Below are 230,686 nucleotides of genomic sequence, written 5' to 3'. Positions count from 1 at the left end.
ATGCATGACACGATTGGCATACTTAAGCGTTTGACTTCCGGCACGCTGTGCACAGATTCTCGCGCCGGTTTCGTTTGTCAGCAATAGGAGCAAAACCGCAAGCGTTTCCCCGTGGCATCCGCTATTTGATGCTCTCCCGGAACCAGCGCGGATGATGTTTTCTGGCCCAGCCGAGCGTGACCGTTCCGCGCAACATCGCGTCGACCGAGCCTTTGACCCAGATCGCCGCATAAATATGCACAATGATGCCGACGATCAACACGAACGCCGCGATTGCATGGATCAACGCCGAGGCTCGCACAACACCGATCGGAAAATAGAACGAAAAATATGCCCGCCAGATCACAATGCCGCTTAGCAACAGCAACACGAGACAGACCACCATCACGAAGAACAGTAACTTCTGTCCGGCATTGTAGCGGCCGATTTCTGGTAGTTTTTCTTCACGATTGGCGAGCACGTCGTTCATTTGCCGCATCCATTGCCAGTCGCTTTTGTCGAGATAGTTGTGATGCCAGAAACGCACGGCGAGGATCAGGAAAGACACGAACATGACGATGCCGATAAATGGATGCAGAATGCGCGTCCACTGGCCGCCGCCCAATATTCCGGACAACCAGAACATCGACGGATGGAACATCGACAAGCCGGACAGCGCGAGCAGCACGAACGTGATCGCGGTAATCCAGTGGTTCGTGCGCTCGTTCGGCGTATAGCGCACGATGAGGTTCGGATCGTGATCTTTCATTTGGTCGGCTCCTCGGTCTTCCCTTCAGGATTGTCGACGGGTTGCGTTCCGCGCTGCTCCCTGATTCTGCGCGCTTCGTCGCGTGCGGCGACTTCGTCGTCCTCGGTCACTTCGTTCGGTCCGACGCGCGTGTAATGGAAGAAGCCCGCTAGCGCGGTGAACGCCATCACGGCCAGCGCGACCGGCTTTGCGATGCCCTTCCACACGCGCACCATCGGGCTGATGGTCGGGAAGTCCGGCAAGCCGTGGTAAAGCGACGGCTGGTCCGCGTGATGCAACACGTACATCACGTGCGTGCCGCCGACCCCTTCCGGATTGTAGAGACCGGCCTTTTCGAAACCGCGCGACTTCAGATCGACAATACGTTCTTCCGCATGCGCAATCATGTCCGTCTTGGTGCCGAACACGATTGCGCCGGTCGGGCACGTCTTCACGCAGGCAGGTTCCTGCCCCACCGCGACGCGATCCGAACACAGCGTGCACTTGTAAACACGGCGATCCGCCTGCGACATACGCGGAATATTGAACGGACACCCCGCGATGCAAAAACCGCAGCCAATGCAGTTTTCCTCGTGGAAATCGACGATGCCGTTCGTGTACTGAACGATCGCCCCCGGTGACGGACACGCCTTCAGACACCCCGGGTCCGCGCAATGCATGCAGCCGTCCTTGCGGATCAGCCATTCGAGATTGCCGTTCGGGTTGTCGTACTCGGCAAAGCGCATAACCGTCCATGAATGCTCGGTCAGATCGGGCGGATTATCGTAAACGCCCCTGTTGATGCCGATTTCGTCGCGCAAGTCGTTCCACTCCATGCACGCGGTCTGGCACGCCTTGCAGCCGATGCATTTGCTGACATCGATCAGCTTCGCGACGCTGCCGGTGGCCGGCTCGCGCGCCGTTGGCGGCTGCACGGTGGTCGCCGATTGACGTCTGATATCGAGTGATTGCAGTGCCATGACGCCCCCTATGCCTTCTCGACTTTCACGAGGAACGACTTGAACTCCGGCGTCTGCGTATTCGCGTCGCCGACGAACGGTGTCAGCGTATTCGTCAGATAGCCGGGTCTGGCGAGGCCCTTGAACCCCCAGTGCAGCGGAATGCCGACATGCTGGATCTTCTTGCCGTCGACCATCAACGGCTTGATCCGCTTGGTCACGACTGCCACCGCGACGATATGGCCGCGATTGCTCGACACCTTCACCCGATCGCCCGCGACCACCCCGATGTCTTTTGCAAGGTCTTCGCCGATTTCGACGAACTGCTGCGGCTGGATGATCGCGTTGAGACGCGCGTGCTTGGTCCAGAAGTGGAAATGCTCGGTGATCCGGTAGGTCGTCGCGACTTGCGGAAAATCGGCCGCCTTGCCCAGCGCCGCGCGATCGTCGGGAAATATCCGCGCGCCCGGGTTATTCGTCGCAAGCGGATTTTGCGGATGGAACGGGTTGTATCCGAGCGGCGTTTCGAACGGCTCATAGTGCTCGGGGAACGGTCCTTCGTTCATCATGTCGCGCGCGAAGAAGCGCGCAACGCCTTCCGGGTTCATGATGAACGGCCCCATGCCGCCGTCCGGGTTCTCGTCCAGCTTGAAGTCGGGAATATCGGCGCCGCTCCACGTCTTACCATTCCATGCGATCAGCTTGCGCGACGGGTCGAACGGTTTGCCATTCGGGTCGCACGAAGCGCGGTTGTACAACACGCGCCGGTTTGCCGGCCACGCCCATGCCCAGTTCAGCGACTGGCCGATGCCGGTCGGATCGGCGTTGTCGCGCCGCCCCATCTGGTTGCCCGCCTGGGTCCACGAGCCGCAGAAAATCCAGCAGCCGCTCGCGGTCGAACCGTCGTCGCGCAACATCGCGAATCCCGGCAGCTGGTCGCCGGCTTTCGCGAGCACTTTGGTCGAATCTTTGGGATCGGTTACGTCGGCCAGCGCCTTGCCGTTGAACTCCATGGCGATCTCGTCGGGCGTCGGGCTATCGGCGTGCACATATGGCCAGCTCAGCTTGAGCAGCGGATCGGGGTACTTGCCGCCGTTCTTCTGATACAGCGCGCGCATCCGCACGAAAATGCCGGACATGATCTCGAGGTCGCTTTTCGCGTCGCCCGGCGGCTGCGCGCCTTGCCAGTGCCATTGCAGCACCCGCGACGAGCTGACAAGTGAGCCGCGCTCCTCCGCAAAGCAGGTAGTCGGCAGCCGGAACACCTCAGTCTGGATCTGCGACGAATCGACATTGTTGAATTCGCCATAGTTTTTCCAGAACTCGGACGTCTCGGTGGCGAGGGGGTCCATGATCACGAGCCATTTCAGTTTCGAGAACGCGGCGGTCATCTTCGCCTTGTTCGGTGCCGACGCAAGCGGGTTGAACCCCTGCGCGAGGTAGCCATTGACCTTGCCCTGCGCCATCAGCTCGTAGATCTGCAGCATGTCGTACGGCTTGTCGAGCTTCGGTAGATAGTCGTAGCCCCAGTTGTTGTCGGCCGTGGCCGCATCGCCATACCACGACTTCATCATGCTGACGAAGAACGCCTTGTAGTTTTTCCAGTAACTCAGCTGGTTGGGCCGCAATGGCTGTGACGCGCGCTTCTTGATGTAGCCGTCGAAGTCCTGTTCGCCCTCGTTCGGCAACGTCATATAGCCGGTCAGCAGGTTCGACATCAAACCGAGGTCCGTCAGCCCCTGAATGTTCGAGTGCCCGCGCAACGCGTTCATCCCGCCGCCCGACACGCCGATGTTGCCCAGCAGCAATTGCACCATCGCGCCGCAGCGGATCATCTGCGAGCCGATCGTGTGCTGCGTCCAGCCGAGCGCATACATGATCGTGCCAGCGCGGTTCGGCGTGGCGGTCGTCGCTAGCATTTCGCAGACCTTTAGAAACTTGTCCTTCGGCGTTCCGCATACCTTTTCGACCATCTCGGGCGTATAGCGCGAGTAGTGCTGCTTCATCAGGTTGTACACGCAACGAGGGTTCTGCAACGACGGATCGGTTTTTACAAAACCGTCGTCACCCAGTTCGTAGTCCCATGATGTTTTATCCGTGTACTTGTGAGCTTTGTCGTCAAAGCCTGAGTAGAGGCCGTCGTTGAACGCAAAGTCCTCGCGCACGAGGAACGTGAAGTCCGTGTAGTTCTTCACGTATTCGTGCTGGATCTTGTCGTTGGTGAGCAAATAGTTGATCACCCCGCCCAGAAATGCGATGTCGCTGCCGGTCCGGATCGGCACATACAGGTCCGCGACCGATGCGGTTCGGTTAAAGCGCGGATCGACGACGATCAGTTTCGCGCCTCGATGCGCCTTCGCCTCGGTGACCCATTTGAAACCGCATGGATGCGCCTCGGCTGAATCGCCGCCCATTACCAGAATCACGTCTGCGTTGCGGATGTCGACCCAATGGTTCGTCATCGCACCGCGGCCAAACGTCGGGGCAAGACCTGCCACCGTCGGGCCGTGTCAGACACGCGCCTGGTTGTCGAATGCGAGCATCCCGGTCGCGCGGATCACCTTGTGCGTCAGATAGCCGACCTCGTTACTGCTCGCGGACGCAGCGAGCATGCCGGTCGTCAGCCAGCGGTTCACCTTTTTGCCATCCGCGGTCGACTCGATGAAATTCGCATCGCGATCGTCTTTCATCAGCTTCGCGATGCGATCGAGCGCATCGTTCCACGAGATTGGCTGCCAGTCTTTCGCACCGGCGGGCCGATACTCGGGAATCGTCAGGCGGCTTTCGCTATGGATGAAATCGATCAGGCTAGCGCCCTTCGGACACAGCGTGCCTCGATTGACCGGGTGGTCCGGATCGCCTTCGATATGAAAGATGCTCGCGCTGACATTCTTCGCGCCGTCGCCGAGGCCGTACATCAGGATGCCGCAGCCGACTGAGCAGTACGGGCACGTATTGCGGGTTTCGGTGGCGCGCGACAGCTTGTACTGTCGCACTTCGGCAAGCGCGACATCCGGCGAAAAGCCGAGCAACGCCAGGCTCGATCCCGCCAATGTGGTGGCACTCACCTTCAGGAACTGACGCCGGGACATCTGTAGCATGGAAGCCCTCGCGCTCGGTTGTGTGGGGTACCAAAAAGTATAAGTCGTTTATTTTGATCTGTTTACATCGTTAAACATGCGGGAAAACACGCGTTAATCTGATACACATAGCGCACTGCAGCAACAGGCATAGCACTTGCACGGGTACCCGCGGGCAGCGGGCGAAGCGCAGCCCGTTCAGCGCGCAGCGATGCATCCTGCGTCATGCCTTCCGTCACAAGGGATCGCCATGGAACTCGAATCTCTTTCCGCCGACAAGCTGCATCGCGCCGCCCGGCTGCATGCATCGTGGGCCGTCGGCGCGTGCCGCCAGTTCATCGAGAATCGCTGCCCGGCGATGGCCGCGAGCATCGCGTTCTATGCGGCGTTCTCGCTCGCGCCGACGCTCGTGATGGTGATCGCGGTCGCGGGATGGTTTCTCGGCGGCGAGGCCGCGAGGGGCGAGTTGTACCGCGAAGTGCATGACGTGCTCGGCAACGATGCGGCGTCGGCAATCACAACCATCGTGCAGAACGCGCACCGCAGCGGCAGCGCGGGCGGCGCGGCAGCGGTGATCTCGTTCGTGATGCTGGCGATCGGTGCGTCCGCAACTTTTTCGTCGCTGAACAGCGCACTCAATATCGTCTGGCCGTCCAGCGGGCCGCGCGCATCGAGCGTGATGGCGCTCGTGCGGACCAGGCTGATCTCGTTCAGCCTCGTGCTCGGCGTCGCGTTCCTGCTGATCGTATCGCTGGTGCTCGATGCGGCGATCACGTTCATCGGCAACTGGCTGTGGGGCGATTCACCGACCATCGTGTTCGGCAATCTGCTGCAACTGGCAGTGGGGCTGCTGGTGCTGTCGCTCGCCTTCGCCGCATTGCTGAAGTTTCTGCCCGACGCACCCGTGCGCTGGCGCGACGCGCTGGTGGGCGGCATCGTCGCGGCGGTGCTGTTCTCCGCGGGCAAGAAGCTGTTCGCGCTTTATCTCGCGCATGCCGGCATGGCGAACTCGTTCGGCGCGGCGGGTTCACTCGCAGTGCTGCTGATGTGGCTGTACTTCTCGGCGCTCGTGCTGTTGCTCGGCGCGGAATTCGCGGCAGCGCGCGGCCGGCTGCACGACCCGCGCGGCGCGTGGGCGTTTCTGCAGCAGACGCCGCCGGGCAGCCGCGCGATGATCGCGTCGGTGCTCGCCGCGCCGACCGCCGGCGTGAATCCGGCGCGCGGCGCCAAGGTGATGCGCGGCAGGTCGTCTCATCCCGCCGCAGCGACGGAAACAGACGGCGCGCAGCTGGGTACGGCATCGGCTATCGCTACCAGTGCTGACGGCGCCCGGCGACGGCCCATGTTCCGCAAGGCCGTCCGTATGGGACGCTCGGTCGTGCATGCGGAAACGCGCGCGACGCATGCGGCGGCCGTGAGCCTGGTGCACGCAGGCCGTACCGCAGTCGCCGCGGACCGCTACGTGCGGCGCCATCCATGGAGTTCGGTGCTGGTCGCGGCAGGCACGGCGATCATCGTTGCCGCGATGTCCGGCCGCCGTGGCGGCGGACGCTAGATCTCCGAACGCATCCGCGTACCTGTCGCCTCGGCTTGTCAAACCACATTTCAAGAATGTTGTCCACTCGCACAATCTCGAAAGCCATCAGACAGGCTGTTTACCTAGCTGCTCCAGGCAGCGGTTCCGCCTAGACAACTACATTACATATAGCTTTCATAAAACACCGACTTATGCAACTGGCGACGGATATCATCTACCAAAACAACAATAATGCTAGTTAGACGATAAAACATTGCTGTAATTGCAATAATCACGATTAGTCTTGTGAGACAAGGCTTTCCGCGACCTGTCACATTTTCGATACACCTTTATTTTTTTCGTTTCTTGTGCGTCAACCCCCTGCGTTATTCTCCGTTTCGCAACAACTAAACAATCATTTGCGTGGAGATTTGGATGAAACGAATCGCACTGTCTACCCTCTCGCTGGCTCTGCTAGGTGCTGCCAGCGCGGCGCACGCCCAGAGCAGCGTGACCCTGTACGGCTTGATCGACGACTCGTTCCAGTGGGTGCACAACGCCGACACGGACAACAACAACCTGTATCACCTCGCGGCCGGCAACATGCAAGGTAGCCGTTGGGGTTTGAAAGGTACTGAAGATCTGGGTGGCGGCCTGAAGGCGATTTTCCAGTTGGAAAACGGCTTCGACCCGAACAGCGGCAGGCTCGGTCAGGGCGGTCGCCTGTTCGGCCGTCAGGCCTATGTTGGCGTGACGCATGACGCGTACGGTACGGTCACGTTGGGCCGCCAGTACGACCCGCTGGTCGATATGGTCCAGCCGCTGACGGCTGATAACTTCTTCGGCAGCACGTTCACCACGCCGGGCGACGTCGACAACAACGACAACAGCTCGCGTACGAACAACGCAGTGAAGTACGTGTCGCCGGTGTGGAGCGGCTTCCAGTTCGAAGGCATGTACGCGTTCGGCGGTGTGGCCGGCACGACGGGCTCGGGTCAGACCTGGTCCGGCGCGGCAACGTACGGCACGGGTCCGTTCAGCGTCGCTGCGGGCTACATCCGCATGGACAACGCGAACGGCTTCGCGGCACGCGGCGGCGTCGCTCCGACGGCGGCCAACCCGGACGGCACGCTGCCGGGCTGGAGCACGGGCGCTACGTCGGACGCAACGTTTGACGGCTCGACGATCAACGGCGCGTACGCATCGGCGAAGTCGATCAGCATCTCGTCGGCGGCGGCTCAGTACGTCGCGGGTCCGTTCACGTTCAACGCACGCTACAGCTTCGCGCAATACAAGCCGGACGGTTTCTCGGCGTTCACCGAACAGGCGAAGTTCAACGTGGTCGGCGGTTACGTCGGTTACCAGATGTCGCCGGCCCTGCTGCTGGGTCTGGGCTACATCTGGACGCACGAGTCGGGCGACGTGTCGGCGAACTATCACCAGGTGTCGGCTGGCGCAGACTACAATCTGTCGAAGCGTACCGACCTGTACCTGATCGGCGCATGGCAGCACGCCGGCGGCACGCAGCGTACCGGCCCGAACTCGACCGCGGACGCAGTGGCATCGGTCGGTTCGTATGGCTTCCAGGCAGGTTCGGACACGCAAGCCATCGTCAGCATCGGTATCCGTCACAAGTTCTAATAAGCAACAACAAGCTGCGCAGCTGAAGCTCCATGCTGCGGTTCGAAGCCAGCCTAAGGCGCAAGCCGCAGGCTGGCTTTTTTCTTCGGTGACGCGAATCAGGCTGGTCAACGCGCGGCCGCACAGCTGCCGCTGCGGCGGGACAGCATGCGACGATGGCGGCCAGAGTTAGCGCCGTGCTTTCGGCTTGTCCGCCTGCGCCAGCGTCTGTGCGGGGCGCGCATCGACAGCGCCATGCGCGGTGCTCGCCGGCGCGCGAAACAGCACTGCGTCGTCTTCCAGATCGGCGTGCGGAATCGCCGCGGCATCCTGCCAGTCCGGGTCGGGAATCTCGCCGAATACCTGGCGCAGCCGCTCGCCCCATGTGCGGTGAATCATCTGGTAATACGCGTTGTCCTGCGTGATCGTCACGAAGCGGGTGACGCGCAGCGTGTCCTTCTGATAGACCAGCAGGTCGAGCGGCAAACCGACCGACAGGTTCGAGCGTAGCGTCGAATCCATCGAGATCAACGCGCATTTGGCCGCTTCGTCGAGCGGTGTTTGCGGCACCAGCACGCGGTCGATGATCGGCTTGCCGTACTTCGATTCGCCGATCTGGAAGTACGGGTTCACGCTCGACGCTTCGATGAAATTGCCGGCCGCGTAGATCATGAACAGGCGCGCACGCGGCGGCGGCGTGCGCGAACCGGCGGCCTCTACATCCTGCGCGATCTGTCCGCCGAGAATAAAGCTGCAATTGAATTCGACGCTGAAATCGTTCAGCGCCTGGGCTTCGCGCTGATGCACGCTGCGCACCGCGCGACCGACCACGCGCGCCGCATCGGGCATCGTCGGTACGTTCCACAGCGTCGGCTCGGCCGGGTCTGACGGTTCGGACAATTCGCGCAGCACCGCCTGCGTGAGCGACAGATTGCCGGCGGCAAGCAGTACCAGCACGCGCTCGCCCGGCTGTTCGAACACGGACATCTTGCGCGCCGTGCTGATATGGTCGACGCCGGCGTTAGTCCGCGTGTCCGACAGGAACACGAGTCCTTCATCGACGCTCAGTGCGACGCAATACGTCATGACAAACCTCTGAAGGCGACCGGACGCCGCCATTGTATGCGCGCCACGCGCCGCCGGCCCTTAACCTGGCCACTGCGTCGCGCGCGTTCGCGCTCGTTGTTATTGAGGCGACAGTTCCTGTGCGCTCACCGAGACCGAGACGTCGAGGCGCTCGCCGAGCCCGCCAATGCGCCGCCCACGCACCGGCGACGCCGCTTCGTAGTCGCGCGCCGCCGCGAGCCGGCAATAGACATCCGTCGCGAATGCCGCGTGCGTGACATCGACCGACACCCAGCCGAGGCCGTCCAGCCATACATCGACCCATGCGTGGCTCGCGGCGTCATCGACCTCGCCGTGTTCGATATAGCCGCTCACGTAGCGCGCCGGCACGCCGCGCGCACGGCAGCAGGCGAGCATCAGGTGCGTGTGGTCCTGGCAAACACCCCGGCCAAGCGCGAGTGCCTGCGCGGCGGTGCTCGTGACCGCGGTAATGCCGGCCTCGAATGGCACACGTTCGACGATCCGCTCGGCGAGCGCGATCAGCGCGCCGGGTGTTCCAAGCGGCGGTACCGAATGCGCGAGCTCGCAGATCGCCGGATCGGCGTCGGTCAATCGGGTTGCGCACGTATAGTGCTCGAGCGGAATCGGACCGGCGTCGTCGTGCAGGCGCCCGCCGATAAGCGGCATCGTGTCGACTTCGCCCGACACCTGCACGCGGATCTCATCGTGCGGCCGGTTCAGCACCAGCGTGTGGAGCACGTTGCCATACGCGTCGAAGGTCGAATCGAGCTTGCCCGGCGCGTCGAGAAACCAGCGCCGCACGGTCTGCGACGCGCCGCTGACGGGCGTCAGCCGCAATTGCTGGATCGAATAGTGGACTGTCGCGTCGTAGCGATAGACCGTATCGTGGCGGATCGTCATAAACATACGGGCACTCCGTCAGGCCACCGGCAACAACAGATAGGTACGCGCGACCATGTTGCCGAGTTCGAATACGCGCGCGAGGAACTGTGTGAGCCACGCATGCAGTCCCGCTTCGAAGATCTGCCGGATATCGGCATACAGCAGCTCCGCACGCAGCTTGCCTGCAAAGCGTTCGCACTGGGTCGAGCCCTGGGTGCGCAGCATCGCGAGATTCGCGCAGACGCCGTCAAGCGATGCGAGCAGCGAACGCGGCATCTGCGAATTGAGGATCATCAGCTCGACCACTCGCGCTGGCGTGACGACGTCGCGATATACCTTGCGGTAAATCTCCAGCGCGGATACCGAACTCAGAATCGACGTCCAGTAATAGAAGTCTTCGAGCTGGCGTGCCGCGTCGCGCGAATTGGGCGCTGCGTCCGCGAAACGGACATCGAGGATGCGCGCGGTGTTGTCCGCGCGCTCGAGAAAGGTGCCCAGTTGTGTGAAGAAAAACGCGTCGTCCTGCAGCGCGGTTCCGAGTGTCACGCCACGCGACAGGTGCGAGCGGAACTTCACCCATTCGAACAGCGCGGCCGGATTGCTGGTCAGTTGCCCCGCCGCCGTCTGCTCGTTGAACTCGAGCCACGTGTCGTTGATCGTCTCCCACCACTCGGTCGTGAGGGTTCCGCGCACCGCGCGGGCATTTTCACGCGCCGCGTGCAGGCACGACTGGATACTCGACGGATTCGCGTCGTCGATCACCATAAAGGCGAGCACGTTCTCGCGCGTCGGCTCCGCGTGACGCTGCGCGAATGCCTCTTCGAGCTCGGAGATACGCAGCACCGCTCGCTGCGCACGTGCCTCCTGTTCAGGCGTCTGCGGCAGCAACTGCGCTTTCAGGTTGATGTCGAGCATACGCGCGGTGTTCTCCGCGCGCTCCATATAGCGTGCCATCCAGAACAGGTGGTCGGCGGTGCGGCTCAGCATGATGGCGTTCCGTTTGTCGATCGGCACGGGATACGTACGGCGCGGCGCGTGGTCACCCGTGACGGCCCACGCGCGCCGGCGGCCGCGATGGCCGCCGCGGTGGCGCATTGAAGCGCGGCGAACGCGCTCAGTCGACCATCCAGGTGTCTTTCGTCCCGCCTCCCTGTGACGAATTGACCACCAGCGACCCCTGCTGCAACGCGACGCGCGTGAGCCCGCCGGCGACCATCGTGACGGTCTTGCCCGACAGCACGAAGGGACGCAGATCGATATGGCGCGGCGCAATGCCGGCGTCGACGAACGTCGGGCACGCGGACAGCGCCAGCGTCGGCTGCGCGATGTAGCCGGCCGGTCTCGCCATCAACCGCGCGCGGAACGCTTCGATCTCGGCCGCCGTCGCCGCCGGACCGACCAGCATCCCGTAGCCGCCTGCGCCGTGCACTTCCTTTACGACCAGTTCGGGCAGATGCGCGAGCGTATAGGCGAGATCGTCCGGCTTGCGGCATTGGTACGTCGGCACGTTGTTGAGAATCGGCTTTTCGCCGAGATAGAACTCGATCATCTCCGGCACGTACGGATAGATCGACTTGTCGTCCGCAATGCCGGTGCCCATCGCATTTGCAAGCGCAACGCGGCCGGCGCGATAAGCGGTCAACAGGCCGGGCACGCCAAGCGCCGAATCCGGCCGGAACGCGAGCGGATCGAGAAAATCATCGTCGACGCGGCGATAGATCACGTCGACGCGCCGCGGCCCCTGGGTCGTACGCATGAACACATAGTTGTCGTCGACGAACAGATCCTTGCCTTCGACCAGCTCCACGCCCATTTGCTGAGCAAGGAACGTATGCTCGAAGTACGCGGAGTTGTACATACCCGGCGTCAGCACCACCACGACCGGATCGTCGACGCCCGCCGGCGCGACCGAGCGCAGCATATCGAGCAGCAGATCGGGATAATGCGCGACCGGCGCAATGCGGTTCTGAACAAACAGTTCGGGGAACAGCCGCATCATCATCTTGCGGTTTTCGAGCATGTACGACACGCCGGACGGCACCCGCAGATTGTCCTCGAGCACATAGAACTCGCCGTCCATCCCGGCGCGCACGACATCGACGCCGGCGATATGCGCATACACGCCCAGCGGCACGTCGACGCCCTGCATCTCCGGCCGGTACTGCGCATTCGTATAGACCTGGCCCGCCGGAACGATGCCGGCGCGCACGATATTGCGCTCGTGATAGATGTCATGGATGAACAGATTGAGCGCCTGCACGCGCTGGCGCAGGCCGGCTTCGAGGGTTCGCCATTCGTCACGCGGAATGATGCGCGGGATCAGATCGAACGGAATCAGCCGCTCGGTACCGGACAGATCGCCGTTCACCGCGAACGTGATGCCGACGCGCCGGAACAGCAGGTCAGCCTCGGCGCGCTTGCGCGCGATCGCTTCGTTGCCCTGTTGCGCCAGCCAGTTTGCGAAGCGCGCATAGTGCGGCCGCAAGGCATCGTCGTGTCGACGCATCTCGTCATAGCATCGCATGTCACGCCCCGCTCTTTTTGTCGGATAGAAGGCGAATGCGCTGCGCATTCGGTGTCCGTCTTGTTCAAGCAAGCGTTATGCCATTGACGTCGCGCGCACCGCATCGATCGACAGGCACAAGCAACGCAACACCGCTATGCACTGCGAACGCGCATCGTACCAGCACACATCGCGGGACCCGGCCACAACCGGTTTGCGCTTCGGGCGTCGTAGCCAACGGCTTGATCCGATCGTACTGCGCAGCACGGCGATGCGCTAGCAAGGTGCGAGCGGTAGCACGAGAAACCAGTTCGATGCAGCCGCGAACCGGGTTAGGGAATCTTGAGTCCGCCGGACCTGAAGCGGCTCGATAAGTTGACGCAGGTATCGGCGCCAGCCGGACGACGATCAACCGCGGTCAGGACGCGGGAATAAAAAATCCCCGCGGGTGTTCTCCCGCGGGGATTTCAAATGCAGCGGATACGGCTGCTGCAGATTCGGCTACTGCATACGGCTTTTACGGAGACATCAGCATGACTGCTCGCCGCTGCCCGAAGATAGCGGTGAGCCACCACGCGGCGCAACCGCTTAGGCCGAAGCTGCGTCCTTCAGCTTCTTCAGCGCACGTGCCTTCACACGCACCGAAGCCGGCTTAGCCGGGAACCAGCGCTCCTGGCCCGTGAACGGGTCCTTGCCGAAGCGCTTTTTCTTCGCCGGCACAGCTTGCACTACGATCTTCAGAAGACCCGACAGCGTGAATTCGCCAGCGCCCTTCTTGTGGACCGAGCCGAGGATCGTGTCTTCGAGCGCAGCCAGAACAAGCTTGGCGGACTTCGGTTCAACGCCTGAACGCTCTGCGACGTGAGCAGCCAGCGAGGCCTTCGTGAAGGTGTCCTTGATCGGCGACGGTGCGCCGGACGCCTTCACGGCGACCTTCTTAGCCGCGGCTTTCTTCGCGGGCGCCTTCGGTGCAGCGGCTTTTTTGGTCGCTGCGGTGGTCGCCTTCTTGGCAACCTTCTTTGCGGAAGTCGGCATGTTTCTCCTACCTGTTGTTGGTCAGTGAGCCATGAAGCGCACACGCCATGTGCACGCTTCACGCGGGATTCTACAAGCGCTAAGGCATTTCGCGCGAATCTTTTATGCGTCGACATGCTGTTTTGTTGCGTGCCGCAGACTACGGGACACATTTTGACGCTTGTTTTACGGGTTAAAAGTCATCACGTCGCATTTTGTAGGTACCTGTCCATCACCTTTTGGGCGCTGGAGTCTGCTTCAGCGGATGCGGGTTGGCATGACCGGAGGAGCCATCGCCGAGTGTCGGCAGCAACCGCGCGAGCGCGCTCAACGCGGCATCGATCCGCGCTGCTTCGATGCTGCCGTAACCGAACACGAAGCCCTCGCGCCGGGGGGTACCGAGATAGAAAGGCGCAATGCCGTACAGCGCAATCGATGCGCGATGCGCCGCTTCGGCAACCGCCGCCTCGGTAAGCGGGGCCTTGAGCAGCGCCGCAAGGTGAATGCCGGCCGCGGGCACGACCGGCTCGAACCAGCGCGCGAGACCGCCTTGCAGATTCGCGAGCAGTTGCGCGCGCCGGCCTGCATACAGCTTGTGCATCCGTTTCAGGTGCTTCGCGAAGTCGCCGTTCAGCATGAACCGCGCGAGCGCGGTCTGCGTCAGCATGCAGCCGTGCCAGTCGGTCATCCGGCGCGCGTTCGCCAGCGGCCGGGTCAGCGACGCGGGCGGCACCACGTAGCCGACCCGCAAGTCAGGAAACATGGTCTTTGAGAATGTGCCGACATAGGCGACGAGCCCCGCGCGGTCGAGGCTTTTCAGCGGCTCCATCGGCCGGCCTTCGAAGCGGTATTCGCAGTCGTAGTCGTCTTCGATGATCACCGCGCCGCGCGCCTGCGCCCATTCGAGCAACGCAATGCGGCGCTCGAGACTCATCGGCAGGCCGAGCGGAAACTGATGCGAAGGCGTCACATAGACGAGCCGCGCGTCGTTCGGCAGCCGGTCGACAACGAGGCCGTCGCCGTCGACCGGCACCGGGACGAGCTTCGCGCCGGCGGCGGCGAAACATGCGCGGGCGGGCGGATAACCGGGGTCTTCGACGGCCACGACATCGCCGCCGCGCAGCGTGACGCGCGCGAGCAGATCGAGCGCTTGCTGCGCGCCCTGCGTGACGATCACATCTTCCCAGTTGCTGTCGACCGCACGGTTGAACGCGAGATAACGCGAGATCGCGACGCGCAGTTCCTGTTCGCCGGCTGCATCGCGATACGTGCCCGCGCCGCGCACCTGCACACGTAGCGCGTGATTCACGCAGCGGCGCCACGCGTCGAACGGAAAATGCGACTTGTCGGTCACGCCACCGACGAAGTCATAGGTCACCCCCGCGGCTGGTACCGGCGGCAGAAGCGGCGCGACATCCCATAACGGCACGGAACGCAGGCCCGCTTTCGCGGGAACGCGAGCCTGGTGCGCCGCTCGCGCATGCGCGGAAGGTTCGCCTGGCAATCTGCGCAATCCACGCGCGACATAGGTGCCCGCGCCGGGCCGCGCATAGAGAAAGCCTTCGGCAAGCAGTCTTTCGAATACGTCGAGCGTGGTCTTGCGCGATACGCCGAGTTGCGCGGCAAGATCGCGCGTCGACGGCAATTGCGTGCCGCCCGCGAGCCGCCCTTCGACGATGCCCGCTCGCAGTTGCCGGTAGATCTGGCCTGCAAGGTCGTGACGGCCTTCGACTGCGATATGGATTTCCATCCGGCTCAGTAGGTCCGGTGAGAGGGATCGACAAGATGCGCGGCAATCAGCAGACCCGCGCACGGCGCCGCAAGCAGGATAAACAACGCGAGGTTCGCCAGCATCCGGGTACGCCGCGTCGCAAGCCAATGGACCACGACCGCGAGTTGCAGCACGCAGAACAGCCATAACGGCACAGTCGTCAGGATGCTTGCGTCGCGCGTGCCGGCAAACCACAAACCGGCCGGCACGGCCAGCACGTTAACAAGCGCCAGCATGCCGAACCACGCACTGCGCCGAACGCGCCGCACGAGCATCAACACGGCGAGCACGCACTGCGCGGCCGCGCTGCCGAAAATCAGGCGCGGCAGCGCGCTGCCGGTTGGATAGGCGTGCGGATCGATCAGATACGCGGTGTAGACGATGGCGGTTCGCAATGTATCTGTCATCGTATTGCGGGGGCGAAAGCAGCGTATAAGCCCGGTGAAACGTGACGCGTGCGCACGGCACACGTGCCTAGATGACCACGGCCACGACGATCGCCAGCCAGATAAACCCGACTCCCGCAACGAACATCCGGCGCGCGACGCGTATTTTCGCGTCGCTCGCATCGGGTTCGACGGGGGAAGTGGCCATCCACGGCACCAGCCCGAGGAACGCAAACCCGAGCAACGCGATGCCGGCGATGAACCGGTCGATGCCGGTCCAGCCGCTCGGTTCGGTGATCCCCCAGTAGCCGAGGAACACGATGCCGAGCGAGAACACCGTTGCCGAAGCAGAACTGAGCGCAATGACCGACCCTTGGGGACTCAGCATATTCACCTCCTGTCACAAGGCTTCTTATCGTGCGCTCGATTCTACTTGATGCTTACGTCATGCGGCTTGCAGCCCTTCGCGCACTTCATACGCTTTCATATGCGTGTACGCGACGCGCAGCAGCGACAGCGGCAAGCCCGCTTGCTGCGCGTCGGGCTGCCGCGCCTGCGCGCCGCGTTCGATCATGTCGCCGAGAATATGGTCGGCTTCGATCTTCGAGCGGTTTTCGATGTCGCGCAGCATCGACGCGCTCAACTGCGACGCTTCGTTGAACAGCATCGCGCGGGCACGCGTTTGCGCGCCGTCGCTCATCGGAAAGCCATTGTGCTGTGCGACGGCCCGGCACTCGTCGAACAGGCCTTCGATCAGCCGCTTGCCGTCCGGCGTCCGCAAAATATCGCCGATCGACGCACGGCTCACGCATGTGCTCGCGGCAAGCGTCGCCAGAAATATCCACTTGTCCCACATTTGCTGGACGATAGGGTCAGCGGCCTTCGAATCGAAGCCGGCGCCCTCGAACGTGCGCCCGATTTCCTGCACGCGCGCCGATATCCCGCCAGCAAGCTCGCCGTAGGTAATCGCATGCGAGTCGTTCAGATGCTCGATTTCACGGTTGCGGTTGAGCGTCGCGGAAATCAGCCCGATCCCGCCCAGCACGTTTGCCGCGCCAAATTTCGCTGTCAGCACATCGATATGACGCATGCCGTTCAGCACCGGCAGAATCATCGTCTGCGGGCCGACCGCGGGCGCGAACGACTGGATCGCATCGTCAAGGTTGTACGCCTTGCAGCTCAGCAGAACCAGGTCATAGGGCGCGCGCAGATCATTCGCGACCACCGTCGGCACGTCGCGCAGCGTCGCGTCGCCGTGCTGGCTTTTGATCACCAGGCCCGAGCGCTTCAGTTCCTCCGCGCGCCCGGCGCGCACGAGAAACGTCACATCGCGGCCCGCCTGGATCAGGCGCCCGCCGAAGTATCCACCGAGCGCGCCTGCGCCCACCACGAGAATTCGCATCGTCATTCCTTCGCTTGAAGACTGCCCACGTGAAGTGTACGCGCGACGACCCAGGTGTCGCAGTTCAAGCCGGGCGTGCCAACCCGGCCCAACCAACCGGATGAGCCAAACGCGCGCGGCCCGCGGCATGAGCCGCAGGCTGCATGCTTCCTGCTTACCGGCAGCGTGCACGATCACGCGCACGCCGCACGGATCAGAGGATTTCGAGCGCGAGCGCGATGCCCTGGCCGCCACCGATGCACAGCGTGACGATGCCGCGCTTGAGTCCATCGCGCCGCATCGAATGGATCAGACGCGTGGTCAGAATCGCCCCGGTCGCGCCGATCGGATGGCCATGCGCGACCGCGCCGCCTTCGACATTCACGACGTCTTCAGCGAGGCCCAGCTGCTGGATCACCGCAAGCGGCACTGCGGCAAACGCCTCGTTGATCTCGAAGCGCTCGACGTCGGCGAGTGTCCAGCCCGCGCGTTCAACCGCGATGCGTACCGCCGGCACCGGGCCCAGACCGAACATGCCCGGCTCGACCGCGGCCACGCCATACGCGACGAGCCGCGCATACGGCTCGATGCCGTTCGCTTCCGCATAAGCGCGCGACGCAACCAGCATCGCCGCCGCGCCGGAATTCAGACCCGGCGCATTGCCGGCGGTAATCGTACCGTCGCGGCGAAACGCGGGGCGCAGCTTCGCGAGCGTTTCGGCGGTCGTATCCGGGCGCAACTGTTCGTCCTGGATAAAGCGGATCGTTTCCTTGCGGCCCTGCACCTCGACCGGCACGAGTTCCGCTTCGAACGCGCCGCGCTTTTGCGCGGCTGCCAGACGCTGATGCGAACGCGCGGCCCAACGATCCTGCGCTTCGCGCGTGATCGCGAGCTTCGTCACGAGGTCTTCGGTATGCCACCCGGAATGCTCATTCGAAAACGCGTCGACCAGACCATCATGCAACGCGCTGTCATAAATCTGCGCATTGCCCATCCGGTAGCCCCAACGGCCTTTGTCGAGCAGAAACGGCGCGCGGTCCATATTTTCCATGCCGCCCGCGACCGCCGCCTCGCCGAAGCCGAGCCAGATTTCCTGCGCGGCCGACACGACCGCCTGCGCACCCGAACCGCACACGCGATTCACCGTCTGCGACGGCACCGACACCGGCACGCCGGCGCCGATCGCCGCCTGACGCGCCGGGTTCATCTTGTTGCCGGCCTGCACGACATTGCCCATCACGACCGAACTGAGCTTGCCCGCGTCGAACCCGCTGCGGCGCACCGCCTCACGCACCGCAATCGCGCCAAGCTCGGTCGCGGGCACGTCTTTCAGTGTGCCGCCGAATGCGCCGATGGCGGTTCTAACCGGATTGCCGATCACGATTTCTCGAGTAGTCATCGCTATTCCTCACTAGGACGTACTGCACTTCGAAGCCTCGCCGCGCGAGGCACCTGGGTTGATGCAGCGGCAATGTCGAAACGGGTTCGGCTTCGTCGCCGCCTGTCTGTCAATTCACTGCCAACGCCGATGCCGCGTTCCGCGTGTCCCGCGAGCCGCGCGCGTCGGTCGCTGCCGGCATCGCGCCGGCGGGTTCGCTCGCGTTCGCCGCTACCGCATCCGCAGCCGATGCATCCCACCCTCCACCCAGCGACCGGTACAGCGCCACCGCCGACTGCGCGTGCGTGCGTTTCGCTTCATTCAGCGATTCGGCATTGAGCAGATACGCCTGCTGCGCATCGAGCACATCGAGAAAGCTGGACGCGCCGCCCTTGTATAACTGCGTCGACAGCTTCAACGCCTTGTCCGATGAACTGAGCGCGCCGCCCAGCCGTTCCACCTGCGTTGCGCCGCTGACCAGGTCGCTGCGCGTATCCTCGATCTCTTTCAGCGCGTTCAGCATCGTCTGGTCGAGCGCCAGTTGCGATTCGCGCATCCGGCTCTCGCTCGCATCGATATTCGCGGTGATCCGCCCCGCGTTGAAGATCGGACTCGTGGCGCTCAATGCGGCACTAAACAGGTTATCTGTAAGGGTCGGTGTGCCGACCCACGATGCGGCGAGCAACCCGTCAGTCAGATTAAGCTGAAACTTCGGATAACGCTCGGAGCGTGCTACACCGACCTCCGCAGCACGCTGTTCGACTTTGGCGTACGCGGTGCGCACGTCCGGACGACGCAGCAGCGCCTCGGACGGCAGTGTCACCGGCGCACCCTGCGACGGCACCGGAATCGCGCGCGCGTCGGTCAGCAGGAGACTGCTGACGCTTTCCGGCGTGCGACCCGAAAATACCGCGATCAGGCTCAATTGATGCTGTATTTCCGACTGCACGCGTGGAATACGCGCTTGCAGGTCCTGCAACTGGTTCTGCGCGCGGGCAACGTCCAGTTGCGTCGACAGCCCATAGCGCAGCCGGTCCTGGGTCAGCTTGAGCGCGCGGCTGCGAATCTGCTCGTTATCGTTAAGGATCTGCAGTTCCGATTGCGCCCAGCGCAGATTGATATAGGCCGCCGCCGTATTGGCCGCCAGCGCAAGCCGCAATTCGTTCAGCGCAGACTCGCGTCCCGACACCTGCGCCTGCGCGGCCAGCACCGCGAGCCGTTCGCCGCCGAACACGTCCGGTTGCCAGTTTGCCGAAAGGCCCACGCCCGCCGCATCGACGTAACCGAGCGGCGGCGGCAGGATCTGCCGCGTATGCGCGGCGGTTGCGGTCGCATCGAGTTCCGGTAGCAACGCCGAGTGCTTCACTTTCACGTCGTCCTGAGCCTGCTTCACGCGTTCAACGGCGGCTTTCACGTCGAGATTGTCGTTCAGCACCGACAGCACCAGGTCGTGCATGACGGGATCGCCGAACTGCGACCACCAGGTGTTCGCATCAACCGTATCGCGCGGCGTGTCGACACTCCATGCGCTCGGCGCAACGGTCTTCACGGTCTCCGGCAAATCGTTGTGGCTCGCCGGTTGAACCGCGCACGCGGCGAGCGTCAACACGGCTGCGGCAGCAAGCGCTTTCAGAAGCAGCGGTTTCATGTCGGTTCCTTCAATGAGCATCGGGAGGCGGGGCGCCGTTCACGCTGAATGGCTTCGAAAACAGCATCGCGAACAGCGCGACGCCGAAGCACAGCGCCACCGCAAGAAACGTATCGGAGAAGGTCAGCGTCAGCGCTTCGCGCATCAGCAGTTGATGCAGGCCCGCGACGCTGCCCTGCACACCGTTGACCACATCGCCACCCGCGGCTGCCAGCCGCGCGGCCTGGTCGCGCAGGAACGATTCGACGACCGGGCGACCGGCGGTGACGTGTTCATCGAGCCGTTCATAGTGCAGGTTCAGCCGGTCGTTCATCATCGTGCTGACCACCGCGATGCCAATCGCGCCGCCCAGATTACGCATCAGGTTGAACAGGCCGCTGGCCGATTTAAGCCGCGACGGCGGCAGCGAGCCGAGCGCCATCGTAACAATCGGCGCAATGCAGAACTGCTGGCCGAACCCGCGCAGCGCCTGCGGAATCAGCAGTTCGCGCCAGCCCCAGTCGTGCGTGATCGGCACATACAGATAACAGCCGATACCGAACAGAATCAGCCCGAACACGAGCAGCACACGCAGATTGATAAAGCGCGCGGCCGTCGAATACATCACCAGCCCGATCAGCTGGAAGACGCCGACCGACAGCAGCGCGACGCCAATCTGCAGCGAATCGAAGCCGCGCACGCGCGCGAGAAACACCGGCGTCAGATACACCATGCAGAAGATGCCAATGCCCGTCACGAACGACAGCAGGCTGCCAATGCCGAAATTGCGCAACGCAAGCGCCTTCAGATCGACAATCGGCTCCTTCGCAGTGAACGAGTGCACGAGAAACAGAAAGCCAGAAATACCGGCAATCCACGCACAGATCAGAATCACATCGTCGCCGAACCAGTTCTTGCGCGGGCCTTCCTCGAGCACGTATTCGAGGCAGCCGAGGAAACCGCACATCAGCAGAATGCCGAAGTAATCGCCACGCTTAAGCAGCGAAACATCGGCGCGGTCGACGTGAACGAACCTGGGCACCAGCACCGTGACCAGCACGCCGGGCACGAGGTTCAGATAGAACAGCCAGTGCCACGACCATTGATCGGTAATCCAGCCGCCGATCACAGGGCCGATCGTCGGTGCGATGGTTGCGAGCGTGCCGATCGTCGTCGACGCGATGAGGCGCTGGCTGCCCGGAAACATCATGAATGCCGTGGTAAACACGGTCGGGATCATCGCCGCGCCGAGTGCGCCTTGCAGCGCGCGAAACAGGATCATCGAGTTGATGTCCCACGCGAGGCCGCACAGCATGCTGGTTACCGTGAAACCGAACGCGGATGCGGTAAAGAGCCAGCGCGTCGAAAACACGCGCGTGAGCCAGCCGGACATCGGAATCACCAGAATTTCGGCGATCAGATACGCGGTTTGCACCCAGGACAACTCGTCCTGGCTCGCGGAAAGTCCGCCGCCGATGTCTCTCAGCGACGAAGCGACGATCTGGATATCGAGCGTCGCCATAAAGAAGCCGACGCACATCAGCGTGAACGCGAAGACTTTCTCGCGCGTCGGCAGGTTCATCGGGTCGATCGGCGCCTGGGCAGCGTGGTTCATGATGAGCAGTCTCCGGACTAAGCGGCGGCGGGTGAACGGCGGTTCAATCACGCGCCTGAGCGCTGTTTTTCCAGATGCACTTTCACGGTCGCCGACAACCCCGGACGCAGCACGTGAAGCCCGTCTTTCGGCACATCGAGCACCACGCGCACCGGCACGCGCTGCACGATCTTCGTGAAGTTGCCGGTCGCGTTTTCCGCGGGCAGGATGCTGAATGTGGCGCCAGTCGCCGGGGCAAGGCTTTGCACGACACCGGTCAGCGGCTCACTCGACGCATCGAGTTGCACATCGACCTTGTCGCCCGCATGCATATGCCTAAGCTGGTCTTCCTTGAAGTTCGCATCGACCCACAGGCCGTGCTGCGGCACCACCGTCAGCAGCGATGCGCCAACGTTCGCCAGCATGCCGACCCGCGCGGTGCGGTTGCCGATATAGCCGTCGACCGGCGAGCGGATCGTCGTGTATTCGACGTTCAGTTCCGCGACTCGCTGCGCAGCTTTCGCGGTGGCCACGCGGGCCTGCGCATCGCCGATCTGCGCATCGAGCACGGCCAGCTGCCGCTGCGCGGCGAGCAGCGCCGCATTGCTGCGATCGACCGCGGCGCGCGCCTTCTGCAGATCGGCATCGGCACGTTCGACCACCTGGTTCGATACCGCTTCGTCTTTCACCAGTTCGCGATAGCGATACTGGTCGGCGGCGCTGCGCGTGAGCTCCGCACCCGATGCATGCACGCCGGCGCTCTGTTCGTTGATCACCGCGAGTTGCAGCGAGCGCTTCGCCACGAGCTCGGTGACCGCGGCCTGCGCGCTCTGCACCTCCGCGTTCGCCTGCGCGAGCCGGGCGTCGTAGTCGCGCGAATCGATGCGGATCAGCACCTGGTTCGCATGCACAAACTGGTTGTCCTTCACCAGCACGTCAGTGACGAAGCCGCTGACGCGCGGCGCCATCACGGTGACGTCGCCGCCGACGTACGCGTCATCGGTCGTTTCGATAAACCGGCCGACCACGTACCAGTACGACCCGGCGCCGACCAGCACGACGACGACGGAAAGAATCGCCAGCCACATCCATGGGATGCGGCGCGTCTGCTTCGCGGCTCCGGCTACGTTCGGCGGCGCAATGGTCGATGGAGTTGAGCTCATAGGTTTATGTGCGTATGCACTCTAATGTTTAAAAAAATACGCCGTTTGGCGCGATCCTCGTTACACCGGTTTCTTCGTCAATTCGAACAGTTCCTGCCTCAGCAACGCAGCACGCTGCGCGCCAAAGTGCTTCTCGAATTCGTCCTGCGCCGCGTACCAGTGGGTCGACGCGGCTTCCAGCCGGGCCCGCCCGGCTGGCGTCAAACTCATCTTCAGCGCGCGACGATCGACTTCCGAAACGTCGCTTTGCACCAGACCGTCGCGCTGCAGCGGCTGGATCGCTCGAACCAGCGTGGTGCGCTCCATCACCATCGCCTCGGCCAGTTCCTTCATCGTGATGCCCGGTTTGCGCTGCACCCGGTGCAGGATCGAATACTGCGAGATTTTCAGGCCAGCCTTGCCGAGGTGACGATCGTAAAGCTGCGATACGTAGCGCGCCGCTTGCCGGATCGCAAAACAATCGTCGTCCGGAGGACTCTGCGTGACTATCGATTCGCTCTTTGTGTGTATATGCACAACAATACCATCGCGGTTTCAGATACTTGTTTCAACAATTGGGGAAATCAGGCAGTCAGATTGAACAGTTCGCTGCGCAGCGCCTTTGCGCGGGTCTTGCCGAACTTCGCTTCGAACTCGTCCTGCGCGTCGCGCCATGCGGCAACGGCCTGCTCGAAAAGGTGCTTGCCCGCATCGGACAAGCTGAACAGATACGTGCGCCCATCGTGCTCGGACGGCTCGCTGACCACCAGCCCATCGCGCTGCAACGGCTTCAACGCACGGACCAGCGTGGTGCGCTCCATCACCATCGAATCGGCGAGATCGACCATGGCCAGTTGCGGCTTGCGCGAAAGTTTCGCCATGATCGTGTACTGCGCCGCCGTCAGGCCGACCCGGCTCAGATGGCGTTCGTACATCTGCGTGACATAGCGCGCCGCCTGGCGCAGCGCGAAGCAATTGCAGTCGTCATGGGACAAGGGCTTGTTCATGTCAGGCAGTGTATATGTGCGTACACACACAGTCAACCGGTTTGTTGCATGAAAATGCCTGGCCCGTGCGCCCGACGCCGGAGCAATTACAGCGCCAGCACGTTGACTGCCACTTCCATACGGTGCGTGCCGCCGCCGAGAATCATACCGCGCAGCAGCGACACGTCGCTGTAATCGCGTCCAATCGCAAGCGTGACGTGGCTCGTGTCCGCCAGCACGTCATTGGTCGGGTCAAGGTCGATCCAGCCGCTATCCGGGCAATGCACCGACACCCACGCATGCGACGCATCCGCGCCGATCAGCCGCGGTTGCCCCGGCGGCGGGTCGTTGCGCAGGTAACCGCTGACATAGCGCGCCGGCAAGCCGAGCGAGCGAAGGCAACCGATCATCACCTGCGCGAAGTCCTGGCATACGCCGCTTTTCAGCTCGAATGCGCGCTCGGCCGGTGTATCGAACATCGTGGCTGACGCTTTGTAAGCGAAATCGGCGTGAATCCGATGCATCAGATCGATCGCACCGGCCGCAATCGGGGTACCGGGCGCGAAACTCGGCAATGCATAGGCGCGCAACGCCGGCCGCAACGCGATATTTGGCGATGCGAAGCAGAATTCGGCCTGCGGCGCGTACCCGGCGCCTGCCCGAAAGCGCAGCGCGCCGGCAACGGTTTCCCATGCGGGCGTCGCGTGCGGATCGAGGTTCGTCCAGCGCGGCGTCAATTGCACGGTCGTTTCGCTGACGAGCTGGAGTCGTTCGTGTGGCGTATCGAGCGCAAAGTACAGCACGTCATTGCCGAACGCGTCGATGCGACTGTGCCAATATGACGGCGCCGGCTCGATACGCTCGTCATGCGCGACGATCCGCTGCCACGCGCACGCAAGCGGCCGGATGGTCGCGAGATGCTGCGCGGTTTCGACCAGCGTCGAATAGTGGTATGTGGTGCGGTGCGACACCGACAAGAGCGAGCGCTGCGCCCGCGCGCTGTTCATGGCGATACCTGCGCGGCCAGCGTATTCGCATGGCTGAAATACCGCGCGCTGATGTGATTCGCGGCGACACTGACCCAGCCGGCGGCCCGATCGCAGATATCGATCAGCTCCGCATACGCGCCGCTCGCATCGGTCGCGCATAACCGGTCGAGCGGCGGCAGCGACGCAGCGGGCGGCAGCAGATCGTTGAACGGACGATGCCGCGTGCCGCCGGCCGCGAGCGAAATATCGTCGAGCTTCGCGCATAGCCGCTTGTACACGCCATACAGGCCGCGTGGATTGGTCGGTTCGACCACCAGCAGATCGATCAGCGCCGCGATTTCGAAGCGCCCAGGATACAGCGAACGGTAGGTCAGCGTGCTGTCGAACAGCTGCAAAAGCAGATCGAAGCCGGCCGGCGTCGCCAGTTGCCGGTGGCTCGCGACGACCCGAAGGATGGTCGCCATCGCCCATACGCGCTCGATATGGCGGCCGGCGAATTGCAGCCGCCACGCTTCGTCGCGCGTCATCCGGTCGCCCTGCGCGCCGCTGATCGCGGACAATTGCATCGCGAGATGCTCGAGCGCATCCGTCAAGGTCACGCGTGTGTCGCGCGTCCGGCCGCGCGTGTCGCCGGCCGGCGACGCAACGGCCGGCGTCAGCGTCGACAGAACATCGCGGAAGTCGTTGCGCGCGGCGAGAATCGTGCGCCAATGGTCGTTCGATAAACGCCCGCGAATTTCGCCGCTCGAACGAGCCATGCTCGCGAGGTTTTGTCCGATGCTCGCCGCGCCCGCGCTTTCATGCAGATTCGCGACGAGCGTGCGCTCGAACGACTGCGGCGACGGGTTTGCCAGCATGTCCCCCTGCTGCACGAGACCGAATTGCACCGCGAGCTCGACGAGCGTCGGAAACATCGTGCCGGCATCGTTGCTTTCCAGCGAGCCGAGAATCAGCCGCAGCAAGCGCACGTTGTTTTCCGCGCGCTCGCCGTAACGGCCTGCCCAGAACAGGTTTTCCGCGTCGCGGCTCGACACGGTCCGATGCTTGCGCGCAAGATCGGCCGGCTGCAACGGCGACGGCAATAGCGTGAAGGTCGAGCTGGGCTGGCTCGACAACACCCACGTGTCGGCGCTGCTGCCGCCGAACTGCATCGACACACTCGTCTGGCCGTGCGCGGCGAGTCGTGTGAAACCGCCAGGCAGCACATGCCAGCCGCCGTTCAGATCGGCGATCGCATACACGCGCAGCACCGACGGCCGATTGCCTAAAGCGCCGCTCTCGTAGCGGGGCGTGCATGAGTACGGCAACGGTTGCTGGATGGTAAATGCGTCGGGCGCGTCGTCGATGCGGCCGCACCACGCGGCAAGCCGTTGCGTGCCGCTCGCCATACCGGGCACCCCGTCCGATGCGCGAGCGGCGAGCGCAGGCCAGGTCGGCACAAGGAACGCTTCTTCGAGTTGCGTGAACGCGTGCTCGCGAGCGGCCCGCTCGCCGCACCACCAGGTCGGCACGTCCGGCAATAGCAGCGTTTCATCGAGCAGCGCGGCGGCGATGCCGGGCAGAAAGCCATGCAATGCCGGCGACTCGACAAAGCCCGAGCCGGGTACGTTCGACACAATCACATTGCCGGCGCGCATCACCTGCAACAGACCAGGCACGCCGATCGTCGAATCGGCGCGCAGTTCGACCGGATCGCAGAATGCATCGTCGAGCCGGCGCAGCAGCACGTGCACGCGTTCGAGGCCGGCCAGCGTCTTCAGATAAAGCATGTCGCCACGCACCGTCAGGTCCTTGCCTTCGACGAGCGTCACGCCGAGATAACGTGCGAGAAACACGTGCTCGAAATAGGTCTCGCTGAACGGCCCCGGCGACAGCAGCGAGATGCGCGCGAGCTGCTGCTGCGCGCCGCCATCCGGCGCGTCGTCGCGGATCGTTGCGCGTGCAAGCTGGGCGAGCGTGCTGATCAGTTGCGAATACGACGGTGCAAGGCGGCACACGTGCATCTCGCGAAAGGCGTTGCCAAACAGGCTCGATACGATCAGCCGGTTTTCGAGCGCATAACCGAGGCCGGATGGCGCTTCGGTGCGATGCGACATCACCGTCCAGTTGCCGCCGGGCCCACGCGCGAGGTCAACGCCGACCACCTGTAAAAACTGTCCGCCAGGCGGCGTAAAGCCTTTCACCGCACGCAGATAGCCCGGATGGCCGTGCACCAGCGCCGGCGGCAACTGGCCGTGCAACAGAAGCGTTTGCGGACCGTAGACATCCGCGACCAGCGCGTTGAGCAGCCGGGCGCGCTGCACCACGCCGCGCTCGATCAGCGCCCAGTCGCTTTCATCGATCAGGAACGGCAGCAGATCGAGCGCCCAGGGACGCGGCTCGCCCTTGTCGGCGTACACGTTGTAGCTGATGTCGTTGTCGCGGATCTGCTGGTCGATCGACGCGGTGTGCGCGTCGAGCCCCGCGACGCCTTCATCGCCCAGCCACTCGAAGAAGCGCCGCCATGGTTCGCGCAGCGCGCCGGATGCGTCGCGCAATTCGTCCCAGTGGCCTTCGCGCACCGGCAGCGCGCGCAGCAGCGCGAGCGCATCGGCCCGGCTGGCAGCGGCTTCGAACGGAAAAGTCGATTGAAAGGCCAAGATCGTGTCGGGTTGCCTGTTCTTCGGATCGCCTGACAGCGGAAAGCGCGCGTCGCCCGCTCCCGCTTTCCGCGTCGTATACGTTATCGGGAACGCCTGGTTGCCGCGTTCGGCAGGATTAGCGACATGATACTGGCAACCACTGATCGCACGCCCGATGCCGCTGCCCGCGGCTTGCCGCGCTTCGCCACCGGCGCCGCACCATGACGACGCAGCGCGTGACGCGGTATGAACCTTGCGGCGCTTCGACGTGAGCCTTATTCTCCAGGCGACGCGCACGCGTATTCGCACCGCTGCGCATTCACCGTTCACCGGCGAGCGCGATGAGACCCTTCCACTGCAATCGTTGTGACCAGCGTGTGTTCTTCGAAAACGTGCAATGCGAACGTTGCGACGCCCGGCTGGGGTACGTTCCGGAGCTACGTGCGCTCGTTTCATTCGACGCAGCGGAAAACGGCCTGTGGCGCAGCCTGCATCCGGATGCGCGCGGAGAGCTGTACCGGCCATGCCACAACTACGCGGTCGAAAACGTCTGCAACTGGATGCTGCCCGCCGACGACTCGTCGCCGCTATGCCGCTCATGCCGGCTGACGCGCACAATCCCGAACCTGAGCACACCCGAAAACCGCTATTACTGGTACCGGCTCGAAATTGCGAAACGGCGGCTACTGTACACGCTCGCCGACCTCGGCCTCGATTTCGAAGCGCGCGCGGACACCCCGCAGCGAGGGCTCGAATTCGAGTTTCTCGAAGACCCCGGCAACGGCGAACGAATCATCACAGGGCACATGAACGGGCGCATCACGCTCAACGTCGCCGAAGCCGACGACGCCGAACGCGAACGCATGCGCGCCGCGATGGGCGAGCCTTACCGGACGCTGCTCGGGCACTTCCGTCACGAGTCCGGCCACTACTATTTCGACCGGCTGATTGCGGGCACGCGGTGGCTCACGCCGTTTCGCGAACGCTTCGGCGACGAACGCGCCGATTACCAGGCTGCGCTCGACGCGCACTACCGGAACGGCGCGCCCGCGGACTGGTCGCAACGGTTTATCAGCGCCTACGCGACGATGCATGCATGGGAAGACTGGTCGGAGACCTGGGCGCACTACCTGCTGATCGTCGATGTGCTGGACACGGCGGCATCGTACGGTCTTGCGCTGCTGCCGCGCGAACCGCGCGAGCCCGCGTTGACCGACCTGACGCCGGTCGCGCAGGCGAGCTTCGAGAGCCTGATGCAGCGCTGGTTTCCGCTGACCTATGCGCTGAATAGCCTGAACCGGAGCCTCGGGATGGCCGATGGTTATCCGTTTACGCTAGCGCCACCGGTCGTCGGCAAACTCGAGTTCGTGCATCGGGTGATCGCGGCAGCGGCGATGCGCAACACAGGAGCGCATGCGAAAACCGATGCGGAAACGGACACGGGATCGACCGCGCCGGGCTAGGCGATCCCGCAAGCCGCCCGGCATGCGGGCACGCCGGCGCGAGACCGCTCCGCCCGCGCCTGCATCACAGCTCACTACTTCCTCTGCAGCAGCGCCTTGAGTTCCTGCACGTTTTCATCGACGCGCTTCGCAATCACCGCATACGAATCGGCCTGCGACTGGTTAGCGGCCTGCGCGAGCTGCTGCATGTCGGCCAGCGCCTTATGCAGCGTTTGCTGAACCAGTTCGGCGGTCTGGGCGGACGGCATGCCGCCGGCCGCCGCGTGTTTCGACGCGAGCGACTGCAGTTCGGCAAGCGTCGAACGCAGCATGTCGGCCTGCTGCTGCGCCAACGACTGCATGCCCTGCAACGCGGTCTGATTGGCGGCGACCAGGGCTTCGACGTCCTTGCGCCGCGCTTCCATCACAGCCGGGACATCGAAACCGGGTAACCTGAATTGCTCCAGCATCTTGTTGAAGTCGGCAAACGGATTGGCTGCGTCTTTAGGGTCCATGCTCGATTCTCCGGTAACGATGCGTCGAAAAGATCCATACGGTCGGATGGCCAGCGCCCAGGCACCCCATGGCCGCATGATCCGCACGTGAACGGATCATGCACGTTCTGTTCCCGATATGCCAGCTTCGCCGGCATCAACGCACGCGGCGCACTATCCGCAAGCTGCCCGACCACGCGCACTTCGCATCGCCAGACGCCGTTTCGGGTCAACGCAAAAAATCGCGAACCGCATACAATGGCGCCGAAGCATTGATCCGAGCAAAAAGGCGCTCAAGGCAAACGGCCACCCCCGCCGCCCGATATGCGCCAACGCAGTGCGCTCCCCCTGCGCCATACCGGAGACCCTCCATGAGCACCACCGCAAGCGGCGATACCGACAAAACCAGCGGCACACGGCTGCGCCAGTTGAGCGATCTGCCGTCGCCGAAAGGCCTGCCGCTAATCGGCAATATGCATCAGGTTTCACTACGGACATTCCACCTGAATCTCGAGCGCTGGGGCCGCGAGCTCGGCACGCCCTATGTATTCCGGATGTTCGGCAAGCAGGTCGTCGTGCTGGGCGACACCGATCATGTACAAAGCATCTCGCGCGAGCGCCCGCAGCGATATCGCCGCTTCAAGCCGATCGAATCGGTTCTTGCCGAGTTCGGCGCGAACGGTCTCTTCTCAGCGGAGGGCGCGGCTTGGGAACCGCAGCGCCGGCTCGTGATGCAGGCGTTATCCATCCCGCAGATCCGCGCGGTCTACCCGACGCTCGCCGATGTCACCGGACGGCTGCGCGCACGGTGGCTACGCGCAGCGCAAGAGCAGCGCACGATCGACATGGTCGAAGAGATGAAGCGCTACTCCGTCGATGTGACGAGCGCGCTCGCGTTCGGCGAAGACCCGCGCACGCTGGAGCGCGACGACAACGTCATTCAGGAACATCTGAAACAGATCATGCCGGCGCTGATGTCGCGCACCCAGGCGCCGTTCCCGTACTGGCATTACGTGAAGCTGCCGGGTGACCGGCGCCTCGACCGCGCGCTCGTCGAGATTCACCGCTACGTTCGCCAGATGATGGAGCGTGCGCGCGCGCGCATGCGCGACGAGCCGTCGGAAGGGCCGCGCAATCTGCTCGAAGCGATGCTCGCGATGCGCGACACGCCGGACTCGGGCATCACCGACGACCAGATCGTTGCCAACGTGCTGACCATGCTGCTGGCCGGTGAAGACACCACCGCGAATTCGCTCGCATGGTCGACGCTGTTTATTGCCACCGATCAACCTCTGCAGACGCGTCTTGCAAACGAGGCGCGCTCGGTGCTCGGCGATTCGTCGCTCTGTACCGAGTATGCAAAGCTGAAAGAGCTCGATCTGTTCGAAGCCGTCTGCACCGAAACCGGCCGCTTCAAACCGGTGGCCGCGCTGAGTTCGTTCGAACCGGTCGAAGACGTGACAATGGGCGATGTGCGCGTGCCCGCCGGCACCTTCATGTTTTTCCTGAACCGGCCGCCGATGCACGACCCAAGCCACTTCGCGAACCCCGAACGCTTCGACCCGGACCGCTGGCTGCATGCGCGCGACGCCGCGCGCGGAGCGCACGAACCGCGCGCGTACCTGCAATTCGGCGCCGGCCCGCGCGTATGTCCGGGACGGCATCTGGCCGGCGTCGAAATGCGCGCGGCGCTGTCGATGCTCGTCGCAAACTTCGAGATGAAGCTCGCGGTCGATCCTTCGGAGATCGAGGAAATCAACGACTTCATCATGAAGCCAAGCAAGATGCCTGTGACCCTGACGCTTCGTCGTTAATGGCGAAACATCACAACGCATAGCGAATCAGCGCATGGACCGGCTACAGGCAATGACCGCGTTCGTCGCGGTCGCCGAAACAGGCGGCTTTTCGGCGGCCGCGCGCAAGCTCGAGGTGTCGCCGTCGGTGGTCAGCCGCATCGTCACCGAACTCGAAGAGCATCTCGGCGTGCGCCTGCTGACGCGTACGACGCGCATCGTCCGTCTGACGGAAACCGGCACGTCGTACTTCGAGAATTGCCGGCGCATTCTCGGCGAAATCGACGAAGCCGAGCAGTCGGCTACCGGCGAACACACCGCGCCGCGCGGCGTGATGACGATCACCGCGCCGGTGCTGTTCGGCGCCGCGTACGTGACGCCGGTCGTCGTCGAGTATCTGACGCGCTACCCTGATGTCGATATGAACTGCTGGTTTCTCGATCGCGTTGTAAACCTCGTCGACGAAGGTATCGACGTCGCGGTGCGCATCGGCGAACTGCCGAATTCATCGCTGCAGGCAATTCGCGTCGGCTCCGTGCGGCGCGTGATATGCGCGTCGCCCGCATATCTCGCGCGCTGCGGCACACCGCTCACGCCCGACGATCTCACCTCGCACACGATCATCTCGACGAACGCCGCATCGACTTCACCGGAGTGGCGCTTCACGGTCGAGCGGCGCTCGGCCACGCCGCGCTTGCAGCCGCGCATGACCAGCACCACCAACGATTCCGCGATTGCCGCGGCGGCGGCCGGATTCGGCATTGTGCGGCCGCTGTCGTATCAGATCGCGAGCCACCTGCGCGCCGGCACGCTGCAACTGCTACTCGAGCAATACGAGTTGCCGCCGCTGCCGATCCACGTCGTGCATCGTGAAGGACGTCATGCGACGCAGAAAGTACGTGCGTTTCTCGACCTCGCGATCGACCGGCTTCGCTCGGACCCCGCATTGAACCCGCGCTGACGCACAACGCTGTTTGCGCCATGCGGCAAAGGCCATGCCGCAATGTGCACGCCCACATGCATCACAACGTGACATATAATCAAATCATGCGCATTGCGCTGATCGAAACCGTGCCGATAGTCACATAAACACGGGAACAAGGAGTACGCAGATGACTCCGTTCAACCGTATCCTGCTTTGCTATGACGCAACACCGGAAGGACAGCTCGCGTTGCGCGCGGGCGCGGTGCTTGCGCAGCAGTTGCACGCCGAAACTCACCTTTTGTCGGTGCTCGATACCACACATTGGTCAAGCGGTTACGATGTAATGACCGCGGCCCGCAGCGACGCCGACGATGAATTCGCGCGCGAAACGCTCGACGAGGGCATCGCCCGCCTGCACACGTGGGGAGTCGATGCAATGGGCCATCATGCGGCCGGCAGCGCGGTTGACGAGATTTCGCGCCTCGCGGCGCAATTGAACGTGGATCTGATCGTCATCGGACACCATCCGCACGGGTTCTTTGCGCGCTGGCTGTCCGGAGAGAATCACGCGCTGCTGCTCGATCGCGTGTCGTGCGGCGTGCTATTCGAAGTTTCGCGCTAAACACACGGCCATCGCGCGTTTACGGCGTTCCCGCATGCACAAACGCGTGACCACAGCCGGGCGTTACAGCCCCCAGATAATATCCGCGTCGTGCCGATGTGCTTCACGCATCATGTCCAGAAACGGCCAGGCTCGCTGCGCGAGCCCGCCACCCGCGTCCTCGTTGCGCTCGCGCGCATAGTGAAGCGCTTCCAGCGCCGCTTCCGCCTTATCGTCGTCGGAGATGGCCGCTTCGAGACGGCGAATCGCGCCGGGCAATTCGTCATGCAGAATGACCCCGCGCGCATCGAGGCGCTTGCCGACCAACCCAAGCAGATATTGTGCGAGATCCCTCAACATCACCACATCAGGTGTGGCGCGGGACTGAAAAGTAATCATCACAATGCCTCCTTCCTAGGGCCGCGCACCTGCGCAACGCGTTGCGGCTCCTGGTGTTTCCGGATGTCAATCCGAAGTGTCTCCACTCCATTTTATGTCATGCCATGACCTGTTTCAGCGAGCCGGGCATGCTTTCCTCAGCCTTGCGCACGCTTGACTGGTAGCTTTTTCAATCACCCCAATGTTACAGGGGAATGTTAAATTTATATCACATTGAAATATAATTACGGACCTTTTGCTCCACTCTGCTCCATCGTGTCCAGTACTAAAGTGATTCGCTGGCTGTCCAGCTTCAAGCCAGGCCCGATCCTGCTGAAATGGCCCGAGCGTGTGCGCTCGTCCGCTGGAGCGTTCATCGGCCTCGCGGTGACCGCTACGCTGATGCAGGCCGTGTTCGGCTCCAGCGCCGCTTTTCCGATGCTGATCGCACCGATGGGCGCGTCGGCGGTGTTGCTGTTCGCGGTGCCGGCCAGCCCGCTCGCGCAGCCCTGGTCGCTAATCGGCGGCAACCTCGTATCGGCCACGGTCGGTGTCGCGTGCGCAATGCTGTTTCCCGATCCGTTCATCGCTGCCGCGATCGCGGCAGCTGGCGCAATCGCCGGCATGTTCACGTTGCGCTGCATCCACCCGCCATCGGGCGCGGTCGCATTGACCGCCGTGCTCGGCGGCCCGGCGATCCGCGCGCTCGGGTTTCAGTTCGTGCTGGAGCCAGTACTCGTGCAGTCGGTGCTGCTGCTCGGCTCGGCAATGATCTATCACGCGATCACCGGTCACCGCTACCCGCATGTCGCGCAAATCGCAGGTGATGCAGCCGGCGATGCCGTGCTTCAGTCGTCGCTACGCGCCGATCTCGAAGCGGTGTTGCGCCGTCGCAGCGAACTGCTCGACGTAAACCCGGACGATCTCGAAACGCTGCTGCGGGAAACCGAAATGCAAGCGTACGCGCGCAATTTCGGCGAGCTTTCGTGCCGGGACATCATGTCGAATCCGGTTATTAGCGTCCCGCCGGACGCCACTGCCGGCACTGCCTCTTACCTGCTGAACCAGCACAGCATCAAGGCATTACCGGTCGTCACCGACGACCGGCGAGTGGTCGGCATCGTCACGCGCGCGAACCTCGCCGGCGGCGCCACTGAGCGCGTTCCGACGTTCGTCAGCCGCTGGCGGCAGCGCTGGTTCGCACCCCGCCCGAGTCTCGGCATCGCGCGGCCAGTGCGCCGCACCAGCGTCGAAGATCTGATGACCACACACGTGCATACGGTCTCCGTCGACACGCCGATCGTCGAACTGGTGCCGCTGTTCGCGACGCACGGTCACCACCACATTCCGGTGCTCGATGCGCACCGGCGTCTGGCCGGCATCATCACGCAGGCCGACCTGATCACCGGGCTGTATCGCCGGACGCGCTCGCGTGAATACCGGGCCGCGTAAGCCCACGCGCGTAGTGCAACGATCAAGCCGCAACAGCACTGGCGCGCGGAACGACCACCCACATCGCTACGCGCGCCACCTGATGATTTATATCACTTCGTGATATATTAGGGACTTTCCCCTAGCCCACCCCGACGCCCCCGTATGAAAACCCTCGCACGCGAGTTGAGCAAAGCTGACTTCGAGCAGCTATCGGAATTCCGCTATCAGATGCGGCGTTTCGAGCGTTTTTCCGAGCAGGCTGCGCAGGGCGAAGGCATTACGCCGCTCCAATACCTGCTGCTGTTGCACGTGAAAGGCTATCCGGACCGCGAATGGGCCACCATCGGCGAGCTCGCCGAGCGGCTGCAGGCACAGCATCACGGCGTGGTCGCGCTGGTATCGCGCTGCGAAGCGCTGGGCCTTGTCGAACGCCGCGTCAGCGAGATCGACCGCCGGCAAGTGGAAGTCCATTTGCTCAAAGCCGGTGAGCGCGTGCTCGCGCGCCTCGCCGAACTGCATCGCGCCGAGCTGAAATCGCTCAAGGGCGCTTTCACGATTCCGCACATCGATCTGTAAACATCATGAGTCTCGACGATCACAAGCGCGATTTTTCCAGCAACGCCCGACTGCCAGGCATTTCCGCGCTTGCGGTGGTCATCGGGTTGCTCAGCACGCTCGCCGCATTCGTGCTGCTGAACCTGATCCGCCTGTTCACCAATCTGTTCTTTTTCGGTAGTTTTTCGTTTGTGGACCGTTCGCCGGCGCTCAACACGCTCGGCCCATGGGTGGTGCTGATCCCGATCGCCGGCGGGCTGATCGTCGGCCTGATGGCGCGCTACGGCTCGGACAAGATTCGCGGCCACGGCATTCCGGAAGCGATCGAAGCCATCCTGTTCGGTAAAAGCCGGATGTCGCCGAAAGTTGCGATATTGAAGCCGTTGTCCTCGGGCATCGTGATCGGTAGCGGCGGCCCGTTCGGCGCGGAAGGTCCAATCATCATGACGGGCGGCGCGCTCGGTTCGTTGCTCGCGCAATGTTTCAAGGTCACCGCGGCGGAGCGCAAAACGCTGCTGGTCGCGGGCGCGGCGGCCGGCATGACCGCCGTGTTCGGTACGCCGGTTGCAGCCGTGCTGCTTGCGGTCGAACTGCTGCTGTTCGAATGGCGGCCGCGCAGTTTCTTGCCGGTCGCGGTCGCGTGTGCGGTAGCCGGCTTCGCGCGTGCGGTGTTCTTCGGCACGGCGCCGCTGTTTCCGCTGCAGACGGCGGAGCCGAGCGCGATGTCGCTGGTCTCCTGTGCGGTGGCCGGGGTGTTGTCGGGGGCCCTCGCATCGGGCCTGTCCGCTGCGCTATATAAAGTCGAAGACCTGTTCGCCCGTCTGCCGATTCACTGGATGTGGTGGCCGGCGCTCGGCGGCATCGTGGTCGGTATCGGCGGATTTGTCGAGCCGCGCGCGCTCGGCGTCGGCTACGACGTGATCGGCGATCTGCTGCATCAACATATCGCGTTGCAGTTCGCGGTCGCGCTGCTGGTCGTGAAAGCGGTGATGTGGGTTATCGCGCTCGGCTCGGGCACATCGGGTGGCGTGCTCGCACCGCTGCTGATGCTCGGCGCGGGCCTTGGCGTCGTGCTCGGTCATGTGCTGCCGGGCGGCGAACCGTCGCTGTGGCCGCTCGTGTGCATGGCGGCCACGCTCGGTGCAACGCTTGGCGCGCCGCTCACCGCGATCGTGTTCGCGTTCGGTCTTACGCACGACGCGAACGCGCTGCTGCCGTTGCTCGCGGCCACGCTTGTCGCGCACGGATTCGCGACCGTCGTGATGAAGCGCTCGATCATGACCGAGAAGATTGCTCGCCGTGGGTACCACATCTACCGCGAATACGGCGTCGATCCGCTCGAGCGTCACTACGTGGATGAAGTGATGTCGCGCACGGTCGAAGCGATCGACGCGCACGTCACGGTTCGCGACGCGCTCGCCACCTACTTCGGCACGAATCAGACGCGGCGCGCGTACCCGGTGATCAGCAATGAAGCGGTGCTCGGTGTGATCGACCGTGCGGCGCTCGAACGGATTCGCGAGTTGTCGACGAGGACCGTCGCCACGGCGACCACCGCTACCAGCAACATCGCAATCGCGAACGGTGCATCAAACGGCGCAACCACCGACACGCTGCCCGACCCGCTCGACACGCGCATCGGCGACCTGCTGCAGGACGCGCCGCCCGTTGCACTGCCGCACGAAACCTGCCGCCTCGTCGCGACGCGGCTCGCGGTGCACGGGCTGGAACGGCTGCCGGTGGTGGCCGATCGCAAGTCACTGCGGCTGATCGGCATCGTGTCGCGCAGCGATCTGATCAAACCGTCGCTCGGGCACTTCGAAGAAGAACAGAAGCGCGAACGCTTCCGTCGTATCGGCTTCTGGTCGAACGCCGGCAAACAGACGCTTGCCGCAGCGCAAAAGGAAACGCCCTCGCACAGCTAGTCCGCCCCTCGCCGTCTTCGTAGACGGGCCGCGCAACGCGGCCCGGAACGCGACTCTGCGGACGTGACATTTATATGCACACGAGAACCGCGAAAAACGGGTTCGCACGAACCCGCCCGCGCGAAAAGCCTGCTGCGCGAATCGCTTGTCCGGCTTGCGTGCCTGGACGACAAAAAACCCGCTAACGCAAGTTCGCGTTAGCGGGCCGGGCAACGACTTCAGACTTCACAAGCGCAAACCGCAAGCGCCGTTTAGCGTGCGTTCTTGCTCGCCTCAATCGCGGCTAGCGCCTTGGTAACGCCAGCACCATACGCCGGGTCAGCCTTCGTGCAATGCTCGACGTGCAGATTCTGCACAGCCGCCGTCGTACCTTGCAGCGCACGCGCCGTGTTATCGAACAGCACCTGCTGCTGCGCCGGCGACATCTTGCGAAACAGCGCGCCGGGCTGCGAGAAATAGTCGTCGTCGACGCGATGATTCCAGTGGTCGGCCGCCCCTTCGATCGACAGCGGCGGCTCGCGGAAATCCGGTTGCTCCTGCCATTCGCCGACCGTATTCGGCTCATACGAGGCCGTACCGCCCTTGTTGCCGTCCACCCGCATCATGCCGTCGCGGTGGTAGCTATGCACCGGGCTCTTCGGCGCATTGACCGGAATCTGGAAGTAGTTCGCGCCCAGCCGGTAACGCTGCGCATCGGCATACGAGAACAGACGCCCTTGCAGCATCTTGTCCGGCGAGAAGCTAATACCAGGCACGACGTTCGACGGCGCAAAGCCGGACTGCTCGGTCTCAGCGAAGAAGTTGTCCGGGTTGCGATTCAGTTCCACCACGCCGACTTCGATCAGCGGATAGTCCTTCTTCGGCCATACCTTGGTCAGGTCGAACGGGTTCACGTGGTACGAGCCCGCATCTTTCTCCGGCATGATCTGCACGTACAGCGTCCAGCGCGGGAATTCGCCGCGCTCGATCGACTCGTACAGGTCGCGCTGGTTGCTCTCGCGATCGGTCGCGCACACAGCTGCCGCTTCCGCGTCCGTCAGGTTCTGGATGCCCTGCTGCGTGCGGAAATGGAACTTCACCCAGAAGCGCTCGTTACTCGCATTGATAAAGCTGTACGTGTGGCTGCCGAAGCCATGCATATGGCGGAAGCTTTTCGGAATGCCGCGATCGCTCATCACGATCGTCACCTGATGGAACGCTTCGGGCAGTTGCGTCCAGAAGTCCCACTGGTTTTGCGCGCTGCGCAAGCCGGTGCGCGGGTCACGCTTGATCGCGTGATTCAGGTCCGGGAATTTCAGCGGATCGCGGAAAAAGAACACCGGCGTGTTATTGCCGACCATATCCCAGTTACCTTCTTCCGTATAAAACTTTAGCGCGAAACCTCGGATATCGCGCTCGGCGTCCGCCGCACCGCGTTCGCCCGCTACCGTCGAAAAGCGCGCAAACATCGGCGTCTTCTTGCCGATCTGCGAAAAGATCTTCGCGCGCGTGTACTTCGTGATGTCATGCGTGACCGTGAACGTGCCATGAGCGCCCGCACCTTTCGCATGCATGCGCCGCTCGGGAATCACTTCGCGCGCGAAGTGCGCGAGCTTCTCGATTAGCCAGACATCCTGTAACAGTGCCGGGCCGCGCGGGCCTGCCGTCTGCGTATTCTGATTGTCGACGACGGGAGCGCCGAATGCCGTGGTGAGTTTGCTCATGGGGTTTCCTTTTGAATATCGATCAATTGACTTCGAACACATCCAGCTTGTGTGCCGGCGTGATCGACGCCGGCACCTGGCTCAGCCGTGCTTATGCGACGGATCATCGCAATGCACGCAACCGTGTGCATCATCCACCCACGCGTTGCCGAGAATGATGCTGCAAAAGTTCATGCGTCGGAATGCCGGGTCCTTCAGCGCGAGCACATCGTCGTTGACGGTGCCGAACGTCGACTCCGGACGATGCTTCATCCCTTCATTGAACGCATCGATAATCTGTTCCTTGAAGTTCACTGCACGCGGGTGCGCGGCCACCACCTGACGGCGCTGTTCTTCGCTGAATTCGTTGTATGCAAGGCCGAGCACGTCCATTTCGACGCCGGCCGTCACCAGTTGCACAACCGGTTTCTTGAACGGCGGAATGCCGGGTGTCGTGTGCAGCGAAATGGCGTCCCAGACGAGTTCGACATCCGTTTCGGCGATGCCATGCTGGCGGAGAAATTCCGCGGCGGCATTCGCACTATCCACTTCGAACCGGTTTTGCGAGGCGCGGTACTTGTGCGTGAGTCCCATGTCGTGAAACATGCCGCCGATGTAGAGCAGTTCCGGATCGTACTTCAGCTTCTTGCGCTCGCCGGTCAACGCACCGAACAGGAACACGCGAGTCGAGTGATGAAACAGCAGTTCTGATTCGGTATCCCGAACCAGTTCGGTCGCTTCACGCGCCATCTTGCTGTCGGGGATCTTGATGCCGGCGATGATCTTGCTCATTGCGGTTACTCCAAAGAAGTAGAAGGTCTCCGGTTCGCCGCTCGCTCGCTAGTTTGAAGCGGGTGACGCACCCTGTCTGGACTACGCAACAAGTTTCGGTTGCCGGCCGATTTGACTCAATGAGTTCGTTCCATCGATCCGTGCCAATCGCACAGCAGATTCTGCCAGGAGGCCGTTTCCGGCTGCAACGGACCGCCGGCCACGAGGCTGATGGTTGCACTTGCAACATATTGGCGTTATCGGAGCAATAGACGCTATCAATGCGTTGCTACGTCGATATGACAATCGATGGTTTCTGAGCATCCAGCATGATGAGTCAGCAATGCGCCGAGCTTCTATCATTTTGCACAACGACTGTCCGATACGCACGGTCAAAGGCTGGCCGTTCACGCGTGCAAAGGCGATAAACTGACAACGATGCCATGCCATCGGACAATCAACATGAACGAAGAAATAACCGTACGTCGGGTCGCTGGGGACGAGGCGACGCGCTACGTCGAAGCGCTCGCAGACGTACTGATCGACTGCGTCGAAGGCGGCGCGTCGGTCAGCTTTATGCTGCCGCTGCCACGCGAGCGGGCGCTCGAATTCTGGCAGGGTGTCGCGCGAGGCGTGGTGCGGCGCGAACGCGACGGCCGAAATACACGTTATCGCGCTTTTCGGCCTGTAGTCGGCGAACTCCGTCGTGAAGCCTCGTCACATATGCCGCAGCAACGGCCCCGGCCGGCTGCGGAAAACCGACTTCAAGCGATCGAACCAACCGCCCGCGGCCTGCACGCTGAAGTAGTCGCTGGTCACCGAAATTTCTGCGGCACAATCGGCGTCGGTGCTAATGCGAAGGCGTTCGCCCTTCGGCAAGCGAAGCACGCCGCCGGGTTCGAGCCAGTAGTCATAGTCGCAATCCGCGCGCGTCAGCCACACGCGTTCACTGAGCGTGCGCACTTCGGCCCCCGGCGTGCAGTCCCAGTAGAACACCTCGCCGGGTTGGACCGCGAAGTGATAGGTAATTTTCGGAAGTCGCACATTCGCATGGACGTGCTGTGCCAAGTGTTGCATCCTGCCTCCTTTCTGGCCTGTCCGGGCGCATGCGTAAATCGGCCCGCCCGCATCGACGAATGCCGTTCAGTCGAACACGCAATCTCGATCGTCATGCGGTGTCAACAGAACACCTGACTTGCCGTGACTATTCCCAGTCCTGACTAATGTGTGCGTCACAACAGCGCGATGGGTGCGATCGCATTTTGCGGGCTCAATTAATGTTATCCGTGTGACATATGCCGGTGGCGTATGCTTGATTCTTATTGCGTTCGCGTAGCACGGCGATTGCTGATACCCAATCACAAACAATCTGGGGGAGGCTTGGGCACATGAACCCGATTGCTCAATGGAAGGAGAGACGCGCATCATTCAGCCGTACGGTCGCGGTAATGCGAGTGCTCGCCTCGCTATTCACGCTTGCGCTTGCATGCATCACGCCACTCACGCCGTCATTCGCCGCGGACGATGCGGCCGCCGCGCTTCGCGCCCGATATCAGAGCCTCGCGCCGCAGCTTGCGAACAACCCGTTTCATCGCCCGCTTTATCTTGATTCGACGGAAGCGCCGGACTCGCTAAAAGGCAGCATTTATGCGGTGATCGATTATCCGTTCGCTACGGTGAACAGCGCGCTGAACGATCCGACGAAAGGTCCCGCGAACTGGTGCGATGTGCTGATCCTGCACCTGAACACCAAGTATTGCCACGTGTCGACGGGTAGCGATGGCGGGAGCACGCTCAACGTCAATCTCGGGAAGAAGACGGAAGAGAATCTGTCTTCGACGTTCCGCGTCGCGTTCAACTATCGCCCGGACGTCACGCGGCCGGACTACTTCAGGGTCGATCTGAGCGCGGACAAGGGGCCGATGAGCACCCGCGACTATCACATCATGCTCGAAGCGGTCGCGATCGACAGCGCGCGCACGTTTATCCACCTGACCTATTCGTACGGCTATGGCACCGCTGGACGGCTTGCGATGAAAACCTATCTGGCGACCATTGGCAGCGACAAAGTGGGGTTTTCCCGATCAGCCGGGAACGGCGACTATGTCGGTGGCGTGCGGGGCCTTGTCGAACGCAATACGATGCGCTACTACCTCGCGATCGATGCATATCTGGCGTCGTTGTCCGCCCCGGCGGGACAGCAACTCGATGCCCGGCTGAATCACTGGTTCGACGCGACGGAACAGTACCCTCGGCAGTTGCACGAAGTCGAGAAGGACGATTACATCCAGATGAAGCACCACGAATACGAGCGTCAGCAAACAGCTCAATGACGGGCTCAATGACGCAGCACAGCAACCCGACACGCTCACGCGGGCGGCGCACCCGATGACGTGGCAAGCGCGCCGGGCCTGCGCAGCATCTTGTCGACTTCACCCGCGTGCATTTCTTCCGCGTGAATCATCTGACGCGCGTATTCCTCGAGCGCCACCGAGCGATCCTGCACGAGCGTGAGCAACTCGCGATAAAGCTCGAGCGCGACGTTCTCCGCTTCAAGCGATTCACGCAGAATCGAACCGATATCGAACGTGTGCGAATCGAGCAACGGCCCGATTTCGAGCGACGGATAGGCGCCAAGCGTGGTGATCCACTCGCCCGCCTGCTGCGCGTGCAGCAGCGATTCATCCGCCTGTTGCCGAAGCCACGCGACGATCGGAATGCGGCCGAAGCCGAACACGAGAAACGAGTAGTGCGTATAGCGCACGACGCCGGCCAACTCCGATTCGAGAATGTGATTGAGCACGCCAACCACACTCCGCTGATCGAGTTCGGACATGGTTCCCTCCCCACACGCGTGCGTGCGATCGGCGCGCGCGCTCGAGCCAGCCGGTGAATCCGGCCAGAGCCGTTCATAGTGCGCCGCGCGAGCGGTATTGATCAAGCAGACGGATTGGCGCGCCGCAACACCGCATTTAAGGGCTCTTCACCTGACTCGTCAGTCTCGGCGAGTCAGGTGCGCGTTGCGCGGTGCGTCGCGGCAGCGCGCATGTTTCGGGAACGATCGCGGTTCGACGAAGAAAGCGCCGCCGGCTCGGCAGTGCGCAAGCCGGCCAGCTGAAGAAGCATCTGTACCCGCTTCAGCCTCCGCCGAAATAAACGTTGCAAAAGCTGATCGGGCCCACGCAATTCATGCTGTTATTGCCCTGGCTGTACCACGGCCATCCGCTCCGATGTTTGCCGCTCGCCGTCATGCCCGCCGTGCCGGGTCCTTCTCCGGACCCGGTGCCGCTGGATGCGCCAGCGCTCGTCGGTTGCGCGGCCGACGGCTGCGCACCGGTCGACTGGGCGGATGCGCTCGTGAAACCACCCATCAGCGCGAGCGCAGCCGCTGACGTCGCAATCAATACAAGTTTTCTCATTTCCACCTCCTTCGCCAAGCAGGACGCCACAAGTCCGGCACGCCGCACCCGTCACTTCGAAAATTAGCCAAAAAAGGCGGCGACGGCAGCCACCAATCGCCGCGCAATTTCAAATCCGCACGGACATGTGCATCGAGCTTCGCAACGGGTTGTCTCGCCTGGGATTGCAACGCGGATGATGGCTGCGGATGAGATCGTCAGGAATTTGTCGGCTGGCTCGCGGTTTCGCGAGGAGCGCTCATTGAGCCTGCTCGGAGCCGAGGACGGATTGCAGGCACCGCATGAACTCGGCGGCATCGACCGGCTTATGAAGGAAGAAACGCGCGCCGTTTTCGCTCGCGCGCCGCTTCGCGGCGTCGGAAGGAAACGCGGTTACGAAGATGATCGGCAGCGGATTGCCCGTGCCGACCAGATGCGCCTGTAACTCGAGACCATTCATGCCGGGCATCTGGATATCGCAGACGACGCATGCCGTGTGTGCAAATCCAGGGGAGCCCAGGAACGCCTCAGCCGATGCATAAGCCTGCACGCACCAGCCCAACGAGCGGATCAGGCTGGCGGTTGCAAGCCTGACCGACTCGTCGTCGTCAACGATCGTAATAATGGGAGCGTTGGGCAAGCTGCACATCCTTCATGAGGATTGACGAAGGGCTGACATCGCGCCCGTTGAGACTTCAAAATTCAATCTATCTGCAAGGGTTTTGAGCGTAAATCATATGTAAGTATGAAGCCAATGATGCATCGGTTATATAGCTAACATCGTTAAGCGTATCGGCCTCACCTACGTACTGCTCCGCCCGATCCTTCCGCGCATTGAAGCGAGCGATCTGACTCGCAACTCGCGCTTGCTTCGACAGGCGCACTGTAAAACATCATGCAGTTCGCGACGCTACACGCGACGCATGGTCCGTCGCACCCACAGCTGCAGTTGAAAAAAACGCGGAGTGGGAATAGATGGCCGTTTTCCTCGTTAACACACCTGCATGCGTCATATGGATGCGCGCCGTAACAAGCGAGCGCGTTCCCGCAAGCATCAAGTGAAAGCGCTTCCTGCGCGAATGCGTGCATGCCTGCATGCCTGCATTGAACGTTACCGCGCGTTACATCGCAACGCATGCGCTATGTTTGGATCGGACGCACGACGGGAGCATCACATTCGAACATTGCAGATACCCGGTTGAACACTATTGTCAAGTTTCGCAGCATTGGCCACAAGGACTTTTCGTACAGCGCCGTGCATGCATTCAGCAACAACGGTTACGGCTTCGCGAATCGCCGCAGATGGAGCACACGCTGCGTTTGACATCGCTTCTCTGAAGCGGACATCCTCCCAGGGACCATGCCAATGGTCCCCTTCGCGCCGCTCGCAAACTCACTGCGGGCGGCGTTTTTTTTGCACGCGCGCAGACGGCGTCAAACGGAAAGATTGTGCGAGCGTTTGGGTTCCGTGTGCTGAACCGCATGATCGACGCCATCCGCTTGTACGCGGTTTCTGCGCCAGCCGGCGGGCGGCATGCCGAACTCGCGCTTGAACGCGCGATTGAATGCGGCTTCCGACTCATAGCCGACCTGCTCCGCGACCGCCGCCAGTGTCTTGCTGCCGGATGCGAGTTCCTGCGCGGCCATCCTGAGGCGCCAGCTCGCCAGATATTGCATCGGAGGCTGTCCAAGCAGGTCAGTAAAACGTTGTGCAAGGGCGGAACGCGACAGACCGACTTTGCGCGCGAGTTCGTCGACAGTCCAACCGTATGCGGGCTGCGCATGCAGGCTTGCGAGCGCGCGGCCGACGAAACGATCGCGCACGCCAGCAAGCCAACCTTTGCGGTCCTGCGGCAACGCATCGATACAGCGGCGCACCGCTTCGACGAACAGCAATTCGGAGAGCCTGGCGAGCACAGTTGCACTGCCCGCACGCCATTGCGCAGCCTCGTCCGTGGCGAATTCGAGCGACGCCTCGAGCCACGCGGAGCGCGGGTCGTTACGCATGTCGATCTTGAAGATGCGCGGCAGCGCGGACAGCACCGGATTGTTCAGCGTTTCGTCGCAAGCAAGAAAGCCGCATAGCAACCGCGTACGCTCGCCACCGCCGCCGTACGACAGGCGCAGCACTTCACCCGGCGCCGCTTGCACCTGGCTCGCCAGCAACGGTGCGGCGGCCACCGGCGAGATGTCGAGCGCACTGCCCATCAGGTGCGCTTCGCCTTGCGGCACGACCAGCAATTCGCCCGCTTCAACACGAAGGGCCGAAGCAGGATCGCCCGGCAGCTGCGCCCAGCATTGCCCTTCTGTGATCAGATGATACGAGACCACACGTTCCGCGCGCGGCAGAAAGCTGGTGCACAACGCCGCGTCCGGTTCACCGCTCACGCACCATGGTGCAGTGAACTCTCCATTCAAATAGAGCGCGCCGGACAGGCGAACGAAACGCAGCACATCGGATACGGCATCCATGTTCAGTGAACCCAGCAAACCGCGTTGATTTCCGGTTCCGGCGTTCCGCACAAAAAATCTGGACGCCAGATCATTCATCGATGAGGACTTCGTCAAGATACTACTCCCACGTACAGCTGCAACAGCATGCATCCGTCACAAAACGACGATGCACGCGGAAACGGTCATCCGTGTATTGAAGTTGAACGATCAACACGTACGTTTTTTACACGTTCCGGAGGGTTGATCGATATCAGTTGCGCAGCACTCCGACATCCGATCGTTCGACTATTCAGGAGCACTATCATGACTCGCAGCCGTCTCATCCCAATCGCCCGCTCGCTCGCCGTCGCGGGCGCACTGTGTGCGCTCAGCGCGCCCGTCTTCGCAAGCGGGTACGGCCCTTCGCCTTACTACCAGCCAGGCGTCGGCGCTCCCGTTTCCCAGCGCGGCATCAGCGCACAAACGTTGGCCGCGGAACAGAAAACCGGCTATTCAATGAATGAAACGGACACTGCGGATGCCACGCAGCGTGACGTCGCGGACGCGATGCTGACCGCAGGCGACAAACACTAGCCGGTCTGCCCGATAGCGCGCGCCGCACTCGTGTCGACAGACACAGCGCGCAATGAAACGAAGGGCCGGCATGCACGTCATGCCGGCCCTTCGGTATGCAGCGAAACGGCGTTGTGCGTCAGCCGGTTCCCATGCGCGTCTGATCGACGAATTGCTCGGTCGCGTCGTCAATCTTCCGGCCCTTGCGGCCGACCGGACCGTGTATGTAGAGGGTCTTCGCACTGACGCGCGCCTCCACGCTTTCCGCATCGGGCGGCGGTGTCATTTCATAGCGCACTTCGCGTGCATGATCGGCAAGCTGCAAGCGCGGATCGAACACCGAGTTGAAACGCCACAGCATCCGCACGAAATTCGTCTGGCCGTGCAACAGGTGCTGGCATGCTTTTCCGAGCGCGCCGCGCAACGCAGCCCAACCGAGATGTTTGCGGTTGAGCACCTGCTGCGTGTTGACCAACTCCCGGTAAAACTCAGGCAATGGCAAACGGGTTGGCAACACCGCGTGCTGAATGTCGTACAGACGATAGTCGAGGCTCGTCAGCCGGCGGCGCTCTCGCAGCCAGATCTCGGTGCCCGGATAAGGCGTATTCACACTGATATTCACGATTTCTGGAATCTCGAGGCACCACTGCCGCACGGCTTCGAAGCGGTCGTGATCCCAGTCCGGGTCCGCAATCAGATTGATCGCAACCACGATGCCGAGCGAGCGCGCGAACTCGAGCGCCTCGAAGTTCTTGTCGATATCGATGCGCTTGCGAAATAATTCGAGCCCTTCGGCATCGATCGCTTCCATACCGATGAACATGTATTCGAGGCCGAGCTTGCGCCAGAACTTGAAGACCTCCTTGTTGCGCAACAGAACGTCGCCGCGCGTCTCGAGGTAGTAGCGCTTGCGGATGTTGCGCCGCTCGATTTCGCGGCCGATTTCCATGCCGTGATCCGCATGCACAAATGCTACGTCATCGACGATAAAGATACCCGGCTCGCGAATCGACTCGAGTTCGTCCGCGATCACTGCGGGGCTGCGCGATCGATACGTGCGTCCGTAGAACGTCCATGCACTGCAGAACGTGCAATCCCACGGGCAACCGCGCGCAAATTCGATCGACGCGCAGGGGTCCAGCACACCGATAAAGTATTTGCGCCGATGCCTTAACAGGTCGCGCGCAGGACGAATGTGATCGAGCGATTCGACAAAACCCGGCGGTGGCCCGGAACCGTCGCGCGTAACGACACCCGGCACGCGCAGCAGATCGCCGCGCTGTTGCACCGTGTCGAGCAGTTGCGCGACCGACGACTCGCCTTCGCCTTTGAGCACGCAATCGATCGCGCCTTCGGAATGGCGCAGCAGGTCCGGCGCGGTAAACGACACGCTATGGCCGCCGACAAACACGAAGCAGTTCGGCAGCGTCTTCTTGATCGCTTTGGACAGATCGATGATTTCGGGAATATTGGCGAGATAGTTGCCGGAGAAACAAATCATGTCCGGTCGCCAGTCGCGTAGCCAACGATCGAAGTCGCGATGCGTCTCGACCTGCAGGTCAAGCAGGCGCACATCGTGGCCCGCTTCGCGGATCACCGCCGCCACGGTTTCGAGACCCAGAGGCTCCAGACGCAGGAACACACGGGTGTACATCAAGCCACTGGGGTGAACCGCAAGTACTTTCATGCAAACTCCTCGCGGCCGCAACGGCACGCCAAGTGCAGCAGCGGTCATCTGCTGCCGGTTACGATGAAATTTCCTGCGCATAATCCGCTGCCCGTCATGCGGCGGTAGTGGATATTGGCGAGGGTCTGCTCCCCCGTCAGATCTCCTCGTCAGGACGATTCTACTGTCGAAGCGGGCAAGTCTGCGCTGAAGCGCACGCAAGCCCGGGTTGGAAACCGCTTGTATCCGGTCTGCAGCCGGCTGGTCGCGACTTGCCGCATGCGTAAGAGGCGGCACAGCTTCATGCTGCCGGCAGGCCGTACGGCACAGGCTGCCACCTTTATATCACCGGTAATCGGACTCGTCCGGAGCAGGTTTGTTCTTCAAAAGATGCACCGAGGCGCGTGGCGCGACGCAACGCGCTTAATCGAGGTCGCCCGTTTCCAGTTCGACCGACTGGCCGCCGTTGCGCTCCAGCACGCGCTGCGCGGCGGCCTCAATGCGTGGGCGATTCGCTTCGAATGACTGAATCAACTCATGGGAGGACGTACCTGTGTTGCCGAAATGATCGTTCAACGCATCCATCGAGATGCTGCACCACACTTCCTTGCCGCTCACCTTTGCTTCGAATGCGACGCGCGATGCCGCGACGACATGGCGCCGGCCGGTAAATTCAATCGTCATTTTGCTTTTCCTCGTGTGCCGAATCCATTCACGATGAAATCGTCGCGCAGCAAGGAACGCTCCCGCACGGTCAGCGGACGATGCTACGGCGCGGCAACATGCTCCGCGCGAGCGACACTGGACAGCCTATGCCGTTCGCTGAAGTCGCACAATAGCCGCTCTATAATCGGACTCGGGCGTGTCGAAGTGCGAGCCGCCAGCCGCCGGTTGCGTTGACGCCAGCGCCGCGATGCGCCCGCTATTCGTCCGCTTTTGCATCCGCTTTGTGTCATTTCCGCGCCTCACAGGATCGATCCCATGTATATCGCGATGAATCGCTTCAAGGTCACCCTCGGTTCCGAGGCCGCGTTCGAGCAGGTCTGGAAGAGCCGCGACTCGCATCTGGAACAGGTGCCCGGTTTTGTCGAATTTCACTTGCTGAAGGGTCCGCAAAAGGAGGACCACGTGCTGTATTCGAGCCACACGATCTGGGCAAGTCAGCAAGCATTCGAAGACTGGACGCGCTCCGACGCGTTTCGTGCAGCGCACCGCGACGCAGGCAACAATCGGCCGCTCTATCTTGGGCACCCGGAATTCGAGGGCTTCGAGGTCATTCAGACGATCGGCAAGTAGCGATGCGGGCGGGCACCGGCAGCCTGAGCGGGTTTTGCCCGCTTATGCCACCCGCTCGCGCGTTCCCGATCAGATCTTCCAATACGCATCGTCTGCGAACAGCGCCGCGTAGAAATCGAGGAACGCGCGCACCTTCGACGACACCGTCTTCTTCGGCGGATACACGGCCCAGACCGCCGGCTCGGCGCGTGAAGTCTGCGCTTCCCAGTCCGGCAGCAGCTGCACGAGTTGGCCTTGCCGCATCGCGTCGGTGACGCTCCATGCGGGCAGCAGCGCGATGCCACAGCCGGCGATCGCGAGTTCCAGCAGCGCGTCGGTATCGTTCGCGCGAATCCGGCCTTGCAGTTGCACCGCGACTTCATCATGCGCTTGCTGTCCTGAACGGCCTGCCGCCGCGCGTGTTGCGCTGGCGCTGCCGGTGCGTTTCACGAGTATCCATCGGTCGTCCGGGACAAGCGAAAAACGCAATGCGCTATGCGCGGCCAACTCGGCAGGCGCTTGCGGCGCGCGATAATGTGCGAGATACGCAGGGCTCGCGCAGATAATGCGTCGATGCTCGGCGAGCCGGCGCGCGACCAGTTGCGAATCGGGCAGCGCACCGATGCGAATCGCCAGATCGATGCGCGCTTCGATGATATTCAACGGTTCATCGGTGACCACCGCATCGACGTCGATATGCGGATAACGCTTGATGAATTCGGGCACGTGCGGAATCACATGGCGCCGTCCGAACGAAGCGGGCATCGTCACGCGCAGCACGCCTTTCGGCGACGCGTTGAGCGACGATGCCGACTGCCGCGCTTCATCGAGGCTTTGCATCGCGGCCAGTGCATGGCCGCGAAATACCTGTCCGCCTTCGGTCAGCACGAGCCCGCGCGTCGAGCGGTTGAAGAGCGCGATACCGAGATCGGCTTCGAGCTCGTTGATATGCCGCGACACCGTCGACGTCTTGATCTCCATTTGCGCGGCCGCCTTGCTGAAGCTGCCAAGTTCCGCCGCATGAAGAAAGGCACGCACTGCAGCAAAGTAATCCATGGAGATTGACCGGTAGCGGGAATAAGGAAAACATGAAACAGGCGCGACGCCGGACTCTGCCGCAACACCGGATACCTCGGATACCGCGCTCATCCGAACATAGCGTTGCGCGGCACGCGTGGCTACCCCTTTACCGCAAAGCAGATTCGCCGACGCGGCCCTTCTCATCAACGCGTGAGCCCCGCGCAGCAAGCGTGTCCGGCCCGTGAAACCGCGCGACATAGTTTTCTAACAGACTTCGCGGGACCGTCCTTCTATAGTTCGTTCCGTCGCCACGCAATGCAGCACCGGCAATACCGAGTGGCCCGAACTGACCGAACCGCGAAGGACTTTCCGTGAACATCTTATCGAACGTCGCTCCCGCCGACCGCGTTACGCCGGCCTCCACCGCAACGGTCAAGCGCTCGCGCCATGCCGTGCGTCACCTGGTCATGACGGCCGCGGCAGCCATGCTCGCGCTCGGCAGCGCGTCCGCATCGGCCGGCTGGGCGCACGGCGGCACCGCGTACACGTCGCACGGTACGTACAGCGGCGGGCACTACACGTCGTGCGGCGGCAGCAGCTGCTCGCATGCGGGTGGTGTGGTCGGCCCGTGGGGCGGCGTCGGCACCAATAGCGGCACCGTCACGCGCACCGCGCCGGGCCAGTTCTCGAACTCCGGCACGGCCGTCGGCCCGTGGGGCAACTCGGTTCAGCATTCCGGCAACACCAGCTGCGCGAGCGGCACTTGCTCGCACAACGGCACGATGACGGGTTCCAACGGCAACACGGCCACCACGTCGGGCAGCGTGACGCGCACGGCGCCGGGCCAGTATTCATCGTCGGGTACGGTCACCGGATCGAACGGCAACACGACCACCCATTCCGCGTCGACGAATTGCGCAGGCAATTCGTGCTACCGGTCGGGCACCGTGACCGGTAACGATGGCGGCACTGTCACGCATGCGGGCAGCGCAACGCGCGTATCGACCGGCACTGTCGTCACGACGGGCACGGTGACCGGCACGCACGGCACGACAGTCACGACGAGCGGCTCGGTGACCACCGTCGGTGCGACGGTTGCGGTGGGCAGCGCGCCGGTGGTTGTAGCGCCTGCGCCTGCTGTCTACGCGCCGCCGCCTGCTGTTTATGTGCCGCCGCCCGCGCCCGCTGTCGTGGTGACGCCGCCGCCCCCGCCGAAGACGGTTTATGTCGCGCCTGCACCGAAGACCGTCTACGTTGCGCCGCCTCCGCCGCCGAAAGCTGTCGTGTATGTCGCGCCGGCCCCGGTTGTATATGTCGCCCCGAAGCCGCGGCCCGTGGTGTGGGTGCCGGGTCACTGGGTTGGCCGCGTGTGGATTCCGGCTCACTGGGCGTGAGCGGCGAATGGGGCGAAACGGAGGAACGCCAGCAAAACGCGACACGCCTGGAAGCAGGACGCAACAGCGGCGCGGGCCGGAACCGGATCCCACCGGTTCCGGCCCGCGCCGTTCGAACCAGACGGATGCCTAAATATTGTCGTTAGGCTGCAACGCCGGCTGCGCCCGAAACCGCATGCAGTAGACCAGAAACCGCCCGGCGAAAATGCCCGCGACGATGCCCGAAATCAGCCCATCGAGCACCACGTAGCCCGAATCGGTCGGCACCGGCGCCGACACCGCGAGTTCAACGCCAAGCCAGAACTTCGACGCGAACGTCACAAGAATCAGGATCAACGGCACCGCCGAGCCCGCCAGCGTGACAGTCTTGTGCTCACGGTCAACGCTGAAGCGGCTTTTACGCGCAATCCACGCGCCGACGATCAACCCGGCGCCCGCGCCGAGCACCCACGCACATGCCGCCTGCCAGCCGGCGGCCGGTTCCTTGACGAGATGCACGATGCCCCAGACGGCAAACACCACCGGCACGGTCGCGAGCTTGCCGAGCGGCACCGTGCCGCCCTTGAGCGCGCTGATGCCGCGCGACAGCAGATAGACCAGCAGAATCCACACCCAAACGGGCGTACCGCGCACGATCTGTTCGAAGGACATAGTCATCTCCGGCAAGCGTCGCGACGACGCCACGAGATTATGCCGCTGACGCCCGCGTGCACTGCAAGGCCGCGCCGAACGAAACGCTGTACCGCACGCATCACACGTGCGTCGCGCGAACGACTATAATCGGCCTTGACACGTAACCAAATGGTTGCCTATTATCGACATGGACGACGACGCTGTTTTCCGCGCTCTGGCCGACGCGAGCCGCCGCCTGCTGCTCGACCGGCTGCATCAACGCAACGGCCAGACGCTGGTGCAGTTGTGCGAGGGGCTCGACATGACCCGCCAGGCTGTCGCGAAACACCTGACGCTGCTCGAGCACGCGAATCTCGTGTCGACGCAGCGCCAGGGTCGCGAGAAGCTGCATTTCCTGAATCCGGTGCCCATCAACGAAATTGCGGAGCGCTGGATCGGCAAGTTCGAGCGCCCGCGTCTCGCGGCGTTGTCCGATCTGAGGCAGGAACTCGAGCGCCCGGAGGGCGACTCCACCCGTTGACGCGCGCCCGCGCCACAGCGCCGCCGCCGCGCCCGGCCGTGCAATGCGATACAGCGAGGGCTACCATGAAAGGAAGCGACACGTTCGTGTATGTGACGTATATCCGCTCGTCGGCGGAGAAAATCTGGGCGGCGCTGACCAGCCCCGATTTCCAGCGGCAATACTGGTTCGACATGCATTGCGAGTCAGACTGGCAGGCCGGTTCGTCGTGGCGCATGGTGTTTCCGGACGGGCGCGTCGCCGATACGGGAGAAATCGTCGAAAGTACACCGCCGAAGCGGCTCGTCATCCGCTGGCACAACGAGTTCAGGCCCGAGCTCAAGGCCGAGGGCCCATCACTATGCGTGATGGAAATCGAACCGGTTGGCGACGCGTCGAAACTGACGATCACCCATTCCATCGACAAAGAAGATTCGAACTTTATCCGCGCGGTATCGGGCGGCTGGCCGCGCATCCTGTCGAACCTCAAGTCGCTGCTGGAGACAGGCCATGTCGTACTCCCTACGAAGGACGTCTGAGCGCACACGTCCCGTCACGCTGGCCGCAGCCGTTGTGCTCGCGGCCATTGCTCCCGGTCTGGCCGCCGCACCGATCCACATCGCATCCGCAACCTATGGCGAAGCGTGTGGCGCGCGCGCCGGCAATCTGACGCGCGACGCCGCGTCGTACTGCGACAACCGCGATACATGCGCGTATGTCGTGCCCGATGTGGCCGACGCGGCGCCAGCCGCCTGTCACCAGAAAGGCTTCGTGATGGAATGGCAGTGCGGCAACGCGGAGTCGCACGTCGCGCGCGTCAACGGCGATGCCGGCAACGGCAGCACGCTGGTGATCAGTTGCGTGATGTATGGAGGCGCGGGGCATTGACTGCCGCGACGCGCGGTAGAGGAGGGGCCCGATATGCGCGCCCGCCTGTCACGCTTTGTCGAACAGATCGGCGCACACTTGCGCGCCTTGCGCGGTGAGCGCCGCGGAACCTGTGCCGTCAGGCCGCGTTTCGACATCGACGAGACTCGCGGACGACAACTCGGTCAATAATCGCCGCAGCGTGCTCATCGGCAACTGCGTGCGCTTGCTGAGCTTCGCAAGCGACCATGGCTTGTCCGGCGATTCCTGACGCGCGCCCCAAAGCTCGCCAAGCACGACGACGAGCTGTACCTGCGGGTCGCTCATATCCGGCGCATCGCCGTGCTCTTGCGGCGTTTGCGGCGTTTGCGGCGTTTGCGGCGTTTGCGGCGTTTGCGCATCGTCTCGGTTCGAAGTCATCGTTGCCTCGTATCCAATGCGTGAACTGCGGGGTGAACTGCAGTGTGGGCTGCGCTCACGGCGCTACCGGTCTTCACCGCGCGTTCCTCGCGCGTTGCCCAATCACGCCGCCGACCTCATACACGACGCAATCAGTTTGCCCAGCGTAATCACCGCCTTCTCGACCCGCTCATCCCAAGGGTAGCTGTAATTGAGCCGGATAAAGTTCCGATAGCTGGGCGTGGTCGAGAACATATAGCCGGGCCCCACCGTAATGCCGTTCTCGAGCGCCCGTTGGTAAACCTGCATCGAATCGACCTCGTCCGGCATCTCGACCCACAGCACGTAACCGCCGACCGGCTCCGACATCTTCGTGCCTTCAGGAAAGAAGCGCTTGACCATCGCCTTCATCAGATTCGCCTGCTGCGCGTACGCTTTGCGCAGCTTGCGCAAGTGATGGTCGTAGCTATCGTTCTTCAGATACTCGGCAATCGCGAGCTGCGGAATCGACGGCGTGGTCAGCGTATTGAGGAACTTAAGCTTTTCCACCTGCTCGCGGTATCGCCCGGTAATAGCCCAACCGATCCGGTACATCGCCGACAGGCTTTTTGAAAACGACGCGCAATGCAACACGAGGCCCTTTTCGTCGAAGGACTTCAGCGACGTCGGATGCGAGCTGCCGTAGTACAGCTCGTGATACACGTCGTTTTCGATGGCCGGCACGTCGTAGCGCGCGAGCAGTTCGACCAGCTCGCGCTTCTTTTCATCCGGCATCTGAAAGCCCAGCGGATTCTGGAAATTCGGCATCACCATGCACGCGCCGATCCGCTGGGTTTCGAGAATATGCGCGAGCGCGCCGAGATCGATGCCTTCGCGCGGATGCGTGGCAACCTCGATCGCGCGCATCCCCATCCGCTCGATCGCATGCAGCATCGCGTAGAAAGTCGGCGACTCGACCGCGATCACGTCGCCCGGTTTGGCGACGGCCTGCAGACACAGATTGATCGCCTCGGTCGCGCCAACGGTAATCACGATCTCGTTCGGATCAATCGACAGCCCGTTCTCCAGATAGCGTTTCGCGATCTGGCCGATCAACGGCCGCGCGCCGGGCGGTAGCTCTTCCGAGCCGTGCCACAAGCCCGGACGCCGCGCGATCGCATTCGCGTACTGGTTGATCCGCTGATACGGAAACGCGGACGGGTCCGGATACGGCGAACCGAGCGGCACTGCTTCGTCGCTGCGAATCGAACGCAGCGTAGACAGCACGAGGCGGCTCACATCCACCGACGCGGAAATCGCCAGCGGCCTTGTCGGCGCAAGCTCGGCGGCGACGGCCGGCCCCTGCGGGCGCACTACATGGCCGGATTGCGGGCGGCTTTCGATCACGCCGCGGCTTTCAAGCAGCGCGTAAGCGCGTAGCACGGTGGTAATGCTCAAACGGTGATGCTGGCTCGTGCGGCGCACCGAAGGGATCTTCTCGCCGGGCCGGTATACGCCCTGCGTGACGAGTGCCTCGATGTCGTCGGCAAGCTTCTCATACAGTTTCAACGCCCTTCCCCCCGGTTACGGACGCTCCCCGCTCGCCGGAAGCGGCGCAGATCGGGGCAAATAGCCGCATTGTGCCACCGCTTGCGCCCCGCCTGCCGGTGCTGTGTTTCTTTTTGGTGCGGCGCGAAGCCAAACTGTGCTCTTTCCTGATCGTCGATTGTGTGTCTGCCCGCTAGACCGGCGCGCCCCTACCATGGGTGTCATGAATGCAGTGCGTCGTGCGCATGCAAAGCGGCACCGGCAACTCGAGCCGGCACGACGGTCACTGCCGAATGCATCCTGGAGTGAAGCGTCGTGGAAGAAACGAAAACGCAAGGCCGCATCGAGCCATACAAACACGCGGCCGCCGGCTGGGGCGCGCTCAAATACGTCGCGCTGAACCTGATCAAGGAAAAGGTCGCGGGCACGAACTACCGGACGCTGTTCCGCCAGAATCAGCCGGATGGATTCGACTGTCCAGGCTGCGCATGGCCCGATCGCGAGAAGGCATCGACGTTCGAATTCTGCGAAAACGGCGTCAAGGCCGTGGCGGCCGAAGCAACCGGCAAGCGTGTAACGCCCGAGTTCTTCGACGCGCACACGGTTGCCCAACTGATGGAGCAGGACGACTACACACTCGAACAGCACGGCCGCCTGACCGACCCGGTGGTGTATGACGCCGCATCGGACAAGTACAAGCCAATCGGCTGGGATGACGCCTATCAGCTGATCGCCCACCATCTGAACCGGCTCGACGACCCGAACCAGGCCGCGTTTTACACGTCGGGCCGCACCAGCAACGAAGCGGCGTTTCTGTATCAGTTGTTCGTGCGGATGTACGGCACCAACAACTTCCCCGATTGCTCGAACATGTGCCATGAGGCAACCAGCCGCGGCTTGCCGGTTACGGTCGGTGTCGGCAAAGGCACAGTGACGCTCGACGATTTCGAGCATGCGGATACGATCCTCGTGTTCGGCCAGAACCCGGCCACCAACCATCCGCGCATGCTCGGCGAACTGCGCGAATGCGCGAAACGCGGCGCGACGATCGTGTCGATCAACCCGCTGCGCGAGCGCGGCCTCGAGCGCTTTGCGAGCCCGCAGCATCCGGTTGAAATGCTGACCGGCGGCAGCACGAAAATCGCGTCGACGTTTATCCGGCCGAAGCTCGGCGGTGATTTCGCGCTGCTGAAAGGCGTCGGCAAACGTCTGATCGAGATGGACGACGCCGCGCAGGCGGATGGTGCCGAACGCGTGCTCGACGCCGAATTCATCGAAACGCACACTTCGAACTTCGCCGCGTTCGCCAACGACCTGCGTGACGAATCATGGGACCTGCTGGTCGAGGAATCGGGCGTGCCGTTCGAGGACATCGACACGCTCACGCAGATCTACGCGAAAGGCCGCCGCGTGATTTCATGCTGGGGCATGGGCCTCACGCAGCACAAGCATTCGGTCGCGACCATCCATATGTTGTCGAATGTGATGATGATGCGCGGCAATATCGGCCGTGAAGGCGCGGGGCTGTGCCCGGTGCGCGGCCACTCGAACGTGCAGGGCAACCGCACGGTCGGCATCGAAGACAAGCCGACCCAGGCGTTCCTCGACAAGCTCGGCAACGCATTCGACTTCGAACCGCCGCGCGAGCACGGCCTCGACGTCGTCGAGACCATCGCGGAGATGATCGAAGGCAAGGTCAAGGTGCTGATCGGTCTGGGCGGCAATTTCTCGATTGCGACACCGGACACGCCGCGCACGTGGGAAGCGCTGCGCACCTGCGACCTGACGGTGCACATTACGACCAAGCTGAACCGTAGCCACCTCGTGCACGGCAAGGACGCGCTAATCCTGCCGACGCTCGGCCGCACCGAGATCGACATTCAAGGCGGCTATTCGCAAGGCGTGACGGTCGAAGATTCGATGTCGATGGTGCACGTGTCGTACGGGATGAACATTCCGGCGTCGAAGAACCTGCAGTCGGAAACCGCGATTGTCGCGGGCATCGCGGATGCGACGCTCGGCAGCAAGAAGGTGCCGTGGCGCTGGTATGCGGAAGACTACGCGCGCATTCGCGATGCGGTTGAAAAAAGCATTGACGGCTTCGACGGCTACAACGAGCGCATTACGCACCCCGGCGGCTTCCGCTTGCCTATCGCGTCGAGCGAGCGGATCTGGCTCACGCCGACCGGCAAGGCACAGTTCGTCGTGCACCCGATCGCACGCGATACGCCGATTAAACGCGCGCGCGAACTGCACGGCGACCGCGTGATGACACTGATGACGACGCGCTCTCACGACCAATACAACACGACCATCTACGCGCTCGACGACCGCTATCGCGGTGTGTACGGCCAGCGGCGCGTGGTGTTCGCCAACGCGGAAGATCTGAAGGCGCTGGGCCTCGCGGCTGGCGAATGGGTCGATATGGAAACGGTCTGGGACGACGGCATCGAGCGCCGCGCAGACCGCTTCCTGCTGGTCGAATACGACATTCCGCGCGGCTGCCTTGGCGCGTATTACCCGGAAACCAATCCGCTCGTGCCGTTGCATAGCGTCGGCGATATCTGCAATACGCCGACATCGAAGTCGATTCCGGTGCTGTTGCATCGGCACGCGGCGTAGAATCCCGGCTGCATCGCTGCCGCGCAGCAAACCGATGCACGCACAACCTTACACGCGCCGCTTCGATTAGAGGCGGCGCGTAATCTTCGCGCCGCCCATCGTGATCGTCAGACCGCAGGAAAACTGGTTTCGCATGCTGTTCATCTGGAACGGCTCAGTCTTACAGTCGATTATTCCGCAGCTGATGTTTGTCGCGCTTGTCGACATCGTCGCCGTAACAACCCACGGCAGTATCTTCGGCGAGAAAGTGCCGCTAAACGCGACGCCGTTCACGCTCGTCGGCGTCGCGCTGACCATCTTCCTCGCGTTTCGCAACAATGCTTCATATAGCCGCTATTGGGAAGCGCGCCAATTGTGGGGCGAGGTGATGACCGCGGGCCGCGTGCTCGCATCGCAAGTGTCCGCCTACGTGCCCGCGGACGCGCATTTCGAGCGGCGCGGTTTCATCCACAAGCTGATCGCTTTCACGTATGTGATGAAACATCAGCTGCGCGGAACCGAACCGTTTGAGGATATCGCGCGCTACGTGCCGCCGCAGCGCAGCGCGGCGTTGCTGCAAACCCATTTCCGGCCGGTCTCGTTGCTGACAGACCTGCGTGGCGCGCTCGCCGAACGGCACACAAGCGGCGCGATCTCGAGCCAGCAGTTGATGATGCTGGACAATCAGATCAACCATCTGACGGCCGCCGTGACCGGCTGCGAGCGTATCGCGTCGACGCCGATTCCGTACCCGTATGGCGTGCTGCTACACCGGACGGTCTACGCGTATTGTCTGTTGTTGCCATTCGGTCTCGTCGATTCGATCGGCGTCGCGACACCGATCATCTCTTTGTTCGTCGCGTACACGCTGATCGCGCTGGAAGCGATCGCGAGCGAGGTGGCCGAACCGTTCGGCAAACTGCCGAACAGCCTGCCGCTCGATGCATTGACGCGCAACTTCGAACGGTCGCTGCTCGAGCAGTGCGGCGAAGCGATGCCGGCGGAGCTGACGGTCGGACCCGGATACCAGTTGACATAGCGACGCACTGCGTACGCGTGCTGCGCGTGCGTCACCCCGCCCTTGCCGGCGTTCGCGTAATCTGATCGATCAGGCTTTTGACCGCCGGCGCACGCTCGAACCGGCGAAACACGGCCGCGACTTCCGACGCGATCGGCTCGCCGGCAATCTCCTTGAACACGACGTTCGGCAACGCGACCGCTTGCGTCAGCACGTTCGGCACGATCGCGACGCCTACACCCAGCGACACTTCGGTCAGCACCGCAACAAGGCCTCCGGGCGCGCTGCCAATCACCGGCGTGAAGCGGCCGCGTCGCCCGACTTCGAGCGTGCCCTCGCGCTGTTCCGGCACGACGAAGGTCTCGCCGGCAAACACCCTCGATTTGAGCGGCGACTCCACCTGCGCAAGCGGATGCTCGGCCGGTAGCGCCGCGCAAAAGCGATCGCGGAACAACACGTGCGTGCGCAACGAATCCGGCAGATCGACCGGCATCCGGACGAACGCGATATCGACGCGTCCGTCTTCGACCAGCGCGGGCAATTCGCCCATCGGAAACTCGCGCGCATCGATCAGCACCTGTGGCCGCGCCTCGCGAAACGTACGCACAGGATGCTGCAGCACGCCGCTGAACGCGGCGGAACCGACGAAACCCAGATTGACACGCCCCAGTTCCCCGCGGCCCGCGCGGCGGCCGGTATTGAGCGCGCGCTCGAACTGCTCGAGCGCAGCGCGCGCTTCGATCAGAAACGCTTCGCCGGCCTGCGTCAGCGCGACCGATCGCCTCGTACGGCTGAACAGCTGCGCATCGAGCGCGCTTTCGATCTGCTGGATTTGCACGGTCAACGTGGGTGGCGCAATACCAAGCAGGTCGGCCGCCCGGCCAAAGTGCAGCTGTTCGGCAACGGCGATGAAGTAACGCAAGTGTCTTAGCTCCACAGCCTCCCTCACCGAATTCCATTAGGCAAAAACTAATTATATTGGCAAACGCCAATAATGAAGTTAACAGCGGAAGCTGGTTGAATGTGACCTGTGCCGCCGCGCGCCTCGCGGCATTCACGTCTTCGACTACGCGCTTGCATTCCGCGAGCGCAGCACCCAAGGTCCCCGATGAGTTCCATTTCCGCCGCGCAGACGACGACGTCTCGCAATACCCCGCTGCTGCTGACCGCTTCGTTCGGCTGTGCGATGACCGTGCTCGACACGAATGTGGTCGGCATTGTGCTGCCGACCATCGCGCGAGACCTCAACGCGTCGTTCGCGGACATCGAGTGGGTGATCAGCGCGTACGTGTTGTGCTTTGCGTCGCTGCTGCTGCCGGCCGGCTCGATCGCCGACCGGTTTGGGCGTAAGCGCGTATTTCTCGCCGGCATTGCGCTGTTCGCGCTCGCGTCGCTCGCGTGCGGAATGGCGCCGACCGCCCAGGCGCTCTACGTCGCGCGCGCGCTGCAAGGCGTCGGCGCCGCGTTTCAGCTCGCACCCGCACTTGCGATCATCGGCCACGCGTTTCACGGCGAAAGCGAACGCGCACGCGCATGGGCCATCTGGGGCGGCATTATGGGGCTGACGATGGTCGTGTCGCCGCTGATCGGCGGTGTGGTCAATGCGTATCTCGGCTGGCGCTGGGCCTTCAATATCAATGTGCCGATTTGCGCGGCGCTCGCCGTCGCGGTGTTGAAGATCGTCGACGAATCGCGCGACCCGACGCCGCGCACGGTCGACTTCCCGGGCATCGTCCTGTTTGCGTCCGCGATGTTCGCACTCACATGGGCGCTGATTCTTGGCCCGGACCACGGCTGGACCAGCGCAACGGTGCTGCTGCGCGCGTTCGCGGGCGTATGTCTGTTCGCGCTGTTCGCCGCCGTCGAGCGCCGCCGTGCGCTTCCGATGCTCGATCTCACGCTGTTTCGCGCGTGGCCGTTTGTCGGCGCGATCGTCGCGATGTTCGCGTATGCGGCTTGCGCGCAGGTGATGGCGTCGTTGCTGCCACTGTTTCTGCAGAACGCGCGCGGCGAAAGCGCGCTCGACGCGGGCGTCGGCATGCTGCCGTTCGCGCTCGCGATGCTGTTTCTGCCGATGGTCGGCCGCCGGCTCGGCCACTATCTCGCGTCGTATCAGATTCTCACGCTCGGACTCGTTGTGGTCTGTGTCGGCAGCGCGATCATGAGCGTGGCCGCGCGCTCGGGCAGTTTCACTGTGCTGTTGACCGGCATGGCGGTGCTCGGCAGCGGCGGTGGTCTGCTCAATGGCGAAACGCAAAAGGCGATCATGGGCACCGTGCCACGCGATCGCGCGGGCATGGCGTCCGGCATCAGCACGACCTCGCGCTTCTCAGGCATCCTGCTCGGTTTTTCGGGGCTCGGCGCGGTACTGGCGGTCAGCGTGCGCGAAGCGGTGCGGCGCAACCTGATCGACGCGCATGTACCGATTGCACCGGGCTTCGTCGACCGGATCGTCGCAGGCGACTTCGAACGTGCAACACAGTTGTATCCGCAAGCAGTAGTGCAAAACGTCACTCAGCTTGCGCGAGCCGGCTATGGCGCGGGTTTCGGCAACGCGTTCGTCGCAGCGTCAGCGGTCGCGCTGACTGCCGCGGTAATCGTCTTCTGCTCGATGCGGCGCGGCGCGCGATAATGTCGTACGCGCATTCGCGCGTTCACGACGGCAATCGCGATGACAAGATACGAACAACTCGCCAATACGATGGCCGCGCAGATCCGTTCCGGGAGTCTCGCGGTCGGCGCACGCATGCCATCGCTGCGTCAGATCATCGCGCAGCACGGCGTAAGCCAGTCGACCGTGTTTCGCGCGTACTACCTGCTCGAGGAATGGGGCTTGATCCGCGCGCAGGAGCGCTCTGGCTACTATGTCGCGCGAGGCGCGGCCGTCGCCCGCGACTCCGCGCGCCCGCCAGTCAAAACACCCGCCGAACCGGCCAAGGTCGACATCAGCAATCTCGTCTTCTCGGTGCTCGAAGCCGCCAAACATCCGGACATCGTGCCGCTGGGCTCCGCGTTTCCGTCGCCGATGCTGTTTCCGCTGCAGCGTCTCGCGAAGTCGCTTGGGCAATCCGCGCGGTTTGTGAACCCATGGAATACCGTCGCCGACCTGCCGCCCGGCAATGAAACGTTGCGCAGCCAGATCGCTTTGCGCTACCTCGGCATGGGCATCGCGCAACCGATCGACGAAATCGTTGTCACGAACGGCGCGCTCGAAGCGCTGAACCTGTGCCTGATGGCGGTGACTCGGCCAGGCGATGTCGTCGCGATCGAATCGCCCGGTTTCTATGCGGCGTTGCAGGCGATCGAACGGCTCGACCTGCGGGCCTGCGAAATTCCCGTTGACCCACGCACCGGACTCGACCTCGACGCACTCGCGCACACGCTGCAAATCTATCCGGTTCGCGCGTGCTGGTTGATGACCAATTTCCAGAATCCGACCGGCGTCACGCTGTCGATCGAGAAAAAGAAGGTGCTGGTCGAATTGCTCGCGCGGCACGACGTGCCGCTGATCGAAGACGACGTGTACGGCGAACTGCATTTCGACGCCGACTATCCACTGCCGGCACGCGCGTTCGACAAACGCGGCATGGTGATGCACTGCAGTTCGTTCTCCAAGACGCTCGCGCCCGGCTACCGGGTCGGCTGGGTCGCAGCAGGCAAGTTCGCGGACAAGGTGCAAAAGCTCAAGCTGATGACCACGCTGTCATCCAGTATTCCGGCGCAGGCCGGACTTGCCGACTACCTGCAGCACGGCGGCTATGACCGGCATTTGCGCAAGCTGCGCTCGGCGTTGATTGCACAGCTGGCCGATATGGATGCCGCGATCCGTCGCTGGATGCCGGCCGGCGTGAAGTGGTCGCGTCCCGAAGGCGGATACTTCATATGGCTCGAGTTTCCGGACCCCATCGATGCGATGGAACTGCACCGTCTCGCGATCGAGCACGGTATCAGTGTTGCGCCGGGACCGATGTTTTCCGCGGCTCGCGCATTTGCAAATTGCGTGCGGCTCAATTTCGGCCATCCGTGGAATGCGAAAATCGACGACGCACTGCGTGTGCTGGGCCAACTGGTGCGCCGTACGGTATCGCCCGCGCAACGCTGAGGGGCGTTGCTTTATCGTCAAGGGCTGGAAGCGGTTGCAAAGGTATTTGTCGAATCGATCGACAGGTAACGCAAACGCGTATTTCACAAAACCCGGTTCATTCAATTGCGACGATGGAGCGGGGGCAAAGCCGGCCCCCGTCTCCTTCACGCATGTTCATCGATCAACCGCCAACGTAAGGATCGCAGAAGCTGACCGGGCCGACACATTGGTTTGCGGGATGATTACGGTTTGCCATGCGCGAACCACTTGCACTGGAACCCGCCATGCTGCCGCCAACGCTATTCGTCGACGCGTTTTGCGCCCATATCTTCGCTTCAGCAGCCTGAATATCGGCCGGATAATTCACGTTTTCACCATTTGAAGGATCGTAGCCGGCATGCTCGACTTGCGCGAGCTCCGCGTTCACTTGTGCACGCGTAATCGGGCTTTGTGCGAACGACAAAGCAGGAGCCGCAATCGCGCTGGCAGCCAGCGTCAGATAGATAAGCGTCTTCATGGTTCGATTCCTTGATTGGCCAAAGGGATTTCGTGAACCGGAAGCGTTATGCATCAGCTACCGAAGTAGATATTGCAGAAGCTCACCGGACCAACACACGTCTGGGGCTTGCTGGACGTGCTGCCAGGCATCGCGATGCGATGGCCGCTCTGGCTCGTACCCGACATCGCCGGGCCTTCGCCGCTATCCGCGTGTTGCGCTTTCAGGCGCGCGACCTGATTCTCGAAGATCGGCGCAACGTCGGGATACGACGTATTGGATACGAAGCGCGATCCATTGTTTTCAGCCTGAATCAGTTCCTGACGCACTTCCGCACGCGTCGTTTCCTGCGCAAAGGCGTTGGTAAAAACCGTTGTCGAAGCAAGAACGGCAGCGGACATCGTGAGCATCGCAAGCATCTTCATCTTAGACTCCATCGGTGATAGTGGGGGGCTTGTTCAACGTTGCCCACATCAGTGTGAACATCGCGATCACGGCCACTATTCCGGCGTCCGAAAATTATTTGCGTATCACCGCTTTCTGTTGTCTCTTTCCCTGTCTGCCGGCCCTTTTCGGAAGCATATTCGTGATCGACCAACGGGTATTTCCGTGCGATTTAAAAAAAACCCATGCAATCCCTTTCTATTGCGGAATAAACGCGACGCGCTACTGTTTCTGAATGGGAATTTAAGCGTCGCTTTATATTTATAAATGGGACAACTGCTCGATGGTGGTATCGAGCAATGCGCGCAGGCGCGCGAGCCGCCGTAGATCGCGGTGGAAGCCCAGCCATACGTCGCGGCCGGGCGGCGATTCGCCGAGGTCGACGCGTACGAGTCCACGTGTCGTGTCACCGAGCGGACATGGCAGCACCGCCACGCCGCCGCCTTCGGCGCACATGCGCGCCTGCGCACCACGATTGTTGCTACTAAAGCCGATGTGCGCATGCGGCAGCATCTGCTTGATCCACACAACATCGGGTAGCGTGCCGAATTCGGCGTCCATGCTGATTATCCGGCTGCCGCGTCCATCGCCAGCTCGCGGCATTTCGAGTCCGCGTTGCGCGTAGAGCGCGTAGTCGACGTGCATGAGCTTGCGCTGGATCACGTCCGGCTCGTCGAATGGAGTGATACGAAAGGCAAGGTCCGCTTCACGGCGCGCGAGGCTATAGCGGCGAGATGCGGTCACCAGTTCGACCGTGACTTGCGGGTGCTTCGCACCGAAGCGCGCGAACACGGGTGTCAATACATGCACGCCGAACCAGTCCGACGAGGACACGCGCAATACGCCTGTCAGTTCTTTTTCTTCGCCCGCCAGCGTGCGCGTGAAGCCAAGCGCTTCTTCCTCCATCCGTTCGGCGTAGCTCAACACCGCGTTGCCCTCATCGGTCAGTACAAAGCCATCGGGCGTGCGTTGGAACAATGCGTGGCCCACTGCCTCTTCCAGTGCGCGCAAGCGCCGCCCCATCGTCGGCTGAGTCTGCCCAACCGTGCGCGCGGCAGCGCCAAGCGTGCCGTTACGGGCGATCGCCAGAAAGATACGTACGTCGCCCCATTCGAACGCGAAGTCATTCATTTTCGTTTGAGCACCATGCGAAAACGTCGATTTACATTCATTCAAGCATAGGCGACGATGCGTCTATTCGCTGGCTCATCAAGGAAACGGTCATGTCCATGCAGGCACTCGTACTGAATCGTCACAACGGTCCGCTTGAATGGACCCGCTTGCCGAAGCCCGCACCCGCCACCGGACAAGTGCTGGTGCGCATTGCGGCAAGTGGCTTGAACCCGCTCGACGCAAAAATTCGCGCAGGACAGGCCGCGCATGCAAAGCATCCTTTACCGCTTGTGTTGGGCATCGACCTCGCCGGTACCGTCGAATCCGTGGGGCCCGGTGTCACCGCGTTCAATGTGGGAGATCAGGTATTCGGAATGACTGGCGGCGTCGGCGGCATTCAAGGGTCGCTCGCGCAATACGCGGCCGTGGACGCACGCCTGATTGCGCTGAAGCCGCGGAGTCTGTCGTTTCATGATGCTGCCGCGCTGCCGCTCGCATTCATCACCGCGTGGTCGGGCATCGTCGATCGCGCCCATCTGCAAGCCGCGCAGAACGTGCTCGTGCAAGGCGGCGCGGGAGGTGTCGGTCACCTCGCGGTGCAGCTCGCGGTCGCGATTGGCGCGACCGTCTTCGCTACCGCAAGCGCGCGCGATCTCGACTACGTTGCGCAATTGGGGGCTACGCCGATCGACTATCGCACGCAGACGGTCGACCAGTATGTTGCGTCCTGCACCGCGGGTGCGGGCTTCGACGTGGTCGTCGATACGGTCGGCGGCGCGACGCTCGACGCGTCGTTCGCCGCTGTCAAACATTTCGGGCACGTGGTCAGCGCGCTCGGCTGGGGCACACACGCGCTCGCGCCATTGTCGTTTCGCGAAGCGACCTACTCGGGCGTGTTCACGCTGCACCCGTTATTAAGCGGACAACATCGCTCGCATCACGGTGAGATGCTTCGCGAAGCGGCGCGTCTCGTCGACAGCGGCAAACTGATGCCGCGCGTCGATCCGCGCCGCTTCGATCCCGCTTCGGCCGAATACGCGTACCAGGCACTCTCCGACGGCAGCGCACGCGGCAAGCTGGTCGTCGATATCGGCTGACAGCGCATCGGCCGTCAGGCGCCGTAACGGCGCCTAAGCCAGCCGGTGCAGCGGGATTACGAACCCCACACCTGCATCTCGTCGAGCGAGTAGCCCCACGGGGTCGCGCGCTTCGTGCCGAACATGCGCACATAGCGGCCACTGCCCTTCAGGTTCGCAAGCGACACGTGACCCGAGCCGACACCACTCGACGTCGAGTAGATCGTGGTCCAGTTCGCGTTGTCGTTCGACGTCTGGATCTGATACGCACTCGCGCCCGCATCCCAATACAGGTCGACTGCAGTGACGGTCTTCACCGCGCCGAGATCGACCGTGATCCACTGCGTGCCCGCCGAATTGCCTTCGATCGAATCCCAGCGCGTGCTCGACGTATTGCCGTCGAACGCCTTGTCCGCCGTCAGGCTCGAGTTGTAGCTCGACGAAGCGGTTGCGGGCTTGCCCTGCGACAGCAGCGTCTTGCCCGGTGTCGACGTGGTCGTGCCGCTCCAGTAGTTCGAGCCAAGCTTTGCCTTCGTCTTGTCCGAGTTCACGCCGAGTTGCGACAAATTCCAGCGCTTGCCGGTGCTGACATCCGCGAGGTACAGCTGATACCCGCCATCCGTCGTCGACGACATGAACAGGTAGTTCGTGTTATCAACCGGCGCCGGATCCGAGTTATTGCCGCGGCAGTCGTTGATCGATAGCTGGTTAGGCGTGTCGCCCGGGTTGACCTTCGAATAGATCTGATCGAGCTGGCTGGCAGCGCTGAGCCAACGCGCGTAGAACACCGTACCGTCCTTCCGCACCATCGGATAGTAGGTTTGCAGCCCCTGCGGCGCGTCGAACGCGACCTTCTGATGCGTCGCGATGGTTTCCTTGTACAGGCCAAGACCCGCGCCGGTGCCGGTCGCGAAGTACACCGCACTGCTGTCCGGTGACGGGAACGGCATCGAGCTTTCGATGCCCGGCGCCGTGTTCGTCACATCGACCACCGACGTGAACTGCGGACCACCGCTCGTGAACGACAGCGTCGCTTCCATCACGTCGCCGTTCTGCTTGAAGAACAGCTTGCTGCCGTCGCTGCTGAATTTCGGGTCTTCATTGCGGGTCTGGCCAGTGCTGTTCGTCATGTTGATCGGCGCGCTAGTCGAGCCGACCTGCCAGATGAACACGTTCCACGCGTTGTTCGTGACGCCCATGAACGCGATCCATTTGCCGTCAGGACTGAACACCGCATTCATCGGATCTTTGATGCCCCACGAGCTTTTCGACACTTGCGTGAGCGTGCGTGCCGTGAAGTCGTAAATAAAAAGCTGGCTCGTGCCGTCGCCGTAGCTGACGTAGCTGTGGTACGCGAGCTTGCCGGTGAGCGTCGAAGGCAAAGTGGAACTTGACTGGTCAGCGGGGCTGTTCACACAGGCCGCCTGGACCTGTACGGCAAGTGCGGAGAGGGCAAAACCAGCTGCGGCGATACGAAGGGCGGGAGAGGTGAGGCGCAAAATTCAGTATTCCTATGATAAATGGCCGCTCGAATCCGATTGACGTGGACGAGTAAATTTGTCCGATTTCCTTTTTCAAGGAAAAAAGCTCCGCCACTCGGATCGATGCCGAGGAAAAAAACGCCAATTCGGTGAAGTTGGCGAAGCTGAATGAAAGGAATTCAGGAGTCCGCGCCGTCAAAAACCGGCACGAACCTTCGTTCCTTTCGGGGTGGCAGGCATCGTTTCCTAGCCGCTGAGCTAGTTAACGGCACCTAACGACAGACAAAAGAGCCTGGAGAATACCCGCGCTTATCGGAAAAATAAACCCTCAGGAACATAAAATGCTCTGGTCAGTTCTGAAATTATGACCTCGCATCGCGTTCGTTTAGGGTCTGAATGGAAGGAGTTACGTAGCATCCCTATATAATTTTTTTAGGGGGCCAAGACCGCAAAACGTCGAATCTTTTGTCGTGAAAACGACGAGGGTCTGCTAGAGTGAAAAAGTAACTAAAACGCAGGACGACGAGATGAAAATCCCCGTTCACATCGGTAGTTACCTCGCATCCGTTTCCAACCACCTGTTGCACCGCAATCGTTCCCCGTTAGATCGCGCCCAGTTCGATCGCGACGAATGCGTGAGCCTGGACCACGGCGATCCGCTACCTGAAACATCTCACGAAAAGAAACGGTCTGATGAAATTATCATTCCGCGGAGGCCGATCGGATACGTAATACCTGGTGCTGCGAATCATCCGTTTAGCAACGGCCCTTTTTCCGATCCTATTGATCCGAACAATAACGCGGCGGCATGGATGGGGTTGGGCGTAGCGGTCAGCGCATTCGTCCTGGTATTCGGCGGCTACGTCGCGATCGTGGGAATGGGAAATCCCGACACACTGCGCCGCGCCGAAGCGTTGATGCCGCGCACAGTGATGGGAATGGCGTGGTTGCCGGGAGATCTCGCGGCGTTCCCCGAATTGCCGGCTGCAGTGGCCGCACCGGCCGCCGCATCCGCGCCCGACGCCGATCCGCTCGCGGACAGACAGCTCACATCCGGGAAGGACGGTACCGCGGCGGTCACGCGGTCGGCACGTGAGAAGACACGGCCCGCGTCAGGCGCTACCCGCGACGAAGCCTCGGCGCGGGCAGCCAATCCGTGCGCGAGCAAGGACCAGCGGGGCTGCGTGCGCAAGTACGCGACGAAAGCGCCGCCAATCGATCCGTTCGGCGGCGCGGCAGCAAACGGCCCGCGCCGCGTACAACGCGACTTTGATGGGCCGATGCAGTGGCACGGCGAGTCCTCCGTTGCGCCGCCGCGCACATCGACCACCTATCTGCACCACTGAGCGGTCATTCAACCGTCACCGATTTCGCCAGATTGCGCGGCTTGTCAACGTCGGTGCCGCGTAGACACGCGACGTGATAAGCGAGCAACTGGAACGCGATCACGTGCAGTACAGGCGATAGCGGCCCATAGTACGCAGGCATCTGGATCACCCGCACCCCGGGCGAACTCGCGAACTGCGTATCGGTATCCGCGATGACATAAAGCTGACCGCCGCGCGCGCGCACTTCCTGGACGTTTGACTTGAGTTTGTCGAGCAGCACGTCGTTCGGCGCGGTGACAATTACCGGCATCGCTTCGGTGACGAGCGCAAGCGGCCCATGCTTCAGTTCGCCCGCCGGATAGCCCTCGGCATGGATATATGAAATCTCCTTGAGCTTAAGGGCACCCTCGAGCGCGATCGGAAAATGCAGTCCGCGCCCGAGGAATAGCGCATTCTCCTTGCGATGCAGCTCCTCCGCCCACGCCATGATTTGCGGCTCGCGTGCGAGCACGCTGCGCAATGCGTCGGGCAAGCCCGCGAGTTGGCGCAGATAGACGACGGCCTCGTCGTCGTTGATGCGGCCGCGCCGCCGGCCAATCGTCAGCGCAAGCAGAAACAGCGCGGCCAGTTGTGTCGTGAATGCCTTCGTCGACGCGACGCCGATTTCCGGCCCAGCCTGGGTAATGAACGCCCATCGGCTTTGCCGGACCATCGCGCTTGCCGCGACATTACAGAGGGTGAGCGTGAGCGCTTCCCCCATTGACTGCGCGTAGCGTAGCGCGGCAAGCGTATCGGCGGTCTCGCCCGACTGCGAGATCGGCACGACGAGCGTGCCGCGCTCCTTCACATGATCGCGATAGCGGAACTCGCTCGATATCTCCGCGTGCGCGGTGACACCGGCGAGACGCTCGAACCAGCCGCGCGCGGTAAGCGCCGCGTAGTGGCTCGTCCCGCAGCCGAGCATTAGCACGCGTTCGATGCCCGTCAGCATCTCGGGTGCGGCTGTGCCGAACGGCTCGGTATCAAGCGAATGAACATGCCCCGCGGTGCGCGCGACTGCGACCGGCTGCTCGAAAATTTCCTTCTGCATATAGTGGCGGTACGCGCCGAGTTCCGCGTCGTCCTCCTGCTTGGCGACCGCACGGACGTCGCGCGCAACATCACCGCCGGTCGGGTCGATGATGCGGACATGGCCGCGCACGATATCGGCAATGTCGCCATCTTCGAGATAAATAAACCGCCGCGCGCAATTGGCGAGCGCAAACGTATCGGACGCGAGAAATGCGCTGTCGTCGTCCAGTCCGACGACGAGCGGCGAACCTTGCCGCGCGCCAATCACGCGCCGTGGTTCGTCCCGGCAAATCACAGCAATCGCATAGGCGCCGCGCAACACGCGAGTGGTGTTGTGCACGGCGGCGAGCAGGTCGCCGCAGTAGTGACTGTGAATCAGGTGCGCAATCACTTCCGTGTCAGTCTGGCTATTGAATTCGTACCCTTGCGCGCGCAACGATTCGCGCAGTTCCTCGTAATTTTCGATAATGCCGTTATGCACCACCGCGATCTGGTCCCGCGAAAAAATCGGATGAGCATTATCAATTGCGGGTACGCCGTGCGTGGCCCAGCGCGTATGTGCGACGCCGGTCGACCCGTCCAGCGCTTCGGCGGTCACGTCGGTCTCGAGCGCCCGCACCCGCGCGAGCGTCCGCACGCGCCGTGGCGCGCCCTGTTGAAGCACCGCGACACCGCACGAATCATAGCCGCGATATTCGAGGCGTTTCAGCCCGTCCAGCAACATCGGCACAATATTGCGCTGGGTTACTCCTGCCACGATTCCACACATATTCGCCTCCACTGGGACTGCTCAAATTGCTCTAATGAGAACTGCGTTACATCACGTGAACCCTCCGTCTTCCCTGATCGAATTGATTATTTCGATGCCCGCACCACGCAACGATCACCCGGGCTCGCCGCTATCTGCTTTTGCGTGCTGAAGTCCGCTTCACGCAGACCGTCGGGCGACAGCGATACAAAATGCACCATATCTCCGCTCACGATTCCGGTTACGCCGGTATTGCCCCATGCGAACGGCGCGCGTTGCGTGCCGCGCAGCACGATGTGGTCGCCTTCAAGCCCGAGTGTCATCATCCGGCCGTCCTGAGTAGGGACGAACACCGCATTGCCTTCGACGGCAATATTGCTTTCACGCACCAGCGCAGGCAGGCAGTCCAGTTCGGCCGTTCGGCGTCCCTGTCCATCGACCAGAAAGGCCACGGCGCGACCGGTATCGAGTGTTGCGAGCACAACGAACCGGTCGACAGCGGGCACATAGGCGCTCGCATAAACGTAGTACTGCACGCGGTACGGATCGACGCTTTCCTGTGTACGCGTCAGCTTGCCGGTACGCGGATCGAACAACGCGTATTGCAACGACGCGATCGTGCTGCCTGGAATGTACTTTTGCCAGACAAAGAGCGCCTGGGTCGGCGAACCGGCAACGACCGGCCACCATTCGCGCACGTGAGCTGCGACGTTCACGTGCCGTAAAAAGCGGCCATTTCCGTCATAGACGTTCGCGTAGACACCGCCCCCTGTGCCGAGATTGTCGACGCCGCCGCCCTGCACCCAGTCAGCCGAATAAAACACGACGAACTGGTCGCCGACCGCCGCGACGTGCCCTGAATGCCCGCCGGACTCGACGTCTCTCGGGTAAGGCCGGATCGGCTTGAGGTTTTGCCGATACACGCCATAGCGCTGGCTGACGTTGCGCGGCGCATTCCAGCCATCCTCAAACGTGATGAAGATGGTCCCCTTCGTGTTCTGCGCGACCGATGCCGGCTCCTGCGCTTCGGGCCGTTTGATAAAGATGCGCACGTTCGACAGATGCGCAGTACCCGGTTCCCACTGCCCGACATAGACGTCGTGCGGCCAGCTGCCATTGCGGCCCGCGCCGTGCGGCGGCACGCCTGAACTGCTGAAGAACACCCACGTCTTGCCATCACCCCCATCTGCCTGGCCGATGCCATGCATGAAACTGCGCTCATCCCGAACGCCCGGCGCCGGCACGGCCATTACTGCGCCGACCGGCGCGACAAAGGCGGTCGAAGCCGGATGAGATCCGCGAGTCGGGGCCGACGTGGAGGCAGGCGCCGCTGCGGGAGTCGATGCGGCTGCAACGATCGGTACGGCCTGCGGCGCTTGCGCGCGCACCGCGGCAGACATCGGCAATAACAACATGGCGATGCCGATTACCGATAACGGCATACGCATTGCACGCCCCACGGGGCTCGGGATTTGAATCGGTCTCACTTGCGCCGCTCCGGAAAATTTGGTGGCACAAGCCCGGCGATATCCTGCAGCCCGTGCCGCATTCTGAGTCGATAAAGCGTTATGCGTGATATGTCGAGCTCTTCCGCCACCTCGCCTGACCGATTGCCATGCGCGATCAGCGCCTCAATCAGGCAGTTGCGCTCCGCTTGATCGCGCGCGTCGGCAAGTGTCAACGCGCGGCGCGCCGGCGGTTCTGCAAGGCCGAGATCGACGGCGCGGATATACGCGCCGTCGGCCATGACGATCGCGCGCCGCACCTTGTTCGCAAGTTCCCGGACATTGCCCGGCCAGTCGTGCAGCAGCATCGCGCGTAATGCGGAAGGGGTGAAACCGTGAATCCGCGACTTTCGTTCGCCCGCGTACAGACCCAGCAGATGAAACGCGAGCAAATGGATGTCGGTGCTGCGTTCGCGCAGTGGCGGCACATCGATGCGCAGCACGCACAGCCGGTGGTAGAGATCGAAGCGGAACGACTGGCCGCGCACGGCGTCTTCGAGATCGACATGAGTCGCCGAAATGATGCGCACATCGAGTGGAATCGATACATCGCTACCGAGCCGCTGGATCGTGCCGTCCTGAGCGAAACGCAGCAGCGTCGCCTGGCATTCGAGCGGCAGATCGCCTATTTCGTCGAGAAACAACGTGCCGCCATTGGCCGCCTCGATATGGCCGATCTTGCGGCGCTCGGCATCGGTGAACGCGCCGCGCTCGTGGCCGAACAGTTCGCTTTGCACGAGCGTCGGCGGAATCGCGCAGCAGTTGATCGCGACGAACGGCCCCTGCGCGCGGGGCGAAGCGTCGTGAACAGCGCGCGCGGTCAGTTCCTTGCCGCTGCCCGATTCGCCGGCGATAAAGAGCGGCGCGTCGGTATAGGCAACTTTCTGCATTTCACGCTGCAATGCCTGCATCGGTTCGCTGCGCCCGACGATGGCTTGACCGCCGGCCACCGACGGCGCATGCGGAACGGCCCGCAGCAGCGAAGCAAGACGTAACGCACGCCGCAACGCAGACTCGACGACATCGAACGCATATGGCAAAAACACATAATCGAGGCAGTAGCACCCGATCAACTCGCGCGTTGCGGCCCGCCGCAACTGGTTTGTCGTGACGGCCGCGATCCAGTGCACTTGCGGCGCGCCGACGCAGTGCTCGACAATTGCGCCCATCGTGCCGGCGTGCTCGTCGCCGAGCTCGAGCAGGCCCACATTGGGCGCCGGCGCGTGCCGCAATGTGCGCTCCAGCTCATGCACACTGCCGATCAGCTCGACTGACCATCCGGCTTCGCGCAGACGGTCGCACAGGCTCGGGTCATGTGAGACCGACGCGTATACGAGCGCCGGCGCATCACGGTTCCTTTTCGGCACGACGTCATCCTCCTCACGAGTCCGCTTTCATTCACTGTCGTTGCCACAACAACGAATCAATGCGTTCGGTTCGCGTCGAGCAATACGCGCGCCCAATGACTTTCTTTCGCAACCCGGACAAACGTACAATGACACTCCGTCCCGCCGCCGCGTGTTCGCTGCGCGCGCTCAACATCTCACGAGCAAAGCACCATGAATCGAGACAAGCTGCTTGCCCCTGCCCAGATGAAGCATGCGTCCGAACCCCTCGTGTCCGGTCAATCCGTCACGTCCGGCGTGCGCTTTGCCGACTACGACAGCGTGCTCACGTTGCTGTCGCGCCGCCTGCACCTGCTCGAACGCGTTGACGACTTCGTTTGCATCGACCTGCATGCCGGCCAGGTGGTATGCGATTGCAACGAAGTCTTTCATCACGTGTATTTCCCGCTAACGGCCCGTCTCGCGTACGAGTGCATACTCGACGACGGCCGCTCGATCGAACTCGTGACCATCGGCCGCAACGGCTTCGCGGGCTGGCCGGTTGTCACGCGTACCGGGTCGATGCCGTTTCGCACTATCGTCACAGCATCGGGCACGGCGTTTCGCTGCAGTGAAGCGTCGTTGCTCGCCTGCCTGAAAGAAGAGCCATGGGTCGAAGCGCGCATGTTGCAGTACGTCGAACTGATGTTCGCCGAAATGTCGCAAATGGCCTCATGTGCGAGACTCCATTCGATCGAACAGCAGGTTGCATGCCGTCTGCTCACGCTCGCGGACAACCACCCTTGCGCACGCATCGAAACCTCGGCCGTGTCGCTGTCGCGTGCACTTGGCGTAACCGCGCGCTCGGTGCGCTCCGCGTTGCACGCGCTCGGCGTCGCGGGCATCGTCACGCACGATCGACATGGCGTGATGGTCCAGCAACGCGCGGCGCTCGAGCAGCGTTCGTGCGAATGTTACCGGGTCCTCAAAGCTCTGTATCGGTCATCGGACGACTCCCCATTACATACCGAACCCGGATCGGCATATTGACCGGCATGTGCATCGCCCCATCCTGCACGTCGTACCAGCGCGCATGGGCGGGGTCAACGCCGATCGGTACGTCGGCCGGTCCGTCGTCGTCGCCCTCCACTTCAGGCTCGGACATCGCGCGCAGCGCGGCAATAAACCCGTTGGCATCGTGCGATGCGATAAAGACCCGCGCGACCGCGCCACGCGTTCGCAATGACGCGGCCGCGAACGGACCAGGCTCGACGGTCAGGCCTGCCGTTCTCCGCAACAGCCGTTGCATGCGCGAACGCGATGCGAACGGGTGAGCAACGCGCGACACGATCATCCACACGACTAGCGCGGCGGCGATGGTCCCAATCGCGGCCATATACGACAGCAACTGCTCGAGCGGCAGTTCGTTTTCATTGAACGGCATCAGATACCGATACGTATAGACACCAATCGCCGCCCACAACGAACCCACGGTTGCAGGACGTATCAGGCGAAACCACACGACCTGCATCAGACCTAGTTTGACTCCTTTATCCGCGATGATCTGACTGGGCGTGCGTAGAGACAGGTCGATGACTGGGGCGTTATTCATGCTGGATTCCTCGGTCTGGGCTTGTCCATACCGCGCGCTTGCCGCGCCGGCGCAGGACGATGGAAGGCAATGCAACGACAGTGGTGATCATGTTGATCAACCAGAAAGCAAGCGGGTACCACACGGTATCCATGAAATAGAACAACAACTTCTCGTCGTAACGGCGATCGATCAGGCAGCCGATGATCAGTTGCAGCACGCAGGTTGCGACAAGCAGCATGCCGTGCCAGTGCGGCAGCAGCGAAATGTGCCAGTCGGGCGGCAACGGCACGAGCATGTTGACGAGGCCGAGCACCATCACGAACGACATCGAATACGCCCATGCAATGCCTACCAGATATTCGAGGAACAACGGCCACATCATGATCATCGACGGCTTCGCGATTTCCGGTGCGTACTTCATCAGCACCTGAATGCCGCCTTTCGCCCAGCGCAGACGCTGACGGTACAGACCAGTCAGCGTCTCGGGCATCAGAATCCAGCTTAGCGCGTGCGGCTCGTATGCGACCCGCCAGTCGCGGGTCTGCAGCTTCCAGCTGATATCGATGTCCTCGGTCAGCATGTCCGAGCTCCAGTAACCGACATCCGCAAGCGCCGCCTTGCGGAACATCGTAATCACACCGGACACCGTGAAAATGCGTCCATACACCTGCTGCGTACGCTTGATCAACCCGACAATCGACGAAAATTCGCCGACCTGCATCCGCCCGAGCAACGACGTGCGCGTGCGGATGCGCGGATTCCCGGTGACCGCCCCAACGTTCGGATCGGAAATGAAGTGCTCCAGCATCCATTCGATCGCATCGCGACCAAGCAGCGAGTCGCCGTCGATACACATCAGGTATGGCGCATCGCTAACGGTTGCAGCGGTCGTCAGGCCGATCGCCTTCCCTTCGTTCTTCGAATGATGGATCACGGTCAGGCGTGGAATCTCCTTGGCTAGTTCGTTCAGAATCGCACCCGTGCCGTCCTTGCTGCCGTCGTTCACCGCGATGATGTCGTAATTCGCGTAGCCGAGATTCGCGAGGTGGTAGATCACGCGGCGAACATTCGATTCCTCGTTGAAGCACGGCACAACCACCGACACCTTCGGCATGCCGGCTGCGACGAGTGCCCGATGCGACCGGGTCCGGCCCTTCTCCAGCGCGAGATAGTGAACGACGCCTCCAATCATCCAGAAATACGACATAAAGAACGGGTAGAAGAAAATGAAATCCTGTAGACGGGCGATCAGATCGTGCGTCATTAGCGGGTCACTCCTTTACGCTGTTGCGCCTGAAGGAGCGCGTTGATCGAGGTCGGATCGAGCCGTGCGCGCAGCGACATCACATCGCGCATCGTCACCATTTGAGGCATATCCGCAGAGAACCGGTCCGGGTAGTAGCCGAAGTTCACCACGCCGCGCTGCCGCAGATAGCGCATTTCTTCGAGCAGACGGTCAGACGAAATATCCTGGCCGGTCTGCGGATCGATCACTGGCAACTGATACACCGTCTTGCGCAAACCGTCCGGTACGGTCGACGTAATATCCGCGAGCGAGTCGAGCCGACCATTGATGCTTCCGTAACGCTCACCGGGTGGCATCGCGAGCAACGCAACGAAGTCGTACGCATGCAGGAACGAATCGTAGTTCTGCGAAAAACGCGCTTCCGCCGCCCGGTCGAGCAATACATCCGCATACAGATCGCGAGCGGTCAGCACGTCGCCGCCGTTCTGGCTGTCCAGAACAATCTTCTCCAGTTCCATCGAAAAATCGACCAGATACCTGGTCTTCGCGGCCGTCCAGCGTGTCATTAACTCAGGGGTCGAGCGGATCGTGCCGATATCGGCAGGCAGCCCCCAGCGTTGAAACGTTTGCGCCGCATGGCGACCGGCGTCCTCGTAATCGTCGAGCATCGCGTCTCCACCGAACAGCAGCCCGGTAAACGCGGAGTACTTGCCCATATCTGCATAGATTTCGCGGATCATCGTCTGCGCCGCTGGATCGAATGGACTCAAGCGAACCATCTTCGCTGCACGCCGGTCGGCGGGCGCGCCCGCGGCTGCCGTCACCAGTTCGACACGCCCCGCCTGGTCCGCGGGCAAGCGGAACGCCAGCAACGGCATCCATGCGTAGACCTGCACTTGCGAGCGCGTATTCAACTGCCACGCGGCACGCGAGAACAGATCGGCGCGCATCGGCAGATGGCGATTCGGGAAGTACAGCGCTTCCGCAGCGCCGGTATTGTTCGGATCGGAATAGGCCTGCAGGTAAACGGAACTCGGCCGCATGTCATAAATGCGCTGGATCAGAACGCCGAGTTTCTTTTCCTGCACGGCGCCATCCGGATCATAAACATCGTCCAGACTGACGCGCACCACGCGTTCAACCGGATTGACCTGACCGCGGTTGGTCGCCGGCTCACGCATCGCCCGCTCGAACCCGCCGACGTCGACGTCATAGGTCATCAGATTGCGACGCAGCCGGTCAAGCGGCACATCAGGCGTATTCGGCCCTGCTTCGAGGCTGAATTGTGTGTGCATGCCAAGCGATCTGGAAATCTTGCGCACCGGCTGGTTCTCGGCGCCATAAGGCCAGACCATCGAACGAATCGTGACGCCCGCATGATCATGCAAGCGGCGAAGACACGCGGACAGATCGTTTTGCACGCGCGCTTCGAATTCCTCATCGGTTTCGTAGCGCTTCTGATCCTGCAAATACAGGTGCGAAGTCGCAGCCGGCAATTCATTGCCCTGAGGATTCGCGATGGCGCCGTGATGCAGGTCGTGCGTGTGCGACGCGAGTTCCACTAGCGGCGATTTCGCCAGCTGTGAGACCTCATCCCATGACATGAACGTGTCCCTCGGTACTTCGAGGTTGATCGCAAGACGGATCTTCTGGTTCGGCGGCGTATCGACCCATGATGTAACGATACCCATCACCGCCGGGAATTTGAAACGCTCGAGCAGCGGCAACACTTTCGTGTAGTGACTACGAAAGCCGTCGTCGAAAGTCAGCATAACTGCGCGTGGCGGCAACGGCTTGCCGCCGTTGCGCGATGCTTCGACATCCTTCACCGTGATCGGATGATAGCCGCTGCTCTGAAGCCATGAAAAGATCGAAGTCAAGGTTCCCGTATCGACAGCGTACGGGTCGATCATGTTTTGCGAGTTAAACGAAGCCAGCAGGTTATCCCGCACATCGTGAAAGCAGATGACCCTGAAAGTCTTGCCGTCGGCTGGGTCCGACGGCGGAAGAATATCAACCAGCTTCGCTGGCGCCAGCCCAGAAAACAACGAACAACCTGCCATCGCTCCGAGACAACCACAAATAAAACGTCTGCGCGACTGCATCGTCGAACCCCCAAAACGTTAGAACGGTACGGTGAGCAATACGTATGCGGTTTCTGAAAGTTCCTGTTCTCCGTCATAGGCGTGCCGGCCGACACCGATGCCATAAGTCAAGGTGATATCGTGGTGGAACGTCCATGCATGTTCCAGCCGCGCGGCCCAAAAACCGCTTGTGCCGAACCCCCGTTGGTTATATGCGCCTCCCGATATGTAAAAACGTTGCAGCAATGAACGCTCCCCGCTTCTCCATATCGCCCATTGATGCGACATGCCGACCTCCGCTGAGTAATCACGCGACGGACTGAAGTACGGCGTGTTCTGCAGCGTATTGCTGCTGGTACCAAAACGTAGCGTCCCATTGATCTGCTGATTCGGAAACGTGAACAAGCGTTGCGAACCGCCGACCGTAAACTCCTGATGGAAGTTCTCGTCGCTATAGCGGCCGATGTTGTAGCCAATGTCCGCAGAACGACGATCGCCATCGGTATACGTGAATGCAACCTGCCCTGTGCGCCCCCAGATATGAGCAACGTAGGCCTTCGACGGTAGATCGTTGGCATCGCTGTCAAAACCGGCCGTCGCCTTGAAAAAGTCATTGATTGCGTATTCGACCTGGCCGTTGCCTCCCGTTCTTCCATCGCCGCCCGTCGAACGCGATACCTCTCCTTGCACGGTCAGCGGCCCGCGGCGAAAATCGGCGCCGATACCGTTTCGAATGCGCTGTAGCCTGCCGATATCGGTCAGCGCCCACTCATAGAAGTTGTGCCCAAACACTCGCCAGTAGTCGTAGATCGGCGGCGAGTAGATATAGGTATCCGCAGTGAACTGCTCATCGGCAATCGCGGCCGCGCCGTGCTCGCCAGTCAGCTCGGTCGAGACGGTCGGTGCACGCCATGCGTCGTAATCGCGCTTGAAGTTCCTGACCGAGCCGTTCTCGGGAAACGTGTTGCCGAACGCGGTGTTGATTGCCGTTGCGTTCGCATAGTCACCGGTATTGAGCGATGTGCGTCCGAGCCCCGCGAGTGCTTCGATATTGTCTGGATGATCGTTCAGCGCAGCCACATACATATCTTTCGCCAGACGGTTGCGTCCCTTGCCGAGCTGTGCGTCCGCTTCCGCGTTGCGCACCTCCGCGCTAAATGGCACCTGTTCTTCAAGGCGCTTCAACTCCGCCAGGCCCGCATCCGTCTGACCAACATAAATCAGATACTGCGCACGCAATCGATTGAGCCTCAGATAATCGTCGTTGGCAAGATCCCATGGTCTCACCTGGTTGGGCGGCGGCAACGATGCGGCGATATCGTCGAGGACCTTGCCAGCTTCGACAAATTTGTTCTGATCAGTCAGCGCATAGAAGAGCCCTTCGCGCAGGTCGATCGGGCGGGTCCGCGCGCCGTATTGATAGCCGCGAGTCGCTACATCGGTACTCGCTGCCGCTTGCTGTTGAATCGCACGTCGATACGCAACTTCCGCTTTACCCGGTTCGTTCAGGTAGCTATACGCTTCACCCGCCGAAGCAAGTGCTTCGACTGAAATCGGCTGGTCCGCGGGAATCGACACATATGACGTTACTGCTTTCTCCATCTCGCCGCGGCCGGCGTATGCAACGACGCGATCTCCGGCGAGCGCGTAACGCACCTGTTGATACTCCGGTGTATCCGGCAGACGAGCTTCGAGATTGTCCGCCGCCTTAAGTGCGCTATCGATCCCATCGAAGCGGTCAGGACTCGTCATAGCACGTGCTTTATCGCGTCCACCACGAACCTGCTGACGAATAGAAAGTTCTTCAAGTTGTGCAATATCTACTGGCGTAAAGACATCGGGCCGCGCCTTGGCCTCCTCAAGCGCCTGCACCGCACCACCGCCTGTAGCAAGGCCGAACACTTCCGTGCGCAATGCGCTAGCGGACTGCGCGCCGCCCGCTCCGGTGGGAGGCGCAGGAGTGGCCGCCGGAGCAGGTTGACCGGGCGTTTGCTGATCGGGCGTCGCGGGCTGAGTAGCCGGCTGCGCCGGTTGTTGAGTCTGCGGTTCAGGCATTTGCTCGGCAGGTTGCTGAGCTTGCTGAATCGGTTGTGCGATGGTTGGAGTCTGAGTGATCGACGGTGCTTCGGCGACATCATTGGGTTCGCGGGAGCCTCCATTGTCCGCCTCCATGGCGGAACACACCGACGAAAGAAACAGCAGCATAACGGGCGCACAGGCCGCTAGCGTGATGCAGTTGGCTGGATGAAGCCTCTTCGGCTGAGCAAGCACTGCATACAGACGCTTTGGTTGAGCGTTCACGATTTGTCCTTAACGTTGAGTGCATTGTTCTGAAGGACTACTTTTCCCTGAGTTGAGACCGCTCCGTACAAGCTACATCTATGCCACAACACACACACCGAACCATGCGCTTTCCTAAATAGGATTGACAGTCATTTCGCGATGCTTGCGTTTCATTTGCGATACATCCCCGACGTGATCGTCATCCCTTTGCGATCAACGGATTTACACGAAAACACAACGATGAAGGCGCTCCGGAAACAACGAACAGACTCGTGCATGTTGTGCGTGTTACTGACGATCATCGAGCGAGGTCGGACACACGCTTCGTCAGGCATTCGAACTGATAACCCGATATACGTACTATTTTTGACGCCGCTGAACATTGCCAATCGCGTCATTGATCACAAGACTCGTTGAGTTTTGCCAAAAGTGTCCAAGATGTTTCATTTTTGATTCATGGTTTCACCCGCGTTAGCCGATACAACCGAGAACCGACTCACCCGCTTACACGGGTAACCTTTCGTTACAACCGTCCATACGGTGAAAATAGACCTATCGAGATATGCTACGCATCCCTTAATAATATGAAGCAATTTTTGCTGGTGCTTTCCGATTGCGTTTTATCGTGCCTGTTCGTATTCTTTCCTTTCCACGATCCCAGGGAGGTCGTCATGTGTGCCGTCAGGTGTGCAATCACAAGTACAAATATTCGCAAAACTACAATTCCGTCCAGACAGGTGTGCACGCTGGTCATGATGGGTATCGCGCTGTGCGGCTGTACGTTTGCCGCCGCTCAAAGCGCGTCCGCGCCGCAAGCCGTATCAGGCCCCGAGTCCGATGCACAGGAAATGCTGTACTACGTGTGCGGCCAGGCAGGGCTCGAGAAGACTGTCACGTCACCGGACCCGAAACATCCGTTCAATCTTGGCGTCACGTTTGCGCAGCAGAATGGCGCGCCCGCTTCGGACGTCGCTGTGCGGCTGCGGCGTCACGGAAGAGTGCTGATGGATTTCGTCGCGGGCGGCCCGCATTGCCTGTTTTCAGTGCCATCGGCCAGTTACCGTATCGAAGGCACTTTCCGCGGCGAAATGAAGTTCGAGATTGTCGAAACAGGAACGTTTGACACGCAGATCAAGTGGTAAATCGTCCCCTGTGCACCGACGATGCCGTGTTACGCGGTCACCGCCATCGCACAGGGATTATCGCCTCTCGTAACAGGTTGCATGCGCGTCCGTTCATAAGAAGCAACTGCGTAGTCCCGGCGTCGACAGCCGCGGACGCGACCGTTGCCGCGGTGATGCGTTTGCCTGCCGGAGCAACATCGTGACTACCGACAGACTTTCCTCAGACACGCCAACGCCCGTGAGCGTAACGACTGGCTCGAAACCCGCGGCGCCGGCGGCGAATCCATCTGGTATAGCCCCACAAACGCCCGTGCGCTGGATCTCGTGGGGCCCGGGCAGCAGCGCGGCGCTCAGCATCGCATGCTTCATATTGATTCTCGGCGCAGTCGTTTTTTTCCAGCGCGAAGGAGAAAAGCGCGCGGTTCTCGACGAACCGTCCAGCGCCCAAACAGCTGCGCAGAACTCACAAGCTGAAGACACGCCAGCAGTTACGCAAGGCGATGCACCCGGCAGCAGTCCGTCGGCCATCCCGATGCCGGTTGCCGCACAAAGCACCGCGACGCCAGCACCGGCAATCGAGACTTCACTCGCGCGCGCCCGCGCATGCGCGGCTGCGTCGCACTGGAATTGCGTACTCGATGCGGCAAGTAGCGCGCTGGCCATTCAGGAAGGCAATACGGAAGCACAGTCGTTGCTGCAACGCGCGATCGTCAACGGCGGCTGGACCAACGAGACATCGTCGATCACGCGTCAAACGGCCGGCGCGGCAAGTAGCGCGGCAGCCGCACCGGTACCGCGGTCTCACGCGCGGCGGCATTGGCACACTGCGGCACGCGGAAAATCTTCAAACGACGAAGAATAACGCATGCATGGAATAGCCCGTGCCAGCCGCTGACCAATGCGGCAGGCACGGGCGTGGGGCTCCAAACCTGGCCGCCCTCCCGATCGCGCAGCGCGCCCGCGATCTGAACGCGCAGCCCCTCGCTGCGACCGCTCCCTCGTTCCAGTAAAATCTGACAACACTCAGACGAGACTGCTCGCCGTTGCGAACCGTGCAGCGACGCAGCGCAGATGTCACCCTCCAAACGACTACAAAACATGCGCCCGTTCTTATGGATTTGTTGAGCCGTCTTCTTTCGCTGATGCCAGTCAGCGGCCGGCTTGAAGTGCGCTGTCACTTCGGCGCACCGTGGGCAATCGAGGAAGATACCGCCGGCATGCGCGAGATTCCGTATCACGTGCTGCTCTCTGGCACGGCGGTCGTCGAAGATGGCAACGGGCCGCCCGAGCGACTGGTGCCCGGGGATATCGTGCTGTTTCCCGCGGGCAGCCCGCACCGGATACATGACGGCAGCGGCAAATTGCCGAGGCCGCCAATCGAACGGCAGAACGAATCGCTGCTCATCGTGGAGAACGGAGCACCGGGTGTTGCAGCCGATCTGCTTTGCGGTCGCTTTCTTGTCGGTGCAGTACCCGATCGTCTGCTGCGCGATCATCTGCCGGGGAGGTTGATTGTTCATAGCGCACCGCAACGCGCAGACGCGCGCGCGTACGAAAACGACAATCACAACACCAAGCCGCTCAATTCAGGCACGCGGCTTACGCGGTTGATCGAACTGATGCGCGAAGAAGCGACCGACCAGGGGCCGGGCAGCGAGACGCTGGTCAATCATCTATCGGCCGCGCTGTTCGGACTGACGCTGCGTTTTGCGACCGAAACTTCCGCGCAGCCTCCGCATGGACTGCTCGCGCTGGCTGGCCGGCCGCGTCTGCAACCGGCCATCACCGCGATGTTCGACAAACCTGGCGAACCATGGTCGCTCGATCAGTTCGCCGCGCTGTGCAATATGTCGCGCGCGACTTTCGTCCGTCAGTTTCAGGAAGCAATCGGCCGCTCCGCCACTGACGTGCTGACGGAGGTCCGCATGACGGTCGCCGGGCGCCTGTTGCTACAAACCACGCGGCCCGTCGCCGACATTGGCGAAGCCGTCGGCTATCAATCGGATGCCGCATTCCAGCGTATCTTCAAACGCCACACCGGTATCACGCCGTCGCGCTGGCGCACGTCAGGCGGCAACGCGCATGCAAAGCTGACTGACGATGCGGAAATGGACAGCGCCGGGTAATCGCACTCGCCGCACTCGCCGCACTCGCCGCACTCGCCGCACGCGCCGCACGCGCCGCACCCGCGCGCGTTGATCCGTTCGAGCATGCGGATGATCCGTTGCGCGCTTCACGCGCATCAAACGCACGCCTATAGTAAGGTTCAAGCCGTCACGACGGTAACCTGCTTATCGGAAGGCGTAGCGGCGCGGTCGATTGCAGTAATGCACTGCGCTGCGTGCCGCGCCGGAAGGCGAAAACGATGAACTCGATCACGATTTACACGCGTCCCGACTGCGACCTTTGCGCCGCCGCCAAAGCGCTGTTGAAACGCAAAGACCTGGGTTTTCACGAAATCACGATTGCCGGCGCGCGCGGATCCGCGATCGCGCTTTGGCAACGCGATGTGGATCGTACGGTCCCGCAGATTTATATCGGCACGTATCACGTCGGCGGGTTCGACGACCTGGAGGCACTCGACACATCAGGCCGCCTCGATAAGCTGCTCGATCCCCAAGCGGTGCTGTAATGCCGAAGCACTTACTGAGCGGATACGTTAGCCAGTCTGCTCGACGGGTGTCACGGTCAATTCGAGCCGCTGCGCGCCGCGCAATGTCGTCAAACTCACCGCGCGATCGATTCTCGACGCGTCGAGCACTCGCTGCAGCGAATCGACACCGTCCACCGGCAACGAGTCAATCGAGACGATCCGATCGTCGGTCCGAATGCCGGCCTGCGCGGCGGGACTATCGATGACCACCTCCATCACATGCACCGCGCTATCGGACGTCAAACCGAAATAGCGCTGCACACGCCGCGGCAACACGACCGTCGTGCCGGCAACGCCGATATACGCGCGCCGTACGCGGCCGTGCGCGAAGATCTGCATGATCACCCACTTCGCGGTATCGATCGCGGTCGCGAAACAGATCGCCTGCGCACCTGGAATGATCGCGGTATTCACACCGATCACCTGACCCGCCGAATTGATGAGCGGGCCACCCGAATTGCCGGGGTTCAACGCGGCGTCGGTTTGAATCACGTCGTAGATCATCCGGCCCGAATTGGCACGCAGCGACCGGCCAAGCGCCGAAACGACGCCGGTCGTCACGGTCTGCTCGAGTCCGAGCGGATTACCCACCGCAATCGCGATCTGCCCGACGCGCAGCTTGCCGGAATCGCCGAGTTCGACGTGCGGCAGCGGTTCGGCGGATCCGATGCGCAGCACGGCGAGATCGGTATGCGGATCGTCGCCGACCAGGTCGGCGTCGAACTTCGCGCCATCGGCGAGCGTCACGCGAATGTGCGTTGCGCCATGTACAACGTGGCTGTTCGTGAGCAGATACCCGTCTGGTGTAAAAAGAAAGCCCGAGCCGGTCCCCGCATGCGCGGCACGGCCATCGGGCAGCCGCCTTTCGACCGCAATAAACGCGACCGCCGGGCGCACGCGGTCGAGCGCGCCGATCACGGTTCGCGAATAGGCGTCGAGCAAGGCATCGTCCGATGACGCGGAAGGAAGGATGCCGGCCGGTTCGGGCAAGTCCGGCGCTGGGCCTGATAAATCGTCGATGAAACGGGGACGGCTTCCCATCGCATGGCTCCAGATAATTGGGTCCGCACATGCAGGGTGTGTCCGCGGTTTTTCAAGGGTATCGCGCGCCGCACCACCCGGGGACTGGCTAAGCGCCGCTCGTGCCGCTCGTGCCGATTACGCGGAGAAATTCAGCCCGTGCGGCGCTGTTCTTACTGAATTCGCCGGCGAACGACTGCGTCACAACCCGTTCGTCACCACGTCGCACTTCGCCGATCAGTTGGCATAGCTGTTCGGCTTCGATCACGCAGGCCGCGCCGCGTGCGTGGCCATGCGCGACCAGCGCATTCGCGATCGCATCCGTCGCCCACTCCTGATAGACGAACCGGTGACATACCGCATCGACCAGGCGGGTCAGGCCACCGAATCCGTACAGGCGCCCGCCCGGCAGATAGGCGATATGCGCGACGCCGCGAAACGGCAGCAGATGATGCGGACACATCCCATGCACGGTAATACCTCGCATGATCACGACGTCGCGGCGCGCGTCGGCGAAACCATTGCCCAGCGCGTCAGCAGAGTCGACATCGTAGCCGTCGAGCAGCCGCTGTTGCCATAATTCCCGCACGCATTGCGCAGAGAGACGCAGGTGTTCGCTTTCGACGTCGACACCCGCAGCGGTCAACATCGCGGTCACCGCCGTTTCGAATGCGGCCGCATCGAACGGCCGCACGCGCGCAATGCCGCCGGCGGACGGCACGCACGGCGCGTCATTTCGCCCATACTGGTGTCCAGGATAACTCATCGCTTCTCCACGTTAATCGGGCAGCCACTGCTGTCGGAATTAACTCTCCGACAACAGATAACAGGCCCGCGACGCGGATATTCCTTTATGCCAGGCGATGCATTTTTGAGGGCAACGCAAAGCAACGCCAACGCACATCTAGCGTCTGTCGTGTTCACCTGCCCGAATGCAAGCCACCTTGCCTGGCCGCGGCGGCCATGCGCGCACAGCGGGCACGTCCCCCGCGCATGCATCGATCGCCTGCGGGCAACGTGTCCGGAACACGCAGCCTGACGGTGGATCGAGCGGCGACGGAATCTCGCCACGCAACAGCAAATGACTCCGCGCCCGCTCGACGGCCGGATCCGGTGTCGGCACCGCCGATAGCAGCGCACGCGTATAAGGGTGCATCGGCTCGCCGTACACGGCCTCTTTCGTGCCGAACTCCATCACCCGCCCGAGGTACATCACCAGCACACGATGGCTGATCGCCTTGACCACCGCCAGATCGTGCGCGACAAACAGCAATGACAAAGACAACTCGCGCTGCAAGTCGCGCAACAAGTTAACGATTTGCGCCTGAATCGAAACATCGAGCGCGGAAACCGGCTCGTCACAAATCACGAGCCGTGGCTCACTGATCAACGCACGCGCAATACCGACACGCTGGCATTGTCCTCCCGAAAATTCATGCGGATAGCGCGGCAGATGGTACGCGTTAAGACCGACGCGTTCGAGCATTGTCTGCACGCGCCTGCGCAATTCGGCGCGGGCGATGTCGGGACGATGTGCTTTTAACGGCTCCGCGACGATCTGCTCAATCGTCATCCGTGGGTCCAGCGATGCGAGCGGGTCCTGAAAGATCATCTGCACGTCACGACGCAAGCGCGCCAACTCCCGACGCGCGCCGAGCACAGTTTCCTCGCCGCGCCAGAGGATGCTGCCGCCGGTCACCGGCACGAGCCCGATCAGCGCGCGCGCAAGCGTCGACTTGCCACAGCCGGATTCGCCGACAAGGCCGACCGTCTCGCCGCGCCGCACGTCGAACGATACGCGCTCCACTGCGCGCACCGTCGCCTTCGGCGACCACGGCAGCGCGCGTCGTCCGGCGCGAGCAACGCTGAAATGAACGGTCAGATCTTCGACTGACAGCAAGGGTGCGTCGGCATCTTCAACATTTTTATGCGGTGAATGTGCTGTCATGTCTGTGCTCCGATTCGCAAGCTCGCGATTTCCGCTACCGTTTTATGGCACGCGCGCGATCGGCCTTCGAATGCGTGCAACAGCGGCCGCTCGACGCGGCACACTTCGCTCGCATGCGCACAGCGCGGCGCGAACGCGCAACCTTCGCCAACCATACCAGGCAGCGGCGGATTGCCCGGAATCGTGCGCAACGGCGCATCGCCTTCGTCGGTGAGACGCGGCAACGCATCGAGCAACCCCATCGTGTACGGATGGCGAGGCGCCGCGAACAGCGACTGTGCACTTGCATGCTCGACCGTGCGGCCGCCATACATCACCATCACATCGTCGCAAAGCCCCGCGACGACACCCATGTCATGCGTAATCAAAATGATCGCCGTGCCGCGTTCACGGTTCAGATCGCGCAACAGTTCGATGATTTGCGCCTGCACGGTGACATCGAGTGCGGTGGTGGGTTCGTCGGCAATCAGAATATCCGGCTCGCACAAGAGCGCCATCGCAATCATCACGCGTTGGCGCATGCCGCCGGAGAACTCATGCGGATACATGCCGATACGCCGCGCCGCATCCGGAATCCGCACGCTATCGAGCGCATCGATCGCGAGACGCCGCGCCGAACGGCGCGACATCTGTCGATGCAGCTGCAACGCCTCGGTCATCTGGCGCTCGATTGTCAGGAACGGGTTGAGCGACGTCATCGGGTCCTGAAAGATCATCGCGATGCGGTCGCCGCGAATACGGTTCAGTTCGCGCGGATTCAGCTTCAACAGATCCTGCCCGCGATAGGCCGCCTCACCGGATACCGTGCCGTTCGACGCGATCAGCCCGAGCAGCGCCATCACCGTCTGACTCTTGCCCGACCCGGATTCGCCGACGATGCCAAGCGTGCGCCCGCTGTCGAGCGAGAACGATACGTCCTGCACCGCATCGACCGGTGCGCCGTCGTGACGCGCAAAGCGCACGCGCAGGTTCTTCACGTCCAGCAGCGCCATTTCAACGCTCCTTCGGATCGAACGCATCGCGCAGGCCGTCGCCGACGAAGCCTACGCAATACAGTGTCGTGCAAAGCATCGTCGCCGGACACAGCAGCAGCCACGGCATCGCTTCAAGCTTCTGCGCGCCGTCTTGCACCAGCACGCCCCAGCTCGTCATCGGCTCCTGCACACCGAGCCCAAGGAACGACAGCACCGATTCGGTCAGCACGATACCGGGCACCGTCACACTCGCATAGACGACGACCACGCCGATCAGGTTCGGTACGATATGGCGCGCGATGATCGCGCGCGGCTTCACACCTGTCGCGCGCGCGGCGTCGACGAACTCACGCGTGCGCAGCGTCAGCGTCTGGCCGCGCACGACGCGCGCCATCTCGAGCCACGAAAATGCGCTGATCGTCAGCACGACCAGATAGAACGAACGGCCGAACAGCGTCATCATCAGGATAGCGATCAGCATGTACGGAATCGCGTACATCATGTCGACGATGCGCATCATCACCGCATCGGTGCGGCCACCGGCATAACCGGAAATCGCACCGTACGCGACGCCGAATACGCCCGACACGAATGTGCCGAGCAAACCGACTTCGAGCGACACGCGGCCGCCTTCAAGGGTACGCACGAGCAGATCGCGGCCAACCTCGTCGGTGCCGAACCAGTGCGCACCCTGTAACGTGGGCGGAAGACTGATGGCCGACCAGTCGTTGTCGATTGCGTTGTTAGGCAGCAGCAGCGGGCCGATAAAGCATGCGAGCACAACCAGCAGCAGCACCGCGAGCGCAACCACGGCCGCGCGATTGCGCACAAAGCGCGCACATGCAGTCGCAAGCGGGCTACGCGAGCGCGGCAACCGAGGCGCCGCTGACGAAGACGGTGAAACCGCACCGGCAACGAAGGATGAACGAGTCATAAAGTCAGTACCGGATGCGCGGGTCGAGCCATGCGTACGCAAGATCGACGAGCAGATTGAACAGAACGGCCGCGACCGTGGTCAGCACGACGAGACCGAGCACGAGCGTGTAGTCGCGATTGATCGCGCCGTTCACGACGAGCTGACCCAGCCCCGGCAACGCGAACACCGATTCGGTGACGATCGCGGCGGTAATCGACGAAATGCATACCGAGCCCAACAGCGACACGACCGGCATCAACGCGGGCTTCATCGCATGACGCAAGACGATCGTGCGTGTCGGCAGCCCTTTCGCTCGCGCGGTGCGAATGAAGTTGCCCGACAGCACTTCAATCATGCTGCCGCGCATCACGCGGGCAATCGTCGCCATGTTGACCACCGTGAGCAACGCGACAGGCAGCACGCGGTATGACCATGCGCCGTCGCCCCAGCCGCCAGCGGGCAACCAGCCGTGCCCGCTCGCGGTGTGCAGAAGAATCGCGAAAATCCATACGAGCACCGGGCCCAGCACGAACGACGGCACCACGTTGCCGATATTGCCAAGCACCATCACGCCGTAATCGATCAGGCTGTTGCGCCGCACTGCGGCGAGCGTGCCGAAACCCACGCCGAGCACAAGCGCGATTGGCACCGAAATACCGCCGACGCCGAGACTGACCGGCAACGCCTTGCGTACGAGATCGTTGACGGTCCAGTCGCTGTAGCGGAACGACGGCCCAAGATCACCGTGCAGCAGTGCGCCGAGGTAACGCAGATACTGGCGCCACAACGGTTCATCGAGGTGGTATTTCGCGTTCAGGTTCTGCATCACCGCCGACGATAATTTGCGTTCAGCGTCGAACGGCCCGCCTGGTGTGAGATGCAGCAACAGATAGCAGAGGGTGATCACGGCCAGCACGGTCGGAATCGCCCACAGCGTACGGCGTAGCGTATAAGCGAACATCAGCGCGCTCCGTTGCTCAGTGTTTGACGATGTACATATCCTGCGTCAGGCGCTGGTCGAGGTAGTTCGCCAGCGAATAGCCGCCTACGTAGGGCTTCACGAGCCGGTTATTCGAATACTGATAGAGCGGAATGACTGGATAGTCGTTCATCGCGAGTACGTGCGCCTGAGTCAGCAGCGCGGCCCGTTTCGCTTCATCGAGTTGCTGGTTGCCCTGGTCGATCAACGCGTCGACTTGCGGATTGCAATACTGCGCGTCATTTTGAGGACTGTTGCAGCGTACGAGGTCGAGGAAGGACGTTGCATCGTTGTAGTCGATATACCAGCCGTTGCGCGCGACCTGCGTCTTGCCGTCATGGCGCATCTTGAGCAGCACCTTGTATTCGACGTTCTCCAGCTTCGTGTTCACACCGAGCTTCGTGCGCCATTCGGATGCGAGGAACAGCGAGATTTTCTTGTTTTCGTCGTTCGTGTTGTACGTCAGCGTCAGCGTAAGCGGTTTCGCGTCGGAGTAGCCCGCTTGCTTCATCAGGCCACGCGCAAAATCGACACGCTTTTGCATCGGCCACGATGCCCAATCCGGTATGAACGGCTCGGCGCCCTTCGTGCCCTTCACCACCAGACCATACGCCGGTTGTTGGCCCGACTGCAGCAGCCGCGCAGTCAGCAGATCGCGATCGACCACCATCGATAGCGCCTGCCGCACGCGTTTGTCGCGCAACGCGGGGTCCTGATTGTTCAGCGTGAAGTAGTAAGTGCCAAGCGTCGGACTGGATTTCAGCTCACTGCCGAACTGCTTGCGCAGCTGCGTGTAAATGCCAGATGGAATCGTGTACGTAAAGTCGAACTGTCCGGCCTGATACATCCGCTGCGCGGTTTCGTCGCTTTCGATTGGCAGGTACGTCACCTTGGTAATGGCGACGTCTTTGGCATCCCAGTACTGGCCGTTCTTCACCATCACGATATGGTTGTTCGGTTGCCAGTCGCTCAGCACATACGCGCCGTTGCTGACCATATTGCCGGCACGCGTCCATGCAGAGCCGAACTTCGCCACCGTGTCGCGATTGACCGGCGCCATATTCACCTTTGCAACCACGTCGAGGAAAAATGACACAGGCGTCTCGGTCTTCACTTCGAGCGTGTACGGGTCGATCGCACGCACGCCGAGCGTCGTCGGCGCCGCCTTGCCCGCGATGATCGCCCGCGCGTTCTTGACGAACTCGACAAGGATCGTATATTTCGAGCCTGTTTTCGGGTCGGCGACCCGCTGCCATGAATAGACAAAGTCGGCTGCAGTGACCGGCTGTCCGTTGCTCCAGCGCGCATCGTGACGCAGCTTGAAAACCCATGTATCGGGCGCGGTGCGCTCCCACGATGTCGCGACACCGGGCGCGACGTTGCCCGCCGCGTCGACGCGCGTAAGACCTTCGAACAGATCGCTGCCGATCGTACTGGTGATCACGGTTTCGATATGGGCGGGGTCGAGCGATTCGACCTCGATTTGCGCATCGCGCGTCAGTTCCTGCTGCGCGGCCAGCGTGACGCCGGCGGGAAGGGTGACAGCCGGCGCGCGACCTGCCGCCGACATGACGAGCGCGCCGAGCGCCGTCGCGAACATCAGCTTTAATTTCATAGGCAATTCCAACGGAAACTCCACAAACGGACCATGCTGCGCGCCTGCGTCGATCCGGAGCCATCAAACGAAAAAAGCCGGCGGTGCGCGCAGCACCGCCGCCAAGCCCCTTCATCCGATACCGAAAGGGCGAGAGGAGATTCACATCAACATCAACAGCACCGCACTGCCGCCGGCAAACTGCACGCCGGCGTGCTACCACGCTTCGCTTAGAAGCGATACGTCGCGCCGATCTGGAAAGTACGTCCCAGGTCGGTGTAAAGCGACTGGTCGTAACCGGTGATGTCCGGTTGCGCCTGCCATTCGACGTCGAACGGCGGCGAGCGGTCGAATAGGTTCGTGATCCCGCCGTAAATCGTCCAGTGCTTGAAGCCCGTATACGTCGCGATCAGGTTGAACTGGCTATACGATGCGACCGCCAGCGTGCCGCCATCGCCGAATTCCGCCGCCACCGCGTTCGTGTACGGCCCCGTGTACTGCCACGTGAGCGTCGTGGTGAACTTGCGATAGTCCCAGGTAAGGCTCGTATTGCCCTTCCAGCGCGGATTGCTTGCGCCGAACGGCTGCAGGAACGCCAGGTTGTTGCCGGCGAAATCCTGCGTCGGCGCGCCCGGCTGATCCAGCTTGAAGTGCCACACGTACGCCCAATCGCCTGCGAGCGTAAACGTGCCGTACTTCGTGCCGACCGACTTGCGGAAGTTGAAGTCGAAGCCATCAGTATCCAGCGAACCGAGATTCACGAACTGCTGGTTGATAAAGCGGATCGAGCCGTCCGGATTGCGGACCACGGTCGACGGATCGTTTGCATGCAGCACCGCGTTCGGATCGTTCGTGCCGATCACACCGTCAATATGAATTTTGTAGAACGCCGCGCCGATATCGGTCGAACGGTCCGGCGATAGCTGGAAGCCGATGGTGTAGTTCTTCGTATGCTCCGGCTGCAAATCCGGGTTGCCGTTGACCTGCTCGGTCGTGAAGTGCTTGGTCGGCGTGCCGCTCGGGTCGTTCGGATCGGTCAGGTTCTGGTGCGCGAGATACACCGCTTGCGAGTTCTCGACCAGCGTCGGCGCGCGGAAGCCTCGGGCATACGATGCATACGCGGTGAATGCCTGGACTGGCTGGAAACGCAACGCGAAGTTTGGCGAGAAAGCGCCGCCAAAATCGCTGTAATGGTCGTAGCGTCCCGATTGCGTGAACGTCAAGTTACGCACAATCGGAATGTCGACCTGGTAGTAGACCGCTGCGACATTGCGCGTACCGTCGACCGTCTGCACTTGCGCCGGCGTAACGATGCCCTGCGACGACAGCGTGCGCGGGTTGATCAGCGAGCTTTCATGGCGGAACTCGGTGCCGAGGCCAAGGCCGACGTTGCCAGTCGGCAACGTGAACAGATTGCCCGTCGACATCTTTGCGGTCACGTCGTCGAGCTTCGAGATCGCCTGTTGATCATCGGTCAGAAACAAACCATTGGTGCCGTTCGGCGTCGCTGCCGGGTTCGCGAAGTTGAACACGCCGTTCTGGAGAATGTTCTGCACCCCCGCGACGCTCAACTCGTTCGAGTAACTCGTATCGACCGTGCTTTGCGAATGGCCGTAATCGACCGACCAGTCCCAGTCGCCGATCTTGGGCGTGGTAAACGCGCCCTTTACGCCCGTCGACGCCTTCCAGAACGTCGATACGGTATCCGCGACGATCGTATGACCGGGGAACGTGTAGTTGATGTCAGTCGGAACGCCAAACGGGTTGAACGGATTGCTCGCCGGGACGGTCCGCGAGATCGGCGCCACCGAGCCCGTCGCCGGGTCGAACACATTCGACAGGCTACTGATCGCCGCAGGCCCTTGCAACTGAACGTTCTCATCGTGACTAAACCACAGGTCCGCGTACGCCTGGGTGTCGTCGTTAATCTTGAATGCGCCGTGCAACTTCGCGTTCAGGCGCGTGATCTGCGGCATTAGCGAGGTCTGCGACGCCGGGTTGTGCACGCACACCTGGCCGTTCGAATTCGTATTCGGCGGACACGGATTGATCGGCGCGGTGCTGCCGTCCGCAAGCTCCCAATTCGACTGCTGGTTTGGCCCGAGCGGAGCCATGTGGCCGCCGGGAAACTGCGAGAAGTCCTGATTCGCAGTCATCGAGCGGTCCGCCAGCGTCGAGCCGGAGTCGCGATACCAGCTGGCCGCACCCGTGATGTTGAAGCGGTCCGCGTTCAGGTCGCCGAAGCCACCGAGCACGCTGAAGCTGCCCTGGCCGTCGCCCGGATGCTGGGTCTTGCCAGCCTGCGCATCGATCTGCAAGCCCTGGAAATTCTTCTTCGTGATGATGTTCACCACGCCCGCAATCGCATCCGAGCCGTATTCCGACACGGAGCCCGTCTTCACCACCTCGATGTGGTCGACGATATTAAGCGGAATTGCGTTGACGTCGAAGAACGTATCGGTGAAGTTTACCGGCACCGCGTAGTTTGCAACGCGCTGGCCGTCGACCAGCACCAGCGTGTACTTCTCGCTCAGGCCACGCAGCGCGATGCCGGCGCCGCCGGGCGCGGAACTGTTCATCGTCGATTGCGACCAGCTGCTGCCGGAGTTCGCCGCCAGGCCGCGCAAAAAATCGGCAACCGTCGTGTAACCGCTTTGCTGGATTTCCTTCGGGGTGATGGTTTGAACTTCGATATTGCCGACCTTGTCCGACGTGCGGATCAGCGAACCGGTGACTTCCACTTTTTCCAGTTTGCTGACCGGCGCCGACGCGGCCGGTGCGCTGCTTGCCGCTGCTGCGGGGGCGGCGGCGCTATCCGGTTGACTTTGCGCATACGCGACCGGTATGCAAGCTGCCGTCAACACGAGCTCGGCACCTATGATTCTCGTCATCGCCGAGACCAATTTCTTCTTCTTCACTTGCTCTCCTGCTTGTTGTTGAGGCTACCTTTATTGAACGATCCGCACGGCGCGCGAGTTGCGCGCCGTGCAGCCGTGCGAAGTCCGTTGTGAACAGCGAGTTCGTCGCCGCCGGTCCTTACCCCCAGGTCCCGCACGTCCCGTCCAGAACGCTTTGCCGATCGTGTCGAGTGCGTACTGGTTTCTAAAGCGAGCGCAGCGTAAGCAGGTCGCATGCCAACTTAAAGCAAGTTGCAGACACAACCGCTTCGTCCAGCGCTATTGATTTCCATGCAAGTGTTTGATTGATCGCGCTTTCGTTGGCGTGCGATGAAGACGAATGGAAGCCGGCCTCCGCTCTTTCGCGCGAATAACACAACGCAAATCAAAAGCGTTGTGTGCACCGACCTTTAGAATTTTTATTCTATTTCAGATGTGGTGCATTATCCGCACCTGCCGAATGCGTTAATTTTCGAAGCGGTGCATTGGATTTAGGATTATCCGGATTCGATTAATTCACCGAAATCGAGCAGAAAACCGCTGTAATATATAATTGTAATTTATTTGTAATTACATGTTGTTTAGCCCGCCACATCTACGTTTGGCGCCTTTACATTCTCGTTTTAGCAACCTTTCCCATTAAAATATTTGTAAGAAACATGTCTAGGGCGAATAGTGGTTTTGCACCATGTCGCTGCTTTTGTAATCATTCGCACCAAATCAGCACCACGAAATCTTTAATCACGCTTTGCAATTCCAGGAATCTTCTTTTGGCGGGATCTCGCATTGATGATTCAATCCGCCGATTGCACGCGCGACATCGCGCTTTAAAGCGATGCTGGCTGCATGAGGACATCCCGCTAAAGCCCGTGGCACCTTGATCTTTTCCTTTCAGCGATTCGTCGCACATCTCCAAACGACGACAAATGGCTTTCCGCTGGTACGCCATTTGCATTGCTTGCGCCTGCTTTCAAGCCGGCTACCCACAAGGGAACCGACAACGAGAAAACCCTGCCGTTATGCAACGGCCGTTACGTGCCAACAGGAGTCCGCAGTGCTGAACACGCTTATCACCTACTCGATCCAGTCGATGGGTCTCATCCCGCTGCTCGCGTTTATCTTTCTGATCGGCATCGCGATCATCATCGAACGCTTCATGTTCTTTTCGCGAGCGGTACGTGCGGGCCATACGCTCGAGCACGATCTGAAGCTCGTCGATCCGGCTAATCCCGACGATGCTGCAAAGGTCGCTGAACACTACAGCCGCACCGTGCAGGCCGAACTGGTCAGAACCGCGATGAAGGCGAAGGGCAAGAGCGAAGCGCTAGTCGAACGCGAGATCGAGGAGACGATCATGTTCCAGTTGCCGCGCCTCGATCGCAACCTGTGGATTCTCGACACTGCTGTCACGCTTGGGCCGTTGCTCGGATTGCTTGGCACGATCATCGGGATGGTCGAATCGTTCAATGTACTCGGCACCAGCGGCACCGCGAACCCGAACGGCGTGACGGGCGGTATTGGTCACGCGCTGACCGCGACCGCGTGCGGCCTGACCATCGCGATCATCTGCGTGGTGTTCCTCAATTACTTCAACAAGCGGATCCGGATGACGGTCAACCAGTTCGACCTGATCAAATCGTTGCTCGTATCGCGCTTTGCCGCGTAAGCGACGAGGAGGACAGAATCATGCGCAACCATCGCAATCACTATCTCGGCGGCGAAGAGAAGGCCCGCATCGAGATTATCCCGATGATCGACATCATGATGTTCCTGCTGGTGTTCTTCATGCTCGCAACGTTGAAGATGATCCAGGGCGCGGGCATCAAGCTGGACTTGCCGCAATCGAGCACCGCCGAGCAACTGCAGCAGACCGTCAAGGTATCGATCGGTGTCACGAAGAGCGATCAGCTTTATCTGGACGCAAAGGAAATCACGCCGGAGGCCCTTACCGCGCATCTGCAGGAGCTGGTGCACGACTCGAAGAAAGTCGACGTCGCGATCGCGGGCGATGAGGGCACGAGCTACAAGAACATCGTCAAGGTGATGGACCTGGTGCGCGCGGCGGGCATCAGTTCGGTCGCACTGGCAACGAATCCGACCACATGAACTCGCCAGCTATCGATACGAACGTACCGCGACGGCCGCTGTCCGGCGCGCTTTGGGCTTCGTCCGCGCCCGCGCGTCATAACGGTCTTTCGATGAAGACTGCGATCGGCGTTGCGCTTCTGGTTGAAGTGCTGCTGATTGCGGGCTTGTCGCGGGTGAAGTTCCAGCAGGAGCCACCGCCTGCGCCGAAGGAAATGCGTGTGCAGATCGCACCACCGCCTCCGCCGCCCGAGGTCAAGAAGCTGGAGCCGCCGCCGGCACCGCCCGTGCCGCAGAAACCGGTGCAAAAGATTCAGCCAAAGCCGTTGCCGACACCGAAGCCACCGCCTGCGAAGCCTGCGCCGGTGCAGAAGGAAGCGGTCATTCCGGCTGCGGCGGACCCTGCGCAGAACGCGCCGGCATTGGCCACGGCGCCTGCGACGTCAGCGCCGTCGACACCGACCGCCGGAGCGGGCGCGGCGCCCACTGCCCCGCCGGCGCTGCATGGTGTGGTCGACGGTCGTGGTCATTGCCAGTCGGTGCAGCCGCAGATTCCGCGCAAAGCGCTGCAGGATGGGATTTCCGCGGACGTGATCGCACATCTGGCGATTAATACGGATGGTAGCGTCGGTGACGTGAAGATCGTACGCGTGACGCCGCCGACTTCCGTGTTCAATCAGGCGGTTATTGCGGCAGGACGTGCGTATAAGTGCGAGAAAAACGCGGAGCCTTATGTCGGCGAAGTGGAATTTTCGTTCAAGACCACGGCGTCGGATGATGAGTAGGGCCGACGCCGATGATCTGTGGCTCGTAGCGTGGGACTGCGGACCTGCAGTTCTGCGCTGATTCGGATGTTCGCGCGCCGGCTATGAGCCGGCGCGCGCATTCTAGTGGCGGCTAGACCCACCCAACTCAAATATCGCCACCGCTGCATTCAACCGGTTCGCCTGATCCTCCAGCGCTCCGGCCGCTGCCGCCGCCTGTTCCACCAAAGCCGCATTCTGCTGCGTCACCTGATCCATCTGCGCGATCGCGACATTGATCTGCCCGATCCCCGCGCTTTGCTCGGACGATGCCGTTTCGATCTCGCCCATAATCGCGCTCACCCGCGTGATCGAATCGAGAATCTCGCGCATCGTCTCACCCGAACGCGTCACCAGTTGCGCGCCGGATTCGATACGTCCGGTCGATTCGCCAATCAGGTCCTTGATCTCCTTTGCCGCCGACGCACTACGCTGCGCAAGCGAGCGCACTTCGCTCGCAACCACCGCAAAACCACGGCCATTCTCACCCGCCCGCGCCGCTTCAACCGCGGCATTGAGCGCGAGAATATTCGTCTGGAACGCGATGCCTTCGATCACGCCGACGATTTCGCCAATCTTGTGCGAATCGGTCACGATATTTTCCATTGCACCGACCACGTCGCGCGTCAAATCTCCACCCTGGCTCGCAAGCGAAGACGCACCCGTTGCCAGCGAACTCGCGACCTTTGCATTGTCCGCCGTTTGCTTGAGCGTCGAACTCAGCTGCTCGATGCTCGCGACCGTTTCTTCGAGCGACGCCGCTTGTTCCTCGGTACGCTGCGACAGATTCGCATTGCCCGCGGCAATTTCGCTCACGCCGGTGTGAATCGACTGCACGCCGCCCCGCACATTGCCGACGGTCGAGATCAGCGACTCCTGCATGCGCTTTAACGCAGCCGTCAACATACCCATTTCATTGCTGCTGTCGACGACAATCCGGCCACTCAGATCGCCCGCCGAAATACGCTCGAAATGCTTGATCGCCGCATCGGCCGGTCTAACGATTGCGCGCAGCAACACAAAGCGCATCAACCACGACAGTGCAAGCGCCGCCACAAGGCCGACCGCCACCAGCATCATGACGAGGCGGAACTCGTCCTGCGCTTTCCGGTAACGATCTTCGCCCTGGTCCATTTGCACCTTCTCGACCGCGAGCATCGCCTTTTCGAATGCGCTATAGAGTTTCGGGAGCTTGTACGCCTGAATCTGCAGAAATGTATCCCTGTCGCCGGCGCGCAATGCGGCCAATCCGGGTTCGATGCCTTCCTTGAGCAACGTGTCGCGCGCAGCCTGCATCAGTTGAATCTGATTGCGCGCTTCGTCGCTGTCCACTGCTGCAGCGAGATATTTCTTCAGCTTGTCGTTCGAAATCTCGAGGTAGGTGTCCGAGCGCTTGAGCACCGCGTCAGCACCCTTTGCATCGTGCAGGTCGGTCAACGATGCATAGGTTGCCAGCGCAAGACGCAGACGCAACAGCTGCCCAGCACTGCTTTCCAGATTCGCGACCGCGGGTGTATCGACGGTATAGGTTTGTTGAAGCGCGTGGTTCTCCGAACGCAACGCGGCAAGCCCAATGGCTGCGCCCACCATCAAAGTGATTGCGAACGCAACCACCATGACGGTCAGGCAAGTTCTTATCGACAGGTTCTTTGACATGATTATCCGGCGTGAACAGACAGGTGCCGCATTGAATAAGTTACCTTCGCGGCACTCCTTACGGTCATCGGCACGTTGCTTACAAAACTTTAGCTCTACGTGCCGATGCCGCCCCATGGTTGTCTTCGTGGTTGCCCCGTTATGCGACGCGCCGGCGCCGCGACAACCCAAAATCGACCGTTACGCTATGCAGCGACCACGCTTTCCAGCACGGCCCCTTCTTCTTTTAACGCATGAATACGCGCATCGTCGAAGCCATATTCGCGTAGCACCTCGCTTGTATGCTGGCCGAATAGCGGCGCAGCGCGCGATTCGCGCGTGCAGCCTTCGGAAAAATGAATCGGCAGACCGAGCCCACGCATCTTTCCTGCGATGGGATGCTGCGTCTCGACGATCATCCCGCGCGCCACTGCCTGCTCATGGGCAACGGCTTCAGGCACCTCGAGCACCGGCCCCGACGGCAAGCCGATTTCATCGAACACGGCAAGCCATTCGGTCGTTGTGCGTTCAACGAGACGCGCGGTCAAAATCTCAACCAGTGCTTCGCGATGCTGCAAACGCCCCGCATTCGTTTTAAAGCGTTCGTCACGCTCAAGATTTGGGATTTGCAGCACACCGACAAGCCGCTCATAGTTGCTCTGATTTGCGGCGCCGATATTGATCCAGCCATCGCGTGTGCGAAAGGCCTGATACGGCGCGCTGGTCGGATTCGCCGAACCTGCTTTCGGCAGCACCGTACCGTCCGCGAAATAGTTCGCAAACGCCCAGTACATCTGTTGCAAGCCCGCTTCGAACAACGACGTGTCCACCATCTGCCCGCGCCCGGTCCGCTGTTTGTTCGCATAGGCGGCACAGATGCCAAGCGCGGCAAGAATGCCCGCGTTGATATCCGTCACCGGCGAACCGGCCTTGATCGGCGCCTGGCCCGGCTCGCCGGTCATGCTCATCAGGCCGCTCATGCCTTGCGCGATCAGATCGAAACCGCCTTTTTCCGCGTATGGACCACTGCGGCCAAAACCCGAAATCGCGCAATAAATCAGGCCCGGATTCGCAAGCTTCAGTGCGTCGTAACCCATGCCGAGTTTTTCCATCGTGCCGCCACGATAGTTCTCGGTCACCACATCCGCGCTCGCGAGCATTTTGCGCAGCACTTCCTTGCCGCCTTCGGTCTTCAGATTCAGTGCGATGCCGCGCTTGTTGCGGTTGACGATCATGAACGACGCCGATTCGCCACCATCAGTAATCGGCGCAAAGCGGCGGCAGTCATCGCCGCCCGGAATTTTCTCGACCTTGATCACGTCCGCGCCCATATCCGCGAGCATCATTCCGCAGATTGGCCCGGACATGATGTGCGCGAGCTCGATCACGCGCATACCGGCGAGCGGACCAGCGCCCGCCGTGGGTTGTGTTTTCGTGTCTGCCATGTCAACGTCCCTTGAATTCAGGTTTGACCTTGTCGAGAAACGCGCGATAACCGGTACGGAAGTCTTCAGTGCCGAAGCACGCAAAGCCTTCGTCGCGTTCGGCCGGCGTCAGAGGCGCGGTATCCATCACGCGCTTCACGAACTGCTTGTGCCAGCGGGCAACCAGCGGCGCGCCGTCGGCAATTCGCTGTGCGGTTTCGTACGTGCGCGCGGTCACTTCGGCATCGGGCACCACGCGCGTGACGAGGCCTTTCGCAAAGGCTTCCTGTGCATCGAAGATACGCCCTTCCAGCAGGATTTCCAGCGCAACGGCAGGGCCGGCAAGACGCACCAGCCCTTCGAGCTCCGCATGCGCCATCACGAGCCCAAGATTCTTGATCGGCACACCGAAGCGGCTCGACGTGCCGCAAATGCGCAAATCGCACATTGCCGCGATCTCAAGCCCGCCGCCGACGCAAATACCGTGAATCATCGCGACCAGTGGATGCCGGCACGCTTTGAGCGAATTGAGCGTTCTATGCATTAGCGCGCCATAGGTGCGCGCCTGCTCGACGTCCGAGCGATCGGTCGCGAATTCGCCGATATCGTTGCCCGGCGAAAACGCTTTCTCGCCCGCGCCGCGCAACACGATGCAGCGCAGCCCGTCGTCCGCCGACAATTCGTCGATGCGTTCGCCGAGCATGCGCCACAGGTCTTTGGTCATCGCGTTGAGCTTCGCAGCACGGTCGATGGTGACCGTCGCGATCGTCCCGTCGCGTTCGATAGAAATGGTGAGTTCAGCCATATCGTCTCCCTGGATAAAATCACTGTCACTGTCGTGTCAGGTGGCTGGAGACAGGGCCATGCGCAGCGCCCACGGCTGGCGGCCCTTCATAGATGCGCCCGGGCATCATGCGCGCCGCACGAGACTCCCGTGCGGCGCGTGAATGCCTGGCGCTGGTGTCAAACGAACTTGCGCGCGTCTTTCGCGGTGACTTCGTTACCGTCGATGCCGAGCACACGGTCAGGTCGCATCGTGAACGACAGCAGGATACCGAGCGCCATCAAAATCATCGACACCGTGAACGGCAGATTCCAGTTACCGGTGAGATCGATCAGCCAGCCGCCGACCACCGGGCTGATAATCGCCGCCAGCGCCGAACCGGTGTTCATGATGCCGCTCGCGGTACCCGCATGCTTCGGCGCGATATCCATCGGCACGGCCCACATCGGCCCGATCGTCATTTCGTTGAAGAAGAAGCCGCCCGCCAGGCACAGCGCCGCCATCGTGATCGTAATGTTCGGGATCAGCATGATCGGCGCCAGCGACAGCAGCGTCAGAAACATGCACACACCGACCATCACGTTACGCGCAAGCCGCACATTGCCGCTCGAACGCAGAATGCGATCGGTCACCAGACCGCCGAGGTAGTCGCCGATCACGCCGGCGAAAAACACACTCGACGCGAACAGCGCGGACTTCTTCAGGTCCATGTGATAGTTGTGCAGGAAGTACTGCGGAATCCAGCCGAGGAACAACCACAGCACCCAGCCATAGCAGAAGTACACCGCGGTAACGGGCGCCATGCGGCCGACCAGGGCGCGCCACGGCACCGGCGTACGCTGCTTGGCGCCGCTATACGCGGACAGCTTCGCAGTTTCGCTATCCGTAATACGCGGATGCTCGCGCGGGTTGTCGCGGAAGTACCAGATCCACACGACCGCCCACAGGAAACTCACAATACCGGTAATGATGAACGCGCCACGCCAGTTGGTCGCGACCATCAACCAGACGATCAGCGGCGGCGCGACTGCATTGCCGATTCGCGAAGCCGCGTGCGTGATCCCCTGCGCGTACCCGCGCTGATCGGCACGCATCCAGTTCGACATCGCGCGCGTCGCGGTCGGGAACGTTGCACCCTCGCCGAGGCCCAGCAGCAAACGCGCGACGATCATCGATGCGAATCCGCCCGCGAGACCCGTCAGCACGGTCGCGCCCGCCCAGATCACCGCGCAGATACCCAGCGTGCGGCGCGGTCCGAAACGGTCACCCACCCAGCCGCCGATAATCTGGAAGATCAGGTACGGATAGGCAAACGCGGAAAATACAAAACCGACTTGCGTGTGATTCAGGCCCAGTTCCGCGCCGAACGCGCTGGCGGCGGTGCTGACGTTGACCCGGTCGATATACGTGATGAAATACATCGCGCAGAGAAGCAATAGAACGCGCGTCGTGGCTCGACGGAACATCATCCTCTCCCATAGTTGTGTGCGAAGTCCCGCGACGTGCGAGCGCACACCGAAGGCATCGAAAAACAGACTGCAAAAGCATGGCGGCAACGAGTGCCCGCCGTCACTACATCCGGCTCGGCCTGGGGTCCCGCATCGAAGCGGGTAAGCCACCGGATTGGGAATTGCAACGTCGTTTCATCGCTTTGTCTCCTGTTTAGTATTCGCTCGTCGGCAGTCTCTTTTCGTTGCTGCTCAATTTGTTATTCGTTCAGTGATGCTCTGATGCTCTATTCCAACGCCGCCGCAAGCACGCGTGCGACGTGCAACGCCTCGGCCTGCGCGCCGTCGGCAATCTGATGCCGGCAACTCGTGCCATCCGCGACAATCAACGCATCGCCGGCTTTTCTCACCGCCGGCAACAGCGACAGTTCCGCCATCGCCTTCGATGCTTCGTAGTGCTCGGCCTCGTAGCCGAAGCTGCCCGCCATACCGCAGCACGACGATTCGATCGCTTCGACCTTCAGCCCGGGAATCCAGCCGAGCACCGTTTGCGCTGGACGCACCGCGTCGAATGCCTTCTGGTGACAGTGGCCATGCAGCAGCGCCTTGCCGGTATCGAGCGGCTTGAGCGGCAGCTTCAAACGCCCGGCGTCATGCTCCCGCACGAGAAACTCTTCAAACAGGAACGACGACTTCGCCAACCGCTCGGCCGCATCGCCGTACCCGTAGCCGAGGAATTCATCGCGCAGCGACAACAGGCATGATGGCTCAAGGCCCACAATCGATACGCCGCGCTCTACGTACGGCAGCAGCGCATCGAGTGAGCGCCGCGCTTCGGCCTTGGCCTCATCGACCAGTCCGGCCGACAGAAACGTCCGGCCGCAGCACAACGGCCGCTCGCCCGCCTTTACGTTGAAGTGAACCTCGTAGCCCGCCGCTTCGAGCACGCGCTGTGCCGCCCGTGCGTTGTCCGGCTCCATGTAATTACTGAAGGTATCGACAAATAACAGCACTTCTTTAGCGCCTGCTTCAACATTCACACGAGGCTGCGTTGTCGACAGAAAAGGTTTCGCAAACTGTGGGAATGAGCGCTCCGTTGCGAGACCTAAACGTGCTTTTATCCAGCGTGAAAACGGCATCTGTTCGAGCGATGGCATGCGGCTCGCATATCGCGCGTAACGCGGTAGATACGCGATCAACCGCTCGCGCAAGGTCGTCCCGTGGCGCGCATTCCACGCGGCGCGCGCCTCGATCTTGATGCGTGCCATATCGACACCGGTCGGACAGTCGCGCTTGCAACCCTTGCACGACACGCAGAGGTCGAGCACTTCCTTCACGTCGATGCTGGCCAGCCCGTCTTCGCCAAGTTGCCCCGAGATCGCGAGCCGCAGCGTATTCGCGCGGCCGCGTGTCACGTGCTGTTCGTCCTTCGTGATCCGGTAGCTCGGGCACATCGTGCCCGCATCGAACTTGCGGCAGTGTCCGTTGTTGTTGCACATCTCGACCGCTTTCGCGAGGCCGTTCGCGCGATCGCCGCCTGAACCTGGCGCGCCTTCGTTACCAGTCAATGGATCGCGCGCGACATTCCACGCGGACCAGTCGAGTGCCGGCTTCCATTCGCGCTCGCGATACGACGGCGGAAAGCGGAAATTGGTTGCGTCGTCCATCTTCGGCGGATTGACAATGCGATCCGGACTCAGCCGGTTGTCCGGATCGAATAGCGCCTTGATGTCACGAAACGCCTGATTGATACGCGGGCCGTATTGCCATGCAACCCACTCCCCGCGGCACAGCCCATCGCCATGCTCACCCGAATAGGCACCCTTGTATTCGCGCACCATCGCAGCCGCCTGTTCGGCAATCGCACGCATTTTCCGCGCACCGTCGCGACGCATATCGAGAATCGGCCTCACATGCAGCGTACCGACACTCGCGTGCGCGTACCAGGTGCCTTCAGTGCCATGTTGATGGAACACCTCGGTCAGCCGGCTCGTATATTCGGCGAGATGTTCGAGCGGCACCGCGCAGTCTTCAATAAACGACACCGGCTTGCCGTCGCCCTTCATGCTCATCATGATGTTGAGCCCGGCCTTGCGCACGTCCCACAGTGCTTTCTGCGCGGCGGCATCCGGCATTTCGACCACGGAACCCGGCAAACCGAGATCGCCCATCAGTTCGACCAGTTGCGCGAGCCTGGCAAGCTGCGCATCCTTGTCAGCCCCGGCAAACTCCACCAGCAGCACAGCCTGCGGATCGCCGACCAGCGCCTTTTCGACTATCGGGCGGAACGCCGGGTTCGACATCGCGAGGTCGATCATCGTGCGATCGACCAGTTCGACGGCGACCGGACCGAGCTTCACGATGTGCTGCGTCATGTCCATCGCCGCGTAGAACGTCGGGAAGTTCACGACGCCGAGCGCCTTGTGCGCCGGCAGCGGCGAAAGTTTCAACGTCAACGTGCGGCTGAACGCGAGCGTGCCCTCGGAGCCGACCAGCAGATTCGCGAGATTCGGCTCGCCATCCTCGGTAAACGGCAGCGGATTCTGGCATTCGAACAGATCGAGGTTATAGCCCGCCACGCGCCGTAGCACTTTCGGAATCTGCTCGCGCATCTCATCGCGTTCGCGCTGCGCGATCTTGCGCACTTCTTCGACCAGCGCGCGCGTGCGCGGTTCGCTCGTCATCTTCGACAGCTTTGTAAAACACGCTTCGTGACCATCGGCTAGCACCGCGTCGATCGCGTCGACGTTGTGCACCATGATCCCGTATTCCATCGAGCGCGAGCCGCATGAATTGTTGCCCGCCATCCCGCCGATCGTGCACTGCGCACTCGTCGATACGTCGACCGGAAACCACAACCCATGCGGCTTCAGCCACGCGTTCAGATGATCGAGTACGACGCCGGGCTCGACTGTCACCGTACGTGCGTCCGCATCGAAGTGAACGATGTTGTTCAGCCACTTGCTTGTATCGATCACGAGCGCTTCGCCGATCGTCTGTCCGCATTGGCTCGTGCCCGCACCGCGTGCTAGCACTGGCGTCTTGCTATCGCGTGCGATGTCGAGCGCAAGCCGCAGATCCGCCTGATCCTTCGGCACGACAACGCCCAACGGCATGATCTGGTAGATCGACGCATCGGTCGCATAACGGCCGCGCGCTGCGCGATCGAACAACACGTCGCCCTTGAGCTCGGCGGCCAGACGCGTGGCAAGCGGCGTGAGCTTCGCGCGCGCGGCGGCGGGCATCAGGTGAATCGGCTGGACCAGCGCTTGAGGACGGGAATTCAGCATCGCATCGCAACGATTAATGAGTAGGCGTTCGCCAGGGCCAGCAGGTCAGGCGCGGTTCGTCAGCCAAGCGTGAATTGCACCGGCGGCAATCCATCGATCACACCGAGCGCGACGCCTCGCTGCTCGGGAAAAGCCATCCCGGTGTATGAACCGGTGGTCAGCACCGTGCCGGGTTCGAACGTGAGCCCGCGCGATACACCGTGATTGATCAGCCAGCCGAGCAGCCGGCGCGGATCGCCGGCGGGATTGGCCGGTGCGCCGTCGAACACCGGCGCACCATCGAACGTGAAGCTCGCGGCCGGCGCGATAAACGGAAAGCGGCTGTCGTACGCGACGCCTTCTCCGACAATCAACGCACCGTGGTTCTGCAAATCGGCCAGTTGCCAGAGCTTGTCGACATTCGGCCAACCGCTAAAGCGGCTCGTCACCACTTCGATCGCCGCATGCATCGACTCGATCGCATCGAGCACCTGCTCGTCCGAATAAGGCGCACCGGCCGGGTCGAAACGGCGTCCGAGCGCGAACGCAACCTCGAGTTCAAGCCCGGCCTGGTTGAACGCGTCGCGCGGCAAAGCGACACCACTGCGATGCACACAATCGGCCGGCAACGGCGAACCCTGAATCGGCCCGGTCGGCGACTTCGAGCCGACCTTCCATCCGCCGATCGACTCGCGCATCGCATCGAGCGTCGCGAACTGGACCGCGTAGGCGCCCTCAGCGTCCGCCGGCTGCACGTCGCGAGACAGCTCATCGAGCGGCATCCGCTGCGCGCGCGCGTCGATCAGCACGCGCGCCAGCAGCGCCGCCCGCTCGGCAGCCGCAACCTGCGGCTCACGCGCCGTCATGCAGCCGCCTTCAGCGACGGCTTCGCGACGTGGCTCGTCAGATAGTCCATCGCTGCTGCGACGCCGCTCGCCTTCAGCGGCACACCCGCGAGCTTCAGACCCATCTCGCAGCCGGACAACGTCGCCATCAGCGTGAGGTCGTTGCATTCGCCGAGATGGCCGATCCGGAACATGCGTCCCTTCACCTTGCCGAGCCCCGTGCCGAGCGACATGTCGAAGTGTTCGTAGATCAGCTTGCGCACCGCATCCGCATCGACGCCTTCGGGCATGATCACGCCGGTCAACACCGGCGAATAGACGGCCGGGTCCGCGCACTGGATCTCGAGGCCCCATGCATTGACCGCCGCACGGCACGCGGCCGCAAGCCGCTGATGGCGCGCGAATACGTTGTCGAGTCCTTCGCCGAGGATCATCTCGAGCGATTCGGACAGCCCGTACAGCAAGTTCGTGTTCGGCGTGTATGGCCAGTAGCCCTGCTTGTTCATTTCGACGATATCGGTCCAGTCCCAGAACGCGCGCGGCAGCTTCGCGCTCTGTTGCACCTTCATCGCCTTCTGCGAAATCGCGTTGAAACTGATGCCCGGCGGCAGCATCAGACCCTTCTGCGAGCCCGACACCGTGACGTCGACACCCCATTCGTCATGCCGATAGTCCGCCGACGCGAGGCCCGAAATGGTATCGACCATCAGCAGCGCCGGATGGCCCGCCGCATCGATCGCACGGCGCACCGCCGCGATGTCCGACGTCACGCCCGTCGACGTCTCGTTGTGCACGACGCACACCGCCTTGATCGTGTGATTCGCATCCGCGCGCAGACGCGTCTCGATCTGGTCGGCCTGCACGCCACGGCGCCAGCCCTCGACGCCCGGCAGCCCAAGAAACTCCGGCTTCAGACCCAGGTTCTCGGCCATCTTCTTCCAGAGCGTCGCGAAGTGACCGGTCTCGTACATCAATACGGTGTCGCCCGGGCTCAGCGTGTTGCACAGCGCCGCTTCCCACGCGCCGGTGCCCGATGCCGGATAGATCACCACCGGCTGCGCGGTCTTGAAGATCTTCTTGATGCCATCCAGCACCTTCAGCCCCAGCGCGCCGAATTCCGGGCCGCGATGGTCGATGGTCGGATAGCTCATTGCCCGCAGAATGCGGTCCGGCACCGGGCTCGGCCCCGGAATCTGCAAAAAGTGACGTCCGGCCGGGTGAAAGTCGAGTTTCAGCATGTGTGCGCCCTTGCGTTTGAATTTTGCATGCAAAATACTCTAACGCACCGAAGTCAATGCGGGAAGCGGATTTGTTCCAGGTATATACCCGCAGGCGTCCTTTTTGCCCGGTCTGCGATAAAATTGCGGCGAATCTAAAAAAGAGGTCTTTGCATGCAAAATGCTGACATGCCGGAGGCAATGCTGCCGCCGTCATTGCCGAAGGTCGAACGGCAGCGTCTGCACGACACGGTCGTCGACCATCTGCGCAACTTCATCGTCGAAGGGCTGCTCGCCCCCGGCGTGAAGCTCAACGAGCGGATGCTATGCGAGACGCTCGGCATTTCACGCACGCCGCTGCGCGAAGCGCTGAAGGTGCTGGCCGCCGAAGGCCTGATCGAGATTTCGCCGAACAAGGGCGCAACCGTCTTGCAGATGACCGACGAGGAAATTCGCGAGACGTTTGAACTGATGAGCGGGCTCGAGGCGTTTTCGGGCGAGCTCGCGTGCGAGCGCATCACGCCGGTCGAGCTCGCCGAAATCAAGGCGCTGCACTATGCGATGCTCGCGTGCCGCGCACACAACGACCTGTCCGGCTACTACAGCCGCAACCAGCAGATTCACGACAAGATCAATGAAGCGGCGCGCAATTCGGCGTTGCGGCAGACTTATCTGTCAATCAACCGGCGCCTGCAGGCGCTACGGTTCCGCTCGAACTTCCAGACGCACAAGTGGGATAGTGCGATTCGCGATCACGAAGCGATGATTGAGGCACTCGAGTCGCGCGACGGCAAGAAGATGCGCACCATTCTGCGCTCACACCTGCTGTCCAAGCGCGATGCGGTGCTGGCGGAGCGAACCCTGTCGACGGTCAAGCCCGCGCCGCGCGACGATGCGTCCGGCGAAGATTAATGGCCGACGCGGCACATCGACAAAAGCCATCAACGCGCTTGCCTGCTACGTCTCATCCGGTTCGTTTTGATCGCCAGCGGCATCACGACCGGCGTCGGTGTCCGCAGCGGCGTCGGACCCGACGTCCGGCTCCTCGATCCATGTGCAGCGCAAACCGACGCCTTCGATCCTCTCCCATCGGGCGCGAAGCCGACGCTCTTTGACATCAGAGGCGGCATAACTCTTGATGCACCAATCGACGTCGTTGTTCGAACCCAATCCACTAGTCCAACGAATACTCTTCAGCCATTCGCTGACATGCGGCGACAATGGAATAATCTCACCATGACGTGACGCAGGTTCCTGGTCGTTCTTTCCTGAATCGTTTTCTTTTTTGATTGCGACCGTCACTTCAAGTCCATCGTACGTATCGAATAATTCGTGTATGCGGCCGGTTTGCATTTCTTTTTCTCCGCGAAGAAGAGGCTTATATCGATTATTTCATTTACATACAGCGAATTACTTGAATCCTTTTCGCTTTGTGTTTTCAGAAAACAGGTAATGCAATCGGCTTATTCCACGACAGGCCTGACGCGGCGGACCTGTGAGCCTTACCCAACTCAGAAATGCACCGGACAAAGGTAAGGGGCACTATCACTGAACGCAGTCACGTTATTCTCGGATTTCTCGAAACGGTGGAAAGGCACTTTCAGAATTTCCAGAAAAATATGCCTTGCCGTATCTCAATTCATTCGACTCAACCGGCACGAATAATAAATACCCGCCGGAAAAAGCCATGCACAAACCTTGCGCCGACGTGTTTCACGCAAGCTGGCACGCCGTATGCACGAAGGGAAAACACAGGTGCGCGGAAGCGCCGGAACCGATTGGGAGGGTTTATGAAAAGCTTGACTGCGGCGTTTTGTGCGTTGGCGCTAATTTGCGGCGCGAACGCTTCAGCTCAGACGAACTCCGGCAGCGGAAATGCGACGGATGCCGGCGCAGCGCAGGGTTCGGCGCAAGGCACGCCATCCGGCGCGACGCACGGCGGCGTGGCACCCGGCAAAACGGCGAATAGCATGGATCAGTTAGGCAGTCCGCAGAGCGGCGCGTCATCGCCGCAGGGGACGTTGATGCAAAAGCGCGAACAGGGGATGTCGCAGCAGGGAGACACGACGAAGGGTTCGAGCGGGGCGGTGAAGCAATAAAAGCAATCATGGGGCGCGTGACCCGCCGCTCGACGCGCACAACGCCGGGCGAGCGGGCGTTCGCGCGAAGCTAGCGGTTGACCACCTTAGCCGGCACGATAAACGTCAGCAGCGTGCCGACAAAGAGCGCGCCTGCCATCGCGTACAGGCCCAGATTGGTGCTGTGCGTCGTGTCCTTGATAAAGCCGATCAGATACGGGCTCACAAAGCCCGCCAGATTGCCCCATGAGTTGATCATCGCAATTCCGGCAGCGGCCGCGGAACCGCCGAGAAAAGCCGTCGGCAGACTCCAGAACATCGGCAGCGTGCTCAAGCCGCCCATCGCCGCGAGCGTCAGGCCGATCATCGCGAGCACCGGTTGCGAGCCGAACGCCGCCGACATGATCAGACCCACGCCACCGAGCACCGCGGTGAACGCAAGATGCCAGCGCCGTTCGCGGAGACGGTCGGCGCTGCGCGACACGAGCAACATCGTGATTGCCGCCGCGCCATACGGAATGGCCGTCAACAAACCGATATGTAGCGGGTTCTTCACGCCGGTCGACGCAATCAGCGTCGGCAGCCAGAAACCAACGGTATAGAAGCCGCAGATCAGGCAAAAGTAGATGGCCGTGAGCAGCCACACGCGCCCGTTCGTGAACACTTCACGCAGCAAAGGTTCGGCCTTGTGAGCGGAATCCGCGCGGATGTTCATATCGAGCAGCGCGCGCTCTTCAGGCGTCAGCCATTTCGCTTTCTTGATGCCGTCGGTCAGCACGAAGAACGCCGCGATGCCCGCCGCGATCGACGGCAAGCCTTCGATAAAGAACAGCCATTGCCAGCCCGCGTAGTTCATCACGCCGGAGAACGCGCTCAGCAGATAACCCGACAACGGGCCGCCGATCAAACCCGAAAGCGGCACCGCGGCAGCGAATGCCGCGAACATCTTGCCGCGCCGATGCGACGGATACCAATACGACAAATACAGAATCACGCCCGGATAGAAGCCCGCTTCGGCAAGACCGAGCAGGAAGCGCATCACGTAGAACGCGGTCGGCGTGGTGACAAAGGCCATCGCCGATGAAATCACGCCCCATGTGATCATGATGCGCGCCATCCACAAACGCGCACCAACGCGATGCAGGATGATGTTGCTCGGAATTTCGACGAGAAAGTACGCGATAAAGAAGATGCCGGCGCCTAGGCCGTAGACCGCATCCGAGAAGTGCAGGTCGGATGACATTTGCAGCTTCGCAAAACCGACGTTCACCCGATCCAGGTACGCGACCAGATAGCAGAACATCAGGAACGGCACAATGCGCCACGTGACTTTTGCGTAGGTACGCTCTTCGAATGCTTGCGCGTCGCGCTGTGTTACGACTTCTACCGATTCCGTCTGCACCGCTTCGTCTCCTTCACATCAAATTGTATGATAACCATATATGTTACATATGGCGTTCCGATCATAGGTAGAAAGTGGTACCGTGTCAACGCATCGCCAACAACGAAATCCAGAGTCTCTCTTCAGTCTTTTCTAACGACATGGCTACCTCGACCACCACGCCCCGCTCCTCTGCGACGTTCGACGCGCCCGTCATCACGAACGTCGGCACGCTCGCCGATCGCGTCACAGCCGTTCTGCTGGAAAAGATCAAAGGCGGCGAATTTCCGGCCGGCACGCGGCTGCCAACCGAACAGGTTATTTCGGAGCGCTTCGGCGTGAGCCGGACTGTCGTGCGTGAAGCGATTTCGCGCTTGAAGTCCGACGGTCTTGTCGAAGTGCGTCAGGGCAGCGGCACGGTGGTGCGCGAACCGAACCGTACCACCGCGTTCCGGCTCGATATCGACCCGAAGAATTCAGTCGACGCAGTGCTGCGCGTCACCGAACTGCGCCGCGGCATTGAAGCGGAAGCAGCCGCGCTCGCCGCGCAGCGGCGCACGCGTGCGCAGCTGGCCGACATCAAACGCGCACTCGCCGCGATCGACGGCGCGGCGAAAGAAAAGCGCGATGGCGTCGACGAAGATCTCGCGTTCCATATGGCCATTTCGCGCGCGACCGGCAATCCGCTCTATCCGTCGCTGCTCGAATTCATCAGCCAGTTTATTCACGCGGCGATCCTCGTCACACGGACCAACGAAGCGCGCCGCGACGATTTCTCGACCGAGGTGCGCAACGAGCATCGCGCGCTGTTCGACGCGATCGCCGCGCAAGATGCCAACGCCGCGCGGCAAGCCGCGATCACGCACATCGACAACGCGGGCGCGCGCATCCAGGAAGCGGACTCGGCGTTCTGGGACGACGTCGGCCGTGCAGCCGCGGGACCCCTGATCAACGAAGCCAGGAAAGCCGCCAAACGCGGCTCGCGCAACTAAAGCATCACAGCACGGAGCAAAACACCTCGAACTCTGCGTCGCGCAGTTTGCCACACCCGCCAACCTAAGATAACATCATCATACAACTTTCGCGGCGGGCGCTCCGCCGTGCGCGACCGTGCGCATTCTGTATGGAGATGGAGACGAATATGAAAGTGCTGGTAACGGGTGCGGCAGGCTTCCTCGGCCGTCGATTGATTGGTGCGCTGCTGGCACGCGGCGAGCTGACCGGCCCAGCCGGCAAACCGGTCGCAATCGATCGGATCGACGCGTTCGACGTGGTGCCGCTCGAAGGCATTAACGACCCGCGCGTTCGCGCAGTCACCGGCGATATCGCCGATCCGGCACAGATCGAGCAGCTTGTCGATGCCGACACGCTCGCGGTCTTCCACCTTGCGGCAATCGTATCAGGCCAGGCGGAACAGGAATTCGAACTGGGCATGCGGATCAACTTCGACGCCACGCGGATGCTGTTCGAACGTATCCGCACGCTGGGCACGCAAGCGCGTTTCGTGATGACAAGCTCGGTCGCGGTGTTCGGCGGCGCGATGCCCGCCACGGTGCCGGATTCGCAAGTGTGGGCGCCGCAAAGCTCGTATGGCACGCAAAAAGCGCTGTCCGACCTGATGCTCGCCGACTACAGCCGGCGTGGTTATATCGATGGCCGCAGCCTGCGGATGCCGACCATCGTCGTGCGACCGGGCAAGCCGAACCGCGCAGCGTCGAGCTTCGCGAGCGGGATTATTCGTGAGCCGATCAACGGTGTCGAATCGGTGTGCCCTGTCGCGCCGGAAACGATTCTGTGGCTGATGTCGCCGGATCGCGCGATCGACAATCTGCTGCACGGCTACGAACTGCCGAAGGAAAAGCTGACGCAAGGGCGCGTGATCAACATGCCGGGCCTGTCGGTATCGGTCGAAAACATGCTGGCATCGCTGCGGCGCATCGCGGGCGACACGGTCGCGAACCGCGTGCGGATGGAACGCGATCCGGCCGTCGAGCGTATTGTCAATTCGTGGCCAGGCAACTTTTCGGCTGACTACGCGCGCTCGCTCGGTTTCGTGTTCGATGCGGATTTCGACAGCGTCGTGCACGCGTTTATCCGGGACAACGCCGCGCAACCGGCCTGATTCGACCAGACTCGCGGGTCCGAATCGCGCGGCGACTCGCCGCCAACGGTCCAGCGCAAACTTCGGAATGCCAACATGACCTCCTCCCCTGCCTTGCTCGGCTGTATCGCCGACGACTTCACGGGCGCCACGGACCTCGCGAATATGCTGGTCCGCGGCGGCATGCGTACCGTTCAAACGATCGGCGTGCCAAATGGCCCGCTCGACCAGCCCGCCGAAGCGATCGTGGTCGCGCTGAAATCGCGTACCGCGCCGCGTGAACAGGCGGTTGCCGAATCGCTAGCTGCGCTCGAGTGGCTGCAAAAGCTCGGCTGCAAGCAGTTCTACTTCAAGTATTGCTCGACCTTCGACTCGACCGACGCCGGCAATATCGGCCCGGTCGCCGACGCGCTGATGAAGGCGCTGAACGCGCCGTTCGCGATCGCCTGCCCGGCGTTTCCGGAAACCGGCCGCACCGTCTACCGCGGCAATCTGTTCGTCGGCGATTTGCTGCTGAACGAATCCGGCATGCAGAACCATCCGTTGACGCCGATGACCGATGCGAACCTCGTGCGCGTGCTGCAGCGGCAAACACCGACCAAGGTTGGCCTGCTGCGCTACGACACCGTGCAGCGCGGCGCGGCGGCAGTCAACGAGGCACGCGGCGCATTGCAGCGCGACGGCATCGGCCTCGCGATTGCCGATGCGATTTCCGATCAGGACCTGTACACGCTTGGCGAAGCGTGCGCGAACGACCTTCTGCTGACCGGCGGCTCCGGTCTCGCCATCGGCCTGCCGCGCAATTTCGAACGCGCGGGCCTGCTGCCGGCCGCGAAAAACAGCGAGCAGGTGCCGGGCGTGAACGGTTTGTCCGCGGTGCTATCGGGTAGCTGCTCGCGCGCGACGCAGGCGCAGGTCGCGCATTGGCGCGACAGCGGGCGCCCCGCGTTCCGCGTCGATCCGCTCGCGCTCGCGCGCGGCGACAACGTGGTCGACGCGGCGATGGCCTTCGCGCAGCCGCTGCTCGCGCAAGGTCCGGTGCTTGTGTACGCAACCAGTTCGCCGGAAGAAGTCGGCGCGGTGCAAAAGCAGCTGGGTACCGCCGCATCGGGCGAACTCGTCGAGCAGGCGCTTGCCGCGATTGCGCAGCGCATGCGCGACGCGGGCGTGCGCCGCTTCGTAGTCGCAGGCGGCGAGACATCGGGCGCGGTGGTTAATGCACTTAACGTCAAGGCGCTGCAAATCGGCCCGCAGATCGATCCGGGCGTACCGGCCACCGTGTCGATTGGCGCAACGCCGTTCGCGCTCGCGCTGAAGTCCGGCAACTTTGGCACCGTCGATTTTTTCAGCAAGACGCTCGGCATGTTCGACCAGCTTGCGGGAGCACCGCAATGAGCACCGCCATCACCTCCGCCGCGGCTGCGGAGAGCCGTGCGCGCGAAGAGATCGCGCAAATCGGCGCCGATCTGTATTCGCGCCGTTATACGGTCGGCTCCGCGGGCAACATCAGCGCACGGCTCGAAGACGGCTGGCTGATCACACCAACCGACGCGTGCCTCGGCCACCTCGATCCGGCGAAGATCGCGAAGGTCGACCGCGATGGTCAGTGGGTCAGCGGCGACAAGCCGTCGAAAACGCTGGCGCTGCATCGCAACGTCTACGACACGAACCCCGACATGCACGGTGTCGTGCATACGCATTCGACGCATCTGGTCGCGCTGACGCTGGCCGGTGTCTGGAAGCAGCACGACGTGCTGCCGCCAATCACGCCGTACTACGTGATGAAAGTCGGCCACATCCCGCTCATTCCTTATTGCCGCCCCGGTGACCCCAGCGTTGCCGAGCGCGTGCGCGCGCTGGCAAACGATGTGCGCGGCGTGCTGCTCGAGCGGCTCGGTCCTGTCGTATGGGGTGCGAGCGTATCGCAAGCCGCATGGGCGCTCGAAGAGCTCGAGGAAACCGCGCAACTCTGGTTGATGACCGACCCGCGTCCGGCGCCACTCACGGACGCGCAGATCGACGAATTGCGCACCACGTTTGGCGCGCGCTGGTAACCCACCTAACTTGCTGGACCTGAACCTGGACCACGACGATGCCACGCTTTGCCGCCAACCTGACGATGATGTACCGCGAGCACGAATTCCTCGAGCGTTTCGGCGCTGCCGCGGCTGACGGCTTTAAAGCTGTCGAATATCTGTTTCCGTACGACTATCCGGCCGACCAGCTCGCGGCGCTGCTTAAGCAGCACGGTCTGGAACAGGCGCTCTTCAACGCGCCGCCGGGCGACTGGGCGAAAGGCGAGCGCGGCATCGCCGCACTGCCGGGCCGCGAAGACGAGTTCAAGCGCAGCGTCGACACCGCGCTTCATTACGCGCAGGCGCTGGGTAACCGCAAGCTTCACTTCATGGCGGGGCTTGTCGGTGCGGAGGCGGACCGCACACGCCATCGCGACGTGTACGTACGCAACCTCACCTATGCCGCGTCGCAAGCGGCGCAGCACGGTTTGACCGTGGTGATCGAGCCGATCAACACGCGCGACATGCCGGGCTACTTCCTGAATCTGCAACGCGACGCGCAGCAGATCTGCCGTGAAACGGGCGCGTCGAACCTGAAGGTGCAGTTCGACCTGTACCACTGCCAGATCATGGAAGGCGATCTCGCAGTGAAGTTGAAGCAGATGATGAAAGACGACATCGGCCACTTGCAGATCGCTGGCGTGCCGGACCGTCACGAGCCGGATCTCGGCGAAGTGAACTACCCGTATCTGTTCGCGCTGATCGACGAACTCGGCTACGACGGCTGGATTGGCTGCGAGTACGTGCCGAAAGGCGCGACGTCCGCCGGCCTCGGCTGGGCGAAGCCGTGGCTCGGCTAAAGCGCGTCGCGAACCCCGGGTAACAGGCGCGCGTTATCTGGCGAAATTGCTGACCAGATCGCGCGCGAGTTCGCCGCCGCTGCCCGTCCAGAAGTCATGATCCGCAAGACGCACGCGCTCGGCGACACACAGCATGTGGTCACCGGCCGCCGCGCGCGCGGCGTCCGGATCACCCGCGACGATCGCCGCGACAATTTTCTCGTGCTCTTCGCGCACCTGATTCGCGAAGTCTTCGCGGCGCGCCTCGTTCGCGCGCGTGACCTTCACCGCAAGCCGGATTTGCTGCGCGAACATCTCGACAAAGCGCACCCAATACGGATTGCCGGTCGCCTCGGCAATCCGCAGGTGAAACTGCACATCTTCCTCGACCCCATCGCCGCCCGCGCGCATCGCATCTTCGACGCGCCTTAGCGCGTGCTCGATTTCCGCGAGCTGCCCGGGCGTGCGCCGCACTGCCGCGAGCGCCGCGATTTCCGCCTCGAGACCGCGCCGGACTTCGGTCAGATTCAACAGCGACTGCACCGACTGCTCAGTCAGCGGATCGCCTTTCGCCGCGCGCGGGAACCCGGTCTGCGCGACGAACGCGCCGCTGCCCTTGCGCGTGGTCAATAGTCCATCCGCCTTCAGCAACGCGATCGCTTCACGCATCACCGTGCGACTTACACCGAAGTGCTGCGCCATCGCGTGCTCAGACGGCAACCGCGTGCCCGGCGCGAGACCGTCACTGCGGATTTTCGCCAACAGCTTTTCAGCGACGCGCTCGCCCAGCGTACCGGCGTCGAACGTGCCGCCGCTGACCTCGGTCTCGCCCACCAGATGGGAAGTCGCCGGGCTCATCGCATCGATCCTTTCGAAAAGTTTGACCATTCGGATATTGTACGCAATTCCAATTTCTGTTGACAGCCTCTGAACAGGTTAATACCATTCCCATACAGATTTTATACATGTAGTCATTTAAGTCTGACCGGTCGTTTTCAGACCATTCCGCCATCGGGGAGACAGAGGAGAGGAGAGAAGCGATGAGCTTCGTGGTCAACAACGTCCAGGTGCTGTTCGCCGGACTCGCGCTGGGTTCGATCTATGCATTGGTCGCGCTCGGCTTCGTGCTGATCGTGCGGGCCACCAACGTCGTCAATTTCGCGCAAGGCGACTTTGCGATGGTGGGCGGCTTCGCGATGGTCGCGTTTCTGAGCAGCGGCCTGCCGTACTGGCTCGCCTTTGTGCTCGCGCTGGTCGTGCTCGGCATCTTCGGCGTGATCTTCGCGCTCGGCGTGTACTACCCGCTGCGGCACCGCTCGTACCTGCCGGTCATCATCAGCACGCTGGGCGCATCGATCTTCATGCAGAACGCGGCGCAGTACATTTTCGGCCCGCAGCCGCGCGCGATGAAGCGCTTGTTCGACACGCCGGGCATCGACGTAGGCGGCGTGTTCATGGACACGCAATACCTCGCCATTCTCGGCTTCACCGCGATCGCTGTGACGTTCCAGTACGTGCTGTTCGAACGCACGATGCTCGGCAAAAAGCTGCAGGCCACCTCGCAGGACAAGGACATGGCGCGCCTCGTCGGCATTCCGGTCGCCGCGATGATCGCGTTCACGTTCTTCTATAGCGCGGTGCTCGGCGGGCTCGCCGGTGCACTGGTGTCGCCCATTCTGTTCGTGTCGATCGGCATGGGTTCGATCATCGCGTTGAAGGCATTTGCCGCCGCGATTATCGGCGGCTTCGGCGACATCACCGGCGCGATTATCGGCGGCCTGCTGCTCGGCGTGGTCGAGAGCTTCGGCGCGCAATACATCTCGGTCGCCTACAAGGACGCGTTCGCGTTCCTGCTGCTGTTCCTGTTCCTGATGCTGCGTCCGCAAGGCATCTTCGGCGAAAAGATTTCGGAGAAGGCTTGATGAACCAGGTCCCCGCTTCCACCGGACCGGCGCCGGACGCGCGCGCCACACGGCTTTCGTTCGGCGCCGTCGCGGCGATCGTCGTCGCGATTGCGCTCGCGCTGGTGCCGTTCGTGTTCCCGTTGACGCCGTACGTGCTGAACATCTTCATGCAGGCGGCGACCTACGCGATCGCCGTGCTCGGCATGACAGTCGTGCTCGGCTACACCGGGCAGATCAATCTCGCGCAGGCCACATTCTTCGGACTCGGCGCCTATGCGGTCGGCCTCGGCACCGTCGTACTGGGCCTGAACTTCTGGCTCACGCTGCTGATGGGTCTCGGCCTCGCGACCCTCGCAGGCTTCGTGCTCGGTCTCACGACGCTGCGTCTGGGCGGCCACTATCTCGCGATGATCACGATCAGCTTCCAGCAGATCTTCGATCTCGTGATGGTGAACTGGGCGAGCGTTACGCAAGGGCCAGACGGCGTCGCAGGCATCCAGCGGCCGTCGCTGTTCGGCTTCCAGTTCGCCGATGATCGCGTCTATCTGGTGTTGTGCCTCGTGTTCCTGTATGCGGCCGTCGCCTTCGTGTGGCGACTGCCGCAAACGCGCATCGGCCGCGCGATGCGCGCGGTGCGCGAGAACGAACTCGCCGCGGAAGTCACCGGCGTCGACACGCTGCGCGTGAAAGTCACCGCGTTCACGATGAGCGCGGCACTGGCAGGCATCGGCGGCGCGTTCTACGCGGCGGGCTTCGCGTACATCAGCCCGGACAACTTCAACTTCGCGCGCTCGATCGAATTCCTGACCATGACGCTGCTCGGCGGCGTCGACTCCGCCTTCGGCGGCGTGTTCGGCACCGGCCTGTTGATCGTGCTGCCCGAGTGGTTGCGCTTTCTGAAGGACATCTACCTCGCGGTGTACGGGCTCGCGGTGATTCTGATCATGGTGTTCCTGCCGGCAGGCATCTGGGGCATCGTGCGCGGCCGTTTCGACCGCTTCAAAAAGGCGCCGCAAATCGACGTCGAAAGCATTGCGCCACTTGAACTCGACGTATCGATCGCGAACCCGGCGCCCATTTTGCGGCTTGAAAACATTGCGAAGCATTTCGGCGGCGTGAAGGCGGTGGACGGCATCTCGATCGACGTCGCGCGCGGCACGGTGCACACGCTGATCGGCCCGAACGGCTCCGGCAAAACCACCACGCTTAATGTGCTGAACGGCATCTACAAGTCGACCAGCGGGCGCATCGTGTTCGACGACGTCGATATCACCACGATGTCGCCGCATCAGCGCGCAGGCCTCGGCATCGGCCGCACGTTCCAGAACATTCGCCTGTTCGCATCGATGTCGGTGGTCGAGAACGTGATGGTCGGCGCGCAACGCGCGAACAATCCGGTCGGCACCAGCCGCGCCGCACTGCACGAACGCGCGATGTCGGCGCTCAAGTTCGTCGGCATGGCCGAGCAGATGCATCTGACCGTGAAGAACCTGCCGTACGGCCACCAGCGCCTCGTCGAAATCGCGCGAGCACTCGCCGGACATCCACGGTTTCTGCTGCTCGACGAACCCGCGGCCGGTCTGAACCTGACGGAAAAGAAAAACCTTGGCGAACTGCTGAAGCGCCTGAAAGGCCACGGCATGACGATTTTCCTGATCGAACACGACATCAGCCTGATCGAACAGGTGTCCGACACGATCACGGTACTGAACTTCGGCAAGAAGATCGCGGAAGGCGAGCCGGGTTACGTGATGCGCCATCCGGACGTGGTTGCCGCCTATCTCGGGGAGAACGCCCATGCCGCTGCTTGAACTCACTCACATCGAAAGCCACTACGGCCATGTGCAGGCGTTGAATGACGTGTCGCTGCACGTCGATCAAGGCGAGATCGTCACGCTGCTCGGCGCGAACGGCGCGGGCAAGACCACGACGTTGCGCAATGTCTCGGGTCTCGTGCCGGCCACGCGCGGCCAGATCCGCTTCAACGGCGAATCGATCGAACGCGCGTCGCCGGAAAAGATCGTGCGGATGGGCATTGCGCACGTGCCCGAAGGGCGGCGCATTTTTCCGGGGCTGACGGTCAAGGAAAACATCATGATCGGCTCGTCGCCGCGCGGGCATGTCGGCCGGCGTGTGCTCGAATCCGAAGTCGAAGAGATGTACGCGATCTTCCCGGATCTCAAACGCCTCGCGAACGCGCTCGGCTGGAGCCTGTCCGGCGGCCAGCAGCAGATGCTCGCGGTCGCGCGCGGACTGATGTCCAAACCGAAGCTGATCCTGCTCGACGAACCGTCGCTCGGGCTCGCGCCGATCATCGTGCAGCAACTGTTCGCGACGATCCGTACGATCCGCGAGCGCGGCACCACCGTGCTGCTCGTCGAACAGAACGCGAACATGGCGCTGTCGGTGGCCGACCGCGGCTATGTGCTGTCGACCGGACGCGTGATTGTCGAAGGCACGCCTGCCGAATTGCTCAATAACGAAGAAGTGCGCGCCGCGTATCTGGGCGGCGGCAAGGCCCACGCGGCAGCCGGCTGAGTCCGCCTGCCGCCCTGCTCGCGATCGCGTTCCCATTCGCGTTCGCTTCGAGCAGGGTCGCTTCGTGTCAACGCTTAATCGTTCCGCTGCGGAACACAAAGGAGAATCAACGATGGAGAAAATCGCAATCATCGGCGCCGGGTTGATCGGTTGTGCGTGGGCGTCGGTGTTCGCGCGAGCCGGGCATACGGTTACGCTGTGCGACATCGATGCGAACGCGGTCGCGAGCGCGCGCGACACAGTCAAAGCCGGTCTCGTCAAGCAGCATGCGATCGGCCTGATCAGCGAAGCGCCGGAGACCGTGATTGCGCGCGTCAGTGCGACGGGCTCGCTCGAAGAGGCTTTGCACGGTGCGGACTTCGTGCAGGAAAACGTCCGCGAAACGGTCGACGCGAAAAAGGAAATCTACGCGAAGCTCGACAAGCTGATCGGCCCGAACACGCTAATCGCAAGCTCGACGTCCGGCATTCCGGCGTCGGCCTTCACCGAAGAACTCGGATGCCGTCAGCGCTGCTTCGTCGGCCACCCGATCAATCCGCCGTCGGTCGTGCCGCTCGTCGAGCTGGTGCCGGCGCCGTGGACCGAGCCGGCTGTGATCGAACGAGCCCGCACGCTCTATCAACGCGCGGGTCAGGTGCCGATCGTCGTGAACCGCGAAATTCAGGGCTTTATTGTCAATCGCCTGCAAGGCGCGCTGCTTGCCGAAGCGTTCCGTCTCGTCGAAGACGGCTATGTGACCGGCGGCGATATCGACAAGGCTGTCAAGGATGGCCTCGGGCTGCGCTGGTCGTTTATGGGCCCGATGGAAACCATCGATCTGAACGCACCGGGTGGCCTGCGCGATTACTGCGGCCGCTATGGCCCGCTGTATTTCGACATTGCGACGCAAGCCACGCCGCGCAAGTGGAACGACGCGCTGATCGGCAAGCTCGAGCAGGAGCGCCTCGCCGAATTGCCGGCCGACCAGCGCCCGGCGCGCTCCGCATGGCGCGACCAGCGGCTGATGAATCTGGTCGCGCACAAGCGCGCCGCCCCTGAGAAATAAACGCTGACGTTGAAGCTGTTGTGTTTTTGAACGCTTGACCATTACGCCGGGCCGCCCGGCCTGCACCGTCTGGAGACACGTAGATGAAAAAAACATCGTCATGGCTGACCGCTGCTATTTCGGCCACCACGGCTGCCGCCGCTCTCGCACTCGCGTCATCGCACGCGCTCGCCGCCGACCCGGTCACATTCGGCATGATGACCGAGAGCACGGGCCCAAGCTCCGAAGCCGGGATTTACCAGGCCAACGGCGCGAAGCTCGCGCTCGACGAGATCAACAAGGCGGGCGGCGTGCTGGGCCACCAGCTCGTGCTGCGCAACGAAGACAACCAGAGCACGAACCCGGGTTCGGTGCTGGCCATCTCGAAGCTGACGAGCGCGGGCAACCTGTCCGCGTTGATCGCGACGGTGCGCAGCACGCAGATTCAGGCGATTTCGCCGACCGTGTTGCGCGCGCGGCTGCCGATCATGGTCGGCGGCACCGATGTCGGCCTCACGCATGCGAACAACCCGTGGATTTTCCGCGCGCGTCCGAATGACGGTTATTCGGCGAAAGTGATCGCCGATTATGGCGTCAACACACTGAAGCTGAAGAAGTGGGCCATCGTCCATTCGACCGACGCGTTCGGCAACGGCGGCGAGAAGGCGCTGACCGAAGCGCTGAAAGCCGCGGGCATCACGCCGGTGATCGTGCAAGGCTTCACCAGTAATTCGCAGGACTTCACGCCGATCGTGCTGGCCGTGAAGAACTCGGGAGCGGACATTGTCGCGACCTATATCGCAAACTCGACGGACGTCGCGATTTTCGGCAAGCAGTTGCGCCAGCTCGGCGTGAAGTCGGCATGGATCGGGTCCCCGTCGGTGTCGACTGCAACCGCGATGCAGCTCGCAGGCGACGCGCTGTACGGCTCGTATTCGATCGCGGACTTTGCACCGGACTCGAGCCCGGAGGCGAAGGCGTATGCACAGAAGTATCGTGCCGCGTACAAGATCGAACCGGACTTCTACTCAGCGTGGGCGTATGACTCGGTCAATCTGCTTGCGCTCGCCATCAAGAACGCGAACAGCACGAAACCGGACGATATCGCGAAGGCGCTGCGTGCGATCAAGGGGTATAAGGGCGTCGAAGGCACGTACACGTTCGATGCAAATGGCGATGGCCTGCACGGCTACAACATTGTCAAGAACGACAACGGCAAGATCGAGTTCGTGAAGCATATCGACTTCGCGCAGTAAGGTCGATCGTTGCGGCGCCTGTTGCAGGACGCCTTGAAAAGCCTTGAAGGAAAATAAGCCGCCGCGGCCAAATGCCGCGGCGGCTTTTTTATTCGGGAGTTATTCCTATGTCCGCATCGCATCGCCCGGCTGTAGCATCTTGAAGTTTTGCGCAACCCCGCGCGCTATCGTCTATAACTCTACTGATTTGCACATGAAGGAGAAGCAGGCCAGCCCATCGTTCCACTAAACCATCCCATCACGCAGTTGCAGTTGCAACAAAAACGAAGCCAATTCCAAGGAGACACTTCGATGAACGCAACGCTCAAGCTTCTGCCATTCGCTGTCGCGACACTCTTCGCAACTCAGGTTGCCACGCTCCCCGCCGCCCAAGCCGCGGACACCGTCAACACGCTGTCCAACTTCCAGCAAACTGGCAACACCACGCCACCTGAAACCGTTCCGCAAACCGGTGCACGCGCCGACGCGCTGCGCGAGAACCTGAAACAGATCAAACTGCCGCCCGGCTTCAAGATCGAGCTTTACGCGGTAGTGCCCGAAGCGCGCCATATGGCCATCGAACCTTCTACCGGCGTTGTATTCGTCGGCACGCGCAAGAACCGCGTCTGGCAGGTGACCGATCGCACGAAGCGCCGGGTCGCCGACGACGTCGTGTCGTTTGCCAGCTCTGTCACGTTCAAGGTGCCCAATGGCGTGTGCTTCTCGCCGGACGGCGTGCTGTATGTCGTCGAACAGAACCGCGTGCTGGCGTTCCCGGCCGCGCAGTTCTTCGGCGAAGGCGGCCCGGACGTCGCAGCGGCGGTCGTTGTGCCGCAGGGCAAACTGATCCCGACGCAATTCGAGAGCTTCAATCACGGCGCGCGCGCGTGCCGCATCGGCCCGGACAAAAAGCTCTATATCGCCCTTGGCCAGCCGTGGAACGTGCCGCCTAAGGACAAGCTTGCCGAGCTCGACAAAAATGGCCTCGCGGGCATCATCCGGATGGACCAGAACGGCAAGAATCGCGAGGTCTACGCGCACGGCGTGCGCAACTCGGTCGGCATGGACTTCAACCCGAAAGACAAGACCTTGTGGTTCACGGACAACCAGGTGGACGGGATGGGCGACGATATCCCGCCCGGCGAACTGAACCACGCGACCAAGGCCGGCGAGAACTTCGGCTTCCCGTGGTACGGCGGCGGCAAGGTGCGCACCGAAGAGTACAAGGACACCACGCCGCCGGCAGGCGTCGTGTTCCCGCAAGTCGACTTCGCCGCGCACGCGGCGGACCTCGGCATGTCGTTCTATACCGGCAAGATGTTCCCCGCGAAGTATCAAGGCGGCATCTTCGATGCGGAACACGGCTCATGGAACCGGACCAAGCCGATCGGCGCACGCCTGATGTTCATCCCGATCAAGGATGACGGCACGGCCGGCACCGCCGAAGTGTTCGCCGAAGGATGGCTAACGCCGAACGGCGAATACATGGGCCGCCCGGTCGACGTGCAGCAGTTGCAGGACGGTTCGCTGCTCGTCTCGGATGACTATGCGGGCGCGATCTACCGGATCTCGTACACGGGGGCTAAATGACGCGTGAGGCAATAGCGGCGGCGTTTGTCGCGATCGGCATGGCAAGCGGTGCACTCACCGCGCAGGCGGCGGATATCGCCGCCGGGCGTGCGAAAGCGGTGCAATGCCAGGCGTGCCACGGACTCGACGGCATCTCGAAGCAGCCCGACGCGCCGAATCTGGCGGGCCAGAATCAGGACTATCTGGTGAAGGCGCTCAACGACTTCAAAAGCGGTGCACGCAAAAACGAGTTGATGTCGACCGTTGTCAAGCCGCTGTCGGATACGGATATCGCGAATCTCGCAGCGTTCTATCACAGCCTGAAGCCATAGCAGCACGAACCGACCGGCAGCAAAAACGAGGGCGCGTGGTGCAGACACCACGCGCCCTCGTCATTTGGGCGAACCGGTCGTGCATCCGCGGCTCGCGCCGCTAGTCGATCAAGCCCAAAGCTTGCGGGCAAGGAACGTCAGCGTGCGATCCCACGATAGTTGCGCCCACACCGGATCGTACTGCGTACCGGCGATGCGGCCCGGCCCAACCGCCGTCTCGTTCGCGAATGCGTGATGCGCGAGATAGCGATGGAATTGCGCATCGACCTTCGCTTCGCTCAGCTTCGCGGCCAGCGCATCGACGCCCGCTTCCGCAAAAAACGCATCTTGCTTCGCCCAATGCGCGAGCACCGGCACCTTGATTTTCGATGCGTCGATGTAATCGATCGGCGGGTATCCATACCAGATCACGCCGGCCGACAGTTCAGGAGTCTGACAAAGCGAAAGCCACGCAAGCGCGCCGCCCATGCAGTAGCCGAGCACCGCGACCCGCTGCGATTGCTGCTTCAAAAACTGCACCGCGCCTCGAATGTCCTGCGATGCCGCATCGCCGAAGTCGAGCCCGGTCATCAGATGGTGCGCTTCTTCTTCCTCGACCGTCGATTTGCCGCGATACAGGTCCGGCACCAACGCGAGGTAGCCCGCTTGCGCGAGACGATCCGCGACGCCGCGAATCTGGTCGTTCAACCCCCACCACTCCTGCAGCACGACCACTGCGGGCGCGCCCTGCGGGTTTTCCGGCTTCGCCAGATACCCACTGACTTCTTTGCCGTCGGGCCGGCGAAAGCCAACCATCGATCCGAGATTCGGTTTCATGAATGAGTCCTTGGTGACAGGAGATTTAGAAGCCGTAGCATAGCGCCGCGCGCGTGAGCTTGCAGCGCCTGGTGCAGTGCAGCTAAGGGAGCCTTAAGGCGCATTCCCCCACTATCGCCCTTTGTCCGCTTGCCTGCCGCACCGAACGCGTGCGCGGGCGGCAGCTATTTGACAGGAGGGTGTAACGTGACGCGATCGATATCCATACGCAACGATCGGGACGACGATCTGATCAGTAAGGTACCGCAAGCGACTGCAATATTCTGGATCGTGAAAATTCTCGCGACAACAGTCGGTGAAACCGGCGGCGATGCATTATCGATGACGCTTGAGCTCGGCTACGCGGTCGCGACCCTCGTTTTTCTCGCGTTCTTTGTCATTACGCTGACATTGCAAGTGCGTAGCGACCGCTATCAACCGGCCATCTATTGGGCCGTGGTGGTTGCAACCACCACGGTTGGCACGACGATGTCCGACTTTCTCGACCGCACCGCAGGCCTCGGCTACGTCATATCGTCGGCAATGTTGTTGCTGGCGGTGCTGCTGATTCTCGCGGCGTGGCGCGCGGTGGCGGGCCGCATCGAATATCAGACCATCGTGCATTCGCGCGATGAAGTGTTCTACTGGCTCACGATTCTCGTATCCAACACGCTCGGCACCGCGCTCGGCGATTTCACCGCGAGCAGTCTCGGGCTCGGTTTCGAGCGAGGCGCGCTCGTATTTGCAGGTCTGCTCGCGCTAGTCGCAATTGCGTGGCGCATCGGCAAACGGATTCCTGTCAGCATCCTGTTCTGGGCCGCCTATGTGCTGACGCGGCCGCTTGGCGCGACCCTCGGCGATACGTTGACCAAACCGCATGAGGACGGCGGCTTCGCGCTCGATCGCATCAGCGCGTCGCTGGCGATTCTCGGCGCGCTGGTCGCCATAGTCGCGGTGCAGCATTGGCGTGGCATCCGCCGTCTTACCACAGAGTCCGCACAATAAGTTCGATTCACACGCGGTATTAATCCGTCACACAATTTCTTAAGCGCTTTATCAGGTTGACGAACTAATCTTAAAGACGAGTGTGCATTGCATGCCGCTCTCATTCACTTTAAGGAGCATTCAATGAAAGCCTTGTTAGCCGTTATTGCTTCGGCATCTTTATTGCTCATCCCCGCGGTTTCGTTCGCGCAGAACGCGAACGGCATGGGCGGAGGAGTCACTAGCGGATCGTCCGCTCCTGCCGGTCAGCAAACCTGGCAACAGCAGCAACCGGCGATGAACTATCAGAACGCGCCGGCCAAAGACAACATCGACTACGGGATGCCCGCAAACGGCACCTATCAGTCCGGCCGCTCGATGTCGCATGGGCTCACTGAACCGACCTTTGGCCATCATTGACCGATGACGCAGCCGGCCTTGGGTCATCGTTACCGCGTTGCAAGCTGCGGCCTGGTCGCCGCGCGGCCGTGCTGGCGCGGTAACATCGACCCCAGTTTCTTACGGAGCCACCGATGCGCCTGCTGTTGATCGAAGACGACGAGATGATCGGCGAGACCGTGCTCGAATCGATGCGGCGCGCCGGTCACGCGATCGACTGGGCCCGCGACGGTCGGGCCGCGGCGCTGTCGCTTGGCAACGATGTCTACGATCTGGTGCTGCTCGATCTGAGCCTGCCGAAGGCCGACGGCATCGAGCTGTTGAAGAACTGGCGCGATGCGGGCGGCGACGCGCCGGTGATTATCCTGACCGCGCGCGATGCGGTTGAAGATCGCGTGCGCGGGCTTGACGCCGGCGCCGACGACTATCTCGTCAAACCGTTCGATCTCGACGAACTCGCCGCGCGCACTCGCGCGCTATTGCGGCGTCGCGCGGGCCGCACGCAGCTGGTCTTCGCACATGGCGAGCTCAAGCTCGACCCGGCCGCGCACGAGGTCTTCAAGGATGGCGAACCGATTGCGCTGATCCCGCGCGAGTTCGCGTTGCTGCACGCGCTGATCGAAGTGCCGACGCGCGTATTCACGCGTGCGGAGCTCGAAGAGAAGCTTTACGGCTGGGGCGAGGAAGTCGGCAGCAATACGATCGAAGTGCATGTGCATAGCCTGCGACGCAAGCTCGGTCCGGATCAGATCGTCACTGTACGCGGTGTCGGATATCGATTGAAGAGAATCGAAGAATGAGGTCCATCCGGAGCCGTCTGCTCGGATGGCTGATTTTCGGTTTTGGCGCGGCATCGGCGGCGGCGTCGTACGGCATCTTTCATACCGCGCGCGAGGAAGCCGGCGAGCTATTCGACTACGAATTGCGCACCGTCGCGCTGTCCTTGCCGTCGAACCTGCAAGCGACGATGACCCCGCAACAGTCGGACGCGATGATGGGCGACATCGCCGACGATCGCATCGCTATCGATATCTGGGACACGTCCGGCAAGCTCGTCTATCACTCGCAGCACGCACAGACGCTCGACCGGCATCCGCCGGGCATGCGCACCATCGAAGAAGATGAAGTCTACTGGCGTGTATTCGGCGTGCAACAACCGACCCGTTTCGTGCAGGTTGCGCAGCCTCTTTCGGTGCGCAACGATCTCGCGCTCACCCTCGCTCTGCATACGCTGTGGCCAATCGCGGTGATGGTGCCTGTCGCGATCATGATCGTGCTGTTCGTCGTCACGCGCGGGCTCGGGCCGATTGGCGGGCTATCGCGTTCGCTTGGCAGCCGCTCGCTCGATGCGCTTGAACCGCTGCCGATCGATGTGCGCACACCCGTCGAAGTGCAGCCGCTCGTCGTCGCGTTGAACGATCTGCTCAAGCGCCTGCAGGTCGCTTCGCAGGCGCAACGCATGTTCGTATCGGATGCCGCGCACGAGTTGCGTTCGCCATTGGCCGCGCTTCAGTTGCAACTCCAGGCCGCCGCTAGCGACGGCACATTGACCGGTTCGGACGCGACGCTCGAACGCATTCAGGGGCGCCTGAAGCGGCTCATTCATCTGGTGCAGCAACTACTGACACTCGCGCGCGAAGATGCGGCCTCTTCGACACCAATCGCGCCGGTCAGCGTACGCCGCGTCGGTGAGCAGACGGTCGGCGAGTTCTCGCTGCTCGCCGAGGCGAAGCATATCGACCTTGGGCTCGAAACCGCCGCGGCGCGCGGTGACGCAGACCTATACGTTGCGCAGACCGACCAGCATGCGCTCTTTCTGCTGCTGTCCACACTGATCGACAATGCGATCCGCTACACGCCGGAAGGTGGCACCGTCGACGTGCTGCTCGAACGCGCAGGCGGCCGCATCCATATCGAAGTGCGCGATACCGGTCCCGGTATTCCGGACGACGAACTCGAGCGGGTGTTCGACCGCTTCTATCGTGGCGCGGGCACGCAGGTCCAAGGCAGTGGCCTCGGACTGGCGATCGCCGCACGAATCGCGAAGCGGCTTGGCGTTGCGTTGAGCCTGCGCAACCGTACGGATGGATGCGGACTGTCGGCACGTATCGACGGCTTTAAGCCAGCCGATGAACAACGGACTGCGGCAAGCTAGTCCGCCGACTGCGAACGCGAGCCCGGCGCATGCAATGCGCTGCTGCCCGCGCATCAAGGCCCGACTTTGTCCTTTTCCTTTTCGAGCTGCAAATAGAGGTGTTCGACGTTCTGCGGCTGAGCGACGCGATAGAGCTTGTCATGGCGAAACGCCGGCAACCGCACATCATGCATCGCCTGCGTGAGCCCGATACCTGCGCTGAATGCATCGCGCACCGCTGCGTCGAGCCCGCGTAGATACTGTGCAAGCCGGTCGAGATCGGCCGGCCTCGCCAGCCGCCCGAATGCAGGCACGATCGCTTTCGCGTCGAGCGCCTTCAGCTTGTCGAGCGCATCGAGCCAGCCCGAAATATTTTCGTTGCGGAACTCGGGAATGCGCCCGACGCTGACAAGCCCGCCGGCGAACAGCACACCTGTCGACGGGTCCAGCACCGCCAGGTCGCCTGGCGTGCTTGCGGGCCCGAACACCAGCAGGTGAAGCGATCGCCCGCCGCTTTCGATCTGCGTCGTCGCATCGATCGTGCGATCCGGCACGGTCACGCGCGAGCCGGCCATTTCATCCTCGCCGAGCGTACGGGTCAGATTCTTAAGGCAAATCGCACACCGCTCGCGAATCAGTTCCGCGGTGCGACGCTGCGCGAGAATCGGCACGCCCTGGTCGCGAAACGCAGATGCGCCGAACACGAACTCCGGTCCCTGGTGGGTAATCACGACCAGTTCGACCGGCAACGAGGTGACCTTGCGGATTGCGTCGAGCATCGCGCGGCCGTAGCGGTACGACGAACCGGTGTCGATCACTGTGACACCGCGTGTACCGACGATAAAGCCGTTGTTCGCGACAACGCCATGATTGGCTGGTGCGACCGCGTCGCCGCTGCCGAACATTACGTAGACACCCGGTGCAATTTCAATCGGCACAGGCGCGTGGAAGCGCGTGTCAGCGGGGTGCGCATTGCGCTCGGCAGCCACCGATGCGGCAATCATCGTCATACCGGCAAACAGCGCAACCGATACCGCCGATACAGCGCCGGCCCAGCGTTTGCGCCAGTGCAGCGCATCCCGCATGGCGCACACGGCCCACGCGGCCCGTGCGGCCCGCCTCACAGCTTCGACGACGCGTTCTGCTGCGCGCCCGCTTGCGGGTTAACCGCAATCGCGGCATTAAATTGCTTGCTCTTCGAGTCTTCGACTTGCGCCTTCAGTTCACCATCGCCACGCGGCACGAACCAGAAGCGGAAGTTCGGGTTCTCGCTGATCGAGAAATTGACATCGGCGATCATCACCGGCTTGCCTCCATAGCTGACGGTCACCTTGCGCACGAAATACGCGGTCGCATAGTTGCGCGTCACCTGATTCATCGCCATGCCGGTGCGATTCGGATGCCTGACCATCAGCTGCGCGAGTTGCGGCTTGCCGGCTACTGTCGGGCCTTGCAGCGTGAGCCGTACAAGGCCCGCGTTCGCTTCGGCCGCGGCATCGTCCTTGCCCGCCGGCGCCGAACAGCCACCTGACGCCTTTACGAAACGCACCGAGCTATACAGCTTGCCGTCGTTGGTTTCGGCAATCACCCGCATAAACGTATAGTCTTCGACTCGCACGCGCGTTTCGACGGTCGCAAAACCCGAATCAGGCGTGAATTCGAACGAGCCCGCATACGGCTCCGGATTCTCGTCGATGAACAGGTAGACCTTTTTGATGTAACGCGCGGGCGTCTGCGGAAACTGCGCGGCAATCGCGATCGGCACGACCGCGCCGTCCGCCGCGCGCGCCGGCGCGTCGAGCTTGATCACCGCATCCGCATGCGTATCGATCGCACGGCCCTTGAACGTGCCGTCCCTGAAGTCGACCCAGCGAGCGGGCGTGTCGGGGTTGTCTTCCGGATGTTCCTCGGCATACGCGTTGCCGATCGCGAGCGTCGCGGCGGCGCAGAGAAAGCCGGTCCACGCGGTTTTCGTCAGCCTGTTCATTGCACATCCCTCCATCCTGCGACGCAAAGACGAACGGTCACTGCTCCCATTCGAGCTCCGCATACGCGGCTGTCACATTGCGGCGATGATAGATATCGAACAGCCGCCACTTGCCGCGCTCGTCCCGGCCGATCGTATCGACCGCCTGCTGCATCGTGCGCCCTCGTCTGATCGCCGCGCGCACGTCGCGCACGAGGTGTGCGAGGTACGCCTGCTGCGCGTCGAGCGCGGGTTGCCACGGACCATCGAACGGGCCATGACCCGGCACGATGCGCCGCGGATTCATTACACGAATCGCGGCGATATCGTCGAGCCAGCCGAGCGCGCTGCCGTCGATTACCGGAATGCATTGCACGAACAGCAGGTCACCTGCGATCAACGTGCCACTAGCTTTATCGTAGACGGTCAGATCGTTGTTCGTATGAGCGGTTTTCCAGGTCTGCACGCGCAGCACGCGGTGACCGAGATCCAGCGTCCTGCTGCCGGAAACTGTCAGGGTCGGCGGCACGATCGTGCTGCCGTCGGCCTGCGCGCCGAGTTCGCGCTTCAGCACACGCAAATAGCTGTCTTCGTGCGACGCCTCCGCTTCCGCCAGCGTCGCGCTGCCGACGAATTGCGGATGATCGTCGATAAACGCGACGTTGCCGAAAATATGATCCGGATGCATGTGCGTATTGATCACATAACAGACCGGCAGCGGCGTCACCGCGCGAATCGCCGCGCGCAACGCGCGCCCTTCGGCTGCGGTGCCGCCGGTGTCGAATACCGCGACGCAACGTGAACCGACGATAAAACCGATGTTCGCGATATCGCCGCCGTTTTCACGCGTGGCGACGTTGTCCTGACCGCGATGCACGTACAGGCCGGGCTCGAGCTGCACGACAGGCAACGGCGCAAGCGGGGCCGCCGCATCCTGTGCCGCCGCGCGGCCGTGCAGAAGCAGCGCAAGACACACGTAACACGCGAGCGAAACCACCCTCCGTATGCGGCGGCCACGCCCACGCGACGCGACCCGCACATCGCCTGCGTTCGTGCGCATTTTGGGCATTACTGGGCCGCCGTTCGATTCGTCGCTTCCCCGCCAGGTTTTGCCGCACCGGCAGCAGAGGTGGCCGGACGGCGCCGCGCCGCGGCCGGCGACAGCGGCGGCAAAAAGTCCGCATATTCGCGCTCGAGATACGGCTCCGCATGTTCGAGCATGAAACGCCTAAACGCGACACAGGTCGGCGACAGCTGCTTCGATGTCAGATGCACGATCTGCCAGGTCCGCTCGAGCGGCGTGCCGTTCACATCGAGCATTGCCAGCGCGCCCGCGCGCAGTTCGAGCGACAGCGTATGCAGTGACAGCAGGCTCACGCCCATACCGGCCATCACCGCCTGCTTGATCGTCTCGTTGCTGCCGAGCGTCACGCAGCGCGCTGGCGTGAACAGGTGCTGCCGGAACATATGCTCGACCACCGCGCGCGTGCCGGAACCGGGCTCGCGCAACAGGAACGTATCGCCGGCGAGCTCCTGCAGATCGAAGCGCCGCGCGTCGCGCAGCGGATGATTCAATGGCGCGACGATTACATGCGGATGCCGCGCCAGCGGTTCGGCCGTGGTGCCGAGTTCCGGCGGCGGCCGTCCCATGATCGCGAGATCGGTCGCGTTGTCTTGCAGCAGGCGCAGCAGCGTCTCGCGATTGCCGACCGAAAACTGCACATCCACCTTCGGAAACTGCTGCGAATACAGCGCGAGCAGCTTCGGCGCGAAATGGGTCGCCGAACTGACAATGCTGACCGCAATCTTGCCGCTGTCCGCTTGCGTAAGCGACGTCATCGTGTCTTCGATATCCTTGATTTCGCCGATGATGCGGCTCGCGTGGTGCGACAGGCGCTCGCCCGCTTCGGTCAGCGTCAGCCGGCGCGACAGGCGCTCGAACAGCGGCAAGCCGAGCGCCTCCTCCAGCTGGCGAATCTGCATCGACACCGCAGGCTGCGACAAATGAAGCTCTTCGGCCGCGCGCGCAAAACTCGGCAGACGGCTCGCGATCACGAAGATTTGCAGTTGCCGTAGCGTCAGCGCCCGGATCAGATTCACGCTGGCCTCAACGGCTCGCGCGCGGCGCGTTCGGCTGCGTCGGCACCGGCTTGCCATGTTCCGGCGGCAGCTTGCGCACCGCCCCCTGGAACGCGAGCGTTTCGATCAGCCGCGGATGCGCAAAATCGTTGTTTTCGCCGGGCACTTCGGTGCGAATCAGCGTGACACCGCCGGGCACATCGTCGGCGAACACGAACGTATACCGCTTGCCGACGTAGTCCGGAAAACGCTGCGCATTCGGGTCGTTCAGATAAGGCTGAATCTCGATCTTGTGCGCCTTCACGGACTGGCCGTTCGCATTGGTCGTCAACGGCGTGATCGGCGGGTTCGCCGCGAGCGCGAGCCTTACGCGCTTCTGGAAGTAACGGCGCTGCCCGCCCGTCAGCTGCTCCATTTCGGCGATATCGTGCTCGAGAAAATACAGAATCACCGGATTGCACGGTAAATCGCCAGTCGGCACTGCGACCTTGCCGGTCCGATCGCTAACGCTCGCATCAGCGGCGGCGTTGTTCGCGCTTTGCACGAGCACGTGGACCGTGTCGCTGACTTTTTCGGGCGGATGCGCGAGCGTGATCGAATAGTCGAGTTCGGTTTGCGCGGCGACGCCCTGCAAATGCGGCGTCATGAACAGCAAGCGTTCGGCGGGCGAAATCTGGCTCGATGCATCGGAAGCGGGCGCTGCCGCGGACGCGGCAGGCGCGGCCGCATACGCGGCGGGCCATACGGCGAGCGTCGCTAACAGGCCACCCGCCAGACGCCACGTCTTACGCCGCATCGGGCAACACACGGCGCCGCGCGGCCGCGCGAAGGTCACACGGCCGTCCATCATTGCGGTGCAGTCGATGCAACAGGCGCGCTCGCCAACGGCAGCAGCGGCACGTCGTAGCTGGTGAGAATCGTATTGATCTTGTCCTGATGCGTCGCGATCCACTGGTCGATCTTGTCGTGCCACGCCTTTTCGCCATAGCGTGTGCCCATTGCGATCTCGTAGTCGAAGCGGATGCCCTGCTGCGGCGGGAACGGCACCAGCTTCACGTCATTGCCGGAGCGCTTCACGAAGTAACCGGCAATCGGCCCCCATACGAATACGACGTCGACGTTACCCTGCTTCAGGTCGTGCTGGATCATCTCGCCAGGAAACGCTTGCGGGTCGCCGCTTTGCGCCTGGTACGACACCGCCTGGTCGATCAGGTTGTTGGCGAGCAGCCAGTCGACCGCGGGCGTCTGCGCGAAAATGCCCAGGCGCAGTTTCTTCAACTGATCGGGCGGCAGCTTCAGCAAGTCGTTCGGCGTGTTGATACTGGCAAACTCCGGCTTCTTCACGAATACCATCGCGTAAGTCGAATGCAGATACGACCGCGTGGTCGACGTCATGTCGTAGCCGTGCGGCACGCCGACGATCAGATCGCACTTGTAGCGCTCGGTATTGGGCTCCTTCTGGCGCAACGTATTGCGCACGAAGCCCATGCGCTGCGGAAAGTACGTGTATTCGACCTTGTAGCCGAAATCGCTGGCCATCGCTTCCGCGATCTTGTTCTCATAGCCTTCGCCCTTGTCGTTCGACAACGGCAGGTTGTTCGGGTCCGCGCAGACGCGCAGTACCTTGTCTGCGCCGTCATTGTTCGGCAGCGACGGCGTACCTTGCGCATGTGCGAACTGCACCGCGCAGCCGGCACACGCCAGCGCGAACGCAGCGCTCGTGACGAAAGCGAATGTTGTTTTGCGAGCGGACATGGCAATCTCCGGAACGGGAAACCTCGGGTAAACCGAATGAAACCGACGGGGGGTCCGCATCAATTCATTTGTCGATCGGTTGCAGATCGCCCGGATTGATCTTGCCGTCGGAACGCCCCTTTAGATACGAATAAAGGTTTTCCCAATTCTTTTGCATCATCAGGCTCGAGCTGAAGTCGGGCATACCCTTGTCGATGCGTCCGCCGAATACCGTGCGGTGAAATTCGGTCTTGTCGAGTGTCTTGAATGCATCGATCAGCGAAGGACCGACGAGGCCTTCCTGTTTCGCGCCATGGCAGCGTTCGCAGGCTAGCGCGCGCCACGTTTTCCATCCGAGGTACGTATCGCCGTCGACCTTGTTGCCGTCGACCACTTTGTACGCAACCGGTTTGAACTGCGCGGCATTGGTCTGTGCATAAGCGACTGGCCACGCGAGTACAGCCACTGCAAACGGCAACATCATCAAACGGCCTTTCATGCGTTTGTCTCCATCCACTTTTGATTCCGTTTTCGACTCGAACAGTCGGCTGGTAGTCGGCCTGGCAGTCGATCAGGCGTCGGGAGACGTGCATACCATGTGCCATCGCACCACTGGATGCACGCTCCCGACACTTCGTATCGCCACCTTCAGCGCGCGCTGAGGTTCACGTCACGCAACCCGCTTCAGCTCGGGATTGCGAAGATGAACAGCGTGCCGCCGAGCGCCGTGTACTTGGCGAGTTCACGATAGCCGCCCACCGCGCCGAGGCCTTCGGTCGACTTCTGCAGGCCGGCTGCCATGCCGATGCCGGCCCAGCCGCCGATGCCCGAATACACGCCGACATACTGCTTGCCGTTGTACTCATAGGTGAACACGTTGCCGATGATCCCGGACGGGGTCTTGAACTTCCACAGCTCCTTGCCATCCTTGATCCGCACTGCCTTGATGTAGCCTTCCAGCGTGCCGTAGAACGCGATGCCGCCGGCCGTTGCGAGCGCACCGGACCACACCGAGAACTTCTCGGGCTTCGACCAGACAATCTTGCCCTTCGACGCATCCCACGCGATGAAATTACCCATCGCGCCGTTCTCGTTCGGACCCGGGAACATCGACAGTGTCGCGCCAACATACGGCTGACCCGACACGTAGTCGACGTCGAACGGCTCGTAGTCCATGCAGACGTGATTGGTCGGCACGAGGAACAGGCTCGAGTTCGGATCGAACGACGCCGGCTGCTGGTCCTTCGAACCGAGTGCCGCCGGGCAGATGCCCTTCACGTTGTGATCGGGGCCGGCCTTTTGCGTCGAGTAGCTCGCGTTGCGGATCGGCAGACCGCTCTTCAGGTCGACGCTTTCCGCCCAGTTCACCGCCGGGTCGTACTTGTTCGCGACCAGCAACTGGCCCGTTTCGCGATTCAGCGTATACCCGAAGCCGTTACGGTCGAAGTGCACGATGGCCGGCGTTTTCTTGCCGTTGATCGACAGGTCGGCGAGGATCATCTCGTTCACGCCGTCATAGTCCCACTCGTCGTGCGGGGTCATCTGGTACACCCACTTCGCCTTGCCGGTGTTCAGGTCACGCGCGAAGATCGACATCGACCATTTGTTGTCGCCAGGCCGTTGCGTCGGGTTCCATGTGCCCGGGTTGCCGGTGCCGTAGTACACCAGGTTCAGCTTCGGATCCCACGCATACCAGCCCCACGTCGTGCCGCCGCCGAGCTTCCACTGATCGCCCTTCCAGCTCTTGAGCGACGAATCCGCGCCGACCGGCACCATCTTGCCGTCCGTGTACGTCATCGTCGAATTCGGGTCGAGCAGCATCTCGTTGTCCGGGCCCGTGCTATAGGCTTTCCAGACTTCCTTGCCGGTCTTCAGGTCGTATGCCACGAGGCGCCCGCGCACGCCGAACTCGCCGCCCGAAATGCCGGTGAGCACCTTGTCGCCGAACACGTGCGGCGCATTGGTGTTCGTTTCACCCGCTTTCGGATCGCCGTTCTTCGCGGTCCATACGACGTCGCCCGTCTTCGCGTTGAGCGCGACGAGTGTCGTATCCGCCTGCTGCAGCAGGATCTTGCCGTCGCCATACGCGAGCCCGCGGTTCACCGTGTCGCAGCACATCACGGAAATCACCTGCGTGTCCTGCTTTGGCTCGTACTGCCACAGGAAGGTCTGATCCTTCAGGTTGATCGCGATGACCTTGTTCGGAAACGGTGAATGGATATACATCGTGTCGCCGATCACGAGCGGAGAGCCTTCGTGACCGCGCAGCACACCGGTCGACATCGTCCATGCGACCTGCAGCTTGCCTACATTGTTTTCGTTGATCTGCTTGAGTGGGCTATATCGGTGATTTGCATAGTCGCCCGCCTGTGATGCCCAGTTTGATGGATTCTTGAGCAGCGAGTCGAGCTGCGGATCGGCGTTCGCGAAGAAAGAACTCAGCGCCGTTACCGCAGTCACCGCCAGTCCCAGAACCAGGGTGCGTACGTTCATGTCTCCTCCAGATTGGGTAAACCGACCACCTCACGATGACACGCTACCGCGCCACACCAGCCGCGCCGTCCGGATGCGGGTAACGAGCTAAAACCAAGCCGGATTCATTGCCCGGCTCATGCGTAAAGAGGCTGATCGCATATTCCATGCCGACCGCGCGCATCTGGGGTGTACCGCGCGGTCCGGCGTCAAGGTGTTCCGCTTCGCTTCGGATCACGATACATACTGTGTCAAATACGCGATACATTGAAGGCAGCTCTCGCGCGACCAAGCGCGCGCGTCGCCTATCTGCATTCGATCAGTCGAGGTCAGTCATGGCACAAACCGAACGGGTTTACTCCGATGAAGAAGTGCAGCAGCGGCTTCAGGGTGCATTGCAGCACTGGTACCTGGAAGACGGATGGCTGCGTCGCAAGTACCGCACCGAAAGCTGGAAAGGCACGTTGGTGGTCGTCAACACCGTTGGCCATCTTGCGGAGGCCGCGTGGCATCACCCGGACCTGACCGTGTCGTATGCGTTCGTAATCGTGAAGCTGAAGACCCATACCGCTAAAGGGATTACCGACAAGGACTTCGCGCTCGCGAACAAGATCGAAGAGGTGATCCAGTGGCAGCCTGGCAAGGAAGGCGGCCCGCTCGAAGGTACGCCCGCGGACGATCAGCGCTTCCGCTATATCAAGTACGACGCGCCGAAGAACTGAAACGCGCGGGCATCTCAGCACGCGTGTCAAAAACCCTGGCACACGGTGTGTTCGCGTGCGTGGTACGGCTTTTGCCTCGCTGGGGTCGACTCGCGACTCATACCAGCGCGCAGCAGCGGCCCAACCACGACTCTATAAGGACACGCTTGCCATGCCGATTGACTCTGACCGCCTTGCCCCGCTATCGGCGGTGACTGTCGACGCGCCGGCCCGTCTGCATCTGGGCTTTCTGGACCCGAGCGCATCGCTTGGGCGCGCCTTCGGCAGCATCGGGCTCGTCATCGATGGGCGCGGCACGCGCGTGACCGCGCGCCTCGCCGAACGATCACATGTTGCGCAAGCGCAAAGCGATGCACAGCGTGCGCGCGCCGCGATGTATCTCGACAGCCTGCACGACGCATGGGGTGGGCCGCCTGTCGCGATCGATATCGAACAGGCGCCGCGCTCGCACTGCGGTCTCGGCTCCGGGACGCAACTCGCGCTCGCGGTGGGCACTGCGTTCGCGCGGCTTGCCGGTGTATCCGCGGCAACGGGTGCGATTGCACAGCTGCTTGGCCGCGGTGCGCGCTCCGGCATCGGCGCGCTGGGCTTCGATCACGGCGGACTGATCGTCGATGGCGGCCCGGCGCGCAGCGCGCGGCCGCAAGACGCGCGCATGCCGCCGCTCCTGTTCCGGCAGCCGTTTCCCGACGCATGGCGCGTCGTGCTGATCGACGACACCGGCCGCGAAGGGCTGCATGGCGACGAAGAAAGACGTGGCCTCGCCGCGCTGCCGCCGTTTCCGCAAGCGCTTGCCGCGCACTTGAGCCATCTGCTGCTGATGCGCGTGCTGCCCGGCATCGCCGAGCAGGACTTCGACGCATTCGCGGATGGCGTCAGCGCAGTGCAGCAAACCATCGGCGAATACTTCGCACCTGTGCAAGGCGGCGTGATCTCGAGCCCGGCGGTCGAACGTGCGCTGCATGCGATCGCGAATCAGCAGAAGGCTGGCATCGGCCAGACATCGTGGGGTCCCGTCGGCTTCGCGATCGTGCGCAGCGCGCACGCCGCGCAACATGCGCTCGCGGTTGCGCGTGAGGCGACCCGCGATAGTCCTTCGGTGGTCTGCTCGACGACGGTCGCGCGCAATCGCGGCGCGACGCTCGGTGTCGAGCGCAGCGCCCGAAGTTGCAAAGTCGATGTCGGATGACGTGGCGCCTACGCATGCGCGAGTGTATGCGCCGGCCGGGCTCCAGTCACGCCGCGCGAACCGCTACGCCAACACGATGACGCGGCCTGCTGCATCGCATCGAATATCACGCGGCACCGCCCCGGTTCCTCAACACGCTCCTGATCTCTGCCCACTGCCATGTCCGAAGCTACTGAAAGGCCCTATATCCTGCATATGTTCACGGCTACGCCGCAGATGAGTCCGTTCGACGTCAACATGGCGGCCGACGCGGGTTATCAGATTGTCGTGCCGTACAGTCATGTCGACGCGAGCAACGTCGTGCAACTCACCCAGGACGCGATCTTTTCGCGTGGCCCGAAAGGCGTATCGCGCACCAGCATCTTCATCGGTGGACGCGATGTGATGCTGGCCGCCGATATGCTCGATCTCGCGCGCCAGGCGATGGTGCCACCGTTCGAAGTATCGGTGTTCGCCGATCCGAGCGGCGCGTATACGACGTCGGCCGCGCTGGTCGCGCTGGTTGAACGGCATCTGAAAGCCGAGCATGGCGAAGAACCCGGCGGCAAGCACGTGCTGATTCTCGGCGGCACCGGCGCGGTCGGCCGTGTGTCGGCGGCGCTGTTCGCGTCGCTCGGCGCGGATGTGTCGATCGCGAGTCATTCCGATGCGTCACGTGCGAAACGCGTCAGCGACGAAGTGAACCAGCGGTTCAGCATCACGACTACAAGCATCGGCGCCAGCACGCCCGACGCACTTCATGCGGCGCTCGCACAAGCGGACGTGGTGGTCAGCACCGCGGCGGCGGGTGTGCAGATCGTCAGCAGCGCAGACCTCGCGCATGCGCAGCGGGTGCGCGTGGCCGCCGACGTCAACGCGGTGCCGCCAGAGGGCATCGCCGGCGTGAACGTGATGGACAACGGCAAGCCGCTGGCCGGCGCCGCGCGGCCCGATGCGATCGGCATCGGCGCGCTGGCAATCGGCAATGTGAAGTACCAGGTCGAACATCGTCTGTTTCTGCGGATGCGCACGGGTGGCAAGCCGGTATACCTCGGCTTCGCGGAAGCCTTCGACGAAGCCCGCGCGATCGTCGCCGGCCGCGACTGACGAGAGCCCGCGCGCGCCATGCTGACTGTGCCTCGTCGACCTGCTGCGTTGCGTACATCGGCGCGGACGTACGCGCGCGCGTACGACATCCGCGTGCCGTTCGTCGCGATCGCAGGCCTTTCCGCGCGGTTGTTTACCGAATCGGCGTCGCTTGCCCGTCTGAACGTCGCCGCGCTCGATCTGTTCGGTGACCGCGATACCCGGCAGCGCGCGAAGGTCTGGCTCGATATTGGCGGCGCGGGGCTGTCGGTCGATCACGACAAGCTGTTCGACGCGCTCGCTCGCGTGGCCCGCTTGCCTCGTATGCTCGGCGTAATCGCCGGTAGCGGGCTCGAACCGTTCGCGCGCGAGTTGCACGCGCTGCCCGGTTTGCCGCGCTTGATCGGCAACGACCTGCATGCGATTGCCGCGGTGCGCGAACCATCGCGCTTTTTTGCGCTGCTCGATGAGTTGGGTATCGCGTATCCGGACGTGTCGTACACACGGCCGAACGACCCTCTCGGCTGGCTCGGCAAGCATGCCGACGGATGCGGCGGCACGCATATCCGTGCGGCAAGCGAGTCGGACGTCGCTACGCGGCCACCCGATTACTTCCAGCGCATCGCCGCCGGGCGTTCGATGTCGGCGTTGTTCATCGCCGCCGGCGGACGCGCGGTGACAATCGGCTTTGCCGAACAACTGAGCGTCGTGTGCGGTGCATTACCGTTTGTACATGCGGGCTCGCTCGGACCGATCGATCTGCCGCCGCCGGTCGCATCGCGCATTGACGCAATCGTGCACGCGATCGTCGCAAAGACCGGCCTGACCGGAATGAACAGCATCGATTTCCTGCTCGACGGCGAAACGCTCAGCGTGCTCGAAGTCAATCCGAGACCATCGTCGAGCGCGGCGCTCTACGAAATGGCGTCGCCGGCAGCATGGCCGCGCGGCTTGCTCGCGTGTCATATTGACGCGTGTGTCAAAGGACGGCTGCCGCAAGTGTCCGTCGCCGCACCGCAGCGCACCATCGCACAACGCGTCGCATTTGCGCCGCATAACTTCACCGTCACACAGCGCGTCAGCGACCTGCTGTTCGCCGCGCCGTGGTGTCGTGACGTGCCGCAGCCAGGCACGCGCATCGTGGCAGGCGAACCCGTCTGCACGCTGATCGCATGCGCGGCGGCACCGGCACGGCTACCCGAAGCACTGGAACGACAGCGCGCGCGTCTTATCGAACTGATCGACACTTGCCACGAGTCCCACGATGACCACCTCTCCACACGAACCGGCTGACCCATCGCATTCGCTTTCGCGCAGCACGCTGAGCGTCAACAGGCTTGCGGAACCGCTCGTCGAACAGCTGATCGCCGATGCGGCGCGGCTACGCATCGATGTGTCCCGCGCCGTGTCGGGTACGACCATCGTCGACGCTGGCGTCAACGCACGCGGTAGCGTCGAAGCGGGCGTTCAGATTGCGCGCATCTGCATGGGCGGGCTTGGGCATGTCGCGCCACGTGTCGCGGCCGATCGCGAGCCGCTGTGGCCTACGATGATCGAAGTACATACGTCCACGCCGGTACTCGCGTGCCTCGGCAGCCAGTACGCGGGCTGGAGCCTCGCGGCCACCAGGGAGCAGAACAACGGCAACAAGTTCTTTTCGCTCGGCTCGGGGCCGGCACGCGCGCTCGCATGCAAGGAACCGCTGTTCGACGAACTCGGCTATCGCGACCGTCACGACAGCGGCGCGCTCGTGATGGAAGTGGGCCAATTGCCGCCGCAAGCGGTGATCGACAAGGTGCTGAACGACTGCAATCTCGCGCCCGAGCGGCTGACGATCGTCGTCACGCCGACACAGTCTGTCGCAGGGACGGTGCAGGTCGTCGCACGAGTGGTCGAAGTCGCGTTGCACAAGGCGCATGTGCTCGGCGCGCCGCTTGCCGATATCGTCGAAGCGAGCGGCATCGCGCCACTGCCGCCACCCGCGCCCGACGCGCTCGCCGCGATGGGCCGCACGAACGACGCGATCCTGTATGGCGGCCGCGTGCATCTGACCGTGACGGACGACGCGCTCGCGCGACGGCTCGCGACCGAATTGCCGTCATGGAATTCGCGCGATTACGGCCGTCCGTTTGCGGACATATTCGCGTCGTTCGGCCACGACTTCTATCAGATCGACCCGGCGCTCTTCGCACCGGCCGAGGCGTGGATCAGCAGCCTCGAAAGCGGCGCGACCTATTACGGCGGACGGCTCGATGGCGCGTTGCTGCATCGTCAGTGGGACGGCGACGCGGACCCGCTCGCGACAGCCGCGGCCACGAATGCAACCGGTAAACACGGCGCAGGCTCACAATGACCGACCTCCCGTTCAGCGCGGGCCTGCGCGTCGCGATCATGACCGATGAAACCGGCTGGCACACCGCGCGCCTGAAAAAAGCGTTCCGCGCACGCGGCGTCGACGCGCGCTGCATCGACCTCGCGACCTGCCGCATTGATACGACGTGGGAACCATATGGCATCGCGCTGCCGGGCTTTGGCCATACGCTGCCCGACGCGGTGTTCGTGCGCGGCATCGCGGGCGGCACGTTCGAGCAGGTCACCCTTCGTCTCGGCATCCTGCATGCGCTGCGCGAATGCGGGGTACCCGTGTACAACGATGCGCGTGCGATCGAGCGCAGCGTCGACAAGTCGATGACGAGCTTTCTGCTGCACCGCAGCGGTGTGCCGACGCCGGCGACATGGGCCGGCGAATCGGCCGCGTTTGCACAGCGCGTGCTGATGCGCGAGACCGCGGCCGGGCACCAGGTCGTGTTGAAACCGCTGTTCGGCTCCCAGGGCAAAGGCTTGCGGCGGCTCGGCGCGAGTGCGCGGCGCGACGGCACGTTGATTGCGCTGCCGTCGCTCACGCGCTATCAGCAGGTCGCGTATTTGCAGCGCTTCGTCGGCGCAGCCGGGCGCGCGCAGACCCGATCGCACCGCGGACCCGGGTTCGATTGGCGTGTGCTCGTGATCGGCGGGCGCGCGATCGCGGCGATGCGGCGCATCGGCGGCCGTGGCTGGATTCACAATGTGGCGCGCGGCGCCCGGTGCGAACCCGCCGCGCTCGACGACACCCTTGCGCAAACCGCCGTGCGCGCCACGCAAGCGCTCAGCCTCGACTACGCAGGTGTCGATCTGATACCGCCGCCCGACTCGCACGATGCAGCGAGCGCCGGCCCGCTCGTGCTCGAAGTCAACGGTGTCGCCGCATGGCGTGGGCTGCAAACGGTCACGTCATTCGATATCGCCGCGGCCCTCGTCGACGACCTGCTCGACCGCAAGCTCGCGGCCGCCATTGCGCCGCCCGCGCCGATGCGCCATGCAAGCGTCTGATGACCCGCTTGTGCTCGCCCGCCACGCGTTCCTGCGCGCGTGCAGCCTCGACGTCGAAACGCGCAAACCCGGCAACGTCAGCGTGGGCAGCGCGGGACACCGGATGGATGCGGAGCAGTTCATCGCGAGCGCCTCGGCTTGCGTGCCGGCGCTCTTCGCGCATCGCACACCGGTCGGCTCACGCATCCTCGACGCAGTGATGAGCACGCAGCAGACGGTCGGCTGCAACACGAATCTCGGTATCGTGCTGCTGGTCGCGCCGCTGGCCGCCGCACTCGAAGAGCCAGGCAGTCTGCGCAGCGCCGCGCACTGGCGCGACGCGAACGAGCGCGTGCTCGCGCAGCTATCCGTCGACGACGCGAAAGCGGCCTATCTCGCGATCCGCGCAGCGAACCCGGGCGGCCTCGGCGACCCGTCCGAGCAATCGGTGCACGCGCAGCCGACCATCAATCTGCGCGCGGCGATGTCGCTCGCCGCCGAACGCGACAGCATCGCACGCCAGTACGACAATGGCTTCGCCGACATCTTCACGACTGGCCTCGACGCGATCGCCGCATTGCTACAGGCAAACCCTGATGCAACACCCGAGACCATCACGCTCGACGTCTTCCTCACATTCCTGTCCGCGTGGCCCGACTCGCACATTGTGCGCAAGCAAGGTGTGACGGTGGCGCAAAGTGTCACGCGCGAGGCGGCCAAACGGCATGCGCAATGGCGTCTTGCGCCGCACGGACCGCAGGCGGCAAGACTCGATGCATGGGATGCCGAATTAAAGCGTGAAGGCATCAATCCGGGCACGAGCGCGGACCTGACTGTCGCGACACTGTTCACGGCAATCTGTCTTGCACCGCAGCGCTTTGTGCGCGGTGCCGCCTCTCCATGAATTGGCACGCTTCCTGTTAGACGATGCGATGGTGCGTTCTCCGCTCACCCGCGCGGCAGAACGCCGTGCGCCGTGGGCGCCCCCCCAGCGTCGACAGATCCCACTTCATCGGAGGAACAGCATGGCCAAGATTAATCGCGTCCTGGTAGGCGAGTCGCTAATCGGTGATGGCAACGAGGTCGCTCACATCGATCTTCTGATCGGACCGCGTGGTTCAGCTGCCGAAACCGCCTTCTGCAATGCGCTCACCAACAACAAGGACGGCTTCACTTCACTGCTCGCGGTGGTCGCGCCGAACCTGATGGCCAAACCGAACACCGTGCTGTTCAACAAGGTGACGATCAAGGGCGCGAAACAGGCGGTGCAGATGTTCGGCCCGGCGCAGCACGCGGTCGCGCTGGCCGTCGCCGATTGCGTCGAAGACGGCACGATTCCGAAGGAAGAAGCCGACGACCTGTTTATTTGCGTCGGCGTGTTCATTCACTGGCAGGCCGAAGACGACAAGAAGATTCAGGAGTACAACTACAAGGCAACGCGTGAAGCGTTGCAACGCGCGGTAGCGGGTGAACCGAGCGCGGCGGAAGTGGTATCGAAGAAGAGCTCGGTCGCGCACCCGTTCGCACCGAACTAACGGTCGATGGCGGGGGTTGATGCAAGCCGCGCGACGGGCAGCCATCCGGCGCGCGTCCTGCATCGGTAGATGAACAGGGTGTTTCGATACGAGGTCCTCGCATGACTTCATGTTGTCGCACGCGGCTCGCGGTTGTCTCCATCGCGTGTGCCGCGTGCCTGCCACTCGCTACGCTGGCCGCAGGGCCCGCTGCCGCGGATTCCACCGGCAAGGCGACGCCTGCGCAAGGCTACAGCTACCCGACCGAGGGGCGTGTCGAGTACGTGCTCGGTTGTATGGACGAAAACGGACACGACTTCGCCAACGTCTACAAGTGCTCATGCGCGATCGACAAGATCGCGGCGGCGCTACCGTACGACGATTACGTCGAGCAGTCGACCTTCTCGAAGTACGCGACGATGGGCGGCGAAGGCGGCGCCGAATTCCGGATGGACAAGGCCCGTGCGCAGACAAAGAAATTCCGCGCGTTGCAGCAGACCGCGTACGATCAGTGCGGACTGGGTAAGCCCGCCGCGTCGGCATCGGCGAAATAGCGCGACGGCGGCGGCGGAAGCGCCGGGCTGAAGCGGCGCTGTTCAGTGCCGCTCAGAGGCGGTCAGTACGCGCTCAGTCGATGCTCAATCGGGAATCAGTCCTTCGCCGAGCGACGCGCATCGGCCCCACAGGCTGCGGGCTTCGCTACGCGTGCGCGTCCGCTCGATCAGCACACCCACTGCCGTTACGTCGTCGAACTTCGCGGGCTTGCTGAGCGATACACGTACCCAATGCGCGCCGAATGTGCCGATGATCAATTGCGCGACCTGCTCGGCCAGCGCCTCGAGCAGCTGAACCTTGTGCGTCGCAAGAAGCGTATGCAGCGCGGTGCGCACCGCCGAATAGTCGACCGTGTCCCCAATGCGATCGGTATCGCAGGCACGAAGCCTCGGTACGCCGATCGCTAGATCGAGTCGTACCGGCTGTGTCGTGTGCAGTTCCGGCGCATCGATGCCGATCACCGTTTGTCCGGTGAAACCCTCGATATAGACGATGTCCAGCGCGACACGCGCCGGCACACGGGTCAGTGCATCATCGGCCGCAAACCGCTCGTTCATGTCGTCGAGCGCGATATCGATCGGTTGCCGGATCGCGCGAATTGCATCGAAACGCTCCATAAGGGTGACTCCGCCGCCTGTCGGCATTCAAGTAGTAGAGATTGAACCGATTGACCGCCGCCGTTGCACAGTGTATAAGCATGAAATGTGAACGCGGCATGTCACGTTAAGCAAAAAGCGCGCACGGCAATGCGGTCCTTATAAGACTACTTATTGATGACCGGCGCTATCGGTTGTAGAGTGTTCGCAAGCAGACAATGAAGCGGTTGCCTACAATTGTCTGGCCGTTGTGCTGTGGTTGTGGCTTGGCGGATGCGCGACGCAGAATCGCGCGGCGCACAGGGGAAGAGGTACACATATATAAAGGCGTCGGCGCGCCGCTAACCCGGTGCGGATAAGCCGAACGCAATGGAGACGCCCCAACATGTCATCGCTCGCTGACACCAACTCGCACATTCGAGATGTTCTGAACACGGTCCACAACCAGTCGCCCGCGCGTCAGACGAGCGATTCGGTCGCGCAATCGTGGACGCGCTGCCTGAACGAGTTCGGTCTCGACCCGGGCCGCTTCATCATGCCGCCCGTGCTCACGCAACACGAACTGTCGTCGCGCCGCGAAGCGGCGACCGACCTGATCGCGTGCTCGAAGCTTGAAATGACCACGCTGTATCAGCAGCTCGCCGACCCGAGTCTCGCGGTCGTGCTGACCGATGCGGATGGCGTAATCGTGCATCAGGTATCGTCGGTGCCGTTCAGCGAGGCCGTCGCCGCGGATGGATTGCGCGTTGGCGCGGTATGGAGCGAGCGTACCGCCGGCACCAACGGCATGGGCACCTGTCTCGCCGAACGCGAATGCCTTGCGGTCTATCAGCACGAGCATTTCTATCCGCGCTACACGTCACTCACCTGCTCCGCCGCGCCGATCATGGACGACCGTGGCATGGTGATCGGCGTGCTCGACGTGACGAGCCACTCGAAGCTGTTACAGCAGCACTCGCTGGTGCTGGTCGGCATGTCGCGGCAGATGATCGAGAACCGGCTGATCGACTCGCGCTACCGGCGCGCGAACATGGTCCACTTCCACAGCCGGCCCGAATTCGTCGGCACGCTGCACGCGGGCAAGCTCGCCGTCGACGACGAAGGCATCGTGCTCGCGGCCAGCCGCAGCGCGCTATTCCAGCTCGATCTGCGCTCGCCGGACCAACTGTGTGGCAAACGGATCGAAGAAGCGTTTAGCGCGACTCTTGAAGATATGGTGGCACGCAGCATTCGCGGCTCGTTCCATCCGGTCACCGTCTACGGCGCGCATACGAACAACCGCTTTTTCCTCGTCGCGCAAACGCCGCGCGATGCGACCACATTTGCCAGTGCGTTCTCGACGCTGCCTTCGCCGCGCGCACCGGCCGGCGATGCCGCGCCGCGCGGCCGCGTGGCAAAGACCAAGGAAACCCGCGCACTTGCCAGCAGCCGTCTCGACAAGCTGTCGCAACTCGAATTCGGCGACCCGCGGATGGCATCGCAAATCCAGCTCGCGGCACGCGCGATCCAGCGGAAGATACCGATCATCCTGCGCGGTCAGACCGGCACCGGCAAGGAAGTATTCGCGAACGCGCTGCATAGCATCAGCCCGAATAGCGGCGGCAGCTTTGTCGCGGTGAACTGCGCATCGCTGCCGGAAAACCTGATCGAAAGCGAGCTGTTCGGCTACCGCGCCGGCGCCTTTACCGGCGCGCAGCGTGAAGGACGGCGCGGCAAGATCGTGCAGGCCAACAACGGCACGCTGTTTCTCGACGAGATCGGCGATATGCCGATGGCGCTGCAAGCGCGTCTGTTGCGCGTGCTCGAAGAGCACGAGGTCACGCCGCTTGGCACCGAGACCACGCTGAAGGTGGACTTCCAGCTGATCAGCGCGAGCCACCGCAACCTGCTCGACCTTGTGCAGCGGGGGATGTTCCGCGAAGACCTGTATTACCGTTTGAGCGGCATCGAAATCAATCTGCCCGCATTGCGCGAGCGCGCGGACATCGGCGCGCTGATCCAGCATCTGCTCGACAGCGAATCCGATGAAGCACCGGCGCTCAGCGCGGAAGCGCGCCAGGCGCTGCTCAACTATGCGTGGCCGGGCAATATCCGCCAGTTGCGGCACGTGCTGCAGATGGCGATCGCACTGTGCGACGGCACGGAAATTCGTTGTGCGCATTTGCCGCCGGAAATCATGCAAGGCAGCGGCGCGCCCGCGACCGTTGCACGCGCAACCGAAGTGCCGGCCGCGATGCACGAGATACCGGCGTTGCCGGACGACTGCGATGTATCGACGCTCAACGCGATTCAGATCAAGGAACGCGAAACCGTGCTTGCGATGCTCGATGAACACCGGTGGAACGTCAGCAACGTCGCCAAGACGCTCGGCATCAGCCGCAACACGTTGTATCGGAAGATGCACAGACTGTATATCCGCCTCTCGCACGACACGCCTTCCTCGCTCAATGATGCGTGACGCACGACACCCACGCCTGTCGCCGGCCTCACGGCTATACGGTTCATGAGCGCGCCGACGCCCGCGCGCCGCCCCGGCGAATTCAGGCCCGACGCGCGCTTCGCATGGTGCGTGACGGGCTCCGGCCATATGATCGAGGAATCGATCGATGTGGCGTTGCAACTGCCAGACGTCGACATGTTCCTGTCCGCGGCCGGCGAAGAAGTGTTGCCGTTGTACGGTTGGCCGATTGCAAAGCTGCGTGAGCATTTCCGCGTGATGCGCGACAACAGCGCGAGCAGCGTGCCGGTCGGCATGCTGTACGAAGGCCTTTACCACACGGTGGTGATTGCGCCCGCAACCAGTAATACGGTGGCGAAGTGCGCGTTCGGCATTTCCGACACGCTGCCGACCAACCTGTATGCGCAAGCCGGCAAACAATGCGTGCCCGGCATCGTTTTCGCATGCGACACCGAGCCTACCGTGATCACGCAAAGTCCGCACGACTGGGTCGAATTGCGGCCGCGCGCGATCGAACTCGAGAACGTCGAGCGGCTCGCGCGGATCGAACACACGACGGTCGCGCGCTCGCTCGACGATCTGCGCGCCGCGCTCACGCAACGGCTGTCGACTCTCGGGCTCGCATGGAACACATCGTCTTCCTGACTGGCAGGCTGGCCGAAAAAAGCGTCGTGCAGGTGCTCGAAGGCTTCGCGAATCCGACGTTCACGTGGGAAGTGCGCGAAATCGGGCTGCAAGTCGCCGGGCTGATGACCGCGGACATGATCCGTCGGCGCGTGCCGCTGCCACTCAACGCAAACCGGATGATTGTGCCCGGCCGCTGCCGCGGCGATATGGAAGCGCTCACCACACATTTCGGTTTGCCCGTGCAGCGCGGGCCCGATGAGATCAAGGACCTGCCGCAATTCTTCGGACAGGCGGCGCGCAAGCTCGATCTGTCGCGTTACGAGACCGAAATTTTCGCGGAAATCGTCGATGCGCCGCGGCTCGATCTCGAAGGCATCGCCGCGCGCGCGAAGCGCTTCGCGGACGAAGGCGCGAATGTGATCGATGTCGGCTGCCTGCCCGATACGCCGTTTCCACATCTCGAAGACGCGGTGCGGATGCTGAAAGACGCCGGCTATCGCGTCAGCGTCGATTCGATGCTCACCGATGAACTGCTGCGCGGCGGCCGCGCAGGCGCCGACTATCTGATGAGCCTGAACGCGGACACCTTGTGGATTGCCGATGAAGTACCGGCGACGCCGATCGTCGTCGCGCGCGAGCCGCGCGATACCGCATCGCTGCATCAGGCGATCGATGCGATGCTCACACGCGGCAAGCCGTTTCTCGCCGATCCGATTCTCGACCCGATTCCGTTCGGCTTTGCCGCGTCGGTTGCGCGATACGTCGCGCTACGCGAGCGCTATCCGCAGATCGCGATCATGCTTGGCATCGGCAACGTCACCGAGCTGACCGAGGCTGACACGACCGGAATCAATGCACTGCTACTCGGCATCGCGGCCGAGTTGCACATCGCGGCAGTGCTCACGACGTCGGTGAGCCTGCATGCGCGGCGCGCGGTGCGCGAAGCGGATATCGCGCGCCGCATCATGCATGTGGCCGAACAGCAGCAAGTGCTGCCGAAAGGCATATCGGGCGCACTCGCCGCATTGCATGCAAAGCGGCCGTTTCCGTATAACGCCGATGAGATCGCGGAATTCGCGGCCGGCGTGCGCGATCCGAATTTTCGCGTGCAAGTGTCGGGCGACGGCATTCATGTGTACAACCGCGACGGCCATTTGAAAGCCACCGACCCATTCCAGCTTTATCCGCAATTGAAGGTCGAAGACGACGGCGGTCACGCGTTCTATCTGGGCGTGCAACTGGCGCGCGCGGAAATCGCATGGCAGCTCGGCAAGCGCTTCGATCAGGATGAGCCGCTCGATTGGGGCTGCGCGGTCGAGCGGCCTGAGCAGGATCTCACCGCGTGGCACCTGCCGGGAAGCACGAAGAAAAAGGGCTGACGGGTCGACGTCTTTGTGCAATGCCGAGGCTCGCCGCCAGGAAGACGCGAGGCGTGATAGCGTTGCGTCGTCATCGAACGGAGACGCGACATGAAAAACCCACTCAACGTCTGGCCGATGCTGGCTGCATTGGCAATAGCGTTTTCGCTCGCTGGCTGTGCCGCGGGCGGCGCGCAACAAGGTACGCAAAACCATCTGAGCGCAACGGAATGCGCGGACCTGACCGCGGTCAAACACGACGCACCGGCCACCCACAAGCTGAATCTGAGCGAATTGTCCGCGCTGGAGAAAGCGGGTTACCGCCCGGCATTGGGCTTCGATCCGTACTATCCGCAAGATCTGCAGGACGCGCAGCGTAAGGTCGATGCCTGGTATCAGGCGGAATGTCCGCAGGCGAAGCAGAGTCAATAGCGCACAAGCGCACGCCCGTTCGAGATTTATTTCGGCACCGCCTGTCCGTCGGCATGCGGCCCGCGCGTCATTGTGATGGCGGCCCGATACGTTCACCCGCCTCAACTCTATGACGGAGGCTCATATGCAATATCTTTTGATGATCTATTCGGAAGAAAACAGCTGGAACCAGATGACCGACAGCGAGCGGCAGCAAGGCGTCGCCGCTTATCAGGCATACACCGAATCGTTGCAGAAAGCGCAGGCGCTGGTGGGAGCCAACCGGCTGCAGCATACGAGCACGGCGACCACGGTAAGCCTCGTCGACGGCAAGCCGCAGGTGCTCGACGGGCCGTATTCCGATTCGAAGGAGCAACTCGCCGGCTACTACCTGATCGACGTGCCGAACCTGGACGCGGCGATCTCGTGGGCATCGCGCTGTCCCGGCGCGGCGCACGGCACCATCGAAGTACGCCCGGTGTGGACCGCTCCGAAAGACGCGCGATCGGCGTGATGAGTCCGTCCGGCGGCGGCGGTGATGCGAACGGCGCCGCCCAATCGATTGCCGAGGCAGTCGCCCGCCGCAGTTACGGCAAGCTCGTCGCACTACTGGCGATGCGCACGCGCGACCTGGCAGCGGCCGAAGATGCGCTGGCCGACGCCTTTGCCGCCGCGCTCGCGGACTGGCCCAAGCGCGGCTGCCCCGCCAACCCCGAAGCATGGTTGATGACGGTGGCGCGCCGCCGCGCGATCGATGGCGCGCGGCATCGCCGGATCGGCGACGACGTGACCCACCAGCTCGCAATCCTCGCCGACGAATTCGACGAACGTGAAACGCGTGAGTTGCCCGACCGTCGCCTTGCGCTGCTATTCGCATGCACGCACCCCGCGCTCGAGGCCGCGATTCGCACGCCGCTGATGCTGCAGGTGGTGCTCGGACTCGAAGCGAAGACAATTGCCTCGGCGTTCCTGATGTCGCCCGCTGCAATGAGCAAGCGCCTCGTGCGTGCTAAGAACAAGATCCGCGCAGCGGGTATTCCGTTCAGCGTGCCCGAGCGGGAGGAGCTGCCGGGCCGGCTCGCCGCGGTGCTGGAAGCGGTTTATGCAACGTATGCCGAAGGATGGACCGACCCAGTCGGCAGCGATACCGAGCGGCGCGATCTCGCCGGCGAAGCGCTATTTCTTGCGCAGATGCTCGCGGAACTACTGCCCGAGGAGCCCGAGACGCTCGGCCTGTTTGCGTTGATGCTGTATGCGCAGGCGCGCCGCGATGCGCGACGCGATGCCGCCGGCGACTACGTGCCACTGTCCGCGCAAGATCCCTCAACATGGAACGCGCCGATGATCGCCGCTGCCGACGCGCTGCTGCGGCGCGCAAACGCGTTCAACGCAATCGGACGCTTTCAGCTCGAGGCCGCGTTGCAGTCGGCACACGTGCATCGCTGCCAGACGCGTTGCTCGAACTGGGGCGAAATCGTGCAGCTATACGACGCGCTGTTCGCGATTGCCGCATCGCCGGTGGTCGCGGTGAACCGCGCGCTCGCGCTCGCCGAACGCGACAGTCCGCAGGCGGCGCTCGACGCACTCGAGCCGTATCGGGACGATCCGCGCCTCGCCGACTACCAGCCGTACTGGGCCGCACGCGCGGATCTGCTCGCGCGTGCCGGCGCGACGACTGACGCGCTCGACGCATATGGGCTTGCGATCGGTCTCGAGCGCGATCCGGCCGTGCGCCGGTTTTTGCAGTGCAAGCGCATGGCGCTGTTATCGTCGTCGAACCGCTAGCGCGGCGCGCTGGTGTCGGTTACGCGACCAGCATCGGGATAGGACCTTGGTCCAATTGGCCATGCACGCGAGGCGATCCACCATATCGAATGACTGGCGTCCGCCCGGACAGTGAAAGCTATCGCCAGCAACCTCGTGAAGGATCGACAGATGGGACTGCTCAACTGGCTCCTCGGTCGCGATCGGGTACAGATTGCCCCACAAATCGCGGCGCAAATCGACGATGGGGTCAACCGCGTACTGGCTATGTATCCGCGTTTGCAGCGGGCGTCGCACTACAAGGAGCGTCTCAAACCTGGCGTGGTTGCGTCGCTGCAGCACATCGACACGTTACTGGCTTCATTGCCGGTCGCGCACCAGGCGGACCAGCAGGCATGGTCGTCCGATTTAGCCCTGCGCGCATTCTTCGCTACGCCAGACGATCTCGTGCAGGCCTTTGGCCGTTCCGAAGAACTGCGTTCGTTCTTCGATCAACATCCGGATTCAGCCGAAGCCTATGCGGCGCTCGGCATGGCGATGAAAGAGCGTCATTTCCTCGGTGTTGAAGCCGAGGGCGATCAGGTGCGCTACGACGTGCCGCAGACTTCATTGTTGTTTGGCGATCATCAGGTGCGGATGTGCAGCCGCGGCGAGCGTGAGCTGCGTGAGGAGATCGGCCATCGGTTGTTCGATCAGCTGGTGTTGGAGGGAATGGCCAAGCTGGCGACCGATCGCGACAAACTGCTCGATGAGGCTCGCGAGCTGGTGCAGGCGCGCACGACCCTGCTGGAGCGGCAAGGTGTGGGCATGCGTTCGGTCGTAGGCGGCGAGGCGCTCGACGATGCCGCGGAACTGGCGCATCTACAGGCACAGCTCGAAGAAAATGCGCGTAACCTGAGCGAGCTCAGAATGCCGACCAGAACATACGACCTTCAACTGAAAGGAATATGCGAGGTTCTGACGGCGCCAGCGGCGCATCTGTATGTCAGCAGCAAGCGCATTCGCATTGACCTGATGAATGTGATCCGGGAAAACGACGGCCCAGGGTGCCATGAAATCGAGTTTCACTTTGCGCGCATTCCCGGCGATCCGCCGCGAACACGCGCTTTCGTGCTGGTGTGCTTCCCTCGACGTGAAATGCCGGCAGGCGGATTGCGATTCGACGATGTGATGCGCGGCCTGGGGTAGCGCGCGTCGTCACGCGGCCGGGCAAAGCGTCATGACGCACGCATCCGCTTAAGTTCGTCGATGCGCAGGCGGTAGCTTCGCAGCAGACACGCTTTGTCGTCACACAGGTTGCGAGACTGGCGAAGCCATGTCCGTTGATCCGCCCGTAGCCGCGCCTTGTTAGTGGTGGCCTTTAACTTCTGGCCGTAGATTTCCGTCAATGCGCTATCGACGCGGGTTAGCTCTTCATCCCCGCAAACAAGTTGCGCCTGGAGCGATATCAGCTTGCTGCAATCGAAACTACGCATTAAGGCAAGCGTCGTCCCGCGGTGAATTTCCAGCAGCCCCGGCCTACACAGCCCCGGCAGGGACCTGCACGCGACGTCCCGCCCGACCCACGCCATGTCTGTCGCGCCATATTGCGTGACGAAACGATTGATCCCCGCCTGGCTCACGCCCCTTTGCATCGCATTCGCTGCGATGATTTCGTTGCAAAGCGAATCTTCCTCGAAGGTTCGCCCATCGCGGCGATAGCAGCTGTGAAAACCAAGTCGCCCGGTACCCACAACTCCGCGCCGCTCTCCTGAAGCAAACAGGATCGACGCGCAAGCGGACGCGCATTGGGCGTTATCCGGAACCACGGTATGGACGCGCACCTTATCCATTGCGTCGACGAGCCGGAAAGCGGCTTCGACGTTGCCTCCGGGGCTATTCAAAACAAGAACGACGAGCCCTTCAGCGTCGCGGCCAGCTTGTCGGGCGAACGCAGCAAACTTCTCCGCATCGCCATCCTGAATCCTTCCTTCCGCAATCACCATCTTCAGCTTGAGTTGCGGCTGATCGTATATCCTGAAGTCCATCGCCAGTACAGCCCCGGGAAGCATCAGCACAGCGGCGCAAAGCCAGAAAAGCAACCGTCTGGCCAGGCTTTGCGCCGGCGTGCGCGTAGTGCGTGGAGACCCCATGCTGCGCATCGACTTTCCTCAATATCCGAAGCATCAGCGCCCTTCGCTGGTCACCTGAATATAGTCGCCCTGCTTCAATGCGCGTCGCTGGACAACGATTTATCGAACAGGTCGACCTGGGCCATCATGCTCTCGTCGAGGCCGCTGATCGCACGCGGGAGATCGGCTTCGATGTCCTGCATGAAGTGATAGGTGTACGGGTCGATGGTTTTCATCCAGTAGACGCGTTGCCGGAACACCGCTTCGTGCGTATCGGCTGTGAACATCACGATTTCGCCCCTAACGAAACGGGTATAGGCGCTCATCGGTCCGTTTGAGCTGTACATCGGCGTCACGCGAATCAGAAGGACGGCGTCGCTATCGCGATAGGCCGGTCCGCTTGCATGCCAGTCGAAATGGTCATCCATCGAAAACGTCGGTAGCGTAGGCGCGGATGCGTCGGCTTCCTTGACGACATAGCCGTGCGCGCGCAGCGCTGCTTCAATGCCATCGGTAAAGCGGCGGTTCAGTTTGGTATCGCCCAGTTTTGCGGTGACAAGATCATCAAGCGAGCGGGCATTCTCCTTTGCCGTGTTGGCGCTTGTGAGGCTATTGAGCGCGATACCGAGCAGGCCGCCGGCAGCAGCGGGCACCTGGGCCCGCGCGCCACCATAGACCGTTTTACCCGGGTAGATCACTGTGACGGTGTGGATCGTGCGAATCTTCGCGGCATCGACCTCAGCGACCGGCGGCGTGCCGCAGCCCGTGAGTGCAGTGAGCGCCGCGATTGCACCGATGTTCAAGAGTTTCGACAGGAGTCGCATCAGTCATTCCATTCAGGAGGGGCGGGTTACCGGAGATTTGTCGTTTCGCGTTTTATCGGACAACTAGCGAAAAACTTGAGGTCGAATCTGGCCCCGTTGCGCGGGTTTAATACCCACTACTCGCGTCGCACCGATGCTCGAGACTGAGAAACGGCATTGCCACGCTGTTCTACGTGCTGGGCGCGTGGACCTGCCGGGCGGCGAGGACACCGGCGCTGCGGCCACAACCGCCCGGGCGTATCATCGCGGATCACGTGTTCAGTCGCGGCGACGCGGCCACGCCATCATCCGGCAAGACAGTCATGAAGCCAATCCCTTTAGAGGCGTTGCTGCGCGATATCCGCGCGTGTACCCTTTGCGCACCCTCGCTGCCGCACGCGCCACGTCCCGTTCTCGCAGCGTCCGAACACTCGCGCATTCTGATTATTGGCCAGGCGCCGGGCGCGAGAGTGCATGCGTCAGGCGTTCCATGGAGCGATGCGAGCGGTGCTCGCTTGCGCAGCTGGCTCGGCGTCGACGACGACGCCTTTTACGATGACGCGAAATTTGCGCTGGTGCCGATGGGTTTCTGTTTTCCGGGTCGCGGCCCAAGTGGTGATTTGCCGCCACGCCCCGAATGCGCCGCACGTTGGCATCGAGATTTGCTAACACAGCTGCGCTCGGTCCAGCTGACGGTGCTAATCGGTCAATACGCACAGCGCTTTGGACTTGGCGCAGCGTACGGCAAGTCGTTGACCGACACCCTCTTACGCTGGCGAGACTTCAGCCCGCAACTGATTCCGTTGCCTCATCCGTCACCGCGCAACATCGCGTGGTTCAAGCGCAATCCGTGGTTCGAAGCCGAGGTATTGCCGACACTGCGCGAGCGCGTCGCGCAGGCGTTGTCTGCAGGTCGCAGCACATAAGCTGCTGCTGGGTGCGAGTCGCACTCATTGCACGAGCACAACCGCCAACCTGCGGGTCTTCGTCGCGAATGACGCGAGCACAGCAAGTCCCATTTTTGCTCGAAAGCGCGCAGACGTCGTACGCGTCGCGCAAGTTCTTTGAGTTAAACGCAGCTGATCGCGGGTAGCACACACGAACGCGCACGCTCAGCTAAAACCGATCTCGCCTTGCCAGCCGTCTTTTGTCAGCACGACGACCTGCTTTAGCTGCAGCGCCCCGCCGCTTCGCACGACCATCGCGACCACCGGAAACACGCGCTGCACATCCGGGTCGCGGGTCCACGGCGCGGCCTCGATCGTGTACGTGTAGGTAATTACCGTGCGCTCGGTGCCATTGACGTTATGGGGCAGATCCCAGCCGATCACCTTGTCGATATGCAGTTTGCCGTAGCAGACATCGCCCTGGTGCATCGTGACCGTACCATTCGCGGCCATGCTCGGTAGCTGCTTGTCCAGGTAGTACTTCTTGCCCTCGTCGCTGAGCGTATAGCGCATCGTCGAATCGGAGATCTGCTGCTTGTGCACAAGGCCGACTTTCTCCAGCACCGGCAACTGCAGCGAATTCGCGGTGCGCTGTTGCGCCTCGTCCTTCGTGATATCGATCGGCCATTTCATTTTGCCGATGCACATGTCGCCATGCGCGTCGAGAAAACTCGACAGCGCCGCGGTGAGGTTCTCGCGATTCGGCTCATCGTTGTGCGTGCTGCTGCATGCGGCAAGCAGACATACGGGCAACCACCACGCTTTCAACCAGTTCAGTTTCTTCATGTTCAGCCTGCTACTCCAACCAGGGTGCGCACCCGAAGGCGCGCTCAATCGAATATCTGTTTTGTGAGTCGCTTATCTGCGTCACTTATCTGCGTCACCTCGCCGGCGGCTGGAAGCCGTCGGTTAGCGTGCCGAGGAACGCAACAAGGTCGTCCACTTCCTGTTCCGTCATCGCCGGCGCAGCGCCGCGCGTATGCACGACCGGCACGGTCATATCGATGTTCGGCTGATACTGCGCCGGCAGATCGTCATAAACATTGACACTGCCGTCAGCGGCCTTCGCGTAATAAAGCTCGGGGTTCGTGTCGCGCTTGTTGTAGAACTCGACAACGTCACGCAGCGTATGGAACACGCCGTTGTGGAAGAACGACTGGCGCGTCGCGACGTTGCGCAGCGTCGGCGTTTTGAACATGCCGCAAAACTTCGCTGCATTCGCAGGCGTGTGACCAGTATCGGCGGCCTGACACAGGCCCATATCGAAGTGCGTCGGATCGGCGTTCGCGGGAATTTCCATGTTTCGCGGCGGCGCCACGGCTTCGAACGAATAGTCGGTGAACGGCGCGACACTGCCGCCTTGCGCATTGCCGCTCAGGTGGCACGCGATGCAATTGCCCTTGTTTTCGTCGTTGAACAGCTGCAGGCCGTGCATTTCCTGCGGGGTCAGATAATTCCCTTGGTTATGCCGTAACAGATCGAACTTGCTCGTGTACGGATGGAAGCTCGGGTCTTCCTGCTGAAAGCTCTGCAATGCGGAAATCGCCATATTGAAGGCCTTCGCGGGATCGCTGAATGCATCGTTGCCGAACGCCTGCTTGAAGAGCGCCGCATAAGGACCGGCCTTCAACGCGTTGACCACCGCTTCCGGGCTGCTGTTTGCCATTTCGTACGTGGACAGCAGCGGGATCTTCGCCTGGTTCGCGAGCGAGTCCGCACGGCCATCCCAGGTGAAACCGCCACCGGGACCTGGCGGCGTCACGCCGTCCGGGTTGTCGAGCAAATCGGAATACGGCGGTGTGAACTCCTTGTAGCGCAGTGACGGCACGGCGCGCACACCGGGCGTGTTGTCGTCGACGCCGCCAAGCTGAACCGCGAGACCGTTCGGCGGGCCATAAGCGAAATCCGGGCTGTGACAGGTCGCGCACGAAATCTTGCCGGACCCGGACAAGGTTCTATCGAAGAACATTTTCGCGCCGACCTGAGCGGCGATGCCCAGTTGCGGCGCGTCGGACGGTGCGGACGCGGCACCCGGCGCGGACGCCGATTGCTGCTGGCTGTTGTTTTTATCACCGCCGCCGCATGCCACGGCAATCAGTGTCGCGGCGACGACGCCTGCAAGCAAGGCTATACGCATAGCTGTTCCAGTCAGTACGCGCGCGACCTAGCCGGGTCGCGCGCCAAACATCGCGCGGCAAGTCGCATCCACGCGAACGGCTTCGTTATCTCTACCGTTACTTCTTCAGCGTGAACACCGACGACATTGGGCGCACCGAGTCGTAGTGCGGGTCGATGCTGCCCTGGAACTCAGGCAGCGACACGAGGTTCGCGGCAATAAACGACTGCGTGTACTTCGAGCGGTTCATATAGCTCGTCGGCACAGCCGGGTCGGACAGGCCGAACATGTCCTGCATCGTGCGCACGAACGAGAAGTGGCTGTACTGATCGGCATCCTTCAGCCCCGTCGGCGCGTTCTGCTGGTTCGTCAGCACGCCGAAAATGACCGGCCCGTTGCCCTGGTTGCCCGCGCTGTAGCCAGCGACCGGCTGCGTGAGCGTGGCAGGCTCGCCGACCTGCGCGTTGACCGCAGTACCCGCTGCGTTCCAGCCGCAGCACGATGCGGTGCCCTGGAAGTTGCCGTTGCCCTCGTCGAACATGATGACAATGCCGACCTTCTTGTTGCGGTTCGCCCAAAGCGGCGACGACTGGATTTTCTGCACAAGCGCGGCCGTGTAGTTGTCGCCACGCGTGATGCTCGCGTTGCCGCCCGAACAGTCGGTTGCCGTCTTCGTACCCGTGACGTCCTTCGGCGTCACCGAGTGCATGTCGTCACATTGATCGGGTATCAGGTAGTTCAGGTTGCCGACGTCGCCGGTCTGCAGGTCAGTGCCGAGCTGGTCGAAGTTACAGCCGGCCGGCGCCGTCGCGGCCGCCGCCGTGTCCCACTGCCCGCCGCCCATCGTGCGGATTTCCTTCTGGAATTCGCCGTCGTTGCGAACGTCGTCGAAGGTCACCGCATTGTTGTGCTTGAGCGCGTAAAGGCTACCCGGCCGCGGCAGCATGATGGTCGGATCGTTGTTGTCGGCCGCGATCTGCGTGGAGTCCGACGAGCTGTTGACGCGCGCATCCTGGCCCGGCGTCATCGACTCGTTGTAGACCCGCCACGTCAAGCTGGCGTTTCGCAACGTCGTGAACATGTTGCGGGCATTCTTGATGTTGTGCACCGTGCTCTTGTTGCACGGGCTCTGGCCGGCCGGAATGCCATCGGTCGGCGCGTCGCGCGTGTCGCCGGTCGGCATGCACCACCATGACGAGTCGTCGGTTACGCCGAAATCGTCCGCGGCGCCGAGCGCCATGTAGTTCGGCTGCGAAGGCTGGCCAGTCGAGTAGTAGTTGGTCGCGCGGTTGCCCTGGTCGAGCAGCGCGGTAATCTTCGGCGCGAACGGCGAGCCGTCGATTGCGCTGTTTGTATGGTTCTCGAGAATGATCACGAACAGGTTGTCGAAGCGCGGCACGCCTTCGAGGTTAAATGCGGTCTGCTCGGCTTCCGCGATCGTGACCGGCTTGCCGGTCGTCGGCGAAACGTCGCCGCGCGCGACCATCGTCGACGCGAGTTCGAAGCGGTTCGTCAGAATGGTCGTCTCGGTCGCGAGCGCCTGTTTCTTCGTGGCGTCGGTGATCGTCGACGGATCGGCCAGCACGTCAGCAGCGGCGACACCCAGACGCCCCGCGATGTTCGCGACCGCCGTCTTCTCGTCGATATTGCTCTCGGCCATCTCGCGCACCACTTCGGTCGAAAGCGGGCTCAACATCTGATTCGCCGCGGCCGGTGCGCGCAGAACCATTGCCTTCGCGGTGGTCTTTGCCGCACCCGTCGCCGGATCGATAAACGCGGTGTTCGCAGGAATCACCGCTGCAACCGGCAGGTTCGTCGCGGTCGTGGTCAGCGTGAAATTGCCGTGCCCATCGGTAGTGGTAGTCGCTTCGTTGCTGTCGCAAGCACCGTTGTTGTTGTCGTCGCTGCAGACCGTGACGTTCGGGTACTGCGCAGCCATCTTGCCTTGCACCTTCTGCGTCGCGACGGCGTGCGACACGTTCGTGCCGCCATCGGAGCCGCCACCACACGCCGCGAGCAACGCGGGAGCAACGGCCATCACGAACAGCGTCGATGCGGATACCGCAGTTGCGCGTAACTTCGGCGGCGCGGCCTTAAAGCGGGGACTCATTGTTTTTCTGCTCCGTAGGGAATCGGGGGATCGTGGTCTTGCACCATCTGCGCTGCGAGATGACTTCGGTTCGGCATGCAAGCCGATAGCGGGGCGCATTATCTATACATCTCGATTACTTTTTTATGACGATACTTAACTGATTGTCGGCACTATCGCAGTGTCTTTATAGCGACTTGTAATTGAAGCTTTGCTGTCACAAATCGTCCCTACACTTCGGCCGGTTTCGATTCCCTTCCCCCCAAAGAAAAATTGATAGGAAATCGTTGTCATTTCATATCAATCGGTATCAGAAAAGGACAAAGATGCGGTCAATAAAAACAGCAGCGATGGTGGCGCCGGCTCTCGCAGTGATGCTTTCTCTCGCGGCATGTGGTGGAAACGACTCGCCGCCCACGTCAACCGCTTCCGCGCCGAACAGCGCAAGCGCACCTGAACCGGCAAGCGCGCCGCCGGCGGTGAATCAGTCGCAAGTGTTCACAGCCGTGCGCGACACCGATTCCGGTCTCGATGGGGTTCCGGCTGAAGTGAGCTTCGCGGCGGGTTCGACCACGGGCAAGCTGTCGATCAACTCGGCGGACTATGCGACGCTGACGCCGGATGCGGCGAACGACGGGAACATGACGGTAGGCGGCACGCCGACGCTCGGTGTCACGCTCGGCGTGATTCCTCCGCAGCAGCCGGTGCTGTTCCCCGGCATCATTCAGGCGTGTGAACCCGATGCGACTGGCGCGCCGAATCCGGCGGCCGGCAACACGCCGCTCAAGTCGAAAGTGGTTGCAATCGCAGGGTTGCCGATCAAAAACGTCGCGCTGCTGCTGGGCACTTCGTTCCCGACGTACTACGAAAACTGCCTGCGCGACGGCTTGCCGACACCGCAAACGCAGCATTCGAAGTTGACGGTCGACGGCAATGCGATCTTGTCGATCACCGACGTGCGCAATAGCCCTAACCCGGTTGTGATACCGCCTCCGGCATCGCTGCTGGAAACCCAGGAGGCTGGCAACGCCGGCGACTGGCTGATCCCGTTCCTCTACATCACCGCGGACGGCACGCGTCATATCGCGGTGGTGCAGCATGGCACCGTGGCGGGCGGGCATGACCACAACTTCGTCGGCGTCTGGCTCGATCAGTAAGCGAACGAATGCGGCACCGTGCGCGTGTTGCGCATGGTGCCGCGAAATGTCACGTAGTGCGTCGGCAGGTCAATGCTACATCTGAGCAGCGGCGCTGCCGCGCGCGATGAAACGGCGCGGATGCAGCCACTTTGTTGCGATCCATTTTTCTCCGGCGACGACCGGCATGCCGGCATGCGCGGACGCGTGATCGGTCTGTCCGAGCCGATTGCCGTACTGGAAATAGAGCGCATTGCCTTTACGCGGTAAAACGGAAAATCCCAATTCATTGAATAACGTCTCTCCACCCGATTCGACGTTATTCAAATACATGATCAAGGTTGCGATTCGCTGACCGCTTTGCTCGATCGACTTTCTATTTTCTTCGATAGCCGGTGACAAAAAATCGAAATGCGGCGTATGTTGCGCACCGGGGCGGTAGCGCAGCAATTGAATGCCTTCGCCATTTTCCGCCGGTATGCCGGTAAGCCGTTCAATGCGCGCTTCGATGCGCGCGATCAGCGGTGTCTGCGCGAGATGGAAGAACACGCCTTCGCTATTGCGAAGCTTGTCGACCACGTCCTGGCCGCTTTCCGGATCGACAACGCGCACGGGTTCGAGACGCGGCGCACCGAATGCGATGAGTTCCGCACATTCGTTGTCGTCGAGCAGATTGCCGAGCAGCGCAAGCGTCGGACGCTCGAGACGCGCGAGCACGTCGACACGACGGTCGCCGCCGTCGAGAATCGGCGCGGTACCCAGATGCAACGGTTCGGGCTGGTAAGGCAGCGCGGCGAACGGCGTGTCGTCGATTTCCAGACGGCCGGCCGGCGGCGGCACACCTGCCGCGACAGCGCGCGCGACCGTGCTTACTAGCGCGTCGGCCAGCTGCGACGGGATGTTCTGCGCTTGCAGTTGCGCGCTAATGGCCTGCGCCGGTGTGCCGCGGTTCAGTTCCGCGATCAGCCAGTTGCGCACATCCGCGGGAAAATTGACGAGCATGTTAAAGCGGACCTTTCATGAATATCCGCGAATCCTACAGGCCGATCACAACAATCGCGTGTCAGCGACTGTCCGCCTTTTCAATGGGCCGGTTTAGCTCGTCGCGACGCTTACGGCCGCCGTGTTCGCATTGACGACGACGACCTGCGTGCCCGCAATCGCATTGTTTGCCGCCCGCACCACCTACAGAAAATCTGTCGGAATAATCAACGCAGTGGAGTGTTCTAAAGATGCCGGTGCGCACCGACACCCTTCCTGCGACGGAGGCTTACACCTGGCTTCCCTTTCCATTTTGCGATGTCCCTGCGCGCCACCTTTCGTGCGCAAACAAAGAGACTTCCAAAGTGAACGACGAAGAATCCATTGAAGCAAAACTCCGGATACGTGCCAGATACCTCTGGGAACAGGACGGTCGGCGTGGCCAGCTCGCGGAGTACTTCACCCAGGCAAAAGCGATGTTGGACGAAGAGGCCTCGATCACCGCGCCCATTGACGAGGCGACAGCAGCACGGGGTCTGCTCACCAACGCACTCGGGAACAAGACCGACCGCCAGTAATCACACGGTTGCCGGCCGGTACCGCAAACGTTGTCCGTTTCCACAAACTTTTCTTATCCTGACAATGCAAGGTTCTCCTGTTTTGAAATCCAAGCTGAAAGGCGGGATTTCCATTTTTTCAGTCGTCGGTCAACTCGCCGCCGAATACAAAGCGATCAACCTCTGGCAGGGCGCACCCAGTTTTACGCCCAACTCACATCTGGTCGAGTCCGCGTTTCAGGCTATACGCGACGGTTTCAATCAATACTCGCCGATGCCTGGCGTGCTCGCGTTACGTCAGGTGCTGGCCGATAAGACAGCCAGGCTTTATGGCGCGCAGTACGACCCCAACACTGAAATTACCGTCACCGCAGGTGGGCTTGAAGCGGCTTACGCGGCAATTACGGCCCTCGTACACGCTGGCGATGAAGTGATCTATTTCGAACCTGCGTTCGAGTGCTATGAGCCCACGGTTCGCCTGCAAGGCGCTACGCCTGTTCCGATCAAGATCCCGCTTGATACGTTGAAAATCGACTGGGATGAAGTTGCAGCAGCGATTACGCCGCGTACGCGCATGATCGTGATCAACAGCCCGCACAACCCAACGGGTGCGGTGCTGGATCAGCACGACATCGAACGCTTGACGTCGCTGACACGCGGAACTGACATCGTCATCCTGTCCGACGAAGTGTATGAGCACATGGTTTACGACGGAAAGGCCCATTGCAGTATGGCCCAGTATCCGGAGCTGGCCGCACGCAGTGTTGTCATTTTTTCGCTCGGCAAGACCTTTCATGTCACGGGCTGGCGCGTGGGTTACTGCGTGGCCCCGGCTGAGATCATGAAAGAGATACGGATGGTCCACCAGTATCTGGTTTACTCGGCGCCTGCACCGTTCCAGATCGCGCTTGCAGCTGTGCTTGAAGATCCTGCCAACTATGTGGGTCTGTCGGATTTCTACCAGAAGAAACGCGACCTCCTGATCGATTCGATGAAGGAATCGTCACTAAAGGTTCGGCCTTGCGCCAGCGGATTCTTCCTGTTGGCCGATTTCACCGCAGTCTCGAACAGCACTGATCGAGACTTTGTGTTGGAGTTGCTACGGCGCAAACGTGTCGGCACGATCCCGCTATCGCATTTCTACAGCGACGACGCCCCGACAGGCAAGATCCGTCTTAGCTTCTGCCAGCATGACGATGTGTTGCGTGAGGGTGGGCGTCTGCTATCAAGCCCCGATTTATAACGCCGTCAGCGGTGTCGACTACGATCCGCTACCGGACCGGCTCGCCGACGCCGGTAACGCGTAGACGCGCACCCAGTCGATATCGAACGTGGAATCGTTGACAACCTTGTCAATAGGCCACCCGCCGCCGAGCGCGTAATCGAGCATCATGTAGTAAGGTCCCGTCATATGCGCGGCGGCGTCGGAGGTCGGGATCTGATTGGTCTGAATGCCGTCGATATACCACGTGATGTGTACGGGGTCGATCTGGCAACCGTAAATATGGTAGTCCTCCCAGGGTTTCGCACCGTTCGGCATCGGCGTGTAGGGCGAGTAGAATTCCGCTCCCTCGCCATGCGCGCCGCCGGGCGCCCAGTTGTGTGACACCTCCGAAATAATAGCGTGGTTGTCTGTGTATGTTTTGCCGTACCACTCGAAGATATCGATCTCGGAGAATCTTTTGCCCGATGTGTTGTTGATGGTTGTTGAACTCATCAGCCAGAACGCGGGCCAGGAACCCGTACCGGACTTCGGCATTCGTGCGCGAACTTCAAAATAACCATAGAGTTGCGCAAATCCCTGACCCGTTTCGTCCATCGACGAGATGTTTCCCGAACGCCAGGTGCCGGCTGGGTCCATGTACGCCTTGATGGACAGGATGCCTCCGGAAACGCTGAGTGCATGGCTATCCCACTTCGAAGCGGAGTAGTTACCGGCTGGGCCGTACGGCGGAATGTGAAGCCAGGTTGCATGGCCTTTCGGCGAGTGCGTGGCAAGACTCAGACGATCGAAATTGTCTTCGAAGGTGAGCGTGTATCCGGTCAAGTCGATGTCGCCACTCTGTCGAACATGGGTCGCGGCAGGCATGGCCGCCGACACCGTGTCCGCGGTCGCGGCGGGGTTCACTGCGGCAACCAGCATCGATACAACCGATATCGAAGCCACGGTTATCACCTGACTCAAACGACTCATCGCACGCCCCTTTACGCATCCGTCATATCAATGTCGCAAAACGCTTCGCGGGGTTCTGTGCGACGGCGCACAAGCAATGTGTTGAAAAGGCGTTTATCCGCAGAAATTTTCGGTTACGAGCATCGCAGCGTTCTGAACTGAAGTGCGAACCCGACGTGCGTCACGTGTCCAACGCCGATGACGAGGACGTGCCATCGCTATCCGCCCGCAGTTCCGGCGCCGCGCGGCTTTCTCTGCCGACGCGCCGAACCGCTTGCGGCGGTTGCCCTAACGTACGGACGAATGCGCGCCTCATCCGATCGCGGTCGCAAAAGCCAACTTCATTAGCAATGACATCCATCGAATGGCGCCCTTGCTCGAGCATCAGCCTGGCGGCTTCCACACGCAGATGCTCGATGGCCTTCGCAGGCGACTGACCGGTTTCCGCAGTGAAAGCGCGACTGAACTGGCGCGGGCTCAGATTCGCGACTTCGGCCAGTTCTTCCACTGATAATGCGTTGCGCAGGTGTGAGTTCGCGTAGTCAATCGCCTTCTGGATCCTGTCCGATTTCGGCTCGAGTTCGAGCAACGCGGAAAACTGCGACTGCCCGCCGGCACGCTGATGGTAGACGACGAGTTTGCGCGCTACCGTACGTGAGACGTCCTTGCCATGATCCTTTTCGATCATCGCTAGCGCCATGTCGAGTGTGGCCGCCATGCCCGCCGACGTCCAGACCGAACCGTCGACGATAAAAATCTGATCTTCCTCGACCGCTACTTTCGGAAAGCGGCGCTTCAGATCATCCGCGAATCGCCAATGCGTCGTCGCACGACGACCGTCGAGCGCGCCCGCTTCCGCCAGAACAAACGCGCCGGTGCAGGGAGCCGCGACGCGCCGCGACGTTTCGAGCGCATGTCTGATGAAAGCAAGCAGGGCGGGTGAAGCGAGGTCGGTGTCGATGCCCGACGCGAAGATGACCGTATCGAATACCGAGTCGTCGAAACGCTGGCTCTCGACGCGAATGCCCGCCGATGCCGATACGGGTCCGCCCGTTTCCGAAAGAACCGTCACCTCGTACGCGGTCTCTTCAAGGACGAGATTCGCAAGTTCGAAGGCCGTGATGGCCGCAAAACCCATCATATAAAAGTTGGGGAACACGACAAAGCCGATCCTGTGCATGTTGTGTCCTCCTGCGGCATGTCCGGAATCGAATGTATATATGACGTTTGAGACGCGGTCAACAATCCCTATTCTTTGCGCATGTCTTCATGTATTCACGCATTTAACGCCTGGCGTCGAGTCGCGTTCGAAACATGAGTAGACCAGTACGGAAAGTGGATATGGATCGTCGATTACTCACGCTGGCGCTCGGCATGTTTGCAATGGGCACGGACAACTTTGTCGTTGCCGGAATCCTCCCGGGCGTTGCCGGATCGCTGCATACGTCGGTCAGCGTCGCCGGCCAGATGGTTACCCTTTACGCGTTGTCCTATGCGCTGATGGCGCCGGTGATGGCCGCCGTGACGAGTGCATGGCCGCGCAAGCTCGTACTCGTGCTGGCACTAGCCATTTTCGTCGCGGGCAATGCGATGAGTGCCGTTGCAACGGATGTGCATACCGTGCTTCTCAGCCGTGTTCTGGCAGGATTTGGCGCGGCGCTGTTCTCCCCCACCGCGCTCGGTGTTGCCGCCGCGCTTGCGGCCCCTGAAAAAAGAGGTCGAGCGCTTGCCATCGTAACCGCCGGACTAACAGCGGCAACGGCGCTCGGTGCGCCTATCGGCACGTTTATCGGAGGGTTCGGCAGTTGGCGCACCACGCTCTGGTTCGTCACACTGCTAGGGCTCATCACGCTGCCTGCTGTCTGGGCGATGCTGCACTCGCCCCCGAAGCCGCCGATGGTGACGTTGCGAGAGCGGCTGGCGCCGGTGCGCGACGTCCGCATTGCGCTGACCCTCCTCACCTCCCTGTTTGCGTTTGGAGGATTCCTGATGGTCTACACGTACGCCGGCCTCGTTCTGGATCGCGTGACGGGTGGCGACGAACGCATGCTCGCCGGCATGCTTCTCTTTTGGGGCATCGCGGGGACGGTGGGCAATCTGCTATGCGGGCGGCTCGTCGATCGCTTTCCGAGTCGCACGATTGTCAACGCGGGGTTATGGATTGCCGTCGTCAATTTCTGCGCTCTACCGTGGACTTCCAGTCATCTCGCCGGCGCCACGATCGCACTGATCGTATGGGGCCTGTGCGGCTGGGGTCTTCTTGTGCCGCAGCAACATCGCCTCGTGGCGTTGGCGCCGCAAGCCGCACCGTTGGTGCTTGCGCTCAATAACACCGCGACCTATACAGGTCTTGCGTGCTCCGCGGTACTGGGAGGACTGATTCTACTGTTCATTGATCGGCATTACCTGAGTATCGTCGGTGCGGGACTGATCGCGGTCGCGTTCATCCTGTCCGAAGCCGCGTATCGCCGGACAACCACCGGGGCGAGCGAGCAACATGCACGACTGCATCATGAACAGGCGAATTGAACAGACCGGCAACCCGCATTCAACAGGCCGTCGCGCAATCCAGGCGATTGCACAGACGGCGATCAAGGAGAGCAGAAAGTGGCAGCGTTGATGCAAGCAGTTCAAATCGACGAGTTTGGCGGACCGGACGTGTTGCAACTGCGCCGGCTTCCGGTTCCTTCGCCAGGTGAAGGAGAGGTGATCGTGATGGTGATGGCTGCGGGCGTAGGTCCGTGGGACGCGTGGATTCGCGCGGGCAAAAGCGTGCTTCCTCAACCACTGCCCTTAACGCCAGGTTCCGACATCGCCGGAGTGGTCGTCAAGGTGGGTCGCGGCGTAATGGAAGTCACCGAAGGCGACGAGATTTTCGGCGTCACCAACCGTCGCTTTACCGACGGCTATGCGCAGTATGCGAAAGCCCGGGTCGACATGATCGCGGCCAAGCCTTCCAGCATGACTTTCGAGGAAGCCGCATCAGTGCCTGTTATAGCGGTGACCGCATGGCAGATGCTGCGAGAGTTCGCAAGCGTCAAAGCGGGACAGCGTGTCCTTGTGCTGGGCGGCTTCGGAAATGTCGGCGGATACGCGGTACAACTCGCGAAGCTTGCGGGTGCCCACGTGGTCGCGACGGCGTCCGAAGCTCACGCGGATCACGTGCGGTCCTTGGGTGCGGTCGAAATCATCGAGCGACGCATGAGCGGCGTGGACGCTTATTCCGCCAGCTTCGATGCCGTCATCGATACGGTCGGCGGTGAAGCACTGGAGCGGTCGTATCCGCTCGTACGGCCGGGCGGTATCGTGGTCTCCGCTGTGCAGAAACCCGATACGACGAAGCTTCCGCCAGGCGTCAGTTCCGACTTCCTGCTGGTGAACGTCGACACCGGTATTCTGAACAAGCTGGGGCGCCTCGCGACGGACGGTCAGCTAAAAACACGGCTAGGCGAAGCGCTATCGCTCGCGGATGCACGCCGCGCGCACGAAATGCTGGACGGAGCGGCGCACAAGCCCGGAAAAATTGTTCTTATCCCGTGATGCTTGCCGACCGTGCGTTGAAGCAATCTTCGTGCAGGCGTGTCGCGATCCGCGGGTAGCGGCTGGTAAAGCCAATCGCGTGGATAGGCACGCAGTTCCCGCACTCCTTCGTGACCACGCCGGAATCCGGAGGCCGGCCGAAACCGGCACTCCGGAGCCGCCGCGCCGATTACCGGCTCTGCAGCCTGATATCGCGCGATGATGCACCGACATACACCGCACTGCCCGGCACATACTTCCAGCCGTTGTGCGCCGTATCCCAGACGCTCTGCCCGCGCTCCGTGACCGTCACACGTACCGGCTTCGCTTCGCCCGGCTTCAGGTAGATCTTTTCCCAGCCGACGAGGCGTCGCGGCGGTTCGCCGTTGTAGTTCACGCCCAGATAGACTTCGGCCGTTTCCGCTCCTGCCACGTGACCATCGTTACGCACCTTGAACGTCGCCGTCAGCGTATGATCCGGGCCTTTCTTGACCGACAGGTCCGAATAGCTGAAGTGCGTGTACGACAGCCCGTAACCGAACTCGAACATCGGCTGGATATTCTTCGCGTCATACCAGCGATAGCCCATGTCGAGTCCTTCCGAGTAGATCGGATCGGTCGGAATCGTGCCGTTCGCCCCCCATGTCGGCGTATCCTGGTCGCGCAGCGGGAACGTAACCGGCAGCTTGCCCGACGGATTGACCTTGCCGAACAGCACGTTGGCGATCGCCTGTCCGCCGCCCTCGCCCGGATACCACGCCTCGATGATCGCCGACACTTGATCCTTCCACGGCATCAATACCGGGTTGCCGCTTTGGACGATCACGACCGTATGCGGATTTGCCTGCGCAACAGCCTCGACCAGCTGGTCCTGGTTGCTCGGATTCGCGAGGCTCAGGCTTTCCAGTTCGCCGAAGTCTTCGCCACCCTCTTGCGTGACCACCACGATCGCGACATCGGACTGGCGAGCAAGCGCCACGGCCTGATCGATCTCCTGCTGCGTGTAGTTGCGGTACGGCTGGTTCTGATCGGTGTTACCCGCGAAGCTGACTTGCGCCGACGGTGCGAGCTGCTGGATCGCCTTGACGATCGGCACGGGAATCGTCATCCACGGATTGGGCCACCATCCGCAGCCGGTCTGCCGCGGGAACACGAGACCACCGCAACCGGAGAAGTGACCGGTAACCGGATCGCGCGTATTACCAGATCCGCCGCCGGTAAGCACCGCCGTATCGGCGTGGCCGCCGATCACGGCGATCTTGTTCACTCCATGTGCAGCAAGCGGCAGCTGATTGCTGTCGTTCTTCAGCAAGACGATCGATTGCTCTTCGGCGGACTGCGTGAACGCACGATACTTCGCGAAATCGATCGTCGCGCCGCCCTTAGCCGGATGATCGAACACGCCGGCACTGATCATCACGTACAGCTTGCGCCGGACCATGTCGTCAAGACGTTTCTCCGTGATCTGGTGCGTCGCGAGCGCCTGCTTGACGAGATCGGGTGTCAGATAGACGGTCGGCCCGACATCCTCTTCCTCGTCGAGGCCGGCGTTGATCGACGCGGCCGTGCTTTGCGGTGCGCCCCAGTCCGACTGGACCTGTCCCGGGAAGCCCCAATCGTTCTTCAACACGTCAGTCAGGATGTGCGGGTTTTCGCACGCGTAGATCCCATTTACGCGGTTGTAGCTGCACATCACGCTGCCAGGACGCCCTTCCTTCGCGGCAATCTCGAACGGCAGCAGATACAGTTCACGCATGGTCCGCTCGTCAGCCTGGCTGTTGCCGCCGTTGCGGCCTGTTTCCTGATCGTTGAGCACGTAGTGCTTGATCGTCGCGATGACCTTTTGCTGCTGTGTGCCGACGGTCCGCGCCGCGAGAATCACGCCGGAGAGCACGGGGTCTTCGCCGAGGTATTCGAACAGGCGTCCGCCGCGCGGATCGCGCGCGAGGTCGGTGCCGCCACCCAGTCCCATGCCGAAGCCCTGCTCGCGCAACTGATCGGCAATGACCGCGCCGAAGTCGTGCGCAAGATACGGATCCCAGCTTGCGGCAAGGCCGATCGTCGATGGGAACGTGGTGCTCGGCTGGGACGTGCTCCCAGAACCGGTCGACGAGTCGATCATATTCAGATCGGGTATGCCCAGACGCGGCACGCCCTGGATATAGCCCGCGCCACCGCCGGGTACATCGGCCATCTGATACTTCGAATGGATCATCTGGAGCTTTTCATCCAGTGTCATGCGCTTCACGAGCATATCGGCGCGTACATGCGCGCCAAAATCTTCGCCAGCCGCCTTCAGTTGAGGGGGCAACGGGTACGGTGAATCGTTACCGCCGTCTGCTGCGTGTGCAGTAGTAGCGGCCAGCGCAACCATCAGCGCAGCGGCTGGCCAACGAGCGATCCTCATGTGTCTCTCTCCGTCATGGGTAGAAATATTTGGATGACTAAATATATAGACCGGTTACCGAACGCGGTTCGGGCACCAGACAGGTACCAGCAACAATGCGGCTGGCATGACGACAGACGATCACGACGCGGCTACCGGAAATTGCGCCGCGGATGCCGTCGCTGAAGGCGATGTAGCAAAACTCCAAATCTCGAAAACATCTTACAAAAAGAATGGAGAACCCGTACATGATTCCTCGTCAGTGCTTTCCCTCGTAGCGACGCGTGCCGTCTAGCAGCGGTGAATAAACCGACAGGTAATAAAAAGGGCTCGTTAGCATGATGAAAGTCTCGTCAGCCTTGGGATAGCGTGCAACAGCCAGTCGCCGGTGCCCTCCCGTTCCGGCGCGACGACGACGCTCGAGCAGTCGCATCGGTCGGCATGTACCCGAACCCCGCGGTTGTCGATTTATGTAGTGGAACTACGGCGAATCCGTTCGCCTTAGAACGTCGAAAACCGTGTCAAATCGGTTGACGCTCTCCGTTGCGCGCGGGTCTTCTACTCGTGCCGTACGGGACCCCAATGACGTTTACGATGGCCTGAACTTGTTGCGCAGTCACCAGACTGTCGGTCGTGTCAGATGCGAATCGTCAGGATGACTTCCAAAAAAATATAGGCGTATGAATTTTTAAAGCTCTTCTACTTGTCGCGCAAAGAAACCCAGACATGGCTCCGTCGAACAATTTTCAAATTTAGGTAATAGCTGTCAATCGCCATATGTAACGCGTGTGCCGGTTGTTATACGAACTATCCCGCGTGTTGCTTACGCATAACAACCTGAACACCGTTTGAGAAAGCCATGAACGAAGAAAAGAACGCGTTACGCACGAGGTTCATTGGGCTAGCCGTAGTCGTCAGCTTCGGTCTCACCGCGCATCCGGCGCTGGCCTCACTGGGCAGCTTCCCGTTGAATGGCGCCAATGTCCATGTCTCATCCAATGTCATGAAGTCCGCCGCGGTAGTGAAGGAAGAGACCGCCTCGCAGACTGTCGCCACAACTCCTTCGCCAACTGCTGCTTACACCGTGAACGTCGTCATACTGAATTCGGGAACCGTTGTGCACGAATTCGTTGCAGCGTCTAGCGATACGGTATTCGCAGTAACGTGGAGCGGTCCGCAGCAGCCGGATTTTGTGGATATCCTCGGCACCTATTCGGAACGCTATTTGAAGCCGTCAGGCGCTGATGCGATTCATGCAGTTGGGCTGAATCAACGAAGCCTGAATGCGTCTGATCTCGTCGTTCAGTCGTTTGGCCATCCTGGCCGGTTCAAAGGCTACGCCTATCTTCCGTCCGCGGTGCCGGCCGGCGTTTCCCTCTCCAAACTTCAGTAATCGAGGATGACATCATGAAAAAGCTGCTTGCCGTTCTCGCTTTCGTATTGGCGCTCGCAGGTTGCGGCGGTGGCGGCGCGGGGGGCACGAGTGCCGTGGGTAGTCAGATTTCCAGCGCAACTCAGGCACCCAACACGGTCAGCGTGACCGTAGACCAGAAATTCAATCTTGTTAACGCACCCTACGTGACCGTGACCATCTGTGCACCCGGCACCAGCAACTGCGCGACGATTGACCATGTTGTGGTCGATACAGGTTCGGTGGGCTTGCGCCTCGTTCGCTCGGCGGTGCCGTCTTCGCTGGGTCTTGTCAACGTCAAGGACTCGGCGCAAGGCAACACCCTGGCTGAATGCGTTGAATTTGCTTCGGGAATCGCGTGGGGCCCGATTTCAACGGTCGACCTGAAGATTGCCGGCGAAACGGCTCCATCATTGCCGGTTCAGATTGTCGACGACTCGTTTGCGTCGATTCCCACCGATTGCGCAGAGGCGGGTCCCGATATGGCCGCGAAAGGCGCTTCATCGTTTGGAGGCAATGGCCTGATCGGCCTGGACGTGATTCGTCACGACTGTCAGACCTCGTGCCAATTTGCTGCTGCGTCAATCTACTACGATTGCGCCGGTTCGAATTGCACAGGCATCCCTGTGCCGCTTGCCGAGCAGGTGCCTAATCCGGTGACGAAGTTCGCGACGGATAACAACGGTGTGACGCTAAGCTTTCCGGCAGTCGGTCAAGGCGGCAAGAGTACGGTCTCGGGCACCATGACATTTGGTGTCAACACGCAGAGCAACAACGTCCTCCCCGCGAACGCGCAGTCGATAACAACCACACCGTTTGGCGAAGTGGCCGCCAGTTTCGACGGCCTGCCGATGCCAGGCGTGCTGGATTCGGGCTCGGGCGCGTATTTCTTCGTGGATCCGTCGATCAGTCAATGTCCGTCGAGTTTCTCGAATCAGCCGTGGTTCTGTCCGGCTGGCCCGGCAACGATTTCCGCGTCGCTGCAAAGCGAAAGCGGCGGCACACTCGGCGTTTCGTTCACCTTGTTCAATGCGGTTTCCGAGCTCGGTAACGGGTCGAACGCAGCACACGCGGGTATCGGTCAGAACGTAGGCCTGTTTGGAGAGGGTGAACTGGACATGGGTATGACGTACTTCTATGGCAAGACCATCACCTTCGGCATCCCGGACAGTGATCAGCCGTCGACAGGGACAGCGCCGTTTTACGCGATTCAGTCGTGATCCGTCACACCCCCGCAAAGGGGCGGTTCTCACCGTCACGTCGCCAAACAGCTGCGCGTACTATCACCCGGCCGCGCGGCATAAAACCTTGAGCATTGCATCCATCAGACGCTCGCCTGCATTTGCGGCGCCTGCGCTGCGCCACGCAACGTGTGCGTCCGGGCGCACGAGGATACAACCCGTTTCGTCGATCTCGCGAGCGCGCGCCCATTCGGCGTAAGGATCCTCGAACTGGCGGCCCGGACCAATCAAGACCCCTTCGATCGGCACACCTAGTCGGTCGCGAACCCGCTGCACCGCGGCGATCCACGGCTCACCGCCGATGCCTGTGAGCACGACAAAACGCGACTTGCCCGCTACGTCGAGCGTCGACACACGATACCCATCGCGAGTCAGCCACGCGTGCGGCAGGCGCGCACCGGGCCAGGTGGTCGGGTGATAGTAGAGCTCGCGATCGCGCTCCCAGGCCGGTTCGTCGGTCCCGTCGCTGACCACCGCGGCGGACCGATAGCGCTGATTCATCTCCACGCCATGCGTATCGAATTCGTGAGACTTGAACGCAATTGCGTGACGCAATTTCTCTCGCTGCGCGGCGGCGGCCTGTGTGTCAGTCCGACGGGCTGCCATACTGGCCTGCATCTTGTCGACGTCGGTGGTGTCGAGTAGCCCAAGCGCGTCGAAGATCGGCTCAAACTCGCGAATGCTCTGGTTTGCGCGCGTCACGATCTGCTTTGCGATCGGCGACCGCTCGGCATCGTAAGTGTCGAGCAGACGTGGATTCGCGAGGCCCTTCAGCACCGCCGCCAGCTTCCAGCTAAGGTTGTACGCATCCTGAATCGATGTATTGGAACCCAGGCCATTCGAAGGCGGATGACGGTGCACCGCATCGCCCATGCAGAACACGCGCCCGCAGGTGTTTCGCGTTGCATACATGTCGTTGACGCTCCACAGCGACGTAGAGCGAATCGTGACAGGCAGGTCTGCATCACCAACCAGGCGCCGTACGATCGCGGTTGCTGCCGCGTCGTCGATTACCGGCGGCGGCTGGTCGATATCGAAGCCCCACACGATCATCCACTGATGCCACGGGCGCACCATCCGTATCAGACCCATGCCGATGCCGCCGATATCCGAGCCAGGTTGCAGCACCCAATACAACAGGCTCGGCCGATGCGCGACATAGCGCGTCAGGTCGGCGTCGAACACGATGTTCATGCTGCCTGCGATGCCCATGCGCCCTTCCATCGGCAAGCCGATATCGTCGGCGACCTGACTACGGCCGCCGTCGGCGCCTATCAGATATTTGGCGCGAATCTCGTAGCGCATGCCGCTCAAGCGATCCTGCACGGTGGCAGTGACGCCATCGGCGTCTTGCACGAGCGACAGGTATTCGGTATCGAACCTCACGTGTGAGCCACGCGATGCGGCGTTGCCGAGCAGGATGGGTTCGAGCAGGTGCTGGGGAAGATCGCAGCAACTGGAAGGACTCGCGAGTGCGTGATCCGCGCGGCGTAGCGGATGCGTGCCCCAGGTCCGGATACGCCCGAGTTCCTCGCCCGCAAGGCTCGTGCAGAACACCGTGTCGCCCAGCAGTTCCTGAGGCGTAGCGAGCGCGATGGCTTCTTTTTCGATGCCAAGGTCGCGCAGTATTTCCATCGTGCGTTGATTGGTAAAGTGCGCGCGGGGCGTGTCCGCCAGCCAGCGATATTTCGTCACCACGATATTCGCAATGCCGTACGTGCTTAGCATGAGCGCGGCGGCAGATCCGGCAGGACCGCTTCCAACGATCAATACGTCGGTATGAATCATGCGTTGTGTTCCTTGAATGGGGTTGTCCTGCGTAATGGGCATCTCAAGACATGCTCGAGCTTTGTCTGCCTCGCCGGAAGGCACCGGCGAGGCGGAGGTATCGCGACGCGCGCGTCGCTGTTAGCGCGAGCAATGGATTTGCGTAGTGGGCTGCTGCTACGGGGATACGCGGCGATTCCGGTTCAGGACGAAGCAGCGTGGTCTTTCGGAGTTGCCCGTTGATGATCTACAGAGCGTGACCTTCGTGTTTTGCACAAACGAAATGCCCAATTGCATTGCCTGTTTGACGTAGTTGTTTCCGCATCGTAAAGGCCTCGTCGCGCACAAGCCGGACAACGTTCGTCATCCCGCGCAAGCCTTCGTGAGTTCAACCGATGCATTCGGAAAACTGTACATCTGCACGGATGTGCCGTTGTCGCTTACGGTTTGCAACTGACCCGGCAAGCCATGATGTTTGGGGAGTTTCAGGCGAGATTGGGATAGCCCGCGCGCCGCGCTTCGTCTTCCCTCTCGAGAATGGCTTGAAAAGCATTGTCAGGCGGCATTGCAAGGCCTTTCAGGCGCAGGCGTTCAGCAAGTAAAGGACGCGCGGCGATCACATCGCCAACCGCCGGTGCGAGACGGGAAAGCATATCGCGCTCCACGCTTCGCGATGCAATGAACGGCAGGGCGGGAGCCGCGCGCGTCAATGCGAGCACGCGCACGGACCCGATGAGGTCCGGCATGTAATCACCCGCGAATGCGAGCGTGACACAGTCGATTGACGCGATATCGGCTCGATTGCCGGACACTGCGCGCAACGAATCAAGATGCGAGCCGGTGCGGACGGACTGACTGAAAAACCGTCCACCCCGCGCTAGCGGCGCGACGGCGTGACGCAGCGCATTCATGCCGCTATGCGAGCTATCGTCGTTGTAGGCGACGATCTTTCCTCGATAGTCGTCGAGCGCTGATGCTCGGTCCGTCCGGCGAACCACGATCGCACTGGAATAGAAATACTCGTGGCACCCCGGTGCATCGAAAATCGGCACCCCGACCACATGAACATGTTCAGCCAGGCCGTGCGTCAGCGGGTAACCGCATGTCTGCGAGAGGAGTAGATCGGGACGTCGCCAGATAGCGTCCAGCTGTGTGGGCTCAGTCGAAGCGATATCCAGCTTGATGCGCTGGCCTCGTACCGCCACCCGCTCACCGACTTCCCGTGCCAATTCGCGCCACGCGTCGGCAAGCTCCGGACTGACGTTGTACATCGGGAAAACCGCGACCAGGTCCATCTTGATCCCATGCTCAATGGCAGAAGAACATGGTGTTGTACCGTTCCGGTCAGTGTCAAGGTGTGCCGACGCGATTTCGCTGCATCGGCGTCGTCGCTGCGCCGATCGGTAGATGCGCTGTTTTCGCCGCCGCCGATTCATCGGGGCCGCACCAACCAACGCCTCCTGAGTGTGCGACAAAGCGGACTGGTGTAAATGCAAAGCGTCGCCACCATTCCAGATAGCCGTGCACGACGTAACCGGCATTGCGCTGGTTATAAGCGGCCGCGTGCCGACGATAGACCACAGGAAGTGCAAACCACGGCACCGAAGGTAAGTCGTGATGCACGGCATGAAGATTGTTATTCAGGAAAAGCAGACGCCAGGCCAGAGACGGGTGATTGATCACGCTGCGGCGAGTCCGATCCGGATGATATCGATGCTCCTGGAACGAGCGAACCAACGTAATGGACAGCGCCGGATATCCGACGCCGCAGAGAAACAGCCATGCCGGGATGCCGCACTGCCGATCCAGCCAGATAACCAGGGCCGCTAGTGCAAGTCCATGCGCCGCCCATGCAGGGACGTCTTGCCGATCCTTGCGCGCGATGCGCCGGCAAGCGTCGTGTGCCGTCGACGCGAGCGTCAACGCCGGGCCGACCAGCACTCGCCCAGCGAAAGTCGCGCGCGCTATCCACAGCGCCCGAACGACCGATGGCGCCCGGTGCCAGTCACCGGTGCTGACGAAAAAGCTCTCGGGGTCGGCGTCCGGGTCGGTCAATGATGGGGCCGCGTGATGAGCGAGATGCGAGCGGCGATATACCCGATAAGGAAACCACACGGCAAGTGGCGCGAAGCCGAGCAATGCATTGAACGCCGGGTAGCGCGTCGGATGGCCATGCAGCAACTCATGTTGTAGCGATATATACCAGGCGCTCGCTACGCTCAGCAGCGGAATCGCGATGGGTAGCCCGATATGGCTCGCTTGTGTGGCGATGCCGAACCAGGCCGCATAGACCGTCGATATCAGCAGCCACGTTGGCCACTCGGTGCGCCAGGCCCATGAAGCTCTTTCTGCACATACTTGCTGACGCTGCGCTTCGTCGAGATAGACCGCGCCTGGCGCACGGTGCGGTGCAGTTGTCTGCAGATGGGCAGAATCGAAACTTTCCACAGTGGGTCCGCGTTCAGATGCAACGAGTGCTTACGATAAAGGCGGCTGCTCCGGTTGGTGAACCAATCAATTCTGCTTTGCATTTCTGGTAACGCGACTACCGGCATTGATCGATGTTCGTAGCACCCCGCAGGCACGCAACTTATCGAAGATGCATGTTACGGAATGGTATGAAGCAAGCCGTGCCTTGCGTCTTCGAACGCCGCTTCCACGCGACGCGATTTGACGGATCCAGCTTCCGCACATACAACACCAGTGTTGTCCTTCATCGCGCGAAATGAACCTGGTGCGGAGGTGTGGCCATGAATGAGTCGTCCGATTTCCGCAGTAAGAAGTTAGCGCTTGATCACGGAGGGGGCGATATGCCCGTGCAGGGCTTTGGCACGCTGATTCCCGACGCGGCAACGACTATCCGTGCCACCCAGGATGCACTCGAAGCCGGATATCGGCACATCGACTGTGCCGAGCGATATCGGAATGAGCACGAGGTGGGCGAAGCGTTACGAATTGGGCTGGCTGCTCAACGCATTGCGCGCGAAGACGTCTTTGTGACCACCAAGATGTGGAACAACAACCATCGGCCCGAGCGCGTCGAACCGGCTTTCGAGGCGAGTCGCAGCAGGCTCGCACTCGACTATCTCGATCTCTATCTCATTCACACGCCGTTTGCATTTAAACCAGGGGATGATCAGGACCCACGCGATGAAAGCGGCAATGTGATCTACGATGAAGGTGTGACGCTACTCGACACGTGGCGGGCGATGGAAGATCTCGTCGACCATGGCCGATGCCGCGCGATCGGACTCTCCGACATTCTGCTTAACGAGTTGCAGTTCCTCTATGAATCGGCGCGAATCAAGCCGGCGGTGGTGCAGGTCGAAGCCCATCCGTACCTTCCGGAAACGGAGCTCCTCGAATTCTGCAAAGAGAAAGGAATGGTGTTTCTGGCCTACGCGCCGCTCGGTCACGGGATCAGGCCGGGGCCGCTCGAGGACCCCGTCATTTCCCGGATTTCCGCGCGAACGGGTAAAACGCCAGCACAGGTACTCCTTGCGTGGGCGGTGCAGCGTGGCGGCGCTTTGCTGACGACCCCGAAGAGTGCGGCACGCGCGCGGGAAAATTTCGACATCTCATCTCTTCCAGAAGACGCGTTTGACGAGATCAATCGGATTGAGGTCAGGCAGAGGTTCAACCAGGTGGTCAATACCGGTAGCGGGGGCTTCCTGACGCAGCGTTAGCGATAGTGGAAATGGAGGCGATCCATGCAAGACGAAAGAATCCGTGAAGCCCTGAGCAGTCACTGGCGCGCCTCGGCAGCGGGCGATCTCGACCTGGAACACGAGATTTACGATAACGATGCGATCTGTGACTATCCTCAATCCGGTGAAAGAATCCGCGGGCCAAGCGACTTGAAAGCATTGCGCAGCCATCATCCGGATAGACCATCCGGTTTCGATGTCAGGAGAATGCACGGGGAAGGCAATCTTTGGGTCACCGAATACACGATCACCTACAAAGGGCGACCAACGTGCGTGGTAAGCATCATGGAGTTTCGAAACGGCAAGGTCATTCACGAGACCCAGTATTTTTCGGATCCCTTTGAAGCACCGGACTGGCGCAGACAGTGGGTTCAGCCATCGGCGTAATGGCCAGAAACGAACATCTGATGTCCCCGAACCGTCGTAGCTACAGCATCCGTGCACAACGATAAAACCTAAACTGGTTCTCATCAGCGGTGATCGTTTTCGTGATCCGCGGGGCAGCCTTCTATCACCTGACGCGGGTCCCTGGACTACTGGACATGGTCCGTTGCGCAGTCCGTTACGTCGCGCCCGACATCGAGTGGGCGCCGCGCGCACGGTACTGCGGCAGCGCCCGCATCCCCTCGAGGAGGGACGTATGAACGAAGCAAATCAAAGCGCCGCGCGTGTGCGCGGGTTAAGCCATTTCATCGACGGTCAACGCGCCGCGGGCACAAGCGACCGGTTCAACGACGTATACGATCCGGCGCAAGGGCGAATTACGGCGCGCGTGCCGGTTGCGAACGCGACCGACGTTGCCGCTGCGGTCGCCGCGGCGAAAGCTGCGTTTCCTGCGTGGAGCGAAACGCCGCCGCTAAAACGCGCGCGCTTGATGTTCAGGTTCAAGGAACTGCTCGACGCACACTCGGACGAACTGGCCGAACTCATTACCCGCGACCACGGTAAGCTATTCGCGGACGCGAAGGGAGAAGTGGTGCGCGGCATCGAGATCGTCGAATTCGCGTGCGGCATTCCCCATCTGCTCAAGACCGACTTCACCGATCAAAGCGCCAGCGGGTTGGATAGCTGGAACCTGCGCCAGCCCATCGGCGTGGCCGCGGGCGTCACGCCATTCAATTTCCCGATGGTGGTGCCGTGCTGGATGTTCGTGATGGCCGCCGCGACAGGCAATACGTTTGTACTCAAGCCGTCGGAGCGGACTCCATCAGCATCGATCCGGCTCGCCGAGCTGTTCATCGAGGCGGGTTTTCCTAGAGGCGTCTTCAATGTCGTGCACGGCGACAAAAACACGGTCGATGCACTGATCGAACACCCCGATGTCGCCGCGATATCCGTTGTCGGTTCGACGCCGGTTGCGGAGTACATCTATAGCGAAAGCGCGAAGCGCGGCAAGCGCGTGCAGGCGTTGGGCAGCGCGAAGAACCATCTCGTTGTCATGCCGGATGCGAATCTCGATCAAGCGGTCGATGCGCTGATCAACTCGGCATACGGCTCGGCCGGCGAGCGCTGCATGGCGACCTCGGTCGCGGTAGCGGTCGGGCGCATCGGCGACGAACTGATCGAGCGCCTTGCGCCGCGCGTGCGCGCGCTCAGGATTGGCAGCGGGTTGGAGCCCGATCTGGATATGGGGCCGCTCATCAGCGCCGCGCATCGAGCCAAAGTAACGGGTTATATCGAAGCGGGCGTCGCGGCGGGTGCGACGATGGTCGTCGATGGCCGTGGTTACACAGTACGCGGTCATGAAGAGGGTTTCTTTCTCGGCGGCTCGCTGTTTGACCATGTAAAGCCCGATATGACCATCTATCGGGAAGAGATCTTTGGGCCGGTGCTGTCCGTTGTCCGCGTACCTGATCTCGCAAGCGCTATCGCGCTCGCGAATGCACACGAGTTGGGGAACTGTGTATCGCTGTTCACTTCGGATGGGGGCACGGCACGCACATTTACACGGCACATTCAGGCAGGCATGGTGGGCATCAACGTGCCGAGTCCCGTGCCGTCGGCATGGCATTCGTTTGGAGGATGGAAGCGGTCTCTGTTCGGCGATCATCATGCGTACGGGGAGGAAGCCGTGCGGTTTTATACGCGCTATAAGAGCGTAATGCAGCGCTGGCCCGATAGCGCCGACAACAGCGCAGGCTTTGCGATGCCTGCGGCGGCGTAAATTTCTGATCGACGCGTTTTACAGGTTTTGTGGAAGATCGGCCGATGGCTAGCTCAGGAAAACAGCGGCATTTGCGCGTTCCATCGCAAGCCATCGTGCCTTCACATCGCAATGCAGACGTGCAAGCACGCGCGTGCGCGGCTCGATCTGGAACGCCTACATTCGCGCACTTTCTAACGCATCGCGCGAGCGCGCCAATTCATATCCACTCGGCTCCTTCCATGCGTCGCGTAGCATCTGGATGAACACGATGCAGTTTTCCGACCGATGTCCGTCCGGGTACGCGCCAGCTTCACACAGCGCGATGATCTCCTCGCGCAGCCGGAGATCTCGCACGTCCTGCGCCAGATGCAAGACCATCTCCGGGTCCGGCCGGCAGCTATCGTTCCAGTTCAGACAGGGCGTCGACATCAGTTCCTCGCACAACTCCCGCATGATGCCGAGCAGCTGTCCGCGGTTGATATGTAACCGTTGTTCGATTCCACATCTGTCCAGTGCCTGCAGTTCCTCAAATCCGACGTGTCCGTCACATAGCAGACAGGCGGCGATGATACGGGCCGCGGTTTCCGGACTGTCACTTCGATAATGGCGCATCGCAAACCTCCATCTCTGTCGATACCTTCAACAGCAAACAAGTGGGGAAGGTGCCGGCGAACATCAGCGTCGCCGGCCCGGCGATGCACGCTAACTGTCGTGTCAACCCGATGCCCGTACAGCACTGCGGTATCGCTGCAATGGATGCTAGGCGCGAGGTATTAGCCGAAAATGAGAGGGCTGACGCGTTCGCGAGATAGAGTGCGAGTGAAGCGAATACGTCAGCTGATTGGCGAGAACGGCGCGAGGCTAAGGGCAGGCACACATTCCCCACCGCTGTCAGCTGTGGCAGACTAAGACTCGCAACGGTCTGGCCGATAGGCACTTCTTGCCCGACAGCGGCAACCGGCTTAACGACGGAGGCCCTGATTGGACTCCTCTCTGCGGTTCGGCGCGACTGGCGACGCCGGTTCTCAGGTGTTATGGGAAGACGGCGAGCGCACACTCTGCCGACGATGGCGCCCCATCGCCGACGGCCGGCAGAGCGCCGTGCTGACCGTGGAGCCTACCGCCGAGCATCCGACTCCCGCCAGCCTCGATCGTCTGGTTCACGAATACGCGCTCAAAGACCAACTCGACAGCACCTGGGCGGTGCGGCCGCTCGAAGTCGTCCATGAAGGCGGTCGAACGCTGCTATTGCTCGAGGACCCTGGCGGCGCGCCGCTGGGCCGCCTGCTCGGCGCGCCGATGGGCGTGGGCCGCTTTCTGCGTCTTGCGATCAGCATCGCCGCCGCCCTCGGCAAAGCGCACCAATGCGGGCTGGTTCACAAGGACCTCAAGCCAGCGCACATCCTCGTGAATTCCGAGCAGGAAAAAGCATGGCTGACCGGCTTTGGTATCGCGTCGCGTATGCCGCGGGAGCGGCAAGCGCCCGAGCCTCCCGAAACCATCGCCGGCACGCTCGCGTACATGGCTCCGGAACAGACCGGCCGCATGAATCGCTCGATCGACGCACGCAGCGATCTCTACGCACTCGGCGTCACGCTCTACCAGATGCTCACCGGCCATTTGCCCTTCTATGGCGCCGACCCGATCGAATGGGTGCACTGCCATATCGCTCGCAAACCGGTGCCGCCCAGCGAACGGCTGGAGCATGTCCCCGCTTCGGTTTCCGCGATCGTCATGAAGCTGCTGGCCAAGACCGCCGAGGAGCGCTACCAGACCGCGGGTGGCCTCGAGCGTGATTTGCGGCGCTGCCTGCACGAGTGGGCAACGCAAGGCGACATCGAAGACTTCGCGCCCGGCCAACAGGACACGCCCGATCGGCTGCTGATTCCTGAAAAACTCTACGGGCGTGCGCGGGAAGTCGAGACCTTGCTGGCTTCGTTCGATCGCATCGTCACAAACGGTGCGCCGGAACTCGTGCTCGTCTCCGGCTATGCCGGCATCGGCAAGTCCTCGGTCGTCAACGAACTCCATAAGGTCCTGGTGCCGCCACGCGGGATTTTCGCTGCGGGCAAGTTCGATCAATACAAGCGGGACATCCCCTATTCGACGCTCGCTCAGGCATTTCAGGGCCTTGTCCGGCCGCTGCTCGGAAAGAGCGATGCGGAACTTGCCGGCTGGCGCGACGCGTTTCTGCAGGCGCTTGGGCCCAACGGTCGGCTGATCGTCGATGTCGTTCCCGAACTGAAGCTCATCATTGGCGAGCAGCCGCCGGTCCCCGAGCTTTCGCCACAGGATGCGCAAAGGCGCTTTCAACTGGTGTTGCGCAGCTTTATCGGGGTGCTGGCCCGGCCCGAGCATCCGCTGGCGCTGTTTCTCGACGACCTGCAATGGCTCGACGCGGCGACGCTCGATCTGCTCGAGGACTTGCTAAGCAGCGCCGATCTACGGCATCTGATGCTGATCGGCGCGTATCGCGACAACGAAGTCGCAGCCGGGCATCCGCTGATGCGCACGCTGGAAGCGATCAGGGCCGCCGGCGGGAAGGTTGAAAACATTGTGCTCGCGCCGCTTGCCGAAGAGCATCTCGCGCAACTGATCGCCGACGCGCTGCGCTGCGAGCCCGCTCGCGCGGCGCCGCTCGCACAACTGGTGCATGCCAAAACCGGCGGCAATCCTTTTTTCGCGAATCAGTTCCTGTCATCGCTGGCCGACACAGGGCTGCTCGCTTTCGATCACGACACCGCGTGCTGGCATTGGGATCTCGCGCGCATTCACGCGAAGGGCTACACCGATAATGTCGTGGACCTGATGGTCGCGAAGCTGAACCGGCTGCCGTTCGAAACGCAGACCGCTCTGCAGGAACTTGCCTGTCTCGGCAACACCGCCGAAACGACGACACTCGCGATCGTGCTTGGCATGTCGGAGGCGCAAGTCCACGAGACGCTCAGACCCGCCGGCCGCCACGAAATGGTCGAACGCCTCGCGGGAACCTGCCGGTTCGTCCATGATCGCGTTCAGGAAGCCGCGTATTCGCTGATCGAGGAAGAGCGGCGCGGCGAAATGCATCTTCGGATCGGCCGGGTGCTTGCGCAACAGACCCCTGCGGAGAAGCGCGAAGAGGTGATCTTCGAGATCGTCAACCACCTGAATCGCGCGATCCCGCTGATCGACTCGCAAGCGGAGCGCGAACGGCTCGCCGAATTCAACCTGATCGCCGGGCGGCGCGCGAAGGCTTCCACCGCCTATGCTTCAGCACTCAAGTATCTTGTGACGGGCTCGACCCTGTTGGGTCATACAGGCTGGGAGCAATGCCGGGAACTGGTCTGCGCGCTGGAACTGAACCGCGCCGAATGCGAGTTTCTGACCGGCGCGCTGGCCGAAGCGGACGCGCGCCTGACCGCACTGTCGGCTCGTGTGGCGACGATGGCCGAACGCGCGTCGGTGGCGAGCTTGCGGGTGGAGTTGTACTTGACCATCGATCGAAGCGGCCATGCGGTCGCCGTCGGTCTCGATTATTTGCGGCATCTTGGCGTCGAGTGGTCGCCGCATCCGACCGAAGCCGAAGCGCGCGGTGAATACGAGCGCATCTGGGCGACCCTCGGCAACCGCCCGATCGAAACACTCGTCGAGTTGCCTTTGATGAGCGATCCAGCATCCCTCGTCACCTGCGATGTGCTGGTCAAACTCGCGGTGCCCGCGTTGTACACGAATGCCAATCTGTTTTGCCTGATCACCTGCCGGCTGGTGAATCTCAGCCTCGAAGGCGGCAATTCCGATGGGTCCTGCTGCGCGTATGAATGGCTGGGCGGCATGATCGCCGGCCACCGTTTCGGTGACTATCAAACTGGCTTCCGATTCGGCCGGCTCGGCTACGACCTCGTCGAACAGCGTGGGCTGGAGCGTTTCAAGGCGAGAATTTACGTCGGTTTCGGAAATGTCGTTCTGCCGTGGACGCGACATATCCGCACGGGCCGCGAGCTCGTGCGTCGTGCGTTCGAGGCCGGTAAACAAAGTGGCGACCTCACTTTCGCCGCGCATTGCTGCAGTCATCTGAACACGAACCTGCTTGCCGCCGGCGATCCGCTCGCCGACGTTCAATGTGAAGCGGAGCGCGGTCTCGCGTTCGCGCAGAAGATGCGATTCGGACTGGCGATCGACCGCCTCGGCACGCAGCTCTCGCTGATCCGGACACTCCGAGGACTGACGCCGGTCTTCGGCCGTTTCGACGATACTCAGTTTGACGAACGATTGATCGAGCGGCGCTTCGCGGCTAATCCGGATCTGGCGCTTGCCGAGTGCTGGTATTGGGTCCGCAAGTTGCAAGCGCGTTACCTTGCTGGCGACTACGCAGCGGCAACCGAGGCCGCGTTCAACGCGCAACGGCTGCTTTGGACATCGCCATCGCATTTCGAAACAGCGGAATATCACTTCTACAGCGCGCTCAGTCACGCCGCGTCCTGCGATGTTCTCGCAGCTGAACGCGAGCGGCACCTCAACGCTCTGGTTATGCACCACCGGCAACTCGAGATATGGGCGGCGAATTGCCCGGACAACTTCGAGAATCGCGCCGCGCTGGTTGCCGCGGAGATCGCACGCGTGGACGGACGAGAGCTCGACGCCGAACGTCTGTACGAGCAGGCGATCCGCTCGGCGCGCGACAATGGCTTCGTTCACCACGAAGCACTAGCCAACGAACTGGCTGCGCGTTTTTATGCGGCACGTGGCTTCGAGACCATTTCCATCGCGTATCTACGCAATGCTCGATATTGCTATGTTTGCTGGGGCGCCAACGCGAAGGTCAGGCAGCTCGACGAGTCACAGCCCCGACTCAAGGACGAACTGCCGGCCGTCGGGCCCACCAGCACGATCGGAGCGCCGGTCGAACACCTTGACCTCGCGACGGTGATCAAGGTGTCACAAGCGGTCTCCGGCGAGATCATCCTCGAAAAGCTGATCGATATGCTGATGCGCACCGCGATGACCCAGGCAGGGGCGGAGCGAAGCCTGTTGCTGTTTCAGCGCGGGGACGCGCTGTGGATCGACGCGGAAGCCACCACGCGCGGCGACGCGGTCGTCGTGCATTTGCGCGGCCAGCCGCTGGACGCCGCCGCGTTGCCCGAGCCGGTTCTCCAGTATGTGCTGCGTACCCACGAGAGCGTCATTGTCGGCGATGCGTCGGCCGACGCCGCGCTGGCAGCCGATCGCTACATTCTCGAGCATCACGCCCGCTCCATTCTGTGCATCCCGCTGCTCAACCAGGCGAAGCTCGTCGGGGTGCTTTACCTCGAAAACAACCTGGCGGCGCACGTTTTTGCGCCCGCGCGGGTCGCGGTGTTGAAGCTGCTCGCTTCACAGGCGGCAATTGCACTGGAAAACAGCCGGTTGTATCAGGAGGCCGCGGAACGTGACAGGAAAATCCGGCGCCTGGTTGACGCGAACATTATCGGTATCTTCGTCTGGCGGCTTGAGGGCGGGACACCGGAATTCAGTGACGCCGCGGTCTATGACGTAAACGACGCATTTCTGCGAATGATGGGATACGAGCGGGAAGATTTTGCGCCAGGTCGCGTACGCCGTTCGAATCTGACGCCACCGGAATGGCGTGACCGAACAGCGCAAGCGAATGCCGAGCTGATAGCGACAGGAACGATTCAGCCGTACGAGAAAGAGTATTTGCGCAAGGACGGTAGTCGCGTCCCGGTGCTGGTCGGAATCAGTGCCTTCGAAAGCGGCAAGGAGGGCGTCGGATTCGTGCTCGATCTGACCGAGCGCAAGCAGGCCGAAGCGAAGGCGCGCGAGAGCGAGCAGCGCTACCGCGAAGTGCAGGCTGAACTGGCACACGCGAACCGTGCGACGACAATGGGGCAGCTCACCGCGTCGATTGCCCACGAAATCAAGCAGCCGATCGCGGCAACCGCCGCCAACGCCGCAGCTGCGATCCACTGGCTCCGGGCGCAACCGCCTAACATGACGGAAGCGATGCAAGCGCTCGATCGCATTGTGAGTGACTCGATGCGAGCCGGCGACATCATCGGACGGATTCGCGACCTCATCAAGAAAGCGCCTCCGCGCAAGGACACGGTGGACGTCAACGAAGCCGTGCGCGAGGTCATCGAACTCACGCTTGCGGAAGCGACGAAGCACGGCGTATCGGTGAAGGCTGTGCTCGCGGACGGTTTGCCGTCGGTTAGCGCAGACCGCGTGCAGGTACAACAGGTGATCCTCAATCTGATCGTCAACGCTATCGAAGCGATGAGCGCAACCAGCGACGGGGCGCGTGATTTGCTGATCAGTACCGCAGCGGTGCTATCGAACGGTGTATTGATTCGTGTGTCGGATTCCGGCCCAGGGCTTCCTCCGGATGGAAGCGAACGCGTCTTCGAGCCGTTCTACACGACGAAGGTCGGTGGCTTGGGCATGGGCTTGTCGATCTGCCGTTCGATCGTCGACGCTCATGGAGGAAGGCTGTCCGCGAAGCCGAATACGCCGCGCGGCGCGGTATTCGAGTTTTCATTGTCCACGCACTCGCCTACGCTGTTCGGGCTTGACGCAGAATGACACATGGCCATTCGCGCTTTCGGCTACCCGGATAAAGCGTCGCTTTGCTAAAGAAATTGTCTTGCATGCCGTTATCCCGACGGCATCGCACCGGCTGCATTGAATCGAGCGTTCGCCCTCGAATTGCGTCTGCGCGTGCATCCGATTGCGTTAGACAATGAGGACAAAGATGAAAAAAGTAGTATGGGCTGGATTGCTGACGCTGTGTCTCGCAGCGTGCAATAAAGCCGCACCGTCAGGCACGATGACCGGGACGTACGGCTATGACGATCACGGTACAGTGACGCCGCTGCTAAAGGTCGAATCGCAAGGTAACAGCTATGCGGTGTCCGAGTACGCACAAGGGAAGTGGTCGCCCGTCGCTTCCACCATCAAGCCATTTACGAAGGAAGATCTCGAGCAGATCACGAAGCATAAGATCGACGTGCCTGTCGATGGATTGGAGACAAACGGCTTTGCATTGGTCCACGTACCCAACGGATGGACCGATGGATCGTTCGCAACGAAGACGGGCTATTTTGTTTTAATGATGTATGGGCCGATTGACGTGCAGAAGATGTAGACGCAAAAGGCCGCGCATTGCTGATTCATGTGCCAGAAATCTCGCAGCGCATGTTGACGCTCGATTTGCGAGCACTCGAACAGGCAAGCCTCGTGCGGCGGACGGTATTCGCCGAGGTGCCGGTAAAAGTCGAGTATCAGCTCACTCAAGACGGTGAGCGGCTGAGGCCTGTCGTCGAGGTCATGCGCGAGTTCGGACTTTGGCTTAAGAGCCGTCCACAGTGTGAACCGGACGCACCGCAGCCGGCGACGGTCAAAGCAATGCACGCAGTGCCTTCTTCACTCGATGACTGAATGATGTAAGGCCCGCGCAAATGAGCCACAATGATCAAACCCACGGGTGCCTGCGCCGCAGGTGTGAAGGTGCGCATCACTCGCCAGCGTACGGTCGGAAGAATCGCCCGACACAGTGATGCGGACATAGCAGCCGGAGTAACGCCCGGTCGCCCGTGGCATTCGGCGCCACGCGTCGCATGCAGCCGCTAGTCGTCGACGGTATGAATCACCGGCGGTAACAACGCGCCGGATGCCGGCTTGGGTGACGAAGCCGCTGCCCACGGCGCCGCCGGCAAGCCTGTCGGCGTGTCGTTGCCGCCCATCGTGGACTGACTGGTTCCCGAACCCTGCGCAGTTGCGTCCGAAGCCGCGTTATCCGACGACGCACTGCTGCCGTCGCCGCATGCAGCTACCCACAAACAGGCCAGCAGCACTGCAGGCCCGCGCCAGTTAAACGATAGATGCCGCAGAATCTTCTCCTTGCCCTGACAGCCGGATCGCTCACCCGCATCCACCGATGCGTGCCACGATCCGAACCTGTTCATTCCATTTGTATCGCGTCTTCGCGGTCGGCCGCATCCTGACGATGCGGCCGACCGCTGCCTCCCCCAGCGCCTACAGCATCAACTACCGAGCGCCGGATCCGACATGCTTTCACGGCCCGTTTCGACGTGCCCCGCGATACGCCACAGCGCGTTCGCATCGATGTCGACCGTGATCGTCAGGTCGTACCAGCCGTCCGACTTCTGCAGATTGACCATCACCGTGCTGGAGTCGTCGCCGCGCACGCGCAGGTTGCCGTCGATATGCGAATCGTAGGCGCTGACGGCCTTGAACGTGCAAGGTTTATTGCTACCGTTCTTTAGCTTCAGTTGCAGGTTGCCGTTCGCGACGTCGAAGCCATCGGCGATTTCCATCATCACGCCGTGCTTGCCGCCCGTCGAGTCGACCACGCCGACGAAGCGGCGCAGATAGCCGTTCGGCCCGAACACCGAGAAGTCGAACTTGCCGCCCGGCGCGAGCATCAGCTTGTCCGCGAGGTCCTTGCCCTTCTCGACCGTATAGCTGCGCGGCAGGTCCGTCGGGTTGCCCGAGTACACGAGGAAGTTCGCGCCCGCATGACCGGTGTTGGTGATATGCAGCTGGAAGCCCGTGCCGTCGGCGGTCGCATGGCCGCGCACGAAAAACTCGTACGGCAGTGCGCGCGCGGGACGCTGGCCCGGTTCCTGTTTCGGCATCACCTGCGTGCCCGGCACCGCCGGCACGACGCTCGGATGACGGTTCTTGTCAGCCGGGAACGACGTAGCGGGCAGGTTCGGAAAGCCGCGATTCGGATTCTTGAAGTTGAACATCGACGTCAGGTCGCCGGCCACCGTACGGCGCCACGGCGTGATGTTCGTCTCGTTCAGGTTGCCGTTGCGGCCGAAGCGCTTCTCGATGAAGCGGATCACCGACGTGTGGTCGAACACTTCCGAGCACACGTAGCCGCCCTTCGACCACGGCGAGATCGCAATCATCGGCACGCGCGGTCCCATACCGTACGGGCCCGGCTGGTTGCCGCTGTTGCCGGCGAAGAACTCATTGACCGTCGATACGGTGGACATGCCGGTATCCGGCGTCGACGATGCATACGGCGGCGCAATATGGTCGAACAGACCGTCGTTCTCGTCATACATCAGCAGCAGCACGGTCTTGCTCCACACTTCCGGATTCGACGTCAGTGCCTGCAGCACCTGGTCGACGTACCACGCACCATAGCTCGGCGGCCAGTTGCCGTGCTCGGAGAACGCTTCCGGCGCGGTGATGTACGACACTTGCGGCAACGTGTTGTTCTTGACGTCATTGAGCAGGATGTCGAAGTAGTTGCCGCTGTTGATTACCTGCGTGCCGGTGCGTGCCCCCTGGAACAGCGGGCTGCCCGGTTGCGCGTTCTGGTATTGCTTGAAGAACAGCAGCGACGTATCGCCGAAGTTGCCGATGAACGGGTTCTGATCGTCGCCCCAGCCGGTCGACGGATTGAGGCCCGAGCCCATGTCCTGGTAGACCTTCCACGAAATGCCCGCTGCCTGGAGCTTCTCCGGGAACGTGCTCCACGAATAGCCGGCTTCCGCGTTGTCGATCACCGGGCCGCCGCCACTGCCATCATTGCCGACCCAGCCGGTCCACATGTAGTAGCGATTCGGGTCGGTCGGCGTCATCGCGGAGCAGTGGTACGCGTCGGCAATCGTAAACGCGTCGGCGAGCGCGTACTGGAACGGGATGTCCGCGCGCGTCATGTAGAACATCGACGTCGTGCCCTTGGCCGGCACCCACTGGTCATAACGGCCCTGGTTCCACGCGGCGTGCGTGCCAGACCAGCTGTGGTCCAGGTCCTGCACGAACTGCGAGCCCAGGTTCGGCAGGTTCGGGCGGAACGGCAGCAGGTAACCGTCGGGCGTTGAAGCAGGCTGAAAAAACACCGGCTTGCCGCTTGGCAGCGGAATTGTGCGCGTATCGCCGAAACCGCGCACGCCGCGCAACGAGCCGAAGTAGTTGTCGAATGAACGGTTCTCCTGCATGAACACGACGATGTGCTCAACGTCCTCGATCGTGCCCGTGGCGTTGTTCGCGGGAATCGCCAATGCTTTCTGAATTCCGAGGGGCACCGTTCCGAGTGCAGTCGCTGCGCCAGCTGCTTGAGCAGCAGCGCGCAAGAAATCGCGTCGGCTATTTGAAGTCATCTTGTGTGTAAGCATCCAAAGGGAGGGTAGGTACGACATGAAACGCTGCCCTGCATTTGCATTACACTCAGGGCACGTTTCGCGCGTGCTTAGACGAACTGCTTAACTGCTCAGGTCGACGCACGAGAAATCATCCGCAAGCGTGGTCGAAAAAAATGACTGTCCGATGGCAATTTCAATTTCGATAAAAAATCATCGGAACGTATAGCGTCCCGCCGTGCATGACGTTGCGGTTGACGGAGTCCGTATCGCAAGTGCTTGTGTCGCTTGGGTTTACTTCGGAGGCAAAGATGCATCGAAAATTTTTTCGATGAATGTCGAGCATCGAAGCAACGGGTTGGACACGCTTGAGGCGGCACACATCGTGGTGCGGGACTTTCCCTGGTGCACGCTTAGCAACGATGCTGCTATTCGCGCGCGCGACGTTTACCCACGAGGCTATGACGCGCTCGTGCGGTGTTTGGGTCGGCAAGTGGTGGAGAACAGCGAAGGAAATCGTAATCTCGTAGATCGGCGCATCGCTCGACTGGATATTTCGGAATGCTGCGCAGCGTGTGCTGCACGACCATGGTGCGTTCAGGGTCAAGTTAGCCGCAACATGATTGATGGGATAGAAAGGATTTAGCAAGGCAGCGTCTGTCGCGATGGCTCCTCGTCGTTGGGAAAAATCGATTTTTTTGCGCCGCAACTTCGCCCAATGTCGATTCTGGCTTCGATCCATCGTCGTAGCAGTGTGTCCAATCTCCATTGAAAGGAAGCACACCATGACTACCGGAACCGTCCGTCTGCACCGCGTGTTGCGCGCGCCCCCCGAACGCGTTTATCGCGCTTTTCTCGAACCCGACGCCATGGCAAAGTGGCTACCGCCGTACGGCTTTACCTGTCAGGTGCACCACCTGGACGCCCGCGTCGGTGGCACGCACAAGATGTCTTTCCGTAACTTCAGCACCGGAAACAGTCACTCGTTCGGCGGCGAATACATCGAACTGGTGCCGTTCGAGAAGATCCGGTACTCGGACAGCTTCGACGACCCAAATCTGCCCGGTCAGATGCACGTTACCGTGTCATTGCGACAGGTGTCCTGCGGAACGGAACTCACCGTTGTGCAGGAGGGCATACCCGAAGTCATTCCTGTGGAGATGTGCTATCTCGGCTGGCAGGAATCGCTGCTTCAGCTGGCGCGATTGGTCGAGCCTGATATCCCTGAGTGATGGCAAGTGCGATAGACCGCGGTGGCGAGCGCGTGCGTTCGCCTACATGCGCGTCACGATGTCGCTGAAGTTGCAAGGGGCCATGCCGCCATTAGCGCGATGGCCCCAACTACCAAATAACTGCTGTTTATCAGGGCGCGGTCGAGCGGAAACTGTCATGCGCGACAACACGGTCCCACCAGGGTCCAACGCCAGGCAAGGCCAGGATTTCATCACTATGCGGTGTAAGCGCCACATAGTTCACGATTGGCGCCAGATAAAGATCGGCAATGCTCAACGCGTCACCCGCGAGATACGGCGATTCGCCTTTGATGCGCATCAACTCGTTCAGAACGACGCGACTTTTTTCGAGCGCAGCCTTAAGCGCGTCGTCGTTCTGGCCACCAATGAAATCCGGAAACAGGTAGTAACCGGCGACACTCACTAGTGGACCATAACCATACGAATCGACGATGCTGGTCACCATGTCCATGCGCGCTCGATCCTTCGGCGTTGCAGGGGTCAACGACGGGCCGGGCAACACGGTGTCGAGATAACGCATGATCGCCGACGTCTCCATGATCCGGAATCCGTCCACGTCAACCACCGGCACCTTGCCGAACGGGTGCCGCACTAAATGCTCGCTTTCACGCGGCTCGCCCTTCAGTACATTGACAGGAACCTGCTCGTAATCCGTGAAGCCTTTCTCCGCCAAAAGCATCCGCACGGTCCGGACATAGGTTGATCCGCTGAAACCCCAAAGCTTGAGCTTGATGGTCATCTTGCTTCCCAAGTGAATGCCACCCAATGAAGGGCGGCTGGTGTGTACAAAACACCGCACTTGCGTGGCTTTCTTATGCGATCAACGCGCGCGTGTCGGCGATGCGTAAACGCTGGTCGAACAGACCACGCTCGTTGCGAGTCGCTCGATAGTACACGGTCGTTTGGGAATGTGCCGAGCTCTTTAGCCAACCTGAACTATGGGTCGATCATCGGCCGTATCGCGCGCTTTACTATGACGGGGATGATCGGAAATGGTCATTCACCTGGAAGAGGGCGGAACCTTAGGGAAGCGAAAGACAGCAACACTTTCATTGTCTTACAGCGCTTTGCGCGTCTTCGGCCAAACCCGCCGCCCCCGGGAGAAGCCGCTACTCCTTAGCCACCCTGGCACGGTACATACGCGCGCTGATAGCTGTCATAGCAAGCGGCCGCCGGCGGTTGTGTATAAACCGGTTGCCCATACGCCGGTTGCTGATAGACCGGCTGCGCGTACGTAGGCTGCGCATTCGCAACCGACGTGACGAGCGCACCTAGCAACGCGCCGCCGATGAGGGCCCCCACTACCGCGCCGCCATTGCCACCACCGTGACCGTGGCCATGCCCCCATCCCCCGCGTCCATGCGCCGATGCCTGCTGTGCCACCGACAAGCTGCCAATCAACAACAAGACGAGTGCTGCGCGTTTCATGAGAATCTCCCTTTCCCGTTTGACGGGTTCATGGAGATCATCTTAAGCAAGCGTCCAAGAAATAACTGATGCAGTTGGTAACTGCACATTTCAAAATTTACAAAGCTGCATTTAGGCCTGCAGGGAACGCCACACGGACTTTCTCGATGCGTCGCCGTTTCTTTGCCGATGTAAGCGTGACTCTGGCGTTCGCGATATGCTTCCTCACTGGTATGCCACTACATCGGATGGAGCGTGTTCGCACGACGCTTGCATGAAAAAGATCGGTTTTCTCTCGTTCGGCCACTGGGCCAATTCCCCGCACTCGCAAACACGCTCGGCCTCTGATGCGTTGCTGCAATCGATTGATCTCGCGGTCGCCGCCGAGGAACTCGGCGCGGATGGCGCCTATTTTCGCGTTCATCATTTCGCTCGACAGCTCGCGTCGCCGTTCCCGCTTCTCGCAGCCGTCGGCGCGAAAACCAGCAGGATTGAAATCGGCACCGCTGTTATCGACATGCGCTACGAAAACCCGCTCTACATCGCAGAGGATGCCGGCGCCGCCGACCTGATCGCGGGCGGACGACTGCAGCTTGGCATTAGTCGCGGCTCCGGCGAACAGGTGATCGACGGCTGGCGCTACTTTGGTTACGCACCCGCTGAAGGCGAGACCCATACGGATCTGGCGCGGCACCACACGGAGGTGTTTTACGAGGTGCTGCGCGGCGAGGGTTTTGCTCAACCGAATCCGCGCCCGATGTTTGCGAATCCGCCGGGGCTGCTTCGGGTCGAGCCTCACTCCGAGGGTCTTCGCGACCGGATCTGGTGGGGTTCCGGTTCCGATGCGACCGCGGTCTGGGCCGCAAAAATGGGCATGAACCTGCAGTGCTCGACGCTAAAGAACGATGAGTCGGGCCGCCCTCTTCACGTCCAGCAAGCGGAGCAGATTCGAGCTTATCGCGACGCATGGAAGAAAGCCGGCCACAAACGGGAACCGCGAGTGTCCGTGAGCCGAAGCATTTTCGCGCTGATGAACGATCTCGACCGGATGTATTTTGGGCGTGAAAGACAGAGCGACGACACCATTGGCATGCTGGACGACAATATCCGCGCGATTTTTGGCCGCACTTACGCGGCGGAGCCTGATGTCCTCGTCGCGCAACTTGCGAAGGACGACGCCATCGCAGAGGCTGATACGTTACTTCTGACCGTGCCGAATCAATTGGGCGTCGAGTACTGCGCTCACGTTATCGGGTCAATCTTGACCCACGTCGCGCCTGCACTTGGCTGGCGTTAGCACGCGATCCGCGTCGCGCGGTGCAACGCGAATATCAGTCAGATACGCTTTGCTTCCCGAATGCTCTTGAGAAACGCGCGCGTTCTATCGCGCGTCGGATCGCCAAAAATCTGTTCCGGCGGCCCTTCTTCATAGACGGCGCCGTCGCACAAAAAACAGACCTTCGACGAAACCTCGCGTGCGAAGCCCATTTCATGGGTCGCGAGCAGCATCGTCATACCCTCGCTCGCGAGATCGCGCACGATGCTCAGCACTTCGGAAACCAACTCGGGGTCCAGTGCGGACGTGATTTCATCGAGCAACAGCACCATCGGATCCATCGCCAACGCGCGCACGATCGCCACGCGCTGCTGCTGTCCGCCGGACAACCGATCCGGATATTCCTTCGCCTTGTGCGCAAGGCCTACGCGCTTGAGAAGCGTCATCGCGCGTTCCTCTGCTTCGTCTTTCTTCTGCTTCAGAACGCGAATCGGCGCGAGCGTCACATTGTCGAGAACGCTCATATGCGGAAACAGGTTATAGCCCTGAAACACGATGCCGATGTCCCGACGCAATGCATCCACGTCGACGCCGGGGCCGGTGATACGGTCTCCATGAACCAGTATCTCACCGTCATCGATCAACTCGAGGCCGTTGATGCAACGCAGTAGCGTCGACTTTCCCGACCCCGACGGCCCGATCAGGCACACGACGTCATGCTCGTCGACCGTCATCGCGAGGCGCTTGATCACCGGCACCTCACCGTACGATTTCGAAATGTCGCGAATGTCGATAAACGGCATGGAGTCTCCCTCAGGCTTCGCCCGCGCGCATACGCGCGCGATCGCGCCGCATCATCCGCTCGACAAATCGCGTCTGCGGAATCGATACGATGACGAACAGCAACGCCACTGTGCTGACAGCGGAAAGATTGTAGTAATTCGACGCAATCAACATCGACTGATTGAATGAATCGATCACGCCGACGACCGACACCAGCGCTGTATCTTTCTGCAACGAGATAAAAGAATTGAGCAGCGGCGGAATGATCTGCCGGACCCCTTGCGGAACGATCACGAAACGCAACGTCTGAAAATGCGACAACCCGAGCGAACGCGCGGCGGCGGTCTGGCTCCAGTGAATGCTCAGAATGCCGGCGCGGTAAATCTCCGCGACGTACGCGCCGACGGTCAACGTCAACGCGACGATGACGAACACCGTCAGCGAAAGACTTTTCAGCACGGGGATACCGGTCAACGGAATGCCGAAGCCGACCAGATAGATCACCAGCACCGCAGGTACCGCACGAAAAATATCCACATACGCGGTCGCGATAAGACGCACCGGTTTGCCGGCGATACCTGGCGCGAACATCGCAAGCGCAACGATCAACCCCCAGATCAACACCAGGACTTCCGTGATAACGGATATCTTGACGTTCATCCAGAACGCAGCAAGTACGAGTGGAAACGTCTTCACCATCAGGGGCACCAGGAAGAACGTCTTGGCGACCGCCTGATGGTTGACCAGAAAGAACTGGAAGACGAGGATCACGACCAGCTGCGCCAATGCATATCCCAACGCGATATAGCACTGGTCCCGAGCTCCCGAGCGCGCGCCGCGTGCTTCCGCGAGATCCCGTCGCGCAGCCGCATCGCGAATACGGCCGCATGCTTTAAGCGCGCGAATCACCGGCAACACGATCACCACTGAGAGCACCGCGAGCAGCATCGCAGCTGCATTGACCCACGCGCCTTCGAAATGCGCTTCCAGGAAAGAGGCTCGCATGACAGCAACCGTGTACCAGCTTCCCAGCACGACCACCGCTACCGCGAGGATCGATGCGACCAGGAGCGATGTGGGCGCACACGGCATGCCACCTATCCTCAGGCGACGCCCATTGCCCGTGCGGCTCGGCATCACGTCGCTTGACTGTCGCGTTGCATTGCTCATGATTCAGGCTCGTTGGGTTGAGTGCCGGGTTGATGGCCGGGTTGATGGCCGGATTGCTCGCTTAAGGGTTTAGCACCGGCACTTTGGTAGGATCCGCACCGAGCTCCGGCGTCAAATACCTGGTGCTCAGTTTCTCCAGCGTGCCGTCTTTTTTCATGCTTTCGATCAGCTGGTTGAATGCCGCCAGATTCGGCGAATCCTTGTTGACCAGTCCGCCCCACGTTTCGCCCGTATCGAAGCGGCCTACCACTTCCAACTGGCCATTGGAGTTCTTCGCGCGCAAAAGTACGTTCGGCGTATCGTAGATCACCGCGTCGACTTGTCCCGCAGCCAGCGCGGTGTACATCGACGGCGGATCGTTGAACACCTTCGGTTGCTCGGTCGGTTTGACCTTTTCGACGATGTAGTCGTAAGCCGTGGTGCCACGCTCAACCGCATAGCGAAGACCGCCGAGATTCTTCTTGTCGACCTTGGTGCCGGCCTTGACCAGAATCCCCTGATCGGAGTTGAAATAAGGCACGGTGAAATTCACGACCTGCTTGCGCGGCTCGGTGATTGTGATCTCGCTTAGCGCGATATCGAACCCCTCCGATTTGCCGGTCAGAATCTGCTGGAACGACCGGCTCACCAGAACCACGCGATCGAGGCCCGCGCGATACGCCATATTGGCGGCCATGCAGTATTCGAAGCCGTCCTTGATCGTGTCCGGAGAATCGCCATTCCACCAGCCCGGCACACCGAGCACCGGCCGCACCGACAGCGCGCCGGGAACAACGGTCGTCAATTTGACCGAGCCCTTTTGTCCGGATACTTCGCATTTGCCAAAGTCCTGCGCGGCGAATGCACTCACGGTGACGGCGCTCAACGCGACGCAGACCGCCGCCCGACAAAGCCACGTTGCACGTTTTTGCGCCAGACGCCTATTGCTTTGCATCACGTTATTCTCCTCAATTATGGGTTGTTGCATCTTCAACGATCGGCTACACGTCACTAGACTACCGAGTACTACGGCAGAGCGAGATCGGGAGAAGCCCTGCGCTCAATTCATGCAAGGTGTCGCAGGCTGCGCAATGCCGCCGTGAGGCATGCCGCTGGACACATCGCCCCAGAGGACCGCGTGATCTTCAGGCAGCGCGCGCGAGTTCGGCACCGACAACCAGAGTCTCATCAGCATCCGATCCTGGCCGGTCGTCGCGTCGTCCTTGAACGCCGTGCGGCCGTGATAGACGATATGGTTGTTCAGAAGCTGAATATCGCCAGGCGCGAAGCGCATTTCAAAACACTGCTCCTGCGCGAGTTGCAGAAGCATCCGCAAAGCTTCGTGTTCGGCATCGGTCAATTTGCGCACGCTCGAAAGCAGTTGCGCGTTCTCGATGTACGTCAGCGAAAAGTGGCTCGTGAGCTTGCCGTCGCGGACCCCGAAAACCGGCAAATCATAGGTCACGTACTGGCCGCCGGCTTCTTCGCCGAACCGGCTGCGCGGAATGGGTTGGCACAGCAGCGCATGCAGATCCGGCCGGCGCTTGAGCATTTCGTTGTAGACGGTCGCGCTGCTCGCGAGCTTGCTGACGCCGCCTTCCGACGCCTGACGCACGCAAAGCAATCCGACAACATCGCACCGGTCGGTGTGAAAGCGCAGTTCTCCGGGCGACAAGGTGCGCGCGCCCGACGATAGAAATTCCTTACCTGATGCGTCCACGGTTGCGCCATAGAGTTTCGCGCCGACGCCCGCGCCTTCATCCTTGATCTCGCGCATCAATTCGCCGCGGCGGTTCTGGAACATCGGTGTGCCGAGATGGCGGCCCAGTGCATACCAGATGCGGCGCAACTGTTCCTGGTCATAGCGGCTAACATCGAGGCCGCGAATTTTCACCATCCCGGAGCCGTTTTCGAGTTCTTCGCGCACGTCGTCGAAGAAGGCCTTTGAGCTGGGCAGCGGGAAGTTATCGCGGTCGATTCGGTTCCATTCGATACCGGCCGACCTTGCGACAGCCGTATCGATCTCTTCCAGTACGGCGTGCGGAAAGCTTTTGACCCATCGAGGGTTCTCGACCATTTCGACACCCTTCCATACACACGCACCTTGCAAATAATCGGCCGACGACATGGGTTCTCCCAGGTGATTGAGACGTGAGCAGTCATGTCCGTTGCATGCTTGATGGACTTCGAACGGATGCCACTGCAGCGCCGAAGAGTTGTATATACAAGGCATGCAAGATAATTCCCGGCTAGTCTTCCTTCAAGCGATTCCCGTAAGAATGCGGGCAAACACCTATTGGGAACGGGGCCGCTGCGCTGCGCGGAGCAGATCTGAAGGAACGGGGCGAGGTGGTGATGGAGCGGGAGGTCGCCCATCCTCCTGCCCGCGGTTGTGGCTACTGTCCGACTATATGGGTAGCGCGCGCGAATCTGGAGTTCGCCGATACGTCAGGCTATGATCCTGGCGTCCATGATGGAGAAGCTGCGCGTCGTATGACTGGGGCAGGTCCCACCCGCCGCCGGCGTCGAATCATCCGGCTCATACGACATCGCCGACTCGACCAAGGCAATGCAACGCACGCCGTCGCGTTGCGCCGCCGCCATGGATGACACAACAGACAAAGAAATGACGACGAGTCGACCGACTCGCGACGCAGCATCGTCGAACAATAAATCAAAGGGGAGAGTTATATGCTTCGGAACATCAGCATTCGAGCGAGCATTACGCTCGTGATCGCCGTGTTCTTCTCGATTCTCGCGGTGGCGAGCGCGGCCGGCATTGGCGCACTGAAGCTGAGCAACGATGCGCTCCGCGAGATGTATATGAATGACACGAGCGCTCTCGTCAGTTTGAAATCGAGCGACGAGTTGCTTCAGCATGCGCGCGTGTCGCTCGACAGTTACATGGCCTTATATGGCGTGGGCGATCCTGAGCCGGAACTGCTTGCCGCCGCACGTAACGATCTGGCGGAGTCCGACCGCGCCTTCGGCGACTACCTGACGCTTCAATCGCAGCACCCCGAGTCGCTGGCGGCGGCGACGGAACTGAAACAGAAACGCATGAGTTTTATCAAAGACGCGGTGCTTCCGTCGCTCGATGCGTTAAACGATATGAATTTCAGCGGCTTCAAGGATTTGCAGGGGAAGAAAACACAAGCGCTCGCGAACGCCTATCAGACTGCAATGACCGCGCGCGCGAACGCGGTGATCGACAGACAGAAGTCGCGCTATGCCGACGCGCAGGACCGCTTCAAATTCATGGTTGCGGCGCTCGCCGGCGTGTCCGCACTCGCACTCATCATTGGTCTTTTCGCGCGCGCGATGCTCGTCGGCGTCGTCGCACGCCCGATCGCGCAACTGGTCACGCATCTGCGACGCATCGCTTCGGGAGATCTGCGCGCCGATGTCGTGATCGAGCGCCGCAACGAGATGGGTGCGCTGCTCGCCGATCTGAAGACCATGCAGGATGCGCTAGCCGATACCGTTCGAAGCGTGCGGACCAGCACCGAATCGATCAACGGCGGCGCGCAGGAAATCGCAACCGGCAGCGCCGATCTATCGCGCCGCACCGAACAGCAGGCGGCCTCGCTCGAGCGCACCGCCGCGAGCATGGAGCAGTTGACTTCGACCGTGAAGCGCAATGCGGACAATGCGGATCAGGCGAACCGCCAGGCATCGCACGCATCCGAGACAGCGGCCTTGGGCGGACAGGTCGTCAGCGACGTGGTAAAGACCATGCAGGGCATTTCGGCGCATTCATCGAAGATCGCCGAAATTGTCGGCCTGATCGACAGCATCGCATTTCAGACCAATATCCTCGCGTTGAACGCCGCAGTCGAGGCCGCACGCGCAGGCGAACTGGGCAGAGGCTTTGCCGTCGTGGCAAGCGAGGTTCGCAGCCTGGCTCAGCGCAGCGCCAGCGCAGCGAAGGAAATCAAGCAGCTGATCGTCGACACCGTTGACAAGATTGCAGAGGGTTCGTCGCTGGCCGACCAGGCGGGACACACGATGACCGACATTGTGTCTTCAGTGAAGATGGTCAGCGACTATATGACCGAAATCTTCGCCGCGGCGCAAGAGCAAAGCGCAGGCATCGAAGACATCAACCGCGCGGTGATGCAAATGGATTCGACGACACAGCAGAACGCGGCGCTCGTCGAACAGGCGACTGCGGCAGCCCGTTCGCTCGAAATCCAGGCGGTCGTTCTGCGAGACGCAGTCGCGGTGTTCAAGCTGGAGACGGTTTAGCGCGTCTCGCGCGAAATACGGATGCCGGTTGGGGGACGCGAAGTCGCGGCAGCGGAATATCCGATAGATAGCACGATGGCGCGCGGCGATATCTGACCGCGTGGATCTGGCTAAAGTACTCGCCCACGCTTACCTCACCGGATCATTCCGCAACCCCGCGCCCTCCTGCTGCGCGGTCACAAACCGTCTCATCGCAGGGATCAATCGAATAACAAGCTTCTCAAGCTCCACCACGAGGAAAAACAGGATTCCGCCGCTGATGAGCCACGCCCACGCCCACATCGGCAGACCCTCCGTATTGAAGATCACGTTGAACGGTAGCGTGTACGTGAACAGAAGCTGTAACACGACGACGGCGGCTATTCCGTACCAGAGGTAACGATTACCCATATGCGCGCGCACGGACAGCGACGAATCGATCAGATACCGGATGTTGAGAAGATAGAACACCTGGCCTAGCGTAATCGCATTGACCGCGGCGGTGCGCGCCATCTGATCCGAGGCATCATGCGCCTTCATCCAGAAGAAAGTCGCCAGCGTATAGAGCAGCAGCGCGGCGCCGACGAACAGAATGCGCCAGATGCCAAAGGGTGTGACGAGCGGTCGGTCCATCGCACGTGGCGCGCGCTGCATCACGTCTGCCTCGTGAGGTTCGAACGAAATGGTCAGGCCCAGCGCGACCGAGCTAACCATGTTCACCCACAAAATCTGCGGCGCGGTAATCGGCAGCGTGAACGCGAACAGGATCGCAACCGCAATCACCGCGCCTTGCGCGATATTGGTCGGCAACATGAAGAGCATCGCCTTCTCGATGTTGTTATAGACCGTGCGTCCCTCCTTCACTGCCGCGGAGATCGACGCAAAATTGTCGTCGGCAAGGATCATCCCCGCAGCCTCTTTCGTCACCTCGGTGCCCTTGATGCCCATCGCAACGCCGATGTCTGCCTTCTTGAGCGCCGGCGCATCGTTGACACCGTCGCCGGTCATCGCAACGATCTGCCGATTCGCCTGAATTGCCTTGACGAGCCGCAGCTTGTGCTCCGGGCTCGCGCGCGCAAACACATCGACATCGCGCACGCATTCCCGTAGCGCCGCATCGTTCATCGCCTCGATCTCGGTACCGGACACGGCTGTCTTGCCGTCGCCGATGCCCAGCATTCTTGCGATCGCCGCTGCGGTGATCTTGTGATCGCCCGTGATCATCGTGACGCGGATGCCTCCGCCGTGGCATTCGCGCACGGCGTCGATGGCTTCTTTACGCGGCGGGTCCATCAGGCCCACGAGGCCGAGCAGCACCAGGTTACGCGGCAAGTCCTGCGGCCCGAGGCCGCCCGTACGCAGGCCCGGGTCCGGCAGCCATGCGAGGCCGAGCACGCGCTCTCCTTGCGCGGCAAGCCGGTCGCCCTCCGCGGCGAAATGGTCGCGATTGAGCGGCACTGGGCCTTGCACTGTCTGCTGCCGGTCGCAGTGGTCAAGGATCACTTCCGGCGCGCCCTTGACCAAAAGCATCTCGCCGTCCGCCGAACGGTTTAGCGTCGCCATGAATTTGTGCTCGGATTCGAACGGAATCGCGTCGACTCTCGGTGCCGCGGCCACCTCCGTCGCACGGTCCATGCCGAGCTTCGCGGCAAACGGATAGAGCGCGCCCTCGGTCGGGTCGCCCTCCACTTTCCACTTTCCATCTTCCTCGAAGAGCTCCGCGTCGTTGCACAACATCGACACGCGTCCCATCAGCTTGAGCGCGTCCGGCGCAGCACCGATCGGCTTGCCATCGGCGCTGACTTCTCCGTCGCGCGCGTAGCCGTTGCCGGTAACCGCATACGCCGCATCCGCCGTCACGACAGAGCTCACCATCATCTCCATCAGCGTCAGCGTGCCCGTCTTGTCCGAGCAGATACGCGACACCGCGCCCAATGTCTCGACTGCCGGCAAGCGGCGAATAATCGCGTTGCGCTGTGCCATGCGCTGCACGCCAATCGCTAGCGTGATGGTGATCAGCGCGGGCAGGCCTTCCGGGATGACCGATACCGCAATCCCGACAATGGCCTGGAACAGTTCGACGAAGGTCATGTGGCCGCGCCAATGGCCCCACGAGAAGAGCAGCACGCTCACGCAGCCGATAACCGCGGTGATCACGTAGCCGAACCGCTTGATCTGGCGCAGCAGCGGCGTCTCGAGCGCGCTGACCTCGGCGAGCATCTGGTTGATGCGGCCGAGTTCCGTTTGGCTGCCGGTCGCGACGACGACGCCGGTTGCACGGCCGGACAACACCATCGTGCCGCAGAACGCCATATTCTCGCGGTCGCCGACCGTGGCCTTCGCGGGCACCGGAGCGGTGCTCTTTTCGGCCGGGACAGATTCGCCCGTGAGTGCCGCTTCCTCGGTCCGCAGGTTTCTGGCGTCGACAAGACGCATGTCCGCAGGGATTCTGTCGCCCGATTCCAGTAGCACGATATCGCCTGGAACGAGTTCGTCGGCGGGAATGAAGCGCACGTCTGCGCCACGCATCACGCGCGCCTCGGCCGACAGCATGTTGCGAATCGAATCCAGCGCTTTCTCCGCGCGTCCTTCCTGCAGGAAGCCGAGCAGCGAGTTGAGGACAACGACGGCGAGGATGACCGAGCCGTCGAGCCAAAGGCCCAACATGAATTTGATGAACCCGGCCACCAGCAGCACGTAGATCAGAATGTTGTTGATCTGTGCGAGAAAGCGTGCGATGGGCCCTTTCTTCTTGCCTTGCGGCAGGCGGTTCGGCCCATAGGTTTCCAGACGCCCGGTCGCATCGGCCGCATCGAGGCCGCGCGTGGGATCCACGTTGAAATGCTGCTCGATTTCGCCGGCCGGCATCGCATGCCAAGGCGTCGCATCCGTTGCAGAAGCCGTGCTTTCAGCTGAGCTCATCCTCGTCTCTCCCGGTTTCAACGTTTTCAGTGATGTCGGGTCAAGGGCCGGTCTCAATGGTCTGGATCACCCTTTGGTCGATCGCCTGTCGCACCATCTATCGGTTCAGCATTGAGTTCCTGTCTCGCGGCGGCGAGATCTTTTATCTGCTCCTGCGTGACTTTCGGATAGGCGAGGTCGAGCTTTTCGACGGCCTCGACGATCGCAGCCGCGACGACGAGGCGCGTGAAAGGCTTGTTGTCGGCAGGCACGACGAACCACGGCGCTGCTTCAGAGGCGGTTGCGCGGATTGCCTCTTCATACGCGTGCATATAGTCGTTCCAGTATCGACGCTCGCGAACGTCGGCTGTGGAGAACTTCCAGTGCTTGTCGGGATTGTCGAGGCGTTCCATGAATCGCCTCTTCTGCTCGTCGTACGACAGGTTCAGATAGAACTTGACGATGGCCACGCCCTGGCGCGCCAGATAGTCCTCGAACCGCGCGATGTCAGCGAGCCGCTCGTTCCATATGTTTTTGCCGATCCGCACCGGCGGGATCTTCTGCGCATCGAGCAGATGCTGATGCACGCGAACCACGAGCACCTCTTCATAGTACGAGCGGTTGAAAATGCCGATGTGCCCGCGCTCGGGCACTTTCGTGCTATAGCGCCAGAGAAAGTCGTGCGAGAGCTCCTCATCCGACGGCTGCTTGAATGAAACGACATCGCAGCCTTGTGGATTGACGCGCGACATCACATGCTTGATCGTGCCGTCCTTGCCCGCCGCGTCCATCGCCTGGAACACCAGTAGCACAGACCAGGAATCCTGTGCGTAGAGAACCTCCTGCTCCATCGCGAGCCATTTCGAATGGCGTTGAAGAAGTTGCAACGCCACCTGTTTATCCATTTTGAGTCCCAGCGTGTCGCCGGGATCGAAATGCTTCAGGAAAAAATCGTTGCCCTTCGTGATGCGGAACGGATCGGTGTACGTCCGCAGCGCGTCCAGTATTTTCTGGTGAACCATCGCCGTCCCTCCACGAACTTCTGCGATTCGTTACACGATTCGCAGGTTGCTGTGCGGACCATTGGCATGCCGTACTGTTCACAACTTTCTTGATAATAGGTCACGCATGATGCGGCGCTCGCGATATTTGGCCGTATCCGTTCGTCGCGCTGCCAGATCCTTGCCCGGGCATAGGGGCGAGGCGGCTCAGCGTGCAGGGGCAGCGGCCCCAGGTTTTGAATGACCCGCAGGAATAGGGCCGATATGCGAGATCGCCCCTTGGGACGGGTCGGCGATGAAGAGCCCCCGGTGATGCCGCCGCGACTTGCCTCGTGTGACCAAACGCGGCGGATGCAGAAGCAGTTGTCGTGCTTCGCCGCTTCAGGACGCGAGCACGCAGTTATCGCGCCCCGCCTTGAAGACATCGACAGGCAACTGCTTGCCGATGAACACGATCTTCGTTTCGGGCGTTTCGCTTGCGGTCCAGTGCTTGCCGACATCGGAACCGAAGATCAAATGCACACCCTGGAACACGGTTGCGGCGCATGAACCCGCGCGCGCCGATCAAGCCGGTACATTTCTTCCACCGAAAGTCAGACCTGGGCTTTGCCTTCTTCCCTTCTTGTTTCCGGGGCGCGAAACCCCTGGAGACGTCGTTGCGCGGCGGGTTCGAGCCCGCCGCGCAACGACCCGGCACGCGCCCGCCGATTCACACCCGCGCATCTCGACGCGTGCGCGACACGAGACTGACGCGAGTCCGACAAGACAACGTCAACCAATCGGCCAGTTGATGACCACGAGACAGTCGTTGTAGTCGTTGTCCGTGCCGTCTTCCGTTGCGACCAGGAAGAAGTTGGTCTTGCCTGCCATCCCGACATGCCGCCCGTCGATCAGCGACGGTTTGCCGTTGGCCGACACCTTGACCTGGACCTTGCCGCGTCCTGACTGCAGAACCTGCGTCGGTGTGTTCTTGCTCTCCGTGCTCCAGTCCCTCCATGTCGCGACCAGTTTGTCGTCGACATAGATCTGGATGGTCTGCTCGGCAGAAGAATTGGCGATTGCCGTGACCGCGAAGCGGATGTTGGGCGGCAGGTTGTAGGAACCGTCGGTGGGATCGCCGCCGTTTCCGTTGTCTCCGTTGTCGCCTTTGTCCGTGACCGATTTATCGACCCGCCACCACCCCGTGATGTCCTGCGCCTGACCGATCGGAGCGGTGCGAAGAACATGCTTGAACGCGTCCGTCTGATTCGCGCCGTTCAGCGCGTTGACGGTTCGCTCTTGCGACTTGTTGAGCAGATTGATGAACATCCCGTATTCCAACGGGTCTTTGAGTTGGCCGGATGACTGATTATTCGCGCCAACTGCCGTCGTACCGGAGATCACCCACGTTCTGAGATTCGCTGCGACAGAGTTGTCGCTCGCCATCACATACGTGTTGTCGGCGTTATTGATCGCAAGGTAACGCGTTGCGCCGGCGTCGTCCTGCATCGTCATCCATATCTGGTCGAAGTTTGAGACGGGATCGCCAACCTTTTTGGCCGACCCTGGCGCGGGGACAATGGTCCAAACGTAGTCCGACGCAAAGTTTTTACCGGGTTGCGCAACTTCGGTCCAGAGCTTGTCGAATTTTTCGGGATTTTGAACCCCCTTCCAGATAAGCGACAGGAAATAACCCGAGAAATTGTCCTGGCCGTTGCAGAGTGCAACGTTATTGCCATATTTGAGAACGTTACCCAAAATAGACCTCACTAGGTGAAATGTTCTGGTCGTAAATGCTCGATACATCAATAACAATGGGTCCGACATCCAGCCGGTATTACAGATTTCCCGTGTTAATGGAACCGAACCACCTCAGTGTAAATAGCGCCGCGCATTTTATTGTGAACAAATGTGAACTATGGCGCCGAAAGACAGGCCATTGCGAAATGCATATATATGAATTGACTGACATCGGTTTTCAAGGAATGCGACTGAAATAATTATTCAGGATCAATTCAATATCGGCATGGATGCGTCACACATCGACGTCACAATTGTTCAAAATTAAAGCGCATGATTTCGACTATGGTGAATTGTCTTTCCGTGCGCCGCCACTGGGGTATGTCGCGCAGAGAGCGTCCCTTATAAGCCCTATGGCATAAACACTGAAAGATCCAATCCCAATTCGAGCGAGAAAATTCGATGACTACTCCAGTTACGTTGTTGGATCCGAATACAAATCTGTATCTGTCGGCAAAGGATGCGGGCGGTGGATCTTTCGTCATCGCGCTAAGTAGCACCGCGACGGCGTGGCATTTGAATACTTCGGCATGCGCCGGCGTGTCGATCGTGTCAACGCTGTCTTATCGCGACAGCGCAAGCGGGAATATTCTCTACATGGCGGGTGACATTGGCCTGTTGAAAGCGGCCGGAAGCTGCCCTCTGGTTCTGTCGCCGTCGACGGCGACTGTGTTTGCGATCGGCGGCGTCCCGATTAACGGTATCCAACCGGTCGCTGTAAACGGAGATGAGTCCGCCGCGTTAGCGATCAGTTCAGAACTTGCGATTCTTCAAAAGGGTAGCGGCCAAGGGTGGAAGATTTCCGTCAGCAACGGCTAAGGGATTCGATCGGTGAAAGGTGGCCGCGCAGCAACTCCCGCTGTGCGGCGAACCTAGTCCCGCGTTTCAGCGTAGGTTTCGACGCATAGCTGGCGTATCGATTCGACGAACCGATCCTGCGCCGCTGAGCGCGGCCCTTCTGCGCGCGTAAACAGCGCAATAGGCGGAAGCGTCCATTCGAACGAATAGGGCACGATTGCGACACCGGCAATTCGAACCAGTTCTTCCGCGATATCCGAAGGCACGATCGACACCGCATCTTCGCTTGAAGCAATCATTTCGCCGATCAGCTTGGACGAGTAACTCTCCACCACCGGCACCGGAGGCGTCGTTCCCGCCGCGAGAAACAGGTCGGCCACCTGTTCCCTAATAGGCGTGTGAGGCGCGCCGAGGATCCAGTCCAGCGTCACCAGCCGGTTCCAGTCGAGCTTCGCGCGCGCAAGTTTCGCCGCAAGACGCCGACTCGCAATCATCCGCGGGCGCTGCCGGAACAGGATTTCAAAGTTCGCCTTGTGCAGATCGACCGACGCGGCCGCCCGCCCGATGACAATGTCTACCGTATGGTCCCGCAGTTGCGGCAACAACTGATCGCTCGTTCCTTCGTGGATGGTCACCGTCACGCGCTGCGCCATGCTCGCATGCAGTCGCTTCAGTGCCGCCGCGAGCAGCTGACCGGAAATGAACGGAATGACGCCGACGTGCAGATGCGTCGCATAGCCCGACGCGACGGCCGTCATGTCGCGCGCCAGATGATCGAGATCGTGGATCATCGCCCTGGCCCTTTCGAGCACCACGACTCCGAGAGCGGTGGGCGTCATGCCGCGCGGCGAGCGCTCGAACAGCGGCATGCCGAACATGCTTTCCAGTTCCGCTAACGCATTCGTCACCGCCGGTTGACTGCTAGCCATCTGTTCCGCGACGCGCGTCAGCGTGCCGTGCTGCTGGATTTGCAGCAACAGCACCAGATGCCGCATCTTCAGGCGCGCGCTCAGCCGCCTGACCACGTCGTTCGACTCAAGTGTCATGGAAGGACCACTGCCACCATTACGTAAAGCTGATGGGGCGATATTAAAACAAAATCATCCGCCTATCGCGGCTCTCTAGAATCGCGTCAATGGTTCGCGCCGGGACTGGCCCGGCGCACTCTCCTGGGCGCACAACATGACGCAGAAACAAACTGACCAGCAAGCCGCGTTCGACTATCACGAGTTTCCGAAGCCCGGAAAAATTTCCGTCGTGGCCAACAAGCCTCTCGTGACCCAGCGCGATCTGTCGCTCGCTTATACGCCGGGTGTCGCCAGCGTCTGTGAAGCCATTGCAACGGAGCCCGCACTCGCGCATCGGTTCACCGGGCGCGGCAATCTGGTCGGCGTGATCACCAACGGCACCTCCGTGCTGGGCCTAGGCAACATCGGCCCGTTGGCCTCAAAGCCGGTAATGGAAGGTAAAGCGGTGCTGTTCAAGAAGTTCGCCGGTGTCGATGTGTTCGACATCGAGATCAACGAAACCGACCCGGACAAGCTCGTCGACATCATCGCCGGCCTCGAACCGACGTTCGGGGGCATCAATCTCGAAGATATCAAGGCGCCGGAATGCTTCATCGTCGAGCGAAAATTGCGCGAGCGCATGAAGATTCCCGTCTTCCATGACGATCAGCATGGCACCGCGATCACGGTATCGGCGGCCTTTATCAACGGCCTGAAAGTGGTGGGCAAAACCATCTCGGAGGTCAAGGTCGTGACCTCGGGTGCGGGCGCGGCGGCACTGGCCTGCCTCGACTTGCTGGTAGACCTGGGCCTGCCGGTGGAAAACATCTGGGTGACCGACATTGAAGGCGTGGTTTACCGAGGCCGAACCGTGCTGATGGACCCGGACAAGGCGCGCTTCGCGCAGGAAACCGACGCGCGCAAGCTGGCCGAAGTGATTGGCGGTGCGGATGTGTTCCTTGGCCTATCGGTAGGCGGCATTCTCAGCGCCGACATGCTGAAGGCGATGGGCCCGCGTCCCCTGATTCTCGCGCTGGCGAATCCGACTCCGGAAATTTTCCCTGAACTCGCGTATGCGACGCGTGACGATGTCGTCATCGCGACGGGGCGCTCGGACTATCCGAATCAGGTCAACAACGTGCTGTGCTTCCCGTATATCTTCCGCGGCGCATTGGATGTCGGCGCGACAACGATTACGCGTGAAATGGAAATTGCCGCGGTGCATGCAATCGCCGGTCTCGCCGAAGAGGAGCAAAACGAAGTCGTCGCGGCCGCGTATGGTGTCTATGACGTGAAATTCGGCCCGCAATACCTGATACCCAAGCCTTTTGACCCACGCCTGGTTGCCCGGATCGCGCCGGCGGTGGCGAAAGCCGCCATGGAAGGCGGCGTGGCGACGCGCCCGCTGCCGGACCCGGCCGCTTATGTCGAGCAGTTGCACCAGTTCGTGTATCACTCTGGCGCGTTCATGAAGCCGCTGTTTTCGACCGCGAAGCGGCTTGTGCGCGACGGCGGCAACGCACGCATCGTGTTCACCGAGGGCGAGGACGAGCGCGTGCTGCGCGCCGTGCAAGTGCTGGTCGATGAAAAGCTGGCGCGACCGATTCTGGTTGGACGCCCGGAAGTGCTGCTCGCGCGCATCGAGCGATTCGGCTTGCGGCTCAAGCTCGGCCAGGACGTGGAAGTAACCAACCCCGAATATGACGAACGCTTCCCGCAATACTGGACGACCTACTGGGAATTGATGTGCCGGGACGGCATTTCCAAAGAGATGGCGCGTGTCGAGATGCGCCGCCGGCTGACCCTGATCGGCGCGATGATGGTGCGCCTTGGCGACGCCGACGGCATGATCTGCGGTACGGTGGGCGCTTATCACGACCACCTGCGATTTGTCGATCAGGTGATCGGCAAGCGGTCCGGAGCGAACACCTACGCGGCGATGAATATTCTGCTGCTCGACGAGCGCACGGTGGCGCTGGTCGATACCCACATCAACGACGATCCGAGCGCCGAGCAGATCGCCGAGTTCACGATTAGCGCAGCCAGACAGATGAAATGGCTGAACCTGACACCGAAAGCCGCGTTGCTGTCGCGCTCGAATTTCGGCTCAGGTGGCGCGGCGTCGGGCGCGAAAATGCGCGAGGCACTGAAGCTCGTCAGGCAGCACGCGCCGGAGCTGGAAGTGGATGGCGAAATGCATGGCGACTGCGCGCTGGATGAATCACTCCGTGCTCGCGTGCTGCCGACTTCGCCGCTCAAAGGCGACGCCAACCTGCTGGTCTGCCCGAACGTGGATTCAGGCAACATTGCGTACAACCTGCTCAAGACCGGTGCGGGCGGTAACGTCGCGGTGGGGCCGTTCCTGCTGGGTGTCAACGCGCCCGTGAACATCCTGACGTCTAGCGCGACGGTGCGGCGAATCATCAATATGGCGGCGTTGACGGTGATCGAAGCGAATCGCGCGCAAGCCGATTCTTGACGCGAGGCTGTGCAAGCGGACCCTCCATCGGTCGGCTGGACTCGGTCCCAATGAGTCGTTCGGTTGGCTGCAACGAACGACCATGACCGGCCGATGGACGGTTTGTTAAGATCGCAACCCCGTACTTGTGATCGATCCTATGACGAACGACCCGCAGAACTGGATCGCTACGCCCATTTCGCCAGAACTGTTGCGCGGCGCCGTCGAGTTGGAACAGACCGGCCGCGGACTCATGCCGCACCGGCTGCCCGCGCGAGCTCGCGCTCAATGCGCGGACCCTCAGCTGGCCATGGTCGAGTCGCAGCCGTCGGGAGTGCGCCTGACGTTTCGCACCCAGGCGACCGCCATTGAAATCGATGTGCTACCGACGCGGTACATCTACGCTGGTGTCCCCGCTCGACCGGCCGGCGTGTATGACCTGCTCATCGATGGTCAACTCGTCCGCCAGTGCAGCGCGGCCGGCGGAGACACCATGACGATCGACATGGCCACCGGTACAGCTTCGAAACAGTCAGGTCCGGTCGGCACAGTCCAATTCCGCGATCTGCCGGGCCATGACAAGAAAGTCGAGATATGGCTGCCGCACAACGAAATCATCGAGCTCGTTGCGTTGCGTACCAACGCCCGTATCAGCGCTGACGCCGACCACGGTCGAAGAGTCTGGTTACATCATGGCAGCTCGATCAGCCAGGGGTCCAATGGCGACAGCCCAACCGCTATCTGGCCCGCGCTTGCCGCAATGCGCGGCAACGTCGAGCTGATGAATCTCGGCTTTGGAGGCAGTGCTTTACTCGATCCCTTCACGGCGCGAGCGATGCGAGACACCGCGGCGGACCTCGTCAGCCTGAAAATCGGCATCAACCTGGTCAATACGGATTTGATGCGTCTGCGTGCGTTTACGCCAGCGGTGCATGGCTTCCTCGACACCATCCGCGAAGGTCATCCGCGCACTCCGTTGCTGGTCATTTCGCCGCTCTACTGCCCGATTCACGAAGACACGCCTGGCCCCGGCGCGTTCGATCTAAATGCGCTGAAAACAGGAAAGGTCAGGTTTTGCGCGACCGGCGACCCCGCCCGGCGCGCCACGGGGAAACTGACGCTGACCGTCATCCGGAAGGAATTGCGGCGCATCGTGCATCAGCGCGCGGCAGACGATCCGCACCTGCACTATCTCGACGGACTTGACCTGTACGGCCAACAGGATTTTGCCGATCTGCCGCTTCCGGACCAACTTCATCCGGACGGTCGCGCGCATCGCCGCATCGGCGAACGGTTCGCCGAACTCGTGTTCGGCCGCGGCGGGGCCTTCGTAGTCGAGCGACCGAAGCTATAGGCGGACAGCGGGTGACTCACTATAACTTCGACGGCCATCTTCGAGGTAGCGACAAATTTTTGCGGGGCGCTGTTAGCTAGATCGTGGTTCGCTGCTCCATGCGCCACTCTCCATCTGCAGCCATTCGCGAAGTCCGCAAAGCGCTTTGTCCGAACGGCCGCGCATCGCACCGAAAGCGAAGACAGCGCCGCTCGGTTCAAAGCCAAGCGGCGCGAGTAGTCTGCCTTGTGACAGCTCACGCTCGACGAGCAACGCGGGAGCGATAGCAATACCGAGACCCGCTGCTGCCGCTTCGAGAAGCAGCGACAAGTGGTCAAAGCGACGGCCCTCGACGAACTTCGCCGGGTCAACCTCATTGCGCGACGCCCATTCTGCCCACGCTTGCGGGCGCGACGTGGTGTGCAATAACGGTTGACCGATCAGATCCGTGGGCGTCGAAATGCGATGAGGCCACCCGGGCACACACACTGGACCGATGGTTTCGTCGAAGAGCCTGGAGACCTCGATATCCGCCGGCCAGTTTCGGCCGCTGACGATCAGGCAATCGACGACATGCCGTTGCAGGTCTTCCATGGTCGTGATCGTCTGCAAGCGAAGGCGAATCTCCGGATAAGCCGCCTCGAAGCGGTCCAGCCGCGGGATAAGCCAATTCGACAAGAAGCTGGCGGGCGCACCGAGGACGATTTCGGTAACCGTCAGTTGCTCGGTGATCTCCGCGCAACGGGCTGCCAGCATCGAGAACGTTTGATCGACCACCTGCTTCAGGCTTTGTCCTTCAGTGGTCAATCGCACGCCTGCCGCATGGCGCACAAACAGTGCTTTGCCTAGCCATCGCTCGAGCTGGCGAACCTGGTGGCTCACCGCACTGTGAGTCACGTGCAGTTCATGCGCGGCCGCGGAGATGCTGAGTTGGCGGGCCGCCGCATCGAACGCGCGAAGCGCATTGAGTGGGGGAAGTCGGCGCATAAGATCGAGACGTCGATTTAATTTACAGCATCGTGGACAAATTTATCGCTACCCTTACGATCGACCCGCACGTTAGAGTCAGGCCATCTTTCATAGGAGGCTCGAATGAACGACAAGGACATTCCGCTCGCGAACAGCAGGGTGCGATATAAAACGCTGCTGATCGAGCAAGACTACGCGGTATCCCAGACAACCGTGCTTCCCGGGGGCGAAACGGAATGGCACCACCATACGAATGTGAGAGACCGCTTCGTTGTCGTGCAAGGCGTGCTCACGGTTGAAACAAAGGTAGGCGAGCGGGTCGACAGAACGCAGGTCGACGATCACCACACCGTCGAACCCGGCGTTATCCACCACGTCAGGAACGAGACATTGGACAATGTGGTGTACATCAACATTCAGTCTGGGGGCGAACGCGACATCGTGCTCGCTTCAAGATAAATCCGGCCTCAATGGCGTTGCGCCGGCATGATGAGGCCACGCCGGCGCGTTCACAGCGGACGGCGTCAGGTCAGTGATCTGACGTTCCTGAAGCTCAAGCGGCCTTCCGGCGTAAGTTGCGAACGGACAACCACGTCGCCGAAACCACAAAATATATCGCGCCCACTGCTGCGTAACCGGCCACTTTAACGATCGGCGGGGGCGTTGTCCCATGCGCCTGCATGATCATGAACGCCCCGGCCAGCGCCGACTGCGCGCCGCTCAGGATCATCGCCCATTGAGCGCCGAAATCCTTCCAGCGGCGCGTCGCGGTACCGAGTTGCAACAAACCGGAGAGAATCGCCCAAACACCGAATACCTGAAGCACAGCCGCCATGTCCGCACTCAATGCGACGAGTACCGCGATGGTTGTCGCGACACTCACGACTACGTTGAACGCTTGAGTACGATTTTCGGCTGATCCGCCACTCCGCGACATATCGATGTAGTTGGCCAACGCATCCCATGCGGGATAGGCAACGAACAAGGCTGCCGCGATGCCGGCGGAATGCTGTCCGATAACAAAGGCCAGTGCCACCCAAACTGCGGAAAACGCCGCTCGGCCAAAGTAATAGTGCGTCAACCAGCGCTCCTGGCGAGCGCTCGTCGCAGCTGCGTGAGGTTCCATCATTCACACTCCTTCCCATTGGTATTCGATAACAGGAAACCGCTTGTACCGTCGGTGAACACCGGTTGCATTAGCAACGACTGGTTGCCGACGGTGTCGGTTGAAATCACGATAAACAGCACCGATCGTGCAACGCGCGCACCGGAACTGCGCCTGAGAACAAGGGTCTCAGGTAGGGCGCGGCGACGGTATCGGTCGAATGACCGATGTGGGCAAAATGACTACCGTGAATCTCGCGGTCCAGCAAGGAAAGGGAGTCATGAAACATTTGTCCAACCTTTTGGGGCATCTTATTAGCCAGGCGCAATTGAAGCCTTCTCGATCAGACGCTGGTGGCCGATGTCCGGCAACGATCCGCCAGATCGAGACGTTCGACTACGCGGCACGGTTCGTCAATCATGCAGTGCTTATCTGGACACGACCTATTGCGTTCGACTGCCGGTAACCGATAGTGTTGTCGATTTACTTCAGCGCCGATGTCAGGATCCACCTATGTCCCGCTCCGAACGTCTCCTTCACCTGCTGCAAGTGTTACGTCGTTATCGACGTCCCGTGCGTGGCCAAGCCCTGGCCGCGGAACTCGGCGTGAGCATCCGCACGCTCTACCGGGACATCGCCAGTTTGCAGGCACAAGGCGCAATGATCGACGGGGAACCGGGCGTGGGTTACGTGATGAAGCCAGGTTACCTGCTGCCGCCGCTGATGTTTCGCTCAGAGGAACTCGACGCCCTGGTTCTTGGCATGCGCTGGGTGGCCGATCGTTGCGACCGGACGCTATCGTCCGGCGCGCTGAGCACGCTGGCGAAGATAGCCGCCGTCCTGCCCGCTGAGCTGCGTCGCGAACTGGAGGAGTCTTCACTGCTAGTTGGCGCGCCGCTGAAGAGATCGGCCGACAAAGCCCCGGATGACCCTCTGCGTGCCGCAGTCCGGGAAGAACAGAAACTCAATATCACCTACGTGGACGCGAGGGGTATCCACTCGCAGCGCGTCGTTTGGCCGTTCGCGTTGGTGTATTTCGACCAGGCGCGAGTCCTGATGTGTTGGTGCGAGCTTCGCGCCGATTTCCGGAATTTCCGATCGGACCGTATCTCGAACGTCGAGCAGTTGAAAGAGCGCTACCCCAAAAGGCGGTCAACACTGCTTCGTGAGTGGCGTAGCCTGAATCAAGTCGCCAGCCGCACGATACTGCCAGAATCTGACAGCATTGCCCCTTAGACTGAGCTTCCTTTCTTGACGAGGAGCTCAAAATGAAGTTCGCTTCAATTCGTGTTGTTACCCGGAATATCGACAGGCTGGTCGAGTTTTATCAAACGCTTTGTGGTATCGAGGCGGTACGTCCAGCCGACGGATTTGCGGAATTGCGATTTAACGGAGCGACGCTGGCGATTTCGTCTGAGTATCTGATCGAGCTTTTCAATGTCGGAGCGGCGATCGCGGCAAAAAATCAATCGGCAATCCTGGAGTTCGAAGTGGAGGATGTTGACACGGTGTTCGAACGGATGAACGCGTTCGGCACAACCATCGTCATGCCGGCGACGTCGATGCCATGGGGCAATCGCTCGCTCTTGCTGCGCGACCCGGACGGGAATCTCGTCAACCTGTTTTCCCGCCCCACGCATTGAGCAGACTGGCCGTCACGGCAGCCGGCCGCGTCGTTGTTTTGCGCACATGAACTGCGGGAAATACCCCGGTATAGATCGGCGATACGAAGTAGACCCGTTGGCGTCTAAATATCAGCGACGCTGTGACGTACACTCTTCACCATGAACTCCCGCCACCGCACTGTCTGAAACGAGCTTTGTTTGGATAAGGCATCGAAGTCACTTTCTGCCGAACTTACGCGAGAGCCTGTGATTGTTTGGGATTGGCCAGTGAGAATCTTCCACTGGTCAATGGTTGTTCTCGTGATCGCGGCATACGTCACATCCCGGTACAACTGGATGACATGTCACGTCTGTTTGGGAAGATGCATCCTGACCTTGCTGATCTTCCGCATTCTGTGGGGCTTTTGGGGTAGCGACACCACAAGGTTCCGACAGTTTCTCGTACGCCCCTCAACTGCCCTCGCATACGCCCGCGGCTTCTTCTCACAACGCGGGGTCACCCACATCGGACACACACCCGCTGGCGGATGGATGGTCGTTGCATTTATCTTCGTACTCTCGATGCAGGTATTGACGGGCCTGTTTGTGAACAACGACGTTGTCCGTGTAGGCGCGCTATTCGGGATTTTTTCCGCTAATACGGTGGATGCGGTGGTGTCCGCACACGGAACATTGTTTCTTCTCCTGATGTTCTTCGTCACGATTCACGTAGCCGCCGTTGCGCTCTACTGGATCGTGAAGCGCCAAAACCTCGTTCGGCCGATGGCGACAGGAATTCAATATCTACCGCCTGGCGGTGAGAAACCAGGAATCATGTCCATGCGCCGCACGGTGTCGCTATTCCTGCTTTCCGTCATCATCGCGACGATGATTGGCCAGCTCTAAGCAGCCCGTTTGCTCGTCGTAAAGCCGCGCCCGGCGCTTTGCAGCCCGACTCAGGACGACAGCCCGAGCTTCCTCGTCAGCATCGCAATCTCCCGCTCAAGCGCTCCAAGAAACACATTGACGCGGTTAGGCACATACCGCTTGCTTGGAATCACTGCCCATACCGGCAGATCTTCCATCGAGGCATCCTGCAGATGCACTTGCACGAGCGAATGATCGGCTAACTGCCTGAAGACATCCCAGTACGTCAGCATCACGAGCCCAAGGCCTTGCGCGGCGGCGGTAATCGCCGCTTCGACACTGGTCGTGGTAACAATGGCTTCCACGCGCCGGCGCGTCATTACGCCATCGACAACAAGCGGCCACCGCCTCACCGCGCAAAGCCTGACGCAGCGATGATCATCAAGCTCGGCCACGGACTTCGGCACCCCATGTTTCTTCAAATAGCCGGGTGCCGCACAAATAAGCCGCGGATTAGCCGTCACCTTCTTTGCAATCAGCTCCGAATCCTCCAACGGGGCAATGCGCAACGCGAGATCCAGCCCCTGCCCCACGATATCCACCTGACGGTCCGAAAGATCGAGATCGATACGAAGCTCAGGGTTCTCTTCCAGTAACCGCGAAAGCATCGGCAACACAATAGATTGCCCAAATCCACTCGGCGCCGTCATACGCAGGATCCCCGACGCAGTCTTCGGCGACGGATTCAATTCCGCACGCGCAGTCGCTTCTGCATCAACCAGCGTTCGCGCATACGGAACAAACGCCTCACCTTCCGCGGTCAAGGTCAAGGATCGTGTCGTCCGATGAAAGAGACGCACCCCCAGGTCCTCCTCGAGCGCCGCGATGCGCCGCGATACCTGCATCGGAACCACGTCCAGCTGGCGTGCCGCCGCGGACAGACTCCCCGCGGACGCAACGGCCAGGAAGGTTCGAACGTCAGGAAGAAGCATGGTTTATATCCAGAAGTGTTAGGGCGCCTTCACGTTCCGATGCCTGTTTCCCGCCCGACCCGACTCCTAAGATGCAGACACCTTCTCTTCAAGACGAGCTGCAAAATGACTGACACCACCTCTCTGATCCTCTCCCCGTACGACAACAGCGGCATCGCCGTACGTAACCGGATTGCAGTCGCGCCGATGACACGCATCACGGCCACGGAAGACGGCCACCCGACTCAAACCATGTTCGACTACTACCTGCGTTTCGCGAAGGGCGGCTTCGGTCTTGTCGTGACCGAAGGAATCTATACCGACAAGGCATTCTCACAAGGATACCGGTTTCAACCGGGTTTATCAGATAGCACGCAGGCCCAGGCGTGGGCGGCGTTCAACCGCGATATGCAAGCGCGCGGCGCGCACGTGTTCGCCCAATTGATGCACGCCGGCGCATTGAGCCAGGGCAACATCTATCGCACGCACACGGTGGGGCCGTCGGCCGTGCGCCCCAAAGGCAAGCAGATGGAGTTCTATCACGGCAACGGTCTTTATCCCGAGCCGAGGCCCATGACCGACGCCGAGATCGACGAAGCGGTTCAAGGTTACGTCGATGCGGCGCAACGCGCGGTGAACATCGCCGGCTTCAGTGGTGTGGAAATCCACGGTGCCAATGGTTATCTGCTCGATCAGTTCCTGACAGCAGAGACCAATCGCAGAACCGATCGTTGGGGTGGCGATACAAAAGCGCGCGTCCGGTTGCTCGCCGATGTCGTAAGCACGGTCAAGCGCAACCTCGGGAGCACCGTTCCGGTCGGTATCCGGATTTCGCAAGGCAAGGTCAACGACTACGTATCGAAGTGGCAAGGCGGCGAAGCCGACGCGGAAATCATCTTCGGCACACTCGCCGCCGCCGGTGCGAACTTCATCCACGTGACGGAGCATGAGGCGTGGCAACCCGCGTTCGATGGGACCCAGGATAGTCTCGTCACGCTGGCACGTCGCTATGCGCCGAACGTCACGATCATCGCAAATGGCAGCTTGCACACGGCCGGGCGGATCTCACACGCGCTCTCAACCGGCGCGGACATCGTAACGGTAGGACGAGGTGCGTTGGCCAACCCCGATCTGCCCGAGGTGCTCGCGCGCAAGCGGCAACCGAAGACGTTCGATAGCTCGATTCTTCATCCGGTCGCGAGCATCAAGGATGCGGAACTCGCGATGCTGGCGGATGGCTGAATGTTTGACCGCAGTGCCACGTAGTGCCGCAGGCAGCAGCGCGGCGCGCGTCATGGTGCGCCGTTGGCCGCGAGGCGCGGGGACCGTTCTCCTGTTCGATTTGGACCACTGGTCGCGCACTCGTGGCATTTAGCCTGATGATCCCTCGAGTATCAAGCCCTCGGAATTCGTAGTCGCTTGTCGCTGCGCTCTTCGACAACGACTTTTGATGACCGAGGGCGCGCGACGCGAACGCCGGCCAGATAGCGCGTCGTCACTTCTGCGTGGCGAGGTAGGCGATGATGTCCGCGCGAGTCTTGGCGTCCCCCACCGAGAAAAACATCTTCGTTCCAGGAACCAGCTTCTGTGGGCCTTGCAGCCAACGGTCAATCATCTCGGGCGTCCAGACAATCCCCGAGTTTTTTAGCGCGACGGAGTACGAGTATCCTGGTACAGATCCCGCCTTGCGTCCTACGACGCCGCGGTGCGCAGGTCCGACGTCGTTGTCTCCGATCGAATGGCACGACATGCAGGCCCCATACGCAGTTTTTCCCGCAACCGGATCGCCTGCCGGTGCCGCATGCGCGGCGACGCTGAGCGTCGCCGAAGCGAACGCTATCGTTAATGAGGTACTCAAAATTGACTTGTTCATATCTGTCTTTCTCCGGGCGTGAGATAGCCGAACCCAGCTAGTGCGTTGTGGTTCAGGCAAGCGTGGTATCGGTCAGCGTCGCGCGAGGAGGCGTCAGCGCGATCCTCACGTCAGTCACGCCCAGCATTTTCGGAAGCTGGGCAGCGGGGACGGTCAGCGGTATGGGTCCGGGGCCGTTGCCTGCGGTCGGTTGCGGGTAGGCCGTCGAGCGTGCGGTGTGGAAGGTCATGTTGCCTTCCACTTTCGATATGATTTGATGGATATGGCCGTTCAGGACAGTGACGGAACAGGCGCGAGTACACCGCCGGCCAGCACGAACAACGTCCCTGCACCACCGAAGGCGAGGCATTTCAAGGCACTACGGCGTGCCGGATCAGTTGGGAGAGTAGATGGCATATCGTCCTCGTAAACGGGTACAAGAGCTGACCGGACGGAATATCCGACGGTCTCGTGTACGGTTCACGGTGCATAACTTCAAGTACCGGCGACATATTCCCGATTGCTGTGACCACAGCGCGGTGAGCGTTGAGCGATTCCGGACGTTGAATTTGGCGTAGATCGACTTGATATGGACATGCGTCGTGTTCGGACTGCAGTCGAGTTTCTGCGCGATCTGCTTTTCCGTGAGTCCGTCGAGCAGCCCCGGCAGCACCCTTCGCTCGGCCGGCGTCCAGGGTGGAGAAGCCGGGTGCCTGCACATCGCGAAACACGAAGAGATTCACTGACCGCTTCAGCCGGCGCCAGACACAACGACAAAGCGCGATAATTTCTCGCCGGCCACGCGGCGTATCATCCATCATCATCGTGCTGCGTGGTCGCGATGGCCACGCATTCGATGCTGTGCCGCTGCCACCCCGACTGACTAAGATCATGCTACCGATTGCCAACCGTTGGTTCGAACTGAAGCGTATTAGTGACGACATCACCTTGCTGTGGGAGCCGCACGTCGTGCCGCTCATGCGCTGCAACATCTGGCACATTCGCGGCCGCGACCGCGATCTGATGATCGACACCGGTATGGGCATCGCCAGCTTGCGCGAGGCGGCGCGGCATCTACTGCAAAAGAAGGTGACTGCCGTCGCGACGCACACGCATGCGGACCATATCGGCGGCCACCACGAATTCGAGCATACGCTGGTGCACGAGCTGGAAGCTGACAACCTGCGTGCGCCGCGCGAGCGCGGCACGCTACTCGCGTCGGTATTGGGTGATGCTGCCATCCGGCGCTATCACGAAGTGGGCTATCCGTTCGATGGCGACCTGATCACGGCGCTTCCCGATGCCGACTACCAGATGTCCGCATATCACGTGCGGGCGGCGACCGTCAGCGAAATCGTCAAGGAAGGGAGTGTTGTCGATCTCGGAGACCGGCATTTTGAGGTTCTGCATTTGCCCGGTCATTCGCCGGGAAGCATCGGCCTGTGGGAAGCGGCCACCGGCACGTTGTTCTCCGGCGATGCAATTTACGACGGTCCGCTGCTTGATGAAATCGGTGGAGCGGATATCCCGATGTACGTGCAAACGATGAAACGTCTGCGCGAACTGCCTGTGCAGGTGGTGCACGCGGGTCACGATCCGAGCTTTGGCCGGGAGCGGCTGGTTGAGCTTGTGGATGCGTATTTGGCGAAGCGGGCATGAAACTGATGGCGCTTGCTTTTCGCATCGGTCATTGAGGCTCAGCCTCGAGCGTCGACGCGGACCAACTGAACGCCGTCTTCATCTGATCGACTTCTGCCGTCGGCGACCGGCCGAATGCTCTCTTGAATTCCCGGCTGAATTGCGAAGGGCTTTCGTAGCCGACCGCCGCGGACGCCGCGGCTGCCGTCAACCCAGTCACGGCGCTCCACTCGAACAAGCCAGTTTGCCCCCAAACAAACTCTCTAAAACCCTGCGAGCCCCTGTGGGCTGTTGTACGGGATCGTCATTTTCGTATGCTCCGATAGCGACCCATCGTCATGCACCGCATAACCGATGAGCACCGAAGCATTTCCGTATATCTGATAGAGATGCTTACCATCGGGGGATAACCAGTTATCGCTTGGCCCGCTACTTACCAGGCCATTTACCGCACGAAATGTGCCGTCGCCGGGCACGGCCTCACAGGCGGGATCCTTTGCGATGGTCAGCTTGCCGTCGACAATCCGATAGCTGCTGATATTGCCGTAGCCGAAGTTCGTCGCGAACACCAGCTGGTTATCAGGCGTGATCGCGAGCCAGCAAAGCTCCGACGGCTTGCCAGCGCCGGTAGCAATCGGCACCAGTTCGTCGACGCTGACCCGACCTACGCCGTCGATCCGGCTCATGACGAGCCCGTCGCCGACCGCCGTGCCGTTCAGAAAGGTTTCGCTGCTTCCGTGAAGGAATGCGATGTAGAACGGGCCCGCTCCGCCAGCGTCCTGGAACAGCGGTTTGCCAAGCGCGCCGGATGCCGCGACTGGGAAAACCACGAGTCCGTCGGGGTCGGGCGCGTTTGCGACGACGAGTGTCGTTTCCCCGTCCGCAGAGGTTGCTGGCCGCGCATCGAACAGGATGTCGATCAGCAGGAATTTGCCGTCCGGCGAAAGCACAGCTTGAGTCGGAATTCTGTCAGTCCTGGTGCCGACGTTAACCGAATATCGCTCAGCTCGCAGAGACAACGCGCCATCCTCGCTAACCGAAAACACGCGTAGGTGATCGGGACCGAATGCGTGCAATGCATAGAGCGCCCGATGTGATGGCGAGTATGCAAGTGATTTCACGGTGCCGCTTTTTCCGGTCACGTCGTTTCCGGTGGGTTCGACACTGATCAGTCGAAGATTGCCTTCGGGCTCTACCTCGAAGCTGGAAACGCTGTTGTCCCCACCATTAGTCGTGAAGAGATGTCTGCCGTCGGGGGACAGAATCACGCTGCCGGCGCCCTCGAACGCGTTGGGCGCACTCGACTGACCACTCACGGGCTTGAAGACGCCAGATCCTTTTCCGCCCGTCGCCGTGCGTCCGACTTCTTCCAGACTACCGTCATGCATACGTCGGTAATGAACGACCGCGTTCCCTTGTTCATTGGTTTGCATATAGAGATGCCCGACGCACATTCGCTGGAGGGCGGCGCTTTGTGCTTCCGCATTCTTATTCTGAGACAGATTCATATTTGACCTCTGCGATGAGCGGCCTAAGCGCGCTCGGGAAATGGAGGTGTTTTCGACAACTGAACACCCGTAAGACTCTCGTGAAAAGATCGATGTCGATCGTTAAAAGAATGAGAGTTCGATGATCAGTCGATGGTAGAAATCGCGGTACGACAAAACAAGCGCGCATTGATATCGATTTTGATACGCAATGGTATGTATATACACAGAAATTTGGACGTCAACTTTCTGCCTTGAAGCAGTGGCTTCGTTCATTCAAGACTTTGCGTAGCGCCGGGTGCTACGTAAAGTACGATCCGATCGTGAGCCGCGCTTGCACCAGCAGTTCCATCACTGCTGCTCAGATAGAACCGTCCTGGGAAGTAAGCGCCGCGCCGGCACACCGAGCGACGAAGCAAGTCCCACAAAATCGATCGCGGGGTCTGTGATGTCCATGCCGATGAACCTGTTTGTTCCGCTGCTGCGGTACTGCGTCTGAGCAAAGTAACAGGCACGCGTTCGTGCGCCGCCGTCCAGAGCGCCTGCGGCGAGTACAGGGAGGAACCGTCGCCAACCAGGCAGACCATCGGTAAGATGCCAACCAGAAAATCGATCATGACAACCCGTTCCAGCGCATATGGACCATCGTTTTGAAAAATTCAGCGACGACTTCAGGACCTGGGTGATCTTTTTCGGCCCCGAAGGGGTATTCAGATATGACGGATGTCCGCTCATAGGAGACAAGCAATGGACTTGAATCTGCGTGGCAAAGTTGCGGTGCTGACCGGTGCAAGCGTCGGCATCGGTCTCGCGGTGGCCGAAGGGTTTGCCGCGGAAGGCGTGAATCTCGTGCTGGCTGCGCGGCAACGCGAACGACTCGAACAGGTCGCCGCGGACATCGCCACGCGCCACGGCGTGCGTGTCGCGCCAGTCGCGTGCGATGTCGCAACGGCGGCAGGCGTCGACGCGCTGGTCGACGTGGCGAACCAGCAGTTCAACGGCGCGGACATTCTGTTCAACAACGCGGGCACCGGCAGTAACGAGACCATCATGGAAGCGCCCGACGAGAAGTGGCAGGCGTACTGGGACCTGCATGTGATGGCGGCGGTGCGGCTCGCTCGCGGGCTCGTGCCGTCGATGAAGCAGCGAGGCGGCGGAGCGATCCTGCATAACGCATCGATTTGCGCGGTGCAGCCACTCGGTTATGAGCCGATCTACAACGTGACCAAAGCCGCACTGATGATGTTTTCGAAAAATCTCGCAAACGAGGTGGTCAAAGACAATATCCGTGTGAACACGATCAATCCAGGCCTGGTGCTCACGCCCGACTGGGTGAAGACCGCGAAAGCGCTCACGCAGCATACCGGTGGCGATTGGGAAGGACATCTGCAACAGGTCGCCGATGAGTTCGCGCCAATCCGGCGTTTCGCGTCGCCCGCGGAGCTGGCGGATTTCATCGTGTTTCTCTGCTCGGAGCGTGCGAGCTACAGCGTGGGATCGACGTATTTCGTCGACGGCGGAATGTTGCGAACGGTTTGACCCTTGCGTGCTCTGCTGATGGGCCGGGCACGCAAAGCGCACGACTGGCGGATCGACTGCGCTTCGTCACGTCTTATCTGAACTTCACCAGCTCAAAGTCCGCGGACGTTCCCGCTGCTTGCTGAGCGAGATCGGCAATCGCAATCGTCGGCGTGGTTTGTTCGTTCCACGGATTCGTATAAGTCAGGATGCCCGATGCAGGATCGATGCGGATCACAGCGAACGCATGGCCGTCGCCTTGCGTCCACTCGCCGTTGCGACCAGGCTTACCGCCGAACACCATCGCCATGCGACCACGGTTGACATCTTCCGCATGGGTCACCAGAAAACGCATGATGCGCTCGCGCGACGATTCGCGATCGGCAAAGCGTGCATGATCGCCGAGTTGACCGGCAAGCAACTCCATCACCTTGTTGGTCGGCAGCGCTCCGTCGCGCGGGTCCTTATGGAAGTAAAGGAACATCGCGCCGACAATCGCCGCGGCTGCGGGATCGTGTTTACCATACTGATCAAGTTCACTGGCGCGCAGATGATAAACCGTCGTCGGTGCGCCGGGCAGCGTCACGCGGTAGACCGATCCATCCGGGCTCTGTCTGACGACACCACGAAGAATCGCCGCGCCGCCCGGCGTATTCGAAAACGCCTTGATCACCGAAATGCCGACACAGTCGCCCTCGTTGTACTGGTCGAGATGCGTGCCTACCGGTTGCGGGACAGGATTTCCAGCCAGCGCGTCCGGGGTCCATTCACCCGCATCGATCACGCTGCCTTTCGCATCCCGCCGCAGCGCTCGAATACTGCCTTCCGCACTAAAAGTGCCATCGGAAAGCGACACGACGATGTTATGCACATCGGCTTTCAGATCGTCACGGGCGCCGCCGTCGCGCTCCATCGCGTCCTGAAACGCGTGTGCCGCACGAGCGATGCGTGTGCGCATCGCGGCGTTCGCCGGACCGCCACGACTTTGCTCGAGTTCGATAATCAGTTGATGGTAAGTCTCTTCGATCGCACGCAAGCCTGTGAGCGCAGGAGCTTGAGCTTCGACGGCCGCATCAGTTGAACCTGTGGCGACGGCGAAAGCAACCGCGCACACGAAATATGTACAGAGAGAATTTTTGAGCATTCAGGTCCCATCGTTTGTCTCTTCAGCAATTCGCACGACCTGATTTACACAACACTTTTTCGGAGAACCTATTCCGCACACCGCGACGCCGCGCGTCAGCATCGCCTGAACACGTCGCTTCAGCGAAGACCGGTCCATCGACAACGATATTTGCAGACCGGGCACTATAGTTGCTACCAACCGAAGCTTGCACGTTCGCTACAGAACGTTTCAAACCATCTGCGGCTTACGATGGTAATAGAGGAAAACTTTGGCACATTCAGAAAACCTGCGTTCTTTTCTGCTCTTTTTCAAAGAGGCGCTATTGCACCCGTGGTCGGCCGGCACCTTTTTTCCAAGCTCGCAGCATCTTGCGAAAGCGATGGCGCGACCCGTGCCGATCGACGGTACCGGCCTTGTGGTGGAGGTAGGCGCAGGAACGGGCGCTGTGACGCGCGCGCTACTGGGGTCCGGCATCCAACCGGAGCGCCTCGTGATTGTCGAGCGCTCTCCTGTGCTCGCTGCCAGTTTACGCGCGCGGTTTCCGCAGCTTCGCATCGTTCAGGGCGATGCGCGAAACATCGGCTGGTTTTTGAGGCAACACTCGCGCATTGACGCGATTGTGTCGAGCGTGCCGCTTCGCTCGCTACCCTACGCGGAGTCCGAGTCGATCGTTGAGCACTGGCGCGCCGTGCTTCCGGTCGAAACGCTGATCATTCAGTACACGTATGCGCTGTACGGGCCGCCAAGGCATCTGACCAACGGTTTTGTCCAGTTATCGTCTGAAATCACGTGGCGGAACCTGCCACCGGCCCGGATACTTACACTACGGTGTCTCGCGCCGGACTCCGTGCCGGCCAGCAGTGAAGAGCAGTTGGAAGCGCAGCGTGTGACCGCATCGGGCGGTTGATCGAGCCCAGTCATCGTAATGGGCGCCTTCTCGCTATCGTGGCCTCGTGCATCAACCAATCTTCAACGGCAGCAGCACCAATAGCTTGCCTTGCGATTGCAAGCGCTTCTGCAGCAGGCCCAGAGTGAGATCGTGCAACCATGCCGGCAGAACGCTGGTCCACTTGAACAGGAGCTTGCTCGCGAAACAGACGTTATCCGGAAACTCTTCCATCGCGGCGTCAGCAAGCCGTCTGTTCCTTTTGAATTTTGGATATCGAAACAATGATTGCTGTTACTCGCTGGCTGCTGCATCCGGCTTGCGCAACGTCAATCGGTTCGTCACCGCCCTGACGCCGAGAACCGATCTTGACGCGTTGGCCGCGCGCGAGATCTGCCAGGTCTCCGGCACGGTACCCGTGAGCGTAACGACGCCGCGGCTAGCCCTGATATGAATTTCGGAGTCGTCCATATCCGGCACACGTCTGAGCGCCCGGCGAACGTCACGAACGATTGAAGTATCCGGCCTGGTGCCGGGCGGCGTCGTCGAGCCCGCGACCTGTTGCACGGCCACGTCTGCAGGCGCGCTCATCGTTGATTGCGCATTCGCCGCGCTCGCACCCATTGCGACGGCCGACACTAGCATTGCACCGATTATTCCGCCCGCACGGTTTATGCGCATGCAGCCTCCTTTGGGCTCTGTCAGGACCTGGCACAACCGGGGACAACCTCGGACGAGCCACGCTGCGAACCAGCGTGACTCACCCGCGCAGCAAATGACGCATGCTCACGGCCAGCCTCGCATGGCCCGCTTGCTCGCTGACTATCGGCCGCCCCGTATATTGCCGGCCACGGCGCCCGCCGCGCCGCCGATGATCGCACCCGTCCACGCATCTCCGCCCGAGATCGCGGCGATGCCCGCGCCGCCGGCCGAGCCTATCGCCGCGCCGCTCACCGTTCCCTGCTGCCGCGGAGTCATATCCGTGCAGCCGATTACCGCGATCAAAGCACCGACGCTCACGATCCAGCCAAGTCGTTTCATGATCGTCCTCCTTACGGGTTTTTGTTCAAACCGGGCACGACCATCTGAAACCAGAGGGTCTCGATCACCGGATGCTGGACCATCGTCGGATGACTTGCATAATAGTTATCCAGCCCCTGACGCACGCTGTCGAGCGTTTGGCCCTGCATGCCCTTGCCGAAACGCTGGGCGATATCGGTGCTGTTCGCCGTGGGGCCGGCATACGCGCGCTCGACGTCAAGCAGATTGGCAATACCGACGAGATACGCTTTCTTCTCCGCGTCCGACGATGCCATCCATTGCTGGCCTGTGACAATTGGAATATTTTCCGCGCGCGCGACATTGCCCATCATGGCCAGCGACAGGAAAGTCACGGAAAACAGCGTTCGCCATTGTGGTTTGATTGCCATCACATACTCCATGAAGGTTATGCTCCAGCTGCCTGCCACCGGCTGCATCCGGCGCATCGCTTCCGATGGATCAGGCGGGATAACTCAAGCGATATAACGGCTTAACCAGCGATGCGGGTCTGACTTCCCTGCGTCGGCCTGCGTTTAAAGTCTACTGCGTTTCTTATAGTTTCCAAGCCCAACTACAGGCAGGCTGCCGGAGAATGACACTGGCACGGTGAGGCATGAAGTGAATTGATGCAATGTGCTTAAACATGCATCGCGCTATTTATAATGAGTCGCCTATCCGCGCACGTTTTACAACTCGCCCGAAAACCCTGACGCATTGCTCAATCGTTCCGCCGAATTTGCAGTGAAGAGCCATTTCGCCCTGGTCGCTCTAACGGACGCGTAATGCCAATGCCTTGTTAATGAGTTGAAGTGCATAAAATGAAAGCAAATGCGATAGTTCTTCTCCCTCTCGCGCGAGCCGCGAGACCCGCTGCGTCTTGCCATTAACCCACGCGCCACTCAACGTTCTTCGCACCCCGCTTTTCGCCTTCTCGTGTTTGCCCGGCTTACGGCCGTCGCCGTGTAAACTATGCGGTTTTTGCGCGAGGAAATCGTGCAGCTTCCGCAGCGCATCCCTTACAGCGGCGCGGCGCTGGTCCGCGTGCTGGCGCGCATCGCGCATACTGGGGTTCCCGCCCCCGATGTCTCGTTGCCGGACCGCCTGAGCCAATGGCTCGGCTGGACGGACGCGATCGCGTTATCGAGCGCGCTCGACGCCGCCGCGCCGGCGCCCTACTCTGCCGGGCAAACGGCAAGCGGCGAAGCAACCGTGGCCACGCTCGAGGCCGCGGTGTGCGCGCGCACGCGCGCGACGCTAACCGCCGAGATCGACGCGTCGCGGCGCGACCGGGCATCGTCGCGTGGCCGTAACAGCGCGGCGCCGCTGCGCGTCGAAGCACGCGTCGAAGAGAACGACGCGACTATCGACTTCGCGCTATTGCGTCAGCGCTACCAGGCGCAGCAGCAATCGATGGAAACCGCGATCGGCGAATTACGCGCGCGCCTGCGGGCGACGCTCGCGACGCGCAGCGAACGGCACGCGCGTCTTGCGCTGGTCGACGCGACGATGGAGCGCGCACTCGACGGCCGCGAGCGCACTGTGCTCGCAGCTGTGCCGGCGCTGCTCGAAGCGCACTTCAAGCGGCTACGCGATGCGGCACTTCCAAAAGCGGCAGCGGCGCAAGCGGAAGCAGAGGCAGGGCCGCAAACGCGCGATAGCGCCACCGCGCATCGCGACGATCAACCGGTCACCGCGCCGCCCGCCGGCGCCTGGCTCGACGCGTTCCGCGCCGATATGCACGCCGTGCTGCTCGCGGAACTCGACCTTCGTTTTCAACCGGTCGAAGGGTTGCTTGCCGCCCTTCGCGCCAGCTAACCGGGAC

General features: G+C 61.6%; 205 protein-coding genes and 5 pseudogenes. 94 read left to right on the top strand and 116 right to left on the bottom strand.

The annotated features are described in order from the left end of the window. Positions 1-121: 121 nt before the first annotated feature. From BX592_RS08950 to fdnG, 3 genes are read right to left on the bottom strand one after another with little or no spacing between them, the layout of a single operon-like run. The gene (locus BX592_RS08950; RefSeq protein ID WP_134191298.1) at positions 122-748 is read right to left on the bottom strand and encodes a formate dehydrogenase subunit gamma; all 627 of its coding nucleotides are present in this window, start codon (positions 746-748) and stop codon (positions 122-124) included. Continuing rightward, entirely contained in the window at positions 745-1,707 is a 963-nt protein-coding gene (fdxH, locus tag BX592_RS08945; protein ID WP_134191297.1) for a formate dehydrogenase subunit beta, read from the bottom strand. The genes BX592_RS08950 and fdxH overlap by 4 nt, the downstream gene beginning before the upstream one ends. An 8-nt stretch (positions 1,708-1,715) precedes the next feature. Continuing rightward, on the bottom strand, positions 1,716-4,787 hold the full coding sequence (gene fdnG, locus BX592_RS08940) for a formate dehydrogenase-N subunit alpha (RefSeq protein ID WP_166676323.1): 3,072 nt from the start codon (positions 4,785-4,787) through the stop codon (positions 1,716-1,718). A 229-nt stretch (positions 4,788-5,016) separates the two neighbouring features. On the opposite strand from fdnG, the gene BX592_RS08930 reads away from it, so the two are divergent. Both BX592_RS08930 and BX592_RS08925 read left to right on the top strand, forming a co-directional pair. Then, entirely contained in the window at positions 5,017-6,321 is a 1,305-nt protein-coding gene (locus BX592_RS08930; RefSeq protein WP_134191294.1) for a YhjD/YihY/BrkB family envelope integrity protein, read from the top strand. A 396-nt stretch (positions 6,322-6,717) separates the two neighbouring features. Beyond that, the gene (locus tag BX592_RS08925; protein ID WP_134191293.1) at positions 6,718-7,923 is read left to right on the top strand and encodes a porin; all 1,206 of its coding nucleotides are present in this window, start codon (positions 6,718-6,720) and stop codon (positions 7,921-7,923) included. 168 nt (positions 7,924-8,091) lie between these two features. On the opposite strand, the gene BX592_RS08920 is transcribed toward BX592_RS08925, so the two are convergent. The 17 genes from BX592_RS08920 to BX592_RS08840 form a co-directional block, all read right to left on the bottom strand. Continuing rightward, positions 8,092-8,988 (bottom strand): proteasome-type protease, encoded by an 897-nt coding sequence (locus BX592_RS08920; protein ID WP_134191292.1) that lies wholly within the window; start codon positions 8,986-8,988, stop codon positions 8,092-8,094. 99 nt (positions 8,989-9,087) lie between these two features. Next, positions 9,088-9,894 carry a transglutaminase family protein gene (locus BX592_RS08915; RefSeq protein ID WP_134191291.1) on the bottom strand — a complete coding sequence of 269 codons (807 nt, stop codon included), beginning with the start codon at positions 9,892-9,894 and terminating at the stop codon, positions 9,088-9,090. A 12-nt stretch (positions 9,895-9,906) separates the two neighbouring features. Next, complete coding sequence (locus BX592_RS08910; protein ID WP_134191290.1) at positions 9,907-10,857, bottom strand: alpha-E domain-containing protein; 951 nt, start codon at positions 10,855-10,857, stop codon at positions 9,907-9,909. A 127-nt stretch (positions 10,858-10,984) separates the two neighbouring features. Next, positions 10,985-12,394 (bottom strand): circularly permuted type 2 ATP-grasp protein, encoded by a 1,410-nt coding sequence (locus tag BX592_RS08905; protein WP_134191289.1) that lies wholly within the window; start codon positions 12,392-12,394, stop codon positions 10,985-10,987. A gap of 567 nt (positions 12,395-12,961) precedes the next feature. Continuing rightward, complete coding sequence (locus BX592_RS08900; RefSeq protein WP_134191288.1) at positions 12,962-13,408, bottom strand: HU family DNA-binding protein; 447 nt, start codon at positions 13,406-13,408, stop codon at positions 12,962-12,964. Positions 13,409-13,619: 211 nt separating this feature from the next. Then, the gene (gene pdxR / locus BX592_RS08895) at positions 13,620-15,137 is read right to left on the bottom strand and encodes a MocR-like pyridoxine biosynthesis transcription factor PdxR (protein ID WP_134191287.1); all 1,518 of its coding nucleotides are present in this window, start codon (positions 15,135-15,137) and stop codon (positions 13,620-13,622) included. Between the two features lie 5 nt (positions 15,138-15,142). Continuing rightward, the gene (locus tag BX592_RS08890) at positions 15,143-15,565 is read right to left on the bottom strand and encodes a hypothetical protein (RefSeq protein WP_134191286.1); all 423 of its coding nucleotides are present in this window, start codon (positions 15,563-15,565) and stop codon (positions 15,143-15,145) included. Between the two features lie 67 nt (positions 15,566-15,632). Beyond that, the gene (locus BX592_RS08885) at positions 15,633-15,932 is read right to left on the bottom strand and encodes a hypothetical protein (RefSeq protein WP_134191285.1); all 300 of its coding nucleotides are present in this window, start codon (positions 15,930-15,932) and stop codon (positions 15,633-15,635) included. 57 nt (positions 15,933-15,989) lie between these two features. Then, positions 15,990-16,946, bottom strand: a complete 957-nt coding sequence (gene panE, locus BX592_RS08880) for a 2-dehydropantoate 2-reductase (protein WP_134191284.1) — start codon at positions 16,944-16,946, stop codon at positions 15,990-15,992. Positions 16,947-17,139: 193 nt separating this feature from the next. Further along, positions 17,140-18,324, bottom strand: a complete 1,185-nt coding sequence (locus BX592_RS08875; RefSeq protein WP_134191283.1) for a thiolase family protein — start codon at positions 18,322-18,324, stop codon at positions 17,140-17,142. A 109-nt stretch (positions 18,325-18,433) separates the two neighbouring features. Next, positions 18,434-19,951: an efflux transporter outer membrane subunit gene (locus tag BX592_RS08870; protein ID WP_134191282.1), complete on the bottom strand. Its 1,518-nt coding sequence runs from the start codon at positions 19,949-19,951 to the stop codon at positions 18,434-18,436. Positions 19,952-19,961: 10 nt separating this feature from the next. Continuing rightward, entirely contained in the window at positions 19,962-21,545 is a 1,584-nt protein-coding gene (locus tag BX592_RS08865) for a DHA2 family efflux MFS transporter permease subunit (protein ID WP_134191281.1), read from the bottom strand. A gap of 47 nt (positions 21,546-21,592) precedes the next feature. Beyond that, positions 21,593-22,687 (bottom strand): HlyD family secretion protein, encoded by a 1,095-nt coding sequence (locus tag BX592_RS08860; protein ID WP_208327872.1) that lies wholly within the window; start codon positions 22,685-22,687, stop codon positions 21,593-21,595. 60 nt (positions 22,688-22,747) lie between these two features. After that, positions 22,748-23,203, bottom strand: coding sequence for a MarR family winged helix-turn-helix transcriptional regulator (locus tag BX592_RS08855; protein ID WP_134191280.1), 456 nt, complete (start codon positions 23,201-23,203; stop codon positions 22,748-22,750). A 47-nt stretch (positions 23,204-23,250) separates the two neighbouring features. Further along, positions 23,251-23,673, bottom strand: a complete 423-nt coding sequence (locus BX592_RS08850; RefSeq protein WP_134191279.1) for a MarR family winged helix-turn-helix transcriptional regulator — start codon at positions 23,671-23,673, stop codon at positions 23,251-23,253. An 86-nt stretch (positions 23,674-23,759) separates the two neighbouring features. Next, on the bottom strand, positions 23,760-24,659 hold the full coding sequence (locus tag BX592_RS08845) for a transglutaminase family protein (RefSeq protein ID WP_134191278.1): 900 nt from the start codon (positions 24,657-24,659) through the stop codon (positions 23,760-23,762). Continuing rightward, positions 24,656-27,280, bottom strand: coding sequence for a circularly permuted type 2 ATP-grasp protein (locus BX592_RS08840; protein WP_134191277.1), 2,625 nt, complete (start codon positions 27,278-27,280; stop codon positions 24,656-24,658). The genes BX592_RS08845 and BX592_RS08840 overlap by 4 nt, the downstream gene beginning before the upstream one ends. Before the next feature lie 323 nt (positions 27,281-27,603). On the opposite strand from BX592_RS08840, the gene BX592_RS08835 reads away from it, so the two are divergent. Beyond that, positions 27,604-28,725 (top strand): zinc-binding metallopeptidase family protein, encoded by a 1,122-nt coding sequence (locus BX592_RS08835; RefSeq protein ID WP_134191276.1) that lies wholly within the window; start codon positions 27,604-27,606, stop codon positions 28,723-28,725. Positions 28,726-28,799: 74 nt separating this feature from the next. Here BX592_RS08835 and phaP read toward each other — a convergent pair whose 3' ends face one another. Then, positions 28,800-29,219, bottom strand: coding sequence for a phasin family protein (gene phaP / locus BX592_RS08830; RefSeq protein ID WP_134191275.1), 420 nt, complete (start codon positions 29,217-29,219; stop codon positions 28,800-28,802). Between the two features lie 350 nt (positions 29,220-29,569). On the opposite strand from phaP, the gene BX592_RS08825 reads away from it, so the two are divergent. From BX592_RS08825 to BX592_RS08815, 3 genes are all read left to right on the top strand, one after another. Continuing rightward, the gene (locus tag BX592_RS08825; RefSeq protein ID WP_134191274.1) at positions 29,570-31,012 is read left to right on the top strand and encodes a cytochrome P450; all 1,443 of its coding nucleotides are present in this window, start codon (positions 29,570-29,572) and stop codon (positions 31,010-31,012) included. A 34-nt stretch (positions 31,013-31,046) separates the two neighbouring features. Then, on the top strand, positions 31,047-31,952 hold the full coding sequence (locus BX592_RS08820; RefSeq protein WP_134191273.1) for a LysR family transcriptional regulator: 906 nt from the start codon (positions 31,047-31,049) through the stop codon (positions 31,950-31,952). A gap of 151 nt (positions 31,953-32,103) precedes the next feature. Beyond that, positions 32,104-32,538 carry a universal stress protein gene (locus BX592_RS08815; RefSeq protein ID WP_134191272.1) on the top strand — a complete coding sequence of 145 codons (435 nt, stop codon included), beginning with the start codon at positions 32,104-32,106 and terminating at the stop codon, positions 32,536-32,538. A 63-nt stretch (positions 32,539-32,601) separates the two neighbouring features. Here BX592_RS08815 and BX592_RS08810 read toward each other — a convergent pair whose 3' ends face one another. Next, complete coding sequence (locus BX592_RS08810; RefSeq protein WP_134191271.1) at positions 32,602-32,919, bottom strand: DUF1840 domain-containing protein; 318 nt, start codon at positions 32,917-32,919, stop codon at positions 32,602-32,604. Positions 32,920-33,189: 270 nt separating this feature from the next. Between BX592_RS08810 and BX592_RS08805 the strand changes: the two genes are divergently transcribed. From BX592_RS08805 to BX592_RS08795, 3 genes are all read left to right on the top strand, one after another. Next, a complete protein-coding gene (locus BX592_RS08805) occupies positions 33,190-34,347 on the top strand; it encodes an HPP family protein (RefSeq protein WP_208327879.1) in 1,158 nt (385 codons plus the stop codon). A 144-nt stretch (positions 34,348-34,491) separates the two neighbouring features. Beyond that, positions 34,492-34,905 carry a MarR family winged helix-turn-helix transcriptional regulator gene (locus tag BX592_RS08800; protein WP_134191270.1) on the top strand — a complete coding sequence of 138 codons (414 nt, stop codon included), beginning with the start codon at positions 34,492-34,494 and terminating at the stop codon, positions 34,903-34,905. A gap of 5 nt (positions 34,906-34,910) precedes the next feature. Continuing rightward, entirely contained in the window at positions 34,911-36,809 is a 1,899-nt protein-coding gene (locus BX592_RS08795) for a chloride channel protein (protein WP_134191269.1), read from the top strand. 251 nt (positions 36,810-37,060) lie between these two features. Here the strand turns inward: BX592_RS08795 and BX592_RS08790 are convergent, their stop codons facing one another. Next, the gene (locus BX592_RS08790; protein ID WP_134191268.1) at positions 37,061-38,512 is read right to left on the bottom strand and encodes a catalase; all 1,452 of its coding nucleotides are present in this window, start codon (positions 38,510-38,512) and stop codon (positions 37,061-37,063) included. Positions 38,513-38,593: 81 nt separating this feature from the next. Further along, positions 38,594-39,283, bottom strand: coding sequence for an HD domain-containing protein (locus BX592_RS08785; RefSeq protein WP_134191267.1), 690 nt, complete (start codon positions 39,281-39,283; stop codon positions 38,594-38,596). Between the two features lie 441 nt (positions 39,284-39,724). Between BX592_RS08785 and BX592_RS34340 the strand changes: the two are divergent. Continuing rightward, a pseudogene (locus BX592_RS34340) lies at positions 39,725-39,913 on the top strand (GNAT family N-acetyltransferase); the annotation flags it as partial. 66 nt (positions 39,914-39,979) lie between these two features. Here the strand turns inward: BX592_RS34340 and BX592_RS08775 are convergent. Beyond that, positions 39,980-40,339 carry a DUF2917 domain-containing protein gene (locus tag BX592_RS08775; protein WP_134191266.1) on the bottom strand — a complete coding sequence of 120 codons (360 nt, stop codon included), beginning with the start codon at positions 40,337-40,339 and terminating at the stop codon, positions 39,980-39,982. A gap of 371 nt (positions 40,340-40,710) precedes the next feature. On the opposite strand from BX592_RS08775, the gene BX592_RS08770 reads away from it, so the two are divergent. Beyond that, a complete protein-coding gene (locus BX592_RS08770) occupies positions 40,711-41,595 on the top strand; it encodes a hypothetical protein (protein WP_243849433.1) in 885 nt (294 codons plus the stop codon). A 35-nt stretch (positions 41,596-41,630) separates the two neighbouring features. On the opposite strand, the gene BX592_RS08765 is transcribed toward BX592_RS08770, so the two are convergent. The 4 genes from BX592_RS08765 to BX592_RS08750 form a co-directional block, all read right to left on the bottom strand. Next, positions 41,631-42,098, bottom strand: coding sequence for a ferritin-like domain-containing protein (locus BX592_RS08765; RefSeq protein WP_134191265.1), 468 nt, complete (start codon positions 42,096-42,098; stop codon positions 41,631-41,633). Between the two features lie 301 nt (positions 42,099-42,399). Then, a complete protein-coding gene (locus BX592_RS08760; RefSeq protein WP_134191264.1) occupies positions 42,400-42,681 on the bottom strand; it encodes a hypothetical protein in 282 nt (93 codons plus the stop codon). Between the two features lie 238 nt (positions 42,682-42,919). Continuing rightward, positions 42,920-43,300, bottom strand: coding sequence for a response regulator transcription factor (locus BX592_RS08755; RefSeq protein WP_134191263.1), 381 nt, complete (start codon positions 43,298-43,300; stop codon positions 42,920-42,922). A 794-nt stretch (positions 43,301-44,094) separates the two neighbouring features. Beyond that, on the bottom strand, positions 44,095-45,132 hold the full coding sequence (locus BX592_RS08750) for an AraC family transcriptional regulator (RefSeq protein WP_134191262.1): 1,038 nt from the start codon (positions 45,130-45,132) through the stop codon (positions 44,095-44,097). A 285-nt stretch (positions 45,133-45,417) separates the two neighbouring features. Between BX592_RS08750 and BX592_RS08745 the strand changes: the two genes are divergently transcribed. Continuing rightward, on the top strand, positions 45,418-45,687 hold the full coding sequence (locus BX592_RS08745) for a hypothetical protein (protein ID WP_134191261.1): 270 nt from the start codon (positions 45,418-45,420) through the stop codon (positions 45,685-45,687). A gap of 118 nt (positions 45,688-45,805) precedes the next feature. Here BX592_RS08745 and hpnR read toward each other — a convergent pair whose 3' ends face one another. Beyond that, positions 45,806-47,353 carry a hopanoid C-3 methylase HpnR gene (hpnR, locus tag BX592_RS08740; protein WP_134191260.1) on the bottom strand — a complete coding sequence of 516 codons (1,548 nt, stop codon included), beginning with the start codon at positions 47,351-47,353 and terminating at the stop codon, positions 45,806-45,808. A 402-nt stretch (positions 47,354-47,755) separates the two neighbouring features. Continuing rightward, a complete protein-coding gene (locus BX592_RS08735) occupies positions 47,756-48,016 on the bottom strand; it encodes a DUF1488 family protein (RefSeq protein WP_134191259.1) in 261 nt (86 codons plus the stop codon). A gap of 297 nt (positions 48,017-48,313) precedes the next feature. Here BX592_RS08735 and hmuQ point away from each other — a divergent pair, with 297 nt between their 5' ends. Beyond that, positions 48,314-48,628 (top strand): heme-degrading protein HmuQ, encoded by a 315-nt coding sequence (hmuQ, locus tag BX592_RS08730; RefSeq protein WP_134191258.1) that lies wholly within the window; start codon positions 48,314-48,316, stop codon positions 48,626-48,628. 69 nt (positions 48,629-48,697) lie between these two features. Here hmuQ and BX592_RS08725 read toward each other — a convergent pair whose 3' ends face one another. Beyond that, the gene (locus BX592_RS08725) at positions 48,698-49,663 is read right to left on the bottom strand and encodes a LysR family transcriptional regulator (RefSeq protein ID WP_134191257.1); all 966 of its coding nucleotides are present in this window, start codon (positions 49,661-49,663) and stop codon (positions 48,698-48,700) included. A gap of 431 nt (positions 49,664-50,094) precedes the next feature. Between BX592_RS08725 and BX592_RS08720 the strand changes: the two genes are divergently transcribed. Further along, positions 50,095-51,021: a hypothetical protein gene (locus BX592_RS08720; RefSeq protein ID WP_243849431.1), complete on the top strand. Its 927-nt coding sequence runs from the start codon at positions 50,095-50,097 to the stop codon at positions 51,019-51,021. Between the two features lie 129 nt (positions 51,022-51,150). Here the strand turns inward: BX592_RS08720 and BX592_RS08715 are convergent, their stop codons facing one another. After that, positions 51,151-51,672: a DUF6622 family protein gene (locus BX592_RS08715; protein WP_134191255.1), complete on the bottom strand. Its 522-nt coding sequence runs from the start codon at positions 51,670-51,672 to the stop codon at positions 51,151-51,153. Positions 51,673-51,841: 169 nt separating this feature from the next. On the opposite strand from BX592_RS08715, the gene BX592_RS08710 reads away from it, so the two are divergent. The 3 genes from BX592_RS08710 (at position 51,842) to BX592_RS08700 (ending at position 53,041) form a co-directional block, all read left to right on the top strand. After that, on the top strand, positions 51,842-52,174 hold the full coding sequence (locus BX592_RS08710) for an ArsR/SmtB family transcription factor (protein WP_134191254.1): 333 nt from the start codon (positions 51,842-51,844) through the stop codon (positions 52,172-52,174). Between the two features lie 65 nt (positions 52,175-52,239). After that, entirely contained in the window at positions 52,240-52,692 is a 453-nt protein-coding gene (locus BX592_RS08705) for an SRPBCC family protein (protein WP_134191253.1), read from the top strand. Further along, positions 52,664-53,041 (top strand): hypothetical protein, encoded by a 378-nt coding sequence (locus tag BX592_RS08700; protein WP_243849407.1) that lies wholly within the window; start codon positions 52,664-52,666, stop codon positions 53,039-53,041. Before BX592_RS08705 ends, BX592_RS08700 begins: the two co-directional genes overlap by 29 nt. Positions 53,042-53,089: 48 nt before the next feature. On the opposite strand, the gene BX592_RS08695 is transcribed toward BX592_RS08700, so the two are convergent. After that, positions 53,090-53,440, bottom strand: a complete 351-nt coding sequence (locus tag BX592_RS08695) for an ArsR family transcriptional regulator (RefSeq protein WP_341803766.1) — start codon at positions 53,438-53,440, stop codon at positions 53,090-53,092. A gap of 102 nt (positions 53,441-53,542) precedes the next feature. Beyond that, a complete protein-coding gene (locus BX592_RS08690; protein ID WP_134191252.1) occupies positions 53,543-54,967 on the bottom strand; it encodes an aminotransferase-like domain-containing protein in 1,425 nt (474 codons plus the stop codon). A gap of 294 nt (positions 54,968-55,261) precedes the next feature. Between BX592_RS08690 and BX592_RS08685 the strand changes: the two genes are divergently transcribed. Further along, the gene (locus BX592_RS08685) at positions 55,262-57,568 is read left to right on the top strand and encodes an FdhF/YdeP family oxidoreductase (RefSeq protein WP_134191251.1); all 2,307 of its coding nucleotides are present in this window, start codon (positions 55,262-55,264) and stop codon (positions 57,566-57,568) included. Between the two features lie 100 nt (positions 57,569-57,668). Further along, entirely contained in the window at positions 57,669-58,586 is a 918-nt protein-coding gene (locus BX592_RS08680) for a bestrophin family protein (RefSeq protein ID WP_134191250.1), read from the top strand. 31 nt (positions 58,587-58,617) lie between these two features. On the opposite strand, the gene BX592_RS08675 is transcribed toward BX592_RS08680, so the two are convergent. Then, on the bottom strand, positions 58,618-59,502 hold the full coding sequence (locus BX592_RS08675) for a LysR family transcriptional regulator (protein WP_134191249.1): 885 nt from the start codon (positions 59,500-59,502) through the stop codon (positions 58,618-58,620). 171 nt (positions 59,503-59,673) lie between these two features. Here BX592_RS08675 and BX592_RS08670 point away from each other — a divergent pair, with 171 nt between their 5' ends. Together BX592_RS08670 and BX592_RS08665 are read left to right on the top strand one after the other, a co-directional pair. Beyond that, positions 59,674-61,197, top strand: a complete 1,524-nt coding sequence (locus BX592_RS08670; protein WP_134191248.1) for an MFS transporter — start codon at positions 59,674-59,676, stop codon at positions 61,195-61,197. A gap of 39 nt (positions 61,198-61,236) precedes the next feature. Next, positions 61,237-62,667, top strand: coding sequence for an aminotransferase-like domain-containing protein (locus tag BX592_RS08665; protein WP_134191247.1), 1,431 nt, complete (start codon positions 61,237-61,239; stop codon positions 62,665-62,667). A gap of 163 nt (positions 62,668-62,830) precedes the next feature. Here BX592_RS08665 and BX592_RS08660 read toward each other — a convergent pair whose 3' ends face one another. From BX592_RS08660 to BX592_RS08650, 3 genes are all read right to left on the bottom strand, one after another. After that, a complete protein-coding gene (locus BX592_RS08660; protein WP_134191246.1) occupies positions 62,831-63,166 on the bottom strand; it encodes a DUF4148 domain-containing protein in 336 nt (111 codons plus the stop codon). 53 nt (positions 63,167-63,219) lie between these two features. Then, a complete protein-coding gene (locus BX592_RS08655; RefSeq protein ID WP_134191245.1) occupies positions 63,220-63,570 on the bottom strand; it encodes a DUF4148 domain-containing protein in 351 nt (116 codons plus the stop codon). A gap of 280 nt (positions 63,571-63,850) precedes the next feature. Continuing rightward, entirely contained in the window at positions 63,851-64,720 is an 870-nt protein-coding gene (locus BX592_RS08650) for a LysR family transcriptional regulator (protein ID WP_134191244.1), read from the bottom strand. A gap of 92 nt (positions 64,721-64,812) precedes the next feature. Between BX592_RS08650 and BX592_RS08645 the strand changes: the two genes are divergently transcribed. Next, positions 64,813-65,799 (top strand): zinc-dependent alcohol dehydrogenase family protein, encoded by a 987-nt coding sequence (locus BX592_RS08645; RefSeq protein ID WP_134191243.1) that lies wholly within the window; start codon positions 64,813-64,815, stop codon positions 65,797-65,799. A 56-nt stretch (positions 65,800-65,855) separates the two neighbouring features. On the opposite strand, the gene BX592_RS08640 is transcribed toward BX592_RS08645, so the two are convergent. Continuing rightward, entirely contained in the window at positions 65,856-67,250 is a 1,395-nt protein-coding gene (locus BX592_RS08640) for a discoidin domain-containing protein (RefSeq protein WP_243849429.1), read from the bottom strand. An 821-nt stretch (positions 67,251-68,071) separates the two neighbouring features. Here BX592_RS08640 and BX592_RS08635 point away from each other — a divergent pair. Then, complete coding sequence (locus BX592_RS08635; RefSeq protein ID WP_134191241.1) at positions 68,072-68,605, top strand: hypothetical protein; 534 nt, start codon at positions 68,072-68,074, stop codon at positions 68,603-68,605. A gap of 4 nt (positions 68,606-68,609) precedes the next feature. Here the strand turns inward: BX592_RS08635 and glmS are convergent, their stop codons facing one another. From glmS to BX592_RS08620, 3 genes are all read right to left on the bottom strand, one after another. Then, positions 68,610-70,427: a glutamine--fructose-6-phosphate transaminase (isomerizing) gene (gene glmS / locus BX592_RS08630; protein WP_134191240.1), complete on the bottom strand. Its 1,818-nt coding sequence runs from the start codon at positions 70,425-70,427 to the stop codon at positions 68,610-68,612. Positions 70,428-70,513: 86 nt separating this feature from the next. After that, positions 70,514-71,821 (bottom strand): hypothetical protein, encoded by a 1,308-nt coding sequence (locus BX592_RS08625; protein WP_134191389.1) that lies wholly within the window; start codon positions 71,819-71,821, stop codon positions 70,514-70,516. Positions 71,822-71,889: 68 nt separating this feature from the next. Next, positions 71,890-73,278 carry a sigma-54 dependent transcriptional regulator gene (locus tag BX592_RS08620; RefSeq protein ID WP_134191239.1) on the bottom strand — a complete coding sequence of 463 codons (1,389 nt, stop codon included), beginning with the start codon at positions 73,276-73,278 and terminating at the stop codon, positions 71,890-71,892. Positions 73,279-73,470: 192 nt separating this feature from the next. Between BX592_RS08620 and BX592_RS08615 the strand changes: the two genes are divergently transcribed. Continuing rightward, positions 73,471-74,286 (top strand): Crp/Fnr family transcriptional regulator, encoded by an 816-nt coding sequence (locus BX592_RS08615; protein ID WP_134191238.1) that lies wholly within the window; start codon positions 73,471-73,473, stop codon positions 74,284-74,286. On the opposite strand, the gene BX592_RS08610 is transcribed toward BX592_RS08615, so the two are convergent. The 4 genes from BX592_RS08610 to pgaA are packed head-to-tail and all read right to left on the bottom strand — an operon-like array spanning position 74,222 to position 80,215. Continuing rightward, positions 74,222-74,848, bottom strand: a complete 627-nt coding sequence (locus tag BX592_RS08610; protein WP_243849402.1) for a Biofilm PGA synthesis auxiliary protein PgaD — start codon at positions 74,846-74,848, stop codon at positions 74,222-74,224. The two genes, BX592_RS08615 and BX592_RS08610, sit on opposite strands and share 65 nt — an antisense overlap. Further along, the gene (gene pgaC / locus BX592_RS08605) at positions 74,841-76,094 is read right to left on the bottom strand and encodes a poly-beta-1,6-N-acetyl-D-glucosamine synthase (RefSeq protein ID WP_134191237.1); all 1,254 of its coding nucleotides are present in this window, start codon (positions 76,092-76,094) and stop codon (positions 74,841-74,843) included. The genes BX592_RS08610 and pgaC overlap by 8 nt, the downstream gene beginning before the upstream one ends. After that, the gene (pgaB, locus tag BX592_RS08600) at positions 76,094-78,181 is read right to left on the bottom strand and encodes a poly-beta-1,6-N-acetyl-D-glucosamine N-deacetylase PgaB (RefSeq protein WP_134191236.1); all 2,088 of its coding nucleotides are present in this window, start codon (positions 78,179-78,181) and stop codon (positions 76,094-76,096) included. The genes pgaC and pgaB overlap by 1 nt, the downstream gene beginning before the upstream one ends. Before the next feature lie 18 nt (positions 78,182-78,199). Then, positions 78,200-80,215 carry a poly-beta-1,6 N-acetyl-D-glucosamine export porin PgaA gene (gene pgaA, locus BX592_RS08595; RefSeq protein WP_243849401.1) on the bottom strand — a complete coding sequence of 672 codons (2,016 nt, stop codon included), beginning with the start codon at positions 80,213-80,215 and terminating at the stop codon, positions 78,200-78,202. A 980-nt stretch (positions 80,216-81,195) separates the two neighbouring features. Here pgaA and BX592_RS08590 point away from each other — a divergent pair. From BX592_RS08590 to BX592_RS08570, 4 genes are all read left to right on the top strand, one after another. Continuing rightward, on the top strand, positions 81,196-81,585 hold the full coding sequence (locus BX592_RS08590; protein WP_243849399.1) for a hypothetical protein: 390 nt from the start codon (positions 81,196-81,198) through the stop codon (positions 81,583-81,585). 220 nt (positions 81,586-81,805) lie between these two features. Beyond that, positions 81,806-82,429 carry a hypothetical protein gene (locus BX592_RS08585; RefSeq protein WP_134191235.1) on the top strand — a complete coding sequence of 208 codons (624 nt, stop codon included), beginning with the start codon at positions 81,806-81,808 and terminating at the stop codon, positions 82,427-82,429. A 250-nt stretch (positions 82,430-82,679) separates the two neighbouring features. Continuing rightward, positions 82,680-83,693 carry a cupin domain-containing protein gene (locus BX592_RS08580; RefSeq protein ID WP_134191234.1) on the top strand — a complete coding sequence of 338 codons (1,014 nt, stop codon included), beginning with the start codon at positions 82,680-82,682 and terminating at the stop codon, positions 83,691-83,693. A gap of 239 nt (positions 83,694-83,932) precedes the next feature. Beyond that, positions 83,933-84,199 carry a glutaredoxin domain-containing protein gene (locus BX592_RS08570; RefSeq protein ID WP_134191232.1) on the top strand — a complete coding sequence of 89 codons (267 nt, stop codon included), beginning with the start codon at positions 83,933-83,935 and terminating at the stop codon, positions 84,197-84,199. A gap of 27 nt (positions 84,200-84,226) precedes the next feature. On the opposite strand, the gene BX592_RS08565 is transcribed toward BX592_RS08570, so the two are convergent. The 8 genes from BX592_RS08565 to BX592_RS08530 form a co-directional block, all read right to left on the bottom strand. After that, the gene (locus BX592_RS08565) at positions 84,227-85,261 is read right to left on the bottom strand and encodes a S1C family serine protease (RefSeq protein WP_134191231.1); all 1,035 of its coding nucleotides are present in this window, start codon (positions 85,259-85,261) and stop codon (positions 84,227-84,229) included. Positions 85,262-85,349: 88 nt separating this feature from the next. Next, positions 85,350-86,006, bottom strand: a complete 657-nt coding sequence (gene folE / locus BX592_RS08560) for a GTP cyclohydrolase I FolE (protein WP_134191230.1) — start codon at positions 86,004-86,006, stop codon at positions 85,350-85,352. A 138-nt stretch (positions 86,007-86,144) separates the two neighbouring features. Beyond that, positions 86,145-87,188, bottom strand: coding sequence for an ABC transporter ATP-binding protein (locus BX592_RS08555; RefSeq protein ID WP_134191229.1), 1,044 nt, complete (start codon positions 87,186-87,188; stop codon positions 86,145-86,147). Then, complete coding sequence (locus tag BX592_RS08550) at positions 87,185-88,180, bottom strand: ABC transporter ATP-binding protein (protein ID WP_134191228.1); 996 nt, start codon at positions 88,178-88,180, stop codon at positions 87,185-87,187. The genes BX592_RS08555 and BX592_RS08550 overlap by 4 nt, the downstream gene beginning before the upstream one ends. A gap of 1 nt (position 88,181) precedes the next feature. Then, positions 88,182-89,096 (bottom strand): ABC transporter permease, encoded by a 915-nt coding sequence (locus tag BX592_RS08545; protein WP_134191227.1) that lies wholly within the window; start codon positions 89,094-89,096, stop codon positions 88,182-88,184. A 4-nt stretch (positions 89,097-89,100) separates the two neighbouring features. After that, positions 89,101-90,039 carry an oligopeptide ABC transporter permease OppB gene (gene oppB, locus BX592_RS08540; RefSeq protein ID WP_134191226.1) on the bottom strand — a complete coding sequence of 313 codons (939 nt, stop codon included), beginning with the start codon at positions 90,037-90,039 and terminating at the stop codon, positions 89,101-89,103. Positions 90,040-90,055: 16 nt separating this feature from the next. Beyond that, a complete protein-coding gene (locus BX592_RS08535) occupies positions 90,056-91,657 on the bottom strand; it encodes a peptide ABC transporter substrate-binding protein (protein ID WP_243849427.1) in 1,602 nt (533 codons plus the stop codon). A 224-nt stretch (positions 91,658-91,881) separates the two neighbouring features. Then, the gene (locus tag BX592_RS08530; protein WP_377681578.1) at positions 91,882-94,542 is read right to left on the bottom strand and encodes a TonB-dependent receptor plug domain-containing protein; all 2,661 of its coding nucleotides are present in this window, start codon (positions 94,540-94,542) and stop codon (positions 91,882-91,884) included. 1,060 nt (positions 94,543-95,602) lie between these two features. Between BX592_RS08530 and BX592_RS08525 the strand changes: the two genes are divergently transcribed. Genes BX592_RS08525 through BX592_RS08515 form a run of 3 tightly spaced genes read left to right on the top strand, consistent with a single transcriptional unit; the run spans position 95,603 to position 97,418 of the window. Continuing rightward, the gene (locus BX592_RS08525; RefSeq protein WP_134191223.1) at positions 95,603-96,214 is read left to right on the top strand and encodes a MotA/TolQ/ExbB proton channel family protein; all 612 of its coding nucleotides are present in this window, start codon (positions 95,603-95,605) and stop codon (positions 96,212-96,214) included. 20 nt (positions 96,215-96,234) lie between these two features. Beyond that, complete coding sequence (locus BX592_RS08520; protein WP_134191222.1) at positions 96,235-96,654, top strand: ExbD/TolR family protein; 420 nt, start codon at positions 96,235-96,237, stop codon at positions 96,652-96,654. After that, entirely contained in the window at positions 96,651-97,418 is a 768-nt protein-coding gene (locus BX592_RS08515; RefSeq protein ID WP_134191221.1) for an energy transducer TonB, read from the top strand. The genes BX592_RS08520 and BX592_RS08515 overlap by 4 nt, the downstream gene beginning before the upstream one ends. Positions 97,419-97,520: 102 nt before the next feature. Here BX592_RS08515 and BX592_RS08510 read toward each other — a convergent pair whose 3' ends face one another. The 7 genes from BX592_RS08510 to BX592_RS08480 all read right to left on the bottom strand — a co-directional run bounded on the left by BX592_RS08510 (position 97,521) and on the right by BX592_RS08480 (position 108,079). After that, positions 97,521-99,092 carry a methyl-accepting chemotaxis protein gene (locus tag BX592_RS08510; RefSeq protein WP_134191220.1) on the bottom strand — a complete coding sequence of 524 codons (1,572 nt, stop codon included), beginning with the start codon at positions 99,090-99,092 and terminating at the stop codon, positions 97,521-97,523. Positions 99,093-99,277: 185 nt separating this feature from the next. Then, positions 99,278-100,516 carry a CaiB/BaiF CoA transferase family protein gene (locus BX592_RS08505; protein WP_243849398.1) on the bottom strand — a complete coding sequence of 413 codons (1,239 nt, stop codon included), beginning with the start codon at positions 100,514-100,516 and terminating at the stop codon, positions 99,278-99,280. Position 100,517: 1 nt separating this feature from the next. Then, complete coding sequence (locus BX592_RS08500; protein ID WP_134191219.1) at positions 100,518-101,300, bottom strand: enoyl-CoA hydratase/isomerase family protein; 783 nt, start codon at positions 101,298-101,300, stop codon at positions 100,518-100,520. Between the two features lie 158 nt (positions 101,301-101,458). Beyond that, positions 101,459-102,748: an MFS transporter gene (locus BX592_RS08495; RefSeq protein WP_134191218.1), complete on the bottom strand. Its 1,290-nt coding sequence runs from the start codon at positions 102,746-102,748 to the stop codon at positions 101,459-101,461. A gap of 266 nt (positions 102,749-103,014) precedes the next feature. Further along, positions 103,015-106,017, bottom strand: a complete 3,003-nt coding sequence (locus BX592_RS08490) for an FAD-binding and (Fe-S)-binding domain-containing protein (protein ID WP_134191217.1) — start codon at positions 106,015-106,017, stop codon at positions 103,015-103,017. A 59-nt stretch (positions 106,018-106,076) separates the two neighbouring features. Continuing rightward, positions 106,077-106,862, bottom strand: a complete 786-nt coding sequence (locus tag BX592_RS08485) for a 2-keto-4-pentenoate hydratase (protein WP_134191216.1) — start codon at positions 106,860-106,862, stop codon at positions 106,077-106,079. Next, entirely contained in the window at positions 106,859-108,079 is a 1,221-nt protein-coding gene (locus tag BX592_RS08480) for a pyridoxal-phosphate-dependent aminotransferase family protein (RefSeq protein WP_134191215.1), read from the bottom strand. The genes BX592_RS08485 and BX592_RS08480 overlap by 4 nt, the downstream gene beginning before the upstream one ends. A gap of 153 nt (positions 108,080-108,232) precedes the next feature. Between BX592_RS08480 and BX592_RS08475 the strand changes: the two genes are divergently transcribed. After that, the gene (locus BX592_RS08475; RefSeq protein ID WP_134191214.1) at positions 108,233-108,970 is read left to right on the top strand and encodes a GntR family transcriptional regulator; all 738 of its coding nucleotides are present in this window, start codon (positions 108,233-108,235) and stop codon (positions 108,968-108,970) included. Positions 108,971-109,015: 45 nt separating this feature from the next. Here the strand turns inward: BX592_RS08475 and BX592_RS08470 are convergent, their stop codons facing one another. Further along, the gene (locus BX592_RS08470; RefSeq protein ID WP_134191213.1) at positions 109,016-109,411 is read right to left on the bottom strand and encodes a hypothetical protein; all 396 of its coding nucleotides are present in this window, start codon (positions 109,409-109,411) and stop codon (positions 109,016-109,018) included. Between the two features lie 437 nt (positions 109,412-109,848). On the opposite strand from BX592_RS08470, the gene BX592_RS08465 reads away from it, so the two are divergent. Continuing rightward, the gene (locus BX592_RS08465) at positions 109,849-110,157 is read left to right on the top strand and encodes a hypothetical protein (RefSeq protein WP_134191212.1); all 309 of its coding nucleotides are present in this window, start codon (positions 109,849-109,851) and stop codon (positions 110,155-110,157) included. Between the two features lie 70 nt (positions 110,158-110,227). On the opposite strand, the gene BX592_RS08460 is transcribed toward BX592_RS08465, so the two are convergent. Beyond that, the gene (locus BX592_RS08460; RefSeq protein WP_243849396.1) at positions 110,228-111,538 is read right to left on the bottom strand and encodes an MFS transporter; all 1,311 of its coding nucleotides are present in this window, start codon (positions 111,536-111,538) and stop codon (positions 110,228-110,230) included. A gap of 140 nt (positions 111,539-111,678) precedes the next feature. On the opposite strand from BX592_RS08460, the gene BX592_RS08455 reads away from it, so the two are divergent. The 5 genes from BX592_RS08455 (at position 111,679) to otnI (ending at position 116,493) form a co-directional block, all read left to right on the top strand. Continuing rightward, entirely contained in the window at positions 111,679-112,509 is an 831-nt protein-coding gene (locus BX592_RS08455) for a FadR/GntR family transcriptional regulator (protein WP_134191211.1), read from the top strand. Between the two features lie 149 nt (positions 112,510-112,658). Continuing rightward, entirely contained in the window at positions 112,659-113,639 is a 981-nt protein-coding gene (denD, locus tag BX592_RS08450) for a D-erythronate dehydrogenase (protein WP_134191210.1), read from the top strand. Between the two features lie 75 nt (positions 113,640-113,714). Continuing rightward, the gene (gene otnK, locus BX592_RS08445) at positions 113,715-115,013 is read left to right on the top strand and encodes a 3-oxo-tetronate kinase (protein ID WP_134191209.1); all 1,299 of its coding nucleotides are present in this window, start codon (positions 113,715-113,717) and stop codon (positions 115,011-115,013) included. Further along, entirely contained in the window at positions 115,010-115,672 is a 663-nt protein-coding gene (gene otnC, locus BX592_RS08440) for a 3-oxo-tetronate 4-phosphate decarboxylase (RefSeq protein ID WP_134191208.1), read from the top strand. The genes otnK and otnC overlap by 4 nt, the downstream gene beginning before the upstream one ends. 38 nt (positions 115,673-115,710) lie before the next feature. Beyond that, the gene (otnI, locus tag BX592_RS08435; protein ID WP_134191207.1) at positions 115,711-116,493 is read left to right on the top strand and encodes a 2-oxo-tetronate isomerase; all 783 of its coding nucleotides are present in this window, start codon (positions 115,711-115,713) and stop codon (positions 116,491-116,493) included. A gap of 33 nt (positions 116,494-116,526) precedes the next feature. Here otnI and BX592_RS08430 read toward each other — a convergent pair whose 3' ends face one another. Continuing rightward, positions 116,527-117,330 carry a FadR/GntR family transcriptional regulator gene (locus BX592_RS08430; RefSeq protein ID WP_134191206.1) on the bottom strand — a complete coding sequence of 268 codons (804 nt, stop codon included), beginning with the start codon at positions 117,328-117,330 and terminating at the stop codon, positions 116,527-116,529. Between the two features lie 182 nt (positions 117,331-117,512). On the opposite strand from BX592_RS08430, the gene BX592_RS08425 reads away from it, so the two are divergent. The 7 genes from BX592_RS08425 to BX592_RS08395 all read left to right on the top strand — a co-directional run bounded on the left by BX592_RS08425 (position 117,513) and on the right by BX592_RS08395 (position 125,074). Continuing rightward, on the top strand, positions 117,513-118,394 hold the full coding sequence (locus tag BX592_RS08425; protein WP_134191205.1) for a branched-chain amino acid ABC transporter permease: 882 nt from the start codon (positions 117,513-117,515) through the stop codon (positions 118,392-118,394). Beyond that, entirely contained in the window at positions 118,394-120,187 is a 1,794-nt protein-coding gene (locus tag BX592_RS08420) for a branched-chain amino acid ABC transporter ATP-binding protein/permease (RefSeq protein WP_134191204.1), read from the top strand. Before BX592_RS08425 ends, BX592_RS08420 begins: the two co-directional genes overlap by 1 nt. After that, positions 120,180-120,914 (top strand): ABC transporter ATP-binding protein, encoded by a 735-nt coding sequence (locus BX592_RS08415; RefSeq protein WP_208327878.1) that lies wholly within the window; start codon positions 120,180-120,182, stop codon positions 120,912-120,914. The genes BX592_RS08420 and BX592_RS08415 overlap by 8 nt, the downstream gene beginning before the upstream one ends. 112 nt (positions 120,915-121,026) lie before the next feature. After that, positions 121,027-121,959 carry a 3-hydroxyacyl-CoA dehydrogenase gene (locus tag BX592_RS08410; protein WP_134191202.1) on the top strand — a complete coding sequence of 311 codons (933 nt, stop codon included), beginning with the start codon at positions 121,027-121,029 and terminating at the stop codon, positions 121,957-121,959. A gap of 83 nt (positions 121,960-122,042) precedes the next feature. Continuing rightward, positions 122,043-123,194, top strand: a complete 1,152-nt coding sequence (locus tag BX592_RS08405; protein WP_134191201.1) for an ABC transporter substrate-binding protein — start codon at positions 122,043-122,045, stop codon at positions 123,192-123,194. 291 nt (positions 123,195-123,485) lie between these two features. Then, positions 123,486-124,763, top strand: coding sequence for a PQQ-dependent sugar dehydrogenase (locus BX592_RS08400; RefSeq protein WP_134191200.1), 1,278 nt, complete (start codon positions 123,486-123,488; stop codon positions 124,761-124,763). Then, entirely contained in the window at positions 124,760-125,074 is a 315-nt protein-coding gene (locus BX592_RS08395) for a c-type cytochrome (RefSeq protein WP_208327871.1), read from the top strand. The genes BX592_RS08400 and BX592_RS08395 overlap by 4 nt, the downstream gene beginning before the upstream one ends. Before the next feature lie 108 nt (positions 125,075-125,182). On the opposite strand, the gene BX592_RS08390 is transcribed toward BX592_RS08395, so the two are convergent. Beyond that, on the bottom strand, positions 125,183-125,890 hold the full coding sequence (locus BX592_RS08390) for a dienelactone hydrolase family protein (RefSeq protein WP_134191199.1): 708 nt from the start codon (positions 125,888-125,890) through the stop codon (positions 125,183-125,185). 186 nt (positions 125,891-126,076) lie between these two features. Between BX592_RS08390 and BX592_RS08385 the strand changes: the two genes are divergently transcribed. The 4 genes from BX592_RS08385 to BX592_RS08370 all read left to right on the top strand — a co-directional run bounded on the left by BX592_RS08385 (position 126,077) and on the right by BX592_RS08370 (position 129,407). Further along, the gene (locus tag BX592_RS08385; RefSeq protein ID WP_243849394.1) at positions 126,077-126,874 is read left to right on the top strand and encodes a COG4705 family protein; all 798 of its coding nucleotides are present in this window, start codon (positions 126,077-126,079) and stop codon (positions 126,872-126,874) included. Between the two features lie 123 nt (positions 126,875-126,997). Beyond that, positions 126,998-127,273 carry a hypothetical protein gene (locus tag BX592_RS08380; RefSeq protein WP_134191198.1) on the top strand — a complete coding sequence of 92 codons (276 nt, stop codon included), beginning with the start codon at positions 126,998-127,000 and terminating at the stop codon, positions 127,271-127,273. Positions 127,274-127,386: 113 nt separating this feature from the next. Further along, entirely contained in the window at positions 127,387-128,052 is a 666-nt protein-coding gene (locus BX592_RS08375) for a response regulator (RefSeq protein ID WP_134191197.1), read from the top strand. Next, positions 128,049-129,407: an ATP-binding protein gene (locus tag BX592_RS08370; protein WP_134191196.1), complete on the top strand. Its 1,359-nt coding sequence runs from the start codon at positions 128,049-128,051 to the stop codon at positions 129,405-129,407. Before BX592_RS08375 ends, BX592_RS08370 begins: the two co-directional genes overlap by 4 nt. 53 nt (positions 129,408-129,460) lie before the next feature. Here the strand turns inward: BX592_RS08370 and BX592_RS08365 are convergent, their stop codons facing one another. The 8 genes from BX592_RS08365 to BX592_RS08330 form a co-directional block, all read right to left on the bottom strand. Further along, entirely contained in the window at positions 129,461-130,471 is a 1,011-nt protein-coding gene (locus BX592_RS08365; RefSeq protein WP_243849392.1) for an MBL fold metallo-hydrolase, read from the bottom strand. Between the two features lie 35 nt (positions 130,472-130,506). Next, positions 130,507-131,373, bottom strand: a complete 867-nt coding sequence (locus tag BX592_RS08360) for a quinoprotein dehydrogenase-associated SoxYZ-like carrier (RefSeq protein WP_134191195.1) — start codon at positions 131,371-131,373, stop codon at positions 130,507-130,509. Positions 131,374-131,410: 37 nt separating this feature from the next. After that, positions 131,411-132,421: a quinoprotein relay system zinc metallohydrolase 2 gene (locus BX592_RS08355; protein ID WP_243849390.1), complete on the bottom strand. Its 1,011-nt coding sequence runs from the start codon at positions 132,419-132,421 to the stop codon at positions 131,411-131,413. Next, positions 132,421-133,452, bottom strand: coding sequence for a LysR family transcriptional regulator (locus tag BX592_RS08350; RefSeq protein WP_134191194.1), 1,032 nt, complete (start codon positions 133,450-133,452; stop codon positions 132,421-132,423). Before BX592_RS08350 ends, BX592_RS08355 begins: the two co-directional genes overlap by 1 nt. 7 nt (positions 133,453-133,459) lie before the next feature. Continuing rightward, positions 133,460-134,227 (bottom strand): hypothetical protein, encoded by a 768-nt coding sequence (locus BX592_RS08345; RefSeq protein WP_377681583.1) that lies wholly within the window; start codon positions 134,225-134,227, stop codon positions 133,460-133,462. Positions 134,228-134,277: 50 nt separating this feature from the next. After that, positions 134,278-135,186, bottom strand: a complete 909-nt coding sequence (locus BX592_RS08340; RefSeq protein ID WP_134191192.1) for a substrate-binding domain-containing protein — start codon at positions 135,184-135,186, stop codon at positions 134,278-134,280. Positions 135,187-135,250: 64 nt separating this feature from the next. Beyond that, the gene (locus BX592_RS08335; protein WP_134191191.1) at positions 135,251-135,664 is read right to left on the bottom strand and encodes a c-type cytochrome; all 414 of its coding nucleotides are present in this window, start codon (positions 135,662-135,664) and stop codon (positions 135,251-135,253) included. Positions 135,665-135,849: 185 nt separating this feature from the next. Beyond that, positions 135,850-137,658, bottom strand: coding sequence for a methanol/ethanol family PQQ-dependent dehydrogenase (locus BX592_RS08330; protein ID WP_134191190.1), 1,809 nt, complete (start codon positions 137,656-137,658; stop codon positions 135,850-135,852). 314 nt (positions 137,659-137,972) lie between these two features. Between BX592_RS08330 and BX592_RS08325 the strand changes: the two genes are divergently transcribed. From BX592_RS08325 to BX592_RS08285, 9 genes are all read left to right on the top strand, one after another. Beyond that, positions 137,973-138,359: a 4a-hydroxytetrahydrobiopterin dehydratase gene (locus BX592_RS08325; protein WP_134191189.1), complete on the top strand. Its 387-nt coding sequence runs from the start codon at positions 137,973-137,975 to the stop codon at positions 138,357-138,359. Positions 138,360-138,510: 151 nt separating this feature from the next. Beyond that, positions 138,511-139,548, top strand: coding sequence for a beta-ribofuranosylaminobenzene 5'-phosphate synthase family protein (locus BX592_RS08320; protein ID WP_134191188.1), 1,038 nt, complete (start codon positions 138,511-138,513; stop codon positions 139,546-139,548). A gap of 159 nt (positions 139,549-139,707) precedes the next feature. Beyond that, on the top strand, positions 139,708-140,634 hold the full coding sequence (locus tag BX592_RS08315) for an NAD(P)-dependent methylenetetrahydromethanopterin dehydrogenase (protein ID WP_134191187.1): 927 nt from the start codon (positions 139,708-139,710) through the stop codon (positions 140,632-140,634). A gap of 18 nt (positions 140,635-140,652) precedes the next feature. Continuing rightward, positions 140,653-141,906: an ATP-grasp domain-containing protein gene (locus BX592_RS08310; protein ID WP_134191186.1), complete on the top strand. Its 1,254-nt coding sequence runs from the start codon at positions 140,653-140,655 to the stop codon at positions 141,904-141,906. Beyond that, positions 141,878-142,966 (top strand): methenyltetrahydromethanopterin cyclohydrolase, encoded by a 1,089-nt coding sequence (gene mch, locus BX592_RS08305; protein WP_134191185.1) that lies wholly within the window; start codon positions 141,878-141,880, stop codon positions 142,964-142,966. Before BX592_RS08310 ends, mch begins: the two co-directional genes overlap by 29 nt. Next, on the top strand, positions 142,963-143,982 hold the full coding sequence (locus BX592_RS08300; protein ID WP_134191184.1) for an ATP-grasp domain-containing protein: 1,020 nt from the start codon (positions 142,963-142,965) through the stop codon (positions 143,980-143,982). The genes mch and BX592_RS08300 overlap by 4 nt, the downstream gene beginning before the upstream one ends. Beyond that, the gene (locus BX592_RS08295; protein WP_134191183.1) at positions 143,969-144,865 is read left to right on the top strand and encodes a triphosphoribosyl-dephospho-CoA synthase; all 897 of its coding nucleotides are present in this window, start codon (positions 143,969-143,971) and stop codon (positions 144,863-144,865) included. The genes BX592_RS08300 and BX592_RS08295 overlap by 14 nt, the downstream gene beginning before the upstream one ends. Before the next feature lie 121 nt (positions 144,866-144,986). Further along, positions 144,987-145,496 (top strand): formaldehyde-activating enzyme, encoded by a 510-nt coding sequence (gene fae, locus BX592_RS08290; RefSeq protein WP_134191182.1) that lies wholly within the window; start codon positions 144,987-144,989, stop codon positions 145,494-145,496. A 101-nt stretch (positions 145,497-145,597) separates the two neighbouring features. Continuing rightward, positions 145,598-146,029, top strand: coding sequence for a hypothetical protein (locus BX592_RS08285; RefSeq protein ID WP_134191181.1), 432 nt, complete (start codon positions 145,598-145,600; stop codon positions 146,027-146,029). An 84-nt stretch (positions 146,030-146,113) separates the two neighbouring features. Here BX592_RS08285 and BX592_RS08280 read toward each other — a convergent pair whose 3' ends face one another. Further along, positions 146,114-146,587: a dihydroneopterin aldolase gene (locus BX592_RS08280; RefSeq protein WP_134191381.1), complete on the bottom strand. Its 474-nt coding sequence runs from the start codon at positions 146,585-146,587 to the stop codon at positions 146,114-146,116. A 424-nt stretch (positions 146,588-147,011) separates the two neighbouring features. Here BX592_RS08280 and BX592_RS08275 point away from each other — a divergent pair, with 424 nt between their 5' ends. The 7 genes from BX592_RS08275 to BX592_RS08245 all read left to right on the top strand — a co-directional run bounded on the left by BX592_RS08275 (position 147,012) and on the right by BX592_RS08245 (position 154,432). Then, entirely contained in the window at positions 147,012-149,084 is a 2,073-nt protein-coding gene (locus BX592_RS08275) for a sigma-54-dependent Fis family transcriptional regulator (protein WP_134191180.1), read from the top strand. Between the two features lie 45 nt (positions 149,085-149,129). Continuing rightward, positions 149,130-149,729, top strand: a complete 600-nt coding sequence (locus BX592_RS08270; protein ID WP_134191179.1) for a flavoprotein — start codon at positions 149,130-149,132, stop codon at positions 149,727-149,729. Beyond that, positions 149,708-151,090 carry a DUF6513 domain-containing protein gene (locus BX592_RS08265; RefSeq protein WP_134191178.1) on the top strand — a complete coding sequence of 461 codons (1,383 nt, stop codon included), beginning with the start codon at positions 149,708-149,710 and terminating at the stop codon, positions 151,088-151,090. The genes BX592_RS08270 and BX592_RS08265 overlap by 22 nt, the downstream gene beginning before the upstream one ends. Positions 151,091-151,180: 90 nt before the next feature. Further along, positions 151,181-151,501 carry a DUF4148 domain-containing protein gene (locus tag BX592_RS08260; RefSeq protein WP_134191177.1) on the top strand — a complete coding sequence of 107 codons (321 nt, stop codon included), beginning with the start codon at positions 151,181-151,183 and terminating at the stop codon, positions 151,499-151,501. Between the two features lie 124 nt (positions 151,502-151,625). After that, on the top strand, positions 151,626-151,994 hold the full coding sequence (locus BX592_RS08255; protein WP_134191176.1) for a YciI family protein: 369 nt from the start codon (positions 151,626-151,628) through the stop codon (positions 151,992-151,994). Beyond that, a complete protein-coding gene (locus BX592_RS08250; protein WP_134191380.1) occupies positions 151,994-153,265 on the top strand; it encodes an RNA polymerase sigma factor in 1,272 nt (423 codons plus the stop codon). The genes BX592_RS08255 and BX592_RS08250 overlap by 1 nt, the downstream gene beginning before the upstream one ends. A 150-nt stretch (positions 153,266-153,415) precedes the next feature. Further along, the gene (locus tag BX592_RS08245) at positions 153,416-154,432 is read left to right on the top strand and encodes a hypothetical protein (protein WP_134191175.1); all 1,017 of its coding nucleotides are present in this window, start codon (positions 153,416-153,418) and stop codon (positions 154,430-154,432) included. A gap of 29 nt (positions 154,433-154,461) precedes the next feature. On the opposite strand, the gene BX592_RS08240 is transcribed toward BX592_RS08245, so the two are convergent. Beyond that, positions 154,462-155,385 (bottom strand): lysozyme inhibitor LprI family protein, encoded by a 924-nt coding sequence (locus tag BX592_RS08240; RefSeq protein ID WP_134191174.1) that lies wholly within the window; start codon positions 155,383-155,385, stop codon positions 154,462-154,464. Positions 155,386-155,450: 65 nt separating this feature from the next. Then, positions 155,451-156,179, bottom strand: a complete 729-nt coding sequence (locus tag BX592_RS08235; RefSeq protein ID WP_134191173.1) for a hypothetical protein — start codon at positions 156,177-156,179, stop codon at positions 155,451-155,453. 302 nt (positions 156,180-156,481) lie between these two features. Here BX592_RS08235 and BX592_RS08230 point away from each other — a divergent pair, with 302 nt between their 5' ends. Then, positions 156,482-157,084: a uracil-DNA glycosylase family protein gene (locus tag BX592_RS08230; RefSeq protein ID WP_134191172.1), complete on the top strand. Its 603-nt coding sequence runs from the start codon at positions 156,482-156,484 to the stop codon at positions 157,082-157,084. A gap of 186 nt (positions 157,085-157,270) precedes the next feature. Here BX592_RS08230 and BX592_RS08225 read toward each other — a convergent pair whose 3' ends face one another. From BX592_RS08225 to BX592_RS08215, 3 genes are all read right to left on the bottom strand, one after another. Then, positions 157,271-157,891, bottom strand: coding sequence for a hypothetical protein (locus BX592_RS08225; RefSeq protein WP_134191171.1), 621 nt, complete (start codon positions 157,889-157,891; stop codon positions 157,271-157,273). Between the two features lie 94 nt (positions 157,892-157,985). Continuing rightward, positions 157,986-159,242 carry a cytochrome-c peroxidase gene (locus BX592_RS08220; RefSeq protein WP_134191170.1) on the bottom strand — a complete coding sequence of 419 codons (1,257 nt, stop codon included), beginning with the start codon at positions 159,240-159,242 and terminating at the stop codon, positions 157,986-157,988. Between the two features lie 97 nt (positions 159,243-159,339). Then, positions 159,340-161,331, bottom strand: coding sequence for an alkaline phosphatase family protein (locus tag BX592_RS08215; protein ID WP_166676322.1), 1,992 nt, complete (start codon positions 161,329-161,331; stop codon positions 159,340-159,342). Positions 161,332-161,789: 458 nt separating this feature from the next. Here BX592_RS08215 and BX592_RS08210 point away from each other — a divergent pair, with 458 nt between their 5' ends. Next, positions 161,790-162,467: a hypothetical protein gene (locus BX592_RS08210; protein WP_134191168.1), complete on the top strand. Its 678-nt coding sequence runs from the start codon at positions 161,790-161,792 to the stop codon at positions 162,465-162,467. A gap of 75 nt (positions 162,468-162,542) precedes the next feature. Here BX592_RS08210 and BX592_RS08205 read toward each other — a convergent pair whose 3' ends face one another. Next, entirely contained in the window at positions 162,543-163,448 is a 906-nt protein-coding gene (locus tag BX592_RS08205) for a 2OG-Fe(II) oxygenase (RefSeq protein WP_134191167.1), read from the bottom strand. A gap of 230 nt (positions 163,449-163,678) precedes the next feature. Between BX592_RS08205 and BX592_RS08200 the strand changes: the two genes are divergently transcribed. Together BX592_RS08200 and BX592_RS08195 are read left to right on the top strand one after the other, a co-directional pair. Next, positions 163,679-164,005 carry a DUF2934 domain-containing protein gene (locus tag BX592_RS08200; RefSeq protein ID WP_134191166.1) on the top strand — a complete coding sequence of 109 codons (327 nt, stop codon included), beginning with the start codon at positions 163,679-163,681 and terminating at the stop codon, positions 164,003-164,005. A gap of 64 nt (positions 164,006-164,069) precedes the next feature. Beyond that, positions 164,070-165,227, top strand: coding sequence for a methionine aminotransferase (locus BX592_RS08195; protein ID WP_134191165.1), 1,158 nt, complete (start codon positions 164,070-164,072; stop codon positions 165,225-165,227). Positions 165,228-165,245: 18 nt separating this feature from the next. Here BX592_RS08195 and BX592_RS08190 read toward each other — a convergent pair whose 3' ends face one another. Both BX592_RS08190 and BX592_RS08185 read right to left on the bottom strand, forming a co-directional pair. Next, on the bottom strand, positions 165,246-166,127 hold the full coding sequence (locus BX592_RS08190; RefSeq protein ID WP_166676321.1) for a glycoside hydrolase family 16 protein: 882 nt from the start codon (positions 166,125-166,127) through the stop codon (positions 165,246-165,248). A gap of 211 nt (positions 166,128-166,338) precedes the next feature. Continuing rightward, on the bottom strand, positions 166,339-167,337 hold the full coding sequence (locus tag BX592_RS08185; RefSeq protein ID WP_134191163.1) for a GlxA family transcriptional regulator: 999 nt from the start codon (positions 167,335-167,337) through the stop codon (positions 166,339-166,341). Between the two features lie 161 nt (positions 167,338-167,498). Between BX592_RS08185 and BX592_RS08180 the strand changes: the two genes are divergently transcribed. Then, positions 167,499-168,686: an MFS transporter gene (locus tag BX592_RS08180; protein ID WP_134191162.1), complete on the top strand. Its 1,188-nt coding sequence runs from the start codon at positions 167,499-167,501 to the stop codon at positions 168,684-168,686. A 90-nt stretch (positions 168,687-168,776) separates the two neighbouring features. Further along, the gene (locus BX592_RS08175) at positions 168,777-169,697 is read left to right on the top strand and encodes an NADP-dependent oxidoreductase (protein ID WP_243849389.1); all 921 of its coding nucleotides are present in this window, start codon (positions 168,777-168,779) and stop codon (positions 169,695-169,697) included. Between the two features lie 169 nt (positions 169,698-169,866). Here the strand turns inward: BX592_RS08175 and BX592_RS08170 are convergent, their stop codons facing one another. Further along, a complete protein-coding gene (locus tag BX592_RS08170) occupies positions 169,867-172,083 on the bottom strand; it encodes a glycoside hydrolase family 3 C-terminal domain-containing protein (protein ID WP_134191160.1) in 2,217 nt (738 codons plus the stop codon). A gap of 838 nt (positions 172,084-172,921) precedes the next feature. Here BX592_RS08170 and BX592_RS08165 point away from each other — a divergent pair. After that, the gene (locus BX592_RS08165; protein ID WP_134191159.1) at positions 172,922-173,455 is read left to right on the top strand and encodes a DUF2844 domain-containing protein; all 534 of its coding nucleotides are present in this window, start codon (positions 172,922-172,924) and stop codon (positions 173,453-173,455) included. Between the two features lie 14 nt (positions 173,456-173,469). After that, positions 173,470-174,693 carry a DUF3443 family protein gene (locus BX592_RS08160; RefSeq protein ID WP_134191158.1) on the top strand — a complete coding sequence of 408 codons (1,224 nt, stop codon included), beginning with the start codon at positions 173,470-173,472 and terminating at the stop codon, positions 174,691-174,693. Between the two features lie 63 nt (positions 174,694-174,756). Here BX592_RS08160 and BX592_RS08155 read toward each other — a convergent pair whose 3' ends face one another. The 3 genes from BX592_RS08155 to BX592_RS08145 form a co-directional block, all read right to left on the bottom strand. After that, positions 174,757-176,502 (bottom strand): FAD-dependent oxidoreductase, encoded by a 1,746-nt coding sequence (locus tag BX592_RS08155; protein WP_134191157.1) that lies wholly within the window; start codon positions 176,500-176,502, stop codon positions 174,757-174,759. Between the two features lie 464 nt (positions 176,503-176,966). Further along, positions 176,967-177,776, bottom strand: coding sequence for a phosphate/phosphite/phosphonate ABC transporter substrate-binding protein (locus BX592_RS08150; RefSeq protein ID WP_134191156.1), 810 nt, complete (start codon positions 177,774-177,776; stop codon positions 176,967-176,969). Between the two features lie 55 nt (positions 177,777-177,831). Beyond that, positions 177,832-178,929, bottom strand: coding sequence for a fatty acid desaturase (locus BX592_RS08145; RefSeq protein WP_243849388.1), 1,098 nt, complete (start codon positions 178,927-178,929; stop codon positions 177,832-177,834). A gap of 302 nt (positions 178,930-179,231) precedes the next feature. On the opposite strand from BX592_RS08145, the gene BX592_RS08140 reads away from it, so the two are divergent. The 3 genes from BX592_RS08140 (at position 179,232) to BX592_RS08130 (ending at position 182,352) form a co-directional block, all read left to right on the top strand. Further along, positions 179,232-180,167, top strand: a complete 936-nt coding sequence (locus BX592_RS08140; RefSeq protein ID WP_134191155.1) for an aldo/keto reductase — start codon at positions 179,232-179,234, stop codon at positions 180,165-180,167. Positions 180,168-180,191: 24 nt separating this feature from the next. Continuing rightward, positions 180,192-180,575: a nuclear transport factor 2 family protein gene (locus tag BX592_RS08135; protein WP_134191154.1), complete on the top strand. Its 384-nt coding sequence runs from the start codon at positions 180,192-180,194 to the stop codon at positions 180,573-180,575. Positions 180,576-180,828: 253 nt separating this feature from the next. Further along, positions 180,829-182,352, top strand: coding sequence for a CoA-acylating methylmalonate-semialdehyde dehydrogenase (locus BX592_RS08130; RefSeq protein WP_134191153.1), 1,524 nt, complete (start codon positions 180,829-180,831; stop codon positions 182,350-182,352). A gap of 156 nt (positions 182,353-182,508) precedes the next feature. Here the strand turns inward: BX592_RS08130 and BX592_RS08125 are convergent, their stop codons facing one another. Continuing rightward, complete coding sequence (locus BX592_RS08125) at positions 182,509-182,946, bottom strand: TerB family tellurite resistance protein (protein ID WP_134191152.1); 438 nt, start codon at positions 182,944-182,946, stop codon at positions 182,509-182,511. A gap of 369 nt (positions 182,947-183,315) precedes the next feature. Here BX592_RS08125 and BX592_RS08120 point away from each other — a divergent pair, with 369 nt between their 5' ends. From BX592_RS08120 to BX592_RS08110, 3 genes and pseudogenes are all read left to right on the top strand, one after another. Beyond that, positions 183,316-188,892, top strand: coding sequence for a trifunctional serine/threonine-protein kinase/ATP-binding protein/sensor histidine kinase (locus BX592_RS08120; protein WP_243849387.1), 5,577 nt, complete (start codon positions 183,316-183,318; stop codon positions 188,890-188,892). Positions 188,893-189,061: 169 nt separating this feature from the next. Beyond that, positions 189,062-189,454, top strand: a complete 393-nt coding sequence (locus tag BX592_RS08115) for a hypothetical protein (protein WP_134191151.1) — start codon at positions 189,062-189,064, stop codon at positions 189,452-189,454. 29 nt (positions 189,455-189,483) lie between these two features. Further along, a pseudogene (locus BX592_RS08110) lies at positions 189,484-189,747 on the top strand (winged helix-turn-helix transcriptional regulator); the annotation flags it as partial. Between the two features lie 188 nt (positions 189,748-189,935). Here BX592_RS08110 and BX592_RS08105 read toward each other — a convergent pair. The 3 genes from BX592_RS08105 to BX592_RS08095 all read right to left on the bottom strand — a co-directional run bounded on the left by BX592_RS08105 (position 189,936) and on the right by BX592_RS08095 (position 193,170). Continuing rightward, positions 189,936-190,274, bottom strand: a complete 339-nt coding sequence (locus BX592_RS08105) for a hypothetical protein (RefSeq protein WP_134191150.1) — start codon at positions 190,272-190,274, stop codon at positions 189,936-189,938. A gap of 78 nt (positions 190,275-190,352) precedes the next feature. Next, positions 190,353-192,449 carry a phosphocholine-specific phospholipase C gene (locus BX592_RS08100; RefSeq protein ID WP_134191149.1) on the bottom strand — a complete coding sequence of 699 codons (2,097 nt, stop codon included), beginning with the start codon at positions 192,447-192,449 and terminating at the stop codon, positions 190,353-190,355. A 175-nt stretch (positions 192,450-192,624) separates the two neighbouring features. After that, entirely contained in the window at positions 192,625-193,170 is a 546-nt protein-coding gene (locus tag BX592_RS08095) for a hypothetical protein (protein ID WP_134191148.1), read from the bottom strand. A 43-nt stretch (positions 193,171-193,213) separates the two neighbouring features. Here BX592_RS08095 and BX592_RS08090 point away from each other — a divergent pair, with 43 nt between their 5' ends. Continuing rightward, complete coding sequence (locus BX592_RS08090) at positions 193,214-193,660, top strand: SRPBCC family protein (RefSeq protein ID WP_134191147.1); 447 nt, start codon at positions 193,214-193,216, stop codon at positions 193,658-193,660. A 130-nt stretch (positions 193,661-193,790) separates the two neighbouring features. Here the strand turns inward: BX592_RS08090 and BX592_RS08085 are convergent, their stop codons facing one another. Then, positions 193,791-194,420 (bottom strand): glutathione S-transferase family protein, encoded by a 630-nt coding sequence (locus BX592_RS08085; RefSeq protein ID WP_208327869.1) that lies wholly within the window; start codon positions 194,418-194,420, stop codon positions 193,791-193,793. 377 nt (positions 194,421-194,797) lie between these two features. Next, positions 194,798-195,109 (bottom strand): hypothetical protein, encoded by a 312-nt coding sequence (locus BX592_RS08080; protein ID WP_134191146.1) that lies wholly within the window; start codon positions 195,107-195,109, stop codon positions 194,798-194,800. A gap of 253 nt (positions 195,110-195,362) precedes the next feature. Here BX592_RS08080 and BX592_RS08075 point away from each other — a divergent pair, with 253 nt between their 5' ends. Beyond that, complete coding sequence (locus BX592_RS08075; protein ID WP_134191145.1) at positions 195,363-196,385, top strand: LLM class flavin-dependent oxidoreductase; 1,023 nt, start codon at positions 195,363-195,365, stop codon at positions 196,383-196,385. 38 nt (positions 196,386-196,423) lie between these two features. Here BX592_RS08075 and BX592_RS08070 read toward each other — a convergent pair whose 3' ends face one another. From BX592_RS08070 to BX592_RS08055, 4 genes are all read right to left on the bottom strand, one after another. Further along, positions 196,424-197,167: an amino acid ABC transporter ATP-binding protein gene (locus BX592_RS08070; RefSeq protein WP_134191144.1), complete on the bottom strand. Its 744-nt coding sequence runs from the start codon at positions 197,165-197,167 to the stop codon at positions 196,424-196,426. Between the two features lie 10 nt (positions 197,168-197,177). Then, complete coding sequence (locus BX592_RS08065) at positions 197,178-198,317, bottom strand: amino acid ABC transporter permease (RefSeq protein ID WP_134191143.1); 1,140 nt, start codon at positions 198,315-198,317, stop codon at positions 197,178-197,180. Positions 198,318-198,378: 61 nt separating this feature from the next. Further along, entirely contained in the window at positions 198,379-199,251 is an 873-nt protein-coding gene (locus BX592_RS08060; protein ID WP_134191142.1) for an ABC transporter substrate-binding protein, read from the bottom strand. 105 nt (positions 199,252-199,356) lie between these two features. Next, complete coding sequence (locus BX592_RS08055) at positions 199,357-200,424, bottom strand: TauD/TfdA family dioxygenase (protein ID WP_134191141.1); 1,068 nt, start codon at positions 200,422-200,424, stop codon at positions 199,357-199,359. A gap of 563 nt (positions 200,425-200,987) precedes the next feature. Between BX592_RS08055 and BX592_RS34835 the strand changes: the two genes are divergently transcribed. Beyond that, positions 200,988-202,544: a methyl-accepting chemotaxis protein gene (locus BX592_RS34835; RefSeq protein ID WP_134191140.1), complete on the top strand. Its 1,557-nt coding sequence runs from the start codon at positions 200,988-200,990 to the stop codon at positions 202,542-202,544. A 129-nt stretch (positions 202,545-202,673) separates the two neighbouring features. Here BX592_RS34835 and BX592_RS08045 read toward each other — a convergent pair whose 3' ends face one another. The 4 genes from BX592_RS08045 to BX592_RS34330 all read right to left on the bottom strand — a co-directional run bounded on the left by BX592_RS08045 (position 202,674) and on the right by BX592_RS34330 (position 208,210). Next, the gene (locus BX592_RS08045; protein WP_134191139.1) at positions 202,674-205,445 is read right to left on the bottom strand and encodes an HAD-IC family P-type ATPase; all 2,772 of its coding nucleotides are present in this window, start codon (positions 205,443-205,445) and stop codon (positions 202,674-202,676) included. 53 nt (positions 205,446-205,498) lie between these two features. Continuing rightward, entirely contained in the window at positions 205,499-206,446 is a 948-nt protein-coding gene (locus BX592_RS08040) for a polyphosphate kinase 2 family protein (protein WP_134191138.1), read from the bottom strand. Positions 206,447-206,806: 360 nt separating this feature from the next. Then, the gene (locus BX592_RS08035; protein WP_134191137.1) at positions 206,807-206,959 is read right to left on the bottom strand and encodes a GTP-binding protein; all 153 of its coding nucleotides are present in this window, start codon (positions 206,957-206,959) and stop codon (positions 206,807-206,809) included. Between the two features lie 237 nt (positions 206,960-207,196). Continuing rightward, entirely contained in the window at positions 207,197-208,210 is a 1,014-nt protein-coding gene (locus tag BX592_RS34330) for a fucose-binding lectin II (protein WP_166676320.1), read from the bottom strand. Positions 208,211-208,606: 396 nt separating this feature from the next. On the opposite strand from BX592_RS34330, the gene BX592_RS08025 reads away from it, so the two are divergent. Continuing rightward, positions 208,607-209,023, top strand: a complete 417-nt coding sequence (locus BX592_RS08025) for a hypothetical protein (RefSeq protein ID WP_134191135.1) — start codon at positions 208,607-208,609, stop codon at positions 209,021-209,023. Between the two features lie 53 nt (positions 209,024-209,076). On the opposite strand, the gene BX592_RS08020 is transcribed toward BX592_RS08025, so the two are convergent. Then, positions 209,077-210,048 carry a LysR substrate-binding domain-containing protein gene (locus BX592_RS08020; protein ID WP_134191134.1) on the bottom strand — a complete coding sequence of 324 codons (972 nt, stop codon included), beginning with the start codon at positions 210,046-210,048 and terminating at the stop codon, positions 209,077-209,079. Between the two features lie 136 nt (positions 210,049-210,184). On the opposite strand from BX592_RS08020, the gene BX592_RS08015 reads away from it, so the two are divergent. Next, complete coding sequence (locus BX592_RS08015; protein WP_134191133.1) at positions 210,185-212,488, top strand: NADP-dependent malic enzyme; 2,304 nt, start codon at positions 210,185-210,187, stop codon at positions 212,486-212,488. A gap of 139 nt (positions 212,489-212,627) precedes the next feature. Then, positions 212,628-213,821 carry a GDSL-type esterase/lipase family protein gene (locus BX592_RS08010; RefSeq protein ID WP_134191132.1) on the top strand — a complete coding sequence of 398 codons (1,194 nt, stop codon included), beginning with the start codon at positions 212,628-212,630 and terminating at the stop codon, positions 213,819-213,821. Positions 213,822-213,893: 72 nt separating this feature from the next. Here BX592_RS08010 and BX592_RS08005 read toward each other — a convergent pair whose 3' ends face one another. Next, on the bottom strand, positions 213,894-214,787 hold the full coding sequence (locus tag BX592_RS08005; RefSeq protein WP_134191131.1) for a LysR substrate-binding domain-containing protein: 894 nt from the start codon (positions 214,785-214,787) through the stop codon (positions 213,894-213,896). A gap of 105 nt (positions 214,788-214,892) precedes the next feature. On the opposite strand from BX592_RS08005, the gene BX592_RS08000 reads away from it, so the two are divergent. Continuing rightward, positions 214,893-215,228: a cupin domain-containing protein gene (locus BX592_RS08000; protein WP_134191130.1), complete on the top strand. Its 336-nt coding sequence runs from the start codon at positions 214,893-214,895 to the stop codon at positions 215,226-215,228. A gap of 94 nt (positions 215,229-215,322) precedes the next feature. On the opposite strand, the gene BX592_RS07995 is transcribed toward BX592_RS08000, so the two are convergent. Then, the gene (locus tag BX592_RS07995; protein ID WP_134191129.1) at positions 215,323-215,898 is read right to left on the bottom strand and encodes a DUF308 domain-containing protein; all 576 of its coding nucleotides are present in this window, start codon (positions 215,896-215,898) and stop codon (positions 215,323-215,325) included. Between the two features lie 489 nt (positions 215,899-216,387). Between BX592_RS07995 and BX592_RS07990 the strand changes: the two genes are divergently transcribed. From BX592_RS07990 to BX592_RS07980, 3 genes are all read left to right on the top strand, one after another. After that, positions 216,388-217,110: a helix-turn-helix transcriptional regulator gene (locus BX592_RS07990; RefSeq protein ID WP_134191128.1), complete on the top strand. Its 723-nt coding sequence runs from the start codon at positions 216,388-216,390 to the stop codon at positions 217,108-217,110. Positions 217,111-217,142: 32 nt separating this feature from the next. After that, positions 217,143-217,517 carry a VOC family protein gene (locus BX592_RS07985; RefSeq protein WP_134191127.1) on the top strand — a complete coding sequence of 125 codons (375 nt, stop codon included), beginning with the start codon at positions 217,143-217,145 and terminating at the stop codon, positions 217,515-217,517. 180 nt (positions 217,518-217,697) lie between these two features. Beyond that, positions 217,698-218,384 carry a cytochrome b/b6 domain-containing protein gene (locus tag BX592_RS07980; RefSeq protein ID WP_134191126.1) on the top strand — a complete coding sequence of 229 codons (687 nt, stop codon included), beginning with the start codon at positions 217,698-217,700 and terminating at the stop codon, positions 218,382-218,384. A gap of 50 nt (positions 218,385-218,434) precedes the next feature. Here BX592_RS07980 and BX592_RS07975 read toward each other — a convergent pair whose 3' ends face one another. Continuing rightward, complete coding sequence (locus BX592_RS07975) at positions 218,435-219,337, bottom strand: LysR family transcriptional regulator (RefSeq protein ID WP_134191125.1); 903 nt, start codon at positions 219,335-219,337, stop codon at positions 218,435-218,437. A 105-nt stretch (positions 219,338-219,442) separates the two neighbouring features. Between BX592_RS07975 and BX592_RS07970 the strand changes: the two genes are divergently transcribed. Next, complete coding sequence (locus tag BX592_RS07970) at positions 219,443-220,558, top strand: NADH:flavin oxidoreductase (protein ID WP_134191124.1); 1,116 nt, start codon at positions 219,443-219,445, stop codon at positions 220,556-220,558. Positions 220,559-220,811: 253 nt separating this feature from the next. Here BX592_RS07970 and BX592_RS07965 read toward each other — a convergent pair whose 3' ends face one another. The 3 genes and pseudogenes from BX592_RS07965 to BX592_RS07955 form a co-directional block, all read right to left on the bottom strand. Continuing rightward, complete coding sequence (locus BX592_RS07965) at positions 220,812-221,189, bottom strand: c-type cytochrome (protein WP_134191123.1); 378 nt, start codon at positions 221,187-221,189, stop codon at positions 220,812-220,814. Between the two features lie 52 nt (positions 221,190-221,241). Further along, positions 221,242-221,475: pseudogene (locus BX592_RS07960) on the bottom strand (metallophosphoesterase); the annotation flags it as partial. An 87-nt stretch (positions 221,476-221,562) separates the two neighbouring features. Beyond that, positions 221,563-221,889 (bottom strand): helix-turn-helix domain-containing protein, encoded by a 327-nt coding sequence (locus BX592_RS07955; RefSeq protein ID WP_243849385.1) that lies wholly within the window; start codon positions 221,887-221,889, stop codon positions 221,563-221,565. 170 nt (positions 221,890-222,059) lie between these two features. Here BX592_RS07955 and BX592_RS07950 point away from each other — a divergent pair, with 170 nt between their 5' ends. Further along, positions 222,060-222,827 carry an MBL fold metallo-hydrolase gene (locus BX592_RS07950; protein ID WP_134191122.1) on the top strand — a complete coding sequence of 256 codons (768 nt, stop codon included), beginning with the start codon at positions 222,060-222,062 and terminating at the stop codon, positions 222,825-222,827. A gap of 28 nt (positions 222,828-222,855) precedes the next feature. Here the strand turns inward: BX592_RS07950 and BX592_RS07945 are convergent. The 3 genes and pseudogenes from BX592_RS07945 to BX592_RS35135 all read right to left on the bottom strand — a co-directional run. Next, a pseudogene (locus tag BX592_RS07945) lies at positions 222,856-223,020 on the bottom strand (AraC family transcriptional regulator); the annotation flags it as partial. Positions 223,021-223,069: 49 nt separating this feature from the next. Next, the gene (locus BX592_RS07940; RefSeq protein ID WP_243849384.1) at positions 223,070-223,927 is read right to left on the bottom strand and encodes a lactonase family protein; all 858 of its coding nucleotides are present in this window, start codon (positions 223,925-223,927) and stop codon (positions 223,070-223,072) included. 33 nt (positions 223,928-223,960) lie between these two features. After that, positions 223,961-224,239: pseudogene (locus tag BX592_RS35135) on the bottom strand (beta-propeller fold lactonase family protein); the annotation flags it as partial. Between the two features lie 801 nt (positions 224,240-225,040). Here BX592_RS35135 and BX592_RS07930 point away from each other — a divergent pair. Continuing rightward, positions 225,041-225,832 (top strand): SDR family NAD(P)-dependent oxidoreductase, encoded by a 792-nt coding sequence (locus tag BX592_RS07930; protein ID WP_134191121.1) that lies wholly within the window; start codon positions 225,041-225,043, stop codon positions 225,830-225,832. Positions 225,833-225,905: 73 nt separating this feature from the next. Here BX592_RS07930 and BX592_RS07925 read toward each other — a convergent pair whose 3' ends face one another. After that, positions 225,906-226,847 carry a hypothetical protein gene (locus BX592_RS07925; RefSeq protein WP_208327867.1) on the bottom strand — a complete coding sequence of 314 codons (942 nt, stop codon included), beginning with the start codon at positions 226,845-226,847 and terminating at the stop codon, positions 225,906-225,908. Between the two features lie 358 nt (positions 226,848-227,205). Between BX592_RS07925 and BX592_RS07920 the strand changes: the two genes are divergently transcribed. Next, a complete protein-coding gene (locus tag BX592_RS07920; RefSeq protein WP_243849383.1) occupies positions 227,206-227,844 on the top strand; it encodes a class I SAM-dependent methyltransferase in 639 nt (212 codons plus the stop codon). A 51-nt stretch (positions 227,845-227,895) separates the two neighbouring features. Here BX592_RS07920 and BX592_RS33745 read toward each other — a convergent pair whose 3' ends face one another. The 4 genes from BX592_RS33745 to BX592_RS07905 form a co-directional block, all read right to left on the bottom strand. After that, entirely contained in the window at positions 227,896-228,057 is a 162-nt protein-coding gene (locus BX592_RS33745; RefSeq protein ID WP_166676319.1) for a hypothetical protein, read from the bottom strand. Positions 228,058-228,117: 60 nt separating this feature from the next. After that, complete coding sequence (locus BX592_RS07915; protein WP_134191120.1) at positions 228,118-228,504, bottom strand: BON domain-containing protein; 387 nt, start codon at positions 228,502-228,504, stop codon at positions 228,118-228,120. Between the two features lie 141 nt (positions 228,505-228,645). Next, positions 228,646-228,864, bottom strand: coding sequence for a YMGG-like glycine zipper-containing protein (locus BX592_RS07910; protein WP_134191119.1), 219 nt, complete (start codon positions 228,862-228,864; stop codon positions 228,646-228,648). 11 nt (positions 228,865-228,875) lie between these two features. Further along, complete coding sequence (locus BX592_RS07905) at positions 228,876-229,253, bottom strand: hypothetical protein (protein ID WP_134191372.1); 378 nt, start codon at positions 229,251-229,253, stop codon at positions 228,876-228,878. A 601-nt stretch (positions 229,254-229,854) separates the two neighbouring features. Between BX592_RS07905 and BX592_RS07900 the strand changes: the two genes are divergently transcribed. Then, entirely contained in the window at positions 229,855-230,679 is an 825-nt protein-coding gene (locus BX592_RS07900) for a DUF3348 domain-containing protein (protein WP_134191371.1), read from the top strand. Positions 230,680-230,686: the final 7 nt, after the last annotated feature.

Origin of the sequence: Paraburkholderia rhizosphaerae, from assembly GCF_004366595.1 — a bacterium.
In the GTDB taxonomy this organism is placed as follows: Bacteria; Pseudomonadota; Gammaproteobacteria; order Burkholderiales; family Burkholderiaceae; genus Paraburkholderia; species Paraburkholderia rhizosphaerae.
Note: the sequence above shows the minus strand (reverse complement) of the source record. Positions and strands in the feature narration are given on the sequence as shown.

Bases quoted from the DNA above. Each gene is read 5' to 3' on its own strand.
- BX592_RS08745 (WP_134191261.1), top strand. From the start codon at position 45,418: ATGACTCGCAGCCGTCTCATCCCAATCGCCCGCTCGCTCGCCGTCGCG.
- BX592_RS08550 (WP_134191228.1), bottom strand. From the start codon at position 88,180: ATGGCGCTGCTGGACGTGAAGAACCTGCGCGTGCGCTTTGCGCGTCAC.
- BX592_RS08355 (WP_243849390.1), bottom strand. From the start codon at position 132,421: ATGCCCAAAATGCGCACGAACGCAGGCGATGTGCGGGTCGCGTCGCGT.
- BX592_RS08060 (WP_134191142.1), bottom strand. From the start codon at position 199,251: ATGCAAAGCAATAGGCGTCTGGCGCAAAAACGTGCAACGTGGCTTTGT.
- BX592_RS08790 (WP_134191268.1), bottom strand. From the start codon at position 38,512: ATGAGCAAACTCACCACGGCATTCGGCGCTCCCGTCGTCGACAATCAG.
- BX592_RS08160 (WP_134191158.1), top strand. From the start codon at position 173,470: ATGAAAAAGCTGCTTGCCGTTCTCGCTTTCGTATTGGCGCTCGCAGGT.
- BX592_RS08180 (WP_134191162.1), top strand. From the start codon at position 167,499: ATGGATCGTCGATTACTCACGCTGGCGCTCGGCATGTTTGCAATGGGC.
- panE (WP_134191284.1), bottom strand. From the start codon at position 16,946: ATGCGAATTCTCGTGGTGGGCGCAGGCGCGCTCGGTGGATACTTCGGC.
- BX592_RS08845 (WP_134191278.1), bottom strand. From the start codon at position 24,659: ATGAACAGCGCGCGGGCGCAGCGCTCGCTCTTGTCGGTGTCGCACCGC.
- BX592_RS08240 (WP_134191174.1), bottom strand. From the start codon at position 155,385: ATGCGCAGCATGGGGTCTCCACGCACTACGCGCACGCCGGCGCAAAGC.
- BX592_RS08370 (WP_134191196.1), top strand. From the start codon at position 128,049: ATGAGGTCCATCCGGAGCCGTCTGCTCGGATGGCTGATTTTCGGTTTT.
- BX592_RS08420 (WP_134191204.1), top strand. From the start codon at position 118,394: ATGAACCAGGTCCCCGCTTCCACCGGACCGGCGCCGGACGCGCGCGCC.
- BX592_RS08100 (WP_134191149.1), bottom strand. From the start codon at position 192,449: ATGACTTCAAATAGCCGACGCGATTTCTTGCGCGCTGCTGCTCAAGCA.
- BX592_RS08645 (WP_134191243.1), top strand. From the start codon at position 64,813: ATGTCCATGCAGGCACTCGTACTGAATCGTCACAACGGTCCGCTTGAA.
- BX592_RS08025 (WP_134191135.1), top strand. From the start codon at position 208,607: ATGACTACTCCAGTTACGTTGTTGGATCCGAATACAAATCTGTATCTG.
- BX592_RS08075 (WP_134191145.1), top strand. From the start codon at position 195,363: ATGAAAAAGATCGGTTTTCTCTCGTTCGGCCACTGGGCCAATTCCCCG.
- BX592_RS08140 (WP_134191155.1), top strand. From the start codon at position 179,232: ATGAATGAGTCGTCCGATTTCCGCAGTAAGAAGTTAGCGCTTGATCAC.
- BX592_RS08545 (WP_134191227.1), bottom strand. From the start codon at position 89,096: ATGACTCGTTCATCCTTCGTTGCCGGTGCGGTTTCACCGTCTTCGTCA.
- BX592_RS08815 (WP_134191272.1), top strand. From the start codon at position 32,104: ATGACTCCGTTCAACCGTATCCTGCTTTGCTATGACGCAACACCGGAA.
- BX592_RS08920 (WP_134191292.1), bottom strand. From the start codon at position 8,988: ATGACGTATTGCGTCGCACTGAGCGTCGATGAAGGACTCGTGTTCCTG.
- BX592_RS08230 (WP_134191172.1), top strand. From the start codon at position 156,482: ATGAAGCCAATCCCTTTAGAGGCGTTGCTGCGCGATATCCGCGCGTGT.
- BX592_RS34835 (WP_134191140.1), top strand. From the start codon at position 200,988: ATGCTTCGGAACATCAGCATTCGAGCGAGCATTACGCTCGTGATCGCC.
- BX592_RS08315 (WP_134191187.1), top strand. From the start codon at position 139,708: ATGTCCGAAGCTACTGAAAGGCCCTATATCCTGCATATGTTCACGGCT.
- BX592_RS08610 (WP_243849402.1), bottom strand. From the start codon at position 74,848: ATGAATAACGCCCCAGTCATCGACCTGTCTCTACGCACGCCCAGTCAG.
- BX592_RS08535 (WP_243849427.1), bottom strand. From the start codon at position 91,657: ATGTTCGCGACGGCGCTCGGCGCGCTCGTCATGTCGGCGGCAGGTCGC.
- BX592_RS07970 (WP_134191124.1), top strand. From the start codon at position 219,443: ATGACTGACACCACCTCTCTGATCCTCTCCCCGTACGACAACAGCGGC.
- BX592_RS08235 (WP_134191173.1), bottom strand. From the start codon at position 156,179: ATGCGACTCCTGTCGAAACTCTTGAACATCGGTGCAATCGCGGCGCTC.
- BX592_RS08200 (WP_134191166.1), top strand. From the start codon at position 163,679: ATGCCGGTGCGCACCGACACCCTTCCTGCGACGGAGGCTTACACCTGG.
- BX592_RS08115 (WP_134191151.1), top strand. From the start codon at position 189,062: ATGAAAAAAGTAGTATGGGCTGGATTGCTGACGCTGTGTCTCGCAGCG.
- BX592_RS08665 (WP_134191247.1), top strand. From the start codon at position 61,237: ATGACAAGATACGAACAACTCGCCAATACGATGGCCGCGCAGATCCGT.
- BX592_RS08795 (WP_134191269.1), top strand. From the start codon at position 34,911: ATGAGTCTCGACGATCACAAGCGCGATTTTTCCAGCAACGCCCGACTG.
- BX592_RS08215 (WP_166676322.1), bottom strand. From the start codon at position 161,331: ATGAGTCCCCGCTTTAAGGCCGCGCCGCCGAAGTTACGCGCAACTGCG.
- BX592_RS08850 (WP_134191279.1), bottom strand. From the start codon at position 23,673: ATGAACAAGCCCTTGTCCCATGACGACTGCAATTGCTTCGCGCTGCGC.
- phaP (WP_134191275.1), bottom strand. From the start codon at position 29,219: ATGGACCCTAAAGACGCAGCCAATCCGTTTGCCGACTTCAACAAGATG.
- BX592_RS07930 (WP_134191121.1), top strand. From the start codon at position 225,041: ATGGACTTGAATCTGCGTGGCAAAGTTGCGGTGCTGACCGGTGCAAGC.
- BX592_RS08155 (WP_134191157.1), bottom strand. From the start codon at position 176,502: ATGATTCATACCGACGTATTGATCGTTGGAAGCGGTCCTGCCGGATCT.
- BX592_RS08175 (WP_243849389.1), top strand. From the start codon at position 168,777: ATGCAAGCAGTTCAAATCGACGAGTTTGGCGGACCGGACGTGTTGCAA.
- BX592_RS07915 (WP_134191120.1), bottom strand. From the start codon at position 228,504: ATGCGCATAAACCGTGCGGGCGGAATAATCGGTGCAATGCTAGTGTCG.
- BX592_RS08615 (WP_134191238.1), top strand. From the start codon at position 73,471: ATGAATCGAGACAAGCTGCTTGCCCCTGCCCAGATGAAGCATGCGTCC.
- BX592_RS08090 (WP_134191147.1), top strand. From the start codon at position 193,214: ATGACTACCGGAACCGTCCGTCTGCACCGCGTGTTGCGCGCGCCCCCC.
- BX592_RS08330 (WP_134191190.1), bottom strand. From the start codon at position 137,658: ATGAACGTACGCACCCTGGTTCTGGGACTGGCGGTGACTGCGGTAACG.
- BX592_RS08825 (WP_134191274.1), top strand. From the start codon at position 29,570: ATGAGCACCACCGCAAGCGGCGATACCGACAAAACCAGCGGCACACGG.
- BX592_RS08635 (WP_134191241.1), top strand. From the start codon at position 68,072: ATGGGGTTGGGCGTAGCGGTCAGCGCATTCGTCCTGGTATTCGGCGGC.
- BX592_RS08510 (WP_134191220.1), bottom strand. From the start codon at position 99,092: ATGTCAAAGAACCTGTCGATAAGAACTTGCCTGACCGTCATGGTGGTT.
- BX592_RS08265 (WP_134191178.1), top strand. From the start codon at position 149,708: ATGGAACACATCGTCTTCCTGACTGGCAGGCTGGCCGAAAAAAGCGTC.
- BX592_RS08430 (WP_134191206.1), bottom strand. From the start codon at position 117,330: ATGAGCCCGGCGACTTCCCATCTGGTGGGCGAGACCGAGGTCAGCGGC.
- BX592_RS08700 (WP_243849407.1), top strand. From the start codon at position 52,664: ATGTCGTACTCCCTACGAAGGACGTCTGAGCGCACACGTCCCGTCACG.
- BX592_RS08910 (WP_134191290.1), bottom strand. From the start codon at position 10,857: ATGCTGAGCCGCACCGCCGACCACCTGTTCTGGATGGCACGCTATATG.
- BX592_RS08185 (WP_134191163.1), bottom strand. From the start codon at position 167,337: ATGCACAGGATCGGCTTTGTCGTGTTCCCCAACTTTTATATGATGGGT.
- BX592_RS08870 (WP_134191282.1), bottom strand. From the start codon at position 19,951: ATGAAACCGCTGCTTCTGAAAGCGCTTGCTGCCGCAGCCGTGTTGACG.
- pgaC (WP_134191237.1), bottom strand. From the start codon at position 76,094: ATGACGCACGATCTGATCGCCCGTCTACAGGATTTCATTTTCTTCTAC.
- BX592_RS08710 (WP_134191254.1), top strand. From the start codon at position 51,842: ATGGACGACGACGCTGTTTTCCGCGCTCTGGCCGACGCGAGCCGCCGC.
- BX592_RS08785 (WP_134191267.1), bottom strand. From the start codon at position 39,283: ATGAGCAAGATCATCGCCGGCATCAAGATCCCCGACAGCAAGATGGCG.
- BX592_RS08455 (WP_134191211.1), top strand. From the start codon at position 111,679: ATGGCTACCTCGACCACCACGCCCCGCTCCTCTGCGACGTTCGACGCG.
- BX592_RS07990 (WP_134191128.1), top strand. From the start codon at position 216,388: ATGTCCCGCTCCGAACGTCTCCTTCACCTGCTGCAAGTGTTACGTCGT.
- BX592_RS08225 (WP_134191171.1), bottom strand. From the start codon at position 157,891: ATGAAGAAACTGAACTGGTTGAAAGCGTGGTGGTTGCCCGTATGTCTG.
- oppB (WP_134191226.1), bottom strand. From the start codon at position 90,039: ATGTTCGCTTATACGCTACGCCGTACGCTGTGGGCGATTCCGACCGTG.
- BX592_RS34330 (WP_166676320.1), bottom strand. From the start codon at position 208,210: ATGTATCGAGCATTTACGACCAGAACATTTCACCTAGTGAGGTCTATT.
- BX592_RS08505 (WP_243849398.1), bottom strand. From the start codon at position 100,516: ATGGCAGACACGAAAACACAACCCACGGCGGGCGCTGGTCCGCTCGCC.
- BX592_RS08490 (WP_134191217.1), bottom strand. From the start codon at position 106,017: ATGCTGAATTCCCGTCCTCAAGCGCTGGTCCAGCCGATTCACCTGATG.
- BX592_RS08310 (WP_134191186.1), top strand. From the start codon at position 140,653: ATGCTGACTGTGCCTCGTCGACCTGCTGCGTTGCGTACATCGGCGCGG.
- folE (WP_134191230.1), bottom strand. From the start codon at position 86,006: ATGAGTTATCCTGGACACCAGTATGGGCGAAATGACGCGCCGTGCGTG.
- BX592_RS08325 (WP_134191189.1), top strand. From the start codon at position 137,973: ATGGCACAAACCGAACGGGTTTACTCCGATGAAGAAGTGCAGCAGCGG.
- BX592_RS08555 (WP_134191229.1), bottom strand. From the start codon at position 87,188: ATGACAGCACATTCACCGCATAAAAATGTTGAAGATGCCGACGCACCC.
- BX592_RS08770 (WP_243849433.1), top strand. From the start codon at position 40,711: ATGCGAGTGCTCGCCTCGCTATTCACGCTTGCGCTTGCATGCATCACG.
- BX592_RS08095 (WP_134191148.1), bottom strand. From the start codon at position 193,170: ATGGATCGAAGCCAGAATCGACATTGGGCGAAGTTGCGGCGCAAAAAA.
- fae (WP_134191182.1), top strand. From the start codon at position 144,987: ATGGCCAAGATTAATCGCGTCCTGGTAGGCGAGTCGCTAATCGGTGAT.
- BX592_RS08005 (WP_134191131.1), bottom strand. From the start codon at position 214,787: ATGCGCCGACTTCCCCCACTCAATGCGCTTCGCGCGTTCGATGCGGCG.
- BX592_RS33745 (WP_166676319.1), bottom strand. From the start codon at position 228,057: ATGGAAGAGTTTCCGGATAACGTCTGTTTCGCGAGCAAGCTCCTGTTC.
- BX592_RS08930 (WP_134191294.1), top strand. From the start codon at position 5,017: ATGGAACTCGAATCTCTTTCCGCCGACAAGCTGCATCGCGCCGCCCGG.
- pgaA (WP_243849401.1), bottom strand. From the start codon at position 80,215: ATGCCTGAACCGCAGACTCAACAACCGGCGCAGCCGGCTACTCAGCCC.
- BX592_RS08065 (WP_134191143.1), bottom strand. From the start codon at position 198,317: ATGAGCAATGCAACGCGACAGTCAAGCGACGTGATGCCGAGCCGCACG.
- BX592_RS08520 (WP_134191222.1), top strand. From the start codon at position 96,235: ATGCGCAACCATCGCAATCACTATCTCGGCGGCGAAGAGAAGGCCCGC.
- BX592_RS08765 (WP_134191265.1), bottom strand. From the start codon at position 42,098: ATGTCCGAACTCGATCAGCGGAGTGTGGTTGGCGTGCTCAATCACATT.
- pgaB (WP_134191236.1), bottom strand. From the start codon at position 78,181: ATGCAGTCGCGCAGACGTTTTATTTGTGGTTGTCTCGGAGCGATGGCA.
- BX592_RS07905 (WP_134191372.1), bottom strand. From the start codon at position 229,253: ATGGCAATCAAACCACAATGGCGAACGCTGTTTTCCGTGACTTTCCTG.
- BX592_RS08800 (WP_134191270.1), top strand. From the start codon at position 34,492: ATGAAAACCCTCGCACGCGAGTTGAGCAAAGCTGACTTCGAGCAGCTA.
- BX592_RS08395 (WP_208327871.1), top strand. From the start codon at position 124,760: ATGACGCGTGAGGCAATAGCGGCGGCGTTTGTCGCGATCGGCATGGCA.
- BX592_RS08715 (WP_134191255.1), bottom strand. From the start codon at position 51,672: ATGTCCTTCGAACAGATCGTGCGCGGTACGCCCGTTTGGGTGTGGATT.
- BX592_RS08365 (WP_243849392.1), bottom strand. From the start codon at position 130,471: ATGCGGGATGCGCTGCACTGGCGCAAACGCTGGGCCGGCGCTGTATCG.
- BX592_RS08190 (WP_166676321.1), bottom strand. From the start codon at position 166,127: ATGCTGGTTGCCGCAGTGAACCCCGCCGCGACCGCGGACACGGTGTCG.
- BX592_RS08280 (WP_134191381.1), bottom strand. From the start codon at position 146,587: ATGAACGAGCGGTTTGCGGCCGATGATGCACTGACCCGTGTGCCGGCG.
- BX592_RS08760 (WP_134191264.1), bottom strand. From the start codon at position 42,681: ATGAGAAAACTTGTATTGATTGCGACGTCAGCGGCTGCGCTCGCGCTG.
- BX592_RS08320 (WP_134191188.1), top strand. From the start codon at position 138,511: ATGCCGATTGACTCTGACCGCCTTGCCCCGCTATCGGCGGTGACTGTC.
- otnC (WP_134191208.1), top strand. From the start codon at position 115,010: ATGAGCACCGCCATCACCTCCGCCGCGGCTGCGGAGAGCCGTGCGCGC.
- BX592_RS08495 (WP_134191218.1), bottom strand. From the start codon at position 102,748: ATGATGTTCCGTCGAGCCACGACGCGCGTTCTATTGCTTCTCTGCGCG.
- denD (WP_134191210.1), top strand. From the start codon at position 112,659: ATGAAAGTGCTGGTAACGGGTGCGGCAGGCTTCCTCGGCCGTCGATTG.
- BX592_RS08390 (WP_134191199.1), bottom strand. From the start codon at position 125,890: ATGAAACCGAATCTCGGATCGATGGTTGGCTTTCGCCGGCCCGACGGC.
- BX592_RS07985 (WP_134191127.1), top strand. From the start codon at position 217,143: ATGAAGTTCGCTTCAATTCGTGTTGTTACCCGGAATATCGACAGGCTG.
- BX592_RS08260 (WP_134191177.1), top strand. From the start codon at position 151,181: ATGAAAAACCCACTCAACGTCTGGCCGATGCTGGCTGCATTGGCAATA.
- BX592_RS08205 (WP_134191167.1), bottom strand. From the start codon at position 163,448: ATGCTCGTCAATTTTCCCGCGGATGTGCGCAACTGGCTGATCGCGGAA.
- BX592_RS08475 (WP_134191214.1), top strand. From the start codon at position 108,233: ATGCAAAATGCTGACATGCCGGAGGCAATGCTGCCGCCGTCATTGCCG.
- BX592_RS08725 (WP_134191257.1), bottom strand. From the start codon at position 49,663: ATGGATTACTTTGCTGCAGTGCGTGCCTTTCTTCATGCGGCGGAACTT.
- BX592_RS08040 (WP_134191138.1), bottom strand. From the start codon at position 206,446: ATGGTTCACCAGAAAATACTGGACGCGCTGCGGACGTACACCGATCCG.
- BX592_RS07965 (WP_134191123.1), bottom strand. From the start codon at position 221,189: ATGAACAAGTCAATTTTGAGTACCTCATTAACGATAGCGTTCGCTTCG.
- BX592_RS08245 (WP_134191175.1), top strand. From the start codon at position 153,416: ATGGGACTGCTCAACTGGCTCCTCGGTCGCGATCGGGTACAGATTGCC.
- BX592_RS08660 (WP_134191246.1), bottom strand. From the start codon at position 63,166: ATGAAGACGCTTATCTATCTGACGCTGGCTGCCAGCGCGATTGCGGCT.
- BX592_RS08835 (WP_134191276.1), top strand. From the start codon at position 27,604: ATGAGACCCTTCCACTGCAATCGTTGTGACCAGCGTGTGTTCTTCGAA.
- BX592_RS08410 (WP_134191202.1), top strand. From the start codon at position 121,027: ATGGAGAAAATCGCAATCATCGGCGCCGGGTTGATCGGTTGTGCGTGG.
- BX592_RS08950 (WP_134191298.1), bottom strand. From the start codon at position 748: ATGAAAGATCACGATCCGAACCTCATCGTGCGCTATACGCCGAACGAG.
- BX592_RS08375 (WP_134191197.1), top strand. From the start codon at position 127,387: ATGCGCCTGCTGTTGATCGAAGACGACGAGATGATCGGCGAGACCGTG.
- BX592_RS08220 (WP_134191170.1), bottom strand. From the start codon at position 159,242: ATGCGTATAGCCTTGCTTGCAGGCGTCGTCGCCGCGACACTGATTGCC.
- BX592_RS08775 (WP_134191266.1), bottom strand. From the start codon at position 40,339: ATGCAACACTTGGCACAGCACGTCCATGCGAATGTGCGACTTCCGAAA.
- BX592_RS08565 (WP_134191231.1), bottom strand. From the start codon at position 85,261: ATGGGAAGCCGTCCCCGTTTCATCGACGATTTATCAGGCCCAGCGCCG.
- BX592_RS08125 (WP_134191152.1), bottom strand. From the start codon at position 182,946: ATGCGCCATTATCGAAGTGACAGTCCGGAAACCGCGGCCCGTATCATC.
- hmuQ (WP_134191258.1), top strand. From the start codon at position 48,314: ATGTATATCGCGATGAATCGCTTCAAGGTCACCCTCGGTTCCGAGGCC.
- BX592_RS08105 (WP_134191150.1), bottom strand. From the start codon at position 190,274: ATGAACAGGTTCGGATCGTGGCACGCATCGGTGGATGCGGGTGAGCGA.
- BX592_RS08080 (WP_134191146.1), bottom strand. From the start codon at position 195,109: ATGAAACGCGCAGCACTCGTCTTGTTGTTGATTGGCAGCTTGTCGGTG.
- BX592_RS08300 (WP_134191184.1), top strand. From the start codon at position 142,963: ATGACCGACCTCCCGTTCAGCGCGGGCCTGCGCGTCGCGATCATGACC.
- BX592_RS08295 (WP_134191183.1), top strand. From the start codon at position 143,969: ATGCAAGCGTCTGATGACCCGCTTGTGCTCGCCCGCCACGCGTTCCTG.
- BX592_RS08750 (WP_134191262.1), bottom strand. From the start codon at position 45,132: ATGGATGCCGTATCCGATGTGCTGCGTTTCGTTCGCCTGTCCGGCGCG.
- BX592_RS08485 (WP_134191216.1), bottom strand. From the start codon at position 106,862: ATGACGGCGCGTGAGCCGCAGGTTGCGGCTGCCGAGCGGGCGGCGCTG.
- BX592_RS08400 (WP_134191200.1), top strand. From the start codon at position 123,486: ATGAACGCAACGCTCAAGCTTCTGCCATTCGCTGTCGCGACACTCTTC.
- BX592_RS07950 (WP_134191122.1), top strand. From the start codon at position 222,060: ATGCTACCGATTGCCAACCGTTGGTTCGAACTGAAGCGTATTAGTGAC.
- BX592_RS08580 (WP_134191234.1), top strand. From the start codon at position 82,680: ATGGATTTGTTGAGCCGTCTTCTTTCGCTGATGCCAGTCAGCGGCCGG.
- BX592_RS08285 (WP_134191181.1), top strand. From the start codon at position 145,598: ATGACTTCATGTTGTCGCACGCGGCTCGCGGTTGTCTCCATCGCGTGT.
- BX592_RS08015 (WP_134191133.1), top strand. From the start codon at position 210,185: ATGACGCAGAAACAAACTGACCAGCAAGCCGCGTTCGACTATCACGAG.
- BX592_RS08500 (WP_134191219.1), bottom strand. From the start codon at position 101,300: ATGGCTGAACTCACCATTTCTATCGAACGCGACGGGACGATCGCGACG.
- otnK (WP_134191209.1), top strand. From the start codon at position 113,715: ATGACCTCCTCCCCTGCCTTGCTCGGCTGTATCGCCGACGACTTCACG.
- BX592_RS08070 (WP_134191144.1), bottom strand. From the start codon at position 197,167: ATGCCGTTTATCGACATTCGCGACATTTCGAAATCGTACGGTGAGGTG.
- BX592_RS08530 (WP_377681578.1), bottom strand. From the start codon at position 94,542: ATGACGAGAATCATAGGTGCCGAGCTCGTGTTGACGGCAGCTTGCATA.
- glmS (WP_134191240.1), bottom strand. From the start codon at position 70,427: ATGTGTGGAATCGTGGCAGGAGTAACCCAGCGCAATATTGTGCCGATG.
- BX592_RS07995 (WP_134191129.1), bottom strand. From the start codon at position 215,898: ATGATGGAACCTCACGCAGCTGCGACGAGCGCTCGCCAGGAGCGCTGG.
- BX592_RS08820 (WP_134191273.1), top strand. From the start codon at position 31,047: ATGGACCGGCTACAGGCAATGACCGCGTTCGTCGCGGTCGCCGAAACA.
- BX592_RS08195 (WP_134191165.1), top strand. From the start codon at position 164,070: ATGCAAGGTTCTCCTGTTTTGAAATCCAAGCTGAAAGGCGGGATTTCC.
- BX592_RS08380 (WP_134191198.1), top strand. From the start codon at position 126,998: ATGAAAGCCTTGTTAGCCGTTATTGCTTCGGCATCTTTATTGCTCATC.
- otnI (WP_134191207.1), top strand. From the start codon at position 115,711: ATGCCACGCTTTGCCGCCAACCTGACGATGATGTACCGCGAGCACGAA.
- BX592_RS08650 (WP_134191244.1), bottom strand. From the start codon at position 64,720: ATGAATGACTTCGCGTTCGAATGGGGCGACGTACGTATCTTTCTGGCG.
- BX592_RS08130 (WP_134191153.1), top strand. From the start codon at position 180,829: ATGAACGAAGCAAATCAAAGCGCCGCGCGTGTGCGCGGGTTAAGCCAT.
- BX592_RS07910 (WP_134191119.1), bottom strand. From the start codon at position 228,864: ATGAAACGACTTGGCTGGATCGTGAGCGTCGGTGCTTTGATCGCGGTA.
- mch (WP_134191185.1), top strand. From the start codon at position 141,878: ATGACCACCTCTCCACACGAACCGGCTGACCCATCGCATTCGCTTTCG.
- BX592_RS08010 (WP_134191132.1), top strand. From the start codon at position 212,628: ATGACGAACGACCCGCAGAACTGGATCGCTACGCCCATTTCGCCAGAA.
- BX592_RS08020 (WP_134191134.1), bottom strand. From the start codon at position 210,048: ATGACACTTGAGTCGAACGACGTGGTCAGGCGGCTGAGCGCGCGCCTG.
- BX592_RS08890 (WP_134191286.1), bottom strand. From the start codon at position 15,565: ATGACAGATACATTGCGAACCGCCATCGTCTACACCGCGTATCTGATC.
- BX592_RS08885 (WP_134191285.1), bottom strand. From the start codon at position 15,932: ATGCTGAGTCCCCAAGGGTCGGTCATTGCGCTCAGTTCTGCTTCGGCA.
- BX592_RS08135 (WP_134191154.1), top strand. From the start codon at position 180,192: ATGCAAGACGAAAGAATCCGTGAAGCCCTGAGCAGTCACTGGCGCGCC.
- BX592_RS07955 (WP_243849385.1), bottom strand. From the start codon at position 221,889: ATGTGCAGGCACCCGGCTTCTCCACCCTGGACGCCGGCCGAGCGAAGG.
- BX592_RS08425 (WP_134191205.1), top strand. From the start codon at position 117,513: ATGAGCTTCGTGGTCAACAACGTCCAGGTGCTGTTCGCCGGACTCGCG.
- BX592_RS08735 (WP_134191259.1), bottom strand. From the start codon at position 48,016: ATGACGATTGAATTTACCGGCCGGCGCCATGTCGTCGCGGCATCGCGC.
- BX592_RS08915 (WP_134191291.1), bottom strand. From the start codon at position 9,894: ATGTTTATGACGATCCGCCACGATACGGTCTATCGCTACGACGCGACA.
- BX592_RS08570 (WP_134191232.1), top strand. From the start codon at position 83,933: ATGAACTCGATCACGATTTACACGCGTCCCGACTGCGACCTTTGCGCC.
- BX592_RS08405 (WP_134191201.1), top strand. From the start codon at position 122,043: ATGAAAAAAACATCGTCATGGCTGACCGCTGCTATTTCGGCCACCACG.
- BX592_RS08170 (WP_134191160.1), bottom strand. From the start codon at position 172,083: ATGAGGATCGCTCGTTGGCCAGCCGCTGCGCTGATGGTTGCGCTGGCC.
- BX592_RS08705 (WP_134191253.1), top strand. From the start codon at position 52,240: ATGAAAGGAAGCGACACGTTCGTGTATGTGACGTATATCCGCTCGTCG.
- BX592_RS08250 (WP_134191380.1), top strand. From the start codon at position 151,994: ATGAGTCCGTCCGGCGGCGGCGGTGATGCGAACGGCGCCGCCCAATCG.
- BX592_RS08860 (WP_208327872.1), bottom strand. From the start codon at position 22,687: ATGAGCTCAACTCCATCGACCATTGCGCCGCCGAACGTAGCCGGAGCC.
- BX592_RS08045 (WP_134191139.1), bottom strand. From the start codon at position 205,445: ATGAGCTCAGCTGAAAGCACGGCTTCTGCAACGGATGCGACGCCTTGG.
- BX592_RS08345 (WP_377681583.1), bottom strand. From the start codon at position 134,227: ATGCGGCGTAAGACGTGGCGTCTGGCGGGTGGCCTGTTAGCGACGCTC.
- BX592_RS08270 (WP_134191179.1), top strand. From the start codon at position 149,130: ATGAGCGCGCCGACGCCCGCGCGCCGCCCCGGCGAATTCAGGCCCGAC.
- BX592_RS08625 (WP_134191389.1), bottom strand. From the start codon at position 71,821: ATGTTGTTATTGCCGATGTCTGCCGCGGTGCGCGCGCAAGCGCCGCAG.
- BX592_RS08900 (WP_134191288.1), bottom strand. From the start codon at position 13,408: ATGCCGACTTCCGCAAAGAAGGTTGCCAAGAAGGCGACCACCGCAGCG.
- BX592_RS08925 (WP_134191293.1), top strand. From the start codon at position 6,718: ATGAAACGAATCGCACTGTCTACCCTCTCGCTGGCTCTGCTAGGTGCT.
- BX592_RS08590 (WP_243849399.1), top strand. From the start codon at position 81,196: ATGATGGGTATCGCGCTGTGCGGCTGTACGTTTGCCGCCGCTCAAAGC.
- BX592_RS08150 (WP_134191156.1), bottom strand. From the start codon at position 177,776: ATGGACCTGGTCGCGGTTTTCCCGATGTACAACGTCAGTCCGGAGCTT.
- BX592_RS08255 (WP_134191176.1), top strand. From the start codon at position 151,626: ATGCAATATCTTTTGATGATCTATTCGGAAGAAAACAGCTGGAACCAG.
- BX592_RS08000 (WP_134191130.1), top strand. From the start codon at position 214,893: ATGAACGACAAGGACATTCCGCTCGCGAACAGCAGGGTGCGATATAAA.
- BX592_RS08655 (WP_134191245.1), bottom strand. From the start codon at position 63,570: ATGAAGATGCTTGCGATGCTCACGATGTCCGCTGCCGTTCTTGCTTCG.
- BX592_RS08865 (WP_134191281.1), bottom strand. From the start codon at position 21,545: ATGAACCACGCTGCCCAGGCGCCGATCGACCCGATGAACCTGCCGACG.
- BX592_RS08465 (WP_134191212.1), top strand. From the start codon at position 109,849: ATGAAAAGCTTGACTGCGGCGTTTTGTGCGTTGGCGCTAATTTGCGGC.
- BX592_RS08875 (WP_134191283.1), bottom strand. From the start codon at position 18,324: ATGACTACTCGAGAAATCGTGATCGGCAATCCGGTTAGAACCGCCATC.
- BX592_RS08275 (WP_134191180.1), top strand. From the start codon at position 147,012: ATGTCATCGCTCGCTGACACCAACTCGCACATTCGAGATGTTCTGAAC.
- hpnR (WP_134191260.1), bottom strand. From the start codon at position 47,353: ATGAAAGTACTTGCGGTTCACCCCAGTGGCTTGATGTACACCCGTGTG.
- BX592_RS07975 (WP_134191125.1), bottom strand. From the start codon at position 219,337: ATGCTTCTTCCTGACGTTCGAACCTTCCTGGCCGTTGCGTCCGCGGGG.
- BX592_RS08360 (WP_134191195.1), bottom strand. From the start codon at position 131,373: ATGAACAGGCTGACGAAAACCGCGTGGACCGGCTTTCTCTGCGCCGCC.
- BX592_RS08165 (WP_134191159.1), top strand. From the start codon at position 172,922: ATGAACGAAGAAAAGAACGCGTTACGCACGAGGTTCATTGGGCTAGCC.
- BX592_RS08340 (WP_134191192.1), bottom strand. From the start codon at position 135,186: ATGTCCGCTCGCAAAACAACATTCGCTTTCGTCACGAGCGCTGCGTTC.
- BX592_RS08670 (WP_134191248.1), top strand. From the start codon at position 59,674: ATGAGTTCCATTTCCGCCGCGCAGACGACGACGTCTCGCAATACCCCG.
- BX592_RS08335 (WP_134191191.1), bottom strand. From the start codon at position 135,664: ATGAAAGGCCGTTTGATGATGTTGCCGTTTGCAGTGGCTGTACTCGCG.
- BX592_RS08720 (WP_243849431.1), top strand. From the start codon at position 50,095: ATGACGGCCGCGGCAGCCATGCTCGCGCTCGGCAGCGCGTCCGCATCG.
- BX592_RS08470 (WP_134191213.1), bottom strand. From the start codon at position 109,411: ATGCAAACCGGCCGCATACACGAATTATTCGATACGTACGATGGACTT.
- BX592_RS08695 (WP_341803766.1), bottom strand. From the start codon at position 53,440: ATGACTTCGAACCGAGACGATGCGCAAACGCCGCAAACGCCGCAAACG.
- BX592_RS08055 (WP_134191141.1), bottom strand. From the start codon at position 200,424: ATGTCGTCGGCCGATTATTTGCAAGGTGCGTGTGTATGGAAGGGTGTC.
- BX592_RS08480 (WP_134191215.1), bottom strand. From the start codon at position 108,079: ATGCTGAAACTCGACTTTCACCCGGCCGGACGTCACTTTTTGCAGATT.
- BX592_RS08905 (WP_134191289.1), bottom strand. From the start codon at position 12,394: ATGCGATGCTATGACGAGATGCGTCGACACGACGATGCCTTGCGGCCG.
- fdxH (WP_134191297.1), bottom strand. From the start codon at position 1,707: ATGGCACTGCAATCACTCGATATCAGACGTCAATCGGCGACCACCGTG.
- BX592_RS08515 (WP_134191221.1), top strand. From the start codon at position 96,651: ATGAACTCGCCAGCTATCGATACGAACGTACCGCGACGGCCGCTGTCC.
- BX592_RS08085 (WP_208327869.1), bottom strand. From the start codon at position 194,420: ATGACCATCAAGCTCAAGCTTTGGGGTTTCAGCGGATCAACCTATGTC.
- pdxR (WP_134191287.1), bottom strand. From the start codon at position 15,137: ATGGAAATCCATATCGCAGTCGAAGGCCGTCACGACCTTGCAGGCCAG.